Annotated in this window: 163 protein-coding genes, 6 tRNA genes, 3 rRNA genes and 10 pseudogenes (2 of these 182 running past the window's edge); 98 read left to right on the top strand and 84 right to left on the bottom strand. The window is 61.7% G+C overall.

Features of this window, described 5'->3' with window-relative positions:
- Both tesB and PSH84_RS24625 read left to right on the top strand, forming a co-directional pair.
- Positions 1 to 568, top strand: the 3' portion of a protein-coding gene (tesB, locus tag PSH84_RS24630; protein ID WP_024780306.1) for an acyl-CoA thioesterase II. 302 nt of this gene lie to the left of the window's left edge; only the last 568 of its 870 coding nucleotides appear in the window; its start codon lies off the left edge, out of view; it ends in the stop codon at positions 566 to 568.
- Positions 565 to 1,158, top strand: a complete 594-nt coding sequence (locus PSH84_RS24625; RefSeq protein WP_305481943.1) for an HAD family hydrolase — start codon at positions 565 to 567, stop codon at positions 1,156 to 1,158. Before tesB ends, PSH84_RS24625 begins: the two co-directional genes overlap by 4 nt.
- A gap of 126 nt (positions 1,159 to 1,284) precedes the next feature.
- Here the strand turns inward: PSH84_RS24625 and PSH84_RS24620 are convergent, their stop codons facing one another.
- Positions 1,285 to 2,232: an alpha/beta fold hydrolase gene (locus tag PSH84_RS24620; RefSeq protein ID WP_305481942.1), complete on the bottom strand. Its 948-nt coding sequence runs from the start codon at positions 2,230 to 2,232 to the stop codon at positions 1,285 to 1,287.
- A complete protein-coding gene (gene ypfJ / locus PSH84_RS24615) occupies positions 2,233 to 3,117 on the bottom strand; it encodes a KPN_02809 family neutral zinc metallopeptidase (protein WP_122565086.1) in 885 nt (294 codons plus the stop codon).
- Positions 3,118 to 3,369: 252 nt separating this feature from the next.
- Between ypfJ and PSH84_RS24610 the strand changes: the two genes are divergently transcribed.
- Complete coding sequence (locus PSH84_RS24610; RefSeq protein WP_305468589.1) at positions 3,370 to 4,248, top strand: DMT family transporter; 879 nt, start codon at positions 3,370 to 3,372, stop codon at positions 4,246 to 4,248.
- 139 nt (positions 4,249 to 4,387) lie between these two features.
- On the opposite strand, the gene PSH84_RS24605 is transcribed toward PSH84_RS24610, so the two are convergent.
- Positions 4,388 to 5,725 (bottom strand): MFS transporter, encoded by a 1,338-nt coding sequence (locus PSH84_RS24605; protein ID WP_305468588.1) that lies wholly within the window; start codon positions 5,723 to 5,725, stop codon positions 4,388 to 4,390.
- Between the two features lie 282 nt (positions 5,726 to 6,007).
- On the opposite strand from PSH84_RS24605, the gene quiC reads away from it, so the two are divergent.
- Together quiC and PSH84_RS24595 are read left to right on the top strand one after the other, a co-directional pair.
- A complete protein-coding gene (gene quiC / locus PSH84_RS24600; RefSeq protein WP_305468587.1) occupies positions 6,008 to 7,909 on the top strand; it encodes a 3-dehydroshikimate dehydratase QuiC in 1,902 nt (633 codons plus the stop codon).
- A 103-nt stretch (positions 7,910 to 8,012) separates the two neighbouring features.
- Complete coding sequence (locus PSH84_RS24595) at positions 8,013 to 8,690, top strand: TetR/AcrR family transcriptional regulator (protein WP_122565090.1); 678 nt, start codon at positions 8,013 to 8,015, stop codon at positions 8,688 to 8,690.
- Positions 8,691 to 8,838: 148 nt separating this feature from the next.
- Here PSH84_RS24595 and PSH84_RS24590 read toward each other — a convergent pair whose 3' ends face one another.
- The 4 genes from PSH84_RS24590 to PSH84_RS24575 form a co-directional block, all read right to left on the bottom strand.
- The gene (locus PSH84_RS24590; protein WP_436278777.1) at positions 8,839 to 9,690 is read right to left on the bottom strand and encodes a shikimate dehydrogenase; all 852 of its coding nucleotides are present in this window, start codon (positions 9,688 to 9,690) and stop codon (positions 8,839 to 8,841) included.
- Between the two features lie 5 nt (positions 9,691 to 9,695).
- The gene (aroQ, locus tag PSH84_RS24585) at positions 9,696 to 10,136 is read right to left on the bottom strand and encodes a type II 3-dehydroquinate dehydratase (protein ID WP_122565092.1); all 441 of its coding nucleotides are present in this window, start codon (positions 10,134 to 10,136) and stop codon (positions 9,696 to 9,698) included.
- A gap of 296 nt (positions 10,137 to 10,432) precedes the next feature.
- Positions 10,433 to 11,512, bottom strand: coding sequence for a tRNA (uridine(54)-C5)-methyltransferase TrmA (gene trmA / locus PSH84_RS24580; RefSeq protein ID WP_305481941.1), 1,080 nt, complete (start codon positions 11,510 to 11,512; stop codon positions 10,433 to 10,435).
- Entirely contained in the window at positions 11,509 to 12,804 is a 1,296-nt protein-coding gene (locus PSH84_RS24575; protein ID WP_305481940.1) for an NCS2 family permease, read from the bottom strand. The genes trmA and PSH84_RS24575 overlap by 4 nt, the downstream gene beginning before the upstream one ends.
- A 204-nt stretch (positions 12,805 to 13,008) precedes the next feature.
- Between PSH84_RS24575 and PSH84_RS24570 the strand changes: the two genes are divergently transcribed.
- Together PSH84_RS24570 and PSH84_RS24565 are read left to right on the top strand one after the other, a co-directional pair.
- Positions 13,009 to 13,461 (top strand): DUF4879 domain-containing protein, encoded by a 453-nt coding sequence (locus PSH84_RS24570; RefSeq protein ID WP_305481939.1) that lies wholly within the window; start codon positions 13,009 to 13,011, stop codon positions 13,459 to 13,461.
- 160 nt (positions 13,462 to 13,621) lie between these two features.
- Complete coding sequence (locus PSH84_RS24565) at positions 13,622 to 14,188, top strand: DJ-1 family glyoxalase III (protein ID WP_122565096.1); 567 nt, start codon at positions 13,622 to 13,624, stop codon at positions 14,186 to 14,188.
- Positions 14,189 to 14,194: 6 nt separating this feature from the next.
- Here the strand turns inward: PSH84_RS24565 and PSH84_RS24560 are convergent, their stop codons facing one another.
- Together PSH84_RS24560 and PSH84_RS24555 are read right to left on the bottom strand one after the other, a co-directional pair.
- Positions 14,195 to 14,482, bottom strand: a complete 288-nt coding sequence (locus PSH84_RS24560) for a HigA family addiction module antitoxin (protein WP_305481938.1) — start codon at positions 14,480 to 14,482, stop codon at positions 14,195 to 14,197.
- Between the two features lie 15 nt (positions 14,483 to 14,497).
- Positions 14,498 to 14,776, bottom strand: coding sequence for a type II toxin-antitoxin system RelE/ParE family toxin (locus PSH84_RS24555; RefSeq protein ID WP_305483196.1), 279 nt, complete (start codon positions 14,774 to 14,776; stop codon positions 14,498 to 14,500).
- Positions 14,777 to 14,967: 191 nt separating this feature from the next.
- On the opposite strand from PSH84_RS24555, the gene PSH84_RS24550 reads away from it, so the two are divergent.
- Genes PSH84_RS24550 through PSH84_RS24540 form a run of 3 tightly spaced genes read left to right on the top strand, consistent with a single transcriptional unit; the run spans position 14,968 to position 18,700 of the window.
- The gene (locus tag PSH84_RS24550; RefSeq protein ID WP_122565098.1) at positions 14,968 to 15,501 is read left to right on the top strand and encodes a (2Fe-2S)-binding protein; all 534 of its coding nucleotides are present in this window, start codon (positions 14,968 to 14,970) and stop codon (positions 15,499 to 15,501) included.
- Positions 15,498 to 16,499 (top strand): FAD binding domain-containing protein, encoded by a 1,002-nt coding sequence (locus tag PSH84_RS24545; protein WP_305481937.1) that lies wholly within the window; start codon positions 15,498 to 15,500, stop codon positions 16,497 to 16,499. Before PSH84_RS24550 ends, PSH84_RS24545 begins: the two co-directional genes overlap by 4 nt.
- On the top strand, positions 16,499 to 18,700 hold the full coding sequence (locus PSH84_RS24540) for a xanthine dehydrogenase family protein molybdopterin-binding subunit (protein WP_305468581.1): 2,202 nt from the start codon (positions 16,499 to 16,501) through the stop codon (positions 18,698 to 18,700). Before PSH84_RS24545 ends, PSH84_RS24540 begins: the two co-directional genes overlap by 1 nt.
- A gap of 46 nt (positions 18,701 to 18,746) precedes the next feature.
- Here the strand turns inward: PSH84_RS24540 and PSH84_RS24535 are convergent, their stop codons facing one another.
- Positions 18,747 to 19,985: an MFS transporter gene (locus PSH84_RS24535; protein ID WP_305468580.1), complete on the bottom strand. Its 1,239-nt coding sequence runs from the start codon at positions 19,983 to 19,985 to the stop codon at positions 18,747 to 18,749.
- Between the two features lie 501 nt (positions 19,986 to 20,486).
- On the opposite strand from PSH84_RS24535, the gene PSH84_RS24530 reads away from it, so the two are divergent.
- Genes PSH84_RS24530 through PSH84_RS24520 form a run of 3 tightly spaced genes read left to right on the top strand, consistent with a single transcriptional unit; the run spans position 20,487 to position 23,109 of the window.
- Entirely contained in the window at positions 20,487 to 21,923 is a 1,437-nt protein-coding gene (locus PSH84_RS24530) for a cytochrome ubiquinol oxidase subunit I (RefSeq protein WP_122565102.1), read from the top strand.
- A 3-nt stretch (positions 21,924 to 21,926) separates the two neighbouring features.
- The gene (gene cydB / locus PSH84_RS24525) at positions 21,927 to 22,934 is read left to right on the top strand and encodes a cytochrome d ubiquinol oxidase subunit II (protein WP_053125566.1); all 1,008 of its coding nucleotides are present in this window, start codon (positions 21,927 to 21,929) and stop codon (positions 22,932 to 22,934) included.
- Between the two features lie 10 nt (positions 22,935 to 22,944).
- Entirely contained in the window at positions 22,945 to 23,109 is a 165-nt protein-coding gene (locus PSH84_RS24520; protein WP_064503198.1) for a DUF2474 domain-containing protein, read from the top strand.
- A gap of 100 nt (positions 23,110 to 23,209) precedes the next feature.
- On the opposite strand, the gene PSH84_RS24515 is transcribed toward PSH84_RS24520, so the two are convergent.
- Entirely contained in the window at positions 23,210 to 24,346 is a 1,137-nt protein-coding gene (locus PSH84_RS24515) for a methyltransferase (protein ID WP_305481936.1), read from the bottom strand.
- A 182-nt stretch (positions 24,347 to 24,528) separates the two neighbouring features.
- Entirely contained in the window at positions 24,529 to 25,242 is a 714-nt protein-coding gene (locus PSH84_RS24510; RefSeq protein WP_122565104.1) for an autoinducer binding domain-containing protein, read from the bottom strand.
- Positions 25,243 to 25,532: 290 nt separating this feature from the next.
- Between PSH84_RS24510 and PSH84_RS24505 the strand changes: the two genes are divergently transcribed.
- Positions 25,533 to 26,309 (top strand): ferredoxin--NADP reductase, encoded by a 777-nt coding sequence (locus tag PSH84_RS24505; RefSeq protein WP_305468577.1) that lies wholly within the window; start codon positions 25,533 to 25,535, stop codon positions 26,307 to 26,309.
- Positions 26,310 to 26,479: 170 nt separating this feature from the next.
- Here PSH84_RS24505 and mscL read toward each other — a convergent pair whose 3' ends face one another.
- Positions 26,480 to 26,893 carry a large-conductance mechanosensitive channel protein MscL gene (gene mscL, locus PSH84_RS24500; protein ID WP_122565106.1) on the bottom strand — a complete coding sequence of 138 codons (414 nt, stop codon included), beginning with the start codon at positions 26,891 to 26,893 and terminating at the stop codon, positions 26,480 to 26,482.
- Between the two features lie 282 nt (positions 26,894 to 27,175).
- On the opposite strand from mscL, the pseudogene katB reads away from it, so the two are divergent.
- The 3 genes and pseudogenes from katB (at position 27,176) to radA (ending at position 30,831) form a co-directional block, all read left to right on the top strand.
- Positions 27,176 to 28,719 (top strand): annotated as a pseudogene (katB, locus tag PSH84_RS24495) (catalase KatB).
- 152 nt (positions 28,720 to 28,871) lie between these two features.
- Positions 28,872 to 29,420 (top strand): ankyrin repeat domain-containing protein, encoded by a 549-nt coding sequence (locus PSH84_RS24490; protein ID WP_122565108.1) that lies wholly within the window; start codon positions 28,872 to 28,874, stop codon positions 29,418 to 29,420.
- A 43-nt stretch (positions 29,421 to 29,463) separates the two neighbouring features.
- Positions 29,464 to 30,831, top strand: a complete 1,368-nt coding sequence (gene radA / locus PSH84_RS24485) for a DNA repair protein RadA (protein WP_030140305.1) — start codon at positions 29,464 to 29,466, stop codon at positions 30,829 to 30,831.
- A gap of 140 nt (positions 30,832 to 30,971) precedes the next feature.
- Here the strand turns inward: radA and PSH84_RS24480 are convergent, their stop codons facing one another.
- Entirely contained in the window at positions 30,972 to 31,334 is a 363-nt protein-coding gene (locus tag PSH84_RS24480; protein WP_122565109.1) for a PilZ domain-containing protein, read from the bottom strand.
- Positions 31,335 to 31,492: 158 nt separating this feature from the next.
- Between PSH84_RS24480 and PSH84_RS29135 the strand changes: the two genes are divergently transcribed.
- The 4 genes and pseudogenes from PSH84_RS29135 to yjiA all read left to right on the top strand — a co-directional run bounded on the left by PSH84_RS29135 (position 31,493) and on the right by yjiA (position 34,916).
- Positions 31,493 to 32,161 carry a carbon starvation CstA family protein gene (locus PSH84_RS29135; RefSeq protein WP_439800541.1) on the top strand — a complete coding sequence of 223 codons (669 nt, stop codon included), beginning with the start codon at positions 31,493 to 31,495 and terminating at the stop codon, positions 32,159 to 32,161.
- A pseudogene (locus PSH84_RS24475) lies at positions 32,071 to 33,575 on the top strand (carbon starvation CstA family protein). The gene PSH84_RS29135 and the pseudogene PSH84_RS24475 overlap by 91 nt, the downstream one beginning before the upstream one ends.
- Positions 33,565 to 33,761: pseudogene (locus PSH84_RS24470) on the top strand (YbdD/YjiX family protein). The pseudogenes PSH84_RS24475 and PSH84_RS24470 overlap by 11 nt, the downstream one beginning before the upstream one ends.
- Before the next feature lie 186 nt (positions 33,762 to 33,947).
- Positions 33,948 to 34,916 (top strand): GTPase, encoded by a 969-nt coding sequence (gene yjiA / locus PSH84_RS24460; protein WP_122564962.1) that lies wholly within the window; start codon positions 33,948 to 33,950, stop codon positions 34,914 to 34,916.
- Positions 34,917 to 34,995: 79 nt separating this feature from the next.
- Here yjiA and PSH84_RS24455 read toward each other — a convergent pair whose 3' ends face one another.
- The 6 genes from PSH84_RS24455 to PSH84_RS24430 all read right to left on the bottom strand — a co-directional run bounded on the left by PSH84_RS24455 (position 34,996) and on the right by PSH84_RS24430 (position 44,265).
- Positions 34,996 to 35,688: a GntR family transcriptional regulator gene (locus PSH84_RS24455; RefSeq protein WP_305468573.1), complete on the bottom strand. Its 693-nt coding sequence runs from the start codon at positions 35,686 to 35,688 to the stop codon at positions 34,996 to 34,998.
- A gap of 22 nt (positions 35,689 to 35,710) precedes the next feature.
- Positions 35,711 to 36,415, bottom strand: a complete 705-nt coding sequence (locus PSH84_RS24450; protein ID WP_305468572.1) for a FadR/GntR family transcriptional regulator — start codon at positions 36,413 to 36,415, stop codon at positions 35,711 to 35,713.
- A 59-nt stretch (positions 36,416 to 36,474) separates the two neighbouring features.
- Complete coding sequence (locus PSH84_RS24445; RefSeq protein WP_122564959.1) at positions 36,475 to 37,788, bottom strand: C4-dicarboxylate transporter DctA; 1,314 nt, start codon at positions 37,786 to 37,788, stop codon at positions 36,475 to 36,477.
- A 387-nt stretch (positions 37,789 to 38,175) separates the two neighbouring features.
- Complete coding sequence (locus tag PSH84_RS24440; protein WP_305481935.1) at positions 38,176 to 38,706, bottom strand: hypothetical protein; 531 nt, start codon at positions 38,704 to 38,706, stop codon at positions 38,176 to 38,178.
- A 207-nt stretch (positions 38,707 to 38,913) separates the two neighbouring features.
- Positions 38,914 to 40,167, bottom strand: coding sequence for a serine hydroxymethyltransferase (glyA, locus tag PSH84_RS24435; protein WP_122564957.1), 1,254 nt, complete (start codon positions 40,165 to 40,167; stop codon positions 38,914 to 38,916).
- A 249-nt stretch (positions 40,168 to 40,416) separates the two neighbouring features.
- Positions 40,417 to 44,265, bottom strand: a complete 3,849-nt coding sequence (locus tag PSH84_RS24430) for a sensor domain-containing protein (protein ID WP_305481933.1) — start codon at positions 44,263 to 44,265, stop codon at positions 40,417 to 40,419.
- Between the two features lie 271 nt (positions 44,266 to 44,536).
- On the opposite strand from PSH84_RS24430, the gene ettA reads away from it, so the two are divergent.
- A complete protein-coding gene (gene ettA / locus PSH84_RS24425) occupies positions 44,537 to 46,201 on the top strand; it encodes an energy-dependent translational throttle protein EttA (RefSeq protein ID WP_122564955.1) in 1,665 nt (554 codons plus the stop codon).
- Positions 46,202 to 46,384: 183 nt separating this feature from the next.
- On the opposite strand, the gene PSH84_RS24420 is transcribed toward ettA, so the two are convergent.
- The 9 genes from PSH84_RS24420 to PSH84_RS24380 all read right to left on the bottom strand — a co-directional run bounded on the left by PSH84_RS24420 (position 46,385) and on the right by PSH84_RS24380 (position 53,644).
- Complete coding sequence (locus PSH84_RS24420) at positions 46,385 to 47,206, bottom strand: lanthionine synthetase LanC family protein (RefSeq protein WP_305481932.1); 822 nt, start codon at positions 47,204 to 47,206, stop codon at positions 46,385 to 46,387.
- On the bottom strand, positions 47,187 to 48,674 hold the full coding sequence (gene lanM, locus PSH84_RS24415; protein WP_305481930.1) for a type 2 lanthipeptide synthetase LanM: 1,488 nt from the start codon (positions 48,672 to 48,674) through the stop codon (positions 47,187 to 47,189). The genes PSH84_RS24420 and lanM overlap by 20 nt, the downstream gene beginning before the upstream one ends.
- Positions 48,631 to 48,936, bottom strand: coding sequence for a DUF4135 domain-containing protein (locus PSH84_RS24410; RefSeq protein WP_305481929.1), 306 nt, complete (start codon positions 48,934 to 48,936; stop codon positions 48,631 to 48,633). Before PSH84_RS24410 ends, lanM begins: the two co-directional genes overlap by 44 nt.
- A 31-nt stretch (positions 48,937 to 48,967) precedes the next feature.
- Positions 48,968 to 49,462 carry a hypothetical protein gene (locus PSH84_RS24405; RefSeq protein WP_305481927.1) on the bottom strand — a complete coding sequence of 165 codons (495 nt, stop codon included), beginning with the start codon at positions 49,460 to 49,462 and terminating at the stop codon, positions 48,968 to 48,970.
- An 81-nt stretch (positions 49,463 to 49,543) separates the two neighbouring features.
- Positions 49,544 to 49,702, bottom strand: coding sequence for a hypothetical protein (locus tag PSH84_RS24400; RefSeq protein WP_163006677.1), 159 nt, complete (start codon positions 49,700 to 49,702; stop codon positions 49,544 to 49,546).
- Positions 49,703 to 50,188: 486 nt separating this feature from the next.
- Positions 50,189 to 50,680 carry a GreA/GreB family elongation factor gene (locus PSH84_RS24395; RefSeq protein WP_305468564.1) on the bottom strand — a complete coding sequence of 164 codons (492 nt, stop codon included), beginning with the start codon at positions 50,678 to 50,680 and terminating at the stop codon, positions 50,189 to 50,191.
- A 72-nt stretch (positions 50,681 to 50,752) separates the two neighbouring features.
- On the bottom strand, positions 50,753 to 51,109 hold the full coding sequence (locus PSH84_RS24390; protein ID WP_122564951.1) for a putative periplasmic lipoprotein: 357 nt from the start codon (positions 51,107 to 51,109) through the stop codon (positions 50,753 to 50,755).
- Positions 51,110 to 51,211: 102 nt separating this feature from the next.
- Positions 51,212 to 53,065 (bottom strand): Lnb N-terminal periplasmic domain-containing protein, encoded by a 1,854-nt coding sequence (locus PSH84_RS24385; RefSeq protein WP_122564950.1) that lies wholly within the window; start codon positions 53,063 to 53,065, stop codon positions 51,212 to 51,214.
- A 90-nt stretch (positions 53,066 to 53,155) separates the two neighbouring features.
- Positions 53,156 to 53,644 carry a DUF3015 domain-containing protein gene (locus PSH84_RS24380; RefSeq protein WP_122564949.1) on the bottom strand — a complete coding sequence of 163 codons (489 nt, stop codon included), beginning with the start codon at positions 53,642 to 53,644 and terminating at the stop codon, positions 53,156 to 53,158.
- A gap of 274 nt (positions 53,645 to 53,918) precedes the next feature.
- Here PSH84_RS24380 and PSH84_RS24375 point away from each other — a divergent pair, with 274 nt between their 5' ends.
- The 4 genes from PSH84_RS24375 to bamJ all read left to right on the top strand — a co-directional run bounded on the left by PSH84_RS24375 (position 53,919) and on the right by bamJ (position 58,522).
- Positions 53,919 to 56,357 (top strand): Lon protease family protein, encoded by a 2,439-nt coding sequence (locus PSH84_RS24375; RefSeq protein WP_060740549.1) that lies wholly within the window; start codon positions 53,919 to 53,921, stop codon positions 56,355 to 56,357.
- A 381-nt stretch (positions 56,358 to 56,738) separates the two neighbouring features.
- On the top strand, positions 56,739 to 57,080 hold the full coding sequence (locus PSH84_RS24370; RefSeq protein WP_013694243.1) for a PA4575 family protein: 342 nt from the start codon (positions 56,739 to 56,741) through the stop codon (positions 57,078 to 57,080).
- A 132-nt stretch (positions 57,081 to 57,212) separates the two neighbouring features.
- Complete coding sequence (locus PSH84_RS24365) at positions 57,213 to 57,701, top strand: TIGR00645 family protein (RefSeq protein ID WP_047230159.1); 489 nt, start codon at positions 57,213 to 57,215, stop codon at positions 57,699 to 57,701.
- A gap of 203 nt (positions 57,702 to 57,904) precedes the next feature.
- Positions 57,905 to 58,522 (top strand): BamJ family beta-barrel-assembly machinery protein, encoded by a 618-nt coding sequence (bamJ, locus tag PSH84_RS24360; protein ID WP_122564948.1) that lies wholly within the window; start codon positions 57,905 to 57,907, stop codon positions 58,520 to 58,522.
- Between the two features lie 138 nt (positions 58,523 to 58,660).
- Here the strand turns inward: bamJ and PSH84_RS24355 are convergent, their stop codons facing one another.
- The 3 genes from PSH84_RS24355 to PSH84_RS24345 all read right to left on the bottom strand — a co-directional run bounded on the left by PSH84_RS24355 (position 58,661) and on the right by PSH84_RS24345 (position 60,658).
- Positions 58,661 to 58,918: a PA4570 family protein gene (locus PSH84_RS24355; protein WP_003205743.1), complete on the bottom strand. Its 258-nt coding sequence runs from the start codon at positions 58,916 to 58,918 to the stop codon at positions 58,661 to 58,663.
- A 206-nt stretch (positions 58,919 to 59,124) separates the two neighbouring features.
- On the bottom strand, positions 59,125 to 59,466 hold the full coding sequence (locus PSH84_RS24350; protein WP_122564946.1) for a zinc ribbon domain-containing protein YjdM: 342 nt from the start codon (positions 59,464 to 59,466) through the stop codon (positions 59,125 to 59,127).
- A 223-nt stretch (positions 59,467 to 59,689) separates the two neighbouring features.
- Positions 59,690 to 60,658, bottom strand: a complete 969-nt coding sequence (locus PSH84_RS24345) for a polyprenyl synthetase family protein (protein ID WP_122564945.1) — start codon at positions 60,656 to 60,658, stop codon at positions 59,690 to 59,692.
- A 239-nt stretch (positions 60,659 to 60,897) separates the two neighbouring features.
- On the opposite strand from PSH84_RS24345, the gene rplU reads away from it, so the two are divergent.
- The 5 genes from rplU (at position 60,898) to PSH84_RS24320 (ending at position 64,828) form a co-directional block, all read left to right on the top strand.
- Positions 60,898 to 61,212 carry a 50S ribosomal protein L21 gene (gene rplU, locus PSH84_RS24340; RefSeq protein ID WP_003176051.1) on the top strand — a complete coding sequence of 105 codons (315 nt, stop codon included), beginning with the start codon at positions 60,898 to 60,900 and terminating at the stop codon, positions 61,210 to 61,212.
- Positions 61,213 to 61,247: 35 nt separating this feature from the next.
- Entirely contained in the window at positions 61,248 to 61,505 is a 258-nt protein-coding gene (gene rpmA, locus PSH84_RS24335) for a 50S ribosomal protein L27 (protein ID WP_003176049.1), read from the top strand.
- 190 nt (positions 61,506 to 61,695) lie between these two features.
- On the top strand, positions 61,696 to 62,919 hold the full coding sequence (gene cgtA, locus PSH84_RS24330) for an Obg family GTPase CgtA (RefSeq protein WP_122564944.1): 1,224 nt from the start codon (positions 61,696 to 61,698) through the stop codon (positions 62,917 to 62,919).
- 325 nt (positions 62,920 to 63,244) lie between these two features.
- Complete coding sequence (gene proB, locus PSH84_RS24325; protein ID WP_122564943.1) at positions 63,245 to 64,363, top strand: glutamate 5-kinase; 1,119 nt, start codon at positions 63,245 to 63,247, stop codon at positions 64,361 to 64,363.
- 9 nt (positions 64,364 to 64,372) lie between these two features.
- A complete protein-coding gene (locus PSH84_RS24320; RefSeq protein WP_122564942.1) occupies positions 64,373 to 64,828 on the top strand; it encodes a CreA family protein in 456 nt (151 codons plus the stop codon).
- A gap of 575 nt (positions 64,829 to 65,403) precedes the next feature.
- Here the strand turns inward: PSH84_RS24320 and rpsT are convergent.
- Positions 65,404 to 65,682, bottom strand: coding sequence for a 30S ribosomal protein S20 (gene rpsT / locus PSH84_RS24315; protein WP_003185593.1), 279 nt, complete (start codon positions 65,680 to 65,682; stop codon positions 65,404 to 65,406).
- A 254-nt stretch (positions 65,683 to 65,936) separates the two neighbouring features.
- Here rpsT and murJ point away from each other — a divergent pair, with 254 nt between their 5' ends.
- The 6 genes from murJ (at position 65,937) to ispH (ending at position 73,445) form a co-directional block, all read left to right on the top strand.
- Positions 65,937 to 67,475, top strand: coding sequence for a murein biosynthesis integral membrane protein MurJ (murJ, locus tag PSH84_RS24310; RefSeq protein WP_305481925.1), 1,539 nt, complete (start codon positions 65,937 to 65,939; stop codon positions 67,473 to 67,475).
- 129 nt (positions 67,476 to 67,604) lie between these two features.
- Positions 67,605 to 68,543: a bifunctional riboflavin kinase/FAD synthetase gene (gene ribF / locus PSH84_RS24305; RefSeq protein ID WP_053125376.1), complete on the top strand. Its 939-nt coding sequence runs from the start codon at positions 67,605 to 67,607 to the stop codon at positions 68,541 to 68,543.
- Between the two features lie 13 nt (positions 68,544 to 68,556).
- Complete coding sequence (gene ileS / locus PSH84_RS24300) at positions 68,557 to 71,388, top strand: isoleucine--tRNA ligase (protein WP_305481924.1); 2,832 nt, start codon at positions 68,557 to 68,559, stop codon at positions 71,386 to 71,388.
- The gene (gene lspA, locus PSH84_RS24295) at positions 71,381 to 71,893 is read left to right on the top strand and encodes a signal peptidase II (protein ID WP_305468557.1); all 513 of its coding nucleotides are present in this window, start codon (positions 71,381 to 71,383) and stop codon (positions 71,891 to 71,893) included. Before ileS ends, lspA begins: the two co-directional genes overlap by 8 nt.
- Entirely contained in the window at positions 71,886 to 72,323 is a 438-nt protein-coding gene (gene fkpB / locus PSH84_RS24290; protein WP_030140281.1) for an FKBP-type peptidyl-prolyl cis-trans isomerase, read from the top strand. Before lspA ends, fkpB begins: the two co-directional genes overlap by 8 nt.
- Positions 72,324 to 72,497: 174 nt before the next feature.
- On the top strand, positions 72,498 to 73,445 hold the full coding sequence (gene ispH / locus PSH84_RS24285; protein WP_122564938.1) for a 4-hydroxy-3-methylbut-2-enyl diphosphate reductase: 948 nt from the start codon (positions 72,498 to 72,500) through the stop codon (positions 73,443 to 73,445).
- On the opposite strand, the gene PSH84_RS24280 is transcribed toward ispH, so the two are convergent.
- Positions 73,399 to 73,938: a GspH/FimT family pseudopilin gene (locus tag PSH84_RS24280; RefSeq protein ID WP_122564937.1), complete on the bottom strand. Its 540-nt coding sequence runs from the start codon at positions 73,936 to 73,938 to the stop codon at positions 73,399 to 73,401. The two genes, ispH and PSH84_RS24280, sit on opposite strands and share 47 nt — an antisense overlap.
- 207 nt (positions 73,939 to 74,145) lie before the next feature.
- On the opposite strand from PSH84_RS24280, the gene PSH84_RS24275 reads away from it, so the two are divergent.
- From PSH84_RS24275 to PSH84_RS24235, 9 genes and pseudogenes are all read left to right on the top strand, one after another.
- On the top strand, positions 74,146 to 74,619 hold the full coding sequence (locus PSH84_RS24275) for a GspH/FimT family pseudopilin (RefSeq protein WP_305468553.1): 474 nt from the start codon (positions 74,146 to 74,148) through the stop codon (positions 74,617 to 74,619).
- Positions 74,616 to 75,077, top strand: coding sequence for a type IV pilus modification protein PilV (gene pilV, locus PSH84_RS24270; protein WP_122564935.1), 462 nt, complete (start codon positions 74,616 to 74,618; stop codon positions 75,075 to 75,077). The genes PSH84_RS24275 and pilV overlap by 4 nt, the downstream gene beginning before the upstream one ends.
- Complete coding sequence (locus PSH84_RS24265) at positions 75,074 to 75,790, top strand: PilW family protein (protein WP_122564934.1); 717 nt, start codon at positions 75,074 to 75,076, stop codon at positions 75,788 to 75,790. The genes pilV and PSH84_RS24265 overlap by 4 nt, the downstream gene beginning before the upstream one ends.
- A 5-nt stretch (positions 75,791 to 75,795) precedes the next feature.
- Complete coding sequence (locus PSH84_RS24260) at positions 75,796 to 76,275, top strand: pilus assembly PilX family protein (RefSeq protein WP_439800540.1); 480 nt, start codon at positions 75,796 to 75,798, stop codon at positions 76,273 to 76,275.
- Positions 76,262 to 79,356, top strand: a pseudogene (locus PSH84_RS24255) (pilus assembly protein). Before PSH84_RS24260 ends, PSH84_RS24255 begins: the two are co-directional and overlap by 14 nt.
- 9 nt (positions 79,357 to 79,365) lie before the next feature.
- A complete protein-coding gene (locus PSH84_RS24250) occupies positions 79,366 to 79,767 on the top strand; it encodes a type IV pilin protein (protein WP_305468548.1) in 402 nt (133 codons plus the stop codon).
- 57 nt (positions 79,768 to 79,824) lie between these two features.
- Positions 79,825 to 80,925: a glycine oxidase ThiO gene (gene thiO / locus PSH84_RS24245; RefSeq protein ID WP_305481922.1), complete on the top strand. Its 1,101-nt coding sequence runs from the start codon at positions 79,825 to 79,827 to the stop codon at positions 80,923 to 80,925.
- A gap of 237 nt (positions 80,926 to 81,162) precedes the next feature.
- Positions 81,163 to 81,327 (top strand): hypothetical protein, encoded by a 165-nt coding sequence (locus PSH84_RS24240; RefSeq protein WP_305471304.1) that lies wholly within the window; start codon positions 81,163 to 81,165, stop codon positions 81,325 to 81,327.
- A 1,083-nt stretch (positions 81,328 to 82,410) separates the two neighbouring features.
- Complete coding sequence (locus tag PSH84_RS24235) at positions 82,411 to 82,776, top strand: DUF6124 family protein (protein WP_305481921.1); 366 nt, start codon at positions 82,411 to 82,413, stop codon at positions 82,774 to 82,776.
- Between the two features lie 175 nt (positions 82,777 to 82,951).
- Here PSH84_RS24235 and PSH84_RS24230 read toward each other — a convergent pair whose 3' ends face one another.
- From PSH84_RS24230 to PSH84_RS24215, 4 genes are all read right to left on the bottom strand, one after another.
- Positions 82,952 to 84,298 carry a sigma-54-dependent transcriptional regulator gene (locus PSH84_RS24230; RefSeq protein WP_305468544.1) on the bottom strand — a complete coding sequence of 449 codons (1,347 nt, stop codon included), beginning with the start codon at positions 84,296 to 84,298 and terminating at the stop codon, positions 82,952 to 82,954.
- Positions 84,295 to 85,884 (bottom strand): two-component system sensor histidine kinase NtrB, encoded by a 1,590-nt coding sequence (locus PSH84_RS24225; protein WP_305481920.1) that lies wholly within the window; start codon positions 85,882 to 85,884, stop codon positions 84,295 to 84,297. Before PSH84_RS24225 ends, PSH84_RS24230 begins: the two co-directional genes overlap by 4 nt.
- Positions 85,874 to 86,107 (bottom strand): PP0621 family protein, encoded by a 234-nt coding sequence (locus tag PSH84_RS24220; RefSeq protein ID WP_122564926.1) that lies wholly within the window; start codon positions 86,105 to 86,107, stop codon positions 85,874 to 85,876. The genes PSH84_RS24225 and PSH84_RS24220 overlap by 11 nt, the downstream gene beginning before the upstream one ends.
- 125 nt (positions 86,108 to 86,232) lie before the next feature.
- A complete protein-coding gene (locus tag PSH84_RS24215; RefSeq protein ID WP_058546854.1) occupies positions 86,233 to 87,249 on the bottom strand; it encodes an outer membrane protein assembly factor BamD in 1,017 nt (338 codons plus the stop codon).
- A gap of 150 nt (positions 87,250 to 87,399) precedes the next feature.
- On the opposite strand from PSH84_RS24215, the gene rluD reads away from it, so the two are divergent.
- The 9 genes and pseudogenes from rluD (at position 87,400) to PSH84_RS29125 (ending at position 94,279) form a co-directional block, all read left to right on the top strand.
- Positions 87,400 to 88,362 (top strand): 23S rRNA pseudouridine(1911/1915/1917) synthase RluD, encoded by a 963-nt coding sequence (gene rluD / locus PSH84_RS24210; protein ID WP_003205696.1) that lies wholly within the window; start codon positions 87,400 to 87,402, stop codon positions 88,360 to 88,362.
- Complete coding sequence (gene pgeF / locus PSH84_RS24205; RefSeq protein ID WP_305468541.1) at positions 88,359 to 89,084, top strand: peptidoglycan editing factor PgeF; 726 nt, start codon at positions 88,359 to 88,361, stop codon at positions 89,082 to 89,084. Before rluD ends, pgeF begins: the two co-directional genes overlap by 4 nt.
- 130 nt (positions 89,085 to 89,214) lie before the next feature.
- Positions 89,215 to 91,779, top strand: a complete 2,565-nt coding sequence (gene clpB, locus PSH84_RS24200) for an ATP-dependent chaperone ClpB (RefSeq protein WP_122564924.1) — start codon at positions 89,215 to 89,217, stop codon at positions 91,777 to 91,779.
- A 316-nt stretch (positions 91,780 to 92,095) separates the two neighbouring features.
- Positions 92,096 to 92,171 (top strand) — tRNA-Asn (locus PSH84_RS24195).
- A gap of 7 nt (positions 92,172 to 92,178) precedes the next feature.
- Positions 92,179 to 92,255 (top strand) — tRNA-Pro (locus tag PSH84_RS24190).
- Positions 92,256 to 92,260: 5 nt separating this feature from the next.
- Positions 92,261 to 92,336, top strand: a tRNA-Lys gene (locus PSH84_RS24185).
- 94 nt (positions 92,337 to 92,430) lie between these two features.
- A tRNA-Pro gene (locus PSH84_RS24180) sits at positions 92,431 to 92,507 on the top strand.
- A gap of 146 nt (positions 92,508 to 92,653) precedes the next feature.
- Positions 92,654 to 93,376 (top strand): annotated as a pseudogene (locus PSH84_RS29130) (MCP four helix bundle domain-containing protein); the annotation flags it as partial.
- Between the two features lie 39 nt (positions 93,377 to 93,415).
- Entirely contained in the window at positions 93,416 to 94,279 is an 864-nt protein-coding gene (locus tag PSH84_RS29125) for a methyl-accepting chemotaxis protein (RefSeq protein ID WP_439800569.1), read from the top strand.
- Between the two features lie 180 nt (positions 94,280 to 94,459).
- On the opposite strand, the gene PSH84_RS24170 is transcribed toward PSH84_RS29125, so the two are convergent.
- Genes PSH84_RS24170 through PSH84_RS24155 form a run of 4 tightly spaced genes read right to left on the bottom strand, consistent with a single transcriptional unit; the run spans position 94,460 to position 97,195 of the window.
- Positions 94,460 to 95,758 carry an NAD(P)/FAD-dependent oxidoreductase gene (locus tag PSH84_RS24170; protein WP_305468539.1) on the bottom strand — a complete coding sequence of 433 codons (1,299 nt, stop codon included), beginning with the start codon at positions 95,756 to 95,758 and terminating at the stop codon, positions 94,460 to 94,462.
- Positions 95,759 to 95,818: 60 nt separating this feature from the next.
- Positions 95,819 to 95,992, bottom strand: a complete 174-nt coding sequence (locus tag PSH84_RS24165) for a DUF3094 family protein (protein ID WP_076386361.1) — start codon at positions 95,990 to 95,992, stop codon at positions 95,819 to 95,821.
- Between the two features lie 52 nt (positions 95,993 to 96,044).
- On the bottom strand, positions 96,045 to 96,572 hold the full coding sequence (locus PSH84_RS24160; protein WP_305481918.1) for an MOSC domain-containing protein: 528 nt from the start codon (positions 96,570 to 96,572) through the stop codon (positions 96,045 to 96,047).
- Positions 96,569 to 97,195: a DUF1780 domain-containing protein gene (locus PSH84_RS24155; protein ID WP_025215531.1), complete on the bottom strand. Its 627-nt coding sequence runs from the start codon at positions 97,193 to 97,195 to the stop codon at positions 96,569 to 96,571. The genes PSH84_RS24160 and PSH84_RS24155 overlap by 4 nt, the downstream gene beginning before the upstream one ends.
- A gap of 159 nt (positions 97,196 to 97,354) precedes the next feature.
- On the opposite strand from PSH84_RS24155, the gene PSH84_RS24150 reads away from it, so the two are divergent.
- The gene (locus tag PSH84_RS24150; RefSeq protein WP_305468537.1) at positions 97,355 to 98,041 is read left to right on the top strand and encodes an energy-coupling factor ABC transporter permease; all 687 of its coding nucleotides are present in this window, start codon (positions 97,355 to 97,357) and stop codon (positions 98,039 to 98,041) included.
- 63 nt (positions 98,042 to 98,104) lie between these two features.
- Positions 98,105 to 98,320 (top strand): hypothetical protein, encoded by a 216-nt coding sequence (locus PSH84_RS24145; RefSeq protein ID WP_053125334.1) that lies wholly within the window; start codon positions 98,105 to 98,107, stop codon positions 98,318 to 98,320.
- Here PSH84_RS24145 and yacG read toward each other — a convergent pair.
- From yacG to pilB, 5 genes are read right to left on the bottom strand one after another with little or no spacing between them, the layout of a single operon-like run.
- Positions 98,317 to 98,523 carry a DNA gyrase inhibitor YacG gene (gene yacG / locus PSH84_RS24140; RefSeq protein ID WP_018609255.1) on the bottom strand — a complete coding sequence of 69 codons (207 nt, stop codon included), beginning with the start codon at positions 98,521 to 98,523 and terminating at the stop codon, positions 98,317 to 98,319. The two genes, PSH84_RS24145 and yacG, sit on opposite strands and share 4 nt — an antisense overlap.
- Positions 98,520 to 99,143 carry a dephospho-CoA kinase gene (gene coaE / locus PSH84_RS24135; RefSeq protein WP_122564919.1) on the bottom strand — a complete coding sequence of 208 codons (624 nt, stop codon included), beginning with the start codon at positions 99,141 to 99,143 and terminating at the stop codon, positions 98,520 to 98,522. Before coaE ends, yacG begins: the two co-directional genes overlap by 4 nt.
- Positions 99,144 to 99,155: 12 nt before the next feature.
- Complete coding sequence (locus PSH84_RS24130; RefSeq protein ID WP_305468535.1) at positions 99,156 to 100,025, bottom strand: prepilin peptidase; 870 nt, start codon at positions 100,023 to 100,025, stop codon at positions 99,156 to 99,158.
- Position 100,026: 1 nt separating this feature from the next.
- Complete coding sequence (locus tag PSH84_RS24125) at positions 100,027 to 101,244, bottom strand: type II secretion system F family protein (RefSeq protein ID WP_122564917.1); 1,218 nt, start codon at positions 101,242 to 101,244, stop codon at positions 100,027 to 100,029.
- Between the two features lie 2 nt (positions 101,245 to 101,246).
- Complete coding sequence (pilB, locus tag PSH84_RS24120) at positions 101,247 to 102,947, bottom strand: type IV-A pilus assembly ATPase PilB (RefSeq protein WP_305481917.1); 1,701 nt, start codon at positions 102,945 to 102,947, stop codon at positions 101,247 to 101,249.
- 224 nt (positions 102,948 to 103,171) lie between these two features.
- On the opposite strand from pilB, the gene PSH84_RS24115 reads away from it, so the two are divergent.
- Positions 103,172 to 103,579: a pilin gene (locus PSH84_RS24115; RefSeq protein WP_122564964.1), complete on the top strand. Its 408-nt coding sequence runs from the start codon at positions 103,172 to 103,174 to the stop codon at positions 103,577 to 103,579.
- Positions 103,580 to 103,846: 267 nt separating this feature from the next.
- Positions 103,847 to 104,200, top strand: coding sequence for a BON domain-containing protein (locus tag PSH84_RS24110; protein WP_025215523.1), 354 nt, complete (start codon positions 103,847 to 103,849; stop codon positions 104,198 to 104,200).
- A 335-nt stretch (positions 104,201 to 104,535) separates the two neighbouring features.
- Here the strand turns inward: PSH84_RS24110 and PSH84_RS24105 are convergent, their stop codons facing one another.
- The 14 genes and pseudogenes from PSH84_RS24105 to dksA all read right to left on the bottom strand — a co-directional run.
- Positions 104,536 to 104,832: a DUF2845 domain-containing protein gene (locus PSH84_RS24105; RefSeq protein ID WP_305468531.1), complete on the bottom strand. Its 297-nt coding sequence runs from the start codon at positions 104,830 to 104,832 to the stop codon at positions 104,536 to 104,538.
- Position 104,833: 1 nt separating this feature from the next.
- Entirely contained in the window at positions 104,834 to 107,767 is a 2,934-nt protein-coding gene (locus PSH84_RS24100; protein ID WP_305481916.1) for a DUF748 domain-containing protein, read from the bottom strand.
- A 119-nt stretch (positions 107,768 to 107,886) separates the two neighbouring features.
- Positions 107,887 to 108,903: a class I SAM-dependent rRNA methyltransferase gene (locus PSH84_RS24095; protein ID WP_122564913.1), complete on the bottom strand. Its 1,017-nt coding sequence runs from the start codon at positions 108,901 to 108,903 to the stop codon at positions 107,887 to 107,889.
- A gap of 246 nt (positions 108,904 to 109,149) precedes the next feature.
- On the bottom strand, positions 109,150 to 111,087 hold the full coding sequence (gene acs / locus PSH84_RS24090; protein ID WP_122564912.1) for an acetate--CoA ligase: 1,938 nt from the start codon (positions 111,085 to 111,087) through the stop codon (positions 109,150 to 109,152).
- A 189-nt stretch (positions 111,088 to 111,276) separates the two neighbouring features.
- A complete protein-coding gene (pgi, locus tag PSH84_RS24085) occupies positions 111,277 to 112,941 on the bottom strand; it encodes a glucose-6-phosphate isomerase (protein ID WP_122564911.1) in 1,665 nt (554 codons plus the stop codon).
- 336 nt (positions 112,942 to 113,277) lie between these two features.
- Entirely contained in the window at positions 113,278 to 114,138 is an 861-nt protein-coding gene (gene panC, locus PSH84_RS24080; RefSeq protein ID WP_122564910.1) for a pantoate--beta-alanine ligase, read from the bottom strand.
- Positions 114,135 to 114,935, bottom strand: coding sequence for a 3-methyl-2-oxobutanoate hydroxymethyltransferase (panB, locus tag PSH84_RS24075; RefSeq protein ID WP_122564909.1), 801 nt, complete (start codon positions 114,933 to 114,935; stop codon positions 114,135 to 114,137). The genes panC and panB overlap by 4 nt, the downstream gene beginning before the upstream one ends.
- Before the next feature lie 369 nt (positions 114,936 to 115,304).
- A complete protein-coding gene (folK, locus tag PSH84_RS24070; RefSeq protein ID WP_122564908.1) occupies positions 115,305 to 115,790 on the bottom strand; it encodes a 2-amino-4-hydroxy-6-hydroxymethyldihydropteridine diphosphokinase in 486 nt (161 codons plus the stop codon).
- A gap of 3 nt (positions 115,791 to 115,793) precedes the next feature.
- Positions 115,794 to 117,191 carry a polynucleotide adenylyltransferase PcnB gene (locus PSH84_RS24065; RefSeq protein WP_305468523.1) on the bottom strand — a complete coding sequence of 466 codons (1,398 nt, stop codon included), beginning with the start codon at positions 117,189 to 117,191 and terminating at the stop codon, positions 115,794 to 115,796.
- 811 nt (positions 117,192 to 118,002) lie between these two features.
- Complete coding sequence (locus tag PSH84_RS24060) at positions 118,003 to 119,436, bottom strand: sigma-54-dependent transcriptional regulator (RefSeq protein WP_122564906.1); 1,434 nt, start codon at positions 119,434 to 119,436, stop codon at positions 118,003 to 118,005.
- A 22-nt stretch (positions 119,437 to 119,458) separates the two neighbouring features.
- Positions 119,459 to 122,413 carry a sensor histidine kinase gene (locus PSH84_RS24055; RefSeq protein WP_170866875.1) on the bottom strand — a complete coding sequence of 985 codons (2,955 nt, stop codon included), beginning with the start codon at positions 122,411 to 122,413 and terminating at the stop codon, positions 119,459 to 119,461.
- Positions 122,397 to 122,573 carry a hypothetical protein gene (locus tag PSH84_RS24050; protein ID WP_003176118.1) on the bottom strand — a complete coding sequence of 59 codons (177 nt, stop codon included), beginning with the start codon at positions 122,571 to 122,573 and terminating at the stop codon, positions 122,397 to 122,399. The genes PSH84_RS24055 and PSH84_RS24050 overlap by 17 nt, the downstream gene beginning before the upstream one ends.
- Before the next feature lie 77 nt (positions 122,574 to 122,650).
- Positions 122,651 to 123,542 (bottom strand): annotated as a pseudogene (gene gluQRS, locus PSH84_RS24045) (tRNA glutamyl-Q(34) synthetase GluQRS).
- Between the two features lie 243 nt (positions 123,543 to 123,785).
- Positions 123,786 to 124,217 (bottom strand): annotated as a pseudogene (gene dksA, locus PSH84_RS24040) (RNA polymerase-binding protein DksA); the annotation flags it as partial.
- A gap of 337 nt (positions 124,218 to 124,554) precedes the next feature.
- Between dksA and PSH84_RS24035 the strand changes: the two are divergent.
- Together PSH84_RS24035 and sfsA are read left to right on the top strand one after the other, a co-directional pair.
- Positions 124,555 to 125,727, top strand: a complete 1,173-nt coding sequence (locus PSH84_RS24035; protein ID WP_305468519.1) for a pyridoxal phosphate-dependent aminotransferase — start codon at positions 124,555 to 124,557, stop codon at positions 125,725 to 125,727.
- Positions 125,727 to 126,482 carry a DNA/RNA nuclease SfsA gene (gene sfsA, locus PSH84_RS24030; RefSeq protein WP_305468518.1) on the top strand — a complete coding sequence of 252 codons (756 nt, stop codon included), beginning with the start codon at positions 125,727 to 125,729 and terminating at the stop codon, positions 126,480 to 126,482. The genes PSH84_RS24035 and sfsA overlap by 1 nt, the downstream gene beginning before the upstream one ends.
- On the opposite strand, the gene PSH84_RS24025 is transcribed toward sfsA, so the two are convergent.
- Positions 126,438 to 126,755 carry a Rieske (2Fe-2S) protein gene (locus PSH84_RS24025; RefSeq protein ID WP_122564901.1) on the bottom strand — a complete coding sequence of 106 codons (318 nt, stop codon included), beginning with the start codon at positions 126,753 to 126,755 and terminating at the stop codon, positions 126,438 to 126,440. The genes sfsA and PSH84_RS24025 overlap by 45 nt on opposite strands.
- Positions 126,756 to 127,011: 256 nt before the next feature.
- Between PSH84_RS24025 and PSH84_RS24020 the strand changes: the two genes are divergently transcribed.
- The 4 genes from PSH84_RS24020 to PSH84_RS24005 are packed head-to-tail and all read left to right on the top strand — an operon-like array spanning position 127,012 to position 130,562.
- Positions 127,012 to 127,890 carry a heme/hemin ABC transporter substrate-binding protein gene (locus PSH84_RS24020; RefSeq protein ID WP_305468517.1) on the top strand — a complete coding sequence of 293 codons (879 nt, stop codon included), beginning with the start codon at positions 127,012 to 127,014 and terminating at the stop codon, positions 127,888 to 127,890.
- Between the two features lie 50 nt (positions 127,891 to 127,940).
- Positions 127,941 to 128,924, top strand: a complete 984-nt coding sequence (locus tag PSH84_RS24015; RefSeq protein ID WP_163006678.1) for a FecCD family ABC transporter permease — start codon at positions 127,941 to 127,943, stop codon at positions 128,922 to 128,924.
- Positions 128,924 to 129,691, top strand: coding sequence for a heme ABC transporter ATP-binding protein (locus PSH84_RS24010; RefSeq protein WP_122564898.1), 768 nt, complete (start codon positions 128,924 to 128,926; stop codon positions 129,689 to 129,691). The genes PSH84_RS24015 and PSH84_RS24010 overlap by 1 nt, the downstream gene beginning before the upstream one ends.
- 22 nt (positions 129,692 to 129,713) lie before the next feature.
- On the top strand, positions 129,714 to 130,562 hold the full coding sequence (locus PSH84_RS24005; RefSeq protein ID WP_305468516.1) for a ChaN family lipoprotein: 849 nt from the start codon (positions 129,714 to 129,716) through the stop codon (positions 130,560 to 130,562).
- 225 nt (positions 130,563 to 130,787) lie between these two features.
- On the opposite strand, the gene PSH84_RS24000 is transcribed toward PSH84_RS24005, so the two are convergent.
- The 3 genes from PSH84_RS24000 to PSH84_RS23990 all read right to left on the bottom strand — a co-directional run bounded on the left by PSH84_RS24000 (position 130,788) and on the right by PSH84_RS23990 (position 133,273).
- Positions 130,788 to 131,060, bottom strand: a complete 273-nt coding sequence (locus tag PSH84_RS24000; protein WP_053125275.1) for a TfoX/Sxy family protein — start codon at positions 131,058 to 131,060, stop codon at positions 130,788 to 130,790.
- A gap of 223 nt (positions 131,061 to 131,283) precedes the next feature.
- Positions 131,284 to 131,625: a pentapeptide repeat-containing protein gene (locus PSH84_RS23995; RefSeq protein WP_122564896.1), complete on the bottom strand. Its 342-nt coding sequence runs from the start codon at positions 131,623 to 131,625 to the stop codon at positions 131,284 to 131,286.
- 91 nt (positions 131,626 to 131,716) lie between these two features.
- A complete protein-coding gene (locus PSH84_RS23990) occupies positions 131,717 to 133,273 on the bottom strand; it encodes a bifunctional aminoglycoside phosphotransferase/ATP-binding protein (RefSeq protein WP_122564895.1) in 1,557 nt (518 codons plus the stop codon).
- A 119-nt stretch (positions 133,274 to 133,392) separates the two neighbouring features.
- Between PSH84_RS23990 and mrcB the strand changes: the two genes are divergently transcribed.
- The 3 genes from mrcB to PSH84_RS23975 are packed head-to-tail and all read left to right on the top strand — an operon-like array spanning position 133,393 to position 136,776.
- Positions 133,393 to 135,711, top strand: coding sequence for a penicillin-binding protein 1B (gene mrcB, locus PSH84_RS23985; protein ID WP_060740602.1), 2,319 nt, complete (start codon positions 133,393 to 133,395; stop codon positions 135,709 to 135,711).
- 16 nt (positions 135,712 to 135,727) lie between these two features.
- Positions 135,728 to 136,447: a tetratricopeptide repeat protein gene (locus PSH84_RS23980; RefSeq protein WP_122564894.1), complete on the top strand. Its 720-nt coding sequence runs from the start codon at positions 135,728 to 135,730 to the stop codon at positions 136,445 to 136,447.
- Positions 136,447 to 136,776 (top strand): YqcC family protein, encoded by a 330-nt coding sequence (locus PSH84_RS23975; protein ID WP_122564893.1) that lies wholly within the window; start codon positions 136,447 to 136,449, stop codon positions 136,774 to 136,776. Before PSH84_RS23980 ends, PSH84_RS23975 begins: the two co-directional genes overlap by 1 nt.
- Positions 136,777 to 136,782: 6 nt before the next feature.
- On the opposite strand, the gene PSH84_RS23970 is transcribed toward PSH84_RS23975, so the two are convergent.
- A complete protein-coding gene (locus PSH84_RS23970; protein WP_305468514.1) occupies positions 136,783 to 137,205 on the bottom strand; it encodes a DUF4124 domain-containing protein in 423 nt (140 codons plus the stop codon).
- A gap of 401 nt (positions 137,206 to 137,606) precedes the next feature.
- Here PSH84_RS23970 and PSH84_RS23965 point away from each other — a divergent pair, with 401 nt between their 5' ends.
- The 11 genes and pseudogenes from PSH84_RS23965 (at position 137,607) to rrf (ending at position 149,358) form a co-directional block, all read left to right on the top strand.
- Complete coding sequence (locus PSH84_RS23965) at positions 137,607 to 139,331, top strand: acetolactate synthase 3 large subunit (protein ID WP_122564963.1); 1,725 nt, start codon at positions 137,607 to 137,609, stop codon at positions 139,329 to 139,331.
- 2 nt (positions 139,332 to 139,333) lie between these two features.
- Positions 139,334 to 139,825, top strand: a complete 492-nt coding sequence (gene ilvN, locus PSH84_RS23960; RefSeq protein WP_003176102.1) for an acetolactate synthase small subunit — start codon at positions 139,334 to 139,336, stop codon at positions 139,823 to 139,825.
- A gap of 45 nt (positions 139,826 to 139,870) precedes the next feature.
- A complete protein-coding gene (gene ilvC / locus PSH84_RS23955) occupies positions 139,871 to 140,887 on the top strand; it encodes a ketol-acid reductoisomerase (RefSeq protein ID WP_003185459.1) in 1,017 nt (338 codons plus the stop codon).
- Between the two features lie 144 nt (positions 140,888 to 141,031).
- Positions 141,032 to 141,878: pseudogene (gene pssA, locus PSH84_RS23950) on the top strand (CDP-diacylglycerol--serine O-phosphatidyltransferase).
- A gap of 76 nt (positions 141,879 to 141,954) precedes the next feature.
- Positions 141,955 to 142,970 (top strand): annotated as a pseudogene (msrP, locus tag PSH84_RS23945) (protein-methionine-sulfoxide reductase catalytic subunit MsrP).
- On the top strand, positions 142,970 to 143,590 hold the full coding sequence (msrQ, locus tag PSH84_RS23940) for a protein-methionine-sulfoxide reductase heme-binding subunit MsrQ (protein ID WP_122564890.1): 621 nt from the start codon (positions 142,970 to 142,972) through the stop codon (positions 143,588 to 143,590). Before msrP ends, msrQ begins: the two are co-directional and overlap by 1 nt.
- Positions 143,591 to 144,133: 543 nt before the next feature.
- Positions 144,134 to 145,669: ribosomal RNA gene (locus PSH84_RS23935) — 16S ribosomal RNA — on the top strand.
- Between the two features lie 122 nt (positions 145,670 to 145,791).
- Positions 145,792 to 145,868, top strand: a tRNA-Ile gene (locus tag PSH84_RS23930).
- Positions 145,869 to 145,878: 10 nt separating this feature from the next.
- A tRNA-Ala gene (locus tag PSH84_RS23925) sits at positions 145,879 to 145,954 on the top strand.
- 241 nt (positions 145,955 to 146,195) lie between these two features.
- Positions 146,196 to 149,074, top strand: a 23S ribosomal RNA gene (locus PSH84_RS23920).
- 168 nt (positions 149,075 to 149,242) lie between these two features.
- A 5S ribosomal RNA gene (gene rrf, locus PSH84_RS23915) occupies positions 149,243 to 149,358 on the top strand.
- Together the 16S, 23S and 5S rRNA genes with 2 tRNA genes alongside form the textbook arrangement of a ribosomal RNA operon.
- 115 nt (positions 149,359 to 149,473) lie before the next feature.
- Here rrf and PSH84_RS23910 read toward each other — a convergent pair.
- Positions 149,474 to 149,875 carry a lysozyme inhibitor LprI family protein gene (locus PSH84_RS23910; RefSeq protein ID WP_305481915.1) on the bottom strand — a complete coding sequence of 134 codons (402 nt, stop codon included), beginning with the start codon at positions 149,873 to 149,875 and terminating at the stop codon, positions 149,474 to 149,476.
- 154 nt (positions 149,876 to 150,029) lie between these two features.
- On the opposite strand from PSH84_RS23910, the gene PSH84_RS23905 reads away from it, so the two are divergent.
- Positions 150,030 to 150,488 (top strand): SRPBCC family protein, encoded by a 459-nt coding sequence (locus PSH84_RS23905; RefSeq protein WP_092174088.1) that lies wholly within the window; start codon positions 150,030 to 150,032, stop codon positions 150,486 to 150,488.
- Positions 150,489 to 150,981: 493 nt separating this feature from the next.
- Here PSH84_RS23905 and PSH84_RS23900 read toward each other — a convergent pair whose 3' ends face one another.
- Positions 150,982 to 151,920, bottom strand: coding sequence for an AraC family transcriptional regulator (locus PSH84_RS23900; protein ID WP_305481914.1), 939 nt, complete (start codon positions 151,918 to 151,920; stop codon positions 150,982 to 150,984).
- Positions 151,921 to 152,122: 202 nt separating this feature from the next.
- On the opposite strand from PSH84_RS23900, the gene PSH84_RS23895 reads away from it, so the two are divergent.
- Positions 152,123 to 152,860 carry an SDR family oxidoreductase gene (locus PSH84_RS23895; protein WP_122569485.1) on the top strand — a complete coding sequence of 246 codons (738 nt, stop codon included), beginning with the start codon at positions 152,123 to 152,125 and terminating at the stop codon, positions 152,858 to 152,860.
- 290 nt (positions 152,861 to 153,150) lie between these two features.
- On the opposite strand, the gene inhA is transcribed toward PSH84_RS23895, so the two are convergent.
- A complete protein-coding gene (gene inhA, locus PSH84_RS23890; protein WP_305481913.1) occupies positions 153,151 to 153,837 on the bottom strand; it encodes an isonitrile hydratase in 687 nt (228 codons plus the stop codon).
- Positions 153,838 to 153,941: 104 nt separating this feature from the next.
- On the opposite strand from inhA, the gene PSH84_RS23885 reads away from it, so the two are divergent.
- Complete coding sequence (locus PSH84_RS23885) at positions 153,942 to 154,934, top strand: GlxA family transcriptional regulator (protein ID WP_305481912.1); 993 nt, start codon at positions 153,942 to 153,944, stop codon at positions 154,932 to 154,934.
- On the opposite strand, the gene PSH84_RS23880 is transcribed toward PSH84_RS23885, so the two are convergent.
- The gene (locus tag PSH84_RS23880) at positions 154,903 to 155,805 is read right to left on the bottom strand and encodes an alpha/beta fold hydrolase (protein ID WP_305481911.1); all 903 of its coding nucleotides are present in this window, start codon (positions 155,803 to 155,805) and stop codon (positions 154,903 to 154,905) included. The genes PSH84_RS23885 and PSH84_RS23880 overlap by 32 nt on opposite strands.
- 28 nt (positions 155,806 to 155,833) lie before the next feature.
- Positions 155,834 to 156,211, bottom strand: a complete 378-nt coding sequence (locus PSH84_RS23875) for a hypothetical protein (RefSeq protein WP_305481910.1) — start codon at positions 156,209 to 156,211, stop codon at positions 155,834 to 155,836.
- A 602-nt stretch (positions 156,212 to 156,813) separates the two neighbouring features.
- Here PSH84_RS23875 and PSH84_RS23870 point away from each other — a divergent pair.
- On the top strand, positions 156,814 to 157,179 hold the full coding sequence (locus tag PSH84_RS23870) for a DUF6124 family protein (protein ID WP_305481909.1): 366 nt from the start codon (positions 156,814 to 156,816) through the stop codon (positions 157,177 to 157,179).
- Positions 157,180 to 157,355: 176 nt separating this feature from the next.
- On the opposite strand, the gene PSH84_RS23865 is transcribed toward PSH84_RS23870, so the two are convergent.
- The 4 genes from PSH84_RS23865 to tam form a co-directional block, all read right to left on the bottom strand.
- A complete protein-coding gene (locus PSH84_RS23865) occupies positions 157,356 to 159,179 on the bottom strand; it encodes a glycoside hydrolase family 15 protein (RefSeq protein WP_305481908.1) in 1,824 nt (607 codons plus the stop codon).
- A complete protein-coding gene (locus PSH84_RS23860) occupies positions 159,172 to 159,972 on the bottom strand; it encodes a glucose 1-dehydrogenase (RefSeq protein ID WP_122569492.1) in 801 nt (266 codons plus the stop codon). Before PSH84_RS23860 ends, PSH84_RS23865 begins: the two co-directional genes overlap by 8 nt.
- Before the next feature lie 242 nt (positions 159,973 to 160,214).
- Positions 160,215 to 161,348 carry a cupin-like domain-containing protein gene (locus PSH84_RS23855; RefSeq protein WP_122569493.1) on the bottom strand — a complete coding sequence of 378 codons (1,134 nt, stop codon included), beginning with the start codon at positions 161,346 to 161,348 and terminating at the stop codon, positions 160,215 to 160,217.
- Between the two features lie 93 nt (positions 161,349 to 161,441).
- Complete coding sequence (gene tam, locus PSH84_RS23850) at positions 161,442 to 162,212, bottom strand: trans-aconitate 2-methyltransferase (protein ID WP_305481907.1); 771 nt, start codon at positions 162,210 to 162,212, stop codon at positions 161,442 to 161,444.
- A gap of 202 nt (positions 162,213 to 162,414) precedes the next feature.
- On the opposite strand from tam, the gene PSH84_RS23845 reads away from it, so the two are divergent.
- The 6 genes and pseudogenes from PSH84_RS23845 to PSH84_RS23820 all read left to right on the top strand — a co-directional run bounded on the left by PSH84_RS23845 (position 162,415) and on the right by PSH84_RS23820 (position 204,093).
- Positions 162,415 to 163,149: a thioesterase II family protein gene (locus PSH84_RS23845; protein ID WP_305481906.1), complete on the top strand. Its 735-nt coding sequence runs from the start codon at positions 162,415 to 162,417 to the stop codon at positions 163,147 to 163,149.
- A gap of 309 nt (positions 163,150 to 163,458) precedes the next feature.
- Positions 163,459 to 171,684, top strand: a complete 8,226-nt coding sequence (locus tag PSH84_RS23840) for a non-ribosomal peptide synthetase (RefSeq protein WP_439800539.1) — start codon at positions 163,459 to 163,461, stop codon at positions 171,682 to 171,684.
- A gap of 79 nt (positions 171,685 to 171,763) precedes the next feature.
- Positions 171,764 to 176,050 carry a non-ribosomal peptide synthetase gene (locus tag PSH84_RS29120; protein ID WP_439800538.1) on the top strand — a complete coding sequence of 1,429 codons (4,287 nt, stop codon included), beginning with the start codon at positions 171,764 to 171,766 and terminating at the stop codon, positions 176,048 to 176,050.
- Positions 176,051 to 190,305: pseudogene (locus tag PSH84_RS23830) on the top strand (non-ribosomal peptide synthase/polyketide synthase).
- Positions 190,305 to 202,826: a non-ribosomal peptide synthase/polyketide synthase gene (locus PSH84_RS23825; protein WP_305481903.1), complete on the top strand. Its 12,522-nt coding sequence runs from the start codon at positions 190,305 to 190,307 to the stop codon at positions 202,824 to 202,826. The pseudogene PSH84_RS23830 and the gene PSH84_RS23825 overlap by 1 nt, the downstream one beginning before the upstream one ends.
- Before the next feature lie 304 nt (positions 202,827 to 203,130).
- Positions 203,131 to 204,093: an alpha/beta hydrolase gene (locus PSH84_RS23820; protein WP_305481902.1), complete on the top strand. Its 963-nt coding sequence runs from the start codon at positions 203,131 to 203,133 to the stop codon at positions 204,091 to 204,093.
- A gap of 224 nt (positions 204,094 to 204,317) precedes the next feature.
- Here PSH84_RS23820 and PSH84_RS23815 read toward each other — a convergent pair whose 3' ends face one another.
- The 5 genes from PSH84_RS23815 to pvdM all read right to left on the bottom strand — a co-directional run bounded on the left by PSH84_RS23815 (position 204,318) and on the right by pvdM (position 212,325).
- Positions 204,318 to 206,753 carry a TonB-dependent siderophore receptor gene (locus PSH84_RS23815; protein ID WP_122569500.1) on the bottom strand — a complete coding sequence of 812 codons (2,436 nt, stop codon included), beginning with the start codon at positions 206,751 to 206,753 and terminating at the stop codon, positions 204,318 to 204,320.
- 104 nt (positions 206,754 to 206,857) lie between these two features.
- Positions 206,858 to 208,507 carry a cyclic peptide export ABC transporter gene (locus tag PSH84_RS23810; RefSeq protein ID WP_305481900.1) on the bottom strand — a complete coding sequence of 550 codons (1,650 nt, stop codon included), beginning with the start codon at positions 208,505 to 208,507 and terminating at the stop codon, positions 206,858 to 206,860.
- Positions 208,508 to 208,777: 270 nt separating this feature from the next.
- On the bottom strand, positions 208,778 to 209,653 hold the full coding sequence (gene pvdO, locus PSH84_RS23805; protein ID WP_305467758.1) for a dihydropyoverdine dehydrogenase: 876 nt from the start codon (positions 209,651 to 209,653) through the stop codon (positions 208,778 to 208,780).
- 24 nt (positions 209,654 to 209,677) lie between these two features.
- Entirely contained in the window at positions 209,678 to 210,958 is a 1,281-nt protein-coding gene (gene pvdN, locus PSH84_RS23800) for a pyoverdine-tailoring periplasmic protein PvdN (protein WP_305481899.1), read from the bottom strand.
- A complete protein-coding gene (pvdM, locus tag PSH84_RS23795) occupies positions 210,955 to 212,325 on the bottom strand; it encodes a pyoverdine-tailoring dipeptidase-like protein PvdM (protein WP_305467755.1) in 1,371 nt (456 codons plus the stop codon). The genes pvdN and pvdM overlap by 4 nt, the downstream gene beginning before the upstream one ends.
- A 335-nt stretch (positions 212,326 to 212,660) precedes the next feature.
- On the opposite strand from pvdM, the gene pvdP reads away from it, so the two are divergent.
- The gene (gene pvdP / locus PSH84_RS23790; protein ID WP_122569505.1) at positions 212,661 to 214,277 is read left to right on the top strand and encodes a pyoverdine maturation tyrosinase PvdP; all 1,617 of its coding nucleotides are present in this window, start codon (positions 212,661 to 212,663) and stop codon (positions 214,275 to 214,277) included.
- Positions 214,278 to 214,484: 207 nt separating this feature from the next.
- On the opposite strand, the gene PSH84_RS23785 is transcribed toward pvdP, so the two are convergent.
- The 4 genes from PSH84_RS23785 to PSH84_RS23770 all read right to left on the bottom strand — a co-directional run bounded on the left by PSH84_RS23785 (position 214,485) and on the right by PSH84_RS23770 (position 219,857).
- The gene (locus tag PSH84_RS23785; protein ID WP_305481898.1) at positions 214,485 to 214,811 is read right to left on the bottom strand and encodes a DUF6124 family protein; all 327 of its coding nucleotides are present in this window, start codon (positions 214,809 to 214,811) and stop codon (positions 214,485 to 214,487) included.
- A 518-nt stretch (positions 214,812 to 215,329) separates the two neighbouring features.
- Positions 215,330 to 216,724 (bottom strand): efflux transporter outer membrane subunit, encoded by a 1,395-nt coding sequence (locus PSH84_RS23780; RefSeq protein ID WP_305467752.1) that lies wholly within the window; start codon positions 216,722 to 216,724, stop codon positions 215,330 to 215,332.
- Between the two features lie 10 nt (positions 216,725 to 216,734).
- A complete protein-coding gene (locus PSH84_RS23775; RefSeq protein WP_305481897.1) occupies positions 216,735 to 218,705 on the bottom strand; it encodes a MacB family efflux pump subunit in 1,971 nt (656 codons plus the stop codon).
- Entirely contained in the window at positions 218,706 to 219,857 is a 1,152-nt protein-coding gene (locus tag PSH84_RS23770) for an efflux RND transporter periplasmic adaptor subunit (protein ID WP_305467748.1), read from the bottom strand.
- A 435-nt stretch (positions 219,858 to 220,292) separates the two neighbouring features.
- On the opposite strand from PSH84_RS23770, the gene PSH84_RS23765 reads away from it, so the two are divergent.
- From PSH84_RS23765 to PSH84_RS23730, 8 genes are all read left to right on the top strand, one after another.
- On the top strand, positions 220,293 to 220,775 hold the full coding sequence (locus PSH84_RS23765) for a sigma-70 family RNA polymerase sigma factor (protein ID WP_122569510.1): 483 nt from the start codon (positions 220,293 to 220,295) through the stop codon (positions 220,773 to 220,775).
- Between the two features lie 146 nt (positions 220,776 to 220,921).
- Positions 220,922 to 222,256 carry a lysine N(6)-hydroxylase/L-ornithine N(5)-oxygenase family protein gene (locus PSH84_RS23760; RefSeq protein ID WP_305467745.1) on the top strand — a complete coding sequence of 445 codons (1,335 nt, stop codon included), beginning with the start codon at positions 220,922 to 220,924 and terminating at the stop codon, positions 222,254 to 222,256.
- A gap of 342 nt (positions 222,257 to 222,598) precedes the next feature.
- Complete coding sequence (locus tag PSH84_RS23755; RefSeq protein ID WP_305483195.1) at positions 222,599 to 225,817, top strand: transporter substrate-binding domain-containing protein; 3,219 nt, start codon at positions 222,599 to 222,601, stop codon at positions 225,815 to 225,817.
- A gap of 252 nt (positions 225,818 to 226,069) precedes the next feature.
- Positions 226,070 to 226,504 (top strand): PleD family two-component system response regulator, encoded by a 435-nt coding sequence (locus tag PSH84_RS23750; protein ID WP_305481896.1) that lies wholly within the window; start codon positions 226,070 to 226,072, stop codon positions 226,502 to 226,504.
- A gap of 114 nt (positions 226,505 to 226,618) precedes the next feature.
- Positions 226,619 to 227,233 carry a response regulator transcription factor gene (locus PSH84_RS23745; RefSeq protein WP_305490841.1) on the top strand — a complete coding sequence of 205 codons (615 nt, stop codon included), beginning with the start codon at positions 226,619 to 226,621 and terminating at the stop codon, positions 227,231 to 227,233.
- Between the two features lie 228 nt (positions 227,234 to 227,461).
- Positions 227,462 to 228,328, top strand: coding sequence for a pirin family protein (locus tag PSH84_RS23740; protein WP_122569513.1), 867 nt, complete (start codon positions 227,462 to 227,464; stop codon positions 228,326 to 228,328).
- Positions 228,329 to 228,551: 223 nt separating this feature from the next.
- Positions 228,552 to 229,994 carry a mechanosensitive ion channel family protein gene (locus PSH84_RS23735; RefSeq protein WP_305481895.1) on the top strand — a complete coding sequence of 481 codons (1,443 nt, stop codon included), beginning with the start codon at positions 228,552 to 228,554 and terminating at the stop codon, positions 229,992 to 229,994.
- A gap of 269 nt (positions 229,995 to 230,263) precedes the next feature.
- Positions 230,264 to 230,686, top strand: partial view of a carboxymuconolactone decarboxylase family protein gene (locus PSH84_RS23730; protein WP_053123536.1) — the 5' portion only. It continues 18 nt past the right edge of the window; the window shows 423 of its 441 coding nt (coding positions 1-423); its start codon is at positions 230,264 to 230,266; its stop codon lies off the right edge, out of view.

Genomic DNA, 230,686 nt, shown 5'->3' with positions numbered 1-230,686 from the left:
TTTCACCTGCAGTGCGTCGTTCCAGTACGACGAACAGGGTTTTGAGCACCAGAGCACCATGCCGCAGGTTGTCGGCCCGGAAAACCTGCCGTCCGAACTGGAGCTGACCCAGCAGCGCGCGCACCTGCTGCCCGAGCACATGCGTGAAAAACTGCTGTGCCCCAAGCCGATCGAGGTGCGCCCGGTCACCGAAAAAGACCCTTACAACCCGCAGCCGGCCGACCCGGTGAAATACGTGTGGTTCCGTGCCGATGGCGCCTTGGCGGATTCGCCGGCCTTGCACAAATACCTGCTGGCCTATGCGTCGGACTTCGGTCTATTGACCACCTCGATGTTGCCCCACGGTAAATCGGTCTGGCAGAAAGACATGCAGGTCGCCAGCCTCGACCACGCCTTGTGGTTCCATGCCGACCTGCGCGCCGATGACTGGTTGCTCTACGCCATGGACAGCCCGTGGGCCGGCAATTCCCGTGGTTTTTCCCGTGGCAGCGTGTTCAACCGCGCCGGGCAACTGGTGGCCTCGGTCACCCAGGAAGGCCTGATTCGTCACCGCAAGGACTGGGCATGAGCCTGTCCGAGGTTCGGCACTGGGTGTTCGACATGGACGGCACGTTGACGATCGCCGTGCATGACTTCGCGGCGATCCGCGTGGCCCTGGCGATTCCGGCCGAAGATGACATCCTCACTCATCTGGCAGGGTTGCCCGCTGAGGAAGCGGCGGCCAAGCATGCCTGGTTGCTGGAACACGAACGGGACCTGGCGCTGGGCTCCAAGCCTGCGCCTGGCGCGGTCGAATTGGTGCGAGAGCTGGCCGGTCGCGGCTATCGCCTGGGGATCCTGACCCGCAACGCCCGCGAACTGGCCCACGTGACCCTGGAGGCCATTGGCCTGGCGGACTGCTTCGCCGTGGAGGATGTGCTGGGCCGCGACGAGGCCCCGCCCAAGCCACATCCCGGTGGCCTGTTGAGACTGGCCGAGGCCTGGAACGTGGCGCCTGACACGATGGTGATGGTGGGTGACTATCGCTTCGACCTGGACTGCGGTCGTGCTGCAGGGTCGCGGACGGTGTTGGTGAACCTGCCGGACAATCCATGGCCGGAGCTGACGGATTGGCATGCGCGCGATTGTGTCGAGTTGCGGCGGATGCTTTTTGCTTGAGATTGATATTGGCTGGCTAGCCGCCATCGCGAGCAAGCTCGCTCCCACAATGGATCTGTGGCGAACGCAGAAAACCCTGTGGGAGCGAGCTTGCTCGCGATGAGGCCCTATAAGCCACCACAAGGCTTACCGCCCAAACAATACCTTTAACCCCTCCGGCGAATTGAACATCCCACTCCCATTGTGCCCGACCCCCGGCACTTCGATCAGCCGCTGGTTCAATCCCTCGGGATGACGCCGGGTCAGGTAGTCGAAAAAGAAATGCCCGCGCAGTAACCGATACGGACCTTGGGTTTGCGCTTCACAACCCTTGTCCAGCGCCGGATGCTCCGGGTCGGTATCCTGCTGCCCGAGCAGATAAACGATGTCGCGCTTGACGTAGTTCTCCTCCAGGCGGGCAGGCGTTTGCCCGCTGGCATAGGCGGGCAGGTCCTGCAGGCCGTATTTCCAGCGGTTGAAGCCAGGACAACTGGCCGGGTCGAACGCCATGGGCCGTTGCGCATCGAAGTAGGCATAGGACGATGGGTTGGCGATGACAAACCGCGGGTTGATCCGGTATTGGCCGTGGGCGAGCAGGGCATAGCGCTGCACGACTTGGGCGCCGCCGGAATGGCCAGCGATGACGATCTCCTTCACCTCGGGAAACTGCTGCCGATCACTGACCCGCGCGACGATGTCGTCGAGAACCTGGAAAGAACTGACCGGATTGGGCCCCGTGGACAAGCCACCGGCCATCCAGTCATTGCCCCGCCAGCGCAGCAGCTCATTGGGCAATGTGTGGCGAGCCACGTCCTGCTCGTTGAGAAATTGTGGGGCGATGATCAGCGTCGTGCCCTGTTGCCCGGCCTGCTCGGCCGCTTTTTCGGCGCTGTGCAGGTAGGTTTCGGCATTGCGCAGCCGACCATGAAGGATGATCAGTACGCGCTGGATAGACGCCGGGGGCGGGCTGACGGCGACGGCCATGGCGCCGCCCTTGAATTGCAGGCGCCCTTGGGCGACCACGTTGACGCCGTGTTCCTCGCCCTGGGCAACGGTGCAGCACAGCACCAGCCCGATCAACGCCCCCCACTTCATCTACAGGTTTTTCGCCGCGAACGTGTCGCACTGGCTGACCTGGCCCTGGGCGAAGCCGGTCTTGAACCAGCGCACCCGCTGCGCCGAAGTGCCATGGGTGAAGGAGTCCGGCACGACGCGGCCCTGGCCTTGTTGCTGCAAGCGGTCATCACCGATGGCGTTGGCGGCGGTCAAGGCTTCCTCGATGTCCCCCGGCTCCAGCCAGTTCAGGCGTTTTTGCGCATGGTTGGCCCAGACCCCGGCCAGGCAATCGGCCTGCAATTCCTGGCGTACCAACAAGCCGCCGTCGCCCTCCATCTGCCGGCCTTGCTGGCGGGCTTCCTGGATTTTCGCCGACACGCCGAGCAGCGTTTGCACATGGTGACCGACTTCGTGGGCGATGACGTAGGCTTGGGCGAAGTCTCCGGCGGCGGCGAAGCGTTGGGACATTTCCTTGAAGAAACTCATGTCCAGGTAGACCTGCCGGTCCGCCGGGCAATAGAACGGACCGGTCGCCGAGGAGGCCAGGCCGCAGGCCGAGTTGACTCGACCGCTGAACAACACCAGTTTGGGTTGCTGGTACTGGCGTCCGGCCTGCTGGAAGACCTGGCCCCAGGTGTCTTCGGTATCGCCGAGGATCGAGCGCACGAACTCGGCCTGTTCATCGTTGGCCGGTGGCGCCTGGCGGGTTTGTGAAGTGGCAGGCGCGGACTGGTCCATCTGCCCGGCCAGTTGCCCGAGAATCTGCATCGGGTCCTGGCCGGTGATCCAGCCGATGCCGACGATCAGGATAATGGCCGTCAGGCTCAATCCCTTGCCGCCGCCGAAACGCATCCCGCCACCGCCCCCACCGTCACCACGGGCGTCCACCACGTTGTCACTGCGGCGACCTTTTTTCCATAACATGTGGAAAATCCTCTGAATGACCCTGCTAAAAATGACTGCTGTGGCGATGAGTCTAGCTTTTAGGCGCCCAAGGTGCGCGCCGCGCTTGAGCTGTCAGGCAACGAAGGCGAGTTTTGGTTCAGCGGTGAGCCAATCCTGCCTGGCTGCGCAATTTTCATTACACTTCGAATTCAGAACTTATCGGTATGCTCGCTGGCCCAACAACTGCATCGTGCGTCACGGCCCTTACATCAAGCAACGCAGGTTTCCCTCATGACCGTCAGCACACCGCTCTCCGGCGTCAATCAGGCTTTCAAGGGCATCGTGCTTATTCTGGTTGCAACGTTCCTGTTCTCCAGTCATGACGCGTTGTCCAAATATCTGTCGGGTTTTTATCCGATCATCATGGTGGTCTGGGCGCGTTACGTGGTGCACACCTTGTTGATGGCGGGGATCTTCCTGCCGCGTTCGGGGTTGCGGGTTTTGCGTACCAAGCGCCCGTTGTGGCAGTTGGCCCGGGCGTTGTGCCTGCTGGGCACCAGTTTGTTTTTCACCACTGCGTTGATGTTCATCCCACTGGCGGAGGCGACGGCGGTCAACTTCCTTGCGCCCGTGCTGGTGACCGCGTTGTCGGTACCGTTGCTGGGGGAACACGTGACACGCGGTCAATGGATCGCGGTGATCTTCGGTTTTATCGGGGTGTTGATCATCGTCCATCCCGGCGGCGATCTGTTTACCCCGGCGGTGTTGTTGCCATTCTGTTCGGCGCTGTTTTTCTGTTTCTACCAACTGCTCACGCGCAAGCTCAGCGAGATCGACAGCCCGACCACCAGCAATTTCTTCGCCGGCCTGTGCAACACATTGGTGATGAGCGCACTGGTGCCGTTCTTCTGGCAAGTGCCGAGCCTGATGCACGGGGTGATGATGTTGGCGCTGGGGGCCTGCGGGATGACCGCGCACCTGATGCTGACCCAAGCCTTCCGCTTTGCCGCCCCGGCGCTGCTCGCGCCGTTCGGGTATTGCCAGATCGTGTTTGCCGGGCTGCTGGGCTGGTTATTGTTCAACCATACGCCGACGCTGACCACTGTGGTGGGCATCGCGCTGATCTGCTTGAGTGGGTTGGCGGCGGCGTGGCAACAGCGGCGGGCTTAACACCGATTGTGAAGGGATCAATTGTGGGAGCAAGGCTTGCCCGCGATGAGGGCACCTCGGTTCACTTAGGACCGCATCGTCTTCATCGCGGGCAAGCCTTGCTCCCACATTGGGATAAATAATCCCGGGCTGACTGCAATCAGTTTTCCAGGGTCGGCACCTTGCGCGGCGCCATGAAGTACAGCCAGGTCAGGGCAATGAAGTACATCGCCGGGATCAGGGTGAACAACACGGTGTAGTTGTTGTTGGTGATCGTGAGGATGTGGCCCACCAACTGGGTCATGAACATCCCGCCGATGGCCGCGCACATGCCGCCGAAGCCGAACACCGTGCTCATCATGTGCTTGGGCGTGTAGTCCATCACCAGGCTCCAGATGTTGGCAGTCCAGGCCTGGTGCGCGCCGATGGCCAGGGAAATGGCGAACACCGCCATCCACAGGTTGCTGGCACCGGCGGCCATGATCACGCCGATGATGCAGCAGGCGAACAGCAGCATGGACACCAGCCGCGCCTTGATCGGATTGAGGCCGCGGCCGATCAGGAACGACGACAGGATCCCGCCGCCCACGCTGCCGAAGTCGGCGGTGAGGTAGATGATGATCAGTGGGATGCCCATCTGGGTCACGTTGATGCCCAGGTTGTATTGCTGGTTCAGGAACGGCGGCAACCAATAGAGGTAGAACCAGAACACCGGCGCGGTGATCGAGTAGGCCAGGGCGAACGCCCAGGTGCCGCGCATGCGCAGGATACGTGAGAACGGTACGCGAACCTGGTCCGGTTCGTCCTGGGCCTGGATGTAGTCCAGTTCAGACTGTTTGACGGTGGGGTGGTCTTCGGGGTTGAAGTATTTCAAGCCCCAGAACAGCAGCCAGATCCCGCCCAGGGCGGCCATGCACAGGAACGCGGCCTGCCACCCCCACACGTGCAGCACCAGCGGCAGCAGCATCGGGGTGAACATCGCGCCGACGTTGGTCCCGGCGTTGAAAATACCCGTGGCCACGGCCCGTTCGCCCGCTGGGAACCACAGCCGGGTGGTCTTCACGCAGGCCGGGTAGTTGGCAGCTTCGGTGAGGCCGAGGATGAAGCGGCAGACCATGAAGCCCACTGCCGACGTGGCCAGGCCATGGGCGCCGGTCGCCAGGCTCCAGAGCAGCACGGCGCAGAAGAACACGCGCTTGACGCCGATCCGGTCGATCAGCCGCCCCTGCAACACGAAGCCGATGGCATAACCGACCTGGAACCAGAAGTTGATGTTGGCGTAATCCATCGCCGTCCAGCTCATTTCCTTGGCCAGGATCGGCTGCATGACGCCCAGGGCGGCGCGGTCGATGTAGTTCAGGGTGGTGGCGAAAAACACCAGGGCGAGCATGCCCCAACGGGTCTTGCCCACGGCCATGGCGCCGCGGATCTTGTCAGCGACGCTGCCGGTGGAGGCACCCAGGCCTGGGGCCAGGCGGGAACTTTGGGAAGGAATCATAGCGTGTACCCGTTTTTGAAATTCTTATGGTCGGTCTGGGTCTGTCCATCGACGTCGGCGATCAGGGCCTGGGCCGATGTGGGAGCGATGGTGCGCAGTGAGCAAAAAATCGTCAATTCGGCAATCGGCATTTTGTTCGATAATCGCCCAAAAAACTAACTGAATGGTACATATTAAATTGCTGAAAGAAACCGGCAGCTCAATAATCGGCTGACTCTTTTAAGAGCATTTTCAAAAGCGGCGCACCTTTTGTCGCCGATGCCTGTCCCGGGAGCCGACGTCATGCAGCGTTCCATTGCCACCGTATCCTTGAGCGGTACCTTGCCGGAAAAACTCGAAGCCATTGCCGCCGCCGGTTTTGACGGGGTGGAAATCTTCGAGAACGACCTTCTCTATTACGATGGCAGCCCGCGGGAAATCAGGCAGATGTGCGTCGACCTGGGCATCGCCATCACCTTATTCCAACCGTTTCGTGACTTCGAAGGCTGCCGTCGTGATCGTCTGGCGCGCAACCTGGAGCGGGCCGAGCGCAAGTTCGACTTGATGCAGGAACTGGGCACCGACCTGGTGTTGGTGTGCAGCAATGCCTCGGCCGACAGCGTCGGCGACGAGCAGATCCTGATCGATGACCTGCGCCTGTTGGCCGAACGGGCCGGTGCGCGGGGCTTGCGTATCGGTTACGAAGCGCTGGCCTGGGGCCGCCACGTCAATACGTATCAACAGGTCTGGAGCATCGTGCGCCAGGCCGATCACCCCAGCCTTGGGGTGTTGCTCGACAGCTTCCATACCTTGTCCCTCAAGGGCGACCCGAGCGCCATCGCCGAGATTCCGGGGGAGAAGATCTTCTTCGTGCAAATGGCCGACGCGCCGATCCTGGCCATGGACGTTTTGGAGTGGAGCCGGCATTTCCGTTGTTTCCCGGGACAGGGCGAGTTCGACTTGCCGGGGTTCCTGGCGCCGATCATCAAGAGTGGTTATACCGGGCCGCTGTCGCTGGAGATCTTCAACGACGGCTTCCGCGCCGCGCCGCCACGGGCCAATGCCGCCGACGGCCTGCGCTCGCTGCTGTACCTGGAAGAAAAGACCCGCCAGCGCCTGGCCGAAGACGAGAGCGCCATTGGCAAGGCCGATATCCTGTTCGCCACGCCGCCGGCCAGCGAATACGACGGCATCGAGTTCCTCGAGTTTGCCGTGGACGATAGCCTCGGCGCCAAGCTCTCCCATTGGCTGGAGCGCCTGGGGTTCGTCAAGGCCGGCCAGCACCGTTCGAAGAATGTCAGCCTGCTGCGCCAGGGTGATATAAACCTGATCCTCAACAGCGAACCGTACTCCTTCGCCCACAGCTTTTTCGAAGCCCATGGGCCTTCGTTGTGCGCCACCGCCGTGCGCGTGAAAAACAGTGCCAGCGCCTTGGAGCGGGCGGTTGCCTACAAGGGCCAGCCTTATCGCGGGCTGGTGGGGCCCAATGAGCTGGAGCTGGCGGCGGTGCGCGCACCGGATGGTAGCCTGATCTACCTGGTGGACCAGGAAGCCGACGTCTATGGCACCGATTTCAACCTGCAGCCGGGTGCGGTGATCGGGGCCGGGCTCAAGCGCATCGACCACATGGCGATGGCGCTGCCGGCCGACAGCCTCGACAGTTGGGTGCTGTTCTACAAGAGCCTGCTGGATTTCGAGGCCGACGACGAAGTGGTCTTGCCCGACCCCTATGGCCTGGTAAAAAGCCGTGCCCTGCGCAGCCGCTGCAGTTCGATCCGCTTGCCGCTGAACATTTCCGAGAACCGCAACACCGCGATCTCACACGCGCTGTCGAGTTATCGCGGCTCCGGCGTGCATCACATCGCCTTCGATTGTGATGACATCTTCGCCCAGGTCAGTCGTGCCAAAGAGGCGGGCGTACCGTTGCTGGACATTCCGCTCAACTATTACGACGACCTGGCGGCGCGTTTCGATTTCGACGACGAGTTCCTCAGCGAACTGGCCTATTTCAACGTGCTGTACGACCGCGATGCCCAGGGTGGCGAGCTGTTCCACGTCTACACCGAGCCGTTCGAGGGGCGGTTTTTCTTTGAAATTATCCAGCGCAAGAACGGTTACGCCGGTTATGGCGCCGCCAACGTCGCGGTGCGCCTGGCGGCCATGGCCAAGTCCCGCAGCGGTGGTTTGCGGCACGCCAAGTTGTAGGGAAATCGTAAACGCTGCGGTAAAGGGCAACGCCGTGGCTTCCTTCACTGCACGGTGCGGCCCATAATCGCCAGCCTGTGCAGTGATGGCCGTGAGCCCCGCAATGACTATGAATCCAGAGCTTTCCGCAGCGCTCGACGAACCCGTCGCCACGCCGCGCAAGAGTCGCAAGAACAACCCGGAAAAGACCCGGGAAAACATTCTTCAGGAAGCCATCGTCGAGTTCGTCCAGCAAGGCCTGGCCGGCGCCCGGGTTGATGCCATTGCCGAGCGCATCCACACCTCCAAGCGCATGATCTACTACTACTTCGGCAGCAAGGAGCAGTTGTACGTCGAGGTGCTGGAAAAACTCTACGGCGATATCCGCACCACCGAGAGCCGCTTGCATCTGGCGGAACTGGCCCCGGTCGACGCGATCCGGCGCCTGGTGGAATTCACCTTCGACCACCACGATCGCAACGTGGATTTCGTGCGCATCGTCTGCATCGAGAATATCCACAACGCCGAATACGTGAAGCAGTCAGGCACGATCAAGGCGATGACCAACACCATCCTCGATTCCCTGGGCGTGATCTTGCGGCGGGGCGCCGAAGAGGGCGTGTTCCGTGCCGGCCTCGAGCCGCTGGATGTGCATCTGCTGATCAGCTCGTTCTGTTTCTACCGGGTATCCAATCGCCAGACGTTCGGTGAGATCTTTCAGATCGATTTGTCGGACGAAGCGGTCAAGCAGCGGCATCGGCAGATGGTGTGTGAGTCGGTGTTGAGATACTTGCAGGCCTGACACCGAACCTGATGTGTGTGCGGGCTTATGTGGGAGCGAGCTTGCTCGCGATAGCGGTGGATCAGTCGGTATTGAAGTGACTGACACGCCGCCATCGCGAGCAAGCTCGCTCCCACAAGTCATTCCCACAAGGGATTGTCACCCGGTCTTAGTGATTCATGCTTTGAAAATGCGCCAGCATCCGCTGCGCATCCGGCGCCACGCCGCTGAACAGCTCGAAGGCCTTCACCGCCTGGAACACCGCCATGTTGCCGCCATCCAGCGTGCGGCAGCCGAGGGCACGGGCGTTGCGCAGCAGTTCGGTTTCCAGCGGGAAGTAAACGATTTCCGCAACCCACAACTCGCCCCGCAACAATTCGACCGGCACTGGCATGCCTGGCAGTTTCGCCATGCCCATGGGCGTCGTGTTCACCAGGCCATCGGCTTCGGCCATGGCGCTGGTCAAGTCATGCCCGGCCCGGGCGCGGCCGGCGCCGAAGTGTTGGTTCAGGTTATTTGCCAGGGCCTCGGCACGGCTGACCTCGACATCAAAGATACTCAGCGTCTGTACGCCTTCTGCCAGCAGCGCGTGGGCCACGGCCGCGCCAGCGCCACCGGCGCCCATCTGAACCACGCGTCGACGGGAAACATCACCCAGGCCGCGACGGAAACCTTCGGCGAACCCCAGGCAATCGGTGTTGTGGCCGATGCGTTTGCCATTCTTCCACACCACGGTATTCACTGCGCCAATGCCTCGGGCCTCGGGTGAAAGCTCATCGAGCAACGGGATGATCGCCTGCTTGCAGGGGAAGGTAATGTTCAGGCCGGTGAAGTTCATGCGCTCGGCGGCGCTCAGTAAATCGGGCAGGGCGCCGCTGTCGAGTTGCAAGGCATCGAGGTCGATCAGCCGATAGAGGTAACGCATGCCCTGGGCATCGCCTTCGCGTTCATGGAGGGCTGGTGTGCGAGAGGCCTGGATGCCCGCGCCGATCAGGCCGGCGAGCACAGTGATATTCGACATGCTCATCAACCCTTCAACCGCTGACTGAAATGTTCCAGGGCCAGGCGATAACCATGGCTGCCAAACCCGCACATCACGCCGATAGCGACGGATGAGACGAAGGAGTGATGGCGGAAGGTCTCGCGGGAGTGGACGTTGGACAGGTGAACTTCGATGACCGGCACTTCGCTGGCCACCAGCGCATCGCGGATCGCCACGGATGTATGAGTCCAGGCCGCCGGGTTGATGACGATACCGGCACACCGGCCACGGGCACCGTGAATCCAGTCGAGCAATTCGCCTTCCTGGTTGGTCTGGCGAAATTCCACGCCCAGGCCGAATTCTTCAGCGGCGCGGCCACACAGCGACGAGATGTCAGCCAGGGTTTCGTGGCCGTAGGTTGCCGGCTCGCGGGTGCCGAGCAGGTTCAGGTTCGGGCCGTTGAGCACCAGAACGATCGGAGGCATCGCAATTTCTCCACATTTTTATTGTTGGTGTCGGCGGGGTTTCAGCCGGTGGAGATAAATTGTACTAGATGGTTAATTTGGTCAAATAAAGCAGCGGTCATCGGGCAATAAGTGTTCGATGATCGAACATGACCATTGTTGGGAAGTGAGGGAGGGCAATTGTGGCGAGGGATTTTATCTGTGGGAGCAAGGCTTGCCCGCGATACAGGCGACTCAATTTCTACCTGTATCGCGGGCAAGCCTTGCTCCCACAGAGCTTTGCCCAGTCCAGCCCAGAGGGGAGATCGCCCCAGCGTTTAACGACGTGTCAACAACACCCCGGACTCCATGTGATGGGTCCAAGGAAATTGATCGAACAACGCGCAGCGCGTGATGCGGTGGGTGTCGTTCAGTTGCGCAATGTTCGCGGCGAGGGTGTCAGGGTTGCAGGAGATGTACAGGATGTTGTCGAAACGTCGGGTCAGCTCGCAGGTGTCCGGGTCCATGCCGGCGCGAGGCGGGTCGACAAAGACGCTGCCGAATTCATAGCTTTTCAGGTCGATGCCCTGCAGGCGGCGGAACGGCCGGACTTCGTTCAAGGCTTCGGTCAGTTCTTCGGCGGACAGGCGCACCAGCGTGACGTTATCCACAGCATTCTCGCTGAGGTTGCTCAACGCAGCGTTCACCGAGGTCTTGCTGATTTCGGTGGCCAGTACTTTGCGCACGCGGGTGGCCAGGGGCAGGGTGAAGTTGCCGTTGCCGCAGTACAACTCCAGCAGATCGTCGTTGCGTTCGCCCAAGGCTTCAAAAGCCCAGTTGAGCATCTTCTGGTTCACCGTGCCGTTGGGCTGGGTGAAGGCGCCTTCGGGCTGGCGATAGCTGAAGGTACGACCGCCGACGTCGAGTTTCTCCACCACGTAGTCATGGCCGATCACTTCCCGCTTGCCCTTGGAGCGACCGATGATGCTCACGCCCAGGTCGGCCGCCAGTTTCGAGGCAGCGACGTGCCAGTGCTCGTCCAACGGGCGGTGATAGCACAGGGTGATCATCGCATCGCCGGCCAGGGTGGTCAGGAACTCCACCTGGAACAGCTTATGGCTCAGGGGCGCACTGGCTTGCCAGGCGGCCTTGAGTTGCGGCATCAACTGGTTGATGCGCAGGCTGGCAATGGGAAATTCCTCGATGAGGATCGGTGTGCGCTTGTCGTCCTGGGAGAACATTGCGTAGTGCCGTTCGCCAGCCTCGCGCCAGAGACGGAATTCGGCTCGCAGGCGAAAGTTTTTCAGGGGCGAATCGAACACCGCAGGTTCCGGTGCATCGAAGGGCGCCAGCAGGTCACGCAAGCGAGTAACCTTGTCCTGCAACTGGGCGGCGTAGGCCTGGGAATCAAAAGTCATGCGTTGAACCAACCCAACTTGATCACGAACAGGATCGACAGAATGACCAGCGCCGAGTTCAGCTCACGGCCACGGCCAGACACCAGTTTGATGGCGGTCCAGGCGATGAAACCGAAAGCGATGCCGTTGGCGATGGAATAAGTGAATGGCATCGCCAGGGCAGTGATCACCACCGGGGCGGCGACGGTGATGTCATCCCAGTCGATTTCCGCCAGGCCCGAAGTCATCAGCACGGCGACGAACAACAAGGCCGGCGCAGTGGCGAAGGCCGGAACGCTGGCAGCCAGTGGCGAGAAGAACAGCGCCAGCAGGAACAGGATCGCCACCACGATGGCGGTCAGGCCTGTACGGCCGCCAGCACTGACGCCCGCCGCCGACTCGATGTAGCTGGTGGTGGTGGAGGTGCCCAGCAGCGAACCGGCCATGGCCGCGGTGCTGTCGGCGATCAGCGCACGGCCCATTTTCGGCATGTGGCCGTCCTTGCCCATCAGCCCGGCGCGCTTGGCGACGCCGATCAGGGTGCCGGAGTTGTCGAACAGGTCGACGAACAGGAACGCGAAGATCACGCTCACCAGGCCAATGTCCAGGGCGCCCTTGATGTCCAGTTGCAGGAAGGTTGGGGCCAGGGACGGCGGCGCGGAGATGATGCCGCCGAACGGGGTGAAGCCCATCAGGATCGAGACGAGGGTGACCGCCAGGATGCCGATCAGCACGGCGCCACGCACTTTCAGTGCTTCGAGGGCGACGATCAGGACAAAGCCGAGGGTCGCGAGGATCGGCGCCGGTTGTTTCAAGTCGCCGAGGCCGACCATGGTCGCCGGGTTTTTCACCACGATGCCGGCATTGTTCAGGGCGATCAGCGCCAGGAACAGGCCGATACCGGCGGCAATGGCCGAGCGCAGCGGCAGCGGGATGCTGTTGATGATCCACTCGCGAATGCGAAAAATCGATAGCAGGAAGAACAGTACGGCGGAGATGAACACCGCGCCCAGCGCCACTTGCCAGGTGTGACCCATGTGCAGGACCACGGTGTAGGTGAAGAAGGCATTCAGGCCCATGCCCGGCGCTAGGGCGATCGGGTAGTTGGCGATCAGGCCCATGACCGTGGAACCAATGGCCGCCGCCAGGCAGGTGGCGACGAACACCGCGCCTTTGTCCATGCCGGTTTCGCCGAGGATGCTCGGGTTGACGAACAGAATGTAGGCCATGGCCAGGAAGGTCGTGACGCCCGCCAGGATCTCGGTCCGCACGTTGGTGTTGTGTGCCTTGAGTTGAAACAGCCTTTCCAGCATGTCTGCTCCCCGTGGCGCGCCCGGCGCCGTGAATGTATCGACCTCAACAGCAAAGCACAGGTCGCCAGCGGCGCCCGGGAATTTTCTGCGGGTCGGAAAAAGCCGCGCATCATACCAGCAGCGTAGCGTTGTGGCTGCGATCGTCGTCGATGTTTTGCCAACGCGCCAAGTGGGCCATACTGCGCGCGGTTCCGGGAGGTCTCTATGGTTCACATGAATAAAAAACTGCTGGCGGCCATGAGCTGCGCGCTGGGCCTGTGGCTGCCCGGGCAGGCCGCCACTGCCGCGTCGGCGCCGCCCTTGAGTGAAGTCAAGGTGCTCAAGGTCGAGTCGCCGGCCTGTGGCTTCGAGGACATCGCCCAAGGGCAGGCGCAGACGCGTTGCGACCACGGCCCGACGATCAAGGTCTATGTGCTGGAGGTCGGCTATGGCCACCAGCCCCATGTCACCCTGGACGGCTTTGAAGTCGACGGCACCCGCTCGCCAGTGTGTGCGTACAGCAATGGCAATCTCAATGACTGCTCGGTGCGGACCAAAGTCGTCGGCTATTTGTACATCTTCGATCTGAAGGGCAAGCAAGAGGGCACCTTCAGCTTCAGCAACCAGTCGATCAACGCACCGGGCAACCGGATGTCGGCCGAGCTGTACATCAAATAGTCCGCCTCCCCGCGTAGGAACTGCATAAACGCTGTGTAGGAGCTGCCGAGCGCAGCGAGGCGGCGATCTTTCCTCTGACGCTTGAATCTCAATCGCATATCAAAAGATCGCAGCCTTCGGCAGCTCCTACACTACAAGCATCATCCAGCGGAGAGCGCCCATGATTCCTGGAACCAAGATCCCCCGAGCCCTGATAGCCGTCGCCGAGGGTGTCGACGACTTGCAGACGGTCACCTTGATCGACGTGTTGCGTCGAGCGCAGATCGAAACCGTGGTGGCGAGCATCGAAGGGCGACGCATGCTCACCTGCGCCCGCGGCACGCGCCTGACGGCCGATGGCATGCTGGTGGACGTGCTTGCGCAAGATTTCGACCTGATCGTCCTGCCGGGCGGCATCATTGGCGCCCAACACCTGGCGGCCCACCAGCCGCTGCAACAACTGCTCAAGGACCAGGCCGCCGCCGGACGTTTCTTCGCCGCCATCGCCGAAGCCCCGGCCCTGGCGCTGCAGGCGTGCGGCCTTCTGCGCCAGCGGCGCATGACCTGCTTGCCGGCAGTGAGCCAGCAACTGTCCGGTTGCAGCTTCGTCGATCAACCCGTGGTGGTGGATGGCAACTGCATCACCGCCCAAGGCTCGGCCGCCGCCCTGGCGTTCGCCTTGATGCTGGTGGAACAACTCAGCGGCAAGGGCGTGAGGAGCGTGGTGGCGGCGGAGTTGCTGGCCTGACAGACGTCAAGCGTGCTGTGGGAAGGGTTCGATCACAGGCTGTTCACGCCGCTCGGCCTGCCACAAATCGTAGTCAGTCTGGACACCCAGCCAGACCCTGGCCTTGCCGATCCCGGCCCGTTCCAGGCGCACGGCCAGATCGGGGCTGAAGGGCGCATGACCATGCAAGACCCGGGAGAGATGAGGCCGGGCGAAGCCCAGGTGTCGCGCCAGTTCGGTGACCGTGATGCCCAGCGCGGGCAACACGTCCAGCCGCAAGGTTTCGCCAGGGTGTGGCGGATTGTGCATGGGCATGTTCCAGCCTCCTGATCAGTGGTAGTCCAGATAATCGACCAGTTCGATATCGGACCCGATGAAACGAAAAATAACCCGCCAGTTTCCCGAAACCCCCAGCGACCAGTATCCATCCAGCTCACCCTTGAGCGGATGCAATCGCCATCCGGGAATATCCAAGTCGTTGGCGGCCTGCGCCCTGTCCATGAACTGGAGCATACGGGCCAGGCGTTTTCCGTGGTCCGCCCGGCTACCACGGGTCGACCCCGTCTCATAAAAGAGTCTGAGGCCTTTGTGCTGGAAGGATTTAATCATGGAATAGAGTGTAAGGCGATACATTACACTCGATGCGGTACATATATACCGCACAGGCCAGTTGAATCCATGCTTCTTGCGTTTTAGCCGCATCGCAATTGCCTTGAACGCTTCACCCCACCCTGAAGTCGTACCCCTTATGACGGCGGTTTCCCAAAACGCCGCGAGTACGACCAACCGTGAGGTGTTCCATGAGCGCGACCCTGTCCGAAGCGACGCCGGCGGCCTTCGTCCGTCATCCGATCCGTCTGACCCTCAATGGCCAAGTGCGCGAGTTGCAAGTGCTGGCCTGGACCACCTTGTTGGACCTGCTGCGTGAGCAGCTGGACCTGGTGGGCAGCAAGAAAGGCTGCGACCACGGCCAGTGCGGCGCCTGTACGGTGCTGCGCGATGGCAAGCGGATCAATGCCTGCCTGACCCTGGCGGTGATGTGCGACGGCGCCGAGTTGACCACCATCGAAGGCCTGGCCGGCGATGAGGCCTTGCACCCCATGCAGCAGGCGTTCATCACCCATGACGCGTTCCAGTGCGGTTACTGCACGCCGGGGCAGATCTGTTCGGCGGTGGGGCTGGCCAACGAGGGCAGGGCGCAGAGCCGCGCACAGATCAGTGAACTGATGAGCGGCAACCTTTGTCGGTGCGGCGCCTACAACAACATTCGCGATGCCATCGAGCAGGCGCTGCCCCTGTGCCGCCAACCCCAGGCGCAGGGAGGTGACCAGTGAACCCTTTCCAATACAGCAAGCCGGACACGGTGCAGGCGGCCGTCGATCTGTCGAGCCCGGTTTCGCGCTTCATCGCCGGCGGCACCAACCTGCTGGACCTGATGAAGGAGAATCTTACCCGTCCCGAGCACCTGATCGACATTACCGGGTTGCCCCTGGCGGATCTCAGCGAAACCCCGTCCGGCGGGGTGATGATCGGCGCATTGGTGAGCAATGCCGACCTGGCCTGGCACCCGTGGATCGAGCGTCGTTATCCGCTGCTGGCCCAGGCCATCCTGGCGGGCGCTTCGCCACAATTGCGCAACATGGCCAGCACCGGCGGCAATCTGTTGCAACGTACCCGCTGCTATTACTTCTATGACGCGAGCGTGCCGTGCAACAAACGCCGGCCCGGTAGCGGTTGCCCGGCCCGGAACGGTTTGAACCGGATCCACGCGATTTTCGGCGCCAGCGATCAATGTGTCGCCACCCATCCTTCCGACATGTGCGTGGCCTTGGCGGCCCTGGAAGCGGTGGTCCATGTCCTGGGTCGGGGCGGGGCGCGGACCATCGAGTTCGCCGACTTCCATCGCCTGCCCGGCGATGCTCCGGAGCGCGATAACCAACTGGCCGACGATGAGCTGATCACCGCCATCGAATTGCCTGCCGCCGGTTTTGCCGAGCATAGCCACTACCTGAAGATCCGTGACCGCGCCTCCTACGCCTTTGCGCTGGTCTCGGTGGCGGCGGCGCTGGAACTGGACGGGCCGGTGATTCGCCAGGCGCGCTTGGCCCTGGGGGGCGTAGCGCATAAACCCTGGCGCGACCGGGCGGTGGAGAGCTGGCTGATCGGGCAGACCGTCAGCCGCGAAACCTTCACCGCCGCCGCCGACGCGCTGCTGCAAAACGCCGAGCCGCTGGAACACAACGGCTTCAAGGTCAGACTGGCGCGCCGGGCGATTGTCCGCGCCTTGAGTGATGCCGCGCTGGGTTGCGCACCGCAGGGAGGACACACCTGATGAACGCTTCGAGCAAATCCATAGGGCAGCCACTGGACCGGGTCGATGGCCTGCTCAAGGTGACGGGCCAGGCCCGCTACGCCGCTGAATACCCCGAAGACGGCTTGCTGCACGGCAGCGTCGTCTCCGGCACTGTTGCCCGTGGCCGCGTGCTGCGCATCGATGCGTCCCGAGCCCTGGCGCTGCCCGGTGTGGTCGCGGTCATCGACCACACCAACCGGCCGAGGATCGCCAGCTACGACGAGCCGTATCAGGATGCCGATGCGGCGGACGGCTCGCCGTTCCGGCCGTTGTTCAACGATCAGGTGCTCTACAGCGGCCAGCCACTGGCCCTGGTGGTGGCGGAAAACCTTGAGCTGGCCCGGTACGCCGGTTCGCTGGTTGAAATCGAATACGAGGCCCAGGAGCATCAGACCGATCTGATCATCCTGCAAAACGACGCCCACCCGGCACCTGCTGAACTGCCCAAGCCCCGTGGGAATTTTCAGGGCGAGTACGCCAGCGCCGCGCTCAGCGTGGACGTGTCCTACAGCACGCCGATCGAACACCACAACCCGATGGAGCCACACGCCTCCACCGTGCTGTATCAGCCTGACGGCAGCCTACACATCCACGACAAGACCCAAGGCACGCAGAACTGCCAATCCTATGTGCAGAAGGTCTTCGGCCTCGAGAAAGAACAAGTGCGGGTGTTTGCCGCGTTTGTCGGCGGCGCCTTCGGTTCCGGGCTGCGCCCGCAGTATCAATTGCCGTTGGCCGTGATGGCGGCCATGGCCCTCAAGCGCTCGGTGCGGGTCAGCCTGACGCGCCAGCAGATGTTCACCTTTGGTTATCGGCCGCGCACCCTGCAGCGCGTGCAACTGGGGGCGGCGGCCAACGGTCGCTTGCTGGCCGTGGCGCACACCGCTATCGGCCAGACCTCGCGCTTCGAGGACTTCACCGAACACGTGGTGGAGTGGAGCGGCATGCTCTATCACTGCGACAACGTTGAGTTGACCTACAAGCTGGTGCCGCTGGACGTCTACACGCCCCTGGACATGCGCGCCCCTGGTGCCGCCCTCGGGTTGATTGGCTTGGAGTGCGCCATGGATGAATTGGCCTGCGCCCTGGCGATCGATCCGATCCAACTGCGCTTGATCAACTACGCCGAACGCAACGAGAACGAAGGCAAGCCGTATTCCAGCAAGGAACTGCGTGAGTGCTACGCCCAAGGCGCCCGTCGTTTCGGCTGGGACAAGCGCAACCCGGAACCGCGCAGCATGCGTGAAGGCCGGCAACTGGTCGGCTGGGGCATGGCCGGTGGCGTGTGGGAGGCCATGCAGCAGAAGGCCAGTGCCAAAGCCTCTCTGGATACCCATGGCAAGCTGACCGTCAGCAGCGCCACCACGGACATCGGCACCGGCACCTACACGGTCATGACCCAGATCGCCGCCGAGGCTTCAGGCGTTTCCCTTGAGAACGTCGCGTTTATCCTGGGGGATTCGTCGCTGCCAACCGCGCCGTTGCAGGGTGGTTCGTTCACCGTCTCGTCGGTGGGCACGGCCGTGCAGCAGGCCTGTGAAGCATTGAAGGAAAAGCTCCTGGCCGTGGCTCGCCAGGCCTGCCCGGCCTTCAGTGGCGCGACCCTTGAGCAAGTGACGTTTGTCGATGGCCAACTGCGGCTGGGCGAAGCGAGCGTCGCGTTAGCGGAGCTGGCGCAAAAAAGTGGCGAGACACCGTTGCAGGCCCAGGTCACCGCCGAGCCGGATGCAAAACGCCAGGCTTACGCCACGGCCACTCACTCGGCGGTGTTTGTCGAGGTATGGGTGGACGAGGACTTGGGCACGGTGAAGGTCAACCGAGTGGTCAGTGCCATCGCCGCCGGCCGGGTCGTCAACCCGAAAACCGCCCGCAGCCAGATTCTCGGCGGCGTGGTGTGGGGCGTCGGCATGGCCCTGCACGAAGAAACCCTGACCGATCACGCCCTGGGGCGCCACATGAATCACAACCTGGCGGAGTATCACCTGCCGGTCAATGCCGACATCGGAGACATCGAGGTGATTTTCGTCGAAGAACAGGACGCGATCGTCAATGCACTCGGGTCCAAGGGCGTGGGTGAGATCGGTGTCGTCGGGGTGGCAGCAGCGGTGGCCAATGCGATTTATCACGCCACCGGCAAGCGGGTGCGGGACTTCCCCATCACCCTCGACAAGTTAATCTAGTGGCCTGTGTGGCTAATTCGAGTACTCGAATTAACCGTACAGGCCACTAGGCTTTCGCTTCGTCCACCGGTTCGTGCATCCGGTCGCGGTTGGCCAGGGTCGGGAACAGCTTGATCCAGGTCCCGGTCACCAGCAGCGTGCCCACACCGCCCATGACCACCGCCGGCACGGTGCCGAACCAGTGGGCGGTGAGGCCGGATTCGAATTCGCCCAACTGGTTCGAAGCGCCGATGAACAGCCCGTTCACCGCGCTGACCCGGCCGCGCATCTCATCCGGGGTTTCCAGTTGCACGAACGAGGCTCGGATCACCATGCTGATCATGTCTGCCGCCCCCAACACCACCAGCACCGCCAGGGAAAACCAGAACGAGGTGGAGAGGCCGAAGGCAATGGTGGCGACGCCGAACACGCCCACTGCGGTGAACATCACCCGGCCGACCTTGCGCTCCACGGCAAACCGCGCCAGCCACAGCGACATCAGCAAGGCCCCGACCGCCGGTGCCGAACGCAACAGGCCCAGGCCCCAGGGGCCGGTGAGCAGGATGTCCTTGGCAAACACCGGCAGCAGCGCCGTCGCGCCGCCGAGCAACACCGCGAACAGGTCCAGGGAGATCGCCCCGAGAATGTCCGGGCGACTGCGGATGAAGCGAATCCCGGCCAGCAACGAATCCAGCGTCGCCTTGCCTTTGTTCAGCGGCGTCTGCCGGGCGGGCAGGTTGAGCATCAGGCAGCAGGCGATGATGTAGAGCAGCACGGTCGGCCCATAGACCCAGGTGCTGCCGAAGGCGTAGAGCAGGCCGCCGAGCGCGGGGGCGACGATGGTGGCCGATTGCTGGGCCGATTGCGCGGCGGCCACGGCCCGGGGAAACAGCGCAGATGGCACGATGCTCGGCAGCAACGCTTGGGTGGTCGGCATTTCGAAGGAGCGGGCGGCGCCCAGCAGGAAGGCGAGGATGAAGATCATTTCCCGTGTGACATTGTCGGTGGCGCTGCCAATCGCCAGCGCCAGGGCAATCATGGCCTGCAATGACTGGCAAATCGCCGCGACCTTGCGCCGGTCATAGCGGTCCGCCACATGCCCGGTGTGGAGCATGAACAGCACGCGCGGGGCAAATTCCACCAAGCCCACCAGGCCCAGGTCCAGGACATTGCCGGTCAGTTGATAGAGGTTCCAGCCGATGGCCACGGTGAGCATCTGGAAACCGCTGGCGGTGAAGATCCGGGCCAGCCAGAAGGCGATGAAGGGACGATGGTGACGGAGCAGCAGCGGTGCTTGGCTGGGCATCTATGACGGGTCCGGTGATGAAGGCCACGAGATTAGCACCGTGCTGTAACAGGAAGTTGCGGTGAGTGGAAAAATAGTTAGCCAAACATCGATCTTTCACACATTGCACTTTTTTGTGGCAAGGGGATTTTATCCCTCTGTGGGAGCAAGGCTTGCCCGCGATGGACGCGACTCGATTTCTGTAAGACCGCGTTGCCTGTATCGCGGGCAAGCCTTGCTCCCACAAAGCCTTGCTCCCACACATCCTCGCTTCAGCCAGCACTGAGACAACCTGCCACGCGACAAAAGACCACGCCGTCCATCGGCCATATTGCGACTACTCTTTGAGCATTGCTTGATCCAGATCAATGCCCTCAGGGGCGTTGGGCTGGCGGCCATCCGGCCAGAGTCCTGCGTTGTGACGGTTATAAAAAGAACGATTTGAAAAGCATCGCACTCCATATCCCTGGGGGCTGGTGCCAGCCCCGCCCGCAGCCGGTTTTACCTGACAGAGGAAGACTTATGTTCGGTTTGGAGGCGCTCGATCTCGCCCGAATCCAGTTCGCGTTCACGATCTCGTTCCACATCCTGTTCCCGGCCATCACCATCGGCCTGGCGAGTTACCTTGCGGTACTCGAGGGCCTGTGGCTCAAGACCCGCGATGACACCTACCGTGACCTGTACCACTTCTGGTCGAAGATCTTTGCCGTCAACTTCGGCATGGGGGTGGTGTCCGGGTTGGTCATGGCCTATCAGTTCGGGACCAACTGGAGCCGCTTTTCGGACTTCGCCGGTGCGGTGACCGGGCCTTTGCTGACCTACGAGGTGCTCACGGCGTTCTTCCTTGAAGCGGGTTTCCTGGGCGTGATGCTGTTTGGCTGGAATCGCGTCGGCCGCGGCCTGCATTTCTTTTCCACGGTCATGGTGGCGATCGGCACCCTGATCTCGACCTTCTGGATCCTGTCCTCCAACAGCTGGATGCAGACCCCCCAGGGCTACGAAATCATCGACGGCCGGGTGATCCCGGTGGACTGGCTGGCGGTGGTGTTCAACCCTTCGTTTCCTTATCGATTGCTGCACATGTCCACCGCGGCGTTTGTCGCCACGGCGTTCTTCGTCGGCTCGTCGGCGGCCTGGCATTTGCTGCGCGGCCGCGATACCCCGGCCATCCGCCGGATGCTGTCGATGGCGATGTGGATGGCCTTGCTGGTGGCGCCGATACAAGCGGTCATTGGCGACTTTCATGGTCTGAACACCCTCAAGCACCAACCGGCGAAAATCGCCGCCATCGAGGGCCATTGGGAAAACGTCGGCAATGAGCCGACGCCGTTGATCCTGTTCGGCTGGCCCGACATGCAAGCGGAAAAAACCAAATACGCCGTGGAAATTCCCTACCTGGGCAGCCTGATCCTGACCCACAGTCTGGACAAGCAGGTGCCGGCCCTCAAGGAGTTCCCGCCTGAGGATCGACCGAACTCGACCATTGTGTTCTGGTCGTTCCGGGTCATGGTCGGCCTCGGCTTGCTGATGATTTTCACTGGGCTGTGCAGCCTGTGGCTGCGCCGCAACGATCGGATCTATCAATCCAGGCCATTCCTCTACATGGTGCTATGGATGGGGCCGTCCGGCCTGGTTGCGATCCTGGCCGGCTGGTTTACCACGGAGATCGGCCGCCAGCCCTGGGTGGTCTATGGCTTGATGCGCACGGCCGATGCTTCGTCCGGCCACAGCTTCGCCCAGATGAGCATTACCCTGGTGCTGTTCGTCGTGGTGTATTTCGCGCTGTTCGGCGCAGGCTTGAGCTACATGATGCGCCTGGTGCGCAAGGGGCCGGAGGCCCACGAAGCCGAGCCGAGCGACGGTGGCCCGGGCCAGAAACGGACGCCGGCCCGGCCATTGTCGGCCGCCGATGACGGCGAAGGCGTGGATAAAACCGACCGCTCGAACAAGGGGAATTGAATCATGGGTATTGATCTTCCGCTGATCTGGGCCGTGGTCATCATCTTCGGCATCATGATGTACGTGATCATGGACGGCTTCGACCTGGGGATTGGCATCCTCTTCCCCTTCGTCAAGGGCGAGCGTGACCGTGACGTAATGATGAACACCGTGGCGCCGGTCTGGGACGGTAACGAAACCTGGCTGGTGCTGGGCGGTGCCGGGCTGTTCGGGGCGTTTCCGCTGGCCTACTCGGTGGTGCTTTCGGCGCTGTACCTGCCGTTGATCCTGATGCTCATCGGCCTGATCTTCCGCGGCGTGGCCTTCGAGTTCCGCTTCAAGGCCAAGGCTGAGAAGCGCCACCTCTGGGACAAGGCATTCATTGGCGGCTCGCTGACGGCCACCTTCTTCCAGGGCGTGGCGCTGGGGGCGTTCATCGACGGCTTCGAGGTGGTCAATCGGCAGTTCGCCGGCGGCTCCCTGGACTGGTTCACGCCGTTCACGGTGTTCTGTGGTCTGGCGTTGATCGCCGCCTACGCGTTGCTCGGCTGCACCTGGCTGATCATGAAGACCGAGGGCAAGTTGCAAGAGCAGATGCATGACCTGGCCCGGCCACTGGCGTTCGTGGTGCTGGCCGTGATCGGTATCGTCAGCATCTGGACGCCGCTGGCCCACGCGGACATCGCGGCCCGCTGGTTTACGTTGCCGAACCTGTTCTGGTTCCTGCCGGTGCCGATCCTGGTGCTGGTGACCATGTACGGTTTGTTCCGCGCGGTGGCGCGCAACGCCAACTACACGCCTTTCATCCTGACCCTGGTGCTGATCTTCCTCGGCTACAGCGGCTTGGGCATCAGCCTGTGGCCGAACATCGTGCCGCCGTCCATTTCGATCTGGGACGCCTCGTCACCGCCCCAGAGCCAAGGCTTCATGCTGGTGGGCACGCTGTTCATCATTCCGTTGATCCTGGTGTACACCTTCTGGAGCTACTACGTGTTCCGCGGCAAGGTGACCCATGACGACGGCTACCATTGAGGGCGCGAGCATGGCCAAACCTGACTTGAAAGACATCGAGGCCGCCGAACGCAAGCCGCTCTGGCAGCGGCTCGGCTGGCTGGCGCTGATTTGGACTGGCAGTGTGCTGGCGTTGTTCATCGTTGCCAGCCTGATGCGGATGTTCATGAATGCCGCGGGGCTGACCACCCACTGATTTCCTGTGGGAGCGAGGCTTGCCCGCGATGGGGCGACGCGGTCTCGCAGAAACCGAGGTGCTTGCATCGCGAGCAAGCTTTGCTCCCACAGGGAACGATTTATTTGCGGGCTTTGAGAATCACGAATTTCGGCGTGGCGGCTACTTGCTCGACGCCCCGGAACAACCGCGCCAGTTTGCTGTGGTAGCCCAGGTGCCGGTTGCCGACGATGTACAGCGCGCCGCCTACCACCAACGCTTCGCGAGCCTGCTGGAACATCCGCCAGGCGAGGAAGTCGCCCACCACTTGCTGCTGGTGAAAGGGCGGGTTGCACAACACCACATCCAGTGACTGCGCTTCTTGCCCGGCCAGGCCATCACCCGCCCGGATCGTCACTTCACGCTCGCCGAAGGCCGCACGCCAGTTCTCGGCGGCCGATTGCACGGCCATATACGACTCGTCCACCAGGGTGTAGCGAGCCTCGGGGTTTTGCAGGGCACTGGCGATGGCCAGCACGCCGTTGCCGCAGCCCAGGTCCGCTACCCGCGCTGTGCCGAGGTTTTTCGGCAGGTGTGGCAGGAATGCGCGGGTGCCGATGTCCAGGCCTTCGCGGCAGAACACGTTGGCATGGTTGAGCAGCTCGATCTTTGGCTCGTCCAGCCAGTAGCGCGTGGGGTAGGGCGACACGGTTGGCGCGATGCCGGGGGAAGAGGTGGGTGGCGTGGCGATCAACAGCCGCGCTTTTTTCACCGCCAGGGAGGCCTGCACCGGGCCGATGTAACGCTCCAGCAAGTCGCCGGCGGCACGGGGCAGGTGCTTGATCATGGCCCCGGCGATCACCTCGGCGCCCGGCGCCAGTTGGCCTTGCAGGCGAATCAGCTGTTCCTCCAGCAGGGCCAGGGTTTTCGGTACTTTGATCAACACGCGATCGAACGGGCCGGTCAACGGTTCGCTGGCGGGCAACGTCGGCACGGCATCGAAGGGCCGGCCATTGCGCACCAGGTTTTTCTCCAGTGCCTGCAAGGCCAGGAAGGAATCACCGCTGCTGGTCACCAGGACGTTGCCGGCCAGGCTGGCGGCCAGGGCGCCGAAGCCGTCATTGAGTACCAGGACCCGAGTCTGCGCGGCCGGTTGTTGTTCGGCCAGGTACGCGAGCAGGTATTCATCGGCCGCATCGAAGGCTTGCAGCGGCTCGTTCTGCTGTTCGGGTTGGCGGATCAGGTCGAGTTCGGCGAAAGGGCTGTCAAGCAGGGGCATGGCTGGGGACTCTGGAGATCAACGAATGTCCCGCTGCCTGGAGGTAGGTGTCTGTGCGGGACCGCCTGAATGAACGGCGTCGCGTGTAAAAAGCGGCATCATTCAAGAGGAACCGTAAATGGTACGTTTTTTTGTTGCACATTACTCGCGGGTTTTTCAGCTCGGCAATGCCTCTCTACTGTTCAAATCACATGGATTTGGGCTGCCTTGGCCACCGCCGAAATTTTATTGCTGACGTTCAGTTTTCGCATGCAACTGCACACATGGAAATTCACGGTTCGTTCGGAAAGGCAGAGAATCCTGCCCACTTCCGACGCCGTCTTGCCTTCGGCTGACCACCTCAATACTTCGATTTCTCTCGGGGACAAGTGGTAGTTCTGCTTCACTGCGACGGCGTCAGACAGTTTTTTGCTGGCGAGCGCGTGCAGCTTTTGACTGGCGAAGATGGCATAGCCAAGATTGCCATAGTGTTCCTCGATATCAATGGGACAATGGGTTCGTGCGAGGCTGAACAGACTGCACTGTGCCCCTTGGTCGTCATGAACGGCCTGGGTCCAGCCGTACTTGAGTCCCTGTCGATTAAGTTCTCGCCATAACTTGGGGGCCTGAGCGAAAACAGTCTCATCCCACATGATAGGGAGCGATGATTGATTGCAATGTGCTACTAATGGATCGTTCGACGCATAACCGTTTTGTTCATAAAGACGGTCCCATCCATAAGGGTAGTTATTCAGGTTCACCTTGCTGGTGTGCTTGTCGGGGCTTCCGAGATAGGCTCCGAATGCACAATATTCAAATCCCTGATTGTTAAAGAAATTAAGTACCAGACGATAGGCCGTCTGCAGGTCTTTTTCACAGGATAACTTCCTCAGCAACAAGTCTCTCCACCTGTCCATCGCTTTCTCCTGGGTTTGATTCGTCCATGCGGATCCAATCCATGATGCGAAATTTTAGTGTAGGACTATTCTTAACTTGTAGTGAATTTTTTTAGTTGCTTACATTTGGAAATATTTAAAGGAGTGAATATTTTATTTGGTATGTTTTACATGAATATAACTTTGTACAAGTTTGGTAAAGGATTTGGAGGTGGCGGTGGCAATTGTAGCTAAAATGCCATTACTTGCTGTCGGTGGTGAAGACGCCCACTTTGCGGGACACTGCATGTCTTGTCCCCTAGGAGTGGCTCATGACCGACAGCGCAGAGAAGTTCACCCGCCAAACCTTGCTCGATGTCCAGCCCGTGACGTCTCATTTGTTTACATTGCGCACGACCCGGGATCGCGGCTTTCGTTTCCGGGCGGGTCAGTTTGCCCGACTGGGCGTCGCCAAGGCGGACGGCACCACCGTCTGGCGGGCGTACTCCATGGTGTCGTCGCCGTTCGACGAGTTCCTCGAATTCTTTTCCATCGTAGTGCCTGATGGCGAGTTCACCAGCGAACTCAGCCGCTTGCAGCCGGGTGACGAACTGTTGGTGGAACGCCAGGCTTTTGGCTATCTGACGCTGGACCGCTTCGTCGATGGTCGGGATTTGTGGTTGCTGTCCACGGGGACCGGCGTGGCACCGTTTCTTTCGATCCTCCAGGATTTCGAGGTTTGGGAAAAATTCGAGCGGATCATCCTGGTGTACAGCGTGCGTGAGGCGCGAGAACTGGCGTATCAGGACCTGATCAAGGAACTGCCCCAGCGCGACTACCTGGCCGAGTACGCGCACAAGTTTCGTTTCATTGCGACCGTCACCCGTGAGCAGCACCCAGGGGCGCTCAGTGGGCGGATTACCACGTTGATCGACAACGGCGAGTTGGAGCGCGCGGCAGGCGTAGCGCTGACGCCTGAGCATTCGCGGGTGATGCTGTGCGGCAACCCGCAAATGATCGACGACACGCGCACGCTGCTCAAGGCCAGGGGCTTGCAACTGAGCCTGACCCGTCGTCCGGGCCAGGTGGCGGTGGAAAATTACTGGTAGGGCTGATGTCGATCAGTGTGGCGAGGGGATTTATCCCCGTTGGGCTGCGAAGCGGCCCCCAGTACTGTCGACCTCATCTACCAGAGAGCCGTGATGTTAGGTTTTAGGGCCGCTTCGCAGCCAGCGGGGATAAATCCCCTCGCCACAGGGGGTGGCAGTGACTGATCGGTTCAGGGCCGCTCGTTCTGAGCCTTGAGCAGGTCGCGAATCTCACCCAGCAACAGCTCTTCCTTGGTTGGAACCGGGGGCGCGCTGGGGGCTACGGCTTCTTCACGCTTGAGGCGGTTGATGGCCTTGACGCCCATGAAAATGGCGAACGCCACGATGATGAAGTCGATGGTGCTCTGGATGAATTTACCGTAGGCCAGTACCACGGCAGGCGCATCACCCTGGGCGGCCTTGAGGGTGATGGCCAGGTCACTGAAATCCACGCCACCGATCAGCAGGCCGATCGGCGGCATGACCACGTCTCCCACGAAGGACGAAACGATTTTGCCGAAAGCGGCACCGATGATGATCCCGACGGCCATGTCGACGACATTGCCTTTGACCGCGAAGGCCTTGAACTCGCTTAGCACGCCCATGAGTTATTCCTTGTAACAGATGAAAGATGAGTGGCAGTGTAAATCAGCCCAACGAGTCCTGCTCGAAACGCCTGCTTACAAAGCTTCAGTTATCGACCGGGGCTCGGATGAAAAGTTTACAAAGTGCCATCAATCGCGCGTGATACGCGGTTTCGCTCGCACGCCCTATAACGTTTTTTCTATCGGCACGGTACGGCATTTCTATTTAGGTTTTCCTTTTTCCGGCACTAGCCTCTGGATGGCGCACATGGATGCGCTCTATAACATCAGAGGAACATGCCTATGAACACTTCCCTCGGCCTCGGGGCTTATTCCCACCGCCGCGCTTTTTTTGTGTTGACCGCGAGCCTCCTATCCTTGTCTGTCAACGCGGCCACCCTGACCCGGGACAACGGTGCGGCGGTCGGCGATAACCAAAATTCGCAGACGGCAGGTCCCAACGGTCCGACCCTGTTGCAAGACGTGCAGTTGATTCAGAAGCTCCAGCGCTTCGATCGTGAACGCATCCCCGAGCGCGTGGTGCATGCCCGTGGTACCGGTGCCCACGGCACATTCACGGTGTCCGACGATCTCAGCGACCTGACCAAGGCCAAGGTCTTTGCCGCAGGCCAGGCCACCCCGGTGTTCGTGCGTTTTTCGGCCGTGGTGCACGGTAATCATTCGCCGGAAACCCTGCGCGACCCCCGTGGCTTCGCCACGAAGTTCTACACCGCCGACGGTAACTGGGACTTGGTGGGCAACAACTTCCCGACTTTCTTCATTCGTGATGCCATCAAGTTTCCGGACATGGTCCACGCTTTCAAACCCGATCCGCGGACCAACCTGGACGATGATTCACGCCGTTTCGATTTCTTCTCCCATGTTCCAGAATCGACCCGCACCCTGACCGAGTTGTATTCCAACTCCGGCACACCGGCCAGTTATCGTGAAATGGACGGTAACGGTGTGCATGCCTACAAGCTGATTAACGCCAAGGGTGAAGTTCATTACGTGAAGTTTCATTGGAAAAGTTTGCAGGGTTTGAAAAATCTCGATCCGAAAGAAGTTGTGAAAGTTCAGGGTCAAGATTACAGCCATATGACAAACGATCTGGTGAGTCATATTAATAAGGGCGACTTTCCAAAGTGGGACTTGTACGTCCAGGTGCTCAAACCAGAGGACCTTGCCAAGTTCGACTTCGACCCATTGGACGCGACCAAGATCTGGCCGGGTGTGCCTGAGCGCAAGGTCGGGCAAATGGTCTTGAACCGCAATCCGGCGAATGTCTTCCAGGAAACCGAACAGGTGGCGATGGCGCCGGCCAATCTGGTGCCAGGCATCGAGCCCTCCGAGGATCGTCTGCTTCAGGGACGGGTGTTTTCCTACGCCGATACGCAGATGTACCGCCTGGGCGCCAATGCCCTGCAACTGCCGATCAACGCCCCCAAGGTGGCGGTGAACAACGGTTAACCAGGACGGTACGATGAACCCAGGCAGCACCAGCACCGGGGTGAACTATCAGCCGAGCCGCCTGACGCCGCGTGAAGAACTGCAAGCGGCCCGCTACAGCCAGACCGCGCTGAGCGGCAGCACCCAGCAGGCGAAAATCCAGCGCGAGCAGAACTTCAAGCAGGCCGGTGATTTGTATCGTTCGTTCAGCAAGAAAGAACGTGATGACTTGATCGAAAGTTTCGGTGGCTCGTTGGCGACCACCGATGACGAGAGCAAGCACATCATCCTGTCGTTCCTCTACAAGGCTGATCCTGAGTACGGCACTGGCGTGGCCCGAGTCGCCAAGGGCGACCTGGCCCCGGGTCAAGGCGCTGGCGGAAAAACTGAGCGACTGATCCACAGCTTGGCAGGTGCATGAGCTGTGGGAGCAAAGCTTGCTCGCGAGGCAGGCACTGGGGTCTGAAACCAGACGGAGTCGACTGCATCGCGGGCAAGCCTTGCTCCCACAAACCTGCCCCCACAGTCATGTGCCAGAGGATACGTCACGATGGGTAAACTCCTTTTATCGATGCTTGTCGCCTGGTCAGCCGGCGTATTGGCCGATCAGCCAATACCCACTGAACCGGCGGCGGTACAGGAACAGCTGCAAACCTATTATTTCGACGCCGCTCGCCGGGGCGATGTGCCGATGCTCGATACTTTTATCGAGGCCGGTTATTCGCTGGATACCCGGGATGAGAAGGGCTACACCGCCTTGATTCTGGCGGCTTATCACGGCCACGGACCGGCGGTGGAGCGGTTGCTGGCTGCCGGGGCCGATGCCTGTGCCCAGGATAAACGCGGCAACACGGCGTTGATGGGGGCGATTTTCAAGGGCGAAGTGCAGATTGCCCGTCGTTTGCTGTCCACCGATTGCAGTCCGGACCAACGCAACGGTGCCGGGCAAACCGCCGCGATGTATGCCGGGCTGTTCAAGCGTGGCGAGTTGCTCGATGCCCTGAAAGCCAAGGGCGCCGACTTGGAGGCCAGGGACCCGTTGGGCAATACCGCGGCGGATCTGGCGAAGGGCGAAATCAGAATGCCGGCCCCTCAGTGAACCTTCACTGGGCTATCATCGCGGTTTTGACCCCGGAGTTCAGATGGCCAAGGCAAAGCGCATGTACGGCTGCACCGAGTGCGGCTCGACCTTTCCCAAATGGGCCGGCCAATGCAGCGAATGCGGGGCCTGGAACACCCTGACCGAAACCATGGTGGAAAGCGGCGGCGCGGCGGCCCCCACCGGGCGCACGGGCTGGGCCGGTCAGCAGGCGCAGATCAAGACCCTGGCCGAAGTCAGCGTTGAAGAAATCCCGCGATTTTCCACTGCGTCCGGTGAACTGGACCGCGTGCTGGGTGGCGGCCTGGTGGACGGCTCGGTGGTGCTGATCGGCGGGGACCCGGGCATCGGCAAATCCACCATCTTGCTGCAAACCTTGTGCAACCTTGCCACCCGCATGCCGGCGTTGTACGTCACTGGCGAAGAGTCCCAGCAACAGGTCGCGATGCGTGCCCGGCGCCTGGGCTTGCCCCAGGACCAATTGCGGGTCATGACCGAGACCTGCATCGAAACCATCATCGCCACGGCGCGCCTGGAAAAACCCAAGGTGATGGTGATCGACTCGATCCAGACGATTTTCACCGAACAGCTGCAATCGGCCCCAGGCGGCGTGTCCCAGGTGCGTGAAAGCGCGGCGTTGCTGGTGCGCTACGCCAAACAGAGCGGCACGGCGATTTTCCTGGTGGGCCACGTCACCAAGGAAGGCGCGTTGGCGGGGCCGCGGGTGTTGGAGCACATGGTCGATACCGTGTTGTATTTCGAAGGCGAATCCGATGGCCGCCTGCGTTTGCTGCGGGCAGTGAAGAACCGCTTTGGTGCCGTCAACGAATTGGGTGTGTTCGGCATGACCGACAGGGGCCTGAAAGAAGTCTCCAACCCTTCGGCGATCTTTCTCACGCGTGCTCAGGAAGAAGTCCCGGGCAGTGTGGTCATGGCAACGTGGGAAGGGACCCGCCCGATGTTGGTCGAGGTGCAAGCATTGGTGGACGACAGCCACTTGGCGAACCCACGGCGGGTCACCCTGGGCCTGGATCAGAATCGGCTGGCGATGCTGCTGGCGGTGTTGCATCGACACGGCGGGATTCCGACTCACGACCAAGACGTGTTCCTCAATGTCGTGGGCGGGGTCAAGGTACTGGAGACCGCGTCCGACCTGGCCTTGATGGCGGCGGTCATGTCCAGCCTGCGCAACCGGCCGCTGCCCCATGATTTGCTGGTGTTCGGTGAAGTGGGGCTGTCGGGGGAAGTGCGACCGGTGCCCAGCGGGCAGGAGCGGCTCAAGGAGGCGGCCAAGCACGGCTTCAAACGCGCCATCGTGCCCAAGGGCAACGCGCCGAAGGAAGCGCCGGCGGGGTTGCAGATTATCGCGGTGACCCGTCTGGAACAGGCGTTGGATGCGTTGTTCGAATAGCACTGGCCATTGCGGAAGAAATGTATGTGGGAGCAAAGCTTGCTCGCGATGCAGGCGACTCGATTTTGAAGGACCGCATCGCAGCCATCGCGGGCAAGCCTTGCTCCCACATGGATCCCCGTGCCAAGGGGCGGGGTAGCTCAGAGATGAATCAACGCCGCCAACTCCCGCTCCAGCACCCCTTCATCATGATCGTCCCGATTGAGATCCACCAATCGGCGCAAGTGTGCGATGGACTCCTGATCGATGCGTTCACAAACGAAACCCAGGTGACCATGGTCATCATGAGTCAACCGAACTTCCATTTTGATTTCAGCCTCAGGGCTCAAATGAATATCGGCTATGAAGGGCTGTTTGATATCGCCAAGCCAGGGCTCGGGCTTCTGGATCAGCAGTCCCTTGAGGGACAGATCCAGCAGCTCCACCGGCCAGATGAACGGGCCCTGGCTCAGGTCGATCCTGGCATGGAATTCAATTCGCACGAAGCGGCGACGTTCACTCATGACGCATCCCCTCTAAAGATTCATTGACTATAGACCCTACTGAGGGGGCCTCGTCACCGTTCGGCAACAGACAGACGAATGTCGAGTATGGCCTTTGTCCAGGTTAGCGCTAAACTCCTGTGGCTATCTTTCTTGTCCACCCTGGCTGGAATATAAAAATGAAAAACAATAATAGCCTGCTGCGCCATCTACCCTGGCTACTGCTGGCCGTCTTAGGAGCGTGCGCCCTGGGCGTCGTGGCCTTGCGCCGAGGTGAGGCGATCAACGCCCTCTGGATCGTCGTCGCCGCCGTGGCCATCTATCTGGTCGCCTACCGCTACTACAGCCTCTTCATCGCCAACAACGTGATGCAACTCGATGCGCGTCGGGCCACCCCCGCCGTGCTCAACAACGATGGCCTGGACTACGTCCCGACCAACAAACACATTCTCTTCGGCCACCACTTCGCGGCCATTGCCGGCGCGGGGCCGCTGGTCGGGCCGGTGCTGGCGGCGCAGATGGGCTACCTGCCCGGTACGCTCTGGCTGATCGCCGGCGTGGTGCTGGCCGGTGCGGTGCAGGACTTCATGATCCTGTTCCTGTCCACCCGCCGCAACGGGCGCTCCCTGGGCGACATGGTCCGGGAAGAAATGGGCCGCATCCCCGGCACCATTGCGCTGTTCGGCTGTTTCCTGATCATGATCATCATCCTCGCGGTGCTGGCGCTGATCGTGGTCAAGGCCCTGGCCGAGAGCCCGTGGGGGATCTTCACGGTGATGGCGACCATCCCGATCGCGATGTTCATGGGCATCTACATGCGTTACATCCGCCCGGGCCGCATCGGTTGAAATCTCGTTCATCGGCGTGCTGTTCTGCTGGGCTCGATCTGGCTGGGCGGGCAGATCGCGGCCGACCCGTCTGGGCCAAGGCTTTCACCCTTCACCGGATCCATCACCTGGATGCTGATCGGCTACGGTTTCGTCGCGCGGTACTGCCGGTGTGGCTGATCCTGGCGCCGCGGGACTACCTGTCGACGTTCTTGAAAATCGGCACCATCGTCGCCTGGCGATCGGCATCCTGGTCACCATGCCCGAGCTGAAAATGCCGGCGCTGACCACCAGTTCACCGACGGCACCGGGCCGTGTGGAAGGGCGGGCTGTTCCGTTCCTGTTCATCACCATTGCCTGCGGCGCGGTCTCGGTTTCCATGCTGATTTCCTCGGGCACCACGCCCAAGCTGGATAACGAAACCAACGCCCGCTACATCGGTTACGGCGGCATGCTGATGGAGTCCTTCGTGGCGATCATGGCGATGGTTGCCGCATCGGTGATCGAGCCGGGCGTGTACTTCGCCATGAACAGCCCGGCGGCGATCGTCGGCGGTGACGTGGTGGCCGTGGCGCAGACCGTCAGCACTGGGGTTTTGCAATCACCCCCGAAGCGCTGCAAGCGGTGGCCAAGGACATCGGCGAGACCACCGTGCTGGCCCGTGCCGGCGGTGCGCCCGACCCTGGCGGTGGGTATCGCGCAGATCCTGCACTCGGTGCTGCCGGGTGAGAACACCATGGCGTTCTGGTACCACTTCGCGATCCTGTTCGAAGCGCTGTTCATCCTCACCGCCGTGGACGCCGGTACCCGTGCCGGGCGGTTCATGCTCCAGGATCTGCTCGGCTCGTTCGTGCCGGCGCTCAAGCGCACCGAATCCTGGACCGCCAACCTGATCGCCACCGCCGGCTGCGTGGCGCTGTGGGGTTACTTGTTGTACCAGGGCGTGATCGATCCGCTGGGCGGCATCAACACCTTGTGGCCGCTGTTCGGCATCTCCAACCAGATGCTGGCCGGTATCGCCCTGATGCTCGCCACCGTGGTACTGATCAAGATGAAGCGCCAGCGCTACGTCTGGGTCACGCTGCTGCCGGCGGCCTGGCTGCTGATCTGCACCACCACGGCGGGCCTGATCAAGCTGTTCGACGCCAACCCGGCGATCGGCTTTTTTGGCCCTGGCGCGCAAATACAACGATGCCCTGGCTGCCGGCCAGATCCTGCCCCGGCCAAGATCATCGAGCAGATGCAGCACGTGGTGTTCAACGCCTACACCAACGCGACGCTGACGGTGTTGTTCCTGTTCGTGGTCTTCAGCATCCTGTTCTACGCGCTCAGGTCGGCATCGCCGCCTGGGGGCACCAAGGAACGCACGGACAAAGAAGCGCCATTCCAGCCCTGCCAGCACGCTTTACTAGAGGATTGCAACGATGTTCAATGACTTGAGTCGCCTGGTAAATACCTCGGTCAGGCCCCCGCCTGATGGTCGGCATGCCCGACTAACAACACTACGTCGAGCACATGCAAACCAAACACCCTGGACAAGCCGATGATGGACTACGAGCGTTCTTTTCGCGAACGCCAGGAGGCCCGTTACGGCGGCAAGGGTGGGCCCAAGTGTTGTTGAGTTGAGCTAAACCTAAACCCCATGTGGGAGCGGGCTTGCTCGCGAAGGCGTCGGGTCAGTTAACAGATAATGTGGCTGACACACCGCTTTCGCGAGCAAGCCCGCTCCCACAGTTGTTTTGGGTTGGTTTCAGCATTTGCATACGCCACAAAACCGCTTTCCTTTCAGGCATCAAGGAGATTCAGTTTGTCCTCTCCCATCCCGGTCACCATCCTCAGTGGCTTCCTCGGCGCTGGCAAGACCACGCTGTTGCGCCATCTGCTCAAGGCTGAGCACGGCTTGAAAATCGCCGTGATCGAGAACGAATTCAGCGATGCCGGTATCGACACCCAACTGCTGGGTGACGAGCCGGTGCAAGTCATGACCCTGGCCAACGGCTGTGTGTGCTGCACCATTCACACCGACCTGACCAAGGCCCTGTACCTGTTGCTCGAGCGGCTGGACAGCGGCGAGATCGCCTTCGACCGCCTGGTCATCGAGTGCACCGGCCTGGCTGATCCGGCCCCGGTGGCGCAGACTTTTTTCATCGACGAGGACCTGCGCGAGCGCTATATCCTCGACGGGATCCTGACCCTGGTGGACGCCGCTCACGCCGACATCCACCTGACCCAGGCCATCGCCCAGGCCCAGGTCGGGTTTGCCGACCGCCTGCTCCTGAGCAAGACCGACCTGGTGAATGCCGCCCAAGTCCAGGCCCTTGGCGAACGTCTGACGCGCATCAACCGGCGGGCGCCGATCAGGGTGGTCGAACACGGCAAGATCGACCTGGCCGAGCTGCTCGACATTCGCGGTTTCAATCTCAATGCGGACCTGGGCGCAGGGTTCAGCCTGCGACCGGTGGGCAAGGCAACCCCGGGTGATCGCATCAGCAGCCTGGTGCTGCGCACCGACAAGGCGCTGGATATCGACAAGCTCAGCGAGTTCATGAACCAGTTGCTGGAAGACCACGGCAAGCAATTGCTGCGCTACAAAGGCGTGCTGAACATCGCTGGCGAACCCCGTCGGCTGGTGTTCCAGGGCGTGCTCAAGTTGTACGGTTTCGATTGGGACACCGAATGGGCGCCCGACGAAGCCCGGGAAAGCGTGATCGTGTTCATTGCCGATGAACTGCCCGAAGAGAAGATCCGCGCCGGTTTCGAAGCCGCACTACTTTGACAGCTCCGTACTTGAGGTCACCAGCAGCGTGCGGCTAGCTCTTATCGTGGCGAGGGGATAAGTGCCCTCGCCACAACCGTTATGCGATCAGCAGTTTTTGCTCCAGATGGTCCAGATGCTCGTCCATCAGCCGCACCGCTTCATTGACGTTGCGGCCTTCCACCGCGTCGATGATCGCCAAGTGTTCCTGCCAGGCGCAATGTCGACGGGATTTGACCTCATGTCGCGCCAAGGCCAACGAGGTCAACGGCACCAGGCTGCCGAGAAATTGCCTCAACGGCGCATTGCCGGCCATGGCGGCCAGTTGCAGGTGAAACTCGCCGGACAGGCGTATCGCCGGGCCACGCTCGCCGCGGTCCAGGCAGTGCTGTTCCTGTTCCACCAGATCCCGAAGGCGTCGTAGATCCTGCGGTTGCGGCGCCTTGCAAGCCAGGCGCACCAGGGTTTGCTCAGCCAGGCGGCGAGCATGAAGGATCTGCCGGGTCTGCTCCAGGTCCGGCGCGGCGACTTGTGGCCGGTGGTTGGGCCGCAATATCACCACTTGCTGGTGGGACAGGCGCGCCAGGACACGGCGAATGATGCTGCGGCTGACACCGAACACGTCCCCCAGGCTTTCCTCGGTGAAGCGGCTGGCCGGGGCAATGCGTTGTTCGAGGATGGCGTCGAAGATCCGCGGGTAGATATCGTCCACCGACGGTTTGCCGATCCGCCCGGGCAGGGGCAGGGCGGCGAGTACATTGCGGTTATGTTGATGGGAAACGAGATTATTCATGGCGGTCTCCGCAGACCCAGGCTCAAGTGCCGAGGTTATCGTCCGGAATATTCAATTCGATGCCCATGCGCTGGCCTTCCCGAAGAATGTGCCGGCGCATTTCGGCGCTGGCCTGGGCGCTGTTCTTGCCACGGATGGCACGGACCACCGCTTCGTTCTCTGTCAGGCGTTCGGCCAGGTGCTCGGGCGAGTTGCGCAACACGTCGGCGCTTTGCTTGAGGGCGTTGCTGGTCTGCTGGACCACGTTCTGGAAGATCGGGTTGGACGTCAGGGCAAACAATTCTTCATGGAAGGCGATGTAGGCGTTGGCGCAGGCGTCGCTGTCGTTGGCTTCCAGGGCTTCGCGCATGTCCATGAGGGTCAGGCGCAACTGGCCGACTTCCTTGCTGCTGATGGACTGGGCCACCAGGCCGACGATGAAGGGTTCCAGGGTGTAGCGCAGTTGCAGCAGGTCTTCCAGGCTCGCGCCGGCCATGGCACTGCCTTCAATGGCGGCATCGCCGGGATTGGCCTCCAGCACCACGACGCCCTTGCCCGGCATCGAGCGCACCAGTCCCAGAGTTTCCAGGACAATCACCGCTTCACGCAGGCTGGGGCGGCTGATACCCAGTTGCTCGGCCAACTCGCGCTGGCCGGGCAGCATGTCGCCTGAGCGCCACTGGCCCCGGGCGAGGGCGGCGCGGAGTTTCTCCACCACGGAATTGACGACGGTCGATGAGCTGATCACATGTGACTCCTTGGAAATCAATCAGGCGATGCCGGCTCGCGGGCCGGCATCGCCATCTTTCAGAATTGCTGGTGATGGGCACTGCCCACCGGTTTTCTGGGTTGGAAGGTATAGCCTTGTTGGCCTGACAGCACCTTGCGCGCCCGAGGCACATCGATGTCTTTTTCCCAGCGGGCAATCGCCACGGTCGCCACGCAGTTGCCGATCAGGTTGGTCAGGGCCCGGCCAATGCCCATGAACCAGTCCACGGCCAGCACCAGCACCAGGCCGACCACCGGGATCGCCGGGATCGCGGTCAGCGTCGCCGCCAGGATCACCAGCGCCGAGCCGGGAATCCCGTGGGCGCCCTTGGAGGTGATCAGCGAGACCAGCAGGATGGTCAACAGATCGCTCAGGGCCAAGGGCGTACCAGTGGCGTTGGCGATGAAGACAATCGCCAGGGTCAGGTAGATCGAAAAACCGTCCAGGTTGAACGAGTAACCGGTTGGAATCACCAGGCCCACGGTGGAGCTGCCAATCCCCAGGTGCTCGAGCTTGCGCATGATTTGGGGCAGCACGGCGTCGGACGACGCGGTGCCGAGGACGATCAGCAGCTCTTCGCGCAGGTATTTGAGAAACGGCAGCATCGGCAGGCCCGACGCACGCATCACCAGACCGAGGATCAGCGTGACGAAGGCGATGCAGGTCAGGTAGAACAGGCCGACGAGGCTGCCCAGGTGCTGCAGCGAGTCCAGGCCATATTTGCTGGTGGTAAAGGCAATGGCGCCGAACACACCGATAGGGGCCAGGCGCACGATCATGCCCATGATGCGGAAGATCACATGGCTGAGTTCGTTGATCAGCCGCGAGATGCCGCTAGCTGCATCGCCCACCAGGTTCAGCGCGCTGCCGAACAGCACCGAAAACAGCAGGACTTGCAGAATGTTGTTTTCAGCGAAGGCGCCGATCACCGAGGTCGGGATCAGGTTCATCAGGAACTGGGTGGTGGTGACCATGTGCTGGCCGCGCTGGGCGATATCGTTCACGTCCGCGCTGGAGAGCTGCTCCAGGTGGATGTTCGCGCCGCTGCCAATGCCGGTGCTGAAAGCCAGGACCAGGCCGATGACCAGGGCGATGGTGGTGAGGACTTCGAAGTAGATGACCGACTTGAGGCCGATGCGCCCGACTTTCTTGAGATCACCGGCGCCGGAGATGCCGCTGACCACCACGCAGAATACGATCAGGCCGATGAGCATCTTGATCAGCTTGATGAAGCCGTCGCCGAGGGGTTTGAGCTGTGCAGAATATTCGGGAAGGGTAAGCCCACAGACGATGCCGAGCACCAGTCCGAGGACAACTTGTAGGAAGATCGACCGCGAGCACCATTTGAGCATGGGAGGGATTCCTGGTTCGGTGTCCTTGTTCGCCAGGGAGGCTGGCGTCGGGACTTCATTATTGTGGTCTTACCGGTTTGTCCAGTGCAGGGGCAGTCTAGGCGCTGTTTTCGCGGCTGTGCAAGCCCGATGGCGACGGTTTGGCTTTACCGGTCTTACCAGTTGCGGTGAAAACCCTGTGCTTGAGCCTTTTCCTGGCTGAAAAAAATTTTGCCGCCAGATGCCTAAGTGAGGAGATACACAAGACTGTGGCGAGGGAGCTTGCTCCCGTTGGGCTGCGCAGCAGCCCCAGGATGTTGCGGTCGCTGCGCAACCGAGCGGGAGCAAGCTCCCTCGCCACAGGGGGGGGTTACTGCCTTGCATTAAAATGCTCTACGGGTATTTGTCTCAAAGGACGCTCAGAATGAACATCGCTTTTGACTGTTCCTCCGTCTCGGCAAGATAGAGATAAGGCGAGCCCCGTAGCCTTAATCCCCCCACATGTTTTCTATTGGCCGTCATGAGCGAAATGCGGGTGTGACCGGGTTTGATAGTTTCCGGCGTGATGACCTTCTGTTGAAAGTCCATCAGGTTAAAAATCGTCGGGTTTTTAGTATTGGCATTCTTTGCGCCAAGTATTTCAAACCAGCTTTTACTGAGCAGTTTGTTGTAGTGCTCGCCGGTGTTTTTTATGGTCAGGAGATAACCGCCCGCCATATGCCGGAAATGCAGCCGCAAGGGCTCACCGCGCGTCCTCGGGTCTTCGGCGCGCATGCCAAGCAGGTGTGAATGATCTTGGGTCTGGGGTTTGCCGGTATAAAATCCACCGCTGAAAGAACTGACCGTCGCCAGCGCCGGTTTGCCATGCAGCCTTTCCAGTAGATTGATGTGAGCGCTAAACATATCAAGTGTTGCATAAAAGGAATGTTCACTGTCCATGTGAATATTGACTCCTGAAGTGGGTGATCAAGTTAAAGGTGGAAGACGCTGGATCTTATTGAGTTATTAATCACTTCTGGGGTTGTCTGTATTGCAGGACGTTAAAGGATGGCTGGCGTTAGTTGTTTGATCGTATGTTTTGCTCGTCAATAAAAAAGGCCCGCATCTTTCGATGCGGGCCTTTTTGGCTACGCGTTGGCGAGCTGATTAAGCGCCGTATACCGGCAGCTTCTTGCAGATAGCCTTGACCTTCTCACGCACGGCGTCGATGACCGCTTCGTTGTTCAGGTCCGCCAGGATGTCGCAGATCCAGCCGGCCAGTTCCTTGCACTCGGCTTCCTTGAAGCCGCGAGTGGTCACGGCCGGGGTGCCGAAGCGCAGGCCCGAAGTGACGAACGGGGAGCGTGGGTCGTTGGGCACCGAGTTCTTGTTCACGGTGATGAACGCCTTGCCCAGCGCCGCGTCAGCGTCTTTGCCGGAGATGTCCTGCTTGATCAGGGACAGCAGGAACAGGTGATTCTCGGTACCGCCGGACACCACGTCGAAGCCGCGCTCGATGAACACGCCGGCCATGGCCTTGGCATTCTTCACCACTTGTTGCTGGTAAGCCTTGAACTCAGGTTGCAGGGCTTCCTTGAAGCAGATCGCCTTGGCGGCGATCACGTGCTCCAGCGGGCCACCCTGGGCGCCCGGGAAGACGGCGGAGTTCAGCTTCTTCTCGATGTCGGCATTGGCACGAGCCAGGATCAGGCCGCCACGTGGACCGCGCAGAGTCTTGTGAGTGGTGGTGGTGACCACGTCGGCGAATGGCACCGGGTTCGGATAGACGCCTGCGGCAACCAGGCCGGCAACGTGGGCCATGTCGACGAACAGGTAGGCACCGACCTTGTCGGCGATTTCGCGGAAGCGCGGGAAGTCGAGGATCTGCGAGTAGGCGGAGAAACCGGCCACGATCATTTTCGGCTTGTGCTCGAGGGCCAGGCGCTCGACTTCGTCGTAGTCGATCAGGCCATTGCCGTCGATGCCGTACTGGATGGCGTTGTACAGCTTGCCGGAGGAGGAAACGCTGGCACCGTGGGTCAGGTGGCCGCCGTGGGCCAGGCTCATGCCCAGGATGGTGTCACCGGCCGACAGCAGCGCCAGGTACACAGCGGCGTTGGCTTGGGAGCCCGCGTGTGGCTGGACGTTGGCGTAATCGGCGCCGAACAGTTCCTTGGCGCGGTCGATGGCCAGTTGTTCGACCACGTCGACGTACTCGCAACCACCGTAGTAGCGCTTGCCCGGGTAACCTTCGGCGTACTTGTTGGTCAGTACCGAGCCTTGAGCTTCCATCACCGCGGGGCTGGTGTAGTTTTCCGAAGCGATCAGCTCAATGTGCTCTTCCTGGCGCTGAGCTTCTTGCTCCATGGCGGCAAAGAGATCGGCGTCGTACTTGGCAATAGTCAAATCACGGCTGAACATGGCGGTCCTCAAGGATCGGGGGCAGAAAAGGGGGGCATTCTAACCCAACCGGTTTTGGAAGGCATATGAAAGGAGGTCATGTCGCGGACGAATGGGTTTCACGCAGTGCTCGGCGTCGCCTGTACCGGCCTCATCGCGAGCAAGCTCGCTCCCACACTTGTTTGTGGGTGTCCTTGGAATCTACATACACCACAGATCCTTGTGGGAGCGAGCTTGCTCGCGATGAGGCCAGCCCTGACACCAAGCATCTCAGTCAAGCATGAACAACGCATCATTGCTGAACTGCGCTTCGAACCGATTGGCCGGCATCGGCCGGCCGAACAGGTAGCCCTGGACTTCGTCGCAGCCGTGCTCGCGCAAAAAGTCCAGTTGCTCATGAGTCTCGACGCCCTCGGCGATCACCGCCAGGTTGAGGCTGTGGGCCATGGCGATGATCGCCCGGGCGATCTGCGCATCCTGCTCGCCGGACGGCAGGCCGTCGACGAAGGTGCGGTCGATCTTCAGCACGTCGATGGGGAATTGCTTGAGGTAGTTGAGCGATGAATAACCGGTGCCGAAGTCATCGACAGCGATGCTCAGGCCCAGGTTCTTCAACCCGGCCAGGATCTGCATCGCCTCGCTGACTTCGCGCATCAGGATACTTTCCGTCAGTTCCAGCTCCAGGCAAGCCGGTGGCAGACCGGTGCTGCGCAGGATATTGGCGATGCGCGTGCCCAGTTGGCCGTCGGAGAACTGCCGGGCGGAAATGTTGACCGAGACCTTCGGCACCCGGACCTTGGCCTGGTGCCAGGTCCTGAGTTGCCGGCAGGCTTCGGTGATGACCCAGTCGCCGACGTCCACCACCAGCCCGAGTTCTTCGAGTACCGGGATGAAGTCCCCCGGTGGCACCAAGCCACGGCGCGGATGGCGCCAGCGCAGCAAGGCCTCGGCGCCGGTCAGGCGTTTGCCATCGCCGCTGAACTGCGGCTGGTAGTACAGCACAAACTCGTTCTGCTCCAGGGCGTGGCGCAGGTCGCTTTCCAGTTCCAGGCGCTCCAGGGCGCTGGCGTTCATGTCGGCCTGGTAGAACTGGAAGTTGTTCTTGCCACGCTCCTTGGCGTGGTACATGGCCGTGTCGGCGTTCTTCATCAACTGGCTCAGTTCGTTGCCGTCCTGTGGGCTCAGGGCGATACCGATACTGGCGGTGACGAAAAACTCCCGGCCTTCGAGCACGAAGGGCCGAACCAGGCTGGCGAGGATCTGCTCGGCCACGGTGATGGCCCGGTTCAGCGCCATTTCACGGCTGGCGCGTGGTTGCAGCAGCAGGGTGAATTCGTCGCCGCCCATGCGCGCCACGGTGTCGTCGTCGGCGACGCAGCCGAGCAGGCGCGTGGCCATTTCCTTGAGCATCCGGTCACCGGCGGCATGGCCCAGGGAGTCGTTGATCGGCTTGAAACGGTCCAGGTCGAGGAACATCAGCACGACCCAGGTCTTCTGCCGCTCGGCCGACTGCAGTGCGGTGTGCAGGCGATCCTGGAACAGCGTGCGGTTGGGCAGGTGGGTCAGGGCGTCGTAATAGGCCAAGCGATGGATGCGCTGCTCGCTGGCCTTGCGTTCGCTGATGTCGCTGAAGAAGCACACATAGCTGGCCAGGTCGCCTTCGTCGTCCAGCACGGCGGTGATGCCGACCCAGGCCGGGTAGTGTTCGCCATTGCGGCGTTTGAGCCAGACCTCGCCTTCCCAGGTGCTGTGCTGCTGCAACTGCTTGAGCACGTAGCGCAAGTGGGCTTCCTGCTGCTCGTCCACGGTCAGCATGTTGGGCAACTGGTCCAGCACTTGCGACACGGCATAACCGCTGACGCGACTGAACGCTTCGTTGGCCTGGACAATGTAGCCGGCCGGGTCGGTGATCAGGATCGCCGAGGTCGAGTGCTCGAAGACCGTGGCGGCCATGCGCAGGTCTTTTTCGGCGCGCCGCTGTTGGCTGATGTCGCGGCCGACGCCGAGCACGCCTTCGAATGCGCCGTGTTCATCCCACACCAGCACCAGCCGCAACTCGATGGGGATCTTGCGCCCGTCGGCACGCAGGCAGTCGAACAGGAACAGCTGGGTCTGCATCTGGTTGCGCAGCTCGGCCAGTTGATCAGGCTTGTCGAGGGCCTTGCTGACGCGGTCCATCAGGCTGTAGATGCCGGTCAGTTGTTGCGGATTGGCGATGATCGATTGCCAGCCGTTCTGGAAAATCCAATCGGCGGTGTAGCCCAGCACCGCTTGCACCGACGGGCTGACATAGTTGAGCGAAAGCTTGTTGTCGGTTGAGAAAATCACATCGCTGATGCTTTCGGCGAGCATCCGATAGCGTTGCTCGCTGTCGCGAAGCGATTCGCTGGCCTCGATCTGCTCGGTGACGTCCTTGGCCACGCCGATGATCCGGGTCACCTGGTCGTGCCGGTCCCGGGCCAGGGCTTGTTCGCGGATGTCGAAACAACGCCATTTGCCATTGCGATGACGAAAGCGCAGTTGGCATTGCAGCAGTTGCGTATAGCCGCCCCGCCGTTGTTCCTGGCGCAGGTTGTGGTAGTGATCGGCGTCGTCGCTGTGCAGCAGGATTTCCCAGAAGTACTCGCCCATCTGGTGCAGTTCGGTGCGGTCGTAGCCCAGGGTCTGACCCAGGTGATGGTTGCTGAAGATCATCCGCTGGCTGATGACGTCCTGCACGTAGAGATGGTCCGGCACGGTGCGTACCACGTCGGACCAGAAACCTTCGCGTTCGAGCAGCGAGAGATCGATCAGTTTGCGGCTGGTGATGTCGCTGATGCTCAGGATGACCGCGTTACAGTCTTGTTGTTTTTCCGGCAGGCGCAGCACCAGCCACAGGTGCTGGTCGCGGCCATGGGCGTCCTGGAGCTTGATTTCCAGTTCCAGTTGCTTGTGTTGGTCGAGCAACGCTTCGAGCAGTTTCGAGCCGACGGGGTTGTTGTCTGGCGTGCCCTTGCCGACCAGCAACTGCCAAGCCTGGGCACAGGAGTCGACGTTGAGCAGTTTCAACGCCATCTGGTTGACTTCGGTGACGTGAACTTCCTGGCGCAATTGTTCGAGTTGGTGAGGGGTTTGCAGCCAGGCGCGCAATTGATCGCCAGTGTGCAGGCCGGCCCGCTCAAAAAAGGCCTTGAGTCCCGACAGGTCCAGCACGCACAGGGCCACGCCGGTGCCTTCGAAAATATCCTGGTAACGTCGTCGACCTTCATGCAACTGCCGCTGGCGTCGGCGCATGTTCAAGAGCGCGATCACCGGCAGCAACGAAAATGCCAGGCCCAGCAGGCACTTGCCAATGAAGGCCGGCAGCAGTTGCTCGATCACCTGGCGACGGTCGAACAGCCCTCGCAGTTGCCAGTCGCTGCTGCTCAGGGGCACGGTCAGTACCGTGTTCTCCAGGTCATCCGGGGACAGATGGGTAGGGCTGCTCGAGGGCAGGCTCTCGTCGCGGCTGACGATCTGCTGGTTGAGACGGTTTTCCACCAGCCACAGCGGGCGCAGCCCCACATCGGCCTGCTTGGTCAGGGTGGCGAAAAAACTCGGGGTCAGACGCAAGGCCCAATAGCCCCGGCTGCTGCCGCTGGCCTGATGCAACAATAGATGAACGACGGAGCCGTCTTCGGCATTGCTGAAGTAATGGGCCTGGGCCCGGCTGCGCCGCACCAGATCAGCCAGGTAATCGGCGTCGTGGCTGTCGGTGTCGCTGTCACTGAGCACTCGGCCGGAAGGGCTCAGCAGTGCCAGGCTGCGTAATTCGGGTAGCGACTGCTGGAGTTTGCGCACCAGGGCCTGCTGTTCGTCGGCACTTTGTGGTTGCTCGACGATTGGTAGCAGATTGAGGGCGATTTGCGCGTTCAGCGCCATGTTCAGGCTGACCTGTGCGGCAAGATCGGCGGTGTAGTCGATGGTGTATTGGCGCTGTTGCTGTTGGGTTTCGCGCAGTTGGTCGAGCAGTTGCCAGAACAGCAAGCCGAGCAACAGCAGCACCAGTGTGGCCAGCGCGCCCTTCAGTGTCCCGCGCAGGGGCGAGCCGGGCACGGCGGTCGGTGCACGAGGGGACAGGGGCGGCGTGACATTAGACAAGCTGGGATCCTGCGGTTTGCTGGACTGGCGCGACACGCACTATAAGCCGGACGCCCGAAGGGCGGCTAGCATGCCTTGACTTGTGGCAAAGTGCCAGCCCCTGGCGGCTGGACCTTGACCGTCGGTTGAGGTAGCTTTGCCGGTCAAACAAGAGCGTTCCAGCTCCAGATCCCCAGGCTCTATCCGCCCGCAGGCATTGATGACCGTCAAGTGCCGGCGCCGCGCATGGCCTGGCTCGTTCTTTTCACCTGTCACTGACGCTAGGTTCACCATGGCTCAATACGTCTTCACCATGCATCGGCTGAGCAAAGTTGTTCCGCCGAAGCGGGAAATCCTGAAAAACATTTCTCTGTCCTTCTTCCCTGGCGCCAAGATCGGCGTACTGGGCCTCAACGGCTCGGGTAAATCCACGCTGCTGAAAATCATGGCCGGCGTCGATAACGAGTTTGACGGTGAAGCCCGTCCGATGCCAGACCTGAACATCGGCTACCTGCCCCAGGAACCTCAACTGGACCCGAGCAAGACCGTGCGTGAAGTGGTCGAGGAAGCGGTCAGCGTGATCAAGGACGCCCAGGCGCGCCTCGACGAGGTCTATGCCGCCTATGCTGACCCGGATGCCGACTTCGACAAGCTGGCCGCCGAACAGGCCAAGCTCGAAGCTATCCTGCAGGCCAGCGATGGCCACAACCTGGAGCGCCAATTGGAAGTCGCTGCCGACGCGCTGCGCCTGCCAGCCTGGGACGCGAAGGTCGAACACCTGTCGGGCGGTGAGAAGCGCCGCGTGGCCTTGTGCCGCCTGCTGCTGTCGGCCCCGGACATGTTGCTGCTCGACGAACCGACCAACCACTTGGACGCCGATTCCGTCGCCTGGCTCGAACACTTCCTGCATGACTTCCCAGGCACCGTGGTTGCGATTACGCACGACCGTTACTTCCTGGACAACGTCGCCGGCTGGATCCTGGAACTTGACCGCGGCGCAGGCATTCCGTACGAAGGCAACTATTCGGGCTGGCTGGAAGCCAAGTCCGATCGTCTGGCCCAGGAATCCAAGCAGCAGTCGGCCCATGAAAAAGCCATGAAGGAAGAGCTGGAGTGGGTGCGCAAAGGCGCCAAGGCCCGCCAGTCCAAATCCAAGGCACGTCTGCAACGCTTCGAGGAAATGCAATCCCAGGAATTCCAGAAGCGCAGCGAAACCAACGAGATCTACATCCCGGCCGGTCCGCGCCTGGGCGACAAGGTCATCGAGTTCAAGAATGTCACCAAGGGTTATGGCGACCGCGTGCTGATCGACAACCTGTCGTTCTCCATGCCCAAAGGTGCCATCGTTGGTGTGATCGGTGGTAACGGTGCGGGTAAATCCACGCTGTTCCGCATGCTGATGGGCAAGGAAACCCCGGATTCGGGCAGCATCGAAGTCGGCGAAACCGTGCAGTTGGCTTGCGTCGACCAGAGCCGCGAAGACCTGGACGGCAGCAAGACCGTGTTCCAGCAGATCTCCGACGGATCCGACCAGATCCGCATCGGCAATTATGAAATTCCGTCGCGCACTTACGTGGGTCGCTTCAATTTCAAGGGCGGCGACCAGCAGAAGTTCGTCAAGGACCTGTCCGGTGGTGAGCGCGGTCGCTTGCACCTGGCGTTGACCTTGAAGGAGGGCGGCAACGTCCTGCTGCTCGACGAACCGTCCAACGACCTCGACGTCGAAACCCTGCGCTCCCTGGAAGAAGCCTTGCTGGACTTCCCGGGCGCCGCCATTGTGATCTCCCACGATCGGTGGTTCCTCGACCGCGTGGCGACCCACATCCTGGCGTACGAAGACGATTCCCAAGCGGTGTTCTTCGAAGGCAACTACACCGAGTACGAAGCCGATCGCAAGAAACGCCTCGGCGAAGCGGCCGCCCAGCCGCATCGCGTCCGGCACAAGAAACTGGCCTGATTCGGTCGGTTGCAAAAAAACGGAGCCTTCGAAAGGCTCCGTTTTTTTATGGCCGGCGCAAATTCCCTGTGGGAGCGAGCTTGCTCGCGATAGCGCTGGAACAGCCAGCAGAGATGTCGAATGTGAAGCCGCCATCGCGAGCAAGCTCGCTCCCGCAGTTCTTGCAGGCTCCCACAGTGACTGTTAGCCCACTTGAGCGGGCATGGCAAAATCGAGCGAGAGTATGTTGGGGATCGTTGGATCGATCTCATACAGCAAGGCATAACCTGCGCCCGTAATACCAGTCAGCAGGCTGACGTCGGGCACCCGATCGCTGTTGAGAAAGGGGCCTTCGAAAAACTGCCGGGCGACTTCGCCGAGGGCCTGTTTGACCCTGCTGATGCCCTCGGGGTTATCGGCGTGCCGATACAAGTCATACAGGCAGATCAGATTGCCGAAATCGCCATGGCAAAGGTTATAGCCGTCACCCAAGCCATGCTGCCAGAGGTTGTTCTCGCAGCGCTGAATGTCGTTGAGCACCGTCTGCCGGGTGGTTTCGTCCAAGGCATCGCCCATCGACGTCATGAGTTGGCGCCTGGCGATGAGGATGCCACCGTCTCCGTGACACCACTTGGTGGCGTGGTCGACAGGGCCCAGGTCTCTCAGATCCAGCCAGAAACCCTCCCGGCTCAAGCGATTTTCAGCCTCCAGTACCTGGATGGCCAAGGGCACCAGCGCCCTATCGTCGGTCACGTCATAGGCTTTGCACAACGCATGGATGACGCCGGAGAGACCATGGGACAGGCCCGTCAACATGACGGAGCGGTCATCGCGTCGCAGAAGCTGGCCGTCTTCAACCAGGATCTGGTCCTTTATGTAAGCGACCATGCGCCGAATGGCCGGCAGCACATCCGCTTGCGCGGATAACCCATGGATATTGGCCAGCAGCGTCACCGCACCACAACAACCGCCCAGGAAGTCGAAATCGTAGTGTTCAGGCGGTACTTCAATCAGTTGGGTCAGCAAGTCGGCAATTTTTTTCGTTGTGTTTCGGATCGCCCGTTATCTGGCGACGATTGATGAGTAGATAGAGATAAGAACCCAGGCCATGGTACGCACTGACGGTCAGGTCGGCTTTGAAGAAGCCAAAATGTTGCTCCAGTGAGGCCAGTACCTGATCCAGAAGTGACAACAAGTGCGGTTTGCCGCTCACCTTGAACAGGCTCAGGTAAAACAACCCAATCCCGGCGATACCGGAGTACAGGCCGTGGTCCATTGGCGAGGGGTATTTTCTGTGGGTCGTGGGGTGCGTATGAAACGCCAGCCAACTGACGTCTGTTGCCGTTCCCTTGGTCGCAAGCGCTTCGAGGCGGGAGCTGATGCCGAGTATTGCATCGAGTCGATCCACTTGGGACGCATTTTTCAGGGAGGCACGTGATGACGGCTGTTCATTTGCCTCTGGATACAAACACATTTCGAGCAGTGTGAGTTGTAATGCCCTGTCGGCTGCAGACAGATTGGCTATTTTCTGTAAGCAGCCTTTTATCGGGGGTTGTACTTTCGTCATGTCTATTGTTTCACCTTGTGCGCTCATCAAAGAGTTGGAGTTGAGCGGCATGGTGAAACACGGAATGCTGGACCTTTGCAGGTCGGCTATTTCATAACGCGGGATGCCCTTTTCCCGATAGGGTTCTTGCAAGTCTTTCCACAGAGTTGCAAGCAGAAGCTCTCGGTCCAGCATGTTTTTCATGAAGCGTGGATGGCGGCTCAGCCCGATAAAGTCCGCATAACGTTGAGAGTTTTTGAACAATACGCGGGTCGATAGCTCGCCTGCGGATTGTTCAAGCATCTGCATAATCGTGTGCCGATGCGTCATCAATTCGCCATAAGCGTATTCAAAGCCGTGGACAAGTTCGGATTTATAAGTTTCATGTCCCTTGCGCTCACCCTGAAAAAGCGGCAAATGCTTTTGCACCAGGAGGTGTTCGAACTCGACTTTACGCAAGTGGTAAAAGCCATTTTCGAAAACCAGAGAGTGGCGGGTAGAAATGAATAACTCTTGCCGGGTCAGTCCGCTCTGGTCGTTATTGGATTTTTGTGAAAAAGGCACAAAACCGCTGGAGCATACTGACTGCTGGATCAATTTAAAGGTATTGGACAGTGCACAATCGGCAGGCAGGTCGAGTAGCAGGTCACTGGTGGACGCGGTGAACAAACACTCCAGGTCAATCATGACCGGGTTGTTGCCACACGCAATGATGTTCTCGTAATGGAAGTCGATGCCGTTGAGTGCATGGATGACGGCGATTTGTGCGCCCATTTTTTTATAGAACAGCGCCACATCCGCTGCGCTGGCACAAGGCGTGTTCTCGACCTTTTCTATCCAACTGTGTCGCTCTCGGCTGAGGATTCTTGGCGCGTGGATGGCAAAACAATCGTCGCCTGTCCCCTCACGTAGTTGTCCAAGCAGTTGATTGAAAAAAAAGTGCTTCACGGCTTGCTCTTGGCTTGTAGACCAATGAAAGTGCGCAGACCTTAACCAGGCAGACTGTTTCGCCACGACCATGGGGGTCACCCAGGCCGAACTCGATCGCCTCGATTTTCCGAGACGGGATCGAGAACTCCGTTTCCAACGCCTCAACATCGTCGGCGAAATCGAGAATGACGGCATAAAGATAGTTGAGGGTGTCTTCCAGCAAATCCAGCAGCAGTGTCGCCAGCACGGGATAGGATTCGAAAAATTTCAGCAACGGCAATGTGCGCAGGTGTTCGTTGAACCCGCCCAGATCAATGTCGTCGCCCGTCGGCGATCCGCGTATTCAGATAATGGACCAGGCTTTGTTCCGAGGTGCGTCCGACTCGGGCCAGGACATAGCTTTCAAGGCTTGCCAGCAGGGCGGTTTCATCAATGTGCAATGACGCGCCGACGTAGCGCTCATCCGCCTTGAACATGTCGACGAAATAAAGAAAAAAACGGTAGCCAAACCAATAAAAATTGTCGTTGCCGCTCAAGGCCTCTGTATCGACGTGAAGGCTGTCAAGCCGAGTGAGCTTTTCCTTCAGCGCCATCAAGATGGTTTCACCGTCGACAGGTAGGCACGGGGGGCTGATGGGTTCGTTGGCGTACGACGCCAGTTGGTCCCTGGTCAGCCCGAAATGATCCAGCAAGGCCTGATCATCAGCATGCAGGCGGGTCAGGTTGTTTTCAAAAAGGGCGATGTCGCCGTCGGAAGTGAATCTGTACCGGCCTCGCTGATTCAACTTCAAAGCGTTAACAAGCATGCTGTCGCTCCAGACATGGATAGAGCAGGCGTTGCCTGCTCTATGGTTATAGGTGTTGCCTGTTTTTATCAGTTGAAGGGCTTAGCAACCGAGTGTCGAGCATTCAACATTGGTGCACGTTCCAAAGGTGTTGCATTCCATTGTCGTTGCCAGGATCGACCCCAGGTTGTTGGCGGGCGCTTGATAAGCGTCGAATTCGCTGTAGAAGTCGCCGGACATGTTCAGGATCTGTTCGCTCATGGTGTTTTCCTCATCAGTTATCAAACATCAAGTACAGCCCATTGGGTGCAAGCAAACGCATCCGAACTGTAGGATGTTGGTGAAGTTGTTTTATAGGTGGGATTAGGGAGTATCAAGGACCTGTTGCGCAGGTCTATTTTGCTGGAGAAGGATTTAGCATAAAAGAGCAGTGTAGTTTTGGCTACCGCACTCGACAATGGTCCGTGCTGCTGACTCGATACCGAGGTTGTTTATCTGTTGGTAGGACTTGAAGTCGCCGTCAAAGTCACCTGACATTGCCATTATCTGTTCGCTCATTGTATATCTCCTTTTTGTTTTTACAGTGCACCGATGGCGGTGCGAGAAAAACAGTAGCATGGTCCTGATTTGGCGCAAACTTGTTGTTATGACCTCATGTTGCGGTTACATATGGCTACAGGCAAGTAACAGATTGTTGTCGGGTTTTAATGTTGGAGGCTTTAATCATGCTTAAAGAAGTCGGCAACATTATTGGAGATCTATCGTAACGACCTCAATGGCGAGATCCCCCACTGGTCGCTTCCATATCACTTCATCTCCAACCTTCGCCCCCAATAACGCCCGCCCCAGCGGCGAGCCCCAGTTGATCAAGCCACTGGCCGCATCGGCCTGGTCTTCACCCACCAATTGCACCCGTTGCTCATGATCCTGTTCATCAACAAAGGTCACCCAGTGCCCGATCCGCACTTGATCGGACGACGTCGGTGCAACGATTTGGGCGCTTTGCAGGCGCTGCTTGAAATAGCGCAGATCCCGTTCAAGGTCGGCGATCCGTTGTTTGTCCGCCAGATCTCCGCGGGCCGCCTGCTGGCTGCGCAGGGCCTGCAAATCGGCGACCCGGGCCTGGAGCTGGGCAAGCCCGGTGGGCGTGACGTAATTGGGTTGCGCGCTGACCTGGCGTTCGACCGGCTGGTCGGCCTGGGCAGCGGCGTTGTCTTCGTTGACGAAGGCGCGACTCATGGCATTTGCTCCTCTATTGGAGTTTGGGCCATGGTCGCAGGGTTTTGGTTTCGATAAATGTCTGTAGGCGACTCACGGCGAGCGATAAGCCCGGGCGGCGTCCTGGTCTTTCTGTTGCTGCCAGGCCCGCTCACGTTCGTCCCAATGACGTTCGCGATAGGCATTACGCTCTTCGCTCTCGCGCATGGCCTGGCACTGCCGGAAGCCATCGCTCCAGCCTTCGGCGTAGCGCGGGTCCTTGAGGTAACGTGGCACGTCTTTCCTGAATTGACCGGTGATCACCCCGGCGGCCTGCCGGCCACTGCTGCAACCATCGTCATAGCCGTCGGCGAACGCCGGTGGGTAACCCCGGGCGATCAAGTCTTCGTGGGTGGTTTCACAGCCACCGAGCAACATCAACACACCCAGTGCCATCACCGCGCGTTTCATTTCCGTTTTCCTGACGAATCCCGCCTACAACAAGTCTAGAAGTGGATTCGTCAGAAAGGCGTGAAAGCGCGGTGATCAATCCGTTGGTTGCGCAGGCCATTGTCAGTAGTGGTACCACTTCACCTCGAGCATCACCTCGTTCTCCGGTGAGGCCAATTGGCTGAATTCCCGCTGGGCGCTCAGGCGCAGGCCGAGGTTGCGGGACAATTCCCACTGCTGATTCAGGCTCAGGCTACGGCGCACTTCGCCGTTGACGAAATAATCGCCCTTGGCTTCCAGGCTCAAGTTGCCTAGCGGGTTTTTCCACAGCACGCCGCTGTTGAAGCCGGCGGCCGGGGCGATGAACTGGGCGAAGTCGTTGTTGTGTTCGACCCTCACCGTGCCCAGGGCAAAGCCCAGCACATCTTCGCCCAGCGCCCAGGTACCACCGGCACCGCCGTTGACGTGGCTGACCAAGGTTTCATCGTCGTGTTTGCCCGGCACCCGCTCCAGGCCGCCGGTGACCTGCCAGGACAGTGGTTGCAGCAGCTCGTTGCGTGGGGTCAGGGAGCGAATGGTCGCCAGGTCCAGTTGCTGCACTTGCCAGTCATTGCCTTCGTACTGGCGCAGTTTCAATTGCAGGATTTCGATCTGTGCCCCCAGCGGGAAACTTTCGGCGTTGTCGTTGAGGTCGTGATAGGCCATGCGCAAGCCATATTCGCCGAACGCCCGATCGCCCCGCGTGCCGAGGCCGGCCTGCCAGGTGCGCGATTGGTGACCGTCCTCGGGCAGGCCCGGTTGCGGGATGTCGAGTTCCGGTGGGGGGTTCTGGTTGATCGCCCGCAACAGCTCGAAGCTGCGCTGGGCCCGTTGTGGCTCGCGTTCCTGGCCGTTGGCCCGATAGCGCTCCAGGCGATACGCCGCGTCGATGATCAGCGCCTGGCGTTCGCGCGGCAGCGCCTTGAATGCCGGTGTTTGCAGTTGCTGCTGATCGGCGCTGACGTTCAGTACCCATTGCTGTTCATCATCGCTGAGCGGTTCGGCGCGGCTGAGCAGTTCCCGTTCCCGGGACGGTCGATATTGAATGCTTTCCACCAGGCCGGCTTCTTTCACCGCCTTGACGGTGTCGGTGGGAATCGCCGTCAGCGGGAATTGTTCGGTCAGGCGCAGGCCGGGGCGTGCCACTTGCAGCAATTCGAGCAGGCGATAGGAGCAGTTTTCGTCGAAGAAGAAATAGTCGAACTGGATCTGCTTGAGTTCCCAGACGTGCTCAACCATGCGTTCGGTTTCCGCCTGGCTCAGGTTGAGGCGGTATTCCCACAGGTCGCGGTTCTCCAGGCTACGGTACTCGGAGAGTTTTTCCTGGTACGGCACCAGGGCGAACAGGCCGGGATAGCCTCCCATCAGACCCTTCCAGGCATAGAGGATGCTGTTGTCGGAACCTTCGATGTAGGCGCCGAAGTTGATCGCGTAGCTGAGCAGGGCGGTCTTGTCGCTTTGCACATCGGCCTGGTCGATGCGCAACAGGGTGTGGCCGAACATCGAGGATGGGCTGTTGAGGTACGCGGCGGGGAAAATCATCACCGCGCTGTGGGGCGACACGTCCTTGAACCACTGGGTGAAGTCGCTGCAATTGACCGCCGGCAGGTCCGTCAGGTTGAGCTGCGCCTTCAGCCAGCGGGTGCGCGCCGGGTACACGCACTGGGCATGTTGCTGGCCGGCGCTGGCCGGGCCATACAAGGCTTGCAGCGTGGCGGTCAGTTCACGGTCAGGATGTTCGTTGCCGTCGGAGGCGAGGAAGAATTTTTTGTCGCTGATATAGCTGCGCCAGCCACCCAGCTTGGCGGTTTCGTAGTGGCCCAGGGAGATCCAGAATCGGTCATTGGCCAGTTGCTGCAAACGTTGAGGGTCGACATGAGGCGCGGCGGACAGTGGGGCGCACACACAGAGCGCCAGCCAGGCAAGGCGTTTGAGCATAGTCGGCTACTTGGAGAGTCGAAAAAAATAAAGACCGAGGGGGCCCCAAAAAGAAAACCCGCTCCCCGAGAGGAGCGAGTGCTGTCGAGCTTAAGCTTGAGGCGCGTACTTGGCCAGGCGAGGGTCGCTTTTCAGCACGGCCAGGGTGTTGGTATGCACATCTTCCGCCGTCACGTCAGCCTTGCTGAAGATCTGCTGGAAGTGCTCGTGGGTAACGGCGGAGAAGTGTGCGCGATCTTCCGGCGCTACACCCAGTACCACGGCATAGGTGGTCAGCGCTTCGCCCTGACCCTTGGCCATGTCTTCGGACAGCTCGTTCATCATGCCATTCATGGCCAGCCAGGACTTGCCACCGTAGGTCAGTGCCGCGTTGGTCGAGCACCCGTTGGTGCCGGAGGTCATGCCGAAGGTCGCGTTACCGGAAGTGCCGTTGGTGGTGGATGCCAGGAAGTGTGCCGGAGTGCCACGCTGACCTTCGAACAGCATGTTGCCCCAGCCGCAATCCGGGCCGCCCGGCGCCTGAGCCATGGCGTTGAGGGATACAGCGGTGAAGAGAGTACCGAGAAGAATCCGTTTCATAGCTATGTTCTCTTTATGTGCATACCAATGGACAGGGTCTGGCCCGTACAGCTGCCAGTGGGCCGGTTATTGTTCCAGCCGCGCAATTTGGAGTTTAGGCACGATCCGAGGGTTCCGTGACATTTTGCAAAAACATTACGGGGGATCGTCTATTTACGGGGCCCCGCCCGGGGTTTTCCCATTGACTATGCTTTGGCCTGAGGCGCTCCTTGCCAGTCAGGTACAGGCAGCGCCAGAATGCCGCTATCTGCCCCGCCTGATGTAAGGAAGCCCGATGCCTGATCCTGTTGCTGCCAGCTTGCGTCTAGCGCCCGAAGCGCTGACCCGTCCGTTTTCCGCTGAACAGTTCAGCTTCTCTACCACCAATGATCTGGAGCCCTTCCGCGGTGTGCTTGGCCAGGAACGTGCGGTCGAAGCCTTGCAGTTCGGCGTGGCCATGCCGCGCCCCGGTTACAACGTCTTTGTCATGGGCGAGCCCGGCACCGGCCGGTTTTCGTTCGTCAAACGTTATCTCAAGGCCGAAGGCAAACGCCTGCAGACCCCGGCGGACTGGGTCTACGTCAATAATTTCGATGAACCTCGCGAACCCCGTGCCCTGGAGCTGCCGTCCGGCACCGCCGGTGCGTTTATCGGTGACATCAACGGTTTGATCGACAACCTGCTGGCGACCTTCCCGGCGGTGTTCGAGCACCCGTCCTACCAGCAGAAAAAAAGCGCCATCGACCGCGCCTTCAACCAGCGCTACGACCGGGCCCTGGATGTGATCGAGCGCCTGGCGCTGGAGAAGGATGTCGCGCTGTACCGTGACAGCAGCAACATCGCCTTCACGCCGATGAGCGAAGGCAAGGCCCTGGACGAGGCGGAATTCGCCCAGTTGCCGGAAGCCGAGCGCGAGCGTTTCCACGAGGACATCTCCGGCCTGGAAGAGCGCTTGAACGAAGAGCTCGCCAGCCTGCCGCAATGGAAGCGCGAGTCCAGCAACCAGCTGCGCCAGCTCAACGAAGAAACCATCACCCTGGCCCTGCAACCGTTGCTGGCGCCGCTGTCGGAAAAGTACGCGGAGAACGCCGCGGTCTGTGGCTACCTGCAAGCCATGCAGGTCTATCTGCTCAAGACCGTGGTCGAGCAACTGGTGGACGACAGCAAGACCGACGCCATCGCCCGCAAACTGCTGGAAGAGCAGTACGCGCCGAGCCTGGTGGTCGGGCATCCATCCAGTGGTGGCGCACCGGTGGTGTTCGAGCCGCACCCGACCTACGACAACCTGTTCGGCCGGATTGAATACAGCACCGACCAGGGCGCGCTCTACACCACGTACCGGCAGTTGCGTCCGGGTGCCTTGCACCGGGCCAATGGTGGCTTCCTGATCCTTGAAGCGGAAAAAATGCTCGGCGAACCGTTCGTATGGGATGCGCTCAAGCGCGCCCTGCAATCGCGCAAGCTGAAGATGGAATCGCCCCTGGGTGAGCTGGGACGCCTGGCCACGGTGACCCTGACGCCGCAACACATCCCGTTGCAGGTCAAGGTCGTGATCATCGGCGCCCGCCAGCTCTATTACGCCTTGCAGGACCTGGACCCGGACTTCCAGGAAATGTTTCGCGTGCTGGTGGATTTCGATGAAGACATCCCGATGGGCGACGAGAGCCTGGAGCAGTTCGCCCAGTTGCTCAAGACCCGCACTTCGGAAGAGGGCATGGCACCGCTGACCGCCGACGCGGTGGCGCGCCTGGCGACCTACAGCGCCCGGCTGGCCGAGCACCAGGGACGCTTGTCGGCGCGTATCGGCGACTTGTTCCAGCTGGTCAGTGAGGCGGATTTCATTCGCCAACTGGCCGGTGACGAGATGACCGACGCCGGCCACATCGAGCGTGCCCTCAAGGCCAAGGCCACCCGTACCGGGCGTGTCTCGGCGCGAATCCTCGACGACATGCTGGCGGGGATCATCCTGATCGACACCGCTGGCGCGGCCGTGGGCAAGTGCAACGGGCTGACAGTGCTGGAGGTCGGCGACTCGGCGTTTGGCGTGCCGGCGCGGATTTCCGCCACGGTGTACCCGGGCGGCAGTGGCATCGTCGACATCGAGCGCGAGGTCAACCTTGGCCAACCGATCCACTCCAAGGGCGTGATGATCCTCACCGGTTACCTGGGCAGTCGTTATGCCCAGGAGTTCCCGCTGGCGATCTCGGCCAGCATCGCCCTGGAACAATCCTACGGTTACGTGGATGGTGACAGTGCGTCCCTGGGCGAGGCGTGTACGCTGATCTCGGCCCTGTCGAAGACGCCGTTGAAGCAGTGCTTTGCCATCACCGGCTCGATCAACCAGTTCGGCGAAGTGCAGGCGGTGGGCGGGGTCAACGAGAAGATCGAAGGCTTTTTCCGTCTCTGCGAAGCCCGCGGGTTGACCGGTGAGCAGGGGGCGATCATTCCCCAGGCCAACGTCGCGACCCTGATGCTTGACGAGAAAGTGCTGGCCGCCGTTCGCGCCGGGCAGTTTCACGTCTACGCGGTGCGCCAGGCCGACGAAGCCCTGAGCCTGCTGGTGGGCGAGCCTGCCGGCGAGCCGGATGAAAACGGCGAGTTCCCGGAGGGCAGCGTCAACGCCCGGGTGGTGGAACGGCTGCGGGTAATCGCGGAAATGATCAGCGAAGACGACATCAAGGAAGCGGAAAAGGAACTGGCGCAGCAAGCCTTGGCGGAGGCCAAGCCGGCTTGATGTTTTTCTGACCGCCGCAAGCCCCCTGTAGGAGCGGGCCTGCGGCAAAACAGCCTATGGGAAAACAGCCTGTGGGAGCAAAGCTTGCTCGCGATAACGGTTATCCAATCAACAGAAGTGTTGCATGTGACAACCCCATCGCGAGCAAGCTTTACTCCCACAGGCTTGCTCTCACAATCAATGTTTTGTGGATTAATGCTAAAAAGTGCCACCACTTTGGCGTCAATATTCACACTATGACCGCTCGGCGTATTCTGGTCTCGGAAACCCGTGGGGCCGGAACTTTTCTTCTATCCTCAGCTCAAGGATAACGAGAGTCATCATTGGATCGAAACAGCCTCCTCCCGAGGCTGAATACCGGATCTACCGAGGGGCGCCGCCATGTCGCGCAACCTTTGCCTCACTCGTCAATGCCTGGGCCTTGTCACCCGTATCGAATGCGCCATCCGCCCCCTGGCGGGAGATACCGGTATGTGGACCTTGCTCTTCGCCGCCGGAATGGCTGGCGAACAACCCTCCGCCATCAAGGCGCAAGGGCCATTTCCCGGCCCGACTGCCGCCGAATCCATCCTCGATACCATTGTGCAAAGCCTGACCCTGCACGGCTATGAGCTGGCCGACGACCCGCAGATCTGGTCCTTGCACATGCAGGCCCAACTGCGTGAAATCAATGGAGGCCGTTGTCGCAATGTCGGCGGCTTCGAGTTTCGTCCGCTGCATTGAAAGCCATCACCGTATGGATACTTGCGGAAAAATTTTGACACATGAGCGGGGGCCAGGGATGGCCCCGGCATTTGTGGGGCAGGTCGTGGCTGATATACTCGCCGCGATTTTTCAGCCCAGGTGTGAGATTCAATGGAACGCTTTATCGAAAACGCAATGTACGCCTCCCGTTGGCTGCTGGCGCCGATCTACTTCGGGCTGTCCTTGGGCCTGCTGGCCTTGGCACTGAAATTCTTCCAGGAAGTCTTTCACATCATCCCCAATGTGTTTGCCATGGCCGAGTCCGAGCTGATCCTGGTACTGCTGTCGCTGATCGACATGGCGCTGGTGGGCGGCTTGCTGGTGATGGTGATGATTTCCGGCTACGAGAACTTCGTTTCGCAACTGGACATCGACTCCGACAAGGAAAAGCTCAACTGGCTGGGCACCATGGACTCTTCATCGCTGAAGATGAAAGTCGCCGCCTCGATCGTGGCCATTTCCTCCATCCACCTGCTGCGCATCTTCATGGACGCCAAGAACGTCGATCCCGAGCACCTGATGTGGTACGTGATCATCCACATGACCTTCGTGGTCTCGGCCTTTGCCATGGGTTACCTGGACAAGCTGACCAAGCACTGAGGCCCGTTCATCGCACTGGCGCAACGCCCGCCTGGCGAACTGCAGGCGGGCGTTGTCGTTTCTGGCGGGTTGCTTTGACGTGAGGGCTCGTCACCCGCCGTGGCATCTGTGCTAGTCTGCTCGCCCTTTTGGTTCCGGGCGCTCCGGGAGGCGCTGTGTCACGCACGGCAACTCTCGAGCCGTCCGCACAGCGGAGCAGCATCATGTCCGAAGTTAACCTGTCCACCGACGAAACCCGCGTCAGCTACGGCATTGGCCGTCAGTTGGGCGACCAACTGCGCGACAACCCACCACCGGGTGTCAGCCTGGACGCGATCCTGGCCGGCCTGACCGACGCGTTCGCCGGCAAGCCAAGCCGCGTGGGCCAGGACGAGATGTCCGCCAGCTTCAAGGTCATTCGTGAAATCATGCAAGCGGAAGCCGCCGCCAAGGCTGAAGCCGCTGCTGGCGAAGGCCGTGCGTTCCTGGCGGAAAACGCCAAGCGTGACGGCATCACCACCCTGGCTTCCGGCCTGCAATTCGAAGTGCTGACCCAGGGTGAAGGCGCCAAGCCGACCCGTGAAGACCAGGTACGTACCCACTACCACGGCACCCTGATCGACGGCACTGTGTTCGACAGCTCCTACGATCGCGGCCAGCCAGCTGAATTCCCGGTAGGCGGCGTGATCCCAGGCTGGACCGAAGCACTGCAACTGATGAATGCCGGCAGCAAATGGCGCCTCTACGTGCCGAGCGAACTGGCTTACGGCGCTCAAGGCGTTGGCAGCATTCCACCGCACAGCGTGCTGGTGTTTGACGTCGAGCTGTTGGACGTACTGTAAGACCCTGTCCTGTCCGGTTTTACCACCGGACAAAAACTGTGGGAGCGAGCTTGCTCGCGATGGCGGTGTGTCAGTAACGAAAATGTCGACTGATTGACCGCCATCGCGAGCGAGCTCGCTCCCACAGGTTATTTGTGCTCATCCGTGAAACCTGCCGCTGAAATCCCCCGTAGGGCGCAACGCCCGGGCATAGCAAAACAGGAACAGATTGCGCACCAGTTCCTTGAGCACCAGCGGCTCACTGGAATTGAGGCTGTTGAGGTCCAGGTCTCCTTGGTCCTGCAGCTCGTTCAAGGCTTCTTCTTCAAGCACTGCACAGACTTCCCCGGTTTCCCGATGCAGGATCCTGAGGTAGGGATGTGGGCGGTCCAGCCAGGCATCGATCAAATAAGTCATGGTTCTCATCTCCTTGATGGGGTTCGATGAGAATAATTCTTATTCGCTAAATAGCAAGTCTCTATTGGCGTTGCGATTGTTTTTCTGACGATGGGTTGTGGTAGCTCAGGATGGCTGAGACTTGATTGGCGCCCGGGAAGTGGGGCTGAAGCGGGGAGGGTGAAGCTCCATCCCACGCGGGAGGCATGGGATGGAATACAGCAGAATCAGACTTTTCTGACGAACTCGGATTTGAGTTTCATCGGGCCGATGCCGTCGATCTTGCAGTCGATGTCGTGGTCGCCATCGCACAGGCGGATGTTCTTGACCTTGGTGCCGACCTTGACCACCAGCGACGTGCCCTTGACCTTGAGGTCCTTGATCACGGTGATGGTGTCGCCGTCCTGCAGGACGTTGCCGACCGAATCTTTCTTCACGGTGTCATCGGACGCCACTTCAACTTCGCCGCTGGCGGACCATTCGTGGGCACACTCCGGGCAGACCAGTTGGGTGCCGTCTTCGTAAGTGTATTCGGAATTGCATTTTGGGCAGGGAGGCAACGTGCTCACTAAGGTTCCTTGGGTATCAGGAGGGCAAAAGGGCGCACATTATATAGGGTTTTGTTGCGAAAGAGGGACGGTACTGCGTTCGGAGATCCTATGGCGAGGGGATTTGTGGGAGCAAGGCTTGCCCGCGATGGCGACGATGCGGTCCTTCAGAAACCGAGTCGCCGGTTTTGCGGGCAAGCCTTGCTTCCACACAAGCCTTGCTCCCACAAAAAGCCCTTGTGGATCAGTGAGTACGGGCCACCGCAAACTCGCTCAACTCCACCAGCGCATCGCGGTACTCGCTGGCCGGCAGGGCATCGAGGCATTTGATCGCGCGGGCGACGTAGTCGCGGGCCAGGTTCGCGGTGTACTCCAGCGAGCCGGAGGCTTCGACCGCGACACGGATGCTTTCCAGGTCTTCGATCCCGCCTTTCTGGATCGCCTGGCGCACCAGTGCTGCCTGTTCCGGCGTGCCTTCGCGCATGGTGTAGATCAGCGGCAGGGTCGGCTTGCCTTCGGCCAGGTCGTCACCGACGTTCTTGCCCAGGGTCTCGGCGTCGCCCTTGTAGTCGAGTAGGTCGTCCACCAACTGGAAGGCCACGCCCAGGTGGTCGCCGAAGGTGCGCAGCGCTTCGCTCTGCTCGGCGCTGGCGCCGGCCAGGGCTGCGGCGCTGTGGGTCGAGGCTTCGAAGAGCATCGCGGTCTTGCCGCGGATGACTTCCATGTAGGTTTCTTCGGTGGTGCTGGCATCGCGCACCTTGGACAACTGCAGCACTTCGCCTTCGGCGATGATGCGCGTGGCCTGGGACAGGATCTTCATCACCGGCATCGAGCCCAGTTCGACCATCATTTCGAACGAGCGCGAATACAGGAAGTCACCCACCAGCACGCTGGGGGCATTGCCCCACATGGCATTGGCGGTCGAGCGGCCACGGCGCATGCCGGACATGTCGACCACGTCGTCGTGCAGCAGGGTCGCGGTGTGCAGGAATTCGATGGTGGCGGCCAGCAGGCGCATGTCGTCGCCTTCACGACCCAGGGCCTTGCCACACAACAGCACCAATAAAGGACGCAGGCGTTTACCACCGGCCGACGTGATGTAGTCGCCGATTTTCGATACCAGTGGCACTCGGGAAGTCAGCTGCTTCTTGATGATGCCGTCGACGGCGCTAAAATCGTCCGCCACCGCGCGGTAGAAAGCTTGGGGTTGCATCAGCGACAGGTGCTCCAGAAGGGTTGCGCGGCATGCTAGGACCCCCACCCAGGCCTGTCAAGGCGCGATGGACGGCTACTTGCAAGGCTGTTGCGGCTTGCGTACAATCGCGCACCCTGAACTTCCTGGGCAGCACCTGCCTTACGCAATTGCATCCGGGCCTTCCAGCCCATGCAGCCATGCCAGCCAATACCTCTTCTTATAAAGCGCTGGGTGAGCAGGATTATCGGAGAAATACCATGTCGTACGCAGTAATTGTTACTGGTGGCAAGCAATACAAGGTCGCCCCAGGTGAATACCTGAAGATCGAAAAACTGGAAATCGCTACCGGCGAATCCGTGACTTTTGATCGCGTTCTGTTGGTCGCCAATGGCGATGACGTGAATATCGGCGCTCCAGTCGTTGCTGGCGCTACCGTTGTGGCTGAAGTGATCTCCCAAGGTCGTCACGATAAAGTCCGCATCATCAAGTTCCGTCGTCGTAAGCACCACATGAAGCGTATGGGCCACCGCCAGTGGTACACCGAGATCAAAATCACCGGTATTCAGGCTTAATTTCAGCCTAATTCCTCACTAGGAGAATTGAACTCATGGCACACAAAAAAGCTGGTGGTAGTACCCGTAACGGTCGCGACTCAGAAGCCAAACGCCTTGGCGTGAAGATGTATGGCGGCCAGAAAATCATTCCGGGCAACATCATCGTGCGTCAGCGCGGCACCCAATTCCACGCCGGTTACGGTGTTGGCATGGGTAAGGATCACACCCTCTTCGCGAAAATCGAAGGCGTGATCAAGTTTGAAGTAAAGGGCGCGTTCAACCGCCGTTACGTGAGCGTTGTCGCAGCTTAATTGCGAGATCGCTGGAAAAGCCCTGTCTTGCGACGGGGCTTTTTCGTTTGTGGGGTGAGTCTCTTGCAAAACTGTTTGTATGGGCTGTCGGCGCTGCGGTTGGGGCGTGTCATCAGGTCGCTGCGCTCATTTTTGCAAGAGTCTTATGTCTTGTTTTTTTGGCTCGTCCGTATGGCGAGAGGCGTGTGTCATGAAGTTTGTTGATGAAGTATCGATTCGAGTGAAGGCCGGTGACGGCGGCAATGGCTGCATGAGTTTCCGTCGGGAAAAGTTCATTGAAAACGGTGGTCCGAACGGTGGTGACGGGGGCGACGGTGGCTCGATCTACATGCTCGCCGACGAAAACCTCAACACCTTGGTGGACTACCGTTACACCCGGCACTTCGATGCCGAGCGTGGCTCCAACGGTGGCAGCACCGACTGCACCGGCAAGAAGGGCGAAGACCTGATCCTGCGTGTGCCAGTCGGCACCACGGTGATCGATTCCGCCACCCAGGAAGTGATTGGCGACCTGACCAAGGCTGGCCAGCGTCTGCTGGTCGCCCATGGCGGCTGGCACGGCCTGGGCAACACCCGTTTCAAATCCAGTACCAACCGTGCGCCGCGCCAGACCACGCCAGGCAAGCCCGGCGAGCAGCGCGACCTGAAGCTGGAAATGAAAGTGCTGGCTGACGTGGGTCTGCTGGGTCTGCCGAACGCCGGTAAAAGCACCTTCATTCGCTCGGTGTCGGCGGCCAAGCCGAAAGTGGCTGATTACCCGTTTACCACCCTGGTGCCGAACCTGGGCGTGGTCAGCGTCGACCGCTGGAAGAGTTTCGTGATCGCCGACATTCCAGGGTTGATCGAAGGCGCTTCCGAGGGCGCGGGCCTGGGGATTCGTTTCCTCAAGCATTTGTCTCGCACCCGTCTGTTGCTGCACCTCGTCGACATGGCGCCGCTGGATGAAACCGATGCCGCTGATGCCGCCGAAGTCATTGTCAATGAGCTGACCAAGTTCAGCCCGGCCCTGGCCGAGCGTGATCGCTGGCTGGTGCTGAACAAGTGCGACCAGATCCTCGAAGAAGAGCATGAGGAGCGGGTCAAGGAAATCGTCGACCGCCTGGAGTGGGAAGGTCCGGTCTATGTGATCTCGGCCATCGCCAAGGAAAACACCGAGCGCCTGTGCCACGACATCATGCGTTACCTGGAAGATCGCGCTGATCGCCTGGCCAACGATCCGGCCTACAAGGAAGAACTGGCCGAGCTTGACCAGCGCATCGAAGACGAGGCCCGTGCCCAGTTGCAGGCGCTGGACGATCAGCGTGCCCTGCGTCGCAGTGGCGTGAAGTCGGTCCATGACATCGGTGACGACGATTGGGATGAGGAAGATGTGGATGACGAAGACGGTCCGGAAATCATCTACGTTCGCGACTGATCGTGTGCTGATGCCGCTCAGCTGAAGCCAGGACCTATGTGAGCGAATCCGTGGGAGCAAAGCTTGCTCGCGATAGCGGTTTGCAGCCAGCAAAGGTGTTGGATGTGACGAGGCCATCGCGAGCAAGCTTTGCTCCCACAGGCTCACTCCCTCAAGGATTCTTGGGGACGGGTTTAACTGGTCCTGCGCAGTGTTATCATCGCCGGCAAGCCGGTTTCCAAGGCGCCGCTCATTCGAGCGGCGTTTTGGTATCTGTAAAACGCAAATACGAATAATCCCATGGGCGGCGCTGGGTCGCGTCGTCCGCTGGCAAAGGTTGAAGATGATGCGGAGCAAGGTGACGGGTGCGCAGCGCTGGGTCGTGAAGATCGGTAGCGCACTGCTGACAGCGGATGGCAAGGGCCTGGATCGCCAGGCAATGGCGGTGTGGGTCGAGCAGATGGTGGCCTTGCATGAGGCTGGCGTCGAGCTGGTATTGGTCTCTTCCGGCGCTGTGGCTGCCGGTATGAGCCGCCTGGGCTGGACGTCGCGACCCAGCGCGATGCACGAGTTGCAGGCCGCTGCCGCCATCGGCCAGATGGGCCTGGTGCAGGCTTGGGAATCAAGCTTTGCCGAGCACGGTCGCCATACGGCGCAGATCCTGCTGACCCACGACGACCTGTCCGACCGCAAGCGTTACCTCAATGCCCGCAGTACCTTGCGGGCGTTGGTCGAGCTGAAAGTCATCCCGGTGATCAACGAGAACGATACGGTGGTCACCGACGAGATCCGTTTCGGCGACAACGACACCCTGGCCGCGCTGGTGGCGAACCTGGTGGAGGCGGACCTGCTGGTGATCCTCACGGATCGCGACGGCATGTTCAACGCCGATCCGCGCAATAACCCCGATGCGAAGCTGATCTATGAAGCCCGTGCCGACGATCCGGCGCTGGATGCGGTGGCGGGCGGCACGGGCGGTGCGCTGGGCCGTGGCGGCATGCAGACCAAATTGCGTGCCGCCCGTTTGGCGGCGCGCTCCGGAGCTCACACCATCATTGTCGGCGGTCGGCTGGAGCGGGTGTTGGATCGTCTGAAGTCGGGCGAACGCATTGGCACTTTGCTCTCCCCGGAACGCGGCATGCTGGCGGCGCGCAAGCAGTGGCTGGCCGGGCACCTGCAAACCCGTGGCACTCTGGTGCTGGACGCTGGCGCCGTGTCGGCCTTGTCCCAAGGCAACAAGAGCCTGCTGCCGGTGGGCGTGAAGCTGGTCCAGGGCAGTTTCCGTCGGGGCGAAATGGTGGTGTGCGTGGCGCCGGACGGTCGCGAGATCGCCCGTGGCCTGGCCAACTACAGCGCGCTGGAAGCGCAGAAAATCATTGGTCAGTCGTCTGATGCGATTGTTGGTCTGTTGGGTTACATGGCGGAGCCCGAACTGGTCCACCGTGACAACCTTATCCTCGTCTAAGGAAAAATCATGGGTTTGGCAAAAGGATTGATCGGCTTGCTGCTGGCAGTGCCGCTGTTGGCTTCGGCCGAGGAAATCGGCCAGGTGTCGACCGTGTTCAAGTTCGTCGGGCCCAATGACCGGATTGTGGTCGAGGCGTTCGACGATCCCAAGGTGGAGGGCGTGACCTGTTACCTGTCGCGGGCCAAGACCGGCGGTGTAAAAGGCGGTCTGGGTCTGGCCGAGGATCGCGCCGAGGCGTCCATCGCCTGTCGCCAGGTCGGGCCCATCAGCTTCAAGGGGGAGCTCAAGGACGGCGAAGAGGTGTTCCGCGAGCGCACTTCGTTGGTGTTCAAGACCATGCAGGTGGTGCGGTTCCTCGACAAGAAACGCAATACGCTGGTGTACCTGGTCTACAGCGATCGCGTGATCGAGGGCAGTCCGCAGAATGCGGTGACGGCCATTCCGATCTTGCCTTGGCGTTAACTGTCGAATGACGGGCGGGCCGATCGGCTCGCTTTTTTAATCTCCATGGATGTTGTTATGCCAATGGTCAGATCGACAGATCCAGGTGTGGGAGCGAGCTTGCTCGCGATGACGGCAATGCAGTCGCCATCTCCATCATCTGGCCCACCGCTATCGCGAGCAAGCTCGCTCCCACAGGGGAATTAGGGTGGGTACGGAAATTTATGCCCGCTGAATATCCAGTGTGGGAGCGAGCTTGCTCGCGATGACGGCAATGCAGTCGCCATCTCCATCGTCTGACCCACCGCTATCGCGAGCAAGCTCGCTCCCACAGAGGGGATTTATGGTGGGCACAAAATTCATTTCCGCTGAATATCCAGTGTGGGAGCGAGCTTGCTCGCGATGACGGCAGTGCAGTCGCCATCTCCATCGTCTGACCCACCGCTATCGCGAGCAAGCTCGCTCCCACAGGGGGATTTATGGTGGGCACAAAATTCATGCCCGCTGAATATCCAGTGTGGGAGGGAGCTGGTTAGGGGTAAATCGCAGGCAATAAAAAACCGACCCTGAGGTCGGTTTTTTAACGAGCGCGTCGCTTAGGCAGCAGCGGCAACGTTCAGGGCCTTTACGTGGCCATTCAAACGGCTCTTATGGCGAGCAGCCTTGTTCTTGTGGATGATGCCTTTATCGGCCATACGGTCGATAACTGGCACAGCCAGAACGTAAGCAGCTTGAGCTTTTTCAGCGTCTTTTGCGTCGATGGCCTTAACTACGTTCTTGATGTAGGTACGGACCATGGAACGCAGGCTGGCGTTGTGGCTGCGACGCTTCTCAGCCTGTTTTGCACGTTTTTTGGCGGAAGGTGTGTTGGCCACCGTCGAGCTCCTCGAAAGACTTTTTGGGAAATAGCAAACAAAATAGGCCGCGAATCATGCCGATGAGTTGAAGTCTTGTCAAGGGCGGGTGACGCGTTCCGCTGAATGGCAGGTGCTGCGCACCGAAGGATTTCTTTCCGGCGTGCGACCTGTAAACTCGCGGGCTTTGGCTCTGCACTGTTTAGCGGCGCGGAGTATCGCACAAGTGGGCGCGTTGTTCGCCTGCTGTTTATCGACAGGCAAAAACTCTTTTCATGAATCTGCTCAAATCGTTGGCCGCCGTCAGCTCTATCACGATGCTTTCCCGCATCCTGGGGTTCGTTCGCGATACGCTTATCGCACGGATATTCGGTGCCGGGATGGCGACGGACGCCTTCTTCATCGCCTTCAAGCTGCCCAACCTGTTGCGACGGATCTTTGCCGAAGGGGCCTTCTCCCAGGCCTTCGTGCCGATCCTGGCGGAATATAAAAGCCAGAAAGGCGACGAGGCGACCCGCACATTCATTGCCTACGTCACCGGTCTGCTGACCTTGGTGCTGGCGCTGGTCACGGCCGCCGGCATGCTTGCCGCGCCATGGGTGATCTGGGCCACCGCGCCGGGCTTCACCGACACCCCGGAAAAATTCCAGCTCACCTCCGACCTGCTGCGAGTAACCTTTCCTTATATATTGCTGATTTCTCTGTCGTCCCTGGCCGGGGCGATCCTCAATACCTGGAACCGCTTTTCCGTGCCGGCCTTTGTGCCGACCCTGCTCAACGTCAGCATGATCGTTTTCGCCGTGTTCCTGACACCGTACTTCGACCCGCCGGTGATGGCCCTGGGCTGGGCGGTGCTGGTGGGTGGCCTGGCGCAGTTGCTCTATCAACTGCCGCACTTGAAAAAGATCGGCATGCTGGTGCTGCCACGGTTGAACCTGCGCGACAGCGGCGTGTGGCGGGTGATGAAGCAGATGCTGCCGGCGATCCTGGGGGTGTCGGTGAGCCAGATTTCCCTGATCATCAACACCATCTTTGCCTCGTTCCTGGTGGCCGGCTCGGTGTCGTGGATGTACTACGCCGACCGCCTGATGGAATTGCCGTCCGGCGTGCTGGGCGTGGCCCTGGGCACGATCCTGCTGCCAACCCTGGCCAAGACCTACGCCAGCCAGGACCGCCACGAATACTCGCGGATTCTCGATTGGGGTCTGCGCCTGTGTTTCGTGCTGGTGTTGCCGTGCGCCCTGGCGCTGGGGATTCTCGCCGAGCCGCTGACGGTCTCGCTGTTCCAGTACGGCCAATTCAATGCCTTCGATGCCTTGATGACCCAGCGGGCACTGATCGCTTATTCGGTGGGCTTGCTCGGGATCATTGTGATCAAGGTGCTGGCGCCAGGGTTCTACGCCCAACAGAACATTCGAACGCCAGTGAAGATCGCCATTTTCACCTTGGTGATGACCCAGTTGTTCAACCTGCTGCTCATCGGCCCGTTGGCCCACGCCGGCCTGGCCTTGGCGATCAGCGCCGGCGCCTGCCTCAACGCCGGGTTGCTGTTTTACCAGTTGCGCAAGCAGAAGATGTATCAACCGCAGCCGGGCTGGGGCAAGTTCGGCCTCAAGCTGCTGGTCGCTGTGGCTGTGATGTCGGCGGTGTTGCTGGGGGCGATGCATTTCATGCCGGCCTGGGGCGAAGGGCAGATGCTCGAGCGTTTCCTTCGCCTGGGCGCGCTGGTGGTGGCCGGTGTGGTGGCGTATTTCGGCATGTTGCTGCTGATGGGGTTCCGTCTGCGCGACTTCAATCGCAAGGCCTTGGGCTGAGGACGGGACCTTGATAATCCCGGGCCGGGCAGCGGTTTTGTCGGTTCGATCACTTTGGGGTGCGGTGTTGCCTGTCGTCGGCCGCCGGGTGTGGTTATAATCGGCCACTTTATGAGCAAGAAGCGCGTTATGCAGCTGGTTCGAGGCCTCCACAACCTGCGCCCCCAGCATCGGGGCTGTGTCGCCACTATTGGCAACTTTGACGGTGTTCACCGTGGCCACCAGGCTATCCTGGCGCGACTGCGCGAGCGTGCGCTGGAGTTGGGCGTGCCCAGCTGCGTGGTGATTTTCGAGCCGCAGCCGCGGGAATTTTTCGCCCCGGACACCGCTCCGGCCCGTCTGGCCCGCTTGCGGGACAAGCTGCAATTGCTGGCCGCCGAAGGCGTCGACAGGGTCCTGTGCCTGGCCTTCAACCAGCGCCTGAGCAAGCTCAGCGCCGCCGAGTTCGTCGATACCATCCTGGTGGACGGTCTCGATGTGAAGCATCTGGAAGTCGGCGATGATTTCCGTTTCGGTTGCGACCGGTCCGGGGATTTCGATTACCTGCAACAGGCCGGTATCGCCCAAGGGTTCACCGTCGAAGCGGCGCAGACCGTCGAGATGGACGGCTTGCGCGTCAGCAGCACCCAGGTCCGCAATGCCCTGGCGGCGGCCGACTTCGAATTGGCCGAGCGCTTGCTCGGCCGGCCGTACCGGATTGCCGGGCGGATCCTGCACGGGCAGAAACTGGCGCGCCAATTGGGCACGCCGACGGCCAACGTGCAGCTCAAGCGTCGTCGTGTGCCGCTGACCGGGGTGTTCCTGGTGAGTGTCGAGATCGACGGCAAGACCTGGCCCGGTGTCGCCAACATCGGCGTGCGACCCACGGTCCAGGGCGATGGCAAGGCCCACCTTGAAGTACATGTTCTGGATTTTGCCGGCGATCTGTATGACCGGCGTTTGACGGTGGTTTTCCACCATAAGCTGCGTGAAGAGCAGCGTTTTGCCTCTCTGGAGGCGCTCAAGACGGCGATCCATGCAGATATCGCCGCCGCCCGTGCCCTTGTCGCAACCAGCGCCAATCGCTAATGAAGAGCCTTAAATGACCGACTATAAAGCCACGCTAAACCTTCCGGACACCGCCTTCCCAATGAAGGCCGGCCTGCCTCAGCGCGAACCACAGATTCTGCAGCGTTGGGACAGCATTGGCCTGTACGGAAAGTTGCGCGAAATTGGCAAGGATCGTCCGAAGTTCGTCCTGCACGACGGCCCTCCGTACGCCAACGGCACCATCCACATCGGTCACGCGCTGAACAAGATTCTCAAGGACATGATCATCCGCTCCAAGACCCTGTCGGGTTTTGATGCGCCGTATGTCCCGGGCTGGGACTGCCATGGCCTGCCGATCGAGCACAAAGTCGAAGTGACCCACGGCAAGAACCTGGGCGCGGACAAGACCCGCGAGCTGTGCCGTGCCTACGCCACCGAGCAGATCGAAGGGCAGAAGTCCGAGTTCATCCGCCTCGGCGTGTTGGGCGACTTCGCCAATCCGTACAAGACCATGGACTTCAAGAACGAAGCCGGCGAAATCCGTGCCCTGGCGAAAATCGTCGAGGGCGGCTTCGTGTTCAAGGGCCTCAAGCCGGTCAACTGGTGCTTCGATTGCGGTTCGGCCCTGGCCGAGGCGGAAGTCGAGTACGAGAACAAGAAGTCCTCGACCATCGACGTCGCGTTCCCGATCGCCGATGAAGACAAGCTCGCCGCCGCTTTCGGCCTGGGCAAGCTGGCCAAGCCGGCGTCGATCGTGATCTGGACCACCACCCCGTGGACCATCCCGGCCAACCAGGCGCTGAACGTCCACCCGGAATTCAACTACGCCCTGGTCGACGTCGGCGACAAGCTGCTGGTGCTGGCCGAAGAGCTGGTCGAAGCCTGCCTGGCCCGCTACAACCTCGAAGGTTCGGTGATCGCCACCGCCCCGGGTTCGGCGCTGGAGCTGATCAATTTCCGTCATCCGTTCTATGACCGCCTGTCGCCGGTGTACCTGGCCGACTACGTGGAACTGGGCGCAGGCACGGGCGTGGTTCACTCCGCGCCGGCCTATGGCGTCGACGACTTCGTGACCTGCAAGAAATACGGCATGGTCAACGACGACATCCTCAACCCGGTGCAGAGCAATGGCGTGTGCGTACCGTCGCTGGAGTTCTTTGGCGGCCAGTTCATCTGGAAAGCCAACCCGGCCATCGTCGACAAGCTGACCGAAGTCGGCGCGTTGCTGCACACCACCGTCATCGAACACAGCTACATGCACTGCTGGCGCCACAAGACCCCGCTGATCTACCGCGCCACCGCGCAGTGGTTCATCGGCATGGACAAGCAGCCCACCAGCGGCGACACCCTGCGCCAGCGTTCGCTCAAGGCCATCGAAGAAACCCAGTTCGTGCCAGCCTGGGGCCAGGCGCGCCTGCACTCGATGATCGCCAACCGTCCGGACTGGTGCATCTCCCGCCAGCGCAACTGGGGCGTGCCGATCCCGTTCTTCCTGAACAAGGAAAGCGGCGAGTTGCACCCGCGCACGGTTGAACTGATGGAAGTCGTGGCCAAGCGCGTCGAAGCCGAAGGCATCGAAGCCTGGTTCAAGCTCGATGCCGCTGAGCTGTTGGGCGATGAAGCGCCGTTGTACGACAAGATCAGCGACACCCTGGACGTCTGGTTCGATTCCGGCACCACCCATTGGCACGTACTGCGTGGCTCGCACCCGATGGGCCACGAGACCGGCCCGCGCGCCGACCTGTACCTGGAAGGTTCGGACCAGCACCGTGGCTGGTTCCACTCCTCGCTGCTGACCGGTTGCGCCATCGACAACCACGCGCCGTACCGTGAGCTGCTGACCCACGGCTTCACCGTCGACGAATCTGGCCGCAAGATGTCCAAGTCCCTGGGCAACGTGATCGCGCCGCAGAAGGTCAACGACACCCTGGGCGCCGACATCATGCGCCTGTGGGTGGCCTCCACCGACTACTCCGGCGAGATGGCCGTTTCCGAGCAGATCCTGCAGCGCAGCGCGGACGCCTACCGGCGGATCCGTAACACCGCGCGCTTCCTGCTTTCCAACCTGACCGGCTTCAACCCGGCCACCGACCTGCTGCCGGCTGAAGAAATGCTCGCGCTGGACCGTTGGGCCGTGGACCGTACCCTGCTGCTGCAACGCGAATTGCAGGAACACTACGGCGAATACCGCTTCTGGAACGTCTACTCCAAGATCCACAACTTCTGCGTGCAGGAGCTCGGTGGTTTCTACCTCGACATCATCAAGGACCGCCAGTACACCACTGGCGCCAACAGCAAGGCCCGTCGTTCGTGCCAGACCGCGCTGTTCCACATCAGCGAGGCGCTGGTGCGCTGGATCGCGCCTATCCTGGCGTTCACCGCCGACGAGCTGTGGCAGTACCTGCCGGGCGAGCGCAACGAATCGGTGATGCTCAACACCTGGTACGAAGGCCTGACCGAACTGCCGCAAGGCTTCGAGCTGGACCGTGCGTATTGGGATCGTGTGATGGCGGTCAAGGCTGCGGTCAACAAGGAAATGGAGATCCAGCGGGCGGCCAAGGCCGTCGGTGGCAACCTCCAGGCCGAAGTCACCCTCTACGCCGAAGACGCCCTGAGTGCCGACCTGGCCAAGCTGGGCAACGAGCTGCGCTTCGTGCTGATCACCTCCACCGCCAGCGTTGCACCTTTCGTGCAGGCGCCGGCCGATGCGGTGACCACTGAAGTCAGCGGCCTGAAGCTGAAGATCGTCAAGTCGAACCACACCAAGTGCGCCCGCTGCTGGCACTGCCGCGAAGACGTCGGCGTGAACCCGGAGCATCCGGAAATCTGTGGCCGTTGCGTCGACAACATCAGCGGCACTGGCGAGGTTCGCCACTATGCCTAACGCAGCGGGCCGTTTCGGACGGCTGGGCTGGCTCTGGTTGAGCGTGCTGGTACTGGTCATCGACCAGGCCAGCAAGTTCTACTTTGAAAGCTCTTTGACCCTGTACCAGCAGATCGTGATCATTCCTGATTACTTCAGCTGGACCCTGGCCTACAACACCGGGGCAGCGTTCAGTTTCCTGGCCGACAGTTCCGGCTGGCAGCGCTGGCTGTTCGCCCTGATTGCCCTTGTGGTCAGTGCCGTGCTGGTGGTCTGGCTCAAGCGCCTGGGGCGCAATGAGACCTGGCTGGCCGTGGCGCTGGCCTTGGTGCTCGGTGGCGCCTTGGGCAATCTCTATGACCGCATCGCCCTGGGCCACGTCATTGATTTCATCCTGGTGCACTGGCAGAACCGCTGGTATTTCCCGGCGTTCAACTTTGCCGACAGCGCCATCAGCGTGGGCGCGGTGATGCTCGCCCTGGACATGTTCAAGAGCAAGAAAACCGGAGAAGCCGTCCATGACTGAGCAGCGTATCGCTCAAAACACCGAAGTGAAGCTTCACTTCGCCCTGCACCTGGAAAACGGTGACACCGTCGACAGCACCTTCGACAAGGCTCCGGCGGTGTTCAAGGTCGGTGACGGCAACCTGCTGCCAGGCTTCGAAGCGGCGATCTTCGGTTTCAAGGCTGGGGACAAGCGCACCGTGGTCGTGCCACCGGAAAACGCCTTTGGTCAGCCCAACCCGCAAAACGTGCAGACCATGCCACGCTCCCAGTTCCAGGACATGGAGCTGTCCGAGGGCCTACTGGTGATCTTCAACGACGCGGCCAATACCGAACTGCCGGGTGTGGTGAAGGCGTTCGATGATGCCCAGGTGACCGTGGACTTCAACCATCCGTTGGCGGGCAAGACCTTGAACTTCGAAGTGGAAATCCTTGAGGTCAAGGCGGTTTAACGTTTGACGGGCAGCTTCTGCTGCCACCCGATTCACTGTGGGAGCGAGCTTGCTCGCGATTGCGGTAGATTATTCAACAGTGATGTTGACTGACACACCGCTATCGCGAGCAAGCTCGCTCCCACACTGAATTACATTGATTCAATTTCTTGCGCGCAAGACACGAGGCACAGCATGCAAATCAAACTCGCCAACCCCCGTGGCTTCTGCGCTGGTGTGGACCGGGCGATCGAAATCGTCAACCGCGCCCTGGAAGTCTTCGGGCCGCCGATCTACGTGCGCCACGAAGTGGTCCACAACAAATTCGTCGTCGAAGACCTGCGCAGCCGCGGGGCGATTTTCGTCGAGGAACTGGATCAGGTGCCGGATGACGTCATCGTGATCTTCAGTGCCCACGGGGTTTCCCAGGCAGTACGCAGCGAAGCCGCCGGCCGTGGCCTGAAGGTGTTCGACGCGACGTGCCCATTGGTGACCAAAGTGCACATCGAAGTGGCGCGCTACAGCCGTGACGGTCGCGAATGCATCCTGATCGGCCATGAAGGCCACCCGGAAGTCGAAGGCACCATGGGCCAATACGATGCCAGCAACGGCGGTGCGATCTACCTGGTCGAAGACGAGGAGGACGTTGCGGCCTTGCAGGTACGCAACCCCGAGAGCCTGGCTTTCGTGACCCAGACGACCCTGTCCATGGACGACACCAGCCGCGTGATCGACGCCCTGCGTGCGCGCTTTCCGGCCATCGGTGGCCCGCGCAAGGATGACATCTGCTACGCCACCCAGAACCGCCAGGATGCGGTCAAGCAACTGGCCAACGAATGCGATGTGGTGCTGGTCGTCGGCAGCCCGAACAGCTCCAACTCCAACCGGTTGCGCGAGCTGGCCGAGCGCATGTCCACCCCGGCCTACCTGATCGATGGCGCCGAGGACATGCAACGCAGCTGGTTCGAGGGCGTCGAGCGTATCGGCATCACCGCCGGTGCTTCCGCGCCGGAAGTCTTGGTGCGTGGCGTGATCCAGCAATTGCAGGCCTGGGGCGCAACCGGTGCCGATGAGTTGGCCGGTCGCGAGGAAAACATTACGTTCTCGATGCCGAAAGAGCTGCGCGTCCGCTCCTTGCTTTAAGTCCTTTTTCGCACAGGGCCTGCTCGGCTTTAACACTTTCCAGCCGGACGCGGCCGGAAGGTGCCAATATCACTTGATGATGGCTGACCGGCCCGCGTTTGGCGCAGACATGCAGCCTGCCGGCCTGGAAGGCGCCGCTGGTTTGCAGTGCTTCGCCCTGGCTGCCAAACCTCACCCGGCGTTTCACCGGCCAGTTGCCCATCACCCGAGCGTTTGCACGGCGCTCCATCAGCACGGTCTTCTCCTTGTCGTCCAGGGTGATGCGCCAGCCCCGGCCCCAATCATTGTCGATACCGCTGAGCACGACCGTCCGGTTACGCATGATGGCTTCGCTGCGCGCGCTACGCAGCCCGCTGATCAGCAACTGCGCGGTATCCTCGCGTTCGATGGACTCGATCAGCTCTTTGTAGCCCGCGCCGGCCCACGGTAGAACAATTGCGGCAATTGCCAGTCCCATGAGCAGTTCGATCAGGCTGAAGCCCTGTTGATACATGACGTCTCCTCCCTGGAGAGCGTGAAGCTACGCGACAGTGTAAGAACTCGATGTGGTGGGAAGCCTGTTGTGGCAGCAGCCCCAAGATAGCGGCCGCTACGCGCTGGAGCGCCAGCCCGGCCGAGCGGGAGCAAGCTCCCTCGCCACAAGCAGTGGTTTGTTCTAGCGTGTAGAAGCAGGTATAGCCGACGGCAACGGAGGGCATCGATGGATCTTCGTACAAAAGGTTTCACGCTGATCGAGGTGCTGGTGGCTCTTGGCGTGTTGCTGATCCTGATTACCATGGCGGTGCCGGCCTTTACCGGATCGATGCAGGGCACCAAGGCCGATACCGAGATTGGCGATCTGCGCCGGGCGCTGAACTTTGCCCGGATGGAGGCGATCGACCGCGGTGTCACCACACGTATCCGCCCTACGGTCGAGGGCAGCGTCTGGAACGGCGAACTCACGGTGTATGACAGTACTGGCTCGTCGCCCAATATATTGCGGGTTGTTCCAGCGATGAGCAGCGGCGCGACTCTGACGCTAACCTCAGAGGTGAGCAACATCGATTTCAACAACCTCGGTGGGTTATCGGCGCCGGCCACGCCGGTGAGCTTCAATTACGTGAGAGGGGCGCAGAGCAGGACGCTGAGTGTTTGCCTCAATGGACGAATCGTATTGGGTGGAAGTTGCGGATGAAGGATTGCAGTAAAAGGGCGCAGGCCGGCATGACGTTGATCGAAGTGCTGGTGGCAGTACTGATCCTCGGCGTCGGCTTGCTGGGGGCGGCGATGATCCAGCTCAATGCGCTCAAGTACACCGACAGTTCGCGCATGACCAGCCAGGCCAGCTTCATTGCCTATGACCTGCTGGACCGCATTCGCGCCAACTCCGGCGCCGACTACACCGTCGCACCGCCCAGCTCGCCGAACCTCAACGTGGCCCGGGACCAGGACCTCTACGACTTCAAGACCAACATCATCGCCTTCGGCGGCGCCACGGCCACTGGCACCATTGCCCTGAACCAGCGCGTCTACACCATCACCATTTCCTGGGACGACGCCCGGGCCGCCAACACCACTGACGCGGCCGAGGCGCGGCGCAGCTTTGTGCTGACCAGCCGCGTCGCCGTCGATCCGCCGGGGACGCCGCCATGAACAGGCGTTGCCGGGGATTCGGCCTGATTGAATTGATGATTGCCCTGGTGCTCAGCCTGATTGTCATCCTGGGTGTCGTGCAGATTTTCATCGCCGCCAAGAACACCTACATCAGCCAAAGCGCGGCGGCGGTGATGCAGGAGGACGCCCGGTTCGTCCTGAGCAAGATGGTCCAGGAGATTCGCATGGTGGGCATGTTCGGTTGTCTGGGGAACATTACCGATGCTTCCACGGCCAATGATTTTAATGCCAGCCAGATCACCCCGATCCGCTGGGATAACGCCAACCGGAGATTGACCCTGGTGACCGCCGACATAGGGAGTGGTGGTAGCGCTCCGACCTGGACCGTCGTCTCCGATTGCCGCACCTCGGCGACGGCCTATACCAACGCGCGGTTACCGGCGACGGGGCAGTTGGCCTTCCCGATCCGGCGACTGGTCTACAGCTTCAACAACAACCAATTGCTGCTGGGCAGCGGCGCTGGCAATCCGCCGACCCTGTCGGTGCTGGTGGACAACGTGCGGGCGTTCGACGTGACGTTCGGCGTGGCCGGCAGTGCGACGGACATCGCGGCGTCGAGCTATACCAGCAATCCGGCTGACCCGGCACTGATCCGCAGTGTGCGCCTGACATTGACGCTCTTTGATCCGAGGAACGCAGTGCGCGAGCAGACCTTCAATGTGGTTGCTGCCTTGCGCAACCGGTTGCTATGAAGGAGATGACTTCGATGGGGCAGGTGCACCGCCAGCGAGGCATGGCATTGCTGGTCAGTCTGGTCTTCCTGTTGCTGCTGACGCTGATCGGCCTCTCGTCGATGCAGAGCGCCACCCTCCAGGAAAAAATGACCAGCAGCGTCATGTTGCGCAACCAGTCGTTCCAGGTGGCCGAGGCGGCGCTGAGGTTGGGTGAGAGCGCGGTGCAGGTCGAAACGTACTCATTGCCGGTATGCACCACCACGACCCAGTGCGCGCCGCCGGTCGAGTCGGCGACGCTGACAGTGGCGGGGCGCGACCCAAGGTCGGGGGTGCTCTGGGTTGCCGCTGCCGGTGGGTTTTATGGCGTGCAGAATATCGGCACGACGCTCACGGCGGTCAACGTGCCGGTCAACACGTCGGCGACGCTGTATCGGATCACGGCGGTGGCGGTGGTGGGCAATAACCAGCGCAGCGTGGTGGAGAGCATCTATGCCAAATATTAAGGCGCTGCTGGGGATGTTGTGGGGGGCGTTGCTCAGTCTTTACCTGGCGGCGCCGGCCTATGCCTTCACGCCTTCGGATTCGCCGTTGCTGAGTGCGGCCGCCGTCACGCCGAACGTGATGTTGCTGATCGATGATTCGGGGAGTATGAACAACATCATCTGGGCGGCGGGGTTTGATCCGACGGCAACGCAAACGCGCACTTATGCCTGCAACGCCAGTAACAACTGCAACGATAGGTATGAGCTGGACCTGGACGATTCGAACATCCTGTTGTTGGGCCTGTTGCGTGGCGGCTGCTCGTCTGGCTGGTACGGTTTCTATCGTCCCAGCCTTGGCCGGATCTGTCTGCGGCTGCCGGACCCTGTAGGGAATGGTGATACCCGTTACACCGGTAGGTACCTGGCATATCTGGTGACCTTGGCCAACGGCTCGAGCCGGGACTTCACCACCGGTTCAATCCCCACCGACTATCGCATCAACGTGGCACGGGATGTCTCCAACGACCTGGTCGCCAATAACCGCGCCCTGCGTATTGGGCTCGCCACGTTCAATCCACCTAATTTCAGCAACTCTGGCCCCGGGGGCTACATCGCTCGCGCCATCAGCGACCTGTCACCGGTCACCGGCAGCGTGACCCAAACCCAGGCCAACAGCAACTACAGTGCCCTGCTCAACGCCATCAATGGTTTGGGCGCCGTCGCGAATACACCATTGGCCGAGAGCTATTACGAGGTCACCCGCTATTTCAGGGGCATGGCGCCTTACTACAATGGAACACCGGCGACCTATACCAGCCCGATCCAGTACCGTTGCCAGAAAAACTTCGGCGTGGTCATCACCGACGGCTTGCCCACCTTTGACCGAACGTTTCCCCGCAACGACCCGCTGGGCTTGGCCCGGTTGCCGAACTGGGATGGTATCAGCAGCAACGATGGCAACAATCTCAGCGGCGACGCCGAGGGCGATACGCTTTACCTGGACGACATCGCCAAGTTCGCCTTCGACGTCGACATGCGTTCCACCGGCACCGACGCCACGGGCAAGAGCTGGAACGCCACGGATTTTCCCCGGCAATACCTCAATACCTACACTGTGGGTTTTGCCGTCACCAACCAGATGTTGTCCGACGCCGCCCGCTACGGTGCGGGCAAGTATTATCCGGCGAGCGACAGCGAGGGCCTGAACTCGGCCCTGTCATCCGCCTTGAGCGACATCACCTCCAAGGCCGGCTCCGGGGGCGGTGGCACCACCAACGCCGCCACGTTGTCGAGTACCTCAAGCTACTACCAAACCACGTATGACCCCAAGGACTGGCGCGGCACCATCCGGGCGTTCGGTTTCACCACGGCGGGCACGGTCAACACGGCAGCGGTGCAGTGGACCACCGACACCGCCATCGTGCCCGGCGCCACGCCGCCGATCTATCAGTCCTGGAACACTGCGACGAATGTGCCGGTGACCCTGGCCTATGGCAATTTTTCGCCGGCCCAGCAAACCAGCCTCAGCCAGAACCTGCCCACGGGGATCACCGGCAATGATCTGGTGGAGTGGAGCAAGGGCGTCAACAAAAACCGGCCTGAAGGCGCGCAGCGCGCTGCTGGGGGACATCATTAATTCGCCGCTGGTGCTGGCATCGCCCAACGACCAGACCGCTGCGGACCTGCTCAACGACACCAGCTACAGCACCTATCTGACGACCAAGGCGACGAACATGAGCACCAGCCTGGTGGTGAATGGCAACGATGGGTTTTTCAGTGTCATCAACAGTGCAAACGGCACACGGCGTTATGCCTACATGCCTTCGAGCGTGCTGCCCTCGCTGCAGGACATTGCCGACACCAATTACATCAATGGCGTGAGCCACAAGTTTTTGGTGGATGGGCAGGTCGGCGTGTTCGATGTGCAATCGGGCAGCGCCTGGAAGACCGTGGCCCTGGGCGGCACGGGGGCCGGGGGCAAAACGTTCTTCGCGGTGCAGCTGTTCGATGCGGGCGGCGGGCAATGCGTTTCGGGCGCTGTGGGAAATCCGCGCGCCAACCGTTGCCAGCACGGCCAATGCCTTCAATGACCTGGGCTACGCCTACGCACGCCCTGAAGTCGCGCGCCTGGCGGACGGTCGCTGGGCGGCGTTCATCGCCAACGGCTATGGCAGCAACAGCGGCGTGGCGGCGTTGTACGTGGTGGATATCCGTGACGGTTCGCTGATCCGCAAAATCGTCATCAACAGCAGTGAGACCGATAACGGCCTGTCGTCGGTCAAGCTGCGGGTCAACTCCCAGAATGTGGTGCAGGCCGCGTACGGTGGCGACTTGAAGGGGCGGATGTGGAAATTCGACCTCAGCGGCACCTCGCCCACCACATGGGGCCTGGCGTTCGCCGGCCAGCCATTGTTCACCGCCCCCGGCGGCGCGACCCAGCCGATCACCGTGCAGCCTCTGCTGGCAGACAACCCCCAGGGCGGCACCCAAGTGTTTTTCGGTACCGGCAAGTTCAACGAAGCGGCCGACAAGCTCAACAAGGATCTGCAAGCGTTCTATTCGATCTGGGACGCCACGGGTGGCGGGGGGCAAATCACTGTGTCGAGCCTGCAGGCCCAGTCGATCACGGGGGTGTTTTCAGGCAGCACCGGGCAATTCGTGACCACCAGCCAGACCGACGTTACATATCCTGCGAGGAATGGCTGGTACCTGCCTTTGGTGTACAACAATGCGTTGACCGGGGAGCGGGTCATCAACCCGGCCAACCTGGTGCTCGGCCGCGTGATCTTTACCACGGCCGCCGTGGACACCACCGACCCTTGCGCCAGCTTCGGTACCGGCAAACTGATCGAGTTGGATGCGTTCAGCGGTAAGATGCTCAACTATGCGGTACTCGATACCAATAACGATGGTTCGCTCACCAGTCTCGACACGATTTCCGCCGGCGTGGTGTTCACGGGCGGCATCCCGACCCTGAGCGCCGTCGTCAACGCCAACGGCGCCACCAACATGATCGTGAACGATTCCGGTGGCGGTATCACCGACCTGCTGGGCAAAACCGTCGGCGGCAGCCGCCGTATCATGTGGCGGCAAATACAATGAGGGCAACGCATGCGAAGATCCAACCGGGGTTTCACCTTGATCGAAATCATGATCGTGATCGCGATCATCGGTATCGTGATCACCGTCGGCTATCCGAGCCTGACCGAATACATGAAGAAAGGCCGGCGCGCTGAAATTGCCGGGCTCTTATCCGAGCAGGCGCAAATTCTCGAGCGCTACTACTCGAAGAACAACCGCTACACCGATGCGACTGGCTTGAGCAGCGGCAACGATTTCTACACCATTAACCTGGTACCAACGGACCAGAGCTTCATCCTGACCGCTGTACGCAGGAGTGGATCGTCCATGGCGACGGACAAATGCGGTGACTTCAAAATCACCAATACCGGGGTACGAAGCATCGAGAACGCCGCCGCCGGGGTGACCGCCAAGGATTGTTGGGGGCGCTGAGTTTCTTTTATCCGGGCGCGCTTTTGCGCCCGTTGTTTTAGTGAGTCGAATCAGAACATGACCAGGCAACAGCAAGTGGTGATCGTCGGTGGCGGAGTCATCGGCCTGCTGACGGCGTTCAATCTGGCGTCCGCAGGGCAACGTGTGGTGCTGCTGGATCGCTCCAATGTCGGCCAGGAATCGTCCTGGGCCGGCGGCGGTATCGTTTCGCCGTTGTACCCCTGGCGCTATAGCCCGGCGGTCACGGCGCTGGCCCATTGGTCGCAGGATTTTTATCCTCAGCTGGGCGAGCGATTGTTCGCCGCCACCGGGATCGATCCGCAGGTGCACGTGACCGGGCTGTATTGGCTGGACCTGGACGATCAGGACGAAGCGCTGGCCTGGGCCCAGCGGGAAGGGCGCCCGCTGCGGGCTGTGGATATCTCGGCGGTCCACGATGCGGTGCCGGTGCTGGGCTCGGGTTTTTCCCGGGCGATTTATATGGCTGACGTGGCCAACGTGCGTCATCCGCGGTTGGTGAAGTCGCTCAAGGCTGCGTTGCTGGCGCTGCCTAATGTCACGCTTCATGAGCATTGCGAGGTCAGCGGGTTCATCCGTGATGGCGGGCGTGTCGTGGGGGTGGACAGCTCTGTCGGGCCGCTTCGTGGCGATCAAGTGGTGCTGGCGGCGGGGGCCTGGAGTGGTGAGTTGCTCAAGACGCTGGGGCTGAAGTTGCCGGTCGAGCCGGTCAAGGGGCAGATGATTCTGTACAAGTGCGCGTCGGATTTCCTGTCGAGCATGGTCCTGGCCAAGGGGCGCTATGCGATCCCGCGTCGTGATGGGCATATTCTGGTTGGCAGTACGCTGGAGCGCGAAGGTTTCGACAAGACCCCGACGCAAGTTGCGTTGGAGAGCCTGAAGGCTTCGGCGCAGCAGCTGATTCCGGCATTGGCGGGGGCTGAGGTGGTGGGGCATTGGGCTGGGTTGCGGCCCGGGTCGCCTGAAGGTATTCCCTATATTGGCGAGGTGCCGGGAGTTGCGGGGTTGTGGTTGAACTGTGGGCATTATCGCAATGGGCTGGTGTTGGCGCCGGCGTCGTGTCAGTTGTTTACGGATCTGATGTTGGGGCGTGAGCCGGTGATTGATCCTGTGCCGTATGCGCCGGCTGGGCGGTTGTAAGGTTCGGTTTTGATACAGTTCTTGTGCTCAGATTCAACTGTGGGGAGATCCAACTGTGGGAGCGAGCTTGCTCGCGATGGCGGCCTGATGGTCGGCCAGAATTGTTGATCGTGTACATATCCGTTTCTGCGGTAACGGCCACTTAGGGTTCCGCCCTTACGGCGGGTCACTTTCGAAAAGCGCGAAAGTAACCAAAGCGCTCCTGCCCCACCACTCGGTGCCTCGCCTAGGCTCGGCATGCCCGAACGAAGGCATTGCTCCGTGGGCCGCCGCGAAGGGCCATCCATGGCCCAGCGCGGCTACCTCGGCATCCATGCCGAGGTGCCCACTGCGCAATGCCTTCGTTCGGCCATCGTGGTTAACGGGGCGCCCGAGATCAACGTCCGCCCCGAGGCGGCCTAATAGCCGACCTGGTTCTCCTGGTCGTACACCCATCAGATCTGTTTGAGCAGGACCTGTGGGAGCAAAGCTTGCTCGCGAAGACGGCGGCACGTCCAAGGCTGATGCAGCTGATCCACCGCCATCGCGAGCAAGCTTTGCTCCCACAGGAATTTGCAGTGGCCGAAAATCTGTAGATCGTCACCGACCCAGTGTGGGAGCGGGGCTTGCTCGCGAAGACGGCGGTACATCCAACGCTGATGCAAGCTGACCCACTGCTATCGCGAGCAAGCTCGCTCCCACAGGGATTTGCAGTGGCCGCAAATCTGCAGATCGCCACCGAGCCCGTGTGGGAGCGAGCTTGCTCGCGATAGCGGTGGTCCAGTCACATGAATGTTGGGCTGACAGGCCCCATCGCGAGCAGGCTCGATCCCACAGGAAAAACGCGGTCCCACCAAGAACCAGGTCGGCTGTTAGGCCGCCTCGCGGTGGACGTTGATCTCGGCGCCCCGTTAACCACGCTGGCCGAACGCAGGCATTGTGGAGTGGGCATCCCGGCATGGATGCCGGGATAGCCGCGCTGGGCCATGGATGGCCCTTCGCGGCGGGCCCACGGAGCAATGCCGGAGTGAGGGCACACCGAGCCTAAGCGAGGTGCCAAGTGGTGGGGCATGAGCGCTTTGGTTACTTTCGCGCTTTTCGAAAGTGACCCGCCGTCAGGGCGGAACCCTAAGCAGCCGTTACCGCAGAAACGGATATACACACTGCCCTCACATCCAACCAGCCTTTGTGGGAATGGTCGGACAAGATTCCTGATTCGAGCCGAATTTTCCGACGAGTTCTGGCGGTTGCCGGGTGGGAAGAACTCTGGCTAACCTTTTCCCGTCGCTGCCAATTCAGCGTCCGGGCGTCGCGGCCCGTTAACTTGGTGCATAATTCCAGCCGACGACGGTGCTTCGGTATTTGTCGTTGTGTCATGGTTGGCTGTGCGTGGGATACCTTCGGGTATGCCGAAGCTCCAAGTTCGGTCCGCGAACCTGCGTACAGCTGCCACCTCCAATCGCGTCGCGGCGATCGGTGACAGCTCCAAAAACTTGGAGATGCACAATGATTAAAGATACACCCAACCCCCCAGAAACAGGTTCCTCGTCAACCCACGTCGATCCTGATCACCAAAAGCTCGATGAAGCCGCCAAACGCGCCCTCGACTATTACCTCGGCCCAAAGCCCGAAACCAAAAAGAAACCCGCCTCAACCCAGCTATTCACTGTCGTGGCCGGCATCGACACCGAATGCCTCCTCACCAACCTCAGCGAAACCCTGGCCTCTGCCAACGCAACGATCAGCGACCTGGCCTTCGAACTTGAAGGCTCGCGGCGACATATCGCCTTGGGGGTACAGCAGTTGATTGAGCTGAGTGAGTTATTGGCCAATCGTGTGCTGGACGAGCGGGTACCTGTGCCGGAGGGCTAGAGAACGGCGTTACAGAGGGTGAACGCCGAACCTGTGGCGAGGGAGCTTGCTCCCGCTGGGACCTGAGATCTCGGAGTGTCAGGTTGATTGAGTCGCTGCTTTTGGGGCTGCTTCGCAGCCCAACGGGGATAAATCCCCTCGCCACAGAGGCAAACGTGGGCTTCAAAACCGTGGCTCAATCCAGCCCAAGTTTCTTCAACCGATACCGCATCGACCGAAACGACAACTTCAACCGCTGCGCCGCCGCCGTACGGTTCCAGCGGGTTTCCTCCAGTGCTTGAAGGATCAGCTTACGCTCGACGTCTTCCAGGTAGTCCTCCAGATTGTCGACCTGCATCAAATCGGGTTTGCCCGCCTCGCCGGCATTATTGCCTTCGGCCAGGCGCAGGTCGTCGGCTTCGATCAGTTGTTGTTCGCACAGGGTGTAGGCCCGTTCGAGCATGTTCTCCAGCTCCCGCACATTGCCCGGGAAGCGGTAGTTTTGCAGCGCGGCCAGGGCCTGGGGATGGAGTTTTACTGCGGGGCTGCCGGTGTTGGCCGCCAAGCGCTGGAGCATGTGATTGGCCAGCGGTTCGATGTCTTCGCGGCGTTCGCGCAAGGGCGGCACGCGCAGTTCGATGACGTTCAGCCGGTAATATAGATCCTGGCGAAAGCGCCCGGCGGCGACTTCGGCGTCCAGATCCTTATGGGTGGCGCAGAGGATGCGTACATCCACCACTTCTTCCTGCTGGCCGCCCACGGCACGCACGGCTTTTTCCTGGATGGCTCGCAACAGCTTGACCTGCATCGCCAGAGGCAGGTCGGCCACTTCATCAAGGAACAGAGTCCCGCCATGGGCGGCCTGGAACAGTCCGGGCTTGTCTTCGATGGCGCCGCTGAAGCTGCCTTTGCGATGGCCAAAGAACTCGCTTTCCATCAGTTCCGTGGGAATCGCCCCACAGTTGACCGGCACAAAGCCCTGGTTGGCACGGGGGCCTTGTTCGTGGATCAGCCGGGCGACCAGTTCCTTGCCGCAACCCGACTCCCCACTGATGTACACCGGCGCCTGGCTGCGGGCGAGTTTTTCGATCTGTTTGCGCACGCTGCGCATCGGCGGCGAGTCGCCCAGAAGGCATCGCTCGATGGTGCTGGTCGGTGTGGCGACGGCTGGCAGGCGCAGGGCGCTGGTGACCAGTTCCCGCAGCCGCCCCAGGTCGACCGGCTTGGTCAGGAAATCGAAAGCGCCGGCCTTGAGGGCGTCGATGGCGGTTTCCAGGCTGCCGTAGGCGGTGATCATCGCCACGGGCAGTTGTGGATAACGTTGCTGGATGTGCTGCACCAGTTCCAAGCCAGTACCATCGGGCAGGCGCATGTCGGTCAGGCACAGGTCGAAGGCATCTCCCGCCAGCAGGGCTTGGGCCTCGGCAAGGTTCTTGGCGCTGCGGGTGTCGAGTTTCATCCGGCCCAGGGTGATGTCCAGGAGTTCGCGGATGTCCGGTTCGTCATCGACGATCAGGATTCGTTGCCGTGAGCGATTGTTCAAATCTGTTTCCGTCCGTGAGCAAAGGTGATGCGAAAGCAACCGCCGCCTTGGCGTGGTTTGAAGTCTAGGCGGGCCTGGTTGCTTTCGCACAGCTCACGGGACAGATAGAGCCCAAGGCCGGTGCCCTGGCTGCTGGTGGTGAAGAAAGGTTCGAACAAATGCGCCTGCTGCTCGGGCGTTACACCGGGGCCGTTGTCGATGATGTCCAAGGTCGACAGCTGGCTGTGGGGGGCGATGAACAGTTTCAACCAGGCCTCGGCCTGCTCATGGGCCATTGCGCTGTGGCGCCAGGCGTTGCGCAGCAGGTTGTCGAGTACCTGGGTGAGCTGGTCGGGGTCCATCAGCGTGGTGTAGTCCCCCGGGTCGATGCTCAGGTGCAAGCGCTGGTGTTCGGCCATGCTTTCGCGGGCCTGCCGGACGAATTGGTCGAGCCAGGTACGCAGGTCGAGACGCTGGGGTGTGGTTTGCTGGCGACGAGACAGCTGCAGAACGTTTTCAATGACGCGATTCATTCGTTGGGAGTGATCTTGAATAATCTGCGTCAGACGCCGATCCGCGTCGTTCAGTTCCTCTGATTCGCGCAGCAATTGCGCCGCGTGGCTGATGGCGCCCAAGGGGTTGCGGATTTCATGAGCGATACCGGCGGTCAGGCGCCCCAGGGAGGCGAGCTTGAGCTGCTGGGCATGCTGGGCAACCTGGGCCAGGTCTTCGAGGAACACCAGGATTTGATGCTGGTCGTTATGGCCCAGGGCGATGAAGCTCGGTTGCAGGGCCAGGCCCGTGCCCGTAACGGTCAGGCTGGACGGGCGCAGGCTGGGGTTGTTTCGCCATAATTGCAGGCGTTCGACCAGGGCAGTGGAGTAATCGTCGAGCTGCTGGCCGACCAGATCGTGCATGCCCAGCAGATTCAATGCGCTTTCGTTGGCCAACTGGACCCGACGCTCACGGTCGAGCACCAGGATGCCGGTGCGCATGCGTTGCAGGATCAGGGCGTTGAGCGCTTCCAGGCCGACCACTTCGCTGGCCCGTTGCTCGGCCAGGGTTTCGCTGGCTTCCAAGCGTCGGGTCAGGCCTTGCACCAGCAGCGCGGCGGCAAAACACAGCGCCCCGAGGGTACCGGCCTGCAAATAGCTGCTGGGACGGTTCGAGTCGCTCAAGCCAAGAAAAAAACTCGAACCGACGATGCCGAGGGTGGCGACGGCCGCGATCAACAGGCCGATCCTGCCGCGCAACAGCGTGTTACCGATGGCCACCGAGACGATGATCAGGTTGCCGATGGCACTGGGCACACCGCCGGCTGCGAAAAACAGCCATGAAAGCAAGAGCACGTCGGTGAGGGCCAGGCCGAACAGTCGGGCAGGGCGTCGGGTGTTCTCAAGGAACACCACCAGCAGGATGTTCAGTACCAGGTACAACCAGCTACCGCTGCGCAGCAGGTGGTCGTTGGCGAACTCCAGCAGGCGGTTGTCCATGTTGCTGGAGATCAGCAGCACCAGGGTGATGCCGATACTCAGGCGGTACAGGTGATAGAGGCGCAGCAGGCGCTGCGTCTGTTTGACGCGTGGGCTTGAGGCCTCAGCGCTCACGATTGCCCGGGCCTTGCTCGAGGTGAGCCTGGCTGCAATACCATTGTTGTTCGAGGGCCAGTGCCCGGTCGCGGGGCAGGTGTACGCCGCAATGGGCGCAGCGCACCATGGGCGGTGCGTCGTACTCTCGGGGAGCGTTCGGCGCGGAGGAGGCACCCTTGAACTTGCGCCAGAACCATACCGCGGCGGCAATCAGGGCGATCCAGAACAGTAAACGAAGCATGATGGGCAGCTTTTTGGCTAGAGATCAGGCAGTTTAGCCAAGGACTGGAACGGCGCACAGCGCAATAAAACCCGGGCACAAAAAAGGGAGACCCGAGGGTCTCCCTTTTTGCTGATGCCTTGGCCTCAGTCGAACAGGCCGAAGGTCATGTAGCTGAACCAGGAGCGGTCGCTGGATTCGTTCTCGGGTTCTTCTTCCTCGATCACGTCGCCATTTTCGTCCTTGGGCTTGAGTTCGTTCGGGATGGCTTCCTTGGCATCCTGGAACTGACGCTGCACGTCCTGGTTGGCGCGGGTTTCGCCAGGCGGCAACGGTGGACGGGACTCGATCAGGCCCAGGGTCGCCTTGCTCAGCCACGAACGGTTGTCGGCTTCGTCGACCCGTGGGGTGAACTGACCATCGACCAGCGACGGGTGATCCGGGTAGTTCAGCTTGAGGGTTTCCAGGCTGGTGGCCGCCAGGTCGTCCAGGTGCAGACGCTGGTAGGCTTCGGTCATCACCGCCAGGCCATCACCCACCGAAGGGGTTTCCTGGAAGTTTTCCACCACGTAGCGGCCCCGGTTGGCAGCGGCGACGTAGGCCTGGCGGGTCAGGTAGTAGTCGGCCACGTGGATTTCGTAGGAAGCCAGCAGGTTGCGCAGGTAGATCATGCGCTGCTTGGCGTCCGGCGAGTAGCGGCTGTTGGGGAAGCGGCTGGTCAGCTGGGCGAACTCGTTGTAGGAGTCGCGCGCGGCGCCCGGGTCACGCTTGGTCATGTCCAGCGGCAGGAAGCGCGCCAGCAGGCCGACGTCCTGGTCGAAGGAGGTCAGGCCCTTGAGGTAATAGGCGTAATCGACATTCGGGTGCTGCGGGTGCAGACGAATGAAACGCTCGGCGGCGGATTTGGCGGCTTCCGGCTCGGCGTTCTTGTAGTTGGCGTAGATCAGCTCCAATTGGGCCTGATCGGCGTAACGACCGAACGGATACCGCGACTCCAGCGCCTTCAGCTTGGCGGTGGCGCTGGTATAGCTGTTGTTATCCAGGTCGTTCTGCGCCTGTTGGTACAGTTCGACTTCGCTCAGGTTTTCGTCTACGACTTCCTTCGACGAGCAAGCAGCAGTCAATGCGAGGATGGCGATCAGCAGCAGGTGTTTCACTTGCATGGCGGCTTGCGTCCCTATGACGGCCGCTGTCTTGGGCGGGGCCGTCCTGTTATGATGAGCGCCCCGTTGAAAGCCTCGGGGCAAAAGACGCCGTATTTAACCACAAGCGCGCAGCCGAAACCAAAGGCTGTGCCGACGCCTAGTCCGAGCATGTCCGATAAAATAGAACTTCGCGCAGAGGTGCCGTCCGAATTGGGCGGCCAACGCCTCGATCAAGTCGCCGCACAACTCTTTGCCGAGCACTCTCGCTCGCGCCTTTCCGCCTGGATCAAGGACGGCCGCCTGACTGTGGATGGGGCGGTGATTCGTCCGCGCGACATCGTCCATGGCGGCGCCATCCTCGAACTGACTGCCGAGCAGGAGGCCCAGGGAGAATGGGTCGCCCAGGACATTGCCCTGGACATCGTCTATGAAGACGATGACATCCTGGTGATCAACAAGCCTGCGGGCCTGGTGGTGCACCCGGCGGCCGGTCATGCCGACGGCACGCTGCTCAATGCCTTGCTGCACCACGTACCGGACATCATCAATGTGCCCCGTGCCGGCATCGTGCATCGCCTGGACAAGGACACCACCGGCCTGATGGTGGTGGCCAAGACCATCCAGGCGCAGACACAGCTGGTTACACAGCTGCAAAGCCGCAGTGTCAGCCGCATCTATGAATGCATCGTGATCGGGGTCGTCACTGCCGGTGGCAAGATCAACGCCCCGATCGGTCGTCACGGCCAGCAGCGCCAGCGCATGGCGGTAATGGAGGGCGGCAAGCAGGCGGTCAGTCATTACCGCGTGCTGGAGCGTTTCCGTTCCCACACGCACGTGCGGGTCAAGCTGGAAACCGGTCGTACCCACCAGATCCGCGTGCACATGGCCCACATCAACTTCCCGTTGGTGGGCGACCCGGCTTATGGCGGTCGTTTCCGCATTCCGCCAGCCGCGAGCCAGACCATGGTCGAATCGCTGAAGAATTTCCCGCGCCAGGCGCTGCACGCGCGTTTCCTGGAACTGGATCATCCGACGACCGGCAAGCGCATGAGCTGGGAATCGCCGTTGCCGGATGATTTCGTCTGGCTGCTGACGTTGCTCAAGCAGGACCGCGAGGCGTTCATCGGATGAGTGACTGGCTGACACCCGACTGGCCCGCGCCGGCCCGGGTCAAGGCCTGCGTCACCACCCGCGAGGGCGGCGTCAGCCTGGCGCCGTTCGACAGCCTCAACCTGGGCGACCATGTGGGCGACGACCCCACGGCCGTCGCCGAAAACCGCCGTCGCGTCACCGATCCATTCGCTATCACCCCGGCCTGGCTGCAGCAGGTCCACGGCATTGCTGTGGTAGAGGCTGACCCAGCCCAGGTGGCGACCGCCGATGCCAGCTGGACCGCGACGCCGGGTATCGCTTGCACGGCGATGACGGCGGACTGCCTGCCGGTGCTGTTCTGCAACCGTGCCGGCACCCGCGTCGCGGCGGCCCATGCCGGCTGGCGCGGGCTGGCGAACGGTGTGCTGGAGGCCACCCTCGACAGCCTTGCCGTGCCCGCGGAAGAAATCCTGGCCTGGCTCGGCCCGGCCATCGGCCCGCAAGCGTTCGAAGTCGGGCCGGAAGTGCGTGAAGCCTTCATCGCGCAACTGCCTGAAGCGGTAAAAGCCTTTGCCGCGAGCCCCAATCCCGGCAAGTTCCTCGCCGATATCTATCAGTTGGCCCGCTTGCGGCTGGCGGCACGCGGTGTCACGGCCGTTTACGGGGGCGGTCTCTGCACCGTGACCGACCCACGTTTCTTTTCCTACCGCCGCAACCCGCGCACCGGTCGCTTTGCCTCGCTGATCTGGATCGAACGCTAGACTTCTCTGATCTGCATCAAGGGCGCCCGGCTTGAATCTTCCAGAATCGACCACATCTATAACGGTATCTGGCAGGTTTCTTCATTCAGGATGTTTTCAAGGTCCGGCCTGCTCATTAGGAAGGTGACCCATGCGTATTGATCGTTTAACCAGCAAATTACAATTGGCCCTATCCGATGCCCAGTCCCTGGCCGTCGGTCTGGACCATCCCGGTATCGAACCGGCGCATTTGATGCAGGCCATGCTCGAACAGCAGGGCGGCTCCATCAAGCCCCTGTTGATGCAGGTCGGCTTTGACGTCAACAGCCTGCGCAAAGAACTGGCCAAGGAGCTCGACCAGTTACCCAAGATCCAGAATCCGACCGGTGACGTGAACATGTCCCAGGATCTGGCGCGTCTGCTCAACCAGGCCGACCGCCTGGCCCAGCAGAAGGGCGACCAGTTCATTTCCAGCGAATTGGTGCTGCTCGCCGCCATGGACGAGAGCAGCAAGCTCGGCAAGTTGCTGCTCGGCCAAGGCGTGAGCAAGAAAGCCCTGGAAAATGCCATCAACAACCTGCGTGGCGGCGAAGCCGTCAACGACGCCAACCATGAGGAGTCGCGCCAGGCGCTGGACAAATACACCGTCGACCTGACCAAGCGGGCCGAGGAAGGCAAGCTCGACCCGGTGATCGGTCGTGACGATGAAATCCGCCGCACGATCCAGGTGCTGCAACGCCGCACCAAGAACAACCCGGTGCTGATCGGTGAGCCAGGCGTGGGTAAAACCGCCATCGCCGAGGGCCTGGCCCAGCGCATCATCAACGGCGAAGTGCCGGACGGCCTCAGGGGCAAGCGCCTGTTGTCCCTGGACATGGGGGCCTTGATCGCCGGTGCCAAGTACCGTGGCGAGTTCGAAGAACGACTCAAGGCGCTGCTCAATGAACTGTCCAAGCAGGAAGGGCAGATCATCCTGTTCATCGACGAATTGCACACCATGGTCGGTGCGGGCAAGGGCGAGGGGTCGATGGACGCCGGCAATATGCTCAAACCGGCGTTGGCCCGGGGCGAGTTGCACTGTGTCGGCGCGACCACGCTCAACGAGTACCGCCAATATATAGAGAAGGACGCGGCGCTGGAGCGGCGCTTCCAGAAAGTGCTGGTGGAGGAACCGAGCGAAGAAGACACCATCGCCATCCTACGCGGCCTTAAAGAACGCTACGAAGTTCACCACAAGGTGGCGATCACCGATGGCGCGATCATCGCCGCGGCCAAGCTCAGCCACCGCTACATCACCGACCGGCAGTTGCCGGACAAGGCCATTGACCTGATCGACGAGGCGGCCAGCCGCATCCGCATGGAAATCGACTCCAAGCCCGAAGTGCTGGATCGGTTGGAGCGGCGCCTGATTCAACTCAAGGTCGAATCCCAGGCCCTGAAGAAAGAAAGCGACGAAGCGGCGAAGAAACGTCTGGAAAGGTTGCAGGAAGAAATCGTTCGTCACGAGCGTGAGTATTCCGACCTCGAGGAAATCTGGAACTCGGAGAAAGCCGAAGTCCAGGGCTCGGCGCAGATCCAGCAAAAGATCGAACAGTCCCGCCAGGAACTGGAAGCGGCTCGCCGCAAAGGCGACCTCAACCGCATGGCCGAGCTGCAGTACGGGGTGATCCCGGATCTGGAACGCAGCCTGCAAATGGTCGACCAGCACGGCAAGAGCGAAAACCAGTTGCTGCGCAGTAAGGTCACCGAGGAAGAGATCGCCGAAGTGGTGTCCAAATGGACCGGCATTCCGGTCTCGAAGATGCTTGAAGGCGAGCGCGACAAGCTGCTGAAAATGGAAAGCTTGCTGCACCAGCGCGTGATTGGCCAGGAGGAGGCGGTCGTAGCGGTCTCCAACGCCGTGCGCCGGTCCCGCGCCGGGTTGTCGGACCCTAATCGTCCGAGTGGCTCGTTCATGTTCCTCGGCCCGACCGGTGTGGGTAAAACCGAGCTGTGCAAGGCGCTGGCCGAGTTTCTCTTCGACACGGAAGAGGCCATGGTGCGCATCGACATGTCCGAGTTCATGGAGAAACATTCCGTGGCACGGCTGATCGGTGCGCCACCGGGTTATATCGGCTATGAAGAGGGCGGTTACCTGACCGAGGCGGTGCGGCGCAAGCCGTATTCGGTGATCCTGCTCGATGAGGTCGAGAAGGCCCATCCGGATGTGTTCAACATTTTGCTGCAAGTGCTGGAGGATGGTCGCCTGACCGACAGCCACGGGCGCACGGTGGACTTTCGCAATACGGTGATCGTGATGACCTCCAACCTGGGCTCGACGCAGATCCAGGAGCTGGTGGGCGATCGCGAGGCGCAGCGCGCGGCGGTGATGGACGCGATCTCTACCCATTTCCGTCCGGAGTTCATCAACCGGGTCGACGAAGTGGTGATCTTCGAGCCGTTGGCCCGGGATCAGATTGCCGGCATTACCGAGATCCAGTTGGGTCGCCTGCGCAGCCGCCTCACCGAGCGTGAGCTGAAATTGCAGTTGAGCGGTGAGGCGTTGGACAAGTTGATTGCGGTGGGTTACGACCCGGTCTATGGCGCACGACCGCTCAAGCGAGCGATCCAGCGCTGGATCGAAAACCCGCTGGCACAGTTGATCCTGTCCGGGCGCTTCATGCCGGGCGAAACCGTGACCGGTACGGTGGAGAACGACGAAATCGTCTTCAACTGAAAGCCGCTACGGCCGTCGATTGAAATGGCCTTGCCTCGCAAGGCCATTTTTTTCATCAGGCCGTTGAACTCAAAGGAAAAGGCTTGTAAAGTGCGCCCCGCAGTACGTCACCCCAAGGGCGACTTCTCACTGAGAAGGAATCCAAAATAAGTTGCAAATCATTGTCTTGAAAGCAATTTAAGGGGTTGACAGAGGTTTTGAAGATTGTAGAATAGCGCGCCTCAGACACACGAACGCAGCGATGCGTAAGGGTAGAAGAGGTTGAAGCGAGCTTCAACGTTGTAGCTTAAAAATTGCAGTAACTTGAAATATCAGTTCCGTGATAGCTCAGTCGGTAGAGCAAATGACTGTTAATCATTGGGTCCCAGGTTCGAGTCCTGGTCACGGAGCCATTTCAATCGGGGTATAGCGCAGTCCGGTAGCGCGCCTGCTTTGGGAGCAGGATGTCAGGAGTTCGAATCCCCTTACCCCGACCATATTTGGGTCGTTAGCTCAGTTGGTAGAGCAGTTGGCTTTTAACCAATTGGTCGTAGGTTCGAATCCCACACGACCCACCATTTTTGAAACCAGCTCGCTGGAATCGAATCTTAAGATCAGAGGCCAAAAGCGCTGATCGAGGAAGGCGACTTGCGAAGGTCGCCTTTTTTTTACCGGGGTATAGCGCAGTCCGGTAGCGCGCCTGCTTTGGGAGCAGGATGTCAGGAGTTCGAATCCCCTTACCCCGACCATACTAAAAATCCTCGTATCGAAAGATACGGGGATTTTTTTTGCCTGCAATAAAGTGGATCGACTTAAGACATCGTACAACTTGCCGATAACCCAGCGACAGGGGCCTGGCCCCACCTCAGGCCACCAATAAAAAAGGCACTCCCCTATGTCGCTTCGTCAGTTGAATATCGCCCCCCGTGCCGCGTTGGGGTTTGCCTTGATCGCCGTGCTGGTGGCGTTACTCGGGGTGTTTGCGCTGGGTCAGATGTCGAGCATTCGTGACAGTGAAGTCGCCGTGGAAACCCAGTGGCTGCCCAGTATTCGTGAGGGGGGCGATATCCGCGAGTGGATGCTGCGGATCCGCACCATCTCCCTGCGCATGGCCCTGGACCAAGACCCGAAGAATATCCCGGTGTACCGCGCACAAATGGACACGCGCGACAAAGAACTGGGCGAAAAAATCGCGGCTTACGAAAAACTCGTCGTGACGCCTGAAGGCAAGGCCCTTTACGACCAGTTCAAGCAGACCTTTGCCGCTTACCGTACCGGTATCGCGCAATCCTTCACCTTGGCGGAGCAAGGGCGTCGGGACGAGCTGATCAAGCTGCTGCTGGTGGACATGAAGACCGTGGTGGACGGTTCCGGCAAGCAGCTCAACGATCTGGCGGAGTTGTTCTCCAAGCAGGTGTCCGTCGAGAGCCAGAAGTCCCAGGAGCACTACGCCAATTCCCGCATGATCGTCAGCCTGTTCATTGTGCTTGCCGCCCTGGCCACGGTGGCCCTGGCCATGCTGCTCACGCGCAGTATCGTCAAACCCTTGGGCGAGGCCTTGAATGCCGCGGAGAGCGTCGCCCGGGGTGACCTGACCCGGCCAATCGAGACCCATGGCAACGACGAAGTGAGCCGCCTGCTCAAGGCGTTGGCGGCGATGCAACAGAATCTGCGTGAGACCCTGCAGGGCATCAGCGGCTCAGCCGCGCAATTGGCCACCGCGGCCGATGAGCTGAACGCCGTCACCCTCGACAGCACTCAAAGCTTGCAGCAACAGAACAACGAAATTGAACAGGCCGCCACTGCCGTCACCGAGATGACCACCGCTGTGGAGGAAGTGGCGCGCAATGCGGTTTCCACCTCCGATGCCACCCGTCAGTCCAGTGAATCGGCCTCCCTGGGGCAGCAGCGGGTCAGCGACACAGTCGATGCCATTGGCGCCCTCGCCAGCGATGTGCAGGTGACCGGCGGCTTGGTGCAATCGTTGGCCAACCAGTCGCAGGATATCGGCAAGGTGCTGGACGTGATCCGCGCCATCGCCGAGCAGACCAACCTGCTGGCCCTCAACGCGGCCATTGAGGCGGCCCGGGCGGGTGAGAGCGGGCGTGGGTTTGCGGTGGTGGCCGATGAGGTGCGGGCGCTGGCGTATCGCACGCAGCAATCGACCCAGGAAATCGAGCAAATGGTCCAGGGCATGCGCAGCGGTGCCACCCAGGCACTCGATTCCATGCAGGCCAGCTCCAGTCGCGCCGCCAGCACCTTGGCCATGGCGGAGCGGGCAGGGGACGCGCTGCAGACCATCACGGCCTCGGTCAATGAAATCCACGAACGCAACCTGGTCATCGCCAGCGCCGCCGAAGAGCAGGCGCAAGTGGCCCGTGAGGTGGATCGCAACCTGGTGAACATTCGTGATTTGTCCGTGCGCTCGGCTTCCGGCGCGGACCAGACCAATGCCTCCAGCCATGAGTTGTCGCAGCTGGCGAATTCGCTGCGTACGATGGTGCAGCGGTTTCAGGTTTGATCGATGGATGGCTCGGACAGTGATCCTGCCCGAGCTCAAGTCTTGACTGTACCGCCCCCATCGCGAGCAAGCTCGCTCCCACAGGATGACCGCGATCAACTGTGGGAGCGAGCTTGCTCGCGATGACGGTGGATCAGCCAGCACCAATATTGCTGATCCAGCGCAATCGTCAGTAAGGCCTCAGTGCAACTTCAGCCTAGGCTCAGTCCCGCGCCCGATCTTGCTGCCCAGCATCAGCATGGCCGTGCGGAACATGCCGTACAGCGCCATCTGGTGCATGCGGTACAGCGACACATAGAACATCCGCGCCAGCCAGCCTTCGAGCATCACGCTGCCGGTCAGGTTGCCCATCAGGTTGCCCACCGCCGAGAACCGCGACAGCGAGATCAGCGAGCCGTAGTCGGTGTACTTGTATTCAGGCAGGGCCTTGCCTTCGATCCGCAGCTTCAGGGATTTGGCCAGCAGCGAGGCCTGCTGGTGCGCTGCCTGGGCGCGGGGTGGAACGTTGCGATCGCTGCCGGGTTGCGGGCAGGCGGCGCAATCGCCGAAGGCAAAGATGTTCTCGTCGCGGGTAGTCTGTAGCGTCGGCAGCACTTGCAGCTGGTTGATCCGGTTGGTCTCCAGCCCGTCGATGTCCTTGAGGAAGTCCGGTGCGCGAATTCCGGCGGCCCAGACTTTCAGGCTCGCGTCGATCACTTGGCCATCCGCCGTGATCAGGCTGTCGGCGGTCACCTGGCTGACGGCGGCGTTGGTCATGACGTTGACGCCGAGTTTTTCCAGGGTCTTGTGCACCGGTCCGCCGATACGCTCTGGCAGCGCCGGCAAGACCCGTGGGCCCGCCTCGATCAGGGTGATGTGCATGTTCTCCGGTTTGATCCGGTCCAGGCCGTAGGCGTGCAGTTCGTGGGCGGCATTGTGCAGCTCGGCCGCCAGTTCGACCCCGGTCGCACCGGCGCCGACGATGGCGACGCTGATGCGCTCGACGATATCGGTCTGTCCGGCGTGGGCACGCAGATAGTGGTGGAGCAATTGCTGATGGAAGCGCTCGGCCTGCTTGCGGGTGTCCAGGAACAGGCAGTGTTGCGCCGCGCCTTCGGTGCCGAAGTCATTGGTGGTGCTGCCGACGGCAATCACCAGGCTGTCGTAGCCCAATTCCCGAGCCGGCAACAGCTCGACGCCCGCCTCGTCATAGGTCGCGGCCAGCTGGATTCGCTTGCGCTCCCGGTCCAGGCCGCTCATGCGCCCAAGCTGGAACTCGAAGTGGTTCCATTTTGCCTGGGCGACGTAGTTGAGTTCGTCTTCGGAGGAGTTCAGGGAACCGGCAGCCACTTCATGCAGCAGGGGTTTCCAGATGTGGGTCAGGTTCGCGTCGACCAGCATCACACTGGCCGTGCCACGCTTGCCCAGAGTCTTACCCAGACGGGTAGCCAACTCCAGACCGCCGGCGCCGCCGCCAACGATGACAATACGATGAGTCATGGGGATATCTCGCAAGGCTAAAGGAATTCGGTGCCGTTACCCGAGCGAGCGCCAAGCGCTTCATAGCGTCAGGTAACTGATCAGTCGGCTCAACAGGCCCAGGCCGATCGTGATGGCCAGTACCACCACCAGGAGCATCCACGGCCGGAAAGGCCGGCGCTCGACTCGGTGCTGGGACAGTTGCAGGTACTCTTCGACATGCTTCTGGTCTTCTGGGTTCAGGCGACTGGTCATAAAGGCCTCGTCAGGTAGACGTTGCGAAAGGTGAAGACGTTACAGCGTCCGGCTAGCCGGCATTGAAAGCAGCGTAGCCGCTCGCCGGAACAGGTTCGACGCTCAGGCGGTCGTCCAGGCGATTGATTCCACTTTTTAACACTCGGGCGGTGATTCCGCCATGGCCGCGTACGGCCTGGAACGTACCTTCGCCGAGGTTTCGTTCCAGTCGTGCGCAGGGTTGGCACCAGCCGGTGGTTTCAAAGATCGCTTGGCCGATGCGAAAGCGCCGACCCTTGAGGCTGAACAGATTGATGCCGCTGACCACAATATTGCGCCGCAGCTCCTGAGGCAGTACTGGCTGGTTCTCGGGGCGGCCCATCAGCGAGCCGATCACTGCCAGGTGCTCCCACTGGATCAGCGTCACTTGTCGCGCATTGCGCGCACCGGGGCGGGCATGATCGCCGGTCAGTCCGGCTTCCAGGCGGGCCTCCACGGCGTCCAGTTCGATCATCGGCGCGTGGCCCTGGGGGCGCACGCCAATCCAGCGTACGCGGCCCTGCTGCGGCACGGCGGCGATCAATTCCTGTAAGGGGCTCACAGGCTGATCCCGACATCGAACACGATGCTGCGCCCCAGGTTACCCCGCAAAAAGTCCGGCGCGTCGGGGTGGGCGAACAGCACCCGGGCGAACGTCGGCCCTACCAGCGACAGCGAGCGCCAGCCCTGGCGCAGGTATTCGGTCGGCGGTGGGAAGTGACTGTTGAGGTCCAGCACTTCGCGCTTGAGGCTGGCGAAGGCGATGATGTCCAAGTCGCCCAGGTCCATGCCGCGCTCGGTGTAGTTGTGGGCTTTCTTGCGCAAGGTCGGGGCCAGGCGCATCAGGAACTCATTGGCCGGGATCCGCCGGGGCTTGGCTTCGCGCCGCACCAGTTGGCTCAGGGAGAATGCGCTGCGGCGGCGTTGCAGTTCATCGCGCCATTCGTCATTGAGGCGGCGACCTTCGTCGAGTACGAAAAACACCTCGAAATTGGCATCGCGAAACAGCACGTCCGGTGGCTCACCGGCCGGGGCGAACTCGTCGGCGCGATAAGGCACGTTCAGCCCTTGCAGCAGACGCTGGCAGACCCAACGCTCACGCTCCCATTTGCGGGCATTGGAGAGAAAGGCGTTGGCTTGCTCGGCCGCGATGGTCAGCAGGCGTAAGTAATCGGAGTCATCCATGGGCCCAAGCTTAGCGTTCAATTGCGACAAGCTGGAAGCGTTGCGTTGATTAATGGCCATTAGGGGGCGGGGTGTAGACTGCCGAGAGTTGTGGCGAGGGAGCTTGCTCCCTCATCACAGAAAATCGATGCAACAAGGGCAAGCGAAAGGAGTAGTCCCATGATCGGTGCCGAACTGCTCTCACCGCAAACCCTGGCGGCCGGTTGGCTGATGTATGTGCCGGTGTTGGCCTGGGCCGTGGTGCGGGCACCATGGGTCGAGCTGTTCACCGACAGCCGTCGCCAGCATTTGCTGTTCGGCACGGTGCTGGCGTTGTTCATGCTGTGGCTGGTGCGACGGGATTTCGACACCGGTGTCTCGTATCATTTCATCGGCATGACCGCGGTGACGCTGCTGCTGGACTGGCCATTGGCAATCCTGGGTGGCTTGTGCGCGCAGCTTGCGCTGGTGCTGCTGGGCCGTCAGGACATGGCGGCGGTCGGGGTCAACGGTGCGCTGCTGATCCTGCTGCCGGTGCTGGTCACCGAGTGTTGCGCGATCCTGGTGGAGCGCGCCCAGCCGCGCAATCTGTTCGTGTACATCTTCTGTTCGGGATTTCTCGCCGCCGCGCTTTCGGCGTTGGCATGCCTGCTGCTGGGGCTTGGCCTGCTGTGGTACGACGGGATATTCGCCATGCCTTACTGGCTGGAGGATTTCATCGGCTACCTCTGGCTGATCATCTTTCCCGAGGCTTTCATCAACGGCATGGTGATCAGTGCGTTGGTGGTGTTCAGCCCCGAATGGCTGGAGACCTTCAACCGCACGCGCTACCTGTCGGCACCGTGGAACGATGATGACAAGCCTTGATTCACGTCAAGGCTACCCCACCGCACGCCCTTCATGCTCTGGAAAACTTCCAGGAGTACAACCATGAGTGTTTATGAGTGGGCCAGGCAAGAGATCAGGCGTAGCCACGACGCCGCCATGGAGATCGGCTTCGATCCGGGCTTGAGCCTGCGGGCCTTGCTCAGTGCCATCGTGCAGCAGAGCAAGACAGTGCGCAGCGCTGAAGACCTGGCCGACGAGTTGAGTTTCCTCGCGGAAAACCTCGACGATGAGCAGGACTACGGTTTCATGCGGCCTTAGTGGTGTGAGCGTGGCTCGAAGTCTTCGCTGAACAGCTCATCCTCGGCGTCGGGGCTGACCGGAATCTTGTGTTCTTCCGACGCCCAGGCGCCGAGGTCGATCAGTTTGCAGCGATCAGAGCAGAACGGCCGGAATGTGCTCTCCGGGCTCCATTCCACAGGGGCGCCACAGGTTGGGCAATCAACGGTTGGGGTTTGGCTCATGATTGGCCTCCACGCAAAGTAAGGTAAAAGTGATGCAGGCGCTCGACCTCGCTGTGCAGCCAGGCGAGGTCGCGATCGTTGACCACCACGTCGTCGGCATGGTTCAGGCGATCCTGACGGCTGGACTGAGCCTTGAGGATTGCCTGGACCTGCTGTTCGCTGGTCTGGTCGCGCTGCAACGTACGTTCGATCTGCAGTTGTTCCGGCGCATCGATCACCAGGACCCGCTGGGTCATGGCGTACTGCCCAGATTCGATCAGCAGCGGCGACACCAGGATCGCGTAGGACGATTGTGCCTGAGCCAGATGATGGGCTATTTCCTCGGCGATCAGCGGATGTAGCAGCGCCTCGAGCCAGCGGCGCTCATCGGCCTGCTCGAAAATCAGCTTGCGCAGCGCCGCCCGGTCCAGGGTTCCGTCAGCCTGCAATACGCCAGGGCCGAAGTGCTCGGCGATTTTCGCCAGCGCCGGGCGCCCGGGTTCGACCACCCAGCGTGCCGCATGATCGGCGTCGATGACGTGCACGCCCAGGTCGATGAAATGCTGGGCTGCCGCGCTCTTGCCGCTGCCGATGCCACCGGTCAGGCCGAGAATCCAGGGTTTTTCCAGAGGGTTATTCATAAAAGATCGACATTAGAAACCGACAGACTGCCAATAGAAGTCGGTTATTTGACCACCCCAGAGCAAGGCAATCCAGCCGGCAATGGCCAGATAAGGCCCAAAGGGGATTTGCGTCGACCCGGGAGCGTCACGCAAGCGCAGCACAATGACCCCGATCACGGCGCCCACCAGCGACGACAACAGCAGCGTCAGCGGCAGGATCTGCCAGCCGCCCCAGGCGCCCAGCATCGCCAGCAGCTTGAAATCTCCGTAGCCCATGCCTTCCTTGCCAGTGATCAGCTTGAACACCCAGAACACCGACCACAGCGCCAGGTAGCCGGCCACCGCGCCCCACATCGCCTGGTCCAGGGAGACGAACAGCCCGAAGCTGTTGACGATCAAGCCCAGCCACAACAACGGCAACACCAAGGTATCGGGCAGCAATTGATGCTCGGAATCGATCAGGCTCATGCCCAGCAGGCCCCAGGTCAGCACCAACACCATCGCAGCGTGCCAGCCAAAGCCGAAATGCCAGGCGACGAACGCCGATAACGCGCCGCAGGCCACTTCGGTCAGGGGATAGCGCTTGCCGATGGGCGCGGCGCAACCCGAACAGCGGCCGCGCAGCATCAGGTAGCTCAATAGCGGAATGTTCTCCCAGGCGCGGATGCGATGGCCGCAGTGCGGGCACTGGGAATGGGGCAGCATGAGGTTGTAGACCGGGCCCGGGGCTTCGGCGGGCAGGCCTAGCAGCTCGTGGGCTTGCAGGCGCCATTCGCGGTTGAGCATCTTTGGCAGGCGCCACACCAGCACGTTGAGGAAGCTGCCGATGATCAGGCCGAGCAATGCCGCAACGAGCACAAAAGCCACGGGATACAGCACGAAAAATTCGCTCAGGGGCATGTCAGATCGCAGAGCCGAGTTGAAAGATGGGCAGGTACATGGCAACCACCAGGCCACCGACGACGACCCCCAGGATCACCATGATGAAGGGTTCCATCAGGCTGGTGAGGTTGTCCACCAGATTGTCCACTTCGGCCTCATAAAAGCTCGCCACCTTGTCGAGCATGTCGTCCAGCGCGCCGGATTCCTCGCCGATGGCGGTCATCTGGATGGCCAGGTTCGGAAAGATGCCTGAGGCGCGCATGGAAAAATTCAACTGCATGCCGGTGGAGACGTCCTGGCGGATGCGCTGCACGGCGCGCTTGAACACCACGTTGCCGGTGGCGCCCGATACCGAATCGAGGGCTTCGACCAGCGGCACGCCAGCGGCGAATGTCGTCGAGAGCGTGCGGGCGAAGCGCGCCACCGCAGACTTGTACATCAAGGTGCCGATCAAGGGGAGCTTGAGCAGCCACTTGTCTCGCCAGTCACGAAACGCCTGGGACCGCTTGAGGGCATATTTCACCCCGAAGAACGTCCCCACCAAGGCGCCAAGCAACATCCACCACCATTGCTGCATGAATTCCGACAGGCCGATGACCATCACCGTGAAAGCCGGCAGCTGCGCCCCGAACCCGGAGAAGACTGATTCGAACTGCGGCACCACCTTGACCAGCAGGATGCCGGTGACCACCGCTGCGACGAGTATCACTGCCGTGGGGTAGGTCATGGCTTTCTTGATCTTGGCCTTGAGGGCTTCGCTCTTTTCCTTGTAAGTCGCCACCCGGTCCAGCAGGGTGTCCAACGCACCGGCCTGTTCGCCGGCGTCCACCAGGTTGCAGTACAGCTCGTCGAAATATTGCGGGCATTTGCGCAGCGAGGCGGCGAAGCTGTTGCCGGCGGCGACTTCCTGCTTCACCTGGTCCACCAGCTTGCGCATGTTGGCGTTGTCGAAGCCTTCGCCGATGATGTCGAACGCCTGCAACAGCGGCACGCCAGCCTTGAGCATCGTGGCCATCTGGCGGGTGAAGAGGGCGATGTCCAGCGGCTTGATGCGCTTGCCCTTGCTGAATATCGAGGTGGATTTCTTGCGCACCTTCTCCGGGTTGATGCCTTGCTTGCGCAGTTGTGCCTTGACCAGGGCTGGGCTCTGGCCCGTCAGCTCGCCGGTCATTTTCGCGCCTTTGCGGTCTTTGCCTTCCCACGTATAGACGTCGGTTTTTACTGCCTTGACCGCCATGCTCAATCCTTGGTGACCCGGTTGATTTCTTCGAGGCTGGTGACGCCCTGCATCACTTTGAGCAGCCCCGATGTGCGCAGGTCATTGAAGCCGTCCTTGCGCATTTGCAGATCGATTTCCAGCGAGTTGCCCTCGGCCATGATCAACCGTTGCAGCTCGGGCGTGTTCTTGACCACTTCGTAAACCCCCACGCGCCCTTTGTAGCCGTGGTTGCACTGTTCGCAACCGACCGGCTCATAGATCGTGAATGTGCCGATGCGTTCCCGGGGGAAACCTTCCTTGAGCAAGGTTTCCTCGGGAACCTCGATGGCCTTCTTGCAGTGGTTGCACAGCTTGCGCGCCAGCCGCTGGGCGATGATCAGGTGCACGGCGGTGGCGATGTTGAACCCCGGAATGCCCATGTTCTGCAAGCGGATCAGGGTTTCGGCGGCGCTGTTGGTGTGCAAGGTGGAGAGCACCAGGTGCCCGGTCTGGGCGGCCTTGATGGCGATTTCGGCGGTTTCCAGGTCGCGGATCTCGCCGACCATGATCACATCCGGGTCCTGGCGCAGGAACGAGCGCAGGGCCTGGGCGAAGTCCAGCCCTTGGCGCGGGTTCACGTTGACCTGGTTGATGCCTTCCATGTTGATCTCCACCGGGTCTTCGGCGGTGGAAATGTTGATGTCCACGGTGTTGAGGATATTCAGCCCGGTGTACAGCGATACGGTCTTGCCCGAGCCGGTCGGTCCGGTGACCAGGATCAGCCCTTGTGGTTGCTTGAGGGCGGCCATGTACAGGTCTTTCTGGTCCGGTTCATAGCCCAGGGCATCGATGCCCATTTGCGCACTGGACGGGTCGAGGATCCGGATTACCACTTTTTCGCCCCAGAGCGTCGGCAGGGTGTTGACCCGGAAGTCGATGGACTTGGTTTTCGACAGGCGCATTTTCAATCGGCCGTCCTGGGGTTTGCGCCGCTCGGAAATATCCAGGCTGGCCATGACCTTCAGGCGGGCGGCAATACGGGTCGCCAGTTGGATCGGCGGCCGGGCCACTTCCCGCAGCATGCCGTCGGTGCGCACCCGCACCCGGTAGATTTTTTCGTAAGGCTCGAAGTGCAGGTCGGAAGAGCCGCCCTTGATCGCGTCCAGCAGCATCTTGTTGACGAAACGCACCACGGGCGCGTCGTCGGTGTCCTGGCCGCCGATGGAATCCTGCTTGGTGTCGTCGATCGACTCGATGTCCAGGCCGTCGAGGTCGGCATCGCCCATGCCTTCCAGGCCCGTACTTGTGGATTCGAAGAACTTCTCGATGGCGTCGCTGAGTTTTTCGTCCTCCACCAGGATGGCTTCGGTGGTCAGGCCGGTGCTGAACTGGATGTCATTGATGGCCTGGTGATTAGTCGGGTCGGAGATGCCCACGAACAGTTTGTTGCCGCGTCGCCACAGCGGCAGGGCATGGTGCTGGCGCACCAGTTTTTCGCTGACCAGGCCGGTGGGCTGGGCTTCTTTGTCCAGGCTGTTGAGGTCCAGCAGGGCGACGCCGAAATGCTCCGAGGCGATTTCCGCGACCTGACGGCTCTGGACCAGTTTGTTCTGCACCAGGTAGCTGACCAGGGGGATGCGGCTGCGTTGAGCCTGTTGATACGCCTGTTGCGCACTTTGCTCGGTGATCAGTTCGGCCAGCACCAATTGCTTGGTCAGGCCGCTGAGGGCGATGTCATTCATGGGGATACCGGACGCGGACAGTTCATGACTTATAGCCTAGTCAAGCATCGACGCCAAACCAGCGGGCCAGGGTGACAAAAAACGTCAGATAGTGCGGTTGTGGAGGTAGGACGCCGCCGTTGTGCGGGTTCAAACCCCTTTATTGATAGGGCTTGAGGGTTGGCATGTGCCCTGCAATGGCCGTTTCAGGTCATGAGATTTCGACTCATGCATGGGAGATGTCTATGAATAAGCAAAAGGGTTTTACGCTGATCGAGCTGCTGATCGTCGTGGCGATCATCGGCATCCTGGCGACGTTCGCGTTGCCTCAATATTCCAGGTATCAAGCGCGGGCGAAGGCTACCGCTGGGCTGGGGGAAATCTCGGCGCTGAAGGTAGCGTACGAGGATCAAATGAATCAGGGCGTTACTCCAACGTTGGCCCTCATGAACGCCCCGACCACAACCAGCAACTGCACAATTTCGGTAACAGGTACGGCTACGACGGCAGGCTCTATCGTTTGTACCCTCCTGAACGCCCCTGCCTCTATAGCAGGTAGGACGATCACCCTCAGCCGCGATGTCAACGGCGCCTGGACATGCGCATCCACCGCACCCAGGGAATTCCTGCCGACCTCTTGCCCTGGCACCTAATACTCGCGCGGCGAGGGGCCCCGCTCCCTCGCCGTGCAAACCCTTCTTGATTCATCAGCTTAGCGGCAAGGCAGGATCGGCATGTTGCATGTTGAAAATGGGAGGCTCATGCAATTTGCATGATTCTGAATTTCATCGCTTCGCTTAACTTATTGATTTTTATGGAATTAATTAATCTCTTAAAACTGGCACAACCTTCGCACTACTCCTGATAACCCTGCCGGGATCCACCTCCGGCAGTTTTTGAGAAAAACAGGAGTTACTCGTATGAAGAAGTTCGCTATCACTGCCGCCGCTGCTACCGCACTGACCCTGACCATGGCTAGCGCATTCGCCGAGACCACTCAAGCAACTCAGGCGCCAATGATGCTGGCTGCGGGCGAAGTGACAGAGGCCAAGGAAGACGTTTCCGATACCTGGATCACCACCAAGGTCAAAGCTGACCTGGTCACCGAAAAAGGCATTCCTGGCAGCGACATCAAAGTCGAAACCAATAAAGGTGTTGTGTCCCTGTCTTCGATGACCAAAGTCACTGATGCACAAAAAGACACCGCCGTGGCGATCGCCAAGAAAATCAAAGGCGTCAAGGCCGTATCGGCTGACGGCCTGAAAGCCGAGTAAGGCTAAGACTTCTCGCCTGGACCGGGAGAAGGCACGGTAAGCGGGCTGAGTCATACGCTTGCCGTTGCTTTGGAGTTCATGCGAAAGGCCACACGGACGTGGCCATTACAGGCCCCCGGCATTCGTGCCGGGGGCCTGTTCTATTCTGGGGAGGGAAGAGTGTGCGGTCCGGCCGGGGAAACCGGGTTGTCCTTATCGCGAGCAAGCTCGCTCCCACAGGGATCGAGTTCTTTCAGAAGAAAGCGATCAAGCCTGTTCCCCCAGGGGATCGAGTTCTGCCGGAAGCAATGCGATCAAATGTGGGAGCGAGCTTGCTCGTGATGGCGGCGGTACATTCACCGCCCCCGCTTGCTGGTGATCTGCACCAGCCGATTCCCCTCGAAACGCAGGTACTGGTACATGCCGCTGTTGGGGCCGTAGGTCCATTCTTCCACCGGGTATTCCTCCCGGCGATTGACGCTGCGTTTATAGCCCAGGTCATCCCGTGCCGCGGGCTCCCCGCACTTTTGCAGCACTTCACTGGAGCGGTCGCCGACGCTGATCAACTGGCTGCCGCAGCGCAGCGTGTCAGCAGCCGATACCTGACCGGCGGCGAGCAACAGACCCAGGCTGAGCCCGTACCAGGGTTTCATCTTATTCGGCATCCAGATGCATAGGGGTAATCACCCGGCCATCGCTTTCAGCCTGGCCGAGGCTGGCGTCGATGAAATACACGCGGTCGTCGGCCAATTGGCCTTTGTCCACCAGGAAATCCTTGATGCTGCTGGCCCGTTCCTGCCCCAGCTGACGCAATAGCACGTCGCTGCCGCTCCAGAACTTGATCACGCCTTCGCGCAGTTTCTCGATACGGGCCTTTTTATCCAGTTGCGTCCATTCGGCCGGCGGCTGGGTCTTGAGGCGCGTGCGGTAGATGCCTTCGAGCAGCGGGGCCTTTTCATCCTCGGGCACTTCTATCAGCGAAGCCTGGGCCGGAACTTTGTCGCCCCGACGCTGGAGCATCTTGTAGTAGTTGTACTGGTATTCGCGCTCCAGGCGCTGGGCGGCGAGCAATGGTCCGTCGCTGCTCTCGGCGGCGGTGCCTTCGATCTCCAGGCGCAGCTCCGGCCGTTTGGCCAGGGCTTCGGAGAGTTTGAGCAGCGTGCCTTCGTTGTCCTTGCTCAGGTCGCTGGAGCCCGGCGCAAACGCGACGCTGCCCAGGTCCTCCGAGCCGCCGCCGGCCACCAGCCCGCCGATGAGCTTGAACGGCGCCTGGGCCGCGCGTACCACCAGGTTGCGCAGGGTCTGCCAGACGATTGGCATGACACTGAACTGCGGATCGTTGAGGTTGCCAGTGACCGGCAGTTCGATGGAAATCTTGCCCTCTGAGTCCTTGAGCAAAGCGATGGCCAGTTTCAGCGGCAGGCTCACGGCGTCCGGGCTGTCGACTTTTTCCCCCAGCTGCAATTGCTCGACCACCACCTTGTTCTCCGCCTGGAGCTGGCCCTTGGTGATTCGGTAATGCAGATCGAGATTGAGCCGGCCCTTGCGGATGCGATAACCGGCGAACTTGCCGGAGTAGGGCGTCAGGGTCGTCAGCTCGACCCGTTTGAAACTGGTGGCGATGTCGAGGCTGGCCATCGGGTCGAAGGGGTTGACCGCGCCCTTGATAGTGACAGGTGCGTAACGGTCGACCTTGCCCTTGACGTCCACGCTGGCCGGTTGAGCCTGGCGGCTGTCGATGGTGCCGATCTGGCCATTGAGTTGCTGGATGGCCGTGGCGAAGTTGGGCGTCAGGCTGAAGTCGGCGAAGTTGGCCGAACCGTCGTTGATGGCGATGCCGCCGATGTGAATGCCCAGCGGTTTTTCCTGGGACGCCGGTTTTGCCGCGGTGCTCTTCGTGCCGCTGTCGGCCGGTTGCGGGATCAGCAGGTCATCGACGTTGGTGGTGCGGTCGTCATTGATCATGAACCGCGCGTAAGGCTGGAACAGGTTGACCTTGTCGATGGACAGGCTGTCGCCGTGCTGATAGTTCAGGCCCTCGAGGACCAGTTTCTGCCACTTGAGGAAATCACGGGTCTTGAGGGTGTCGAGGGTGTGCAACTGATCGACCTGGGCGCGGCCGGTGACGGCGAATGCCAGCGGCTCGGTGCTTTTGAGGTCGACCGCCAAGTCACTGCCGAGCATCCCGGAGCGCAGCTCCAGGCGAATGAATGGGTTGATATACGACTGGGCGACACGCAGGTCGATGTCCTGGGTCTTGACCTTGAGCCTGGCGCTGATCGGGTTCAGGTTGACCTCGCCATCGGCCAGGATCTTGCCCTGTTTGCCCAGTCCGGTGTCCAGCTTGAGGGTAAAGGGCGAGCCATTGAGGGTGTCGTAGTTCTGCAGGTCGAGTCTCAGTGGGCCGACCTCCAGGGCCACGGCGGGCTGCGCCTGGCGGTCGGCCAGGTGCACTCGGTAGTCGCGCAGTTGCACGTCCTTCAACAGCACTTGCCACGGTTTGCTGGGCGGTGCCGGTTCAGCTTTTGGCGAGTCGGCCGCCGCCGGGGCGGATGCCGGTTCAGCCTTGACCTGCGGTTTGGCTGGCTGGCTGGCGAAGAGCTTCTGCCAGTCCAACTGCCCGTCCGCCTCGCGAGCGGCCCAGGTTTCCAGCTTCTGGCTGCGGATCTTGCCCACGATAACCTGCTGCTTGGCCAGGTCCACCGTGGTTTCGCTCACGTCCAGGCGTTCGAGTTTCACCAGTGGACGGCCATCGGGGGACTTGATGGCGAAGGGCGCGACACTGACGGCGACGTTGTTGAGCAGCAGCTCGGTGCCTTTGGCCAGGTTGAGCTTGTAATCGGCGTTGAGGTTCAGGACGCCGTTTTCCAACACCAGCGGTACGGCGTCGCGTACGTAGGGCCACCAGGCTTTCATTTGGCCGCCAGTGACCTTGAGCGTGCCTTGGGAGGCAATGGGTGTGAGGCTGAAATTGCCGGTCCAATCGATCTGTCCGCCCTGGGGGCCGGCCGCCACCAGAGTCATGTCGGCATTGTCGTCGGGCAGGGTACTGAGGTTCTTCAGCTCGAAATCGAGGGTGTCGTAGAGGAATTCGATGGGCTCGCTGGGGCGCAGGTCCTGGAAATGCACGTATCCGCCGGCCAACTTGATTCGATCGACCCGCAGGGGGAACGGCTTGGCCTCGGGATCGGCGGGCGTCGGTTCGCTGGCAGGCAGCTTGAACAGGCCCAGCAGGTTCAACTGGCCGTCCTTGGTGAACACGACTTCGGTCTTGGGCTTGTCCAGCTCGATGTCGACCAGATGCAGGGCGCCGGACCACAAGCTGTCGAGTTGCAGATTGGCGTAGAGCCGTTCGAAGCCGACCTGCTCCTTGCCTGGCTCGCCAATATTCAGGCCCCAGAGGGTGACTTCAAGGCTGAAAGGATTGAGTTCTATACGCTGGATCTGCGCCGGCACTGTCGCATGGGCGGCCAATTGCTGATTGGCGATGCGCAAGGCAATGCCCGGCAATATCAGAAAACCCAACAGGCTGTAGAGGGCCAGTGCGGTCAACAGGGCGCCGAAAGCGCGAATCAATCCTTTGGGCATGTGCGGCTTCATCTAGTGTGAATTCAGAGTGCCTTGGAGTATGGCATGCGTTTACGGTTCCGAAGCCACTGTGATTTAACAGATTTGTCCGTTTTGCGCGTAAGAATTCCGAGTCTGGCTTAGAGTTGGAGGATCAGCGTCTTGAGTGGCGGTTGTTGATCCAGGGAGGGAAAATCGCTGCCGGGTGCCAGCACGCTCCACTCGCGCACCGGTCGGCCAGCTTTTTCCGCACAACGCAACACCTGCTCGCGCCAGTCGTCCATGGGCACTTTTGCCAGGTTGTTGCAGCAGATCAGCACGCCATTGTCAGCGGTGGTGAGCAGCGCCGGTTTCAGCAGGCTTTGGTAGTCGCGCAACAAGTCGACAGTGCCGAAGGCACTTTTGGCCCAGGCCGGAGGGTCGAGCAGCACCAGGTCGTACTGGCGTTGCTCCAGGCGCACATAGCTGGGCAGTTTTTGCCCGCGACGCTGGCTGATGGGCAGGCCGGCCAGTTGGCGAATCGCCGGGAAGTAATCCGACTGCACGAATTCCATGGGTGGCAAATCGGGGTTGAGCAGGCCGTTTTCGCGGCCCACCGCCAGGTTGCCTTCGGCGAAGTCCAGGTTGCACACCTCCCGCGCGCCACCGGCCGCAGCGCTCAGGCCGACGCCACAGGTGTAGGCGAACAGGTTCAACACGCTTTTGCCACGGCTGTTTGCCTTGACCCAGCCTCGGGCGTTGCGCAGGTCGAGAAACAGCAAGGGATCCTGCCCGGCATGGCGGCCGCGAACGCGATAATTCAAGCCCCATTCATGCCCGACCAGGTCTTGCAGGGCGGCCTCGTCCGCCTGATAGACCGTGTCCTGGCGGTCGATGCGCGAATTGCCCCGGGCGCGGTCGTTGTAGACCAACAAGGTTTCCAGGCCCAGCCATTCGTTGACGAGGCCATGCAGTTGCAGCAGGTCGTCGCGCTCCAGTGACTGATGGAAGCTCTGCACCAGCAGTTGCGGGCCGTAGCGGTCGACGGTCAGGCCGGGCGCGCCTTCCTGGCTGCCGTGGAACAGGCGATAGCAATCGGTGCCTTGCTCATGCAATTGGCCGAGCAGTTCCTGACGCTGGTCGAGGGCGGCGCGCAGCGCCTGATTCAAGGAAGACATGCCGGGCGCGCCTTTGAGAAATGAGGCGCGGGAGTTTAGCAGTTATGGATACTCGGGTTGGGTATTGCATGCTGTTGAGTCGGGCTCTGACCTATGGCGAAGGGCTTTGTGGGAGCAAGGCTTGCCCGCGATGAAGGCGATGCGGTCTTTCAGGAATCGAGGTGCCTGTTTCGCGAGCAAGCTTTGCTCCCACAAAGCCCCTCGCCACAAGGACGCGGTACCTCAGGGGGAACCGCGTCGTTTGGCTTATCGATTCAAGCGCTTGTCGATCAGCCCCTCCACCACACTTGGATCGGCCAGGGTCGAGGTGTCGCCGAGGCTGTCGAGTTCGTTGCAGGCGATCTTGCGCAGGATGCGTCGCATGATCTTGCCCGAACGGGTCTTGGGCAACGCCGGTGCCCATTGGATCAGTTCCGGCTTGGCGAAGCTGCCGATTTCCTTGCTGACGTGGGCGAGCAATTCCTTCTTCAGCTCGTCATTGGCCTCCACACCGTTCATCGGCGTGACAAAGGCATAGATGCCTTGGCCCTTGAGGTCATGGGGGTAACCGACCACGGCCGCTTCGGCGATGTTGTCGTGCAGCACCAGGGCGCTTTCCACCTCGGCGGTGCCAATGCGATGCCCGGAGACGTTGATCACATCGTCGATGCGCCCGGTGATCCAGTAATCGCCGTCTTCGTCGCGGCGCGCGCCGTCGCCGGTGAAGTAGTAGCCGGGATAGGGCTTGAAGTACGTCTCCACCATGCGTTGGTGGTCGCCATAGACACTGCGAATCTGCCCCGGCCAACTGGATTTGATCGCCAGCACGCCGCTGCCGGCGCCGCTGATTTCCTTGCCCACCTCATCCAGCAAGACCGGTTGCACGCCGAACATCGGTTGGGTGGCGCAGCCCGGTTTGAGCCGTGGGGCACTGACCAGCGGGCTGAGCATGATGCCGCCGGTTTCGGTCTGCCACCAGGTATCGACAATCGGGCAGCGTTGTTCGCCTACGATGTTGAAATACCATTCCCACGCCTCAGGGTTGATCGGCTCACCGACGCTGCCGAGCAATCGCAGGCTTTTGCGCGACGTTTCCTGCAACGGTCCGGCCCCTTCGCGCATCAGCGCACGTAGGGCGGTCGGTGCGGTGTAGAAGATGTTGACCTGGTGCTTGTCAATCACCTGCCAGAAGCGCGAACTGCTGGGGTGGCTCGGCACGCCCTCGAAGATCAGTGTGGTGGCGCCGTTGGCCAGCGGGCCGTAGACGATGTAGCTATGGCCGGTGACCCAGCCGACGTCGGCGGTGCACCAGAACACTTCGTTGTCGCGGTAGTCGAGCACGTACTTGAATGTCATCGCCGCTTGCAGCAGATAGCCGCCCGTGGTGTGCAGCACACCCTTGGGTTTGCCGGTACTGCCGGAGGTGTAGAGGATAAACAGCGGGTCTTCGGCGTCCATCGGTTCGGGCGGGCAGTCGTCGCTGATGTCGTGCATGGCCTGGTGATACCAGAGGTCACGACCTTCAACCCAGCCCACCTCGCCCTGGGTGCGCTCGACCACCAGCACGGTGCTGACGTTCGGGCAGCTTTCCAGGGCCTTGTCGACGTTGCGCTTGAGCGGTATGAAGCGTCCGCCACGCACGCCTTCGTCAGCGGTGATCACGGTGCGGCAGTCGGCATCGAGAATCCGATCGCGCAGGGAGTCCGGCGAGAAGCCGCCGAACACCACCGAATGCACCGCGCCGATGCGGGTGCAGGCGAGCATGGCGTAGGCGGCCTCGGGAATCATCGGCATGTAGATGCAGACCCGGTCGCCTTTCTTCACGCCACGGCTTTTCAGCACGTTGGCCAGGCGGCACACATGATTGTGCAGTTTCTTGTAGGTGATTTGCGCCGATTCGGCGGGGTCGTCGCCTTCCCAGATGATCGCGACCTGGTCGCCACGGGTGTCCAGGTGACGGTCGATGCAATTGGCGCTGACGTTCAGCTTGCCGCCGGCGAACCAGGACGCGTCGCCGTTCTTGAGGTCATAGCGCTGGACGGTTTGCCAGGGCGTCATCCAGTCGAGAAAGCGCGTGGCCTGCTCGGCCCAGAAGGCGCTGGGGTGTTCGATGGATTCTTTGTAGAGCCGCTTGTACTCGTCCTGACTCAGTTGCGCAGCCCGGCGGACGGCATCGGCGTGGGGGTACTGGCTGATATCGAACATGACGGTTCCTTATTCTTGTTTTGCGACAAGTCATAAAGATGCGCCCAGTAGCCTGAGGGTTCAAGTCTGCACAAAGCAACTGTGGGAGCGAGCTTGCTCGCGATGGGGGTGGATCAGTAACACAGAGGTTGACTGACACACCGCCATCGCGAGCAAGCTCGCTCCCACAGGGATTAGCGGTGAACTCGATCAGCCGCGGTGACGCCCGCGGAAGTAGTTGATCAAGCCCTGGGTCGAGGCGTCATCGGCCGGGCTTTCTTCGCTGCCCACCAGGCGGTTGTAGACACCCTTGCCCAGTTCCTTGCCCAGCTCCACGCCCCATTGGTCGAAAGCGTTGATGCCCCAGACCACGCTCTGCACGAACACCTTGTGTTCATACAGCGCCACCAGTGCGCCAAGGCGCCGTGGGCTGATGCGTTCGACCACGAGGGTGTTGCTCGGACGGTTGCCCGGAATCACCTTGTGGGAGGCCAGTTTCTGCACCTCTTCTTCGCTGGCGCCCTTGTCCCGCAACTCGGCTTCGGCCTCGGCGCGGGTCTTGCCCAGCATCAGTGCCTGGCTCTGGGACAGGCAGTTGGCGTACAGCCACTGGTGATGGTCGGAAACCGGGTTGAAGCTGACGATCGGCACGATGAAGTCGGCCGGTATCAACTGGGTGCCCTGGTGCAGCAACTGGTGGTAGGCGTGCTGACCGTTGCAGCCGACGCCGCCCCAGATCACTGGGCCCGTGTCGGTCGACACTGGGGTACCGTCCTGGCGCACGCTCTTGCCGTTGGATTCCATGTCCAACTGCTGCAAATGCTTGGTGATGTTGCGCAGGTAGTGGTCGTACGGCAGGATCGCATGGCTCTGCGCGCCCCAGAAATTGCCGTACCACACGCCCAGCAGCGCCAGCAGTACCGGCATGTTCTGCTCGAACGGGGCGCTCTGGAAATGCTGGTCCATGGAATAGGCGCCGGAGAGCAATTCCTTGAAGTTCGACATGCCGATGGCCAGGGCGATCGGCAGGCCGATGGCCGACCACAGCGAGTAACGCCCGCCGACCCAGTCCCACATCGGGAAGATGTTCTCTTCACGGATACCGAAGGCCACGGCGGCGGCGTTGTTGCTCGACACGGCGATGAAGTGGCGATACAGCTCCGCTTCGGAACCGCCCTGGGCCAGGTACCAGGCGCGGGCAGCCTGGGCGTTCTTCAGGGTTTCCAGGGTGTTGAAGGATTTCGACGAGACGATGAACAGCGTGGTCTCGGCGCGCAGCTTCATGGTCAGTTCATGGAACTCGCTGCCGTCGATGTTCGCCAGGTAGTGGCAGCGAACACCTTTTTGCGCGTAGGACAACAGCGCTTCGGACACCAGTTCCGGGCCGAGGAAAGAACCACCGATGCCGATGTTCACCACGTCGGTGATCGGCTTCTCGGTGTAGCCGCGCCACAGGCCGTCGTGAATGCGGCCGACCAGGTCAGTGATCTGGTTCAGCACTTTGTGCACGTCCGGCATCACGTTGACGCCGTTGACCAGCAATTTGTCGCCCACCGGCCGACGCAGGGCGGTGTGCAGGGCAGGGCGGTTTTCCGAGGCGTTGACGATTTCGCCTTCGAACAGCGACTTGATCGCGCCCTTGAGGTCGACTTCGTTGGCCAGGCCCACCAGCAGGTCGCGGGTCTGGGCGTTGATCAGGTTTTTCGAGTAGTCGAGAAACAGGCCGCAGCTCGACAGGGTGAATTGAGTGAAACGCTGCGGATCGGCATTGAACGCTTCGCGCATGCTGAAATCCTGCATGGCTTTGCGGTGGTCATTCAGCGCTTGCCAGGCTGGCAGAGCGGTCACGTCATGAGGGGTTCGGTAATACGCCATCGCTGCGGGTTTCCTTTTTACTTGAACGACCTTTTGTACACTAAAAATTCCGGCGCGGCTCGAGGTGGGCGTCCGGACACTGCATCGACACGATCGCCAGACACAGGGCGACTACAGTAAACCTCGCGTTGCGATCTGTCTTGACTTTGTAAGACCGGTTCCCGGTACTTTTTTATACAACGAGGGTGGGAAAGGGCCGACAGACGGAGGTGTTGGGGATATTACTGGTCCACTGTGGGAGCGAGCTTGCTCGCGATGGCGGTGTGTCAGTCAGCATTACATCAACTGTCCCACTGCTATCGCGAGCAAGCTCGCTCCCACAGGGTTTTGTGGTGTTCAGGCGGGGGTGTCGAGATCCAGATGCAGGTTGTCGATCAGGCGCGTGGTACCGAGGAAGGCGGCCACCAGAATCACCAGGTCGCGGTCCTCGCTCAACGCTGGGCGCAGGGTCTTGGCGTGACGGATTTCCAGGTAATCGGGACGCAGGCCGGCGGCTTCGAGTTGCTTGAGCTGCGCGCCGATCAGCGCGGGGAAATCCCGCTGGCCCTGCTTGATTGCCTCGGCGATCTGGCTCAGGACGCGATAGACCACGGGCGCGACGGCACGTTGATCCGGGCTGAGGAAGCCGTTGCGCGACGACAGCGCCAAGCCATCCTCGGCGCGCACGGTCGGCTCGCCGATGATCTGGATCGGCATGTTCAAGTCATGGACCAGGGCGCGGATCACCGCCAGTTGCTGGAAGTCTTTCTGGCCAAACACCGCCAGGTCAGGCTGGACCATGTTGAACAGCTTGCTGACCACCGTCGCCACACCCTCGAAATGCCCGGGACGGCTGGCGCCGCACAAGCCTTCGGACAATTGCGGGACGCTGACCCGGGTCTGTCCGGCCATGCCGTCGGGGTACATCTCTTCGACGCTGGGGGCGAACAGCAGTTGGCAGCCGGCCTGGAGCAGTTTTTCCTGGTCGGCCGCGAGGGTGCGGGGGTATTTGTCCAGGTCTTCGCCAGCGCCGAATTGCAGCGGATTGACGAAAATGCTCGCCACCACGAAGTCGGCCCGTTGTGCGGCCTTGGTCACCAGCGCCACATGACCGCTGTGCAGGTTGCCCATGGTCGGCACGAAGGCGATGCGCTTGCCTTCGCCACGGGCACGGGCTACGGCGGCCCGCAATTCGCGTACGGTTTTGACGGTGTTCATGCGGAAAACCCGTGTTCGGCGCCCGGGAAGGTCGCCGCCTTGACTTCCGCGACGTAGGCACTCAGGGCGCCCTGGATGGAGGTTTGCCCGACCATGAAGTTCTTCACGAACTTGGGCACGCGACCGGTGATCGACAGCCCGAGCATGTCGTGCAGCACCAGCACCTGGCCATCGGTGGCGTTGCCGGCGCCGATCCCGATCACCGGGATCTTCACCGCCTGGGTGATTTCTTCCGCCAGTTCGCTGGGCACGCATTCGAGCAGCAACATCGCCGCACCCGCCTGCTCCAGCGCAATCGCATCGGCGCGCATCTGCCGCGCCTGGTTTTCATTGCGGCCCTGGACCTTGTAGCCGCCGAGGATATTCACCGCTTGGGGGGTCAGGCCCAGGTGCGCGCACACTGGGATACCCCGCTCGGCCAGCAGCCGAATCGAGTCGGCCAGCCACAACGCGCCTTCGACCTTGACCATGTGGGCACCGGCCTGCATCAGCATGGCGCTGTTGGTCATGGTTTGTTCGAGGGTGGCGTAGGCCATGAACGGCAGGTCGGCGAGGATCAACGCATCGGTGTTACCGCGTTTGACGGCGGCCACATGGTAGGCCATCTCGGCGGTGGTCACCGGCAGTGTGCTGTCGTGACCTTGCAGCACCATGCCGAGGGAATCGCCCACCAGCAGCACTTCGACACCGGCCTCATTGCAGGCATGGGCGAAGGTTGCGTCATAGCAGGTCAGCATGGTGATTTTTTCACCTTTTTGCTTGAGACCTTGCAGCGTGGTCAGGGTAATAGCTGGCATGAAAAAGTCCTCATTAGGCGCTCGTGAACTACTGCGAGTAACGCGCATGATTCGCCATTTATACAGGCGCACCTTCTATGCGTGGTGCTTGTAAGGCCTGGATTGCGCCCTTTAAACGCCGCGTTGGCGGCTACGGGACGCCTATAGTCGTGAGGAGCACTCGGGAAGTCAATTGGATGTGTTACCGCCGGGTGTTACCGGGGTTACTGATGCGTTTCAGCGTAGGAGTGTGTCCCCGGAATGACTGTCCAGTACCGCATCCTGTGGGAGCAAAGCTTGCTCGCGATGGCGGTGGATCAGAAGACGGTATGGATGTTCACTGGCCCACCGCAATTGCGAGCAAGCTTTGCTCCCACAAGAGGAACTGCTTCAGTTCGGTGGCAAGCGTTCCAGACCAACGAATGGGCACGCCGCAAGGAGATCCTTGAGCAGGCGCCCATCGGCCAGGCGCAAGTCGGCGGGGGCCAATTCGGCCAGCGGGTACAGGACAAAGGCCCGGGCCTGCATGTGGTAGTGGGGGACCTTGAGGCGAGGCTCGTCGATCAGGCGCTCGCCAAACAGCAGGATATCCAGGTCCAGGGTGCGTGGGCCCCAGCGTTCGAGGCGTTCGCGACCCTGTCCGGTTTCGATGGCTTGCAGCGCATCGAGCAAGTCAAGCGGTGCCAGGTGGCTGTCCAGCGCCGCCACCGCGTTGGTGTAGCGCGGCTGGCCGGGTAGCAGGGAATCGCTTTGATAAAACGCCGAGACCCCCACCAGTTGGGTGTCGGGCAATTGCGCCAGCGCCTGGACGGCACTGCGCAATTGTTCGGCGGGTTCGGCCAGGTTGCTGCCCATGCCGATGTAGATGCGTTCCATCGATTACTCGCCCGATGCGCTCGGTACGCCGGCACGTTTGCGCTTGGCACCGCTGCTGCGGCGGCGCTTGCGCGGGCCACTGGCGCCGTCATCCTTGCCGCTGAGTTCACGAATCATGTCGCGGCGCTCGCTGTCGTTGGCGTCCTGGTAATCGGTCCACCATTCGCCCAGGCCATCGGTCTGCTCGCCTGCGCTTTCACGCAGCAGCAGGAAGTCGTAGCCTGCGCGGAAACGCGGGTTGTCCAGCAGCAGGTCGGCACGTTTGCCGCTGCGCCGTGGCAGGCGCTCCTGCATGTCCCAGATCTCGCGGATCGGCATCGTGAAGCGTTTTGGAATAGCGATGCGCTGGCACTGTTCGGCGATCAACTCGTGGGCGGCTTCCTGCATCGCCGGGATCGGTGGCATGCCACGGTCTTGCAGGCGCAGCACCCGGGCCGGCAGGGCAGGCCAGAGCAAGGCGGCGAACAGGAACGCCGGCGTCACTGGCTTGTTCTGCTTGATGCGCAGGTCGGTGTTGATCAGTGCTTCGCTGATCAAGGTGTGGGTATAGGTCGGATTGTGCTCCAGGGCCTCGGCGCTGGCGGGGAACAGCGGATCGAACAGCTGCAGGTCCACCAGCATTTCGAAGGTATCGGCCGCGTTGCCTGACAGGAACAGCTTGAGCACTTCCTCGAACAGGCGCGCCGAAGGAATTTCCCGCAGCATCGGTGCCAGTTCGCGAATCGGCAGGGCGCTGTGTTTTTCGATGCCGAAATCCAGCTTGGCGGCGAAACGCACGGCCCGCAGCATCCGCACCGGGTCTTCCTGGTAGCGCTGCTTCGGATCACCGATCAGACGGATCAGGCGATTGCGAATGTCGTGTACGCCGTTGGCGTAATCGAGGATGCGCTCGCTGACCGGATCGTAATACAGGGCGTTGATGGTGAAGTCGCGGCGCTGCGCGTCTTCTTCCAGTGTGCCGTAGACGTTATCGCGCAGGATGCGCCCGCTCTCATTGCGGGAAGACTGGTTGCTGTCTTCCTCTTCATCGTTTTGCGGGTGGTTGGCGCGAAAGGTCGCCACTTCGATGATTTCGCGGCCGAAGTGGATATGGACCAGCTTGAAGCGCCGGCCAATGATCCGTGCATTGCGAAACTCGGCCCGTATCTGTTCCGGCGTGGCGCTGGTGGCGACGTCGAAATCCTTGGGCGTGATGTTGAGCAGCATGTCGCGCACGCAACCGCCGACCAGGTAAGCCTGGTAGCCGGCGTTCTGCAAACGTTCGACGATGTTCACCGCATAACGGCTGAACTGGGCCTTTTGCAGCGAATGCTGGCCGCTGTTGAGCACTTCAGGCGTGCTGCGAATGTGTTGCGTACGACGCAAGGGAGAACGGAATGACTGGAACAGCTTCTTCAGCATGGGATGCACTGTTTGAAGGAATATTCGGCCAAAAACGAAGAATGACCGCATGATGGGCGGGGATTCTAGCATTTAGTCGAGGGATGGTGTAGGACGGAGCAGTTTTGAGCTGCAAGCTTCAAGCGACAAGCTTTGTAGGCTTCAGGGAAGGGGAATGACAGAAACCACAAGGGGAGCCGAAGCTCCCCCAGAATTAGTTGCGTGCTCTGTTTTTATTATTGGTTTCGGGCTTCTTGTTTTTGTTGAGTGCCCGCGCCACGAGGTTTTCCCTTCGTGACCCTCCCAATCGGGAGCCAAGAGCAAACGGATTGCTTTGGTCGCTGTGTTGCAGTGATCAATCGATCCAACCAGTTCAGGCACCTGTCTTGAGACAGTTTTTATTGTTCTCGGCCTGGTTGTGGGGCAAGCCCCAAATACAACGCCTCTCCAAAAGAATCAGTTAGCTGCGCCTCTCGCCGTCTTGTTTTTATTGTGCGTGAGTCGATTCGTCTTATTTTTATTGTCTTTTGCATTGCTTGTTATTGTTCTTGTACCAAAGCTATAGCAGGGTGCGTGCCAACTTTTGCGAAACCCAGAGAAACCGGGGGTTCTATGGTTATAGCCATTTTTCCGAGGCGAAAAAAAGCCGGGGTTTCGTTACCGTAAACCCCGGCTTCTGTTACGTGAAAAAGACTGGGGTAACAGTTTTTTCACATTCATCAGTGTTCGAACCTTCCCTCTGTGGGAGCGAGCTTGCTCGCGATGGCGGCGTATCAGTTTGCACAAAGGGTGACTGACACACTGCCATCGCGAGCAAGCTCGCTCCCACAAATCAGCTTTCGCTGGTCGCCCCGGTCTTGCGCCGTGGGATCCCCAGGCGCTGGCGCCGTTCCCACAGGCACTTGCGGCTGACGCCCAGCTTGCGGGCCAGTTCGGTCTCGGTCATGTGGTCCTGATGTTCCAGGACGAAATGCTGGAAGTAGTCTTCCAGGGACAGGTCTTCGGTGGGTTCGTGGCTGGTGTTGTTGGCAGCGCCGCCCTGTTGTGGGGCCAGGCCGATGAATTCTTCATCGTCCAGATCACTCAGTTCAATGTCGATGCCCAGCAGGTCGGCAGAGATTTCCGGGCTCTCGCACAGGATCACTGCCCGCTCGACCGCGTTTTCCAGCTCCCGAACGTTACCCGGCCAGGCGTAATGACGAATGGCTTGTTCGGCATCCGGGGCGAACTTGAGGTCGGTACGGTTGACTCGCGCGCTCTGGCGGGCCAAAAACGCCTGGGCGATTTCATTGACGTCCGCGCCACGCTCGCGCAAGGCCGGAAGCTTCAAGGCGATCACGTGCAAGCGGTAGTACAAGTCTTCGCGGAACTGGCCGATTTTCGCCAGGCTCTTGAGATCACGGTGGGTGGCCGCGATCAGGCGGACATCGACCTTCTGCGACTGCACCGAGCCGACCCGGCGGATTTCGCCTTCCTGGAGCACCCGCAGCAACCGCGCCTGGGCTTCCAGTGGCAGCTCGCCGATTTCATCGAGGAACAACGTGCCGCCGTCCGCCGCTTCCACCAGCCCGGCACGCCCGGCGCTGGCGCCGGTGAACGCACCTTTCTCGTGACCGAACAGTTCGGACTCGATCAGGCTTTCCGGAATCGCCGCGCAGTTCACCGAGATCATCGGTGCCTTGGCCCGGCGCGACAGGTTGTGCAGGGCGCGGGCCACCAGCTCCTTGCCGGTGCCGGACTCGCCCTGGACCAGGACATTGGAGTCGGTCGGCGCCACTTTGCGAATCTTGCTGTACAGGTCCTGCATGGGCGGGCAGGAACCGATGATGCCAATTTCGCCGTTAGTGTTGCTGGCACCGGCTTTTGCAGAAGCGCTGGCCTTGCCAACGGGTTCCGCCGGGTTGCTGGTCGCCGCCTGTCGGTCGCGCAGGATGCGGGCTACGGCCTGGAGCATCTCGTCGTGGTCGAACGGTTTGGCGATGTAGTCCACCGCACCCATTTTCATGGAGTCGACCGCCGAGCGCAGGCTGGCGTAGCTGGTCATGATCAGCACTGGCGTGCCCTGGCCGAGCTTGATCAACTCGGTACCCGGTGCGCCCGGCAGGCGCAGGTCACTGACGATCAGGTCAAACGTGGGGATGCTGAAACGTTCTTGTGCTTCCTGCACTGAACCGGCTTCGCTGACCTGGTACTGGTTGCGTTCCAGCAGGCGGCGCAAGGCGGAGCGGATAATTGTTTCGTCTTCGACGATCAAAATGTGCGGCATTGATTCGATTCTCTCGACGGTCTCAGTTCACAGCGGACGTCGCTTCGACATGACGCGGCAAGGTCACCCGGATACGGGTGCCGCGTTGGCTCTGAACATCGGCCGGGCTGTCGATGGTGATTTGTCCATAATGCTCTTCAACGATGGAATAGACCAGTGCGAGGCCCAGACCGGTGCCTTCGCCAGGATCCTTGGTGGTGAAGAAGGGTTCGAACAATCGGTCCATGATGTTCTGTGGGATACCACTGCCTTCGTCTTCGACGATCAGGTCGATCGTGTGTTCGAAAGCCTCGCTCTTGACCCGCACCGCGCTGCCGGCCGGTGAGGCGTCCCGCGCGTTGGAGAGCAGGTTGATCAATACCTGGGCGAGCCGCTGGGGGTCGCCATCGACCCAATGGTCCGGGTCGCACAGGTTGAAGAATTGCACCTCGAAATTGCGCCGGTTGAGGGCCAGCAGACCAATGGCATCCTGGGCCACTTCGGCCAGGCAGACGGGCTCGTCATTGTGCTGGTGACCGCCGGCATGGGCGAAGCTCATCAGCGACTGGACGATGCGCGAAACGCGTTTGGTCTGTTCGAGGATCTGACCGCTGATTTCCGTCAGCTCACCGTCGTCCTCGCGCTCTTCGCGCAGGTTCTGCGCCAGGCAGGCGATGCCGGTGATCGGGTTGCCGATTTCATGGGCCACCCCGGCGGCCAACCGGCCAATGCTTGCCAGTCGTTCGGAGTGGACCAGCTTGTCTTCGAGCATCTGGGTGTCGGTCAGGTCTTCCACCAGCAGTACCAAGCCGCTGTTACCGGGTGCCAACGGCTCGTCGATCGCCGCCTTGTGCAGGTTCAGCCACCGGGTCTGGCCGTCGAGGGCCAGGTGCTGTTTGTGCAGGTGCTCGTCCGGCAGGTCGATGAAGCCTTGCAGCAAGCCTTTCCATGGCTCGCCCAAGGTGCTCAGGCGTGAACCGACCACGCGCTGGGCGGCGATCCCGGTCAGTTCTTCCATGGCCTTGTTCCACATCAGGATTTCCTGGTCCTTGGCCAGGGAACACACACCCATCGGCAGTTCCTGCAAGGTCTGGCGGTGGTAACGGCGCAAGGCGTCCAGTTCGGCAGCCAGGCCGGTGAGGCGCGAGTGGTAATCCTCGAGGCGGCTTTCGATGAAGTGGATGTCTTCGGTGACATAGTTCTCGCCACCGGCCTTGTAGGGCAGGAACGTCTCGACCATGTCCTGGGCCACGCTGGGGCCCATCAGGCCGGACAGGTTGGCCTCGATCCGGTCTCGCAGGCGCCGCAAGGCATACGGGCGGCGTTCATCGAAGGGCAGGTAAAGATCGCGCAGGGCCTGTTCGACTTCCTTTTGCGCAGCCTTGGCGCCGAGGGGCTTGGCCAGTTGCGTGGCGAACTCCTGGGGCGAGGCGGCGTGCAGCTCGCGGCGCTGCGGGCGACGAACGTTGTCCACCGCACAGGCTTCGGCGGCGCTGGCTTCTTCGCTGCTGGCGTTGGTGAACAGCGAGATCAGGGTGAACATCAGCACGTTCGCCGCCAGGGAGGCGATGGCCGCCATGTGCCAACTGGTGTCGTCGAGCACGTAGATCATGTTCAGCAGCGGAATATAGAAACCCTGCAAGTTACCCATCAGCGGCAGCAGCATCGCCACCAGCCACACCAGGATTCCCGCCAGCAGGCCGGCGATGAAGCCGCGGCGGTTGGCGGTCGGCCAATACAGCACCGACAGCACGCCGGGCAGGAACTGCAAGGTGGCGACGAAGGCGACGATGCCCAGGTTGGCCAGGTCCTGCCCGTCGCCCAGCATCAGGTAGAAACCGTAGCCGGCCATGATGATCGCGACGATCAGCGCCCGTCGAGTCCATTTCAGCCAGCGATAGATGTTGCCTTCGGCCGGTGGCTGGTAGAGCGGCAGCACCAGGTGGTTGAGGGCCATGCCCGACAAGGCCAGCGTGGTGACGATAATCAAGCCGCTGGCCGCCGAGAGGCCGCCAACGTAGGCCAGCAACGCCAGGGCCTTGCTGTTGGCGGCGATGCCGATGCCCAGGGTGAAGTATTCCGGGTTGGTGCTGGCGCCCAGCTTCAAGCCGGCCCACAAGATCAACGGCACCGCCAGGCTCATCAGCAGCAGGAACAACGGCAGGCCCCAACTGGCGCTCACCAGCGAGCGCGGGTTGAGGTTTTCGGTAAAGGTCATGTGATACATGTGCGGCATCACGATGGCCGAGGCGAAGAACACCAGCAACAGCGTGCGCCACGGGCCTTCCTGCAAGGGCGTGTGCAGGGCGGCGAGGGCGGTCTGGTTCTGCAGCAGCCACACTTCCAGCTGTTGCGGGCCGTCGAACACGCCGTACAGGGCATAGAGACCGACGCCGCCGATGGCGATCAGCTTGATCACCGACTCGAAGGCGATCGCGAACACCAGGCCTTCGTGTTTCTCCCGTGTGGCGATGTGCCGGGAACCGAAGAAAATCGTGAACAGGATGATCAGTACGCAGAAACTCAACGCCACCCGGTGCTGCACCGGTTCGCGGGTCAGGATGCTGATGGAGTCGGCCACGGCCTGCATTTGCAGGGCCAGCAACGGTAACACCCCGACCAGCATGAAGATCGTGGTCAGGGCGCCGGCCCAGGTGCTGCGAAAGCGAAACGCGAACAGGTCGGCCAGGGAGGAAAGTTGGTAGGTGCGGGTGATTTTCAGGATCGGGTAGAGCAACACTGGCGCCAGCAGGAACGCGCCCGATACACCGAGGTAACTGGAGAGGAAACCATAACCGTACTGATAGGCCAGCCCGACCGTGCCATAGAACGCCCACGCGCTGGCGTAGACACCCAGTGAGAGGGTGTAGGTCAGCGGGTGACGGATGATCGCCCGGGGGATCATGCCCCGTTCGCTGATCCAGGCCACGCCGAACAGCACCGCCAGGTAGGCGGCGCTGATCAGGATCATCTGGGTCAGGCTAAAGCTCATCGGCATCTTTTTGGCTCTGCAGGATGAAGGTCACGACAATCAGGATCAGCCAGAGCAGATACGGCCGATACCAGGCACCCGTGGCATCGATCCACCAATCCATGATGGCCGGGGAGAACAAGTAAATCCCCACTACCAGGAGCAGGACCAAGCGATAGATATACATCCCGGCCTCTCTAATTTATGCGCGTGCCCGAAAACGTGCGGCGATGGTAACGGATGGGCGCCAAGCTGCAAGGGCCGTCAACGTATTTGCGCTTCGGGCAGGCTCAGTGTGCGCGGGATCTTGCCCGCGTCCCAGTGGCGAATGCCCCAGGCCAGCAGTTCCCGTGGGCTGGCGTCGAGCAGTTCGAGGCCCGGTTGCTGGCCTAGTGCGCGCAACGCCCGCAGCAACAGCGGCGTGGCCTGGTCGGCCGCCAGCGGCGGTGAACGGTAGGATTTGCCGAGCTTGTGCCCGTCGGGCTGGGTGATCAATGGCACGTGCAGGTAACGCGGTTGTGGCAAGCCGAGCAGTTCTTGCAAATAGAGCTGGCGCGGCGTGGAGTCCAGCAGGTCGGCGCCGCGCACGATATCGGTCACCCCTTGCCAGGCGTCGTCCAGGACCACGGCCAATTGATAGGCGTAGAGCCCGTCGCGGCGGCGGATCACGAAATCACCGACCTCACGGCCCAGGTGCTGGCGGAACTCGCCCTGGACCCGGTCGGTGAAGTGGTACTCAAGCTCAGGGACACGCAGGCGGATGGCGGCGTCCTCGGTGCCGTGCCCGGCATTGCGGCACAGGCCCGGGTAAATGCCTTGATACGCCTCCAGTTGCTTGCGCGAACAGGTGCAGGCATAGGCCAGGCCCTGGCTGAATAGCCGGTTGATGACCTGGTCGTAGGCATCATGGCGCTCGCTTTGGCGAACCATCTCGCCGTCCCATTCGAACCCCGTAGCTTTCCAGCGCCTTGAGAATCGCCGCTTGCGCACCCGGTTCTTCCCGAGGCGGGTCGAGGTCTTCCATGCGCAGCAACCAACGCCCGTCCACGGCCCGGGCATCGAGGTACGACGCCAGTGCGGCGACCAGTGAGCCGAAGTGCAAGTGGCCGCTGGGGGTGGGGGCGAAGCGTCCGATGTAGGGGGCGGTGGCAGTCATAGGGCGAATGTTACTGAGTCTGAGCGGTAGGGATATAACGCTTGCTGACGAAACCTATCCCTGTGGGAGCGAGCTTGCTCGCGATAGCGGTGGGTCAGCTTGCACCCGTATTGAATATGCCGCCGTCATCGCGAGCAAGCTCGCTCCCACAAGGGTATTGGGTGTACCGAAGGTGCCAGAAACAAAAAACGGAGCGTATGAACGCTCCGTTTCGGTGACAGTCTCGGCGATTACTTGCCGACCCTGTTTTTCCTTGATTTCCGCCAGGGTCTTGCAGTCGACACACATGTCGGCGGTCGGACGGGCTTCCAGACGCTTGACGCCGATCTCGACGCCACAGGACTCGCACCAACCGTATTCTTCGTCTTCGATCAGTTGCAGCGTCTTGTCGATTTTCTTGATGAGCTTGCGCTCACGGTCACGGGCGCGCAGCTCGAGGCTGAACTCTTCTTCCTGACTGGCACGGTCGGCCGGGTCGGGGAAGTTGGCCGCTTCGTCTTTCATGTGATCCACGGTGCGGTCGACTTCCTGCATCAAGTCCTGTTTCCACTTGTTCAGGATCTTGGTGAAGTGCGCGCGCATGGGGGCGCCCATGTACTCTTCGCCAGCTTGCGGGACGTAAGGCTCAAACCCGCTGAGCGACTGATTTTGATTTTGCTTTGCTTGGGTGGGCATGAATGGACCGCCTCTACTCTTGTAATCCACTACGCAGGATTGCTCCATCACCGACACCTGCCGGCCCTGCGGCTGCAAGCGGGCGAACTTACCAGATCAAATCGGGCCGCGCTACTCCCGGTTGTCGAGCCTGCGGCGGCCGGGGCCTGTAAAACGTGATCGGGTTCGCTTCGGTGGGGATGTCAACCTGCTCAATGCTTGATTCTAGTCAAGCCTGGGCCAATCGCAGGAGTCATTTCCTGCAATCCGAGGGCTCAGACCGCTTTGGGTTCGCGCGCGTTCCCGCAGTTGTTCCTGAGTTGGGTAGAATCGGTTCTTTTCCCCTGAAGGAAGGCCAATGGCTCAGCCCTACAGTGCGCGCAGCCGCGCCATCGAACCTTTCCATGTGATGGCGCTGCTGGCCCGCGCCAACGAACTGCAAGCCGCCGGGCATGACGTCATCCACTTGGAGATAGGCGAGCCGGATTTCACCACCGCCGAGCCGATCATCCAGGCCGGCCAGGCGGCGCTGGCGGCGGGCAAGACCCGTTACACTGCGGCCCGTGGCATCCCCGAGCTGCGCGAGGCCATCTCAGGTTTCTACAGGCAGCGCTACGGGGTCGACATCGATCCTCGACGTATCATGATCACGCCGGGCGGCTCTGGCGCGTTGCTACTGGCCAGCGCCTTGCTGGTGGACCCGGGCAAGCATTGGCTGTTGGCCGACCCCGGCTATCCGTGCAACCGTCATTTCTTGCGTTTGGTCGAAGGCGCGGCGCAATTGGTGCCCGTGGGGCCGGATGTGCGCTACCAATTGACGCCAGACCTGGTGAATCGCCATTGGGACCAGGACAGCGTCGGTGCGTTGGTGGCCTCGCCGGCCAATCCGACCGGGACGATTCTCACCCGGGACGAGCTGGCAGGGTTGTCCAAGGCCATCAAGGGCCACAACGGCCATCTGGTGGTGGACGAGATCTATCATGGCCTGACCTACGGCACCGACGCCGCCAGCGTGCTGGAAGTCGACGACGACGCCTTTGTCCTCAATAGTTTTTCCAAGTATTTCGGCATGACCGGCTGGCGGCTTGGCTGGCTGGTGGCCCCGTCGGCAGCCATCGGCGAGCTGGAAAAGCTTGCGCAGAACCTCTACATCAGTGCGCCGAGCATGGCCCAGTATGCTGCCCTGGCCTGTTTCGAGCCCGCCACGATCGAAATCTTCGAGCAGCGGCGGGCCGAGTTCGCGCTGCGCCGCGACTTTCTGCTGCCGGCCTTGCGGGAGCTGGGCTTCGGTATCGCGGTGGAACCGCAGGGGGCGTTTTACCTCTATGCCGATATCAGCGCGTTCGGCGGCGATGCCTTTGCGTTCTGCCAGCACTTCCTGGAAACCGAACACGTGGCCTTCACGCCGGGTCTGGATTTCGGCCGCCATCAGGCCAGCCACCATGTGCGGTTCGCCTACACACAGAGCTTGCCGCGGTTACAGGAAGCGGTGGCGCGAATCGAACGTGGACTGCGGAGCTGGCAAGGCTGATGCATTTTTCTCCTGCACTGGAAGAGGGGCGTCTGATTCGACGTTACAAGCGTTTTCTCGCTGATATCGAGACCGTTCACGGCGAACTCCTCACTATTCACTGCCCCAACACCGGCTCTATGCTCAATTGCATGGCTGAAGGCGCGCGCGTCTGGTTCAGTCGCTCCAGCGACCCCAAGCGCAAGTTGCCCGGCACGTGGGAAATCGGCGAAACCCCTCAAGGGCGGCTGGCCTGCATCAATACCGCACGGGCCAACGCCTTGGTCGAAGAAGCCTTGCGCGCCGGGGTCATCAGCGAACTGAACGGGTTTACGGGGCTCAAGCGTGAAGTGGCTTATGGCGTGGAAAACAGTCGTATCGATTTTCGCCTGGACTACGCTCAGGGCTCGGCCTGGGTCGAAGTCAAAAGTGTCACGCTGGGTTTCGATGGTACTAATGTGGCCGCGTTTCCCGATGCAGTGACCCTGCGCGGGGCCAAACATTTGAGGGAGCTTGCCTGCCTGGCTCGGGAAGGCGTGCGGGCAGTGCAGCTGTATTGCGTGAACCTGAGCGGCATCGAGGCGGTACGCCCGGCACACGAGATCGACCCGGCGTACGCCGCTGCCTTGCGTGATGCGGTAGCGGCGGGTGTGGAGGTGCTGGCCTACGGGGTTACGTTGACGCCCGAGCAGATGTGGGTGGACCGTGCGTTGCCGGTATTGCTTGAACCGCTACAGCTCGACCCAGATGCCTTGCTCGTCCTCCCGGCTGTCTAGCGCAGCCAGGAACTGACCGGCGCAGGGGCCGGCCACGCATTCACCGCTTTCGATCAGGAACAATGCGCCGTGAGTGGCGCACTGGATCAGGCTGGCGCTGGGGTCGAGAAACTGGTCGGGTTGCCATTCCAGTGGCACGCCACGGTGCGGGCAGCGGTTGAGATAGGCATACACCTGGCCGGCGCGTCGCACGGCCAGCACCTTGCGCCCATCGAGGTCGAAACCGCGACTGCCGTTGTCGGGCACTTCGGCGGCGCTACAAAGAAACTTCATGTGTGTCTCTATATGTCTGTCGGTGTAAATCCCTGTGGGAGCGAGCTTGCTCGCGATGACGGCGGCACATTCAACATCTCAGTGACTGACAGGCCGCTATCGCGAGCAAGCTCGCTCCCACATCGCTCTATGTGGCAAAAGATCGATGCTTGACGGTCAAATGAAAACAATTATCAAATGGCGCCTCCTTCGCAGGTGGCCGAGGATACTTGTCCCGGCCCAATCCTGCGAAAAACTTCTTTGAGGAAGCTGCCCGATGCGCCTGAACATCCGCGTTGTTGCGCTCTGTGTCGCACTGTTAGTCAACCAGGGGGCCGGCGCGGCTGAATTGCCGCAACGTTGGGTCAGCGCCGGCGGCGCCTTGTCGGAATGGGTCAGTGCGCTGGGGGGCGAGTCGAAGCTGGTGGGCGTCGACACTACTAGCCAGCATCCTGAAGCCTTGCGGGCCCTGCCCAGCATTGGCTATCAGCGACTACTGTCCGCAGAGGGCGTATTGAGCCTGCGTCCGCAGATCCTGGTGGGCACCGAGGAAATGGGGCCGCCACCCGTGCTGGCGCAAATCCGCAGCGCCGGTGTGCAGGTCGAATTGTTCTCGGCCACGCCAGACCTGCCGACCCTGCAGGGCAATTTGCAGCACCTGGGGCAATTGCTGGGGGCCGAGGCCGAGGCGACACGGCTGTTCGACCGTTATCAGGAACAGCTCGCCCAGCAACATGCCCGGGTGACCGAGGCCCAGCGCAAACAAAAGGCGCCTGGCGTATTGCTGTTGGTGGGCAGTTCCGGCGGCAAGCCACTGGTCGCAGGCCTGGGCACGGCCGCCGATTGGTTGTTGCAGCAGGCCGGCGGTCACAACTTGGCGACCCACAGCGGCTACAAGTCTTTTTCCGTGGAGACCTTGGCCAGCCTGAATCCTGAAGTGCTGGTCTTTGCCGACCGTGCCTTGAGTGGCGAAGAAGCGCGTGCGGCGCTGTTCAGGGAAAACCCGATTCTTTCCTCGACCCGGGCCGCCAGGGATGGGCGCGTCATGGAGCTCGACCCGACGCTGTTGGTGGGCGGGTTGGGCCCGCGGTTGCCGCAAAGCCTGGTGAAACTGACGGCAGGCTTCTATCCGGCTGCGTCGGCCACGGCGCCATGACCTCGTTGGTCAAGCCACGCACCTTGTTCATCGGCCTGGGCCTGCTGTGTCTGCTGGCGACCTGGCTGTCCCTGGCCCTGGGGCCGGTGAGCTTGCCGCTGCTGGACACCTTGCGCGCCGCCTTGCGCCTGTTGGGCTTGCCGGTGACCGCCGATGGCCTGGAGCAAGCCGAACTGATCCTCGGTCAGATCCGTTTGCCGCGCACCCTGCTGGGCTTGGCGGTTGGCGGGGTGTTGGCGTTGTCCGGCGTCGCGATGCAGGGGCTGTTTCGTAATCCCTTGGCCGACCCGGGGCTGGTGGGCGTGTCCAGCGGCGCGGCACTGGGGGCCGCGTTCGCCATCGTTGCTGGCTCGGCACTGGGCGGGTTGCCCGAAGCCTTTGGCCCTTACGTGTTGTCGTTGTGTGCGTTCCTTGGCGGGCTCGGCGTGACGGCGCTGGTCTATCGTCTCGGTCGCCGCAATGGCCAGACCCATGTCGCGACCATGCTCCTGGCCGGCATTGCCCTGACCGCGCTGTCCGGCTCCGCCGTCGGCCTCTTCACCTACTTGGCGGATGACGCGACCCTGCGCACCCTGACGTTCTGGAACCTGGGCAGTCTCAACGGCGCCAGCTACGCGAGGTTGTGGCCGCTGTTGCTGGTCAGCGCCGGCGTGGCGCTCTGGCTGCCACGCCGGGCTCGGCAACTCAATGCGCTGTTGCTGGGCGAGTCCGAGGCTGCCCACCTGGGCGTCAACGTCGAAGCCCTCAAGCGAGAGTTGGTGTTCTGTACGGCCCTGGGGGTTGGCGCGGCGGTGGCGGCGGCGGGCATGATCGGTTTCGTCGGGCTGGTGGTGCCGCATCTGGTGCGTCTGGTGGCCGGCCCCGACCATCGTGTGTTATTGCCCGCTTCAGTGCTGGCGGGGGCAAGCCTGTTGTTGCTCGCCGACTTGGTGGCACGCTTGGCGCTGGCCCCGGCGGAATTGCCGATCGGCATCGTCACGGCCTTCATCGGCGCGCCGTTCTTCCTCTATCTATTGGTACGAGGGCGTGCCTGATGTTGCGCGCACAGAACCTGCACATTCAGCGTGGCCGCAAAACCGTGCTGGCGGACATCGATCTGCTGCTCAATCCCGGCGAAGTACTCGGTGTGCTCGGGCCCAACGGCGCGGGCAAAAGTACCTTGTTGGCGGGCCTGTGTGGCGAATTGCGCCCGAGCCAGGGGCAGGTCTGGCTCGATGAGCGGCCACTGGCCCAATGGCACGGTGCCGAGCGCGCCCGTCGTCTGGCGGTCTTGCCGCAGTCCTCGACCCTGGATTTTGCCTTCCGTGTCGAAGAAGTCGTCGGCATGGGACGCCTGCCGCACCAGAGTGGCCGGCTGCGCGACGAGCAAATCGTCACCGCGGCGCTGCAAGCGGCAGACGCCGCGCATCTGCACGGTCGCAGCTACCTGGCGTTGTCCGGCGGCGAACGCCAACGGGTGCATCTGGCGCGGGTGTTGGCGCAGTTGTGGCCGGGTGAGGCGGGGCAGACCCTGCTGCTGGACGAGCCGACCTCGATGCTCGATCCGCTGCATCAGCACACCATCCTCCAGGCGGTGCGTGAATTCGCCAATCGCGGGGCTGCCGTGCTGGTGATCCTGCATGACCTGAACCTGGCGGCGCGTTACTGTGATCGCCTGTTGCTGCTCGCGTCCGGTCGGCCGGTGGCCCTGGACACGCCCCGGCATGTGCTGCGCCCGGAACCGCTCAAGGCGGTGTTTGGCCTGGACGTGCTGGTGCAAGACCATCCGGAGCGCGGGCATCCATTGATCATTGCCCGCTGAGGGCGCCCTGGAGGATACGGACGTGCGCCTGCTCCTGATTCTGGCCTTGAGTGTACTGACAGCGTGCCAGAGCCTTACGCCGCCTCCGCTCGGCGGACGGATTCGTGATCTGCACAACGGCCAGGCCGTGACGCCCCAGACATTGGTCGAACGCCTGGCAAAGGCGCCGCGGGTGGTGGTGGGGGAGCAGCACGACAATCCTGATCACCACGCGCTGCAGCTCTGGCTACTCCAGGCCTTGGCCGGGCAGCGGGCCCAGGGCAGCCTGTTGTTGGAAATGCTCACCCCCTCCCAGCAGCCACGCGTTGATTCGGTCCGCCAGCTACCTGCCTTGCCCAAGGATCTGCCCGGCGCGCTGGCCTGGTCCCCCGGCTGGGATTGGAGTCTGTATGGGCCTGTCGTCGAGTTTGCCCTGGCGCAACGCTATCCGTTGCTGGCCGCCAACCTGGACGCCGCCGAGATCCAGCGTTTCTATCGGCAAGCGCCCGGCTTGATGGGCACTCGCGCCAATGCCGCCACGGTGAAGGAACAGCTGTTGGGACAGATCCGAGAGTCCCACTGTGGTTTGCTGCCGGAGTCGCAAATGCCGCCGATGCTGGCCGTGCAGCAACAGCGTGACCGGCGCATGGCCGAACGCCTGCTGCAAGCGCCGACCCCGGCATTGTTGTTCGTCGGTGCCTGGCATGGGCGAAAAGATCTTGGCGTACCGCTGCATGCTCTGGATCTCGGCGCCAGCGAGGCACCGACCGTCCTGATGTTGGCCGAGGAGGGCCGTGACGTGACCTCCACCATGGCGGACTACGTGTGGTACACCCCGGCCATGCCACCCCAGGATTATTGTGCGCAAATGCGCGAACAGATTGGACAGTGACGTTTTTGCGGGCAAAAAAAGACCCGGCAAGAGCCGGGTCAAATAACCGTGATTAGCCTGATGAGGAGATATCTGAGAGTCCGAACCAAGGGCTGTTCAAATATCGACCAGTCTCGCGACCGGATGTGGTAATCATAGCGATTCTCATTACCATGTCAAACATTGTTTTTGCGATTTGTCGAAATAACCTCGCGGCCAGGGTTCGCTCTGGAAACGAAAAGGGCATCAGGCTTTGTGACGCGTCGAAAGGGCGTCCAGCTGTTTGTTCAGGGCTTCCTTGCGTTCGGCGGGGATGTCATTCCAATGCACATCCATCAATGCGCCCTCGATGGCGTACAGCAACACCTTGGACGCCCGGAAGCCGCGTGTGCGCACGGCGCGATAGGCGTCCACCGCCCCGAGCCGGCGTAGATCGGAAGCGCTGTGGATACCCACGGCGTGCAGCCACTGGGCCGATGTCTTGCCCAGATTCTTCAGGTGTTGCAGTTCATCATTCATCGAGCCTCCTTGCGACGGCCGACTGGTGCGGTGGGCAAGCTTCTGAGCAGTGTAGCGGTCAGTAGGAAAAGCGTGATTCTTTGGTGGGATTCGACGCAAAAGCTTCTAATGCATTACGCACGATGAAGTGGGAAGGGGCTGCATTCTCCAGCGCAAGCGGGGGCACTGGAGATCCGTTCGGTCGTGTCAGGTCTGCGCGTTGGCCGGCCCGGTTCAGACAGTGTCAGCGGGTACGGTAGCGCAGCCGGGTGCCGAAATTCATCGACATCAGGATCTCGTCGGCAGACAACTCAGGCGGGAAGTAGGCGCCGGATATTTGCGCATGGGCCAGGCTCGCGCCTTCCAATGACGATTTGCGGAAATCGATGCCGCGTAAATCGGCAGCGCGGAAATACGCATCGGTGAAATCGACGTCGTCCGCGTTCAGCTCCCGCAGATCGAGGCCACGAAAATCGCCGCCGCGCATGTCGACCGTACCTTGGGGGCGCTCCTTGTTGAAGCCGGAAATGTCATCTTTGCGCAGCAGGGCATAGAGCGGGCTGTTGAGAATCTTGGGGTGGCTCATTTCATATCACCTGTTGGTTTTATGACGCCAGTATAGTGCCACTATTTGACGGCCGTGAAGCCGGGCGTCGCTTCACGGCCGAAATAGTGATCTACAGGCCTGGCAGGCGCTGACGGATTTGCGCGACCACGATGTCGAGCGTGCCGCTTTCGTTGGTTTTGACCTGTTTGCTGCAGAGAATTTCCGTCGGGGTCAGGGCTTCGCGGCTGGACTGTTGTGCGGCGATGACCGCCAGATTCGCATCGGAGGGGTCTTGCTGGTCGGCCTGACGCTGCGCCAGGCGGCTTTCGATGACCGCTTGCGGCGCGTCGCAGTCGAGGATCAGGAACGGAGCGCCGGTGGCCTCGGCGACTTTTGCCGCAGCGTCGCGCTGATCGTGCTTGAGGTAGGTGGCATCGATCACTACCGGGAATCCGGCGCGCAGGATCGCCGCGGCGACTTCATGCAGGCGGGTGTAGGTGGCGCTGCTGGCGTCGCTGCTATAGATGCCGGCTTGTGGGTCGTTGGGGACCTGTTGCTGGCCGAACAGGCGCTTGCGCTCCACGTCCGAGCGCAGGCGAATGGCACCCAGTGCCTCGACCAGGCGCATCGCGACATGGCTTTTGCCAACGGCCGAAACACCGTGGGTGATGGCCAGGAAAGGCGAAGGGATGGTGCTGTAGCTTTCGGCCAGGTTGGCGTAGTTGCGGTATTGGCGCAGGGTGGTGGCGCGCTGCACCGGATCGGCTTCGGCCGGCATGCTGAACAGCGCGACTTTGGCCCGGACGAGGGCGCGATAGGCTTTATAGAAGTTCAGCAGTTCCAGGCCCTGGTAATCGCCGGTCAGTTCCAGGTACTGGCTGACGAAACGCCGCGCCAGGGACTTGAGACCACGGTCCTCCAAGTCCATCGCCAGGAAGCCGGTGTCGGCGTAGACGTCGGTGAAACGGAACGGTTCGTTGAATTCGATGCAGTCGAAAATCACCACTTTGCCGTCGATCACGGTGGCGTTGCCCAGGTGGATATCGCCGTGGCATTCGCGGATGAAACCTTCGGTCTTGCGCTGGGTGAACAGTGGCTTGAGGCGTTCGAAACTGCTTTCGGCCCAGGCTTGCAGTGCTTCGAGTTGCAACAGGTCGGCCTTGTCGTTGAGGAACGGACGGATCTGTTCGAAGTTTTGCAGCACCGGCGCCATCACGCTTTGCGGAGTGCCGGCGGCGTTGTCGGCCGGCACCTTGGGCGTGGAGAGGTGGAACTGGGCGATCTGCGCGGCCATCTCGTCGATGTGCGCGGTGGTCAGTTCGCCGTTGGCTTGCAGTGTGCTGAGCAATTGGCTCTGGGGGAACTGACGCATCTTCAGGGCGTATTCGATGGCCGGACCGTCTCCACCCAGTTGTGGCGCTTCGACGCTGCCGGTAATCGGCAGCACGTCCAGATACAGGTCTTGGGTCAGGCGCTGGTTCAGGCGCAACTCTTCGCCACAGAAATGCTGGCGAGCCTGGAGGTTGGTGAAATCGAGGAAGCCGAAGTTGACTGGCTTTTTGAATTTGTAGGCGTATGGACCGGTGAGCAATACCCAGGAAATATGGGTTTCGATGACCTGGAACGCTTCGACGGGATGCGGGTAGAGGGCCGGGTTTTGCAGGGCGGCGATCAGGGATTGGCTCACGGGCGGTCCTTCATAGACTGGAAAAATTCAAGGCCGTCATTATGGCCGCAAGCCGCGCTAACGCAAACCGCGTGGCGGGCTCATGTTGAACCGAAGCAAAGTGCGTATAATCCGCCGCCATGACTCGTACCCGATCCCCCCGTACCCCCAAGAAACCACCCGCCAGCCGCTTGCGGCCCTGGCTGGGCTGGGCCCTTAAACTCAGCCTGGTGGGCCTCGTCGTGCTCGCCGGTTTTGCGGTCTATCTCGATGCCGTGGTCCAGGAGAAGTTCTCCGGCAAGCGCTGGACCATCCCGGCCAAGGTCTATGCCCGGCCGTTGGAGCTGTTCGTCGGACAAAAGCTGAGCAAGGACGACTTCCTGACCGAACTCGATGCCTTGGGCTATCGCCGTGAAAGCGTGGCCAATGGTCCGGGTGCGGCCTCGGTCAATGGCAATACCATCGACCTCAACACCCGTGGCTTCCAGTTCTATGAAGGCATGGAACAGGCACAACCGGTGCGGGTGCGTTTTTCCGGCGACTACGTGGCTGCGCTGACCGGCGCGAACAACGCGAGTCTGTCGGTGGTGCGCCTTGAGCCACTGCTCATTGGTGGCCTGTACCCCAAGAACCTCGAAGATCGGATCCTGATCAAGATCGACCAGGTGCCGCCGTTCCTGCTCGACACGCTGATCGCCGTCGAAGACCGCGACTTCTACCATCACTTCGGCGTCTCGCCCAAGTCGATTGCCCGGGCCATCTGGGTCAACACCTCCTCGGGCCATATGCGCCAGGGCGGCAGTACCCTGACCCAACAGTTGGTCAAGAACTTCTACCTGACCAACGAGCGCAGCCTGACTCGCAAGCTCACCGAAGCCATGATGGCGCTGTTGCTGGAGCTGCACTACGACAAGCAGGAGATTCTGGAGGCGTACCTCAACGAGGTGTTCGTCGGCCAGGACGGTCAACGGGCGGTGCACGGTTTCGGCCTTGCCAGCCAGTTCTTCTTCAGCCAGCCGCTGTCCGAGCTCAAGCTGCATCAGGTGGCGTTGCTGGTGGGCATGGTCAAGGGGCCGTCTTCCTACAACCCGCGGCGTAATCCGGAACGTGCCCTCGAGCGGCGCAACCTGGTGCTCGATCTGCTGCAACAACAAGGTGTGGCGACAGCCGAGCAAGTCGAAGCGGCGAAAAAGATGCCGTTGGGCGTGACCAAGCGTGGCAGCCTGGCAGACAGTTCGTTCCCGGGCTTCATGGACCTGGTCAAGCGTCAACTGCGGGAAGACTACCGCGACGAAGACTTGACCGAAGAAGGCCTGCGCATCTTCACCAGTTTCGACCCGATCCTGCAGATGAAGGCCGAGGCCTCGGTCGAGGACACCTTCAAGCGGCTGGGCGGACGCAAGGGCGCCGACGAAGTCGAAGCGGCCATGGTCGTGACCAACCCGGAAACTGGCGAAGTCCAGGCCATGATCGGCAGCCGCCAGGCCAGCTTCGCCGGCTTCAACCGGGCCCTGGATGCGGTGCGTCCGATTGGCTCGCTGATCAAGCCTGCGGTGTACCTCACCGCGCTGGAGAAACCGAGCCAGTACACGCTGACCAGTTGGTTGTCGGACGAGACGTTCTCGGTCAAGGGCGCTGATGGTCAGGTCTGGAAACCGCAAAACTATGATCGTCGTTCCCACGGCACGGTGTTCCTCTACCAGGGGCTGGCGCATTCCTACAACCTGTCGACGGCTCGCCTCGGGCTGGAAGTCGGTGTGCCGAATGTACTCAAGACCCTGGCGCGCCTGGGGGTAAGTCGCGAATTCCCGGCCTTCCCGTCGATGCTGCTGGGCGCCGGTGGCCTTACACCGATCGAAGTGGCGGCCATGTACCAGACCCTGGCCAACGGCGGTTTCAATACGCCGATGCGCGGGATCCGCAGCGTGCTGACCGCCGATGGTGAGCCGCTCAAGCGTTATCCGTTCCAGATCCAGCAGCGTTTCGACCCGGCCTCCATTTATCTGATCCAGAGCGCGATGCAGCGAGTCATGCGTGAAGGCACCGGCAGTTCGGTTTATAACGTGTTGCCTCGGACCCTGACCCTGGCGGGCAAGACCGGTACCAGTAACGACTCGCGCGACAGCTGGTTCGCCGGTTTCAGCCAGGACCTGCTGGCAGTGGTCTGGCTCGGACGTGATGACAACGGCAAGACCCCGTTCACCGGCGCCACTGGTGCGCTGCAGGTCTGGACCAGTTTCATGCGCAAGGCCGACCCGCTGCCGCTGGACATGCCGCAACCGGACAACATCGTCCAGGCCTGGGTTGATTCGCGTACCGGCCAAGGCTCCGACGCCAATTGCCCGGGCGCCGTACAGATGCCGTATATTCGCGGCAGCGAACCACCACCCGGTGCAGCCTGTGGCGGCACGAATCCTGCCGAATCGGTGATGGATTGGGTCAAGGACTGGATGAATTAAGCAAAGAGGGTTTCAAGTGAACAAGTGGTTGATTCCAGCGGTAACGGCCGTGGCTTTGCTCAGTGGTTGCTCTACCGTACAACGCGGTTCGATTCCGGTCGTTGACTCCGGCACTGCCGTGTCCAACAGCGAGCGGGTCTCGGCCAATGGCGGTTTCCGTCAAACGACGGTGAAACGGCCGGTGCAGGGCCAGGTCCAGGCAATCCCGCAAGGCGACACCGGCGTCGTGGTGATGGTGCCCGGCGGAGGCGCGACGACTTCGGCGCCGATCAGCAGCACGCCGATCACGCCGGGCCCGATCACGCCAGGACCTATCGAAACCTCGCCGATCGATCAGGGCAGCTACAGCATGCCTTCGACGCCGAGCAGCATCCCGTCGGCAAGTTCCGGTGGTTTGTCTGCCGATGAACAACTGGACGGCCCGGTACTGGCTCTGCTGACCACGGCGCAACAGCAACAGGCCGGCGGTGACCTCAACGGTGCGTCCTCCAGCCTGGAGCGTGCCCAGCGTGTGGCGCCACGTGAACCCCAGGTGCTTTATCGCCTGGCCCAGGTGCGCATGGCCCAGGGTGATGCGCCGCAAGCCGAACAACTGGCCCGCCGTGGCCTGACATTATCCAGTGGTCGCCCGGCACTTCAGGCCAGCTTGTGGGAATTGATCGCCCAGGCCCGTGAGAAACAGGGCGATTCCGCTGGCGCGGCGTTGGCTCGTCAGAAGGCCAAGGTTTCGCTCTGATGGATACACGTTTTCCTCAAATCGCCGATCAGTTGCTGTTGATCGAGCGGGAGCTACGGGTCCAGGGCTGGTGGAGCGAGGTATCGCCTTCGGCGCAGGCGCTGGCCAGCGTCGAGCCGTTCGCGGTCGACACCCTGGATTTCGAGCAGTGGCTGCAATGGATTTTCCTGCCCAGGATGAAAGCCATCCTGGAAAACGACCTGCCGCTGCCCAACGCCTCGGGCATCCTTGCCATGGCCGAGATGGTCTATGCCCAGCGGCCAGGGCAGGGCGTCGAGTTGCAGCGGCTGCTGGCGCAATTCGATCGGTTGATCAGCGACGTCGGCTGACCGCCATTACTGGCAGTTCTCCTCGATTTGCTGGCGGGTCTCATCGATCCGCAGGCGCCGCTCTTCATCGGTGAGGCGGCGCATTTCCCCCTCCACGTCTTCGCGCACCCTGGGGTTGTTCTGCAATTGTGCCAGGTTGGTCCGGGCCTGTTCGCAGAACGCCTTGAGCTGGGCTTCCTGTTCGGCAACCTGTTTCCTGACCTGTTGGTCGATGGCCTTCTGGTCGCCAATGACCCCACCAGACGGCGGTGCCGCCGGTTTGGTGGCGGGTGGAGCGGACTTGATCACAGTCGTGGCCTCTGTGCCGTCGGGGGGCTGGGCGCCGAAATGGGTCACGCCCTGGGCGTCGACCCATTTGTAGACCTGGCCGGCCATGCATATCGGGCTCAGGCCAACCAGCAGGCTGGCCGTCAAGAAGATCATTCGCATGCTGTTTCCTTGTCTTGGGTTGCGCAATTGAAGCTAACACAGTTGCCGTTTAAGGGTTTTTTCTTGCGTTCTCATGCGCTTACTTCGAATAAAGCACATAGACGACTTGACTTGAAGGAGGCGAAACAGAAGAATCCAAAGTCCGCTGTAGAGGGACTGCCAGAAGCAGACCCACTCGGCAGATCATGAGGCGCACATCCGCGCCGACCTGTTACACCCGCAACGCGTTACCTCGCGCTGGGTGGGAAAGGCCCGCAACACTTGGGACGATCCCAATACTTGCTCAGTCAGTGCTGACGTAGTCGGCGACCACCGTCGCTCATGCTCTGCCGAGAAGTAAACCTATTAAGACCCGTCCCCTTTTTGTGGGTCGGTATTCTGGCGTTTTAGAGGTGAACAACGTGGAGCTTTTATCTGGCGGTGAGATGCTCGTCCGCTTTTTGCGTGACGAAGGCGTCAAATATATCTACGGGTACCCCGGTGGTGCTCTTCTTCATGTCTATGATGCCCTGTTCAAAGAACCGGAAGTGACCCACATCCTGGTTCGTCACGAGCAGGCGGCCACTCATATGGCTGACGGCTATGCCCGTGCCACCGGCAAGGCCGGCGTGGTACTGGTGACTTCCGGTCCAGGCGCCACGAACGCCATCACCGGTATCGCCACGGCGTACATGGACTCCATCCCGATGGTAATCATCTCCGGTCAGGTGCCCAGCACCATGGTCGGCACCGACGCGTTCCAGGAAACCGACATGATCGGTATTTCCCGGCCGATCGTGAAGCACAGCTTCATGATCAAGCACGCGTCGGAAATCCCGGAAGTCATGAAGAAGGCTTTCTACCTGGCCGAATCCGGTCGTCCGGGTCCAGTCGTGGTCGATGTCCCGAAAGACATGACCAACCCGGCCGAGAAGTTCGAATACATCTTCCCGAAAAAAGCCAAGCTGCGTTCCTACAGCCCGGCGGTCCGTGGTCACTCCGGGCAAATCCGCAAGGCGGCCGAAATGCTGCTGGCGGCCAAGCGCCCTGTGTTGTACTCCGGTGGTGGTGTAATCCTCGGCGGTGGCTCCGCGCCGCTGACCGAGCTGGCGAAAATGCTCAACCTGCCGGTCACCAATACGCTGATGGGCCTGGGCGCGTTCCCGGGTACTGACCGTCAGTTCATCGGTATGCTCGGCATGCACGGCAGCTACACCGCCAACCTGGCGATGCACCACGCCGATGTGATCCTGGCGGTCGGCGCGCGTTTCGACGACCGTGTGATCAATGGCGCGGCTAAATTCTGCCCGAACGCCAAGATCATCCACATCGACATCGACCCGGCTTCCATCTCCAAGACCATCAAGGCAGACGTGCCGATTGTCGGTCCTGTCGAGAGCGTGCTGACCGAAATGGTCGCCATTCTCAAGGAAATCGGCGAGGTTCCGAACAAGGAGTCCGTCGCCAGTTGGTGGAAGCAGGTCGATGAATGGCGCGGCGATCGCGGCCTGTTCCCTTACGACAAGGGCGACGGCAGCGTGATCAAGCCGCAGACCGTGATCGAAACCCTGTGCGAAGTGACCAAGGGCGATGCCTTTGTGACCTCCGACGTGGGCCAGCACCAGATGTTCGCGGCGCAGTACTACAAGTTCGACAAACCCAACCGCTGGATCAACTCCGGTGGCCTGGGCACCATGGGCTTCGGTTTTCCGGCAGCCATGGGCATCAAGTTGAGCTTCCCGGAGGCTGATGTCGCCTGCGTCACGGGCGAGGGCAGCATCCAGATGAACATCCAGGAACTGTCCACCTGCCTGCAATACGGTTTGCCGGTGAAGATCGTGATCCTGAACAACGGTGTGTTGGGGATGGTTCGCCAGTGGCAGGACATGAGCTACGGCAGCCGTCATTCGCACTCGTACATGGAATCGCTGCCTGATTTCGTCAAGCTGGCAGAGGCCTATGGTCACGTTGGCGTGCGCATCACCGAATCGAAGGATTTGAAGTCGAAGATGGAGGAAGCGTTCGCCATGAAGGATCGCCTGGTGGTGATCGATATTGCGGTCGACACCAGCGAGCACGTCTACCCGATGCAGATCAAAGACGGCTCCATGCGCGATATGTGGCTGAGCAAGACGGAGCGTACCTAATCATGCGACACATTATTTCCTTGCTTCTGGAAAACGAACCGGGTGCGCTGTCTCGTGTTGTAGGCCTGTTCTCGCAGCGCAACTACAACATCGAAAGCCTGACCGTGGCGCCAACCGAAGACCCGACCCTGTCGCGTCTGACGCTGACCACCGTGGGGCACGATGAAGTCATCGAGCAGATCACCAAGAACCTGAACAAGCTGATCGAGGTGGTCAAGCTGGTGGACCTGTCGGAAAGCGCTCACATCGAGCGTGAACTGATGCTGGTCAAGGTCAAGGCCACCGGCGCCCAGCGCGCCGAGATCAAGCGTACTACCGATATTTATCGTGGGCAGATCGTCGATGTCAGCGCCAGCGTCTATACCGTTCAGTTGACCGGTACCAGCGACAAGCTCGACAGCTTCATCCAATCGATCGGCACTGCCTCGATTCTGGAAACCGTACGCAGTGGCGTCACCGGGATTGCCCGTGGCGACAAAGTACTGAGCATCTAAACCAAATTAGCGAATGGCCTGAATGGCCGGATATAGGGGAAATTCATGAAAGTTTTCTACGATAAAGACTGCGACCTGTCGATCATCCAGGGCAAGAAAGTCGCCATCATCGGCTACGGTTCCCAAGGTCACGCCCAGGCGTGCAACCTGAAAGATTCCGGCGTTGACGTGACTGTCGGCCTGCGTAAAGGCTCGGCCACCGTTGCCAAGGCCGAGGCCCACGGCCTGAAAGTGACCGACGTGGCTTCCGCAGTTGCCGCAGCCGACCTGGTCATGATCCTGACCCCGGACGAGTTCCAATCTGCCCTGTACAAGAACGAAATCGAGCCGAACATCAAGAAAGGTGCCACCCTGGCCTTCTCCCACGGTTTCGCGATCCACTACAACCAAGTCGTGCCTCGTGCCGACCTCGACGTGATCATGATCGCGCCGAAGGCCCCGGGTCACACCGTGCGTTCCGAGTTCGTGAAAGGCGGCGGTATCCCTGACCTGATCGCGATCTACCAGGACGCGTCCGGCAACGCCAAGAACGTGGCCCTGTCCTACGCTGCTGGTGTGGGTGGCGGTCGTACCGGCATCATCGAAACCACCTTCAAGGACGAGACTGAAACCGACCTGTTCGGCGAGCAAGCCGTTCTGTGTGGCGGTACCGTCGAGCTGGTAAAAGCCGGTTTCGAAACCCTGGTTGAAGCGGGCTACGCGCCAGAAATGGCCTACTTCGAATGCCTGCACGAACTGAAGCTGATCGTTGACCTCATGTACGAAGGCGGTATCGCCAACATGAACTACTCGATCTCCAACAACGCCGAATACGGCGAGTACGTGACCGGTCCGGAAGTCATCAACGCCGAGTCCCGCCAGGCCATGCGCAACGCCCTGAAACGTATTCAGGACGGCGAATACGCCAAGATGTTCATCAGCGAAGGCGCCACCGGCTATCCTTCGATGACCGCCAAGCGTCGCAACAACGCCGCCCACGGTATCGAAATCATCGGCGAGCAACTGCGCTCGATGATGCCGTGGATCGGTGCCAACAAGATCGTCGACAAAGCCAAGAACTAAGTCGCGAACTTGAGTCGAAAAACGCGGCCTTGGCCGCGTTTTTTCGTTTGGGCGATGGCTTCTGGTATAAAGCTGCATCGTTTGCGGTCGAACCGTCGTCCCAGACATCTGTCGAATTTTTCACACCGTTGCAAGGTATTGTCCATGAGCGAACGTCCCGACGAGCCAAACCAGGCTCCTGACGCCGAAAGCCTGTTGCCCATCGATGAGCACATCGAAGAAGGCCATGACGCTGAAGGCCGTAAGGTCCGGCATCGTGGCATCTATCTGCTGCCGAATCTGTTCACCACCGCGAACCTGTTCGCCGGTTTCTATTCCATCATCAGTTCCATGAGTGCCCAGGCTGCCTTGAGCGCCGGCGATAGCGCAGGGGCGAGCCGTTACTTTGCGTTCGCCGCCATTGCGATCTTCGTCGCCATGGTGCTCGATGGCCTGGACGGGCGCGTCGCCCGCATGACCAATACCCAAAGCGCGTTCGGCGCCGAATACGATTCACTGTCCGACATGGTCGCTTTTGGCGTGGCGCCCGCCTTGCTGGCGTTCGGCTGGGCGCTGGGGGACATGGGCAAGGTCGGCTGGATGGTCGCCTTCATTTATGTGGCGGGTGCGGCATTGCGCCTGGCCCGTTTCAACACCCAGGTCGGCAAGGCTGATAAACGTTACTTCATCGGCCTGGCCAGTCCGGCCGCGGCGGGTGTCGTGGCCGGTGTTGTCTGGGCATTCAGCGACTACGGCATCCAGGGGTCGAAAATGTCGTTCCCTGGTAGCGCTGCTGGTTGCCGCGGCCGGGATGCTGATGGTCAGCAACATCAAGTACAACAGCTTCAAGGAGCTGGATCTGAAAGGGCGTGTGCCATTCGTTGCGATTCTGGCGGTGGTGCTGGTATTCGCGGTGGTGTTCAGTGATCCGCCGCGTATCCTGCTGCTGGTATTCCTCGCCTATGCCGCTTCGGGCCCGGTGCAATACTTGTTGCGTCTTCGCCGACGCTAAACGTTGCCTTAATGTAATTTCCCCCATACTCCGCAGTCTATTGGTACATCTGCCCTCCAATACTGCGGGAGTTGTCATGCTGATCAAGATCCCCAAGTCGTCCGACTGCCGTGAATCGGACGTCACGCCCGAATCCCTCTATCTCTCCCGTCGTCAAATGCTCGGAGCAACCATGGCAGGTCTCGCCGTGAGCAGCTTACCGCGATGGGCCAGCGCTGCCGAAGCGGCGCGTTATGCCGAGGGTCGAGCCGGGCAAGGCGCCGTCCTGGTTTGCCGAAAAATTGCCGTCCGTCCAATGGGAGGCGGTCACGGTCAAGAATGAGCCCATCACGCCGTTCAAGGACGCGACCCATTACAACAACTTCTATGAGTTCGGGACCGACAAGGGCGATCCGGCCGCCAATGCCGGCTCCCTGAAGACCGAGCCCTGGAGCGTGGTGGTGGATGGAGAGGTGGGCAAGCCGGGACGCTATGGGTTGGAAGACTTCATGAAGCCTTATCAGCTGGAAGAGCGGATTTATCGACTGCGCTGTGTCGAGGCCTGGTCGATGGTCATTCCGTGGATCGGTTTTCCCATCTCTGCATTGCTCAAGCAGGTCGAGCCGACCTCCAAGGCCAAGTACATCCGCTTCGAAACCCTGCAGGATCCGAAAGTCATGCCGGGGCAGCGTTCTGGTTTCGCCTTGATCGACTGGCCGTATGTGGAGGGCTTGCGATTGGACGAGGGCGATGAACCCGTTGGCTATCCTCGCGGTTGGGATGTACGGACGGGAGTTGCCAAACCAGAACGGCGCGCCGCTGCGGTTGGTGGTCCCGTGGAAGTATGGGTTCAAAAGTGTGAAGTCCATCGTGCGCATCAGTCTGGTGAGCGAGCAGCCGAAAACCACGTGGCAGAGCATCGCGTCTGATGAGTACGGCTTTTATGCCAACGTCAATCCAACGGTCGACCACCCGCGCTGGACCCAGGCGCGTGAACGTCGTTTGCCGAGTGGGCTGTTCAGTCCCAATGTGCGCGATACGCTGATGTTCAACGGCTATCAGGATGAAGTCGCTTCTTTATATGCAGGGATGGACCTGAGGAAGGACTACTGATGCGTTTTCCAGTCTGGCGAATTAGCGTCTTCATCGCCGCGGCAGTCTGGCCGTTGCTCTGGCTTTACGAAGCCTTGATGAATTCGTTGGGTCCTGACCCGGGCAAAGTGCTGGTGGATCGGCTCGGGTTGGGGACACTGATCCTGTTGTTGATCACCTTGAGCATGACGCCGTTGCAAAAAATGACGGGGTGGGCGGGGTGGATTGCGGTCAGGCGCCAGTTGGGTTTGTGGTGCTTTGCTTATGTTGTGTTGCATTTAAGCGGGTATGCGGCGTTCATACTGGGATTCGATTGGTCGCAGTTGGGCGTCGAATTGAGCAAGCGGCCTTACATTATTGTCGGGGCGCTTGGGTTTCTCGGCTTGCTGGCGCTGGCAGTCACATCCAATCGTTACAGCCAGCGGCGACTTGGCGTGCGCTGGAAGAAGTTGCATCGCCTGGTGTATCTGATCCTGGGGCTTGGATTGCTGCATATGCTGTGGATCGTGCGGGCAGATCTGAAGGAGTGGTCGATATACGCCTTTATTGGGGTCGTACTGTTGATGCTGAGAGTCCCGCCGGTTATGCGTCGAATCCCGCGTTTGCTGGGCAGGAAAGTGCCTTCTGCAACAAAAGCGTAATTAGGGGGTTGACGGCAGATTCTGGACGTCTATAATTCGCCCCACTTCCGGCGCAGTCGAAACGGAAAACTCCTTGAGATTCAATGAGTTAAGTAAGTTTCGAAGGGGTTTGGCTTCAGTTCATCGAAGCCTGGAAGGAGCAGATAGAGCAGTGTTGTTTGGCTCTATCAGCGGTTCGATCTTCTCGGTCGAAAGCGGTGAAAAAGAGGTGTTGACAGCAGCGAGTAACGCTGTAGAATTCGCCTCCCGCTAACGAGAGATCGGAAGCGCAAGTGGTTGAAGTTGATAAGGAAACTTTGAAAACTTCTAAAAATAACCGCTTGACAGATACACGGGGCGCTGTAGAATGCGCGCCTCGGTTGAGACGAAAGACTCAGCCAACCGCTCTTTAACAACTGAATCAAGCAATTCGTGTGGGTGCTTGTGGAGTCAGACTGCTAGTCAACAGATTATCAGCATCACAAGTTACTCCGCGAGAAATCAAAGATGTAACCAACGATTGCTGAGCCAAGTTTAGGGTTTTCTCAAAACCCAAAGATGTTTGAACTGAAGAGTTTGATCATGGCTCAGATTGAACGCTGGCGGCAGGCCTAACACATGCAAGTCGAGCGGTAGAGAGGTGCTTGCACCTCTTGAGAGCGGCGGACGGGTGAGTAATGCCTAGGAATCTGCCTGGTAGTGGGGGATAACGCTCGGAAACGGACGCTAATACCGCATACGTCCTACGGGAGAAAGCAGGGGACCTTCGGGCCTTGCGCTATCAGATGAGCCTAGGTCGGATTAGCTAGTTGGTGGGGTAATGGCTCACCAAGGCGACGATCCGTAACTGGTCTGAGAGGATGATCAGTCACACTGGAACTGAGACACGGTCCAGACTCCTACGGGAGGCAGCAGTGGGGAATATTGGACAATGGGCGAAAGCCTGATCCAGCCATGCCGCGTGTGTGAAGAAGGTCTTCGGATTGTAAAGCACTTTAAGTTGGGAGGAAGGGCATTAACCTAATACGTTAGTGTTTTGACGTTACCGACAGAATAAGCACCGGCTAACTCTGTGCCAGCAGCCGCGGTAATACAGAGGGTGCAAGCGTTAATCGGAATTACTGGGCGTAAAGCGCGCGTAGGTGGTTCGTTAAGTTGGATGTGAAAGCCCCGGGCTCAACCTGGGAACTGCATTCAAAACTGTCGAGCTAGAGTATGGTAGAGGGTGGTGGAATTTCCTGTGTAGCGGTGAAATGCGTAGATATAGGAAGGAACACCAGTGGCGAAGGCGACCACCTGGACTGATACTGACACTGAGGTGCGAAAGCGTGGGGAGCAAACAGGATTAGATACCCTGGTAGTCCACGCCGTAAACGATGTCAACTAGCCGTTGGGAGCCTTGAGCTCTTAGTGGCGCAGCTAACGCATTAAGTTGACCGCCTGGGGAGTACGGCCGCAAGGTTAAAACTCAAATGAATTGACGGGGGCCCGCACAAGCGGTGGAGCATGTGGTTTAATTCGAAGCAACGCGAAGAACCTTACCAGGCCTTGACATCCAATGAACTTTCCAGAGATGGATTGGTGCCTTCGGGAACATTGAGACAGGTGCTGCATGGCTGTCGTCAGCTCGTGTCGTGAGATGTTGGGTTAAGTCCCGTAACGAGCGCAACCCTTGTCCTTAGTTACCAGCACGTAATGGTGGGCACTCTAAGGAGACTGCCGGTGACAAACCGGAGGAAGGGGGGATGACGTCAAGTCATCATGGCCCTTACGGCCTGGGCTACACACGTGCTACAATGGTCGGTACAGAGGGTTGCCAAGCCGCGAGGTGGAGCTAATCCCACAAAACCGATCGTAGTCCGGATCGCAGTCTGCAACTCGACTGCGTGAAGTCGGAATCGCTAGTAATCGCGAATCAGAATGTCGCGGTGAATACGTTCCCGGGCCTTGTACACACCGCCCGTCACACCATGGGAGTGGGTTGCACCAGAAGTAGCTAGTCTAACCTTCGGGGGGACGGTTACCACGGTGTGATTCATGACTGGGGTGAAGTCGTAACAAGGTAGCCGTAGGGGAACCTGCGGCTGGATCACCTCCTTAATCGACGACCGCAGCTGCTTCATGAGCTCCCACACGAATTGCTTGATTCATTGAAGAAGACGATAGAAGCAGCTTTAAGCTCCAAGCTGATAGCTCACGCTAACAGTTACAAGCTCGAAATTGGGTCTGTAGCTCAGTTGGTTAGAGCGCACCCCTGATAAGGGTGAGGTCGGCAGTTCGAATCTGCCCAGACCCACCAATTTTGTAATGGGGCCATAGCTCAGCTGGGAGAGCGCCTGCCTTGCACGCAGGAGGTCAGCGGTTCGATCCCGCTTGGCTCCACCATAAACTGCTTCTGAAAGCTTAGAAATGAGCATTCCATCCAGGTGATGGTGAATGTTGATTTCTAGTCTTTTGATTAGATCGTTCTTTAAAAATTTGGGTATGTGATAGAAAGATAGACTGAACGTTACTTTCACTGGTAACGGATCAGGCTAAGGTAAAATTTGTGAGTTGCTCTTAGAGCAAGATCGAATTTTCGGCGAATGTCGTCTTCACAGTATAACCAGATTGCTTGGGGTTATATGGTCAAGTGAAGAAGCGCATACGGTGGATGCCTTGGCAGTCAGAGGCGATGAAAGACGTGGTAGCCTGCGAAAAGCTTCGGGGAGTCGGCAAACAGACTTTGATCCGGAGATGTCTGAATGGGGGAACCCAGCCATCATAAGATGGTTATCTTGTACTGAATACATAGGTGCAAGAGGCGAACCAGGGGAACTGAAACATCTAAGTACCCTGAGGAAAAGAAATCAACCGAGATTCCCTTAGTAGTGGCGAGCGAACGGGGACTAGCCCTTAAGCTTCTTTGATTTTAGCGGAACGCTCTGGAAAGTGCGGCCATAGTGGGTGATAGCCCTGTACGCGAAAGGATCTTAGAAGTGAAATCGAGTAGGACGGAGCACGAGAAACTTTGTCTGAATATGGGGGGACCATCCTCCAAGGCTAAATACTACTGACTGACCGATAGTGAACTAGTACCGTGAGGGAAAGGCGAAAAGAACCCCGGAGAGGGGAGTGAAATAGATCCTGAAACCGTATGCGTACAAGCAGTGGGAGCCCACTTTGTTGGGTGACTGCGTACCTTTTGTATAATGGGTCAGCGACTTATTTTCAGTGGCGAGCTTAACCGAATAGGGGAGGCGTAGCGAAAGCGAGTCTTAATAGGGCGTCTAGTCGCTGGGAATAGACCCGAAACGGGCGATCTATCCATGGGTTGAAGGTTGGGAACACTAACTGAGGACCGAACCGACTACCGTTGAAAAGTTAGCGTGACCTGTGGATCGGAGTGAAAGGCTAATCAAGCTCGGAGATAGCTGGTTCTCCTCGAAAGCTATTTAGGTAGCGCCTCATGTATCACTGTAGGGGGTAGAGCACTGTTTCGGCTAGGGGGTCATCCCGACTTACCAAACCGATGCAAACTCCGAATACCTACAAGTGCCGAGCATGGGAGACACACGGCGGGTGCTAACGTCCGTCGTGAAAAGGGAAACAACCCAGACCGTCAGCTAAGGTCCCAAAGTTATGGTTAAGTGGGAAACGATGTGGGAAGGCTTAGACAGCTAGGAGGTTGGCTTAGAAGCAGCCACCCTTTAAAGAAAGCGTAATAGCTAGTCGAGTCGGCCTGCGCGGAAGATGTAACGGGGCTCAAACCATACACCGAAGCTACGGGTATCACGCAAGTGATGCGGTAGAGGAGCGTTCTGTAAGCCTGTGAAGGTGAGTTGAGAAGCTTGCTGGAGGTATCAGAAGTGCGAATGCTGACATGAGTAACGACAATGGGTGTGAAAAACACCCACGCCGAAAGACCAAGGTTTCCTGCGCAACGTTAATCGACGCAGGGTTAGTCGGTCCCTAAGGCGAGGCTGAAAAGCGTAGTCGATGGAAAACAGGTTAATATTCCTGTACTTCTGGTTATTGCGATGGAGGGACGGAGAAGGCTAGGCCAGCTTGGCGTTGGTTGTCCAAGTTTAAGGTGGTAGGCTGGAATCTTAGGTAAATCCGGGATTCTAAGGCCGAGAGCTGATGACGAGTTACCCTTTGGGTGACGAAGTGGTTGATGCCATGCTTCCAAGAAAAGCTTCTAAGCTTCAGGTAACCAGGAACCGTACCCCAAACCGACACAGGTGGTTGGGTAGAGAATACCAAGGCGCTTGAGAGAACTCGGGTGAAGGAACTAGGCAAAATGGCACCGTAACTTCGGGAGAAGGTGCGCCGGTGAGGGTGAAGCACTTGCTGCGTAAGCCCACGCCGGTCGAAGATACCAGGCCGCTGCGACTGTTTATTAAAAACACAGCACTCTGCAAACACGAAAGTGGACGTATAGGGTGTGACGCCTGCCCGGTGCCGGAAGGTTAATTGATGGGGTTAGCTAACGCGAAGCTCTTGATCGAAGCCCCGGTAAACGGCGGCCGTAACTATAACGGTCCTAAGGTAGCGAAATTCCTTGTCGGGTAAGTTCCGACCTGCACGAATGGCGTAACGATGGCGGCGCTGTCTCCACCCGAGACTCAGTGAAATTGAAATCGCTGTGAAGATGCAGTGTATCCGCGGCTAGACGGAAAGACCCCGTGAACCTTTACTATAGCTTTGCACTGGACTTTGAATTTGCTTGTGTAGGATAGGTGGGAGGCTTTGAAGCGTGGACGCCAGTTCGCGTGGAGCCATCCTTGAAATACCACCCTGGCAACTTTGAGGTTCTAACTCAGGTCCGTTATCCGGATCGAGGACAGTGTATGGTGGGTAGTTTGACTGGGGCGGTCTCCTCCTAAAGAGTAACGGAGGAGTACGAAGGTGCGCTCAGACCGGTCGGAAATCGGTCGTAGAGTATAAAGGCAAAAGCGCGCTTGACTGCGAGACAGACACGTCGAGCAGGTACGAAAGTAGGTCTTAGTGATCCGGTGGTTCTGTATGGAAGGGCCATCGCTCAACGGATAAAAGGTACTCCGGGGATAACAGGCTGATACCGCCCAAGAGTTCATATCGACGGCGGTGTTTGGCACCTCGATGTCGGCTCATCACATCCTGGGGCTGAAGCCGGTCCCAAGGGTATGGCTGTTCGCCATTTAAAGTGGTACGCGAGCTGGGTTTAGAACGTCGTGAGACAGTTCGGTCCCTATCTGCCGTGGACGTTTGAGATTTGAGAGGGGCTGCTCCTAGTACGAGAGGACCGGAGTGGACGAACCTCTGGTGTTCCGGTTGTCACGCCAGTGGCATTGCCGGGTAGCTATGTTCGGGAAAGATAACCGCTGAAAGCATCTAAGCGGGAAACTTGCCTCAAGATGAGATCTCACTGGGACCTTGAGTCCCCTGAAGGGCCGTCGAAGACTACGACGTTGATAGGCAGGGTGTGTAAGCGCTGTGAGGCGTTGAGCTAACCTGTACTAATTGCCCGTGAGGCTTGACCATATAACACCCAAGCAATTTGTAACTCCAAGCCCAAAGGCAAAGAGACCAGATTGCGGTGTGTGAAGACGAAACGAACCGAAAGTTCGAGATACTCACAAGCAGCACACAAACTATCACATACCCATTCGCTGGCACGTGACCGCAAGGCACGAACCGGCTACCGAATTTCTTGACGACCATAGAGCATTGGAACCACCTGATCCCATCCCGAACTCAGCAGTGAAACGATGCATCGCCGATGGTAGTGTGGGGTTTCCCCATGTGAGAGTAGGTCATCGTCAAGATTAAATTCCGAAACCCCTATCTGCTGACGCAGGTAGGGGTTTTGTTTTTCCGCAATAAAAGCTTTGGACAAAAAAGGATGACCTGTAGAGGTCATCCTTTTTCACATCCTGGCTGTTAAGCCTCGGGTACGGGGCAGCTCAGATCCCCTTCCTTGCACTTGAGATAGGTCTTGAATGCCTCGACCCGGGCTTTGGTCTGGGCTGTGATGCAATTGCTGTAGATCAGCGGATAGACGCTGCCGCCCTTGACCCCGGAGGCGGAAAAATCGCATTCGGCGTCACGGAAGACTATCCAGGCGCGCTGAGCCTTGACCAGCATTTTCTTGGCCTCGGGATTGTCCTTCAGGCGTGCGGTGATCTGCTTGTACAAGCTGTTCAGCTCGTTGTCGGCGGCTTTGTTTTCTTTGGCTGCGCATTGGTTCATTTCGCCTTGAGTGATGGCGTCGGCGCAGTCATCGGCCTGAGCAACGGCGACAAAAAGCAGCGGCGTCAGGGCCAGAAGCAAGCGTGGGAACATGTTTGGTCTCTCCTTGAGGGGTTGAAAGCGCCGGGGGAGTGTACATCGCGCCATGCTCTTTTAAAGTCAACGAGCGCTAAACAACGGTCAGATACAACTTTCCGGTTGGCCTTGTGGTCTTACAAGCCTACTGTTGAAACACAGGAGGTGACTCATGCATTCATCCGATCGCATTGAAAGAAAGATCCTGCTCAAGGCCCCGCGCTCTCAAGTCTGGCGCGCCCTGGCCAATGCCGAAGCCTTCGGCCAATGGTTCGGTGTCGCCCTTGAGGGGAAACGGTTTGTGGCAGGTGAGCGGACCCAGGGGCAAATTACTTATCCAGGTTACGAACACCTTATCTGGGACGTAGCGGTGGAGCGGGTGGAGCCCGAGCGGGTCTTCTCGTTTCGCTGGCATCCTTACGCTGTCGAGCCGCAGGTGGATTATTCCCAGGAGTCCGAAACCCGGGTGCAATTCGAACTCGAAGACATGGATGGCGGTACCTTGCTCAAAGTCGTGGAGTCGGGTTTCAACAACATTCCTGAAGCTCGCCGGCTCAAGGCTTTTCGCATGGACAGCCGTGGCTGGGACGAGCAGATGGCCAATATTGAAGCATTCCTGCACAAGCCTTGAGTTGACAGGCTGACGGAGCTAAGGGTTTTCGGAGGGGCAGGTATAGCGAATGTCTTACACGCGATGGTAGCTATGTCGTCTATTTCATTTTGGATCCGAGGCGTAATCTGGACTTATCCACTGAAGCACAGGAAGTGCTCAGGATCAGGGACGATCGACCATGCAAGGATTAGCTATCGACAGGGAGTCGTAATGGTCTTGGAAAAACCCGCTTCGGCGGGTTTTTTTTTCGCCCACTGAAAAGTCAGCAAAGAGTCCTATAGCGAAACGCTTACACGCCGTTACTGCTTTCTCGTCTTTTTCCAAATCACCGGTGGGCCTAATCTATGTTCATCCACTGAGTACAGGGAGTGCTTAGGGTCATGGATGATTGGACCAGGCATGGAATGCCGGACAGGGAGTCAAATTGGTCCTCAAAAAACCCGCCTAGGCGGGTTTTTTTTCGTCTGTGGAAAAGTGGCCTGATCCTGTTTGTGTGCAGGATCAAGCGCTACTAGCTTGCAACGCCCTGGGCACGCAAGCGAGCGATGTCCTTGCTCGGCGAGGCGCCAAATAGGCGGCTGTATTCGCGGCTGAACTGCGACGGGCTTTCATACCCCATCTTGTAGCCAATTGACGAAACGTCGCAGTTCTCCGCCAACAACAACCGTCGGGCTTCCTGCAGGCGCAGCTGTTTCTGGTATTGCAGCGGGCTCATGGCGGTCACAGCTTTGAAGCGGTGATGCAGGGCCGAAGGGCTGAGATTGATCATTTGTGCCAGGCGGTCGATGCTCAGTGGCTCGGCGTAATGGGTATTGAGCCACTCGATGGCGCGGCTGATGCGATGGGTCTGGGTGTCGGGAATGGCGATTTCGTGCAAGCGCTGGCCTTGGGCGCCACGCAGCAGCCGGTAGAAAATCTCCTGTTGGGCCAACGGCGCGAGGGTGGCGATATCATCCGGCCTGTCCAACAGCCGCAGCAAGCGCAACACCGCGTCGAGTAATGGCGCATCGATGCGATCCAGGAACAACCCGCGTCCGCTTCTTTCAGCCGGCACGCCGATAGGGCTGGCGTCGGCAATCAGGTGGCAGATCTGTGCCGGATCGATGTCGAGACGAATGCACAGGTAGGGACGCTCGGGACTGGCTTCAATCACCTGGCCGGCCAATGGCAGGGTCACCGAGACGACGAGGTAATTGAGCGGGTCATACACGTAGCATTCGTCCCCCAGGCGCACTTCCTTGCGCCCCTCGATGATCACGCATAAACCAGGCTTGTGCACGGTGTGCAGTGCTTCGGTTGGCTGATCGCTACGGATCAGGTGCAAGGCTTCGATGGCCGTGGGGTGGACGCCAAATTCCGGTGCGAAGCGCATCATCAGGCTCGCCAGTTCGGCGCGACGAAGATTAACGCCGTCGTCTGGCGCAATGTGGATGGACGTGGATACCGACATGCCGATCAACCTCCCTGGCCAAATGAGTGGACCGCGCTAGTAAAACCGATTGCGCGGCTGTCGGCCAGAGTCGGTTTTATCGCTACAGGATCGTGCAAGTGCGCAGGAGGATCCGGCTAACCCTGGCCTCGGTCGGTTCCCTAATCTGGACCTGTCAAAACGCTCCTACCGGGGGCCAACACATCCAGACGAGGGAACCATCATGTCCGATATTCAAAATAAAGTAGTGGTCATCACCGGCGCCAGCAGCGGGATTGGTGAAGCCGCGGCGCGGTTGCTCGCGGCTCGCGGTGCTCGTGTCGTGCTTGGCGCCCGGCGCATCGATCGTTTGCAAACACTGGTGCAGGCACTCGAAGCCGCCGGCCAGCAAGCGGTCTGCAAGGCTGTGGACGTGACCCGTCGCGATGATGTCCAGGACCTGATCGACTTTGCTGTCGAGCGGTTCGGTAAGGTCGACGTGATCATCAACAATGCCGGGGTCATGCCGCTCTCCAAACTCGAGGCGCTGAAAGTCGAGGAGTGGGACCGTATGATCGACGTCAACATCCGTGGCGTACTTCACGGCATCGCTGCCGGCTTGCCGCTGATGCAGCGCCAGCGCAGCGGCCAGTTCATCAACATTGCGTCCATCGGTGCCTATGCTGTCAGCCCGACTGCCGCCGTGTATTGCGCCACCAAGTACGCCGTGCGGGCGATTTCCGAGGGTTTGCGCCAGGAAGTAGGGGGTGATGTGCGGGTGACGGTGATTTCCCCCGGCGTGACCGAATCGGAACTGGCCGAGAGCATTTCCGATGAAGGTGGACGTGCCGAGATGCGTGAGTTCCGCAGGATCGCCATTCCGGCCGACGCCATCGCCCGGGCGATCGCCTACGCCATCGAGCAACCGGCGGACGTCGACGTCAGCGAACTGATCGTGCGGCCCACCGCCAGCCCGTTCTGAGTCGAGTTGATCCGACAGGGAAACCCTCATGAGCGAGCGGTATCGCCAGGAGGGGAAACCTGACCCTTGTGGCGAGCCTAGCTCTGTGGGAGCAAGGCTTGCCCGCGATAGAGGCGATGCGGTCTTTCAGAAATCGAGGCGCCTGTTTCGCGAGCAAGCTTTGCTCCCACAGCACAGCACAGCACAGCACAGCACAGCACAGCACAGCACAGCACAGCACAGCACAGCACAGCACAGCACAGCACAGCACAGCACAGCACAGCACAGCAGTGCCTGACTGGGGCTTATCGTTACGCCCGTTCCAACCGCGCCGCAGCACGTTGGGTGATTTGCGAGCGCACCCGGAACGACTCGGCCGAACGCCGGTTTGCTTCTTCCAGCACGTGCGCCGGCGCGGTGTCGGGGCTGCCGGCGTTGAATGGCGGGGCAGGGGCGTATTCGAGTTGCAGTTGGACCAGTTCGGCGGTGTCCTGGTCGAACAGTTCGGCCGCCAGGGTCAAGGCAAAGTCGATCCCGGCCGTGATGCCGCCACCGGTGAGCAGGTTGCCGTCGCGAACCACGCGATCCTTGACCGGTGTCGCGCCCAGGGTTTGCAGCAGGCTGTGATAGGCCCAGTGGGTGGTGGCGCGCTTGCCTTGCAACAGGCCCGCCGCGCCGAGCACCAGCGCACCGGTACACACTGAGGTGATGTATTTCGCTCCGGCGGCTTGCCGCTTGATGAAGGCCAGCGTCTGCTCGTCTTCCATCAAGGGGCCGACGCCGGTCCCGCCGGGGACGCAGATCACGTCGAGTTTCGGGCAGTCCTCGAACGTGGTGGTGGGCAGCAACACCAGCCCGGTGCTGGCGGTGACCGGGGCCAAGTCCTTCCAGATCAGATGGACCTTCACGTCTGGCAACGAAGCCAGTACGTCATAAGGGCCGGTCAGGTCCAACTGCTGGACTTGGGGGAATAACAGCAAACCGATCTGCAGCGTCATGTCGCGTGCTCCTTTGGATGATGTGATGGCCGAGGGGTGGACGGTTTTACTTTAGATCCGTAGGCTCTGGCGTATACGCCAATAAGCCCACGAATCACGCCAATATGCCCCACTCACCGAAAACCGTTCATGTCCTGGCCTTCGCCAACGTGCAAGTGCTGGATGTCACCGGGCCTTTGCAGGTGTTTGCCTCGGCCAATGACCTGGCCCGCCAACAAGGCCTGCCGTTGCCGTACACGCCGACGGTTATCGCCGTGGGTGGCGGGGCGGTGATGTCTTCGGCGGGGTTGGCGCTGATGGCCGAGCCGCTGCCGAGCGAAGGCAGCGACACGCTGTTGATCGCCGGTGGCTGGGGCGTGTACGAGGCGGCGAAGGACCCGGCGCTGGTGGCCTGGGTCAAGGATCACGGCCTGCGTTCGCGGCGGGTGGCGTCGGTGTGCACCGGGGCGTTCCTGCTGGCCGCCAGCGGTTGGCTGGACGGACGGCGTGTGGTGACGCACTGGACCCGCTGCGAACAATTGGCCGAGCAACATCCGCAGTTGCGGGTCGAACCCAACCCGATTTTCATCAACGACGGTCCGGTCTGGACCTCGGCCGGGGTTACGGCCGGCATCGACCTGGCCCTGGCGCTGGTCGAGGAGGACCTGGGCCGCGCGGTGGCGCTGGAGGTCGCCCGGCACTTGGTGGTGTTCCTCAAGCGTCCTGGCGGGCAATCGCAGTTCAGTGTGACCTTGTCACTACAAAAGCAAGGCAGTCGGTTTGACGAGCTGCATGCCTGGATCGCCGAAAACCTCACCCGTGACCTGGGCCTGTCGAGTTTGGCTGCCGAGGTGGGCATGAGCGAGCGCAGTTTTGTGCGGCACTACCGCGCCGACACCGGCCAGACCCCGGCGCGGGCGGTGGAGTTGATTCGCGTGGAAACCGCTCGCCGTCTGTTGTCCGACACCGCCGTGTCGATCAAACGGGTGGCGGTGCAATGCGGCTTCGGCAGCGAAGAAACCCTGCGCCGCAGTTTCCTACGGGCCATGGGGGTGACGCCTCAGGCCTATCGCGAGCGGTTCGCCGTCAGCCCTCAAGCAGATCAAGCAATGCCTTGAGCGTGGCCTCGGGGGCTTCCTGGGGAATATTGTGGCCGACACCGGCCAGCACTCGCCGCTCATAGAAACCGGTGAAATGCTCGACGTCTTCATCGTGTGCCGGCGCGGGCCCCACGCCGTCGTCGGCGGCGCACAGGGAAATGCTCGGCACGCTGATGGCCGGTTGTGCTGCCAGCCGTTCCTCCATCCACTCCAGCGTCGGGTCGCCCGGTGCGTACATGAAACGATGACGGTAGGAGTGGATCACCACGTCGACGAAGTCCGGGTTGTCGAACGACGCGGCGCTGAGGGGGTACAGTTCAGCGCCGCGCTTCCAGGTCGGGGACCACAGGCGCCAAAGTAATTCACACAGTTCACGTCGATTTTGCGTCAGGCCTTCGACACCCCGTGCGGTATGGAAATAGTACTGGTACCACAACCGATGTTCGGTTTCCGGGTCCAGCGGCTGCGTGGAGCGGGGAATGTCCTGCAGGTTGTAGCCGTCGCCGGTCACCAGGCAGCGTACGCGCTCGGGCCACAGGGCCGCGACGATACACGCCGCCCGACCGCCCCAGTCGTAGCCGCACAGTGCCGCTTGGGGAATGGAGAGCGCGTGCATCAGGTCCAGCAGGTCCTGGGCCAACGCCGCTTGCTGGCCGGAGCGCAGGATGGTCGGGTTGTTGAAGCGAGTCGGGCCGTAGCCGCGCAGATAGGGCACGATGACCCGGTAGCCACGCTGGGCCAAGGCCGGCGCGACTTCATCGAACGCCCTGGGGTCGTACGGAAAACCGTGCAGCAGGATGACGGGGGCACCGCTGGCGGGGCCGTGTTCTTCGTAGGCGATGCGCAGCAACGGCGTGACGGCGAAGTTGATCCTGGGCTCAAGGTTCATGTCGGCCTCCGGCAGTGTGCGGTTGCGTTCAGGCAGGTTCCTGGTTGACGTATTTGGCCCGATCCGGGGTAAACGTCACGATCATGTTCGTGCTGGAACAGGTCAAGGTGCGCTCCTGGGTCAGGTCGATGTCCAGGTCTTCACCGCGCAGGCCCTGCCATTGGGCGAGATATTTGAGGCAGCCGAATTTTTCGTTTTTCTTCAGGCTGCGGCTGACGCCACCTTTCCAGCCCAGCACTGGCAATTCACCGGCCAGGCAGCGTTGCGCCAGTTCGGGAAACTTCATCGCCCGGTCGCGGCCGATTTCCCAGCACTTGATCAGGCCCCGGTCCTGGCCTTCCCAGAGGTCTTCGCGGGACAGGCCTGTTCGGGGTGGGGTGGTGATGGGGCGTTTGATATGAGTCATGTCAGATCCTTGAGTCGGGTTTTTATCGGGCAGCTCCGCTGCACCCGTGAGAGCATCGATCTTAGGAGGGGTTGGCGGGGCTGGCAACTTGAAAGGGGGCGTAACGATAAATGGGCGAATTGCGGTGATTGCTTCTGTGGCGAGGGGGTTTATCCCCGCTGGGCTGCGCAGCAGCCCCCTAAACAGCCAACTCAATCTGCCTGATGCACCGAGGCGCTGGTTACAGGGGCTGCTTCGCAGCCCAACGGGGATAAATCCCCTCGCCACAGTGGTGCGGTGTTCCTACAAAAAAATAGGTGAACCGGAATTTTCTGACGAGTCGCGTCGGTTGCCGGTTCGGAAAGGGTGGGGATAGGCTTTGCCCGTCGCTGCAAAATCAGCGACCGGGTTTGGTCACCCGTCCAATGTCAGGCGCACACGCGCCAACCTCAGCATGTCGGCGCTTTTTTGTGCGCTTGTCGGTATGCTTTGCGGTGGGCTGTGCGCGGGGCACTTTCGAGTGCGCCGGGTGCCTGACTTCCCGGTTGACCAACCTGCGTATAGCCCACCACCTCGTTTGGTCACGAGGCGAGTGAGCTCAACTTCAAGTCAGGAGTTTCACAATGGTCAAAATCACCCCCAACCCTCCACGCGCCGAAGACCTCTCTGCCTACACCACCCTCGATACAAAAAAACTCCGCGAAGCCGCCGACCGCGCGCTGAACATCCACTTGTCGCCCACCCCGCCCAAGCCCGACACCCAGGACGGCCAGGTTTTCACCGTGGTCCCCGGTCTCAACACCGAATCGGTGCTGACCACCCTGAGCGAAACCCTGGCCTCGGCCGATGCGCTGATCAGTGACCTGGGGTTCGAGTTGGAAGGTTCCCGGCGGCATGTTGCGCTGGGGATTCAGCAGTTGATCGAGCTGGCCAGATTGTTGGCCAACCGAGCGTTGGATGATATCGAGCTGGCCGACTCGACACGCTAGCTGGCGCAGTGCTTTTGTGGCGAGGGGATTTATCCCCGCTGGGCTGCGTAGCAGCCCCTCAAGAGTCCCCAATCAATCTGATACACCGGGGTGCAGCTTTTGGGGCTGCTGCGCAGCCCAGCGGGGATAAATCCCCTCGCCACAGTGTGTTCACTCGAAAGTGGTGCCGATCTCGCTCATGGCTGCCAATGATTCTTCTCCCCGCTCAACTTGCGATCCAGGAAGCTCGCCGCGCTGATCAACGCCAGGTGAGTCAGGGCCTGCGGAGTGTTGCCCAGGTGATAGCCGTGGCTGTCGAACTCTTCGGCGTACAACCCCAGCGGGTTGGCGTAGCGCAGCAACTGTTCGAATTCCAACTGGGCTTTTTCCACGCGACCGGCGCGGGCCAGGCATTCGACGTACCAGAACGAGCAGGCCGCGAATGAGCCTTCGATGCCGCTGAGGCCGTCGATGGGGCTGTCGTCGTTGCGGTAGCGATAGACCATGCCGTCGCGCACCAGGCTTTTTTCAATGGCATCGAGCGTCGAGAGCCAGCGAGGGTCGCGGGCGCTGACGAAGCGCACCAGAGGCATCAACAGCATCGAACCATCCAGGGCGGTGCTGCCCAGGCGCTGGATGAAGTGTTGATGTTCGTCGTTCCAGAAGTTGGTCCAGATGTCTTGGTAGATGGCCTGGCGTGTCTCGTCCCAGCGGGCGAATGGGGCGGGCAGGGAGCGTTTTTCGGCCAGGCGGATGGCGCGGTCGACGGCGACCCAGCACATCAGCCGCGAATGCAGGAAATGCTGTTTTTCGCCGCGCATTTCCCAGATGCCCACGTCTTTGTCCTGCCAGACCTTGCACACCTGGTCGACCACCTCGACGGTGTGTTTCCAGCCTTGATGGGAGATGGCTTCGCCGTATTTGTTGACCAGGTACACCGCGTCCATCAGCTCGCCGAAAATATCCAATTGCACCTGTTTGTAAGCCAGATTACCGATGCGCACCGGCTGCGCATTGCCGAACCCGCTCAAGTGCGACAGTTCGGTTTCCGGCAGCTCCAGCCTGCCGTCCAGGCCGTAGAGGATGTTGAGTTTGGTCGGCTGTTCACAACAGTCGCTGACCCGCCCGCGCAGCCAGCGCATATAGGCGTTGGCTTCTTCGACGAAGCCCAGGCGCATGAACGCGTAGACTGTGAACGAGGCGTCGCGGATCCAAGTGTAGCGATAATCCCCGTTGCGCTCGCCACCGCGGGTTTCCGGCAGGCCGAAGGTGGCGGCGGCGAGGATGGCGCCGTGTTTGCGCGAGGTCAGTAGCTTCAGCGCCAGGGCCGAGCGGTTGACCATTTCCCGCCAGCGTCCGCGATAGTTGGATTGGCCGATCCAGCCGCGCCAGAACGCCAGGGTCCGTTCCAGGCATATCGTGCTGACGTCATCCTGAAGCCGTGGGTCGTCGATGCCGCCCAGCAGGAACTCGGCGCTCTGGCCCTGTTCCAGGGTGAATTCGGCCACCGCCGCGTTGCCGTCCAGCGTCATGGACTGATCGGAGCACAAGCGCAGGCTCGGTTGCCCCTGCGCCTCGAAACAGATGTGGGCACCGTCCTGGCGCGCCGTGGTGGCGGCTCGGGCATAGTCGTGACGCACCGCGCAACGCAGGCGAAACGTTGCGCTGCCGATGGTCATGCCCACACGGCGGATCAACACCGGCAGATCATCCTCGCTATCGCCGATGGGCAGCAGGTCGGTGATCTCCACCACGGCGCCGTCGCTCAGCCAGCGGGTTTGCAGGACGTTGGTGTCAGGCAGGTAGATTTGTTGGCGACGGGCATCCGGCAGGTCTGGCGCGAGCTGGAAGATGCCCGCCTCCGGGGTGTCGAGCAGAGAGCAGAAAATCGACGGGCTGTCGAATTCCGGCCAGCAGAAAAAGTCGACACTGCCTCGGTCATTGACCAGCGCAGCGGTGCGCATGTCGCCGATGATGCCGTGGTTCTCGATGGGGCTTTGCGGTTCGTCATGATCAGCCATTGCCGCGAAACCCCGGATAAAGGCTCATCCCGCCATCGATGAACAGCGTGGTGCCCACCACATAATCGGACAAGTCCGAGGCCAGCCAGACCACCGCGTTGGCGACATCCTCCACATCGCCGACGCGACCGTAAGGAATCAGCTCCAGCAGCTTCTGCTCCTGCTCGCCCTCGGTGGCTTCACGGTTGATGGCGGTGCGGATGGCTCCGGGGGCGATGCTGTTGATGCGGATGCGCTGGTGGCTGGTTTCCTGGGCCAGGCTCTGCATCAGCAGATCGACACCGCCCTTGGACGCGGCGTAATTGACGTGGCCGGCCCAGGGAATGCGCTGGTGCACCGAACTCATGTGGATGATCTTGCCCGCGGCCCGGGACACGCCCTGGCGAATGCCCTGGCGGTTGAAGATCCGCAGGGCGGCGCGGGCGCAGAGGAACTGGCCGGTGAGGTTGGTGCCGATCACGGTGTTCCAGTCTTCCAGGCTCATGTCGACGGCGGGCGCGTCTTTTTGCAGGCCGGAATTGGCCACCAGGATGTCCAGCGTGCCAAAGGCTTCGAGGGTCTGGGCGAACAACTGTTCGACCTCTTGTTCCTTCGACACATCGGCACCCACGGCGATGGCACGGCCGCCATTGGCATTGATTTCACGGGCCAGGTCTTGCGCCGGGCCGGCGCTGGAGTGGTAGTTGAGTACCACCGCGGCACCGGCGTCAGCCAACGCCCTGGCCGCGCCTGCGCCAATGCCGGAACTGGCGCCGGTGACCAGGGCAACCTGGCGGGCGAGGGATATCTGCATGGTCTAGCACCTTGAATGGAGGGCCTTACCTGCTGACTGGTGGGAGGTGGGTGGAGTTCATTTGGGTGAAGCAGTCTTCATATTTCAGGTCCAAACACAAACCTGTGGCAAGGGGACTGTGGGAGCAAAGCTTGCTCGCGAAACAGGCGACTCGATTTCCGAAAGACCGCATTGCCTTCATCGCGGGCAAGCCTTGCTCCCACAATCTGCCTGCTACAAAGAATGTTTCTTCAGACCGGCTGTTACCAACCCCGCCCCGAATTCACCCAGAAATTCACCGACAACGACGTCGACACCGACTCCACTTGGTGGAACCAGCCTTCCGGCAAAAACAGCAAATCTCCTGCCTCCAGCGTCACGCGCATGAAGGTCACGTCGCGGGCGTGGGGAAAGCGTTGGTAGTCCGGCGCGTCCGGGTTGAAGTCACAGCCGTCCAGCCCGCCTTGGGGCGCCGTGGACCAGGTGCCGAGGGCTTCGCGGTGGTGAGGCGCGGCGAGGGTGAAGGTTTTCCGGCCCCAGACCTGGGCGAACAGGTTGTCGGTGTCGTCGCGGTGCAGCGGCGTCAGGGTGCCCTTGGGGCCGATCCAGATGCGCGGTGGGATGAACAGCGACGGGTCGAAGTAGGGCGGGTATTTGATCTGCTTCATCAGTTGCGCCGGCAGGATGTTGTTGCCCATGTAGGCCGGCGGTTCGCCGTCGGCGCCCTTGGCCGCCGGGTTGTCGAGGGAGGCGATGAAGTCGGCCATGGAGGTGGAGCGAAAATCCCGCTCGGTGGAGAAGGTCTTCTTCACGTAGTCGCCGTGGCGGGTGATGCCTTGCAGCTCGGCGAAATGCACCAGGGATTCTTCGCGGCTGAGCTTGAACAACGGCCAGTCCTGCAAGGCATCGCCGATGACCAGCGGAGTGCCGTGGGGCAAATACCGTGCCTGGAACTCCTGCACCGAGAGCCCGCTGCGAGGCCGCCGTTCCACGCTGCGTTGGGTCGGCAGGCTGGCGGTGAGTTTTTCGCTGAAGCGCGGCGGGGTGGGGTAGCGCTTGTTCATGTCGACCTTTTCCACCACGCCACCGCCATGCCGGGCATGGTCGATGATCTGCGGCAGCAACGTCGCCAGGCCCATGTTGCCGCCGATCTTCAGGCGACCGCTGGCGAACAGTTCCTCGACATTGGCCATGCCGGCCATGATCCCGAGGAAGTCCTTCTCCGCCACCTCGATGGTGACGTCGGGGCTGGTATGGCGGCCAGCTTCGGTGCGGCTGCTGGCCTTGACCTCGGACCAGTACGCCTGGTGCGGGCCGAACACGAATTGGAAGACGCCTTCGATACCAACGGCGCCGGCATTGGCGAACAGCTTGCCCAGGATGGTTTGCAGGTCCACGGCGGTCACTCTTGCGGGTTTTTGGTCTTAGCAGGTAACGAGGGCCCGGATCAGAAATTTAGGCCCCTCGTCGCTGCGTCATCGACCCTCGCCCTAGCGCGTCGCGACCATGAACACCCGGGGAAATGGCAGCAGCACCGTCCCATCGTCCAGGGCCGGATAAGCCTGTTCGATCGCCTGGAGATAGCGCGTCAGGTACTGCTCGCGTTGCGTCTCATCCAGCGGCTCGAGAAAAGGCCGCAAGGCGCTGCCCTTGAACCATTCCACCACGCCCGCGGCGCCGCCGGCCAAGGGGTGGTGGTAGGTGGTGCGCCACACATCGACACGGCTGCAGTGGGGCTTGAGGATCGAGTAATACATGCTGGGGGCCGCCATCTCGGTCCGCGATTCAGCCGCCGCGGCCAGTTGGCTGGCCCAAGGCCCGTTGGCTGCGATTTCCCGCATCAAGCGGTGGGAGGGCTGGTGCAGGTTGTCGGGCATCTGGATCGCCAGGCTGCCGCCGGGGGCGAGTTTGCCGATCAGCGCGGGCAGCAAGGTGGCGTGGTCGGGCAGCCATTGCAGCACTGCGTTGGCGAAGATCACGTCGAACGGCCCGGGTTCATCCCATTGGCCGATGTCCGCGGTGTCGAACGCCACGGCGGGCAAGCGTTTGCGTGCGGCGTCGACCATGTCGCTGGAACTGTCCAGGCCGCGCACCGTGGCGCCGCTGAAATGCTCCACCAACAGTTCGGTGGAATTGCCCGGGCCGCAACCCAGGTCGATCACCGAACGGGCCTGCGTGGGAGGGATGGCGGCGAGCAGGTCCCGGGACGGACGGGTGCGTTCCTGTTCGAAGGTGACGTATTGCTTGGCGGACCAGCCCATGGCGTTCTCCTGTGCGGTGTGCAGTGATCGAGGTTTCGCCAGTATAAGGTCGGGTGGGAAGATGAACCGAGTTATCGTTCATCGCGGGCAAGCCTTGCTCCCACAAGGTGCCGTCATCTCGTAGCGAACGTAACGGTTTTGACTAATTTTGTGGGTTACGATTTCGTTATCTTCCTTACACGACCGATCGGAGAAAACCGCAGTGACCCAACTGACCCTGCTGTGCCTGCCTTATTCCGGCGCCAGCGCGATGGTGTACAGCCGCTGGCGGCGCACGTTGCCGCAATGGCTGCACGTGCAACCGGTGGAGTTGCCGGGGCGCGGAGCGCGCTTCGATGAACCGCTGCACACCGACATGGGCCCGTTGGCGATGCAACTGGCGCGGGAGTTGTACCCGACGCTCCAGGCCCCGTACGCCTTGTTCGGTCACAGCCTGGGCGCGCTGCTGGCTTGTGAAATCGCTCATGCCCTGCGTGAGCTTGGCAGCCCGGAACCGGTGGCGCTGTTTGCCTCCGGCACCGCGGCGCCGACGATGCGGGCTGACTACGACCGCGGTTTCGCCGAGGCGAAAACCGACGCGGAGTTGATCGAACAACTGCGCACCCTCAACGGTACGAGCGAGGAGATCCTGGCCAACGAAGAACTGATGGACCTGACCCTGCCGATCCTGCGGGCCGACTTTTTGCTGTGCGGACGTTTCCAGCCACGCCAGCGGCCTTTGCTCAACTGCCCGGTGCATGTGTTCGGCGGCACGGCCGACAAGGCCACCACGGAGCAACTGATGGGCTGGCGCCGTGAGACGTCGGGCAGCTTTTCGGTAGACATGCTGGCGGGCGGGCACTTCTTTATCCATGAGCACGAAGCCAAGGTGCTGCGGCTGATCAAGGATCAGTTGAGCGTGCATCATCGGCGCCATGGCTTGGCTATCAGCGCCTGATTTGATTCCCCAGCTCATGCAAATGCAGCCCACATTGACTGGGGGTGATGCATCCTCCCCTGTGGGAGCGAGCTTGCTCGCGATGGCGTCGTGTCAGTCAACTAACCGCAAACTGACCCACCGCTATCGCGAGCAAGCTCGCTCCCACATTGCTCGGTCCCATATTTAGGTCTGCATCCTTTCTGAAATCCCCGCTCTGCTTCTCTTCCTGACACAAATTCCCAAACGCTAATTTTTCTGGTTTGCATTCGTTTCATAGGGACGACTTGCCTTTGTGCCTTGTGCCCACTGATTCCGGATACCTCAGAAATGAATGCTGAAGACGCCTTGAAACTTGCTCGCCGGTTTATCGGGTTGCCCCTGGAAAAGCGCCGGATGTTCCTGGCCGCGTTGGCCAAGGAGGGCGTGGAGTTCAGCGGTTTTCCCATTCCCCGGGGCGTCGAGGCCGAGGATCGCCAGGCGTTGTCTTATGCCCAGCAGCGCATGTGGTTTCTCTGGCAACTGGAGCCGGACAGCAGTGCCTACAACCTGCCGGGAGCGGTGCGGCTCAAAGGTGCGTTGAGCCTGCCGGCGCTGGAGCAAGCCTTCGCCAGCCTGGTGGCCCGTCATGAAACCCTGCGCACGGTGTTCCAGCGCCAGGCCGACGACAGCCTGCTGCAAGTGCCCTCCAGCACCGCGCTGGTGATCGGCCGCAAGGACTTCAGCGCCTTGCCAGCGGCCGAACGCGAGCAGGCAGTGCGCCAGGCCGCCGAAGCCCAATCGCTGCAACCCTTCGACCTGTCCAGCGGCCCTTTGCTGCGGGTCGAACTGCTCACGCTCGATGAGCGGGAACATGTGCTGCTGCTGACCTTGCACCACATCGTCTCCGACGGTTGGTCGATGAACGTGCTGATCGACGAGTTCATCCGTTTCTACGACGCCCATGAAGCGGGCGTTGCCCCGCAACTGGCCGACTTGCCGATCCAGTACAGCGACTACGCCCTGTGGCAGCGGCGCTGGCTGGAGGCCGGCGAGCTGCAGCGTCAACTCGATTACTGGCAAACGCAGTTGGGCGACGAGCACCCGGTGCTGGAGCTGCCAATCGACTATCCACGTCCGGTGCTGCCGAGCTATCGCGGTCGTCGCCTGGAGCACGTGGTGGACGCCGCGTTGGTCGAGCAACTGCGCGGCGTTGCCCGCCAGCATGGGGTCACGTTGTTCATGCTGCTGCTGGGGACTTTCAATATCCTGCTGCATCGCTACACCGGACAAGACGACTTGCGGGTTGGCGTGCCGATCGCCAACCGCAACCGCCGGGAAATTGAAGGGCTGATTGGTTTCTTCGTCAACACTCAGGTATTGCGGGTGCAACTGGACGGCCAGACCCGCCTCGACGACCTGTTGCGCGACATCAAGGAAACCGCCCTCGGTGCCCAGGCCCACCAGGATCTGCCCTTTGAACGGCTGGTCGAGGCGCTGAAGCTCGAGCGCAGCCTGAGCTACAACCCGTTGTTCCAGGTGATGTACAACCACCAGCCGGAAGTGGCCGACGTCACCACGCTGAAAGTCGGCAGCGGCCTGGAGTTGGGCGTCATCGAGTGGGAATCCCGCAGCACCCAGTTCGACCTGAGCCTGGATACCTACGAAAAGGGCGGGCACTTGCACGCGGCGTTCACCTACGCCAGTGACTTGTTCAACCCCGACACCATCGAGCGCATGGCCCGGCACTGGACGCTGCTGTTGCGCAACATCGTCAACGACCCACAGCAGCGTGTCGGTGAACTGGCGTTGTTGGCGCCGGCCGACTATCGGCAGTTGGTGACGGAGTGGGGGCGCCACGACACGACCTGGCCGAGTGAGCGCCCGGTGCATGAGCTGTTCGAGTTGCAAGCTGAACGCAGCCCGGACGCCATCGCCTTGATCTGCGATGGACAACGATTGAGCTATGGCCAGCTCAACGCTCGATCCAATCGCCTGGCGCGCACGTTGGTGGCGGCGGGTGTCGGTCCTGACGTGTTGGTGGGCATCGCCGTCGACCGGAGCTTGGACCTGGTGGTCGCCATTCTTGCCGTGCTCAAGGCCGGCGGTGCCTACGTGCCGTTGGACCCCCAATACCCGGTAGATCGCCTGCGATTCATGATCGAAGACAGCGCCAGCCGTTTGCTCTTGAGCCAAAGCCATCTGCTTGAACGACTGCCTGTGCCCGACGGCGTGCGTTGCCTATGCCTGGATCAGGCCGAGTCCTGGGAGAGCGCTGAGCCAGGCAATCTGCAACGCAAGGTGTGGGCCGAAAGCCTGGCCTACGTGATGTTCACCTCCGGCTCGACCGGACGGCCGAAAGGTGTCGGTATCAGCCACGGTGCGCTGAGCAAGCACGCGTTCGCCTCGCAGTACTATTACGGCTTGAGCCGCGCCGACTGTGTGCTGCAATTCGCGACGTTCAACTTCGATGCCTTTGGCGAGCAACTGTTCGGCCCGCTGACCTGTGGCGCCTCGGTGGTGCTGCGGGGCAACGAGGTATGGGACAGCGAAACCCTGTATCGCCAGATCGTCGAGCAGGGCATCACGGTCATGGACTTGACCACCGCTTACTGGAACATGATCGCCAAGGAATTCGCCGCTGTCGGTCCGCGTGACTATGCGGCGCTGCGCCAAGTGCACAGCGGTGGTGAAGCCATGCCGCCCGAAGGCGTGCAGGCCTGGCGCCGGGCCGGGCTGGAGCAGGTCAAGCTGCTCAACACCTACGGCCCGACTGAAGCCACGGTCACGGCCACCACCCTCGATTGCAGCGATTATGTCTTCAATCGCCGGCCACTGCCGCTGACCTTGCCCATAGGTCAGCCGCTTCCAGGCCGGCATGCCTATCTGCTCGATGCGCACCTCGCACCTACGCCGGTGGGGGTGACCGGCGAGCTGCTGATTGGCGGCGAGTTGCTGGCGCGCGGTTACTTCCAGCGCCCGGCGTTGACCGCCGAACGTTTTATCCCCGATCCGTTTTCCACCAGCGGTGCGCGCTTGTATCGCACCGGCGACTTGGCGCGTTTCAATGCCTTGGGCGAAATCGAATACGTGGGCCGCGTTGACCATCAAGTGAAGATCCGCGGCTTGCGCATCGAGTTGGGCGAGGTCGAAGCACGTTTGCTGGAACTGGCGGCGGTCAGTGAAGCCGTCGTACTGGCGGTGCAGGGCGGCAGCAGCCTGCAACTGGTGGGTTATGTGGTGCCCCAGGACACATCGCTGGTGTCGGCCTCGGCGGATGAACAGGGCGCGGCGCGGGAAACCCTCAAGGCGCAACTCAAGGACCGCCTGCCGGACTATATGGTGCCGACCCAGCTGTTGTTCCTTGGGCAAATGCCGCTGAGTCCCAACGGCAAGCTCGACCGCAAGGCCTTGCCTTCAGCGGATGCCAGCCAACTGCAACAGGCCTTTATCGCCCCTAGCAGTGAACTGGAGCGAGGCATCGCCGCCATCTGGCAGGACGTGCTCAAGCTTGAACAGGTCGGCTTGACCGACAACTTTTTCGAGCTGGGTGGCGACTCGATCATCTCGATCCAGGTGGTCAGCCGCTCGCGTCAGGCCGGGATCCATTTCACCCCCCGTGACCTGTTCCAGCATCAAACCGTGCAAGGCCTGGCGAGCGTCGCGCAGCAGGGCGGCAGTGGGCTGGTCATCGATCAGGGACCGGTCATTGGCGAGCAGCCGTTGCTGCCCATCCAGCAAGTGTTTTTCGAGGACGCCATTGCCCAGCGTCACCACTGGAACCAGGCGGTCTTGTTGCGCAGCCATCTAACGTTGCAGGCACCGGCGCTGCTACAGGCCCTCAACGCACTGCTGGCGCATCACGATGCCTTGCGTTCGCGCTTCATCGAAACCCCTGACGGCTGGCGTGCAGAGGTGGCACCGATCGCGGTCGATCCTGAGTTGCTGTGGACGGCGGACAACCTGAACACCGCCGAGCTGGAAGCTCTCTGTGTCAAGGCCCAGCGCAGCCTCGACCTGCAAAATGGCCCGCTGCTACGGGCGGTGCTGGCGAGCATGGCCGATGGCAGCCAACGTTTGTTGTTGGCCGTGCACCACCTGGCGGTGGACGGCGTGTCGTGGCGCATCCTGCTGGAAGATCTGCAACGGGCTTATCAACAGGCCAGCGCTGGCGCCGTCATCAAGTTGCCGGCCAAGACCAGCGCCTACAAGGCCTGGGGCGAACATTTGCGGGCCTACGCCAGCACTGAGAGCGTGCAGGCCGAACTGACGTTCTGGCAGCAGCAACTGCAAGGCGCTGTGGTCGATCTGCCGTGGGATAACCCCCAAGGCAGCCGGCAAAGCCGTTACGCCAAAGTGCTGCACAGCCGTCTCGACAAAACCCTCACCCAGCAATTGCTGCAACAGGCTCCCGCAGCGTATCGCACCCAGGTCAACGACCTGCTGCTGACCGCCCTGGCACGGGTGATCTGTCGCTGGACCGGGCATGCCGACACCTTGATCCAACTGGAAGGCCATGGCCGCGAAGAGTTGTTCAGCAACGTCGATCTGACCCGCACGGTCGGCTGGTTTACCAGTCTGTTCCCAGTGCGGCTGACCCCGGCCGATAGCGTGGGTGCCGCGATCAAGCAGATCAAGGAACAGCTGCGGGCGATCCCGAACAAGGGCATTGGTTTCGGTGTGCTGCGCTACCTTGGCGACGACACTTCACGGGCCCGTCTCAAGGCCTTGCCATTGCCGTGCATCACCTTCAATTACCTCGGCCAGTTCGATGGCAGTTTCGATGCCCGGGAAGGGGCGCTGTTCAGCCCCGCGGGCGAAAGCGCTGGGCTGGAGCAGAGCCTTGATGCGCCCTTGGACAACTGGCTGGGTGTCGAAGGCCAGGTCTACGACGGCGAGCTTGACCTGCGTTGGACGTTCAGCCATGAGCAATTCAACGAGGCGACCGTCGCCCGCCTGGCCGATGACTATGCCCGCGAACTGGAAGCGCTGATCGACCATTGCTGCCAGGCCGATGCCATGGGCACCACGCCGTCGGACTTCCCGCTGGCGCGCATCACCCAGGTGCAGTTGGACGCGATCCCCGTGCCGGCTGCCGCCATTGAAGACATTTATCCCCTGTCGCCGATGCAGCAAGGCATGCTGTTTCACACCCTGTACGAGCAGGGCACCGGTACCTACATCAACCAATTGTGCGTGGATGTCGATGGCCTGGACCCCGAGCGCTTCCGTGCGGCGTGGCAGGCGACCATGGATGCCCATGAGATCCTGCGCAGCGGCTTCATCTGGCAGGGCGAGTTGCAGCAACAGTTGCAGATCATCCACCGCTGTCTGGCGCTGCCCTACACCGTGCTCGATTGGCGCGAACGCCATGACGCCGCCCAGGCCCTCAAGGATTTCATTGCCGCTGACCTGGCCCGGGGCTTCGACCTGACCCAGGCCGGGCTGCTGCGGGTCACGCTGATTCAACTGAGCGATGAGCGTCATCACCTGATCTTCACCAACCACCATATTTTGATGGATGGCTGGAGCAGCGCGCAGATGCTCGGCGAAGTCCTGCAACGTTATGCCGGTCAACAACCGCCGCGCCCGGTCAGCCGCTACGCCGATTACATCCAGTGGTTGCAGCGCCAGGACGCCGCCCTTAGCGAAGCGTTCTGGCTGGAGCAACTGGCCGATCTGCAGGAGCCGACCGTGCTCGCGAACGCTGCGGCGGCGAGTGCTGAAGTGCGCAGCGAAAGCGGCCACGCGCTCAAGCATTACACGCTGGCCGCGCCGCGCACGGAACGGCTCAACGCGTTCGCCCGCCAGCAGAAAGTCACCGTCAACACCCTGGTGCAAGCGGCGTGGCTGTTGCTGTTGCAGCGTTACACCGGCAGCGCCTGTGTGGCGTTCGGCACCACCGTGGCCGGGCGGCCGGCGGAGCTGGTGGGCATCGAGCAACAGGTCGGTCTGTTCATCAATACCTTGCCGGTGATCGCAGGCTCCCGCCCGGACCAGACGGTCGCGGCCTGGCTGGCCGCCGTGCAGGCACAGAACCTGAGCTTGCGCGAGTTCGAGCACACGCCGCTGGCGAGCATCCAGCGCTGGGCCGGGCAGGGCGGTGGTGCGCTGTTCGACAGCCTGCTGGTGTTCGAGAACTTCCCGATTTCCGCGGCGTTGCAACGTGGCACCGCCCAAGGTGTGGTATTCGGCGAAGTTGCCAACCAGGATCAGACTCACTACCCGCTGACCCTGGGCGTGACCTTGGGCGAGACGCTGGCGCTGCACATGAGTTTCGACCAGGCGCATTTCAGCGTCGCGACCATTGAGCGCCTGAGTGCGCAACTGTTGCACCTGCTGGAGCGCTTTGCCGACTCCGGCGAGCGTTGCCTCGGTGAGATCGCCCTGGCCAATGACGAGGAGCACAGGGCGCAACAGGCTGCCAACCACCCGCAGCCATACCCGACCGACATCGCCGTACACCAGCGCATCGCCCATCTGGCGGCGCTCAAGCCCGACGCGACGGCGGTGATCTTCGACGGCCAGCGGTTCAGCTATGGCGACATCGACCGGCGCGCCAACCAGTTGGCCCACGCCTTGATTGCCCGTGGCGTGGCCCCGGAAACCCGGATCGGCGTGGCCCTGCCGCGCAGCGAAGGGGTGATTGTCGCACTGCTGGCGGTGCTCAAGGCCGGTGCGGCCTATGTGCCGCTGGACACCAGTTACCCACGGGAACGCTTGGCCTACCTGATCGAGGATTCGGGGCTGGCGCTGTTGCTCACCGATTCCCGAGTGTCGGCGCAATTGCCGCTGGAGGGCGCCGATCAAGTGCTGGAACTCGATCGCCTGGACTTGAGCCTGCAATCGGCAGATGCACCGTCGGCCAGCGTCGATCCGCAGAACCTCGCTTATGTGATCTACACCTCTGGTTCCACCGGCAATCCCAAAGGTGTGAGCGTGGCCCATGGTCCGCTGGCGATGCATTGCCAGGCCATCGGTGAGCGCTACGAGATGCGCGACAGCGATTGCGAATTCCATTTCATGTCCTTCGCCTTCGACGGTGCCCATGAGCGCTGGCTCACCAGCCTGACCCACGGTGCCTCGCTGCTGATTCGCGATGACAGCCTATGGACCCCGGAGCAGACCTACAACGCGATGCGCGAGCACGGTGTGACGGTGGTGGCGTTCCCACCGGTGTACCTGCAGCAACTGGCCGAACACGCCGAGCGCGAGGGTAACCCGCCGAAGGTGCGCATCTACTGCTTCGGCGGCGACGCGGTGCCTAACGCCAGCTTCGAACGGGTCAAGCGGGCCCTGGATCCGGACTTCATCATCAACGGCTACGGCCCGACCGAAACCGTGGTCACCCCGTTGATCTGGAAGGCCGGTCGCGAGGTGGCGTGTGGAGCTGCCTATGCGCCCATCGGCAGCCGCGTTGGCGACCGCAGTGCCTATGTGTTGGACGCCGACCTGAACCTGCTGCCCCAAGGCATGGCCGGTGAACTGTACCTCGGCGGCAGTGGGCTGGCCCGGGGTTACCTGAACCGTCCGGGCCTGACCGCCGAGCGTTTTGTCGCCGATCCGTTCAGCACTGAAGGCGGCTTGCTGTACCGCACTGGCGACCTGGTGCGCCAGCGCGCCGACGGCACCTTCGATTACCTGGACCGCATCGACAACCAGGTGAAGATCCGTGGCTTCCGCATCGAACTGGGTGAAGTCGAAGCCAGCCTGCAAGCCCTCGACGGCGTGCGCGAAGCGGTGGTCGTGGCTCAGGAAGGGGCAGCTGGCAGTGGCAAGCGCCTGGTCGCCTACGTGGTGGCCGATGAGTCCGTGGGTGATGCTTTCGCCGAGCTCCTGCGCGAACAACTCAAGGCGACCTTGCCGGCGCACATGGTCCCCGCCTATCTGCTGCTGCTCGACCGCCTGCCGCTGACCCCCAACGGCAAGCTCGACCGCAAGAGCCTGCCCAAGCCCGATGTCAGTCAACTGCAGCAAACCTACGTGGCACCGCGCAGCGCTCTGGAACAGCAACTGGTGTCGATCTGGCAAGAAGTGCTCAAGCTCGAGCAAGTGGGCCTGCGGGACAACTTCTTCGAACTGGGTGGCGATTCCATCGTCTCGATCCAGGTGGTCAGTCGCGCACGGCTGGTCGGTATCCATTTCACGCCGAAGGATTTGTTCCAGCACCAGACCATCGAGGCCCTGGCCGCCGTGGTACAGACGGGCGCGCCTGTGCAATTGATCGACCAGCAACCCGTGACCGGCGAAACCGCACTGTTGCCGATTCATCAATGGTTCTTCACCCAGTCGATCCCCGACCGCCATCACTGGAACCAGTCGGTGATGCTCAAGCCGACCCAGGCGTTGGATGCCCAGGCGCTGGAACGGGCCTTGGATGCGCTGGTCGTGCACCACGACAGCCTGCGCCTGGACTTTATCGAACAGGGCGAAGGTTGGATCGCGCGTTATCGTGATGTCGAGGGGCGCCGGCCGCCGGCACGCTGCTCTGGCAAGCCGACGTCACCGATCTCGCTGCACTGGAAGTGCTGGGCAACCAGGCCCAGCGCAGCCTGCGACTGGAGGGCGGGCCGCTGATCCGTGCGCTGCTGGCGAACCTTGCCGATGGCACGCAGCGGCTGTTGCTGATTGTCCATCACCTGGTGGTGTGGACGGTGTGTCCTGGCGGATTCTGTTCGAAGACCTGCAAAGTGCTTATCGCCAGACCCTCGCCGGCGCGGCGGTGCAACTGCCGGCCAAGACCAGCGCGGTCAACGCCTGGACTGCAGCATTGCAGGGCTACGCCGCCAGCGCGCCCTTGCAGGCTGAGTTGGGCTTTTGGCAGCAACAGTTGCAAGGCGCCTCGGCGGGGTTACCGTGGGACAATCCCCAGGGCGGCCAGCAACACCGCCAAGCCGTGACGATCCGCACGGCACTGGATAAAACCCTCACCCGGCAACTGCTGCAGCAAGCCCCGGCGGCCTATCGCACCCAGGTCAACGACCTGCTGCTGACGGCGCTGGCGCGGGTGATCGTGCGCTGGACCGGTGATGACAGCGTGTGGGTGCAGCTCGAAGGCCACGGCCGTGAGGATCTGTTCACCCACGTCGACCTGAGCCGCACCGTAGGCTGGTTCACCAGCCTGTTCCCCGCGAAACTGACCCCGGCTGCCGATCTTGGCGCCTCGCTCAAGCAGATCAAGGAACAACTGCGCGCCATCCCCAACAAGGGCATTGGCTTCGGGGCCTTGGCGCACCTGGGCGATGAACATGCGCGTCAAACCCTTCAAGGCTTGGCGAAACCGCAACTGACCTTCAACTACCTCGGTCAGTTCGACGGCAGTTTCGATAGCGCCGACGATGCCTTGTTCGTGCCCACCACCGAACGCGGCGGTGAAGAAGTGAACCTGCAAGGCCCGCTGGGCAGCCCGCTGGCCCTCGACGGCCAAGTGTTCGGCGGTGAGCTGGACTTGAGCTGGACCTTCAGCGGCGACCTGTTCAATACCGCGACCATCCAGCGTCTGGCCGATGACTACGTGCAAGAACTCACGGCGCTCATTGCCCATTGCTGCGACAGCCACAGCGGTGGCGTGACGCCGTCGGATTTCCCGCTGGCGCGGCTGACCCAGGCGCAACTGGACACCCTGGTCCGACATCCCCAAGCCATCGACGACCTCTATCCGCTGTCGCCGATGCAGCAGGGCATGCTGTTTCACTCCCTACTAGGGCAAGGCAGCGGCGACTACATCAACCAGATGCGCCTCGATATCGAGGGCGTCGATCCGCAACGCTTCCGTGCGGCTTGGCAAGCGGTGGTCGATGCCCATGACATCCTGCGTACCGGGTTCTTCTGGCAGGGCGACCTGGCGCAGCCGGTGCAAATCGTCCAGCGTCAAGTCGAGGTGCCGTTCCGTGTGCTCGACTGGAGTGAGCGGACTGATATCGAGGACGCCCTGCAAACGGTTGCCGACGAAGAGCGTGCCCAGGGTGTGGAGCTGACCCTGGCGCCGTTGATGCGCCTGGTGCTGGTGCGCACGGCGACTGATCGGCATCACCTGATCTACACCAACCATCACATCCTGATGGACGGCTGGAGCAGTGCGCAGTTGCTCGGCGAAGTGTTGCAGCACTACCGCGGTGACAGCGTGGCCCGTCCGGCTGGCCGTTATCGCGATTACATTGCCTGGCTGCAACGCCAGGACGCGAGCCTCGGCGAAGGATTCTGGACGCAACAGTTGCGCACGCTGGACGAGCCGGTGCGCCTGGCCCAGGTGTTTGCGCGCCCGGCGCAGGACGTCTCGGCGAAGCTGTACGGCCATCACCGCATACAGCTGGATGTGCAGCAGACCCAACGCCTGGCCGAGTTCGCCCGGGAATCCAAAGTCACCGTCAACACCCTGGTGCAAGCGGCCTGGCTGTTGCTGTTGCAGCGCTACACCGGCAAGGCCAGCGTGGCGTTCGGCGCGACGGTGGCGGGGCGGCCGGCGGACCTGGTGGGCGTCGAGGGCCAGATCGGTCTGTTCATCAACACCTTGCCGGTCATCGCCAGCCCGCGTCCGGAACAGAGCCTGGGCGACTGGCTGCACAGCGTCCAGGCGCAGAACCTGGCCTTGCGCGAGTTCGAGCACACGGCGCTGTTCGATATCCAGCGCTGGGCTGGCCTGGGCGGCGAAGCCTTGTTCGACAACATCCTGGTGTTCGAGAACTATCCGATTTCCGAAGCCTTGGAGCAGGGTGCGCCTGAAGGCTTGCGTTTCGGTGCCGTGGATAACCTGGAACAGACCAATTATCCGCTGACCCTGCTGGTCAGCCTCGGTGCCGAGTTGGCGGTGCAGTTCAGCTACCAGTGCGCCAGTTTCACCGAGGCCTCTGTCGAGCAGATCGGCCTGCACCTGCAACGCTTGCTGCTGCAAATGACCGACGCCGGGCAACGTTCCTTGGGCGAGCTGAGCTTGCTCGACGAGCGCGAAACCCGCCAGCACGTGCAAGGCTGGAACGCCACCGCAGCCAGTTATCCACAGGCGCGTTGCGTCCATCGGCTGTTCGAGGCCCAGGCCCGCCAAACGCCGGATGCCACGGCGCTGGTGTTCGCCGAGCAGGCGCTGAGCTACGCCGAACTCAATGTCCGGGCCAACCGCCTGGCCCATCGTTTGATCGAACAGGGCGTGGTGCCCGATCAATTGGTCGGTGTCGCGCTGGAGCGCGGCGTGGAGATGGTTGTCGCCTTGCTGGCGATCCTCAAGGCCGGTGGCGCCTACCTGCCACTGGACCCGGCGTTCCCCCAGGACCGCCTGGCGCACATGATCGAGGACAGCGGCATCGAACTGCTGCTGACCCAACGTTCGCTGCTCAACCAGCTACCGCTATCCGGTGGGAGCGAGCCTGTGGGAGCAAAGCTTGCTCGCGATGGCGGTGGTTCAGTCAATGGTGATGGTGGGTGTACCGACGCTATCGCGAGCAAGCTTGGCTCCCACAGGCTATCCCCCACAGGGGCCGGGGTTGGGGTCGAGACATTGGTGTTGGATCAGGAGGGTGACTGGCTCGACGGTTATGCCTGCGAGGCGCCGACGACGCGTCTGGATGCGGAGCACTTGGCCTACGCGATCTACACCTCCGGCTCCACTGGCAAGCCCAAGGGCGTGATGGTGCGACATGGGGCGCTGGTGAATTTCGTCGCCAGCATGGCCCGCGAACCGGGCATCACGGCCGGTGATCGAGTACTGTCGCTGACCACGTTTTCGTTCGATATCTTCGGCCTGGAACTGTACGGCGCGCTGCTGAGCGGTGCCTGCGTGGTGCTGGTGGACAAGCAGAGCGCTCACGACCCCGAGGCGCTGCTCAAGACCATCGACCGGCAACAGGTCAGCGTGGTCCAGGCCACGCCGTCGACCTGGCGCATGTTGCTCGACCACCCGGCGTCCGCCTTGCTGGCCGGGCGCAAATGCCTGTGCGGTGGCGAGGCGTTGGCCGAGGACCTGGCCGAGCGGCTGCTCGATGTCGCCGGCGAGGTCTGGAACCTGTATGGCCCGACTGAAACCACCATCTGGTCAGCGGCCTACCGTTTGACTGAAGAGCAACGCGTGCCGTACCTCGGCCGGCCGATTGCCAACACGTCGCTGTACATCGTCGGCGATCATTTCGCGCCGAACCCGGTCGGGCTGATCGGCGAACTGCTGATTGGCGGCGACGGCCTGGCCCGGGGTTACCACGACCGGGCGGCGCTCACCGCCGAACGCTTCCTGCCGGACCCGTTCGGCAACGGTGCGCGGGTGTACCGCACCGGTGACCTGGCGCGCCAGCGTGGCGACGGCGTGATCGAGTACAACGGTCGGGTCGACCATCAAGTGAAGATCCGCGGTTTCCGCATCGAACTGGGGGAAATCGAAGCCTGCCTGCTGGCCCAGGACGCGATCCGCGAAGCCGTGGTGGTGCCCCAGCAAGGGCCGGGTGGCCTGCAGTTGGTGGCCTACCTGATTGCCGCCCATCCAGAGACTGCGGAACCTGCGACCCTGCGCGAAACCCTCAAGGCGCAGCTCGCGCCGTTGCTGCCCGACTACATGATGCCGGCGCATTGGCTGTTGCTCGAACGCTTCCCGCTGACCCCCAACGGCAAGCTCGACCGCAAGGCCCTGCCGCTGCCGGACGCCCGGCAACTGCTGCGTGCCTACGTGGCGCCACAAGGCGCGCTCGAACAGGGCATCGCCGACATCTGGCAAGACGTGCTCAAGCTCGAACGGGTAGGGCGCGACGACAACTTCTTTGAACTGGGTGGGCATTCCCTGCTGGCGACGCAAGCGACGGCGCGCCTGCAAATGCAGCAAGGCGCCGCGGTGCCCCTGGACTTGCTGTTCAGCACCACGTCCCTGGCCGACTACGCCGCACAACTGGCAGCCCACCTGACCCCTCACTCCAGCGCCGACCTGAGTGAGATGCATGATTTCCTGGCAGACCTGGAGACCCTTTGAATGACTCAGCTCGATAACCTGTCTCTGGTTCAGCGATTCATCCGTTTACCGCTTGCCCAACGGCAAGCGTTCCTGCACAAGCTGCACAGCAAGAACATGAGCCTGGCGGCGTTGCCGATCCCGGCGATGCGCGACGAATTCGAGACCCTGGACCTGTCCTACGCCCAGGAGCGCCAGTGGTTTCTCTGGCAACTGGACCGTCACAGCGCCGCCTACCACGTGCCCACGGCGCTGCGCCTGCGCGGTGCCCTCGACCTGCCCGCGCTGCAACGCAGTTTCGACGCCTTGCTGGCCCGTCACGACGTGCTGCGCACGGTGTTCGTCGACAGCCCGCAAGGACCCCAACAAGTGGTGCAGGCGCGTTTGAGCCTGGCGATCGAGCCGGAAGCAGCGGATGAGGCCGCGCTCAAAGCGCTGATCGACGACGAAATCTGCGGGTTGTTCGACCTGCAGCAAGGACCGTTGCTGCGGGTCAAGCTGCTGCAATTGGCTGCCGACGACCATGTGCTGGTGCTGACCCAGCACCACATCATTTGCGATGGCGCCTCCGCACGGATCATGGTCAACGACCTGGTCCAACTTTACGCCGCCCACCGCAGCGGTCACGCACCGACCCTGGCACCCTTGCCGATCCAGTACGCCGACTATGCGATCTGGCAGCGCAAATGGATGGAGGCCGGCGAGCTAGAGCGACAGCTGGCCTACTGGACCGAACGGTTGGGCGATGGCGGCGAAGTCCTGCCGTTGCCAACGGACCGCCCGCGCCCGGCACGGCAAAGCCATCACGGCGCACGCCTGGACCTGCGCTTCGACGCCGGGCTGACCCAGGGCCTGAAACACCTGGCCCAGCGCGAAGCCTCGACGTTGTTCATGGTCTTGCTGGCGTCGTTCCAGGCCTTGTTGCACCGTTACAGCGGCCAGTCGGACATCCGTGTCGGCGTCCCGGTCGCCAACCGCAATCGCCCGGAAACCGAAGGCCTGATCGGCTTTTTCGTCAACACCCAAGTGCTCAATGCCCAGGTGCGGGGCGATCTGCCTTTCGCGCAATTGCTGGCGCAGGTCAAGCAAGCCTCGCTGGGGGCGCAAGCCCATCAGGACCTGCCGTTCGAGCAGTTGGTGCAGGCCCTGGCACCGCAGCGACAGGCGAGCCACAGCCCGCTGTTCCAGGTGATGTTCAACCACCAGAGCGGCGGCACAGCCCAGGCTCTGCAACTGCCGGGGTTGCAGGTCGAGAGCCTCGACTGGAGCTCCCACACTGCCCAGTTCGACTTGACCCTCGACACCCACGAGACCGACGGTGAGCTGGCCGCGTCCCTGAGCTACGCCACTGACCTGTTCGACGCCAGTACTGTGCAACGCATGGCCGAGCATTGGCAGAACCTGCTGCACGGCATTGTCGCCAACCCCCGGCAACGCATCGGTGAGCTGCCACTGCTAACGGCCGCCGAGCAAAAGCAACACATCGCCCAATGGAACCCGGCACCGCGCAGCTTCCCAGGTGAGGCCTGCCTGCATCAGCGCATCGCCGAACAGGCGCGCTTGCGTCCTGGTGCCGTCGCTTTGCGTTTCAACGCCCAAACCCTGACCTACGGCGAGCTCAACGCCCAGGCCAACCGTCGCGCCCATCAGTTGATCGCCCACGGCGTCGGCCCGGATGTACTGGTGGGGCTGGCGGCCGAGCGGGGTTTCGACATGCTGGTGGGCCTGTTGGCGATCCTCAAGGCCGGCGGTGCTTATGTGCCGCTGGACCCGACGTATCCCCAGGATCGTTTGGCCTACATGATGCAGGACAGCGGCATCCGCTTGCTGCTGACCCAAGCGGCCCTGGTCGATCTATTGCCGGTGCCGGATGGCGTGCAGACGCTGCTGCTGGATGCTGATGTCAGTGCGTTTGCCGACAGCGATCCGCACGTAGCAATGGACGCTACGAATCTCGCTTATGTGATCTACACCTCCGGTTCCACCGGCAACCCGAAAGGCACCTTGCTGCCGCACCACAACGTGCTGCGCCTGTTCGAGGCCACCGCGCCATGGTTCAACTTCGGCGCGGCGGATGTCTGGAGCCTGTTCCATTCCTACGCGTTCGACTTCTCGGTCTGGGAAATCTTCGGCGCGCTGCTCCACGGTGGCGAGCTGTTGATCGTGCCATACGACATCAGCCGTTCCCCACAGCAGTTCCACGAGTTGCTGTGCGACGCCGGGGTGACGGTGCTCAACCAGACGCCCTCGGCGTTCAAGCAATTGATGCACGAAGCCTGCGCTGATGACCGGGCCAATGCCTTGCGTTACGTGGTGTTCGGTGGCGAGGCGTTGGACGTCAAGTCCCTGCGCCCATGGTTCGAGCGTTTCGGCGACGCGGCGCCGCAACTGATCAACATGTATGGCATCACCGAAACCACCGTGCATGTGACCTACCGTCCGCTGTCGCTGGCGGACCTGGAGCAGGACGCCAGCAGTCCGATTGGCGAACCGATTGCCGACCTGTCGTGGTACTTGCTGGACGGTGATTTGAATCCGGTGCCGAAAGGCTGCATCGGAGAGTTGTACGTCGGTCGCGCAGGCCTGGCCCGGGGCTACCTGAATCGCGGCGACCTCACGTCGTTGCGGTTCATCCCCGACCCGTTCGGCGACAGCGGCGCACGCTTGTACCGCACCGGCGACCTGGCGCAGTACCGCAGCGATGGGGTGATCGAGTACGTCGGTCGCATCGACCATCAAGTGAAGATCCGTGGATTCCGCATCGAACTGGGCGAAATTGAAGCGCGCCTGAACACCCTGGCAGCGGTGCGCGAAGCGCTGGTGCTGGCCCAGGAAGGGCCGAGTGGGCAGCAACTGGTGGCTTACGTAATCCCGGTCCACACCACCGAAGACCCAGCCAGTCTGCGCGAGCAGATCAAGACCCAGCTCAAGGCCGAGCTGCCGGACTACATGGTGCCAACGCACCTGCTGTTCCTCGAACAATGGCCGCTGACCGCCAACGGCAAGCTCGACCGCAAGGCCTTGCCAATCGCAGACGCCAGCCAGATCCAGCAGGTCTACGTGGCGCCACAAAGTGAGCTGGAACAACAGATCGCGGCGATCTGGCAGGACGTGCTCAAAGTGGAGCGGGTCGGCTTGAGCGACAACTTCTTCGAGCTGGGCGGCCATTCGCTGCTGGCGACGCAGATGGTCTCGCGCATTCGCCAGGCCCTCGGCCTGAACCTGCAACTGCGGCAGTTGTTCGAGAACGCCAGCCTGGAGGCCTGTGTGGCCGCGCTGGTGGACGGCGACGAGGCACGGCCGGCGAGCATCCCGCGGCTTGCCCGGGACGAGGCGCGGCTGCCGCTGTCCTACGCCCAGCAACGCCAGTGGTTCCTCTGGCAGATGGAGCCCGACAGCGCGGCGTACCACATTCCGGCGGCGCTGCGGATTCAGGGCGATCTGGACCTGGAGGCCTTGCAACAGAGTTTCGCCGCCCTGGTGCAGCGCCACGAGAGCCTGCGCACCACCTTCGTCCAGGTCGATGAGCAGGCGTTCCAAGTCATTCATGGGCAGATGAACCCGGTCGTGATCCCGCGCAGATTCTCGACGGTGGCAACGAACAGATCCAGGCCTTCGTCCGCCAGCAGATCGCCGAGCCATTCGACCTGCAAAACGGCCCGCTGCTGCGGGTCGGCCTGTTGCGGGTGGCGGCCGACGAGCATGTGCTGGTGCTGACCCAGCACCACATTGTCTCCGATGGCTGGTCGATGCAATTGCTGGTGCAGGAACTGATCCAGGGGTATGCCGCGTGCAGCCAGGGCGAGCCCTTGGCACTGGCCGAGCTGCCGATCCAGTATGCCGATTACGCGGTGTGGCAACGTCAGTGGATGGACGCCGGCGAACGGGAACGGCAACTGGCGTACTGGACCGATGTGCTAGGGGGGGAGCAGCCGTTGCTGACGCTGCCCACCGACCGGCCGCGCCCGACCCGGCAGAGCTTTGCCGGCGCCCGCCTGGCTATCGACTTACCGCAGGTTCTGGGCCAACAACTGCGACAGCTGGCCCAGCGCGAAGGCAGCACGTTGTTCATGGTCTTGCTGGCGTCGTTCCAGGCCTTGCTGCATCGCTACAGCGGCCAGTCGGACATCCGTGTCGGCGTGCCCATCGCCAACCGCAACCGGGTGGAGACCGAAGGCCTGATCGGCTTCTTCGTCAACACCCAGGTGCTCAAGGCCGAGGTCGATCCGCAGCAGCGTTTCAGTGCGTTGCTGGCGCAGGTCAAACAGGCGGCCATCGGCGCCGAGGCCCATCAGGACCTGCCGTTCGAGCAACTGGTCGAGGCCCTGCGGCCTGAGCGCAACCTGAGCCACAGCCCGTTGTTCCAAGTGTTGTACAACCACCAGAGCGTCGCGCGCCAGGCACTCCCGGCGCTGCCCGGACTGGTGATCAAGACCCAGGACTGGGAAAGCCAGACCGCCCAGTTCGACTTGACCCTCGACACCCTGGAAGCCGAGGGTGAACTCAGTGCGGCGCTGACCTATGCCACTGACTTGTTCGACGCCAGCACCGTGCAACGCCTGGCCGAGCACTGGCTGAACCTGCTGCACGGCATTGTCGCCGATCCTCGCCAACGCGTTGGTGAATTGCCGTTGCTGACGGCCGCCGAGCAACAGCAACACATCGCCCAATGGAACCCGGCACCGCGCAGCTTCCCAGGCGAGGCCTGCCTGCATCAGCGCATCGCCGAACAGGCGCGCTTGCGTCCTGGTGCCTTCGCTTTGCGTTTCAACGCCCAAACCCTGACCTACGGCGAGCTCAACGCCCAGGCCAACCGTCGCGCCCATCAGTTGATCGCCCACGGCGTCGGCCCGGATGTACTGGTGGGGCTGGCGGCCGAGCGGGGTTTCGACATGCTGGTGGGCCTGTTGGCGATCCTCAAGGCCGGCGGTGCTTATGTGCCGCTGGACCCGACGTATCCCCAGGATCGTTTGGCCTACATGATGCAGGACAGTGGCATCCGCTTGCTGCTGACCCAAGCGGCCCTGGTCGATCAACTGCCGGTGCCGGACGGTGTGCAAACGCTACTGCTGGACGCCGACGTCAGTGCATTCGCCGGCAGCGATCCGCAGGTGGCGATGGACGCCGAAAACCTCGCTTATGTGATCTACACCTCCGGTTCCACCGGCAACCCGAAGGGCACTTTGCTGCCGCACCACAACGTGCTGCGCCTGTTCGAGGCCACCGCGCCATGGTTCAACTTCGGCGCGGCGGATGTCTGGAGCCTGTTCCATTCCTACGCGTTCGACTTCTCGGTCTGGGAAATCTTCGGCGCGCTGCTCCACGGTGGCGAGCTGTTGATCGTGCCATACGACATCAGCCGTTCCCCACAGCAGTTCCACGAGTTGCTGTGCGACGCCGGGGTGACGGTGCTCAACCAGACGCCCTCGGCGTTCAAGCAATTGATGCACGAAGCCTGCGCTGATGACCGGACCAATGCCTTGCGCTACGTGGTGTTCGGTGGCGAGGCGCTGGACGTCAAATCCCTGCGACCATGGTTCGAGCGTTTCGGCGATGCGGCGCCGCAACTGATCAACATGTATGGCATCACCGAAACCACCGTGCATGTGACCTACCGTCCGCTGTCGCTGGCGGACCTGGAGCAGGACGCCAGCAGCCCGATTGGCGAGCCGATTGCCGACCTGTCGTGGTACTTGCTGGACGGTGATTTGAATCCGGTGCCGAAAGGCTGCATCGGAGAGTTGTACGTCGGTCGCGCAGGCCTGGCCCGGGGCTACCTGAATCGCGGCGACCTCACGTCGTTGCGGTTCATCCCCGACCCGTTCGGCGACAGCGGCGCACGCTTGTACCGCACCGGCGACCTGGCGCAGTACCGCAGCGATGGGGTGATCGAGTACGTCGGTCGCATCGACCATCAAGTGAAGATCCGTGGATTCCGCATCGAACTGGGCGAAATTGAAGCGCGCCTGAACACCCTGGCAGCGGTGCGCGAAGCGCTGGTGCTGGCCCAGGAAGGGCCGAGTGGGCAGCAACTGGTGGCTTACGTAATCCCGGTCCACACCACCGAAGACCCAGCCAGTCTGCGCGAGCAGATCAAGACCCAGCTCAAGGCCGAGCTGCCGGACTACATGGTGCCAACGCACCTGCTGTTCCTCGAACAATGGCCGCTGACCGCCAACGGCAAGCTCGACCGCAAGGCCTTGCCAATCGCAGACGCCAGCCAGATCCAGCAGGTCTACGTGGCGCCACAAAGTGAGCTGGAACAACAGATCGCGGCGATCTGGCAGGACGTGCTCAAAGTGGAGCGGGTCGGCTTGAGCGACAACTTCTTCGAGCTGGGCGGCCATTCGCTGCTGGCGACGCAGATGGTCTCGCGCATTCGCCAGGCCCTCGGCCTGAACCTGCAACTGCGGCAGTTGTTCGAGAACGCCAGCCTGGAGGCCTGTGTGGCCGCGCTGGTGGACGGCGACGAGGCACGGCCGGCGAGCATCCCGCGGCTTGCCCGGGACGAGGCGCGGCTGCCGCTGTCCTACGCCCAGCAACGCCAGTGGTTCCTCTGGCAGATGGAGCCCGACAGCGCGGCGTACCACATTCCGGCGGCGCTGCGGATTCAGGGCGATCTGGACCTGGAGGCCTTGCAACAGAGTTTCGCCGCCCTGGTGCAGCGCCACGAGAGCCTGCGCACCACCTTCGTCCAGGTCGATGAGCAGGCGTTCCAAGTCATTCATGGGCAGATGAACCCGGTCGTGATCCCGCAGATTCTCGACGGTGGCAACGAACAGATCCAGGCCTTCGTCCGCCAGCAGATCGCCGAGCCATTCGACCTGCAAAACGGCCCGCTGCTGCGGGTCGGCCTGTTGCGGGTGGCGGCCGACGAGCATGTGCTGGTGCTGACCCAGCACCACATTGTCTCCGATGGCTGGTCGATGCAATTGCTGGTGCAGGAACTGATCCAGGGGTATGCCGCGTGCAGCCAGGGCGAGCCCTTGGCACTGGCCGAGCTGCCGATCCAGTATGCCGATTACGCGGTGTGGCAACGTCAGTGGATGGACGCCGGCGAACGGGAACGGCAACTGGCGTACTGGACCGATGTGCTAGGGGGGGAGCAGCCGTTGCTGACGCTGCCCACCGACCGGCCGCGCCCGACCCGGCAGAGCTTTGCCGGCGCCCGCCTGGCTATCGACTTACCGCAGGTTCTGGGCCAACAACTGCGACAGCTGGCCCAGCGCGAAGGCAGCACGTTGTTCATGGTCTTGCTGGCGTCGTTCCAGGCCTTGCTGCATCGCTACAGCGGCCAGTCGGACATCCGTGTCGGCGTGCCCATCGCCAACCGCAACCGGGTGGAGACCGAAGGCCTGATCGGCTTCTTCGTCAACACCCAGGTGCTCAAGGCCGAGGTCGATCCGCAGCAGCGTTTCAGTGCGTTGCTGGCGCAGGTCAAACAGGCGGCCATCGGCGCCGAGGCCCATCAGGACCTGCCGTTCGAGCAACTGGTCGAGGCCCTGCGGCCTGAGCGCAACCTGAGCCACAGCCCGTTGTTCCAAGTGTTGTACAACCACCAGAGCGTCGCGCGCCAGGCACTCCCGGCGCTGCCCGGACTGGTGATCAAGACCCAGGACTGGGAAAGCCAGACCGCCCAGTTCGACTTGACCCTCGACACCCTGGAAGCCGAGGGTGAACTCAGTGCGGCGCTGACCTATGCCACTGACTTGTTCGACGCCAGCACCGTGCAACGCCTGGCCGAGCACTGGCTGAACCTGCTGCACGGCATTGTCGCCGATCCTCGCCAACGCGTTGGTGAATTGCCGTTGCTGACGGCCGCCGAGCAACAGCAACACATCGCCCAATGGAACCCGGCACCGCGCAGCTTCCCAGGCGAGGCCTGCCTGCATCAGCGCATCGCCGAACAGGCGCGCTTGCGTCCTGGTGCCTTCGCTTTGCGTTTCAACGCCCAAACCCTGACCTACGGCGAGCTCAACGCCCAGGCCAACCGTCGCGCCCATCAGTTGATCGCCCACGGCGTCGGCCCGGATGTATTGGTGGGGCTGGCGGCCGAGCGTGGTTTCGACATGCTGGTGGGCCTGTTGGCGATCCTCAAGGCCGGCGGTGCTTATGTGCCGCTGGACCCGACGTATCCCCAGGATCGTTTGGCCTACATGATGCAGGACAGTGGCATCCGCTTGCTGCTGACCCAAGCGGCCCTGGTCGATCAACTGCCGGTGCCGGACGGTGTGCAAACGCTACTGCTGGACGCCGACGTCAGTGCATTCGCCGGCAGCGATCCGCAGGTGGCGATGGACGCCGAAAACCTCGCTTATGTGATCTACACCTCCGGTTCCACCGGCAACCCGAAGGGCACTTTGCTGCCGCACCACAACGTGCTGCGCCTGTTCGAGGCCACCGCGCCATGGTTCAACTTCGGCGCGGCGGATGTCTGGAGCCTGTTCCATTCCTACGCGTTCGACTTCTCGGTCTGGGAAATCTTCGGCGCGCTGCTGCACGGTGGCGAGCTGTTGATCGTGCCGTACGACACCAGCCGTTCCCCACAGCAGTTCCACGAACTGCTGTGCGACGCCGGGGTGACGGTGCTCAACCAGACGCCCTCGGCGTTCAAGCAATTGATGCACGAAGCCTGCGCTGATGACCGGACCAATGCCTTGCGCTACGTGGTGTTCGGTGGCGAGGCGCTGGACGTCAAATCCCTGCGACCATGGTTCGAGCGTTTCGGCGATGCGGCGCCGCAACTGATCAACATGTATGGCATCACCGAAACCACCGTGCATGTGACCTACCGTCCGCTGTCGCTGGCGGACCTGGAGCAGGACGCCAGCAGCCCGATTGGCGAGCCGATTGCCGACCTGTCGTGGTACTTGCTGGACGGTGATTTGAATCCGGTGCCGAAAGGCTGCATCGGAGAGTTGTACGTCGGTCGCGCCGGCCTGGCCCGGGGCTACCTGAATCGCGGCGACCTCACGGCGTTGCGGTTCATCCCCGACCCGTTCGGCGACAGTGGCGCACGCTTGTACCGCACCGGCGACCTGGCGCAGTACCGCAGCGATGGCGTGATCGAGTACGTCGGTCGCATCGACCATCAAGTGAAAATCCGTGGATTCCGCATCGAGCTGGGCGAGATCGAAGCGCGCCTGAATGCCCTGGCAGCGGTGCGCGAAGCGTTGGTGTTGGCCCAGGAAGGGCCGAGCGGCCAGCAACTGGTGGGTTACGTGATTCCGGCGCAAGTCGGCGAGGACGAAGCCGGCCTGCGCGAGCAGATCAAGACTCAGCTCAAGGCCGAGCTGCCCGACTACATGGTGCCGACGCACCTGCTGTTCCTCGAACGATGGCCGCTGACCGCCAACGGCAAGCTCGACCGTAAGGCCTTGCCGACCGCCGACGCCAGCCAGGTCCAGCAGGCCTACGTGGCGCCGCAAAGTGAACTGGAACAACAGATCGCGGCGATCTGGCAGGACGTGCTCAAGGTGGAACGGGTCGGCTTGAGCGATAACTTCTTCGAGCTGGGCGGCGACTCGATTGTCTCCATCCAGGTGGTCAGCCGCGCCCGTCAGGCGGGCATCCGCTTTACCCCCAAGGACTTGTTCCAATACCAGACCGTGCAGGCGCTGGCGAGCGTTGCCCAGACCGGTGGACAGGCGCCGGCCATCGATCAGGCACCGAGCCAAGGGTCGACAGCGTTGTTGCCGATCCAGCAGGCGTTTTTCGCCGAGGCGATTCCCGAGCGTCACCACTACAACCAGTCGGTGCTGCTGACACCGGCCAGTCCGTTGCAAGCGTCGTTGGTAGAGCAGGCCCTGCAGGCGTTGGTGCTGCACCACGACGCCTTGCGATTGTCTTTCCGTGAAACCGCCGAAGGTTGGCGCGCCGAGCATCGTGAGGTGGCGGCGCAACAACAGGCTTGGGCGGGCAACGGTTTGCTGTGGCAACGTGACGTGGCCGATGCCAGCGCGCTGGAAACCCTCGCCAATCAGGCCCAGCGCAGCCTCGACCTGGACACCGGGCCGCTGTTGCGCGGGGTGCTGGCGACCTTGGCCGATGGCAGCCAGCGCCTGTTGCTGGTGGTTCATCACCTGGCGGTGGACGGTGTGTCGTGGCGAATTCTGTTCGACGACCTGCAAACCGCCTACCAGCAGTTGCTCGCCGGCCAAGCGCTGCAATTGCCGGCCAAGACCAGCTCGGTCAAGGCGTTTGCCGAGCAGCTGCAAGCCCATGCTCGCAGCGCGCAACTGCAGCAGCAATTGGCCTACTGGCAAGGGCTACTGCACGACGCACCGACCGACCTGCCGTGCCTCGACCCGGAGGCGATCGGGCAAAACCGTGAGGCCGTCACCGTTCAAACGCGGCTGGACGCGCACTTGACCCGGCAGTTGCTGCAAGAGGCGCCGGCGGCCTATCGCACCCAGGTCAATGACCTGTTGCTCACGGCCCTGGCCCGGGTGATCTGTCGCTGGACTGGCCACGACAGCCTGTTGCTCCAGCTCGAAGGCCACGGTCGCGAGGAGCTATTCGCCAACGTCGACCTGACCCGCACGGTCGGATGGTTCACCAGCCTGTTCCCGGTGCGGTTGTCGCCGGCCGTCGAACTGGCGGACTCGATCAAGTCGATCAAGCAAGGGCTGCGGACGATTCCCGACAAAGGCGTGGGCTTCGGTGCGCTGCGCTACCTGGGCGACGATGCCTGTCGGGCGGCCCTGGAAGCCTTGCCGGTGCCGCGCATCACCTTCAACTACCTCGGTCAATTCGACGGCAGTTTCGATCAGGACCAAGGCGCGCTGTTCAGCCCGGCCAGGGAAAGCGCCGGTGACGAGCAGAGCCCGCTGACCACCCTGGGCAACTGGCTGACGCTCAACGGCCAGGTGTTCGATGGCGCGCTGCGGTTGGGCTGGACGTTCAGTGCGCAACAGTTCGAGCCGGCGACCATCCAGCGCTTGGCCGATGACTACGCCCGTGAGCTGGCGCTGTTGATCGCCCATTGCTGCGACCCGACGAGCCAGGGCATGACGCCGGCGGATTTCCCTTTGGCCGGCCTGACCCAGGCGCAACTCGATGGCCTGGCGCTGTCGGCGCGCGGGGTGGAAGACCTTTACCCGCTGGCGCCGATGCAGCAAGGCATGTTGTTCCACAGCCTGTACGAAGCGGGCAGTGGCCAGTACATCAACCAGATGCGCCTGGACATCGACGGCCTCGACCCGCAGCGTTTCGAGGCGGCCTGGCAAGCGGCGGTCGACGCCCCATGACAGTCTGCGCAGCAGTTTTATCTGGCAGGGCAGCGAGCGCCCGGTGCAAGTGGTGCACAAGCAGGTGCGCGTGCCGTTCACTTCCTTGGACTGGAGCGCCCGCGCCGATGTCACCCAGGCGCTGGCCGAACGGGCGGACGCCGAGCGCGAGCAGGGCTTCGACCTGGCCTGCGCACCGTTGCTGCGCCTGGTGCTGGTGCGCATCGCTGAGCAGCGTTACCACCTGATCTACACCCATCACCACATCCTGATGGACGGCTGGAGCAACTCACAGTTGCTCGGCGAAGTGCTGCAACGCTATGACAGCCAGGCCCTGCCGCGCCCGGCCGGGCGGTATCGAGACTACATCGCCTGGCTGCAAGGCCGCGACGCCCAGGCCAGCGAAACCTTCTGGCTGGGGCAGCTGCAAAGCCTGGAGGCGCCGACCCGCCTGGCCGAGACCGGTTCGCGCCGCTGCAATCGACGTTGGAAAGCAGCCATGCCAGCCACTATCACGACCTGACGCCCCAGCAGACCCAACGCCTGAGCGAGTTCGCCCGTCAGCAGAAAGTCACCCTCAACACCGTCGTCCAGGCGACCTGGCTGTTGCTGCTGCAGCACTACACCGGGCATGCCACCGTGGCCTTCGGCGCCACCGTGTCGGGACGCCCGAGCGAGCTCAAGGGGGTTGAGCAGCAGATCGGCCTGTTCATCAACACCTTGCCGGTGATCGCCAGCCCGCGTCCGGAGCAACCGCTGAGCGCACTGCTGCAACAGATCCAGGGCCTGAACGTGGCCTTGCGCGAGCACGAGCACACGCCGTTGTTCGAGATCCAGCGCTGGGCCGGGCAGGGCGGTGACGGTTTATTCGACACCTTGCTGGTGTTCGAAAACTACCCCGTGTCCCAGGCCCTGCAAGCGCAGGCGCCCTCGGGCTTGAGCTTCGGCAGTGTGGCCAGCCAGGAACAGACTAATTTCCCGCTGACCCTGGCCGTCAATCTAACTGACATCCTGAGCCTGCACTTCACCTATGCCCATGCTGCTTTCCCTACACACACCGTCGAGCGCCTGGCTGAGCAGGTGGCCCACGTGCTCGCACAAATGGTGAGCCTGCCGGCCGACCGTTGCGTGGGCGACATCCAGCTGTTGGATGAGGTGACCCGCGACAGGCTGCTGCACGACTGGAACGCCACCTCGGTGGTGGAACCGCCTCGGCGCCCGGTCCATCAATGGATCGAGGCCCAGGCCCGCAGTACCCCCGACGCGTTCGCCCTGGTCAGCGAGCAGGAGACGCTCACCTACGCCCAGCTCAACGCCCGGGCCAATCGCCTGGCCCATGGCTTGATCGAACGCGGCGTCGGCCCCGACGTGCTGGTGGGGTTGGCGCTGTCGCGCAGCGTGCAGATGGTCGTCGGCTTGCTGGCGGTGCTCAAGGCCGGTGGTGCCTATGTGCCGCTGGACCCGGCTTATCCACAGGATCGCCTGGCGTACATGGTCGAGGACAGCGGCATCGCCTTGCTGCTCACTGAAACCGATGTGCTGCCGCTGTTCGGCGACGCTGCCGTGGCCGCGCTGCTGTTGGATCAGCCCGACCAATGGCTGGCCGGCTACAGCGAACGCGACCCGGGCGTAATCATCGACGGCGAGAATCTCGCCTACGTGATCTACACCTCCGGCTCCACCGGCAAGCCCAAGGGCGTAACCCTTCGCCATGCCGCCCTGAGCAATCACATGGCGTGGATGCAAGGTTGCCTGAAACTGACCGCCGATGACCGCGTCCTGCAAAAAACCGCGATCAGTTTCGATGCCTCGGTCTGGGAGTTCTGGCTGCCGTTGATGAGCGGTGCGCAACTGGTGCTCGCCAGCCCGCAGCTGAACCTCGACCTGACCACCCTTTGGGCCGACGTGGCGCGCTGGCGCATCAGCGTGCTGCAGATGGCGCCTTCGCTGTTGCAAGCGTTGCTGCCCCTGGCGACTCGCGAGCAACTGGCCTCCCTGCGCTTGCTGCTGTGCGGTGGCGAAGCCCTCAGCGCGCACTTGTCGCGCCAGGTCATGGCGCTGTTCGATGGCGAGCTGCGCAACCTCTATGGCCCGACCGAAGCGACCATCGACACCAGCAGCCATGCCGTGGTGCGCGGCAGCGAAGACGACGCCGAGCGGATCATCGCCATTGGCCGTCCCATCGATAACGTGCGCACCTTCGTGCTGGACGCGGCGTTGCAGCCTTGCGCCGCGGGCGCCGTCGGCGAGTTGCACGTCGCCGGTGATTCCCTGGCCCGTGGTTACCACCAACGACCGGCACTGAGCGCCGAGCGCTTCATCCCCGACCCGTTCGCGCCAACCCCGGGTAGTCGCCTGTATCGCACCGGCGACCTGGCCCGTTATGGCGCGGAAGGGGTGATCGAGTACCTCGGCCGGATCGACCATCAAGTGAAGATCCGTGGCCTGCGCATCGAGTTGGGGGAAATCGAAGCGCGCCTGCAGGCCGATGCCGATGTGCGCGATGCGGTGGTGCTGGCGCGGGACGACGTGAGCGGGCCGAACCTGGTGGCCTACCTGGTCGGCCAGGACAGCACGCTCGACACGGCCAGTCTGAGCGAACAACTCAAGACCCGGTTGGCGGCCCAGGTGCCGGACTTCATGGTGCCGACCCATTGGGTCTTCCTCGACCGCTTGCCGCTGACCCCCAACGGCAAGCTCGATCGCAAGGCCTTGCCGGCACCGGACACCCGTGCTCTGCAGTCGGCTTACCTCGCACCGCAGAGCGACCTGGAATGCCGGGTCGCGGCCATCTGGCAAGACGTGCTCAAGGTCGAGCAGGTCGGGCTGGGCGACGACTTCTTCGAGCTGGGCGGGCATTCGCTGCTGGTGGTGAGCGTGGTCTCGCGCCTGCAACTGGAACTGGGCCTGACCTTGACCCCGCAACTGATTTTCCAATTCCCGGTACTCGGCGCGTTCGTGGCGCAACTCGAGCCTGCCGGCGAACCCATGAGTACGTCGAAATTGAGCAAGCTTGAAGCGCTGCTCGATGAATTTGAGGAGGTTTGATGGACACCGCTGTCGCACAACGTATTGCCAGGCGCTTCATAACGCTGCCGCTGGAAAAACGTCGCTTGTACTTGCAGAAGATGCTCGAAGAGAACGTTTCCCCGGCGAACCTGCCCATTGCGCCCGTCAGTGCCGAGTTCGACACGTTGTCGCTGTCGTTTGCCCAGGAACGCCAATGGTTCCTGTGGCAGTTGGACCCCGAGAGCGCGGCTTATCACATGCCCACGGCCCTGCGCTTGCGTGGGCCGCTGGACATCGCTGCGCTGGAGCAGAGTTTCACGGCGTTGGTGGCGCGTCACGAGAGCCTGCGCACCACCTTCCAGACCCAGGGCGAGCAGGTCGTGCAGCAAGTGCATGCGGCGGCGCCGGTGCGTTTGCAGGCAGACACTTTGGAACAACGGCCGGACGAGACGCAACTGCGCCAGTTGATCGAAGCCGAAACCCGCCAGCTCTTCGACCTGCAACAAGGGCCGTTGCTGCGCACACGCCTGCTGCGGTTGGCGGCGGATGACCATGTGCTGATCGTGACCTTGCACCACATCGTTGCCGATGGCTGGTCGATGCAGGTGATGGTCGAGGAACTGGTCAACGGCTACGCCGCCTTCAGCCAGGGCCACGCGCCGGAACTGCCGCCGCTGCCGATCCAGTACGCCGACTACGCCATCTGGCAGCGGCACTGGATGGAAGCGGGCGAGCGCGAACGCCAGTTGGAGTACTGGACCGCACGCTTGGGTGGCCAGCAACCGGTGCTGGAATTGCCCACCGACTTCCCGCGTCCGGCGGTGATGAGCTATCGCGGCGCGCGGCTCGAACTTGCCATCGATGCGGTACTGGCCGGCGACCTCAAGCACATGGCCCAGCGCGAAGGCGTCAGCCTGTTCATGCTTCTGCTGGCCTCGTTCCAGACGCTGTTGCATCGCTACAGCGGCCAGAACGATATCCGCGTCGGCGTGCCGACGGCCAACCGCAACCGGGTCGAGACCGAGCGCCTGATCGGCTTTTTCGTCAATACCCAAGTGCTCGACAGCGATGTCCAGAGCCAGGATTCGTTTGGTGCCCTGCTGCAACAAGTGAAGCAGACAGCCCTGGGCGCCCAGGCTCACCAGGAGTTGCCGTTCGAACAACTGGTCGAGGCGTTGCAGCCTGAGCGCAACCTGAGCCACAGCCCGCTGTTCCAAGTGATGTTCAACCACCGGACCGAAGGCCCGGCGGGCGAGGGGCCGGTCGGTGCGTTGAAAGTCGAGGGGCTGCATTGGGACTCGCACACGGCGCAATTCGACCTGACCCTGGAAACGCTGGAGCACAGCGAAGGGCTCTCGGCAGGGCTGATCTATGCCACCGATCTGTTTGGTGCCGAGACGATTGCGCGCATGGCCGGGCATTGGCAGAACCTGTTGCGGGCGATCGTCGCCGACCCGGCGCAGCGCATCGGTGAGTTGCCGTTGCTCGACGCGGCCGAACGCCAGGCCCAGCTTGACGACGGCCAGCGCACCCCGTCGCCGGCATCCGAGGCGGGTTTTGTCCATCAGCTATTCGAGCTACAAGCGGCGCGCACCCCGGACGCCCCGGCGCTGGTGATCGACGGCGAACGCTGGAGTTACGGCCAACTCAATGCCCGGGCCAATCAGTTAGCGGGGAAGCTGCAGAGCCTCGGCGTGGGCCCCGATGTCCTGGTCGGCATTGCCGTGGAACGCAGCGCTCACATGCTGGTGGGCCTGCTGGCGATCCTCAAGGCCGGCGGCGCCTACCTGCCGCTGGACCCGGCGTTCCCCCAGGACCGCCTGGCGTACATGATCGAAGACAGTGGCATCGAGCTGCTGCTGACCCAAAGCTCGCTGCTCAGCCAGTTGCCCCTGTCCTGTGGGAGCGAGCTTGCTCGCGATAGCGGTGGTTCAGTCAATGATGATGCCGGGTGTGCCGACGCTATCGCGAGCAAGCTCGCTCCCACAGGGTCCGGTGTTGGCGTTAAGACATTGGTGTTGGATCAGAAGGGTGACTGGCTCGACGGCTATGCCTGCGAGGCGCCGGCGACGCGCCTGGATGCGGAGCACCTGGCCTACGCGATCTACACCTCCGGCTCCACCGGCAAGCCCAAGGGCGTGATGGTGCGCCACGGCGCGCTGACCAATTTTGTCGCGAGCATGGCCAAGGCGCCGGGCATGACGGCCCAGGACCGGGCGTTGTCGCTGACCACGTTCTCGTTCGATATTTTCGGCCTGGAAATCTACGTGCCGCTGATGGTCGGCGCGTGCATCGTGCTGACCGGCCAGCACGTCGCCCAGGACCCGTACGCGGTGTTGGCGCTGATCGCGGCGGAGCAGGTCAACGTGGTGCAAGCCACCCCGTCGACCTGGCGCATGTTGCTGGACAACGAGCACGCCGAGGGTTTGCGCGGCTTCAAGTGCCTGTGCGGTGGCGAAGCGCTGCCCCGGGAACTGGCCGTGCGCATGCTCGCCCTCGGCGGTGAAGTGTGGAACCTCTACGGCCCGACGGAAACTACCATCTGGTCGGCCCTGCACCCGTTGCAAACCCAGGCTGCGCAACCGTGGCTGGGCGGACCCATCGATAACACCGCGCTGTACATCGTCGGTGCCGATCTGATGCCGGTGCCCTATGGCGTGGCCGGTGAATTGCTGATCGGCGGCCAGGGCCTGGCCCGGGGTTATTTCCAGCGCCCGGCGCTGACTGCCGAACGTTTCGTGCCCCATCCGTTTGTCGCCGGCGAGCGTCTGTATCGCACCGGTGACCTGGCGCGCCAGCGTGCCGACGGCATCCTCGAATACCTCGGGCGCATCGACCATCAGGTGAAGATCCGCGGGTTCCGTATCGAACTGGGAGAAATCGAAGCGCGCCTGCTGGAACAGGACAGCGTGCGCGAAGCGGCGGTGTTGGCCCAAGAGGCACCGGGCGGTCAGGCGTTGGTGGCGTACATCGTTCCAAGCGCCGAGCTGAATGACCTGGACGCCACCGCCCAGAGCGACCTGCGTGACAGCCTCAGCGCAGGGCTCAAGGTCAACCTGCCCGACTACATGGTGCCGGCGCACATTGTGCTGGTGTCGCGCTTCCCGCTGACGCCCAACGGCAAGCTGGATCGCAAGCAGTTGCCCAAGCCCGATGCCAGCCAGTGGCAGAAAACCTATGTCGCGCCGCAGACACCCGTGCAGCAGGCGGTGGCGACGATCTGGGCCGATATCCTCAAGGTCCAGCGGGTGGGTCTGGACGACAACTTCTTCGAACTGGGCGGCCATTCCTTGCTGGCCACCCAGGTGATGTCGCGGATTCGCCAGCAACTCAATATCCAGGTGCCGTTGCGCCTGCTGTTCGCCCATCGCAGCCTGCGGGGGTTTGTCGAGGCCCTGGGCACGGCATCGGCGAATGATGAACCGAGCATTCCACGCATTGCTCGCGACCAGCCGCTGGCGCTCTCGTTCGCCCAGCAACGGCAGTGGTTCCTCTGGCAACTGGAACCCGCCAGCAGCGCCTATCACATTCCCGCCGCGCTGCATTTGCGCGGGCCCCTTGACCGTGCCGCGCTGCAACAGAGTTTCGATGCACTGGTGGCGCGTCACGAGAGCCTGCGGACCCGCTTCGTGCTCGACAATGAGCGTCCCCTGCAAGTGATCGATGCACCGGCGGCGCTGACCCTGGCGGTCGAATCGGTGCAAGCCGGTATCGATGAACCGGCCTTGCGCGGCTTGATCGAAGCCGAAACCCGACGACTGTTCGATTTGCAGCGCGGTCCGTTGCTGCGGGTCAAGTTGTTGCAACTGGGGGCTGATGATCATGTGCTGATCCTGACCCAGCACCACATCGTGTCCGATGCCTGGTCGATGCAGATCATGGTCGACGACCTGCTGCAGTTGTACACAGGTTTCAGCCAGGGCCGGCCCGTGGCGTTGGCGCCGCTGCCGATCCAATACGCTGACTATGGCCACTGGCAGCGGCAATGGCTGGCGGCGGGGGAGCAGCAGCGTCAACTCGATTACTGGATCGAGCAGTTGGGCGGCGAGCAACCGATTCTCGAACTGCCGACCGACCATCCGCGCCCGGCCCAGCAAAGCTATCGCGGCGCACGGCTGCCCATCGTCATCGAGCCGGCTTTGGCCGAAGGCCTCAAACGCCTGGCCCAACAGCACAACAGCACGCTGTTCATGCTCTTGCTCGCCGGCTTCCAGACCTTGCTGCACCGCTACAGCGGCCAGGACGACATCCGTGTCGGCGTGCCGATTGCCAACCGTAACCGGGTGGAAACCGAGCGCCTGCTGGGCTTCTTCGTCAACACCCAGGTGCTCAAGGCCGACATCGACGGCAACCTGCGGTTCGACCAGTTGCTCGATCAGGTCAAGCAACGCGCACTGGGCGCCCAGGCCCATCAGGATCTGCCGTTCGAACAACTGGTGGAACGGCTGGAACCGGCGCGCAACCTGAGCCACACGCCGCTGTTCCAGGTGATGTTCAACCATGCCAGTGAGGCCCGCCGGGATCTGTCGGTGTTGCCGGGCCTGAGCCTGGAGCAACTGACCTGGGACTCAGGCACCGCGCAGTTCGACCTGACCCTGGACACCTTCGAATACGCCGATGGCCTCAGTGCCGCGTTGACCTATGCCAGCGACCTGTTCGAACCGGGCACCATCGCCCGCCTGGGCGAGCACTGGCTGAACCTGTTGCGTGCCATCGTCGCCAACCCGACTCAGCGCATCGCTGAACTGCCGATGCTGGACGGCGTGCAGCGGCGCCTGATCGTTGAGGAGTGGAACCGCACCTACGCCGACTACCCGAACCATCTTCCGGTGCATCAGTTGATCGAAGCCCAGGTCGAGCGCGATCCTCACGCCGAGGCACTGGTGTTCGAAGGGCAGTCGCTGAGCTATGCCCAGCTCAACGCTCGCGCCAACCAGTTGGCCCACGCCTTGATCGCCCGCGGCATTGGCCCGGATGTGCTGGTGGGCATCTCGGTGCAGCGCAGCGTGGAGATGGTCGTCGGCCTGCTGGCGATCCTCAAGGCCGGCGGCGCCTACGTGCCGCTGGACCCGGAATACCCGCCGGAGCGCCTGGCCTACATGATTGAGGACAGCGGCATCGAGCTGCTGCTGACCCAAAGCTCATTGCTCAACCAACTACCGCTGTCCTGTGGGAGCGAGCTTGCTCGCGATGGCGGTGGTTCAGTCAATATTGATGTTGGAGGTGAGGGCCTCATCGCGAGCAAGCTCGCTCCCACAGGAGGGAGTGGTGTCACCACGTTGGTGCTGGATGGGGACGACGACTGGCTGCGGGGCAATCCCACCGACAATCCGCCATCCCGGGCCAGCGCCCAGAACCTGGCCTATGTGATCTACACCTCCGGCTCCACCGGCAAGCCCAAGGGCGCCGGCAACAGCCATGGCGCGCTGACCAACCGCTTGTGCTGGATGCAACAGGCCTATGGCTTGGAGGCCGGTGACAGTGTCTTGCAGAAGACCCCGTTCAGTTTCGACGTGTCGGTATGGGAGTTCTTCTGGCCGTTGATGACCGGCGTGCGCCTGGTCGTCGCGGCACCGGGCGATCATCGTGATCCGCAGAAACTGGTCAGTCTGATCCAACGGGAAAGCATCACCACCCTGCATTTTGTGCCGTCGATGCTGCAAGCGTTCGTGCTCGACGCCAACGTCAGTCGTTGCACCCGCCTGACCCGCATCGTCTGCAGCGGCGAAGCCCTGCCGGTGGATGCCCAGCAGCAGGTGTTCGCCAAGTTGCCCAATGCCCGGCTGTATAATCTGTACGGTCCGACCGAAGCGGCCATCGACGTGACCCATTGGACCTGCTGCGACGAAGGGCGCGATGCGGTGCCGATTGGCGAGCCGATTGCCAACCTGATGACCTACATCCTCGACGATGAACTGAACCCGGTGCCAAGCGGCGTCAACGGCGAGCTGTACCTCAGCGGCCAGGGCCTGGCCCGCGGTTATCACCGCCGTCCCGCACTGACCGCCGAGCGTTTCGTCGCCAGCCCGTTCGTGGCCGGCGAGCGGCTGTACCGCACTGGCGACCTGGCGCGCTATCGCCCTGACGGGGTAATCGACTACATCGGCCGGATCGACCATCAGGTGAAGGTCCGCGGGTTCCGTATCGAATTGGGTGAGATCGAAGCGCGCCTGCTTGAACATGAGACGGTGCGCGAAGCGGTGGTGGTGGCCCAGGACAGCCGCAGCGGCAAGGTGTTGAGCGGCTACGTGGTCGCTCACGCCGATGCAGCCGGCGACTGGTCGCTGCTGCGCGAGACGCTCCTGGCCCATTTGCGCCTGAGCCTGCCGGAGCACATGGTGCCGACGCACCTGACCCGCCTGGAACACATGCCGCTGAGCCCGAACGGCAAACTCGACCGCAAGGCGCTGCCGGCGCCGGACCTGGCCGAACGCCAAGAAGCATTCACCGCACCGGTCAACGCCATCGAGCGGGCGCTGGTGGACATCTGGCAAGGGGTGCTCGGCGTCGAGCGGGTGGGTACCGCCGACAACTTCTTCGCCCTGGGTGGCGACTCGATCAATTCGATCCAGGTGGTCAGCCGGGCACGTGCCCAAGGCATCGGCCTGACCCCCAAGGACCTGTTCCTACACCAGACCATCCAGGCCCTGGCACGGATCGCCACGGCGGCCGATGAAGGTGTGAGCGACCAAGGACCGGTCACCGGTGACAGCTCGCTGGTGCCGATGCAGCACTGGTTTTTCGCCAGCGATATCCCGCACCGCGATCACTGGAACCAATCGGTCCTGCTGACCCCGCGCGAACCTTTGGAGATCGCCCCTCTGCAACAGGCCCTCCAGCACGTGGTGGCCCATCACGATGCCCTGCGCCTGCGGTTCACCCAGGCCGACGATGGCCGCTGGCATGCCAGCCATCAGGCCGTGGATGAGCAATCGCTGGAGATCTGGCAACGCACCGCCCAGGACGCCGTCGAGATCGTCGCCATCGCCGACCAGGCGCAACGTAGCCTCGACCTGCAACACGGCCCGTTGCTGCGCTGCAGCCTGATCGCCGTGCAGGACGGCAGTTCGCGTCTGCACCTGGCGATTCATCACCTGGTGATGGACGGCGTGTCGTGGCGGGTACTGCTGGAAGACCTGCAAAACGTCTATCGCCAACTGCGGGCGAACCAGGCGCCGGCCTTGCCGGGCAAGTCCACGGCGTTCAAGGCCTGGGCCGCTCAGTTGCAGGACTACGCCCACAGCGAAACCCTGAACAAGGAACTGGATTACTGGGTCGGGCAATTGGATCAGCCTCTGCCACCGTTGCCGCGGGCTCGTCCCGAGGGCAGCCAGGCCGCGGCCCATGGCCGTTCGGTGAGCACACGCCTGGACGCCACCCAGACCCAGCGTTTGCTCAAGCAAGCGCCGACGGCCTATCGCACCCAGGTCAACGATTTGCTGCTCAGCGCCCTGGCGCAAGTGGTCTGCCAATGGACCGGGCAACCGGCCTGCCTGGTGCAGCTCGAAGGCCATGGCCGCGAAGAGCTGTTCGATGGCATCGACCTGAGCCGCACCGTCGGTTGGTTCACCAGCCTGTTCCCGGTGTTGCTGACACCGGCCAGCGACCCCGCCGAGTCGATCAAGCGGATCAAGGAACAACTGCGGGCGGTGCCGAACAAGGGCCTGGGCTACGGCGTCCTGCGTTACCTCGGCGCCGAAGCGGTTCAACAGCGGCTGGCAAAACTGCCGCCAGCGCGCATCACCTTCAACTACCTGGGGCAATTCGACCAGAGCTTCGATGAGCAAGCGCTGTTCGTGCCGAGTGAGGAGGGCAGTGGCGCAGGGCACGGCGATGACGTGGCGCTGGGCAACTGGCTGACTATCGACGGCCGGATCTTCAACGGCCAGTTGTCCCTCGATTGGACCTTCAGTGGCGATGTCTTCGACGAGGCCACACTCCAGCAATTGGCCGATGCCTACGCCGTGGCGTTACAACAACTGATTGATCACTGCTGCACCGACGGGCACCAGGGCCTGACACCTTCCGACTTCCCGCTGGCGCGCTTGAGTCAGTCGCAACTCAACGGCTTGCCGGTGCCGGTGGCGCAGGTGGAGGACATCTACCCGCTGTCGCCAATGCAGGACGGCATGTTGTTCCACACCCTGGCCGACGACAGCTCCGGCTTGTACATCAACCAGATCAGCCTGCCGGTGCACGGCCTGGACACCGAGCGTTTTGCCCGGGCCTGGACTTCGGTGATCGAACGCGAGGACATCCTGCGTACCAGTTTCCACTGGCAGGATGGCTTGAGCGTGCCGGTACAAATCGTTCATCGCCACGTCGAGTTGCCATTGCAGATCGAAGACTGGCGTGGACAGGACATCAGCGAGCAGGCCATCAGCGCCCGGGCGACCGCCGATTACCTGGCCGGTTTCGACTTGAGCCGCGCGCCCTTGCAACGGGTGCTGTTGCTGCGCCTGGAAGACGATCGCTACCAAATGATCTGGACCTGCCATCACATCCTCATGGACGGCTGGAGCAGTTCGCGCTTGTTCGGTGAAGTGCTGCAGTTCTACGCCCACGGACAGGTGCCAAGCCGCAATGGTCGCTACCGCGAGTTCATCGAATGGCTGCAACGCCAGGACCAGGGCGCGCTGGAACGCTTCTGGCGCAGCCGCCTCGACAGCTTGGAACAGGCCACCTCCCTCAACCAAGCGATGTTCCCGCGGCATGTCGCGGCATTGCCGGGGCACGAGGCGCTGTATTCGCGCTGGGACGTGGCGCAGACCGCGCGTCTGCAACAGGCCTGCCGCGCCTTGCAGATAACGCCGAATACCTTGATCCAAGGGGCGTGGCTGCTGTTGTTGCAACGCTTCACCGGGCAGAACACCGTGGTCTTTGGCGCCACCGTCGCCGGGCGTCCGGCGGGGCTGGTCAACGCCGACAACATCCTTGGTCTGTTCATCAACACCTTGCCGGTGATCCAGACCCTGGACGCCGAGCAGCCGCTGGATCAATGGCTGCAGCAGTTGCAGGCCTACAACCTGGATCTGCGCGAGCATTCCCATGCGCCACTGGCGGACATCCAGCGCTGGTCGGGCCTGGGCGGGCAGGGCTTGTTCGACAGCATCATCGTGTTCGAGAACTACCCCATCGACGAACGCCTGGGCGAGCAGCAGGACACTGGCCTGAGTTTCGGCGACTCACGCAATCATGACGTGACCAACTTCCCGATGGACCTGGCGGTCAACCTGGGCGACACGCTGTCCATCGAGTACCTGTTCCTGCGCAACGCCTTCAGCGTCGAAGCGGTGGAGCGAATCCGCCGGACGATGGAAGACACCCTGGAAGCGATGATCCATGCGCCCCACGCGTGCCTGGGCAACCTGCAGCGCTTGTCGCTGGAACAGTGGCAGGCCTTCGAGCAATGGAGCGCGGCGCCGAACGGCTGCTATCAGCCACAGTTGTTGCCGGAATTGATTGGCCGGCATGCCCAGTCGCGTCCGCAGGCCACGGCGCTGGTGTGTGGCGACGACTCGCTGGACTATGGCGAACTGGAGCGTCGGGCCAACCGCCTGGCCCACCGTTTGATCGAACTCGGTGCCGGCCCGGAAGTGGTAGTCGGCGTGGCCCTGGAGCGTTCGGTGGACATGGTCGTGGCGCTGCTGGCCGTGATGAAAAGCGGTTCGGCCTATGTGCCGCTGGACATCGATTACCCGCCCGAGCGCCTGGCGTTCATGATCGAAGATTCGGCCATGGCGCTGTTGCTGACCCACAGTCGGGTGCAGGGGCGTTTGCCTGATCTCGACGGTTTGGCGCGCCTGGCCATCGACGGTTTCGACAGCCGTGGCTACAGCGACTTGCCGCCGCGCAGCGGTTTGCTCGGCGGCAATCTGGCCTACCTGATCTACACCTCGGGTTCCACCGGTCGACCCAAAGGCGTCGCCGTGGCGCACGGGCCGATGAGCATGCATTGCCAGGCCATCGCCGGGCTGTATGACATGGACGAACACACCCGCGAACTGCATTTCATGTCGTTCGCCTTCGACGGCGCCCATGAACGCTGGCTGAGCACGTTGTTCAGCGGTGGCACCCTGGTGATTCGCGACGGCGCGCTGTGGACGCCGGAGCAGACCTTCGACGCCTTGCACCGCCACGGCATTACCATCGCCTGCTTCCCGCCGGCCTACCTCAAGCAACTGGCCGAATACGCCGCCCACAGCCAACTGGCGCCACCGCCGGTGCGGGTGTACTGCTTCGGTGGCGATGCGGTGCCGGACCAGACCTTCGAGCAAGTGAAGGCGGCGCTGCGTCCGCAATTCTTCACCAACGGCTACGGCCCGACGGAAACCGTGGTCACGCCGATGCTGTGGAAGGTGCCGGCCAGCGAGCGTTGCGAGGCTGCCTACGCGCCGATCGGGCGGGCGGTGGGCGAGCGCGCCTTGTATGTGCTGGACGACAACCTCAACCCGTTGCCGCCGGGCATTGCCGGTGAGTTGTACATCGGTGGCGAGGGCATCGCCCGTGGTTATCACCGTCGTCCGGACCTGAGTGCCGAGCGCTTCGTGCCAGACCCGTTCGGCCAGCCGGGCGATCGCCTGTACCGCAGCGGCGACCTGGTGCGCCAGCGCGCCGACGGGGTGCTCGATTACGTCGGGCGTATCGACCACCAGATCAAGGTGCGGGGTTTCCGCATCGAACTGGGGGAAGTCGAGGCCAGCCTGCGGCAACTGGACGACGTCAGCGATGCGTTGGTGATCGCCCGCGACAGTGCCTCGGGCAAGCAACTTATCGGCTATGTGGTCACCCCCGATGGGGTGGCCATCGGTGATCGGCTCAAGGCGGAACTGCGGGTGCAATTGCCGGATTACATGGTGCCGGCCCAGGTCATCTGCCTGGAGGCGTTGCCAGTCACGCCGAACGGCAAGCTCGACCGCCAGGCCCTGCCAGAGCCGGAATTCAAGGGCGCCGAGTATGTGCCGGGGCGCAACCGCGATGAGCAGCTGTTGGCCGAGATTTGGGCCGAGGTGTTGCAAGTCGAGCGGGTGGGCATCACCGATAATTTCTTCGAGTTGGGCGGTGACTCGATCCTCAGCCTGCAAGTGGTCTCGCGGGTACGCAACCATGGGGAGCTGAAGATGGAACTCAAGCTGCGGGACTTGATGCGCGGCCAGACCATCGAGGCGATTTTCGACCAGCGTTCGAACACGCTCGCCGTGACAGTCGAGGATGTGACCCAGGTGGCGGCCGAAGGGCAATTCAACCTGATTCCGATCCAGCAATGGTGGTTCGACCAGCGCATGAGCGAACCCCATCACTACAACCAGGCGTTGATGTTGCGGGCGCGCCAGGCGCTGAACCTGACGGCGCTGGAACTGGCGTTGCGCGGTATGCTGCAGCAGCACGACGCCTTGCGCCTGCGCTTCAGTGAGGTCGGCGGGCGTCAGCTGCAACATTACCAGGCGTTGGAAGAGATGCAGGCGCAGTGGGCCAGCGAACCCTTGCTGTGGCAGCACACCGTGGCCGATGAAGCCGAGCTGGAGTTGTATGCCGAACAGGTGCAACGCAGCCTCGATGTGCACAACGGGCCGGTGTGGCGCACGGCGCACGTGACCTTGGGCAGTGGTGAAATCCGCGTGCTGATGGTCATTCATCACCTGGTCATCGACACGGTGTCGTGGCGTTTGCTGCTGCAGGATCTGCAGACGGCTTATACGGCCTACTGCGACGGCCAGACACCGAACCTGCCGATTCGCACCAGCAGCTACCGGGCCTGGGCCGAGGGCTTGCAAGCCTATGCACGGGATTATCCGGCGCAGGAAAAAGCCTGGTGGCTGGAGCAGATCGACCAGCCGGGCAGCGAGTTGCCGTGTGACAACCTGCGGGGCAAGAACCAGGTGCAGTACCAGTCGGTCGCGCATTTGAGCCTGTCGGAGCAGCACACCCAGCAATTGCTCAAACAGGTGCCGGCGGTCTACCAGACGCAGATCAACGACGTGTTGCTGGCGGCGCTGAGCCGGGTGTTGTGCCGCTGGAGCCAGCAGCCTTCGGTGCTGATCCAGCTGGAGGGGCATGGTCGCGAGGACCTGGTCAAGGACATCGACCTGAGCCGCAGCCTCGGCTGGTTCACCAGCATGTTCCCGGTGCGCCTGACGCCGAGCCCTGAAGCCGACATCGGCACGTCGGTGCGGGCGGTGCAACGGCAGTTGGCCGCCGTGCCAAACAAGGGATTGGGCTATGGCGTGTTGCGCTACATGAGCGGCGAGCCGATGGCCGCGACCTTGGGCCGCGCGCCCCAGGCGCGGGTGACGTTCAACTACCTGGGGCAGTTCGACCAGAGCTTTGACGACAAGGCACTGCTGGTGCCGGCGGCGGAAAGCTACGGCAGCTGCTACAGCCCCCATGCTGCGCTGGGCAACTGGCTGGAAGTGGTGGGGCAGGTGTACGACGGGCGACTGGCGCTGCGCTGCATCTTCAGCGCCCGCCGCTACCGTGCCGAGACCGTCGAGGGATTGATGCGCGCGTACCAGGAGGAACTGGAAGCGTTGATCGAGCACTGCGTGGCGCAGGCTGCTTAAGTCTTGGGGGGGGCTGTGGGAGCGAGCCTGCTCGCGATGGCAGCGCATCAGTCAACCTCGATGTTGGCTGGACCAAAGCTATCGCGAGCAAGCTCGCTCCCACAGTGGATCGTTGGTGCTCATGCATGCGATGCCCCACCACCATTCCCTTGTGGGAGCGAGCTTGCTCGCGATGGCGGTGTAGGAGTCAACCTCGATGTTGACTGAACCAAAGCTATCGCGAGCAGGCTCACCCCCACAGGGTTCTGTAACCGGTCTCATGGATTTTTCTGTCTTCTATAGTTTTTCACAAGGAACCCCTGCGATGTCCCTGCATCCAGAACTCAACGCCTTTCTCGACCTGGCCGAAGAAAGCCAGGCCGACGGTCCCGGGCCGTTTCACCTGTCGACGCCGGCCCAGGCCCGTGAGGCGTTCGAGCGCACCACCGGGCAATTGCGCTGGAACGCTCCGACGGATGTGCAGTGCGCCGTTCACGCATTCACCGCCCGTGACGGCGCGCCGCTGACGCTGCGTCTGTACCGTCCGGCGACGGCTGCGGCACAGGCACTGCCAGTGCTGGTGTACTTTCACGGCGGCGGCTATGTGGTCGGCAGCCTGGACTCCCACGATGGTGTCTGCCGCGAATTCTGCGCCCGGACACCGTGCGCGGTGTTGTCGGTGGGCTATCGCCTGGCCCCGGAGCACACCTTCCCGACCCCGCTGAACGACGGCGCCGATGCCCTCGACTGGCTGGCCCGGCAGGCCCGCGCCGAAGGCCTGGACCTCAGCCGTGTGGCGTTCGGTGGCGACAGCGTCGGCGCGACGCTGGCAACCGTGCTTGCGCTGCAAGCCGCCCGGGAACCCGCTTCCCTGGCGATCCAGCCGTGCTTTCAATTGCTCTGCTACCCGGTGACCGATGCGTCCACCAGCAGCCCATCCACCGAGCTGTTCGGCGAGGGGTATCTGCTGGAGAGCGAAACCCTCGAGTGGTTCTACCGGCACTACGCCAATGAGCCCACCGATCGTCTGGACTGGCGTTTCTCGCCGTTGCTGGCGCCCGGTTACCCAGGCATGGCCCCGGCCCTGATCGCCCTGGCCGGCCATGACCCGCTGCTCGACGAAGGCCGCGCCTACGCCCAGCGTTTGCGAGAGCAGGGGGTGAGCGTGGAGCTGATCGAATACACCGGCCTGATCCACGACTACCTGCGCTTGCAGAGCGTGGTGCCGGAGATTGACGAAGTGTACGCGCAATTGAGCCAAGCCTTGCGGACTGCACTCACTGCCTGAAACACCACAAATCCCTTGATGGGAGTGGTCTCAGGATTTGCATATGCCACTGATCTCCTGTGGGAGCGAGCTTGCTCGCGATAGCGGCAGGTCAGCCAGCACTTAAGTGCCTGATACACCGCCATCGCGAGCAAGCTCGCTCCCACAGTGGTTATGTGATGGTTCCAGGATTTGCAGGCACAAAAAAACCGGGCCTGGCCCGGTTTTTTTGTGTGTGGTGTTGCTTAGAAGTCGTAGGTCACGTCCAGCGAGGCCACGCGCTCCTGGCCGTAGTAGCAGCCGAACGAGTAGTTGCAGTTGGACACGTACTCGCGGTCGAAGACGTTCTGCACGTTCAGGCTGGTGGTAACGCCACGCAGGCTTGAGGTGGCCTTGCCCATGTCGTAGCTGATGGTGGTGTCGAACACCGTGTAGGCCGGGACGTCGAACGAGTTGGCCGCGTCGCCCGGCTTGCGGCCGGTGTGACGGGCGCCTGCGCCGAAGGTCAGGCCGTTGAGGACGGCCTGGGTGAAGTGGTAGTCGACCCACAGCGTGGCGGAGAACGGCGCCTGTTGCTCGCTGCGGTTGTCCTCGTTGCCGTAGTTGTCCTTGGTGTAGAACGAGTCGAGGTAGGTGGCGGCGGCCATGACTTCGATGTTGTCGATGGAGGATTTGACTTCCAGTTCAACACCCCGTGAACGCACCTGGCCCGACTGGATCGAGTTCTGGGGATCAGCAGGGTCGCCGGTGACCAGGTTCTTCTGTTTGATCTGGAACACCGAGGCGGTAATCATCGTTTTGTCGAACGGCTGATACTTCACACCCACTTCGTATTGCTCGCCTTCGGTCGGTTTGAAGGCGTTGCCGCTCGCGTCCGTGCCCGTGGTCGGCAGGAAGGATTCCGAATAGCTGATGTAGGGCGCCAGGCCGAAATCGGTGACATAGGTCAGGCCGATCCGGCCGGTGAACTTGTTGTCACGCAGTGAGGAAACAGTGCGTGCCAGCAGATCCTTGTTATCCACTTCGGCCCAGTCCTGGCGGCCACCCACGGTCAGAATCCACTTGTCCAGCTTGATCTGGTCTTGCAGGTAGACGCCGGTCTGGCGAACGGTGTTGTCCCATTGGGTGTCCAGCGTCGGGGTCACGCCGCTGGTGTCGTAGTTGTTGTTATTGCCGTACAGGTCGATTGGCGCGCCTGTGATGTTGTAGCCCTTGTATTTACGGTTGAAATGACGATAGTCCACGCCCGCCAGGGTGGTGTGCTCAAGGGCGCCGGTGTTGAATTTGTATTCCAGGTTGTTATCGACGGTGTAGGCGGTGTTGTGCTGTTGCCAGTCGAGTTTGTTACGAGTGGCCTGGGTCTGATCATTCCCAACGAAACCACGCAGATAGAAGCCCCGATACTGGTCACGCACATCGGTGTAACGGGCCGTGGAGCGGAACGTCAGGTCATCGGTGAGGTTGTGGCTGAAGTCGTAGCCAAGGATGAACTGGTCACGCTTGTAGTCGTTCCACCGCGTGTCGCCGGAGAAAAAGTCCCGGTCGATCCGCTGGCCGTTGGGGCCGCGCTTCAGGGAGCCGATCATCGGCAGCGCCTGATAGTCTTCCAGGCCGTCATCGCGCTGGATCTGCGCCAGCACCGTCAGCGAGGTGTCTTCGTTGGGCGCCCAGGTCAGGCTTGGCGCCAGCAGCATGCGTTCGCTGTGGGTGTGATCGACCTGTTGGTTGCCTTTTTTCCCCACGCCGATGACGCGGTAGCTGAATTCCTTCTGGTCGTCGATCGGGCCGCTGGTGTCGAACGCGCCGTTGATCCGGTCATAGCTGCCCGCGCCCAGTTTGATCTGGCTGCGCTGTTCAGTGGTCGGGCGCTTGGAGACCATGTTGATCAGGCCGCCGGGCTGGTTCTGCCCATAAAGCACCGACGACGGGCCCTTGAGCACTTCGATGCGCTCCAGGGTATACGTATCGATTTGCGGCGCGCCGCCCAGGCTGCCGGCATAAGGCAGGTAGGCGCCATCGAGGTACAGCTGTGTGGGGGCGAACCCGCGGCTGGTGATTTCGTCGGCGATGGCGTTGCGGTCGGTGAAGCCGCTGGTGTCCAGGCCCGGCGTGTAGCGCAAGGCCTGGGTCAGGTTGCGCGCGCCCTGGGTGGCGATCTGGTCGGCGGTGACCACGTTGATGGTCTGCGGGATCTCCAGGATCGGCGTGTCGGTCTTGGTGCCGGTGGCGCTGCGAGTGGCGACGTAGCCGTCCACCGGGCCGTAGGCCGATTCCGCGGATTTACCGGTGATGGTCGTGGCGCCCAGTTCCAGGGAATCGCCCGCCGTCCTGGCGCGCACGCTGGCCGTGTTGCCTTGGATAGTGAACATGACGCCGGTCCCCACCAGCATCTGCGACAGCGCTTGCGCCGGCGACAATCGGCCGCTCACCGGCTGGCTGCGCAGGCCCTGGACATCATCGGCGCTGTAGAGCACTTGCATGTTCGATTGATTGCTCAATGCCTGCAGGGCACTCGCCAGCGACTGCGCTGGAATGTTGAGGTCGACTTCCTGTGCCTGGACCTGTGCGCTGAATGGCATGGCCAGCGCCAGGCTGAACGCAGTGGCGCTGAAGCCTGGTTGCAACAGGCGGCGCATGATCAGTGCCTTGGTAAAACGTGGAATCCCCGGAGTTGCTGGCATGTGTTTCACTCTTGCAGGTTTTAGTTTTAATAGGGGTGTAGTTGTTATCAATTCTTAATTAGGACGCACGACCCCGGAAAAACCAGAATGAGAATCGTGATTATTTACGCAGATTGCAGTTCGGTGATGACGCGGCCGGCTTCCATGCGCACTAATTGGTCGGCCACGTCGAAGTAACGGTCGTCGTGGGAAATCACGATGATGGTCTTGCCCAGGCGCTTGAGGTCCGGCAGCAGCTCGGTATAGAAAATCCGCCGGAAGGTCGGGTCCTGGTCGGCGGCCCATTCGTCGAAGACCAGCACCGGGCGTTCTTCCAGCCACGCATTGACCAGCGCCAGGCGCTTGCGCTGGCCGGTGGACAGGTCGGTGGTGGTGAAGGCGCCGTCGCGCACACTGACCTTGTGAGCGATCTCCAGGCGTTGCAGGTATTGGTTGGCATCGTCCGGGATATGGGTGTCGCCCTGGACGATGTCGTCGAACAGGTAGTAGTCGGCGAAAATCGTCGTGAACAACTGGCGATAGTCGTCGCGGGTCACGGCCGTCACCACGTGGTCGTTGAGGCGGATTTCCCCTTGTTGCGGCGCATACAGGCCCAACAGCAGCTTGATCAGCGTGGTTTTACCGCAACCGTTTTCACCCACGATAAACACGATGTCGCCCTGGTCGATCCTCAGGTTCACCGGCCCCAGGCGGAACGGCGCGGCGCCTTCCACCGCCGGGAAGCTGTAGGCCACATTGCTCAGTTCCAGCGTCTGCACCGGCGTTTTCGGCTGGCCCTGGTCGTTGAGCAACAGGTGCGGTTCAGGGGAGGAAAACTGTTCCGACAGCTCGGCGATGCGGCGGAAGGCGATCTGCGCGCGGCTGACGATCGGCAGGGTGCCGATCAGGTGCTCCAGCGGACCTTTCATGTACAGCAACACCAGCACGAAACCGCTCATCACCGCTTTGTCGGCGCTCGGCCACAGCGATTGCAGGGCCAGGGCCAGGCCGATCACCACGAAGAACAGCATCGAGCCGAAGGTCTTGGCGATCACGAAGATGTTCACCGAACGGATCTGCGTGTCACAGATCTTGTCGGCGGTGTGCTCGATGCCCGAGACGAACATGCGTTGTCGACGAGGACGATGGATGCGCAGTTCCTTGGCGCCTTCGGCGATGGCGTTGTAGTGCTTCTGCAATTCGTCCTCGGAGTCGCGAGCCTCCATGAAGCCCTTGATCCCACGACCGCGGGCGATGTACTGCACCACGGTGCCGATGACAATCGCCACGACCATCATCAGAAACATCGGCCACGACAGCACTGCCAGGTAACCCATGCACCCTAGGGTGACGGTCAGGGAGATGGCCAGGGGGGCGAAGGCGAAGGCGAAATCGCTGATGGTGTCGACGTCGTGGGTCAGCACCGGGATCAGGCGATGGCTGCGGTAGCGTTCGATCGGCTGGATGGGTGCCGACAGGACTTTTTCCCCCAGCTCCTTGCGCAGCTTGGCGATGATCTTCTGGCCGACGTAGTTGGTGCCGATGTCGGAACAGATGGAACTGACCAGGGCCAGCAGGCACAACCCGGCGAACACGCCCACCACGGTGTGGCTCAGCCCACCGTCGGCGTGCAGCACCTGGTTGATGGTCGCCAGCGGCACGGTCACGCTCAGGCCACCGACCATGCCCAGCAGGATGGCGCCGATGACAATCAGCCGGAAGGGTTTGAGCAGGGTGAACAATTCATTGATCACCCCGCGTTTTGGTTGGCTCATGGAGGTTTCCCTGCTAGATGAAAAGGGCGAAGGCCATCGCGGGGCATTCACCACATGGCTGGAGGACGGCGGCACGCCGGGTTGGGGCGAGCCCACCTGTAGAACGATTGGGAGGGGAGGGAATTTATCCTGTGGGAGCAAGGCTTGCCCGCGATGAAGGCAACGCGGTTCTTTTTTGAGATCGAGGTGTCTGTATCGCGAGCAAGCTTTGCTCCCACATGGGGTCTCGCGAGCAAGCTTTGCTCCACATGGGGCCGCGTTGCGTTCGGTTTACATATCCCGCGCCACCCGAAAACCGATCCAGTCGCCGCGATCACCCGGCACCAGCGCATTGCGGTTGCCGGAGCGGGAGAACACCGGTGCTTCACCCCAGTCGTTGCCGCGAATGCGCTTGAACTCGCACTTGCCGGTCAGCCAGGCGCTGCCGTCGCTCGGCGCACCCACGTAGTTTTCGTTGTAGCAATCGGCGGTCCATTCGTAGACGTTGCCGTGCATGTCGTACACACCAAAGGCGTTGGGCGCGAAGCTGCCGGCCGGGGCGGTGAAGTTGTAGCCGTCGGCCGCGCCGTAGGTGTTGGCGTGCTGGGCGATGCTGTATTCCTTGCCTTCATCGAACGGGAAGGGGAACGGCCCGGTGCTGCCGCCGCGTGCCGCGTACTCGCGCAGGGATTCGCTGACCAGCCGGTAGTGCTTGCCGGTCTTTTTCGACAACCACGCCACGTAGGCATTGGCCTCGGCGAAATCCATGCACACCGCCGGGTGCCGGTCGGTGTATTGCTTGCGCGGGTCGCTGCCCTGGTAGTCCGGAATGCCAGCCTTGCACGCCCGACCGGGTCGTTCATCGCCGTCGGGCATGGTGTAGCCGGTGTCGCGCAGGTACGCGAACCATTCGCCCTTGAGCACCTGGAAGCGACTGATTGCCAGCGGCTTGGCAAACGTCACCGGGTGCAGCGGACCTTCGTCGGGCTCGCGGCCCACTTCGTCGTCCGGGGTGCCCATCTGGAAGGTGCCGGTGGGCAGCACAACCATTTCCGGGCAGTCCTTGCAGTCGCGAAAGACCTGGCCCGGTTGCGAGGCCTGGGCGCCGGAGGGCAGCAGGGCGGCGAGGGCCAGTGCCGGGAGTAGCGTCAAGGAAAAACTGTTCATCCATTTCTCTCGATAAAGTCAGGTTCAGAGTGTCTTGGCCAGCAAGCCCATGAAGCGATCGATCTCGGCTTCGGTATTGAGCAACCCCGGCGCGGTGCGGATTACCGGCCCCGCATCACGATGCACGGCGTCGGCGATCACACGGTTCTTCATCAGGTAGGCGGCGACCTCATCGCTGTCGCGGCCCTTGACCCGGAAGAAGCTGAAACCCGCTGACAGCTCCGGGCTCAGGGGCGTGACCAGCTCGATCTGCGGCTGTGCCTCCAGCTGTTTTTTCAGGTAGGTGTTGAGGGCGTGGATGCGCGCCTGCACTTCGGCCTTGCCCAGTTGCAGGTGCAACTTGAACGCTTCGTTCGCCGCCCAGCGATGTTCAAAGGCGTGGTAGCCGCCGGGCGTCATGGTGGTGGAAAACGCCGTGGCTTCGGAGAAGGTCGGAATGATCGGTGTGACGTACTTGACCTCTTCGCTACGGCTGCACACCAGGCCGGTGCCTCGCGGGCCGAACATCCATTTGTGAGTGCCGGCGATGAAGAAGTCGCAGTTCATCGCCGGGAAGTTCAGGTCCTCGACGCCGAACCCGTGCACGCCGTCCACCACGTAGATGATCCGTTGCTCATCGCTGCGGCCCAGGTTGTGCTTGTCCACCAGGGCACCGATTTTGTCGATGGGCAGCTTCACGCCGCTGCCCGAATGCACCCAGGTCATGCCCAGCACCCGTGTCTCCGGGCGGATGTTGCGCTCGATGGCCGTGAGGATTTCCTCGTGGCTGGCGTTGTGGGCGTTCTCGAACAGCTTGATTTTGCGTACCCGGGTGCCGTCCCGTCGGGTGCGCAGGTCGAGAATGGTGTGGGTGGCGTAATGTTCGTGGGTGGTGGTGAGGATTTCCTGATCGGCTGCCACATGGACGCCGCCGTAGATGATCGACAGGCCTTCGGTGGTGCTGCCGGTGAGGGCAATCTGCTTCGGGGTCGCTTGCAGGTAGCGACCGGCCCAGGTGCGGACGTTTTCCTCGCGTTCTTCGGTGACGCCCAGGTCCCAGTCCATCAACAGCCCGGGGTTTTTATCCAGGGCGGCGCGGTGCCGCTCGATGGCCTCGCGCACCGGGCGTGGGTGGGTGGTGACCAGGAAATTGGAGAAGTGCAGGTAGTCGGGGTCTTGGTCGAACAGTGAGCGCAGCTGTGCCCATTTATCCTTGGGCAGCGGTGGCAGGGGATCGGCGCCGGCCGTGGCGGGCAGGTTGGCAGCCAGGGGCAGGCCGGCAGCGAGGATTGCGGCCTGCTTCAGGAAGGTGCGACGCTCATTCATGGCTGGGCCGCCTTCTGGGTCGAGGCGATGGCGGGGCGGGAGGCTTTCTGGACCTGATCCCAGACCCGCAGGAAATTGCCGCCCCACAGTTTGGCGATATCGGCTTCGGAGTAGCCGCGGGTCAGCAGTTCGGCGGTGACGTTGCGGATGTCGCCGACGTTCTCCCAGCCTTTCACACCGCCGCCTTCGTTGAAGTCCGAGCTGATGCCGACGTGGTCGATGCCGATCTTGCGTACGGTGTAGTCGATGGCGTCCCCCAGGTCCTTGAGGCTGGCCTTGGGTTCCTCTTCGAGGATGCCGTAGAGCTGGCCGGCGTATTCGCCGAACTTCTGTTCCGGCCAGGCGGCGATGATCGGATCGCCGGGCATCAGTGCCATCGCCAGGTTGGGCAGCGGCGGCAGGTCGAAGCGTTCGCGCAGGGCGTTGAGTTTATCCTGGGTCTTTTGCGTCAGCGGGCGCAGGTATTGGGAGAAACCGACGATCTGCACCACGCCGCCACTGGCCTTGATCAGTTGCATTTCCTTGTCGCTGAGGTTGCGCGGGATGTCGACCATCGCCCGTGGCGCCGAATGGGAGGCCACCAGCGGCGTGCGGCTCAGTTGCGCGACTTGCTCCAGGGCCTGGGTCGACATCTGCGACACGTCGATGATCACGCCCAGGTCGTTCAGGCGTGTCACCGCCTGCTTGCCAATCTCCGAGAGGCCGCCGAGGGCGTCGGGCGAGTCGTTGAAGAACGGCAGCGGTCGTGAGGAGTCGGCCCAGTCGTTATTGCCGATGTAGCTGAAGCCGAACATGCGCATGCCGCGCGCCGTCCACAGGTCCAGCAGGTTCAGGTCGTGGCCCAGGGGGTAGGCGTTGAGCATGCTGATGAAAATCGCGAACTTGCCTTCGCCGTGCAGGCGGCGGAAATCATCCGGGGTGTAGGCAATGGCGACCTGGTTGGGAAAGTCCCGGACCAGGCCGGTGATGATCTTGTAGCGCACCTCCTGCTGGTTGCGCGCCTCTTCGACGAAACCGGCGGTGGGCTTGTGCGGGGCGTTGGGGCCGTTCCAGATCTCGGGCCAGCCGAACACCGTCAGTGCCGCGCCGGACAGCTGCCCGCGATTGGCTTTCACCAGGTCGAACTGGCCGCTGCCGTCCTTGTCGGCTTCATTGCCGGCGGTGCCGAAATCCAGCGGCACGGTGATGTGGCTGTCGAAGGACAGCAGGCGTTCGTGCAGTTCCCTGGCTTCTTTCATCACGTTGACCGGGTAGCCGGGATTGTCCCGCCACCAGTGGTCCCAGGCCGCGACGCCTGCACCGACGGCCAACGCCAGGGCCAGGGGCAGGCCGATGAAAAGAGCCTTTTTCGAACGAGGTGTTGTCATTGCCGATCTCAGTCAGGTTCGCCTTGGAAGGACAGGCGCGGGGCCTTTGCTATCTGGGGAGAACGAGTGGTCGGGCGGGAAATTTAGGTGCCCTTGGGGCCGCCATCGCGAGCAAGCTTTGCTCCCACAGGTGGGCGTGTTGCAAATTCCCTGTGGGAGCAAAGCTTGCTCGCGAGGCGACCTTACAGTTGCCCGGTTTCTTGCGAATGCACTCAAACCCATTGTGGGAGCGAGCTTGCTCGCGATGAGGCCTTCACAGCCCCTATAAATTTGTCAGCCCCCTCATCGTTCTAGCTTGGATAAAGCCCGCTCCAGGGCCGAACACAGGTAAGGCAATGACGATTTCTCGACGATGGTTCATGGCAGGCCTGGCGCTGACCGGTGCCGCCGTGCCTGCGGTGTATTACGGGCATCGCGAACTGACCCGGCCGGACCCGACCATCACCCCCGGCGAGGCCTCGTTCGACGTGGCCGACGTGGCGGGTCAGCGCCGGGCCGATACGTTGCGGGGCATCTGGACGATCCGTTTCACCGGCCGCGACGCCGGTCTCGAAGGCTTGCCCCAGGACGATCTACAGATCTTCCTCGATATCGGCCAAAGGGGCCGTGGCCTGGTGGGGTACCTCGACAGCGCCGAACGCTTGCGCGGTGCCGATGAGTCGCGTTACCGGGTGTTGGGCGACTTGGCCGGCACCGACCCGAAGCAACTGAGCTGGCGGTTGGTGAGTACTCGACAGGACGCGCCGGACTATGAATTCATCATGACCCTGGACGAAGTCTGGGCCGGCTTCGGCAATGCCGGCAGCGCCACCCTCAGCGGTCGGGCGTTGCGCCTGGACCGTCCCTTGGCGTTGCCTGAGCAGGACAATCAGTTCGTCGCCGTCAAGCAGCGCTTCCCCGAGGCCCGCGAGCGCACGCCGCTGAGCCCGGCGCTGCTGGCCTGGCTGGTGTCGCCCGAGCACCGGTTGTTCCACCAGCTCTGGCACGCCTCGCGGGACAAATGGCACACCCTGGACGAAGACAAGCGCAATGCCCTGCGCGGCATTGGCTGGCAGCCCGGCCCAAGGGATCAGGAGCGCGACGCCCGCGGCCCGCGCAAGGATCGCAACGGCTCGGGGGTGGACTTCTTTTTCATGCACCGGCACATGCTCGGCACCGCCCGTTCGTTCCAGCCGCTGCCGTCGTGGCCGCGCTTTCCTTTGCCGCAACCGGAGCTGGAGCGTGATCGCCAGGGGTTCGCCCGCTATTTCGACAACCACGACGGCACGGCCTTGCCGCCTACCTGGCTGGCCGATGGCGATGAGCAATACGCCCAGTGGGTCAGCGACATCAAGACCGCCGAGACCTACCACAGCAATTTCCAGGTCTGGGAATCGCGCTATCGCGACCCGCGCTACCTGTCGAAACTGACCCTGGGCCAGTTCGGCTCAGAAGTGGAACTGGGCCTGCATGACTGGCTGCACATGCGCTGGGCCTCGGTGCCGCGCGACCCGTCCAACGGCCATCCAGTGCCGTTCGCCCGCGACCCGGACGACTTCGCCGCGCGCTGGTATGCCCCGGAAAACGACTTCCTCGGCGATCCGTTTTCCTCCCACGTGAGCCCAGTGTTCTGGGCGTTCCACGGCTGGATCGACGACCGCCTCGAAGACTGGTTTCGCGCGCACGAGCGTTTCCACCCGGGGGAAGTGAGCCGGCTAAAGGTCAGCGGTGTGCCCTGGTTCGCCCCGGGCCGCTGGGTGGAAATCGCCGACCCTTGGCTGGGCCCGGACACCCACGGTTGCAGCACCACGCCGGGGCTGCAGCTCGGACGCTCGGTGGAAATGGACCCGGAAACCATGAAACTTGCCCTGCGCATTACGTTCGGCAGCGATGACAAAAAGCTCTCCGAACTGTTTCGCCGTGTGCCGCAACGACCGTGGTATGCGCGCAATCTCAAGTCCAAACCGGTTTAACTCCCTCTGCACGCTGTCCACAGAACTTAAGGCAAACACTGTTGTGGCGAGGGGATTTATCCCCGCTGGGCTGCGCAGCAGCCCCAATCATCAACACCTCGGTGTGTCAGATATTTTTGAGGGAGCTGGTTTGGGGCTGCTGCGCAGCCCAACGGGGATAAATCCCCTCGCCACAAATGTCGCTTGGCTTGAGGTTAGTGTGAGGTGCTAACGCGGCGCGGCAATGTCCAAGGCACGGTTTGCCAGCAGCTCACTCAGCTCGACCATCTGCTGGATCCCCAGGGCAAAACTCCGCCGTGCGCCTTCCAGATCAAAGGCCAGTTCGTTGGCCATGACATTGACCGAGGCAAGGGTTTCGCTGAGGTTGGCCAGCAGGCATTCCAAGTCCGCACTCTCTGCAACGGTGAACAGCTGGCCCGGCGGTGGAGTGGGTTTTTCAGGTTTGGGGTCGAGGTAGTAGGAGAGGGCGCGGTCGGCGGCTTCGTCGAGTTTTTTGGAATCGCCTTCGGGAGGATTGGGGGTGATCTTGAACATGGTGCAGCTCCTGATTATTCAAAGGGCGCTGCCAGACATCACTTGCAGATGATGGGTGGCAGCTATGCGCGGGTCTGCAAGACCGGGAAACCAGGAACCCGGCAGACCCGAAGGTCTCCCGCACACAGCCGCCATTGAGCGACACGGACGTGTCGATTGGCTTGTGGCTATGCGCCTGGTATTTCGTCGGGCTTGCAGACCCGATCACTGATGGGCAGTGACGGGAAACAAGTTATCGACAGGAGGTTAGGCGCACAAGCCGGCGGATTCTGGCGTAGTTGTAGGCAGTGACGCAAGGCAACGTAGCCTCACTCGAGAGTCCTACATGGTCGGATAAACAGAACCAAAGCCGAACACTATTTGTGGCTAGGAGATTTATCTGTGGGAGCAAGGCTTGCCCGCGATGCAGGCACCTCGGTCCTCGGAAACCGTGTCGTCTGCATCGCGGGCAAGCCTTGCTCCCACAGGAGATCACCCTAGCCACAATGTATTATTTGGCTTGAGGGGGGGTTCGAGGCCTACATCACCCGCCAGCCCCCGCCCAACGCCTTGTACAACGCCACACTCGCCTGCACCCGCGCCAATCTCAGCTGCACGTTCATGTCCTGGGCGGCGTACAGCGTACGTTGGGTTTCCAGTACGGTGAGCAGGTCTTCGGCGCCGGCCTGGTAGCGGCGCTGGGCGATGTCGAAGGCGGTCTGGGCCTGGTGCAGCTCTTCGCTTTGCCATTGTCGTTGGCGGTCGAGGCCGTTGATGCCGTTCAGGGCTTTTTCGACGTCGGCGAAGCCGTTGATGATGGCGGCGCGGTAGAGCTCCAGCAGTTCCTCCTGGCGGGCGCTGGCCCTGTCTCGTTCGGCACTCAGGCGGCCGTTGTTGAAGATCGGCGCGGCGATTCCGGCGGTGAGGTTGTAGACGTTGTTGCGCAGCAACTGGTCGGCGATGTCGGCGCCAGTGCCCAGGCTCAGGCCCAGGGTGACAGAGGGCAACATGGCGGCGCGGGCCACGGTGATGTCGGCCTGGGCGGCGGCGAGGCGCGCTTCGGCGGCGGCGATGTCCGGGCGACGGCGCAGCAGTTCGCTGGGCACGCCGACATCGATGGCCGGCCAGTGCAGGCGGTCGAAACTGTCGTCATCCAGCCTGACCGACTGCACCGGATGCCCCAGCAGCGTCGCCAGGGTGATCACGGCTTCCCGGGCCTGTTGCTGCACTTGGGGCACGCGGCGTTGCTGGGCCGCCACCAGGCTTTTTTGCTGGGACAGTTCCAGGGCCGTGGCGCTGCCGGCGTCGTAGCGGGTCTGCACCAGGTCGAGCACGCGCTGGGCGTTGTCTAGGTTCTGTTCGGCGATGCGCTGTTGCTCGCGCAGGGACAACGCCTGGGTGTAGCTGTTGGCGACGCCGCTGAGCAGGGTCAACTCCACCGTCGCCCGGTCGAACTGGCTGGCCGCCAGCGTGCTCAGCGCACTGTCCCGAGCCGCCCGTTTGCCACCCCAGAAGTCCAGCTCATAGGTGGCACTGAGGTTGGCGTCGTAGTAATCGATGGTGCGGTTGTTCCGATCCACGTCCAGCTGGCTGTAGCCCTTGCCCCGCAGCAACTCCTGGCGATTACCGTTGAGCCCGGCCGTGACCGCTGGCAGCAACGGCGCCCCGGCAATCACCGCGCTGGCCTGGGCCTGGCGCACCCGGGCCATGGCGGCGGCCAGGTCGTGGCTGTCCCGTCGCGCCTGTTCGATCAGCCGGTTCAATGGCGGGCTGCCGAAATGTGTCCACCACTGCTGGTTGTCCGCGCGGGCGCTGGGTGTGTCGAGGTGCTGCCAGGCCGGTGGCGGCTGGATGCCGCTGTCCGGTGCCGACACCGGGGTGGCGCAGGCCGCCAGCAACAGGCTGGCGGCCAGGAGGGTCAGGTGCGCTTTCATAGGGTGGGGTTCATTCACTGGTGAGGGCCGCGACCGGGTCGAGGCGGGCGGCCTTGCGGGCGGGCATGAAGCCGAAGACGACGCCGGTGACCAAGGCGCAGCCGAAGGCACCGAACACCGCCAGCCATTCAAAGGCCACGGCGATCTTGCCCAGCAGCAACGCGCCGCCCACCAGCAGGGCCAGGCCGATACCGGTGACCCCACCGACCACCGAGAGCATCACTGCTTCGGTGAGGAATTGGCGCAGGATGTCGCGCTGGCGGGCGCCGGTGGCCATGCGGATACCAATCTCGCGAGTGCGTTCGCGCACGGTCATGAGCATGATGTTCATCACGCCGATGCCGCCCACCAACAGCGAAATCGCGGCAATGGCACCGAGCATCAGCGACAGCGTGCCCTGGGTGCGCGCTTCGGCCTGGATCATCGCGGCGTTGTTGGTCAGCTCGAAATCCTGTTTGCCGTCGTGCAGGCGCAACAGGGTGCGGGAGATCGCCTGTTCGGCCTCCTTGACCTTGCCGGCGTCCCGGGCGGCGATCACCACGTATTCGGGATGACGCGTGCCGAACAACCGCACGCTGGCGGCGGAGTAGGGCACGGCGATGCGATTGTCGGCGTCCGAATCCCCGGAGCTGGCGCCTTTTTCCGCCAGCACGCCGACCACCTGGAACGGCATGTTCTCGATCAGGATGTAACGGCCGATGGGGTCGGCGACGTCCTTGAGCAGTTTCTGCCGGACCTTGTGGCCGATCACCGCCACCGCCGCGGCGCCGCGTTCATCGGCGTCGGTAAAGTAACTGCCCTCGGCCACCGGCCAATTGAAGATGGTCGGGAAATTCGTATCGTTACCGCCGACGTAGCTGGTGTGGTCGAGATTGCCGAAGCGCACACTGGCTTCGGCGCCGTTGACCGGCATGATCCGTTGCACTTCGGGCAGCTCGGCGAGGGCGGCGAGGTCGTATTCGCTGATGATGCCCTTGGCGGCGCGTGGGGTGGGCGCGATGCCGTTGAGGTAGATGATGTTCGAGCCGAACGCGCCCATCTGGGCCATGACCTGGCGCTTGCTGCCTTCGCCCACGGCCAGCATCACCACCACCGAGGCCACGCCGATGACAATGCCGAGCAGGGTCAGGGCGGTGCGAAAGCGATTGATCCACATCACCCGCCACGCCGCCTGCACCGCGTCCACCAGCTCACCTTTCCAGGCACCGTTGTGTTCGCTGCCGGCACTCAGGCGCTGGCGCAGGTCCACGGCTTGCAACGCCTTTGGATTGGCTTGCGCGTCGTGGGGCAAAGCGGTGGCGCTGTCGCTGATGATCAGCCCATCACGGATCTCGATGATGCGCTTGGCCCGGGCCGCCACTTCGCGGTCGTGGGTGATCAGGATCACCACGTGGCCCTGGCTCGCCAGTTCGTCGAGCAACGCCATGACCTCGATGCCGCTCTGGCTGTCGAGGGCACCGGTGGGTTCGTCGGCGAGGATGATGTGGCCGCCGTTCATCAAGGCCCGGGCAATCGACACCCGTTGCTGCTGCCCGCCGGAGAGCTGATGGGGACGGTTGCCGGTGCGGCTGGCCAGGCCCAGGCGCTCGAGCAGGGCGCTGGCCCGGACGTGGCGCTCGGCGGCGGAGGTGCCGGCGTAGATGGCCGGCATCTCGACGTTCTCCTGGGCGGTGCCGGAAGGAATCAGGTGATAGCCCTGGAACACGAAGCCGAACGCTTCGCGTCGCAGCCAGGCCAGTTCATCGCTGCCCAGATGGGCGACGTCTTCGCCGGCGAAACGGTACTCGCCGCTGGTGGGGCGGTCGAGGCAGCCGAGGATGTTCATCAGGGTCGATTTACCGGAACCGGAGGCGCCGACAATCGCCAGGAATTCTCCGGCGTGGATGGATAAATCGATGCCGCGCAGCACCTCCACCCGGGGGCTGTCGCCACCGCCGTAGGCCTTGCGAATGTCCCGTAGTTCGATCAGGGGCGTGTTCATTCAGCCCCCGCTGCCGACAGCCGAGTCGATCAGCACCCGCTCGCCCTCATTCAGGCCGTCGACGATCTGGGTGCGCAGTCGATCACTGACGCCGGTACGCACGGTCCGCGGCTGAACCTCGCCGTTCTCGGCCAGCACTTGCACTTGGCCGGCATTGTCTTGCAATGCGGCGCTGGGCACGGTCAGTACGTCTTGGGCCTGGGCGGCGACGAAAAACACCTGGGCAGTCATGTCGGTCATCAGCGCGCGGTCGGCGTTGTCGACGTCGAGCAACACGGTGTAGAGCACCACCCGTTCGCTGCCACTGCGCCCGCCGGTGGGGCTGCCACCCTGGCTGGCTTCCAGCGGGCGCGGTGGCACTGGCAAGATCTGCCGAACGGTACTGCTCCAGCGCCGGCTGCCGCCGGCCAGGGTGGTGAAGTAGGCGGTCATGCCTGGCTTGACGTGGCCGATGTCGGCTTCCGAGACTTCGGCCCAGACGGTCATGGGCGATAACCGGGCGATGCGCAGGATCAACGGGGTTTGCTGCTGGGCGTTGAGGGTCTGGCCTTCCCGGGCTCCGACGGCGACCACGGTGCCGCTCATCGGCGCATAGATGCGCGTGTAACCCAACTCGGCCTCGTCGCTGCGCAGGCTGGCCTGGGCCTGGCGGATCTGCGCCTGGAACATGTCGATGCGCGCCTGGGTCGCCCGCACTTCGGCCTGGGCGGTCTGCACGTCTTCCTCGCGGGTGGCGCCGCCGGCCTTGAGTTGCTGCTGGCGGCGGAATTTCTGCTGCGCCAGGTCGTGCTGGGCGCGCTGCTCCTGGAGCTGGGCCTTGAGGTTTTCAATCGAAAAACGCCCGGCGTCGAGCTTGGCTTTTTGCGTGGACGGGTCGATTTCCACCAGCAGTTGGCCTTCACGCACCTCGTCGCCGGCTTCCACGTGAATCTTCTGGATCTGCCCGGACGCCTGGGCGCCTACATCCACGTAACGTCGGGGTTGCAGGGTGCCGAGGGCGGTGACGCTGTTTTCGATATCGCCACGGGTAACGGGCGCGGTGACCAGGGGCGCACGGCTGGGCACGACCGCTTGCCACGCGGCGAAGGCCACGGCCGGAAGCAGGGCGAAGGTGAGAAGCCAGGCGCGTCGGGTAGGGCGGGGACGTTTCATGCAGGGTTCCGGCCGGTGATATCGGGCCCATCCCAGGAAGGGCGGGGACGGGGGGCTGTTCTGGTAAACGAGCGTTCCGGGCAGGAATTTAGTGGGGTGAAATACTTGGTAGCAGTTGAAACGACATGGCCCGTGGCGAGGGAGCTTGCTCCCGCTGGGCCGCGAAGCGGCCCCAGGACCTGAGTCCCCAGTTTTAAAAGTGTCGCCTGCTTTGGGCCTGCTGCGCAGGCCAGCGGGAGCAAGCTCCCTCGCCACACCAGCGGTACTCGGCGCCAATGGAAATAAACGAATCCGCCTAGATACAAACCAATGCTTTAAATCTATATGAGAATTACTATAAATTACGCGATTGAATCTGCCACTATCGTGCCATGCCCTTTTCCGGCATGCCGGGTGGCACAGGGATAGCTGTCGCAGTCATTGCGCACGGGAGTCATGTTGGAAAACTACTATCGCGAGCTGGTGTGTTTCCTGAACGCCAAGCTAGGCAACCGCCAGGCGGCCGAGGATGTGGTGCATGACGCCTATGTGCGGGTGCTGGAGCGTGCCAGCGACACGCCCATCGAACAGCCTCGGGCATTCCTCTACCGCACGGCGCTGAACCTGGTGATCGACGGGCATCGGCGCAATACCCTGCGCCAGGTCGAATCCCTGGATGTGCTGGACAGTGAAGAACGCTTCTTCACGCCGTCGCCCCACACCAGCCTCGATCATGGCCAGCGCCTGGACATGCTGCAGCGCGCCCTGGCCGAGCTGCCGCCGCTGTGCCGCGAGAGTTTCCTGCTGCGCAAGCTCGAAGGCCTGTCCCACCCGCAAATCGCCGAGCGCCTGGGCATTTCCCGGGCATTGGTGGAAAAGCACATCGTCAATGCCATGAAGCACTGTCGCGTTCGCGTGCGTCAGTGGGACGCGCCCTGATTCGATCGTCGCCGGTCACCCGGCGGTAAATTTTTTTTCATTGTCCTCGTTCCTCTCAACAGACGACTTGCCGGCGCCGCGAATGCCGGTCAGGTTCCCCAGGCTTTTCGTGCCCTGTTGAGGGGCTTTTCCAGAGGACACTGGACATGACACAGGCAATTGCATCGCCCATCGTTCACGACTTGATCGGCATTGGCTTCGGCCCTTCGAACCTGGCGCTGGCCATCGCGCTGCAGGAGCGGGGGCCGGTCCAGGGTGAACTGGACGTGCTGTTCCTCGACAAGCAGGCCGACTACCGCTGGCACGGCAACACCCTGGTGACCCAGAGCGAGTTGCAGATTTCCTTCCTCAAGGACCTGGTGACCCTGCGCAACCCCACCAGCCCGTATTCGTTCGTCAATTACCTCAAGCACCATGGTCGCCTGGTGGACTTCATCAACCTGGGCACCTTCTACCCGTGCCGCATGGAGTTCAATGACTACCTGCGCTGGGTGGCCGGACACTTCACCGAACAGAGCCGCTATGGCGAAGAAGTGCTGCGCATCGAACCGGTGCTGCACAACCAGCAGGTCGAAGCGCTGCGGGTGATTTCCCGGGATGCCCAGGGCGAAGAGTTGGTGCGTACCACCCGTTCGCTGGTGGTCAGTGCCGGTGGTACGGCGCGCATCCCCGAGGCGTTCAAGGCCTTCAGGGATGACGCGCGGGTATTCCACCATTCCCAGTACCTGGAACGCATGGCGAGCCAGCCATGCGTGAAGGGCCAGCCGATGAACATCGCCATCATCGGCGGTGGGCAGAGCGCGGCGGAGGCCTTCATCGACCTCAACGACAGCTTCCCTTCGGCACAGGTCGACATGATCCTGCGCGGCTCGGCCTTGAAGCCGGCGGACGACAGCCCGTTCGTCAACGAAGTGTTCTCGCCGGAGTTCACCGACCTGGTGTTCCAGCAACCCCACAGCGAGCGCGAGCGGCTGGTCAACGAGTACCACAACACCAACTATTCGGTGGTGGACATCGACCTGATCGAACGCATCTACGGGATTTTCTATCGTCAGAAAGTCTCTGGCATTGCCCGTCATGCGTTCCGTACCCTCACCACGATCGAGAAAGCCACGGCCACTGACGCCGGCGTGGAACTGGCGATGCGCAACAACGCCACCGGCGAGCTGACGGTGCGCCGTTATGACGCCGTGGTGCTGGCCACCGGTTACGAGCGGCAGATGCACCGCACCCTGCTGGAGCCGCTGGCGCAGTACCTGGGGGATTTCGAGGTGGATCGCAACTACAAGCTGATCACCGACGAACGCTGCAAGGCGGCGATCTACATGCAGGGCTTCTGCCAGGCCAGCCATGGCCTGAGCGACACCTTGCTGTCGATCCTGCCGGTGCGTGCCGATGAGATCGCCGGTTCGCTGTATGAGCATGGGAACAATCGCGGGCAGGCGCGTCCGGTGCGTGATCGGTTGCTCGCCGCCGTATAGGCCCTGTGGGAGCGAGTCACTCGCAAGAAATCTATCAGTCAACGCACCCCCCTGTGGGAGCGAGCTTGCTCGCGATGGCGTCGTGTCAGTCACTTCAATATTGGCTGAGCTGACGCCTTCGCGAGCAAGCTCGCTCCCACAGGTTCGGGTCCTGGCCTCCAGTCACTCACAGGAAATTCTTCAGAAACTTCCTACACTCATGTCATGCGTCTGTTCGACAGGCGCATCGACGGTTCGCTGTTCCCTCGTATTGGCAGTCTGAACCCGCAGCCGGTCACCCTGACTGAATGTGCAGTCGACGGTGTTCCGGGCCGACTACGCCAAGCGAAACACCTTGACCAGATGATGCTGCTTCTACGCACAGGCCTGGTGGCGCTGTTGCTGGGCTCTTTGAGTGTGGCGCCACCGGTGGACGCGGCGCCTGAGTCGTTGCAGGTGCTCGGGCGCTCCCACGTGGATGATTATTCGGTGTCCCTCGACGCCGCCGACTGGGCCTGGCTGCGCCAAAAGGGCACGTTGCTGCTGGGTGCCTCGGCGCCGGACTATGCGCCTTTCAGCATCACCGGCAATGGTCGCGACTACGAAGGCCTGACCGCCGACTATGCGCAATTGCTGGGGCAACTGTTGCACGTCAAGGTGCAGGTCCAGCGCTATCCGTCCCACGCCGAATTGCTCCAGGCCTTGCGCGGCGGTGAGATCGACCTGCTCGGCACCGCCAACGGCTTCGAAGCCGCCGATCCGGACCTGACGATGTCCCAGCCCTATGCCGATGACTTGCCGACCCTCGTGGCCCGCATCGACGACAGCCAGGACTTGCCCACGGACCTGGCGGGCAAGCGGGTGGCGATGCTCTATCACTACTTGCCGCCGGAAACCGTCGAGGCGTTTTATCCCGAGGCTTCCTTGCAGTTGTTCCCCTCGACCTTGAGCGCCATCGGCGCCGTGGCGTTTGGTCAGGCCGACGTCTACCTGGGGGACTCGATCAGTACCAACTACCTGATCAGCAAAAATTATCTGAACAACGTCCAACTGGCTGATTTCTCGCGCCTGGAAGTGCAGCCGTTCGCCTTTGCGGTCAATCGCGACAATGGGCGCGTGTTGCGCATCGTCAACGCCGCGTTGCAAGCCATTCCCGCCAGCGAACGCATGATCATCCTGCGGCGTTGGAGCGCTGGCGGGGCGAGCATGCCCGGTCAGCAGGCGCTGCATTTCAGCGTCAACGAGCAGCGTTGGCTGGATGCCCATCCGCGGATCAGGGTGGCGGTCAACGAAAACTTCCTGCCACTGACGTTCTTCGACGAGCAAGGCCATTTGCGCGGCATCGGCGCCGATGTGCTGGCCCGCGTCAGCCTGCGCACTGGTTTGAAATTCGATGTGCAGCGGGGTGATTCGGTTGATGATTTGATCGGGCAGATCAAGAGCGGTAAGGCCGACGTCCTGGCGACCGCCATCCCCAGTGCCGAACTCGAGGACGAGTTGCGCTTTACCCGACCGTACCTGGCGAACCCGTTCGTGCTGGTGGTGCCGGTCAGGGCCAAGGCGCTGACCTTGGACCAGATGGCGGGCAAGCGCGTGGCCCTGGTGCGTGCCAATGTGCTGCGCGAGTTCCTGCTGGAGCAGTTCCCCCGCGTGCAGCTGGTGGCGGCGCAGAATGCGGCCGACGCCATGGCCATGGTCGCCGCCGGCACGGCGGACGCTGCGATCAATCCGCTGATCAGCGCCCGCTACATGATCTCCCGCCAGTACCGCGACACGCTGCAAGTCACCAGCACCGTGGGCACCTTGCCCGCGCACGTTGCCCTGGCGACGAACCGGGGCGCCTTGGAGCTTTACTCGATCCTGGACAAGGCGTTGTTGAGCATCACGCCGGAAGAGATGGACGAGCTGACCAACCGCTGGCGCAGCGAGGTGGTGATCGACGACAGTTATTGGCTGCGCAACCGCACCCCGATCCTCCAGGGATTCGTCGTTGCTGCGCTGCTGTTGCTGGTGGCCTTGGGCTGGGGTGTTTATCTGCGGCGCCTGCTGGAACAATTGCGCGTGGCCAAGGAAAGCGCCGACGAGGCCAATCGGGCCAAGACCACCTTCGTGGCGACCATGAGCCATGAGATCCGCACACCCATGAATGCGGTGATCGGCCTGTTGGAGCTGGCGCTGAAGAAAGCCGACCAGGGCGTCGTGGACCGATTCGCCATCGAAGTCGCATCGGGTGCCGCCCACGGCATGCTGGACTTGATCGGCGACATCCTCGACATCGCCCGCATCGAGTCGGGCAAGCTGTCGCTGGCGCCGCAACGGGCCAATCTGCACACGTTGATCGAGTCGGTGGCGCGGATCTTCGAGGGCCTGGCCTGGCAGAAGCACCTGCGTTTGCACTGGGTGCTGGACGTCGGGGTCAACCGCGACGTGTTGATTGATCCATTGCGCTTCAAGCAGATCGTCTCGAACCTGTTGAGCAACGCCATCAAGTTCACCGACCAGGGCGAAGTGCGCCTGAGTGTGCGCGGCGAGCTGGACGCTGAACACGGGCGTCTTGGCATTTGCCTGCGAGTCGAGGACACCGGTTGCGGCATTTCCCCCGAGGATCAGCGCCGCTTGTTCAGCCCCTTTACCCAGGCCGGCCATCACCCTCAATCGGTCCGTAGCGGTTCCGGGTTGGGGTTGGTCATCAGCCGCACGTTATGCGAGATGATGGGCGGCACCCTGACGTTGCGCAGCGTGCCGGGGGAGGGCACGCAGGTCGAGGTTCTGCTGGACCTGCCCTTGCTCGATGCGCTGCCGGCGGCGCCTGCCGAGGTCGAGGCGCTGCTGCCGGTCCCGGCGCTGAGTATTCTGGTGGTCGACGACTACCCGGCCAACCGCTTGCTGTTGTCCCAGCAACTGGGCTACCTGGGTCATCGCGTCCGCGAGGCACAGAACGGTGTCGAAGGTCTGCAGGCCTGGCGCGGCGAACACTTCGATGTGGTCATCACCGACTGCAACATGCCCTTGATGAGCGGCTACGAACTGGCCCGGGCCATTCGCGACGAAGAGCGCGACCGCAACCTGTCGCCGGTGCTGATCCTGGGGTTCACGGCCAACGCCCAGCCCGAGGAAAAGGAGCGTTGCGCCGAGGCTGGGATGGATGATTGCCTGTTCAAGCCCATCGGCCTCAGGGCACTCAATGCGTGCCTGGCCTCGGTCATGCCGGATGCGCGGGCGCCCCAGTCCAGCGATGGCCTCGACTTGACCGGCCTGGAGCAATTGACCGGTGGTGACACGCGCGCCATCAGGGCGCTGTTGGAGGAGCTGGTCAACAGCAATGCCGAAGATCAAGCGCGACTGCTGCAGTTGGCCACCCGACAGGACTTGCCAGGCCTGGCGGACCTGGCACACCGGATCAAGGGCGGGGCGCGGATCATCCAGGCGCAACGTCTGATCGCCGCCTGCGAGGCACTGGAAAGCACTTGTCGAGAAGGCGACAGGTCGCTGCTTGCTGAAGCCGTGGAAGACCTTCGCCAAGCCATCGAGCACCTGGCGGAACGACTCAAGACCTACATGGAAGGCGTCGTAGCCGAGTAGGAACTGTAGGAGCTGACGAGTGCAACGAGGCTGCGATCTTTCCCCAGACACTTGAATCCCAAGCAAAAGATCGCAGGCTTCGCCAGCGCCTACAAAGCGCCGTGCAGGATAAATTCCATCGTCATAGGGGCTGTGTCTGGCTTCATTTTAGGAATAGTCCTACATCGCCCTTCAAACGCTTCCTCTAGCCTGAGCGCCCTTAATGTTCTTGAGCCGGTGCCTACCTGGCGCATTGCTATTGGAAAGCTTGCCATGCCGAACAAAGCACTCCGTATCCTGATTGCCGATACCCAACATACCCATCGAATCGTGCTGGAGCGTCTGTTCAACCAACAGGGCTATTTCCGGGTTGTCCCCGTGAGCCATTTGCAGGAGTTGCTGACGCTGGTGGAATACGGCAGCGAGCCGTTCGACCTGATTGTCGTCAACGCCCAACTGGCCGGTGGTGCACTGGATCTGCACGATTTTGTTGTCTATAACCCACAGGTTCGCCACGGGATGATTTACAACACGCAACCGGCCAGTCAGTCGCCGGTGCCTGTCGCGCGTCGATCGAGCCTGCACTTGAGCCAGGCGCCACTGCCTGACCTGGCTTCACTGCGGCGCTTGATGGAGCGGGTTGATCCTCAGGTCCATGAGCCGCTGCCAGCATGGGGGCGTCCCCTCAGGCAGGGGCATGGACACTGAACCTGACCGTTGGTCCGCCCTGTCAGGCCTGACAGGTGGCAAGGCCCGGCGCTTGTGCAAGAGTCCGGTGTGGTCATGGCGCCGGTGCCGTTTGTATTGTTTTGGGGAACTGCCTTGAAAGACGTGTTGATCGTGGATGACCACCCTGTCATACGAGGGGCGCTGCGGCTTATTTGCCAGAATGAGGCGTTCACCCAAATCAGGGACGCCAGCGGCGCGGCCGATGCCAGGGCCCTCATCAAGGAGGGCGCGCCAGACCTGGTGATCCTGGACCTGGTGATGAACGGTTTCGACGGCCTGGACCTGCTGGTCTGGATCATCGCCCAGTTTCCTGAATGCGGCGTGCTGGTGTTCACCTCCCAGGATGCGCAGCACTTCTGCAACCGCTGCATCTCGGCCGGAGCCCGAGGCTTTGTGACCAAGAAAAGCGACCTGAAGGAACTGACCAAGGCCATCCAGGCATTGAAGTCCGGTTATGCCTATTTTCCCCAGATGTCCGTCCGGCTGGACTTCCAGCAACGCAGTGAGCAACAGGCGCTGGAAAGCCTCTCCACCCGCGAGCTGTCCATCTTGCGCATGCTGGCCATGGGCATGCGCGGCAAGGACATCGCTGAAAGCCTGTTCCTGAGTCCGAAAACCGTCAGCACCTACAAGACTCGGCTGTTGGAAAAACTCGGGTTGCAATCCTTGGTGGGGCTGTCGGAGTTTGCCAAGCGCAATCATCTTTGAATGAGCTACCCCCAAACCTGTGGGAGCGAGCTTGCTCGCGATAGCGTTCTGTCAGTCGATGCATCTTCGGCTGAGACACCGCTATCGCGAGCAAGCTCGCTCCCACAGGTTTTTATTCGTCGTTCTCTGAGTAGAACGCTAAGGCCGGTTTTTGCTGTCTAGTGCTTCAAGGGTGTCGGTTTTAAGCTGTGTCCATCAAATCGCAGTACCTGATTTTGGAGACACAGCATGAAAAACATCATCGGCCTCTACACCAGCCCGCGGCCCCATTGGGTCGGCGACGGTTTCCAGGTGCGCACGCTGTTTTCCTACGACAACCTGGGCAAGCACATCAGCCCATTCCTGCTGCTGGACCACGCCGCCCCCACCGAATTCACGCCGACCAGCGAACGTCGTGGCGTCGGCCAGCACCCCCATCGTGGATTCGAAACCGTGACCATCGTCTACCAGGGCGAACTGGAGCACCGTGACTCCACCGGCAGCGGCGGCAAGATCGGCCCCGGCGACGTGCAATGGATGACCGCCGCGTCCGGCATCATCCACGAAGAGTTCCACTCCGAAGCCTTTGCCCGGCAGGGCGGGTTCATGGAGATGGTCCAACTGTGGGTCAACCTGCCCGCCAAGGACAAGATGGCCCCGGCCGGCTATCAGACAATCCTCAAGGGCGATATTCCGAACATCGCCTTGAAGGACAACGCCGGCAGCCTGCGCCTGATCGCCGGGCGCTTCGAGGGGCACCAAGGCCCGGCGCGGACCTTCACCCCCATCGACGTCTGGGACATCCGTTTGAATGCCGATAAAAACCTCACCCTTGATCTGCACGAAGGCCACAACACCGCCCTGGTGGTGCTGCGGGGCTCGGTCCAGGCCAATGGCCGCGAACGGGTCGAGGCCGGGCAGATGGCCCTGTTCGACCGGGCCGGCGACCAACTGAACCTGCAAGCCAATAACGACGCGGTGGTGCTGTTGCTCAGTGGCGAGCCGATCGACGAACCCATCGTTGGCCATGGGCCGTTCGTGATGAACAGCGAACAGGAAATCCACCAGGCCTTCAATGATTTCCACTCCGGGCGCTTTGGCCGGATGGATGACTGAACGCGAAAACAACAGCCACTTAGTACCCACTGTGGGAGCGAGCTTGCTCGCGATAGCGATCTAACTGTCCATGCATCATTGACTGACACACCGCAATCGCGAGCAAGCTCGCTCCCCACATGGGGATCTTCCACATGGGTATCTGCATGGGGATCTGCGGGGATCTCTACAGCGTCGTCAATCTGTGCCAATCTTCGCCAATCGCCCTCCTGGAGCTGTCCCGATGCTGTTTCTGATCTCCGAGCACCCGCTGCTCTGTGCCCTGGCGCTGCTGGTCTTCGACCTACTGATGTGGCACCTGGTCAGTGCGGATCGGATCTATTGGAAAGTCGGCGCAAGGCTGGTGATTTTTTCGTTGTTCAGCGTGCTGCTGTTCAATGAAGGCCTCAACCCCATGGTGCCGGCGCAGTGGGTCGACGACGTGCCTCGGCACCTGGCCGCTACCGGTTTGCAGATTACCTGGTGGCTGTTCGCCGCGCGAACCCTGACGGTGCTGATCGTGGTGGCGTTGATGCAGCGGGTCGGCCACACCGGACGCTTGTTGCAGGATTTGCTCGGCGCGGTGATTTTCCTGATCGCCGTCATCGCGGCCCTGGCCTATGTGCTGGATTTGCCGGTCAAGGGCGTGCTGGCCACGTCCGGTGCGATGGCGATCATCGTCGGCCTGGCCTTGCAGAGCACCCTCAGCGACGTGTTCTCCGGGATCGTGCTCAACACCACCAAGCCCTACCAGCTCGATGACTGGATTTCCATCGACGGCACCGAAGGCCGGGTCACTGACATCGATTGGCGGGCCACGCGCTTGCAGACCGCCCAGGGCAGCATGGCGGTGATCCCCAACTCGTTGGCGGCCAAGGCCAAGGTCATCAACTTCAGCCGACCCAGCGATGTCCATGGCTTGTCCATCAGCATCCAGGTCAGCCCTCACGCGCGGCCACAAACCGTGATCGACGCGTTGGAGCGGGCCATGATCGGCTGTCGTTCCCTGCTCGCCATCCCGGCCCCCAGCGTCGCCCTCAAAAGCAGCGGCAGCGGCGGGGCGGAGTATGAAATCAGCGGGTTCGTTGCCTCCATGGCCCTGAAACGCACGGTGCGCAATCAGTTGTTCGACCTGGCGTTCCGGCATTTGCAAGCATCGGGCGTGAGCCTGCTGTCCACCAGTGAAAGCGCCACGCCCCAGGTGGCGTCGCGGCCTCGGGTCTTACTGGAAAGCTCGAACATTTTCTCCACCCTGCGCCAGGATGAGAAAGACACCTTCAGCCAGAACATGACCCTGCAAACCTTCCGCGCCGGCGACGTGATCCTGGCAGCGGGGGAGGTCAGTGATCATCTGTTCATCATCGAGTCGGGGGTGGTCAGCGTGACCCTCATGCGCAACGGCCAGCCACTCGAGGGCGGGCGCATGGGGCCGGGAGAAGTGATCGGCGAAGCCGGGATCGTCGCCGAGCAGGCGGCCCTGGCGAATTTTTCCGCCAAGACTTTCTGTACCCTGTACCGCATCGAAAACAGTTACCTCAAGCCGTGCCTGGAGGCCCGTCGCGATATCAACGACGCGATGAAAAACCTCCTGGACGTGCGCATGCACCTGGCCCAGAACCTGACCCGCGAAGTCCCCAAGCCAATCGCCAAGAAGCGCTTTCTGCAATGGTTGCGCAGCCGGGCCTGAAGCCTATCTGAACGACAAGCACCGCTCCCTCGCTGTGTGGGAGCAAAGCTTGCTCGCGAAACAGGCGCCTCGATCTCTGAAGGACTGCATCGCACCCATCGCGGGCAAGCCTTGCTCCCACAATCCCGTCGCCACGATAGATTCGTGTTCTTCCCAAAGGAATAGCATCGGTCTGCCATTGGCCACCCGAACTTCCCAACAATTGGCTATTTGTACCGCGCCACTGCACGGCTAACGTAGCGCTACACCCAATTGTCCTGGAGTTCACCATGCAACCGCGTATCGATTTCTACACCGCTTCCCCCGACGCTTTCAAAGCCATGCTGGCCCTGGAAAACGCCGCCTCGAACCTGGGCCTGGAGAAGTCCCTGCTGGAACTGGTCAAGCTGCGCTCCTCGCAAATCAACGGCTGCGCGTTCTGCATCGACATGCACACCGCCGACGCCCGCAAGGACGGCGAGACCGAACGTCGCCTGTACGCCGTGACCGCCTGGCGCGAAGCGCCGTTCTTCACCGGCCGCGAGCGCGCCGCACTGGCCTGGACCGAAGCCCTGACCCGCCTGAGCGACACTCACGCACCGGACGCCGACTATGCCTTGCTGAGCGAGCATTTCAGCCCCAAGGAAATGGTCGACCTGACCGTGGCGATCAACGCCATCAATGGCTGGAACCGCTTGGCGGTGGGCTTTCGC

The sequence above is a fragment of the Pseudomonas beijingensis genome (assembly GCF_030687295.1).
Classification (GTDB): domain Bacteria; phylum Pseudomonadota; class Gammaproteobacteria; order Pseudomonadales; family Pseudomonadaceae; genus Aquipseudomonas; species Aquipseudomonas beijingensis.
Note: the sequence above shows the minus strand (reverse complement) of the source record. Positions and strands in the feature narration are given on the sequence as shown.

What these genes read in the sequence shown, in the direction of transcription:
- PSH84_RS24625 (WP_305481943.1), top strand. Translation starts at nt 565, where the DNA reads ATGAGCCTGTCCGAGGTTCGGCACTGGGTGTTCGACATGGACGGCACG.
- PSH84_RS24620 (WP_305481942.1), bottom strand. Translation starts at nt 2,232, where the DNA reads ATGAAGTGGGGGGCGTTGATCGGGCTGGTGCTGTGCTGCACCGTTGCC.
- ypfJ (WP_122565086.1), bottom strand. Translation starts at nt 3,117, where the DNA reads ATGTTATGGAAAAAAGGTCGCCGCAGTGACAACGTGGTGGACGCCCGT.
- PSH84_RS24610 (WP_305468589.1), top strand. Translation starts at nt 3,370, where the DNA reads ATGACCGTCAGCACACCGCTCTCCGGCGTCAATCAGGCTTTCAAGGGC.
- PSH84_RS24605 (WP_305468588.1), bottom strand. Translation starts at nt 5,725, where the DNA reads ATGATTCCTTCCCAAAGTTCCCGCCTGGCCCCAGGCCTGGGTGCCTCC.
- quiC (WP_305468587.1), top strand. Translation starts at nt 6,008, where the DNA reads ATGCAGCGTTCCATTGCCACCGTATCCTTGAGCGGTACCTTGCCGGAA.
- PSH84_RS24595 (WP_122565090.1), top strand. Translation starts at nt 8,013, where the DNA reads ATGACTATGAATCCAGAGCTTTCCGCAGCGCTCGACGAACCCGTCGCC.
- PSH84_RS24590 (WP_436278777.1), bottom strand. Translation starts at nt 9,690, where the DNA reads ATGTCGAATATCACTGTGCTCGCCGGCCTGATCGGCGCGGGCATCCAG.
- aroQ (WP_122565092.1), bottom strand. Translation starts at nt 10,136, where the DNA reads ATGCCTCCGATCGTTCTGGTGCTCAACGGCCCGAACCTGAACCTGCTC.
- trmA (WP_305481941.1), bottom strand. Translation starts at nt 11,512, where the DNA reads ATGACTTTTGATTCCCAGGCCTACGCCGCCCAGTTGCAGGACAAGGTT.
- PSH84_RS24575 (WP_305481940.1), bottom strand. Translation starts at nt 12,804, where the DNA reads ATGCTGGAAAGGCTGTTTCAACTCAAGGCACACAACACCAACGTGCGG.
- PSH84_RS24570 (WP_305481939.1), top strand. Translation starts at nt 13,009, where the DNA reads ATGGTTCACATGAATAAAAAACTGCTGGCGGCCATGAGCTGCGCGCTG.
- PSH84_RS24565 (WP_122565096.1), top strand. Translation starts at nt 13,622, where the DNA reads ATGATTCCTGGAACCAAGATCCCCCGAGCCCTGATAGCCGTCGCCGAG.
- PSH84_RS24560 (WP_305481938.1), bottom strand. Translation starts at nt 14,482, where the DNA reads ATGCCCATGCACAATCCGCCACACCCTGGCGAAACCTTGCGGCTGGAC.
- PSH84_RS24555 (WP_305483196.1), bottom strand. Translation starts at nt 14,776, where the DNA reads ATGATTAAATCCTTCCAGCACAAAGGCCTCAGACTCTTTTATGAGACG.
- PSH84_RS24550 (WP_122565098.1), top strand. Translation starts at nt 14,968, where the DNA reads ATGAGCGCGACCCTGTCCGAAGCGACGCCGGCGGCCTTCGTCCGTCAT.
- PSH84_RS24540 (WP_305468581.1), top strand. Translation starts at nt 16,499, where the DNA reads ATGAACGCTTCGAGCAAATCCATAGGGCAGCCACTGGACCGGGTCGAT.
- PSH84_RS24535 (WP_305468580.1), bottom strand. Translation starts at nt 19,985, where the DNA reads ATGCCCAGCCAAGCACCGCTGCTGCTCCGTCACCATCGTCCCTTCATC.
- PSH84_RS24530 (WP_122565102.1), top strand. Translation starts at nt 20,487, where the DNA reads ATGTTCGGTTTGGAGGCGCTCGATCTCGCCCGAATCCAGTTCGCGTTC.
- cydB (WP_053125566.1), top strand. Translation starts at nt 21,927, where the DNA reads ATGGGTATTGATCTTCCGCTGATCTGGGCCGTGGTCATCATCTTCGGC.
- PSH84_RS24520 (WP_064503198.1), top strand. Translation starts at nt 22,945, where the DNA reads ATGGCCAAACCTGACTTGAAAGACATCGAGGCCGCCGAACGCAAGCCG.
- PSH84_RS24515 (WP_305481936.1), bottom strand. Translation starts at nt 24,346, where the DNA reads ATGCCCCTGCTTGACAGCCCTTTCGCCGAACTCGACCTGATCCGCCAA.
- PSH84_RS24510 (WP_122565104.1), bottom strand. Translation starts at nt 25,242, where the DNA reads ATGGACAGGTGGAGAGACTTGTTGCTGAGGAAGTTATCCTGTGAAAAA.
- PSH84_RS24505 (WP_305468577.1), top strand. Translation starts at nt 25,533, where the DNA reads ATGACCGACAGCGCAGAGAAGTTCACCCGCCAAACCTTGCTCGATGTC.
- mscL (WP_122565106.1), bottom strand. Translation starts at nt 26,893, where the DNA reads ATGGGCGTGCTAAGCGAGTTCAAGGCCTTCGCGGTCAAAGGCAATGTC.
- PSH84_RS24490 (WP_122565108.1), top strand. Translation starts at nt 28,872, where the DNA reads ATGGGTAAACTCCTTTTATCGATGCTTGTCGCCTGGTCAGCCGGCGTA.
- radA (WP_030140305.1), top strand. Translation starts at nt 29,464, where the DNA reads ATGGCCAAGGCAAAGCGCATGTACGGCTGCACCGAGTGCGGCTCGACC.
- PSH84_RS24480 (WP_122565109.1), bottom strand. Translation starts at nt 31,334, where the DNA reads ATGAGTGAACGTCGCCGCTTCGTGCGAATTGAATTCCATGCCAGGATC.
- PSH84_RS29135 (WP_439800541.1), top strand. Translation starts at nt 31,493, where the DNA reads ATGAAAAACAATAATAGCCTGCTGCGCCATCTACCCTGGCTACTGCTG.
- PSH84_RS24455 (WP_305468573.1), bottom strand. Translation starts at nt 35,688, where the DNA reads ATGAATAATCTCGTTTCCCATCAACATAACCGCAATGTACTCGCCGCC.
- PSH84_RS24445 (WP_122564959.1), bottom strand. Translation starts at nt 37,788, where the DNA reads ATGCTCAAATGGTGCTCGCGGTCGATCTTCCTACAAGTTGTCCTCGGA.
- PSH84_RS24440 (WP_305481935.1), bottom strand. Translation starts at nt 38,706, where the DNA reads ATGGACAGTGAACATTCCTTTTATGCAACACTTGATATGTTTAGCGCT.
- glyA (WP_122564957.1), bottom strand. Translation starts at nt 40,167, where the DNA reads ATGTTCAGCCGTGATTTGACTATTGCCAAGTACGACGCCGATCTCTTT.
- ettA (WP_122564955.1), top strand. Translation starts at nt 44,537, where the DNA reads ATGGCTCAATACGTCTTCACCATGCATCGGCTGAGCAAAGTTGTTCCG.
- PSH84_RS24405 (WP_305481927.1), bottom strand. Translation starts at nt 49,462, where the DNA reads ATGCTTGTTAACGCTTTGAAGTTGAATCAGCGAGGCCGGTACAGATTC.
- PSH84_RS24400 (WP_163006677.1), bottom strand. Translation starts at nt 49,702, where the DNA reads ATGAGCGAACAGATCCTGAACATGTCCGGCGACTTCTACAGCGAATTC.
- PSH84_RS24395 (WP_305468564.1), bottom strand. Translation starts at nt 50,680, where the DNA reads ATGAGTCGCGCCTTCGTCAACGAAGACAACGCCGCTGCCCAGGCCGAC.
- PSH84_RS24390 (WP_122564951.1), bottom strand. Translation starts at nt 51,109, where the DNA reads ATGAAACGCGCGGTGATGGCACTGGGTGTGTTGATGTTGCTCGGTGGC.
- PSH84_RS24385 (WP_122564950.1), bottom strand. Translation starts at nt 53,065, where the DNA reads ATGCTCAAACGCCTTGCCTGGCTGGCGCTCTGTGTGTGCGCCCCACTG.
- PSH84_RS24380 (WP_122564949.1), bottom strand. Translation starts at nt 53,644, where the DNA reads ATGAAACGGATTCTTCTCGGTACTCTCTTCACCGCTGTATCCCTCAAC.
- PSH84_RS24375 (WP_060740549.1), top strand. Translation starts at nt 53,919, where the DNA reads ATGCCTGATCCTGTTGCTGCCAGCTTGCGTCTAGCGCCCGAAGCGCTG.
- PSH84_RS24370 (WP_013694243.1), top strand. Translation starts at nt 56,739, where the DNA reads ATGTCGCGCAACCTTTGCCTCACTCGTCAATGCCTGGGCCTTGTCACC.
- PSH84_RS24365 (WP_047230159.1), top strand. Translation starts at nt 57,213, where the DNA reads ATGGAACGCTTTATCGAAAACGCAATGTACGCCTCCCGTTGGCTGCTG.
- bamJ (WP_122564948.1), top strand. Translation starts at nt 57,905, where the DNA reads ATGTCCGAAGTTAACCTGTCCACCGACGAAACCCGCGTCAGCTACGGC.
- PSH84_RS24355 (WP_003205743.1), bottom strand. Translation starts at nt 58,918, where the DNA reads ATGACTTATTTGATCGATGCCTGGCTGGACCGCCCACATCCCTACCTC.
- PSH84_RS24345 (WP_122564945.1), bottom strand. Translation starts at nt 60,658, where the DNA reads ATGCAACCCCAAGCTTTCTACCGCGCGGTGGCGGACGATTTTAGCGCC.
- rplU (WP_003176051.1), top strand. Translation starts at nt 60,898, where the DNA reads ATGTCGTACGCAGTAATTGTTACTGGTGGCAAGCAATACAAGGTCGCC.
- rpmA (WP_003176049.1), top strand. Translation starts at nt 61,248, where the DNA reads ATGGCACACAAAAAAGCTGGTGGTAGTACCCGTAACGGTCGCGACTCA.
- cgtA (WP_122564944.1), top strand. Translation starts at nt 61,696, where the DNA reads ATGAAGTTTGTTGATGAAGTATCGATTCGAGTGAAGGCCGGTGACGGC.
- proB (WP_122564943.1), top strand. Translation starts at nt 63,245, where the DNA reads ATGCGGAGCAAGGTGACGGGTGCGCAGCGCTGGGTCGTGAAGATCGGT.
- PSH84_RS24320 (WP_122564942.1), top strand. Translation starts at nt 64,373, where the DNA reads ATGGGTTTGGCAAAAGGATTGATCGGCTTGCTGCTGGCAGTGCCGCTG.
- murJ (WP_305481925.1), top strand. Translation starts at nt 65,937, where the DNA reads ATGAATCTGCTCAAATCGTTGGCCGCCGTCAGCTCTATCACGATGCTT.
- ribF (WP_053125376.1), top strand. Translation starts at nt 67,605, where the DNA reads ATGCAGCTGGTTCGAGGCCTCCACAACCTGCGCCCCCAGCATCGGGGC.
- ileS (WP_305481924.1), top strand. Translation starts at nt 68,557, where the DNA reads ATGACCGACTATAAAGCCACGCTAAACCTTCCGGACACCGCCTTCCCA.
- lspA (WP_305468557.1), top strand. Translation starts at nt 71,381, where the DNA reads ATGCCTAACGCAGCGGGCCGTTTCGGACGGCTGGGCTGGCTCTGGTTG.
- fkpB (WP_030140281.1), top strand. Translation starts at nt 71,886, where the DNA reads ATGACTGAGCAGCGTATCGCTCAAAACACCGAAGTGAAGCTTCACTTC.
- ispH (WP_122564938.1), top strand. Translation starts at nt 72,498, where the DNA reads ATGCAAATCAAACTCGCCAACCCCCGTGGCTTCTGCGCTGGTGTGGAC.
- PSH84_RS24280 (WP_122564937.1), bottom strand. Translation starts at nt 73,938, where the DNA reads ATGTATCAACAGGGCTTCAGCCTGATCGAACTGCTCATGGGACTGGCA.
- PSH84_RS24275 (WP_305468553.1), top strand. Translation starts at nt 74,146, where the DNA reads ATGGATCTTCGTACAAAAGGTTTCACGCTGATCGAGGTGCTGGTGGCT.
- pilV (WP_122564935.1), top strand. Translation starts at nt 74,616, where the DNA reads ATGAAGGATTGCAGTAAAAGGGCGCAGGCCGGCATGACGTTGATCGAA.
- PSH84_RS24265 (WP_122564934.1), top strand. Translation starts at nt 75,074, where the DNA reads ATGAACAGGCGTTGCCGGGGATTCGGCCTGATTGAATTGATGATTGCC.
- PSH84_RS24260 (WP_439800540.1), top strand. Translation starts at nt 75,796, where the DNA reads ATGACTTCGATGGGGCAGGTGCACCGCCAGCGAGGCATGGCATTGCTG.
- PSH84_RS24250 (WP_305468548.1), top strand. Translation starts at nt 79,366, where the DNA reads ATGCGAAGATCCAACCGGGGTTTCACCTTGATCGAAATCATGATCGTG.
- thiO (WP_305481922.1), top strand. Translation starts at nt 79,825, where the DNA reads ATGACCAGGCAACAGCAAGTGGTGATCGTCGGTGGCGGAGTCATCGGC.
- PSH84_RS24240 (WP_305471304.1), top strand. Translation starts at nt 81,163, where the DNA reads ATGCCCGAACGAAGGCATTGCTCCGTGGGCCGCCGCGAAGGGCCATCC.
- PSH84_RS24235 (WP_305481921.1), top strand. Translation starts at nt 82,411, where the DNA reads ATGATTAAAGATACACCCAACCCCCCAGAAACAGGTTCCTCGTCAACC.
- PSH84_RS24220 (WP_122564926.1), bottom strand. Translation starts at nt 86,107, where the DNA reads ATGCTTCGTTTACTGTTCTGGATCGCCCTGATTGCCGCCGCGGTATGG.
- PSH84_RS24215 (WP_058546854.1), bottom strand. Translation starts at nt 87,249, where the DNA reads ATGCAAGTGAAACACCTGCTGCTGATCGCCATCCTCGCATTGACTGCT.
- rluD (WP_003205696.1), top strand. Translation starts at nt 87,400, where the DNA reads ATGTCCGATAAAATAGAACTTCGCGCAGAGGTGCCGTCCGAATTGGGC.
- pgeF (WP_305468541.1), top strand. Translation starts at nt 88,359, where the DNA reads ATGAGTGACTGGCTGACACCCGACTGGCCCGCGCCGGCCCGGGTCAAG.
- clpB (WP_122564924.1), top strand. Translation starts at nt 89,215, where the DNA reads ATGCGTATTGATCGTTTAACCAGCAAATTACAATTGGCCCTATCCGAT.
- PSH84_RS29125 (WP_439800569.1), top strand. Translation starts at nt 93,416, where the DNA reads ATGCAACAGAATCTGCGTGAGACCCTGCAGGGCATCAGCGGCTCAGCC.
- PSH84_RS24170 (WP_305468539.1), bottom strand. Translation starts at nt 95,758, where the DNA reads ATGACTCATCGTATTGTCATCGTTGGCGGCGGCGCCGGCGGTCTGGAG.
- PSH84_RS24165 (WP_076386361.1), bottom strand. Translation starts at nt 95,992, where the DNA reads ATGACCAGTCGCCTGAACCCAGAAGACCAGAAGCATGTCGAAGAGTAC.
- PSH84_RS24155 (WP_025215531.1), bottom strand. Translation starts at nt 97,195, where the DNA reads ATGGATGACTCCGATTACTTACGCCTGCTGACCATCGCGGCCGAGCAA.
- PSH84_RS24150 (WP_305468537.1), top strand. Translation starts at nt 97,355, where the DNA reads ATGATCGGTGCCGAACTGCTCTCACCGCAAACCCTGGCGGCCGGTTGG.
- PSH84_RS24145 (WP_053125334.1), top strand. Translation starts at nt 98,105, where the DNA reads ATGAGTGTTTATGAGTGGGCCAGGCAAGAGATCAGGCGTAGCCACGAC.
- yacG (WP_018609255.1), bottom strand. Translation starts at nt 98,523, where the DNA reads ATGAGCCAAACCCCAACCGTTGATTGCCCAACCTGTGGCGCCCCTGTG.
- coaE (WP_122564919.1), bottom strand. Translation starts at nt 99,143, where the DNA reads ATGAATAACCCTCTGGAAAAACCCTGGATTCTCGGCCTGACCGGTGGC.
- PSH84_RS24130 (WP_305468535.1), bottom strand. Translation starts at nt 100,025, where the DNA reads ATGCCCCTGAGCGAATTTTTCGTGCTGTATCCCGTGGCTTTTGTGCTC.
- PSH84_RS24125 (WP_122564917.1), bottom strand. Translation starts at nt 101,244, where the DNA reads ATGGCGGTCAAGGCAGTAAAAACCGACGTCTATACGTGGGAAGGCAAA.
- pilB (WP_305481917.1), bottom strand. Translation starts at nt 102,947, where the DNA reads ATGAATGACATCGCCCTCAGCGGCCTGACCAAGCAATTGGTGCTGGCC.
- PSH84_RS24115 (WP_122564964.1), top strand. Translation starts at nt 103,172, where the DNA reads ATGAATAAGCAAAAGGGTTTTACGCTGATCGAGCTGCTGATCGTCGTG.
- PSH84_RS24110 (WP_025215523.1), top strand. Translation starts at nt 103,847, where the DNA reads ATGAAGAAGTTCGCTATCACTGCCGCCGCTGCTACCGCACTGACCCTG.
- PSH84_RS24105 (WP_305468531.1), bottom strand. Translation starts at nt 104,832, where the DNA reads ATGAAACCCTGGTACGGGCTCAGCCTGGGTCTGTTGCTCGCCGCCGGT.
- PSH84_RS24100 (WP_305481916.1), bottom strand. Translation starts at nt 107,767, where the DNA reads ATGCCCAAAGGATTGATTCGCGCTTTCGGCGCCCTGTTGACCGCACTG.
- PSH84_RS24095 (WP_122564913.1), bottom strand. Translation starts at nt 108,903, where the DNA reads ATGTCTTCCTTGAATCAGGCGCTGCGCGCCGCCCTCGACCAGCGTCAG.
- acs (WP_122564912.1), bottom strand. Translation starts at nt 111,087, where the DNA reads ATGTTCGATATCAGCCAGTACCCCCACGCCGATGCCGTCCGCCGGGCT.
- pgi (WP_122564911.1), bottom strand. Translation starts at nt 112,941, where the DNA reads ATGGCGTATTACCGAACCCCTCATGACGTGACCGCTCTGCCAGCCTGG.
- panC (WP_122564910.1), bottom strand. Translation starts at nt 114,138, where the DNA reads ATGAACACCGTCAAAACCGTACGCGAATTGCGGGCCGCCGTAGCCCGT.
- panB (WP_122564909.1), bottom strand. Translation starts at nt 114,935, where the DNA reads ATGCCAGCTATTACCCTGACCACGCTGCAAGGTCTCAAGCAAAAAGGT.
- folK (WP_122564908.1), bottom strand. Translation starts at nt 115,790, where the DNA reads ATGGAACGCATCTACATCGGCATGGGCAGCAACCTGGCCGAACCCGCC.
- PSH84_RS24065 (WP_305468523.1), bottom strand. Translation starts at nt 117,191, where the DNA reads ATGCTGAAGAAGCTGTTCCAGTCATTCCGTTCTCCCTTGCGTCGTACG.
- PSH84_RS24060 (WP_122564906.1), bottom strand. Translation starts at nt 119,436, where the DNA reads ATGCCGCACATTTTGATCGTCGAAGACGAAACAATTATCCGCTCCGCC.
- PSH84_RS24055 (WP_170866875.1), bottom strand. Translation starts at nt 122,413, where the DNA reads ATGCCGATGAGCTTTAGCCTGACCCAGATGATCCTGATCAGCGCCGCC.
- PSH84_RS24050 (WP_003176118.1), bottom strand. Translation starts at nt 122,573, where the DNA reads ATGTATATCTATCGCTTGGTCCTGCTCCTGGTAGTGGGGATTTACTTG.
- PSH84_RS24035 (WP_305468519.1), top strand. Translation starts at nt 124,555, where the DNA reads ATGGCTCAGCCCTACAGTGCGCGCAGCCGCGCCATCGAACCTTTCCAT.
- sfsA (WP_305468518.1), top strand. Translation starts at nt 125,727, where the DNA reads ATGCATTTTTCTCCTGCACTGGAAGAGGGGCGTCTGATTCGACGTTAC.
- PSH84_RS24025 (WP_122564901.1), bottom strand. Translation starts at nt 126,755, where the DNA reads ATGAAGTTTCTTTGTAGCGCCGCCGAAGTGCCCGACAACGGCAGTCGC.
- PSH84_RS24020 (WP_305468517.1), top strand. Translation starts at nt 127,012, where the DNA reads ATGCGCCTGAACATCCGCGTTGTTGCGCTCTGTGTCGCACTGTTAGTC.
- PSH84_RS24010 (WP_122564898.1), top strand. Translation starts at nt 128,924, where the DNA reads ATGTTGCGCGCACAGAACCTGCACATTCAGCGTGGCCGCAAAACCGTG.
- PSH84_RS24000 (WP_053125275.1), bottom strand. Translation starts at nt 131,060, where the DNA reads ATGAATGATGAACTGCAACACCTGAAGAATCTGGGCAAGACATCGGCC.
- PSH84_RS23995 (WP_122564896.1), bottom strand. Translation starts at nt 131,625, where the DNA reads ATGAGCCACCCCAAGATTCTCAACAGCCCGCTCTATGCCCTGCTGCGC.
- mrcB (WP_060740602.1), top strand. Translation starts at nt 133,393, where the DNA reads ATGACTCGTACCCGATCCCCCCGTACCCCCAAGAAACCACCCGCCAGC.
- PSH84_RS23975 (WP_122564893.1), top strand. Translation starts at nt 136,447, where the DNA reads ATGGATACACGTTTTCCTCAAATCGCCGATCAGTTGCTGTTGATCGAG.
- PSH84_RS23970 (WP_305468514.1), bottom strand. Translation starts at nt 137,205, where the DNA reads ATGCGAATGATCTTCTTGACGGCCAGCCTGCTGGTTGGCCTGAGCCCG.
- ilvN (WP_003176102.1), top strand. Translation starts at nt 139,334, where the DNA reads ATGCGACACATTATTTCCTTGCTTCTGGAAAACGAACCGGGTGCGCTG.
- ilvC (WP_003185459.1), top strand. Translation starts at nt 139,871, where the DNA reads ATGAAAGTTTTCTACGATAAAGACTGCGACCTGTCGATCATCCAGGGC.
- msrQ (WP_122564890.1), top strand. Translation starts at nt 142,970, where the DNA reads ATGCGTTTTCCAGTCTGGCGAATTAGCGTCTTCATCGCCGCGGCAGTC.
- PSH84_RS23910 (WP_305481915.1), bottom strand. Translation starts at nt 149,875, where the DNA reads ATGTTCCCACGCTTGCTTCTGGCCCTGACGCCGCTGCTTTTTGTCGCC.
- PSH84_RS23905 (WP_092174088.1), top strand. Translation starts at nt 150,030, where the DNA reads ATGCATTCATCCGATCGCATTGAAAGAAAGATCCTGCTCAAGGCCCCG.
- PSH84_RS23900 (WP_305481914.1), bottom strand. Translation starts at nt 151,920, where the DNA reads ATGTCGGTATCCACGTCCATCCACATTGCGCCAGACGACGGCGTTAAT.
- PSH84_RS23895 (WP_122569485.1), top strand. Translation starts at nt 152,123, where the DNA reads ATGTCCGATATTCAAAATAAAGTAGTGGTCATCACCGGCGCCAGCAGC.
- inhA (WP_305481913.1), bottom strand. Translation starts at nt 153,837, where the DNA reads ATGACGCTGCAGATCGGTTTGCTGTTATTCCCCCAAGTCCAGCAGTTG.
- PSH84_RS23885 (WP_305481912.1), top strand. Translation starts at nt 153,942, where the DNA reads ATGCCCCACTCACCGAAAACCGTTCATGTCCTGGCCTTCGCCAACGTG.
- PSH84_RS23880 (WP_305481911.1), bottom strand. Translation starts at nt 155,805, where the DNA reads ATGAACCTTGAGCCCAGGATCAACTTCGCCGTCACGCCGTTGCTGCGC.
- PSH84_RS23875 (WP_305481910.1), bottom strand. Translation starts at nt 156,211, where the DNA reads ATGACTCATATCAAACGCCCCATCACCACCCCACCCCGAACAGGCCTG.
- PSH84_RS23870 (WP_305481909.1), top strand. Translation starts at nt 156,814, where the DNA reads ATGGTCAAAATCACCCCCAACCCTCCACGCGCCGAAGACCTCTCTGCC.
- PSH84_RS23865 (WP_305481908.1), bottom strand. Translation starts at nt 159,179, where the DNA reads ATGGCTGATCATGACGAACCGCAAAGCCCCATCGAGAACCACGGCATC.
- PSH84_RS23860 (WP_122569492.1), bottom strand. Translation starts at nt 159,972, where the DNA reads ATGCAGATATCCCTCGCCCGCCAGGTTGCCCTGGTCACCGGCGCCAGT.
- tam (WP_305481907.1), bottom strand. Translation starts at nt 162,212, where the DNA reads ATGGGCTGGTCCGCCAAGCAATACGTCACCTTCGAACAGGAACGCACC.
- PSH84_RS23840 (WP_439800539.1), top strand. Translation starts at nt 163,459, where the DNA reads ATGAATGCTGAAGACGCCTTGAAACTTGCTCGCCGGTTTATCGGGTTG.
- PSH84_RS23825 (WP_305481903.1), top strand. Translation starts at nt 190,305, where the DNA reads ATGGACACCGCTGTCGCACAACGTATTGCCAGGCGCTTCATAACGCTG.
- PSH84_RS23820 (WP_305481902.1), top strand. Translation starts at nt 203,131, where the DNA reads ATGTCCCTGCATCCAGAACTCAACGCCTTTCTCGACCTGGCCGAAGAA.
- PSH84_RS23815 (WP_122569500.1), bottom strand. Translation starts at nt 206,753, where the DNA reads ATGCCAGCAACTCCGGGGATTCCACGTTTTACCAAGGCACTGATCATG.
- PSH84_RS23810 (WP_305481900.1), bottom strand. Translation starts at nt 208,507, where the DNA reads ATGAGCCAACCAAAACGCGGGGTGATCAATGAATTGTTCACCCTGCTC.
- pvdO (WP_305467758.1), bottom strand. Translation starts at nt 209,653, where the DNA reads ATGAACAGTTTTTCCTTGACGCTACTCCCGGCACTGGCCCTCGCCGCC.
- pvdN (WP_305481899.1), bottom strand. Translation starts at nt 210,958, where the DNA reads ATGAATGAGCGTCGCACCTTCCTGAAGCAGGCCGCAATCCTCGCTGCC.
- pvdM (WP_305467755.1), bottom strand. Translation starts at nt 212,325, where the DNA reads ATGACAACACCTCGTTCGAAAAAGGCTCTTTTCATCGGCCTGCCCCTG.
- pvdP (WP_122569505.1), top strand. Translation starts at nt 212,661, where the DNA reads ATGACGATTTCTCGACGATGGTTCATGGCAGGCCTGGCGCTGACCGGT.
- PSH84_RS23785 (WP_305481898.1), bottom strand. Translation starts at nt 214,811, where the DNA reads ATGTTCAAGATCACCCCCAATCCTCCCGAAGGCGATTCCAAAAAACTC.
- PSH84_RS23780 (WP_305467752.1), bottom strand. Translation starts at nt 216,724, where the DNA reads ATGAAAGCGCACCTGACCCTCCTGGCCGCCAGCCTGTTGCTGGCGGCC.
- PSH84_RS23775 (WP_305481897.1), bottom strand. Translation starts at nt 218,705, where the DNA reads ATGAACACGCCCCTGATCGAACTACGGGACATTCGCAAGGCCTACGGC.
- PSH84_RS23770 (WP_305467748.1), bottom strand. Translation starts at nt 219,857, where the DNA reads ATGAAACGTCCCCGCCCTACCCGACGCGCCTGGCTTCTCACCTTCGCC.
- PSH84_RS23765 (WP_122569510.1), top strand. Translation starts at nt 220,293, where the DNA reads ATGTTGGAAAACTACTATCGCGAGCTGGTGTGTTTCCTGAACGCCAAG.
- PSH84_RS23760 (WP_305467745.1), top strand. Translation starts at nt 220,922, where the DNA reads ATGACACAGGCAATTGCATCGCCCATCGTTCACGACTTGATCGGCATT.
- PSH84_RS23755 (WP_305483195.1), top strand. Translation starts at nt 222,599, where the DNA reads ATGATGCTGCTTCTACGCACAGGCCTGGTGGCGCTGTTGCTGGGCTCT.
- PSH84_RS23750 (WP_305481896.1), top strand. Translation starts at nt 226,070, where the DNA reads ATGCCGAACAAAGCACTCCGTATCCTGATTGCCGATACCCAACATACC.
- PSH84_RS23740 (WP_122569513.1), top strand. Translation starts at nt 227,462, where the DNA reads ATGAAAAACATCATCGGCCTCTACACCAGCCCGCGGCCCCATTGGGTC.
- PSH84_RS23735 (WP_305481895.1), top strand. Translation starts at nt 228,552, where the DNA reads ATGCTGTTTCTGATCTCCGAGCACCCGCTGCTCTGTGCCCTGGCGCTG.